Consider the following 230686-nt stretch of genomic DNA (forward strand, 5'->3'; position numbering starts at 1 on the left):
AAAATCATTGCAGAACATTACAAGGTGCCCTTGGCTGGGATATGGTTCGTCGGGGACAGCCTCGGTGACCTGGAGGCGGCCAAAGCCGTCGACTCTCAGCCAGTTTTGGTAAAGACCGGGAAAGGCGAAAAGACCCAGGTGAAAAACCTGCCGGTAGGCACCTTGATTTTTGACGATCTGGCGGCGGTTGCCGCAGAACTTATCAACAACTAGCCGCCCTCGACTTCCTGGCCAAGGACTGTTCGGGAGTGCGCTTTTAACAGGCGGGCCATGTCCCGCAACGGTAAATGCCGCCATGTCGATTTTGCAGGCCATCAGAACCTTTTTCTTTTACCTGCTGCTGGGCACCAGTTCGTTTCTCTGGTGCACCCTGAGCTTTTTTATTGCGCCGTTCCTGCCGTTCAAGGCGCGCTATCGCTTTATCAACGTCTATTGGTGCCGCTGCGCGTTGTGGCTGACCAAGGTGTTCCTGAACATTCGCTTCGAGATCAAGGGCGCTGAAAACGTACCGGACCAGCCGTGCGTGATTCTGTCGAACCACCAGAGCACCTGGGAGACCTTCTTCCTCTCGGCTTACTTCTCGCCGTTGAGCCAGGTGCTCAAGCGCGAGTTGCTGTACGTGCCGTTCTTCGGCTGGGCCATGGCCATGTTGCGCCCGATCGCCATCGACCGTGACAACCCCAAGGCGGCGCTCAAGCATGTCGCCAAGAAGGGCGATGAACTGCTCAAGGATGGCGTGTGGGTGCTGATCTTCCCGGAAGGTACGCGGGTACCCTTTGGGACAGTCGGCAAGTTCTCTCGCGGCGGTACCGCATTGGCAGTCAACGCCAACCTGCCGGTGCTGCCGATTGCGCATAACGCCGGCAAGTTCTGGCCGAAGGCGGGTTGGGCAAAACGCGCGGGCACCATCACTGTGGTGATAGGCGAGCCAATGTACGCAGAAGGGGAAGGCCCACGCGCCATTGCCGCGCTGAATGACCGTGCCCAGGCATGGAATGAAGCGCAGCAGCGGGCCATGGGTTCCCTGCCGCCGGAGCCGATTGTGGTGGAGACGCCGGTGGTATGAGCATCTGTGGATAACCTGTGTACGCTTTGTTGGCGAATTGGCTTTTTTTGGTCCTAATAAGTTGATTTAGTTAGATATTTCCAAATCCATTAAAATCGCAAAAAACGTGCATAAGTTTTTTCCGCATTAAAAAACCGGTCCTTGAGACCGGTTTTTTATGCACAGCGCAAAGGTACGTTTTAGCCGTCGTCCAGCAAGGGCAGCTGCAGGCTGAAAGTGGTGCCTTTGCCCACGGTGCTTTCACACTCGATACGGCCCCCATGACGCTCCACCACCGCCTTGACCATGCTCAGTCCCAACCCCAGCCCTTCGCTGCCTTGGGCCGAGTCAAAGCGCTTGTACTGGCTGAACAGTTCCGGCAAATCCTCGGCGGCTATCCCTGGGCCCTGGTCGCTGATGCGGCATTCCAACCAGCCTTGCGCGCTGCTGTGCCGCAGCCGGACAGTGGTACCGGACGGAGAGTATTTGATCGCGTTCTCCAGCACATTGAACAATGCGCGGGTGAGCAGCGATTGATCGGCTGACACCATCCCTTCGTCGGCCTCGTCCAGATCGTGGACCAGGTGAATCCCCTTGAGCTGGGCGATCACGGCCACTTGATCAAAGGCATCCATTACCAACATGGCGAACAGCGTAGGCTCGAACTGGTAGCCATCGGCCTCAGCCCGCGCCAGTTGCACAAATGATTCGGTCAGGCTCAAGGCGCGGCGTACTTGTTGCTCTATCTGGGCGAATATCGGCGACTCACTGCCGTGCACATCCAACAGGGCGAGGATCGCCGAGTGGGGTGCACGCAAGTCGTGAGAGAGGAAACGCAGCATGGTTTCCCGATGCTGCTGGGCCTCGCGTTCCTTGCTCAGGTCGGTGAGGCTCAACAGCCAGCCAAGCGCGACATCCCCTTCGGCCGGCAGCAAGGGGGCAAGCTCCATGCGCAGGCTGCGTTGATGGATATCACGAAACTCGATGAGTTCCAGTGTCGAGAGGGTAGGGCGTACGCCATTGTGCAGCGGCGGATAACCCAGGTCGGCCAGTTGCTCCAGAAGGTTATGGTTGATCAGATCATTGCCGAACACTTCCCGGGCGATGCGGTTGGCCAACAGGACATTACCCTGGGTGTCTGTGATCAGTGTTGCCACCGGCAGGCATTCCAACCCATCGGCCATAAACCGTCGGGTGTCCCGCGTACGACTGACGGCTTGCTCCAAGGCAAAGATACGGCCCTGTAATACATCACCTTTGCTGGCGGGTGCACGACGGCGTTCGGGCAAGACTTTGGGTTCGTGATCCAGGCGCGCCAATTCCCAGCCAAAGTAGGCCAGGATCACGCTGAGACGCCGCCAGTTCCAGATCAGGTAGCTGAGCAGCAAACCGATCCAACAGGCCGCGGGCGACCACCAGTAGCCCAGGCGCAATAAGGCCGCTGAACCGAGCAAGGCCATGCACATGCACCCCAGGGTCATCCACAGCGCATAGCGTGGGCGGTAGAGCAGCAGGCCCAACAGCACCGCCACCAGGGACGTTGCCATCAGTGCGGCCAGCCAACCGGGCATATCGACGATACTTCGACCTTGCAGCAAGCCATTGAGTACATTGGCCTGGATCTCCACACCCGCAGTCGTACCGGCCATAGGCGAGAGCGGGGTGACAAAGCGATCGCCCATGCCCGACGCAGTTGCCCCCACCAGAATCAGACGGCCCCGTAACCGCTCAGGAGGGACCTCACCGTGTAATACGCTGGCATAAGACACACTCGGGAAATGGGTGTCGGCAGCAATAAACGGGATACGGACAGCATGCTCCCGGTGCCAATCCTGGGTGATCGATGGCAGAGGTTCCCCGGGCATCTCGGCCGATTGCCCGCTCATCACGAAAGCCAGCCACGCTAACTGAAGCGCCGTGGCGTCGGCTGGTCCCTCGCGCATATACAGCCTGCGGACCACGCCATCGCTATCCGCCTCCACATTGATGTGCCCGACACCCTTGGCACATTTGAGCAGTGACAACATTTGTGCCCCAGGCTGGCTATAGCTGGCCGAATCGTCACGAGCCAAGGGCAACAATACGTTGCCGGCGTTGCACACCGCGTCGGCCAGGCGCTTGTCATTGACCGGGTTACCGGGCTCGCTGAAGACCACATCAAACAGGATACCGGCCGGTTGCGCCGCGCTCAGGCGATCGATCAGGTCGGCGTGCACACTGCGCGGCCAGGGCCACTGGCCGAGTTTCTTCAGGCTAGGGTCATCGATGGTCACCAGCAGGATACGCGGGTCCACCGGCAGCGGTGCCAGACGACGAAGGCTGTCGTATAGCGGGTTGTTCAAGGCCAGGCCAGGACTCATCGAGAGGTAGGCAGTGATTGGCAACAGCAGCAAACCGATCCATAACCACTCACGTACCAGACCGTGGAACAGGCGCTGGGCATGGGTGGGTTGGCGCTTTTCGGCCTTTCCCCAGAGCATCATGGATCAACGCGCCTGAGTTGTTGGCGTGCGATAGAAGATGGCATAGACCCCCGATTCCTCCTCAGGCGTTGCATGGCGTAAGCCGACACACGTACGTGATAGAACGACGCGTTGAGCCCAGTGAAGCTCATTTTCGGCGCGGTGGAAAAAATTTCCTGCTGGATGTTCATAACGGCGGGGATTCCAAAGGGCATCCACTATCGGGGCACAGGAGTTTACGACAGCGCACGCGTCGGCTGATCCTTTTCCTTAAGGCCTGGAGCCGGTATCTTTCCCACATCGGTATGGAGGACTTTCAATGGCATATTCGCTTATTGATCCCAGCGTACCGAGAGATCCAAGGGGTCGACGAACCTGAGCACAATTCTTCAGATTCATTGACCGGCATCTGCGCAGTACGTGCCCCTCAATACGACTGCCGTACTCTTCAAGAAGAAAGGACCCACCCATGCGTGTCGCAATACTGGATGACGAACCCGCTGAATTGCGACGGGTGGAACAGACACTGCGACAAATCCCCAGCACCGCCGAACAACCCTGGTCCCTGCATTGCTTCGAACGCGGCGAAGACCTGCTGCGTCAGTTGCGTCGGGAGACCTTCGACCTGCTGATACTCGACTGGCAACTGCCCGACATCACCGGTATTGCCTTACTGCGCTGGACCCGTGAACACATGGAGTCGCCACCTGCAGTCATCATGCTCACCAGCCGTGATGCCGAAAGCGATATCGTCAGCGCATTGAACAGTGGCGCCGACGATTACGTCAGTAAACCCTTTCGGCCTAACGAACTGAAGGCACGAGTGACAGCCGTTCTACGTCGGCATGGCCTGCAGAGATCGGCAACCCCTGAAGTGCAGAGTTTCAACGACCTGACCTTCGACGACGCAGAGTTGACCGTCACACGCGCAGGCAAACCGATCAACCTCACCGAGCGCGAATATCGCCTGGCGAGCTGCTTGTTCGCCAACCTGGCTCGGCCGCTGTCGCGCGAGTACCTTTATGAGCGGTTCTGGACCCATGAAGAAATGGTGTCCTCGCGGCCGCTGGATACGCATATCTATCGGCTACGCAACAAGCTCGGGCTTACCGCTGACAGGGGTTGGCAATTGTTGACGATCTATGGGTATGGGTATCGATTGGAGAGTGTGGCGGCGGCTTCTTCTCATGGATAAAAAACACGATGTTCCACGTGGAGCATTTTGCAGAAGATGATTTCCACGCAATAAAAAAGGCCAACGCTATGCGTTGGCCTTTTTTATTTTAGGCGTCGTACCTGGATCAGAAATCCAGGTTAGACACTGCCAGGGCATTGCTCTCGATGAAGTCACGGCGAGGTTCGACCGCATCACCCATCAGGGTGTTGAAGATCTGGTCTGCGCCAATGGCGTCCTCGATGGTTACACGCAGCATACGGCGCTGGGCTGGGTCCATGGTGGTTTCCCACAGTTGATCCGGGTTCATTTCGCCCAGACCTTTGTATCGCTGGATCGTATGGCGCTTGGTGCTTTCCGCCATCAACCAGTCCAGGGCTTCCTTGAACTCCTTGACCGCTTTCTTACGCTCGCCACGCTGAATATAAGCACCATCGTCCAGCAGGGTGCTCAGTTGCGCGCCGAGGGTCACAACGGTCTTGTAGTCGTTGCTGCCGAAGAAGTCGCGGTTGAAGGTGACGTAGTTCGAGAGGCCGTGGGAGATCAATTCGACCTCTGGCAGCCAGACGTTACGTTCACGGTCTTCACGCAGGCTGGCTTTGTACACCAGGCCGGATTTTTCGACAGTACGCAGGCGTACTTCGTACTGGGCCAGCCATTCCTGCATGTGTGCGTGGTCGCCCAACTGCTCCAGGCTTACGGACGGCAGGTAGATGAAGTGCTCGGTCAATTCCTGTGGGTACAGGCGCGACAGGCGCTTGAGTGTCTTCATCACCATACGGAAGTCGTTAACCAGACGCTCCAGCGCCTCGCCGGAGATCCCTGGGGCTTCGTCGTTCAAGTGCAGGCTGGCGTCTTCCAGGGCCGACTGCGTCATGTACTCTTCCATGGCGTCGTCGTCTTTGATGTATTGCTCTTGCTTGCCTTTCTTCACTTTGTACAACGGCGGCTGGGCGATATAGATATAGCCACGCTCGATCAGCTCCGGCAACTGACGGAAGAAGAAGGTCAGCAGCAGGGTACGGATGTGCGAACCGTCGACGTCAGCATCGGTCATGATGATGATGTTGTGATAGCGCAGCTTGTCGATGTTGTACTCGTCTCGGCCAATACCGCAGCCCAGTGCCGTGATCAAGGTGCCGACTTCCTGGGAGGAAATCATCTTGTCAAAACGAGCCTTCTCGACGTTGAGGATCTTACCCTTCAACGGCAGGATGGCCTGGGTGCGACGGTTACGACCCTGCTTGGCGGAACCGCCAGCAGAGTCACCTTCCACCAGGTACAGTTCGGAAAGGGCAGGGTCCTTCTCCTGGCAGTCAGCCAGTTTGCCTGGCAAGCCGGCAATATCCAGCGCACCTTTACGGCGGGTCATCTCACGGGCTTTACGCGCCGCTTCACGGGCACGTGCGGCGTCGATCATCTTGCCGACAACCAGCTTGGCTTCGTTCGGGTTTTCCAGCAGGAAGTCCGAGAAGTACTTACCCATCTCCTGTTCAACCGCAGTTTTCACTTCGGAAGACACCAGCTTGTCTTTGGTCTGGGAGCTGAATTTAGGGTCAGGCACTTTCACCGAGATGATCGCGGTCAGGCCTTCACGGGCATCGTCACCAGTGGTGGCGACCTTATGCTTCTTCGCCAGGCCTTCGGCTTCGATGTAGGTGTTCAGGTTACGCGTCAGCGCCGAACGGAAACCCACCAAGTGAGTGCCACCGTCACGCTGTGGAATGTTGTTGGTGAAGCACAACAGGTTCTCGTTGAAGCTGTCGTTCCATTGCAGGGCGATTTCCACGCCGATGCCGTCTTCACGCTGGATGTTGAAGTGGAACACCTGGTTGACCGCAGTCTTGTTGGTGTTCAGGTATTCAACGAACGCACGCAAGCCGCCTTCGTATTTGAACAGCTCTTCCTTGCCGCTGCGCTCATCCTTGAGGACGATGCCGACACCGGAGTTGAGGAAGGACAATTCACGAATCCGCTTGGCCAGGATGTCCCAGCTGAAGTGGATGTTCTTGAAAGTTTCAGCCGATGGCTTGAAATGGATCTGGGTACCGGTGCTTTCACTGTCACCAACGATTTTCATCGGCTCCTGTGGCACACCGTGGACGTAGGTCTGCTCCCAGATCTTGCCACTGCGGCGAACGGTCAGGATCAGCTCTTCGGACAGAGCGTTCACCACCGACACACCCACACCGTGCAAACCACCGGAGACTTTGTAGGAGTTGTCGTCGAACTTACCGCCGGCGTGGAGCACGGTCATGATGACCTCTGCCGCCGAAACACCTTCTTCTTTGTGCACATCTACCGGGATGCCGCGACCGTTGTCGCGCACGGTAATGGATTCGTCCGGATGGATGATGATGCTGATGTCGTCGCAGTGACCGGCCAAAGCTTCGTCGATGGAGTTGTCGACCACCTCGAACACCATGTGGTGCAGACCGCTACCGTCATCAGTGTCGCCAATGTACATACCGGGACGTTTGCGTACGGCATCCAAACCTTTCAGCACTTTAATGCTGGTCGAGTCGTACGTGTTTTCTTCGCTCATGCCTTCACTCCCGATGGTCGTGGGTCTGGGTGATACGGCCTTGTTCCACGTGGAACAAAGCGACTGGCGTTTCCGTCTGCCAGCCTTCCCTCAATAATTCGTGGTCTACACAGGTGATAAACACCTGGCAGCGTAAGTCTTCCAACAAGCGGCATAATGCACGGCGGTGTTGCTCGTCGAGTTCAGACGGCAAGTCATCCACCAGATAAATACACTGACCACGTCGGGCTTGGCTAACCAGATGCCCCTGGGCGATCCGAAGTGCACACACCACCAACTTCTGCTGGCCGCGGGACAAGATATCCGCAGCATTGTGTGCGCCTAATCTAAGACGCAAATCAGCCCGTTGGGGTCCGGCCTGGGTATGGCCAATTTGCTGATCCCGCTGCAGGGACGTCGCGAGCACTGCACTCAGCTCACGGTCTTTGTCCCAGCCACGGTAGTAACTCAGCGTCAGCCCCTCGAGATCCAACAACTCACTCAAGGTCTGCTCAAAGACTGGTTTCAAGGCTTTGATATAGGCGCGGCGGTATTCATCTATTTCATCGCTGGCCAGGCACAATTCCCGGTCCCAGGCCGCTTGCGAAGCGGCGTCAAGTGTACCATGCCGCAGCCATGAGTTCCGCTGCCGCAGGGCCTTCTGCAGGCGCTGCCACGTGGCCATGAATCGCGGTTCCACGTGGAACACTCCCCAGTCGAGAAACTGCCTGCGGATCTTTGGCGCGCCTTCCAACAAGCGGAAGCTGTCAGGGTTGATCAGTTGCAATGGCAGGATCTCTGCCAGTTGTGCGGCACTGCGAGCATTTTGCCCGTCGATGCGAATCTGGAACTCACCGCCGCGATCACGAGAAATCCCCAGGCTGCTGTGCCCACCCTCTGCCAGTTCGACTTGGCCAAATACCGTGCAGGCCAGTTGTTCGTACTGAATCACCGGCAACAGGCGGGCACTGCGAAAGGAACGGGCAAGCCCTAGCAGGTGGATGGCTTCCAGCACGCTGGTTTTGCCACTACCGTTGGCGCCGTGGAGGATATTGATACGAGGGGAGGGGGAGAAGGTCACCGGGTGCAGATTGCGCACCGCGGTGACCGAGACGCGACTAAGGGACATCTAGCTTCTGCTGGGCATGATTACAGGCGCATCGGCATAACAACGTAAGCCGAGTCGTCATTATCGGATTCCTGCACCAGGGCGCTGCTGTTGGAGTCGGACAGGATCAGGCGAACCTGTTCGGTGGTCATCACACCCAGCACGTCCAGCAAGTAGCTCACGTTGAAGCCGATTTCCAAAGTGCCGCCGTTGTAATCGACGCCCACTTCCTCTTCCGCTTCTTCCTGCTCCGGGTTATTGGCCTGGATTTTCAACTGACCGTTGGCCAGCTGCAGACGAATGCCCCGGTACTTCTCGTTGGACAGGATCGCAGTACGGCTGAACGCTTCACGCAGGGCCTGGCGATCACCGATCACCAGCTTGTCCCCGCCTTTAGGCAGAACGCGCTCGTAATCCGGGAACTTGCCGTCGACCAGCTTGGAGGTGAAGGTGAACTCGCCGGTGGTCGCGCGGATATGATGCTGACCCAGCACGATGCTGACGTTGCCATCCGGCTCGGTGAGCAGGCGCGCCAGTTCGAGAATACCCTTACGCGGCACGATCACTTGGTGACGGTCAGGTTGACCGATATCGGCGCGCATCGAGCACATCGCCAGACGGTGACCGTCAGTGGCCACGGCGCGAATGATGCCTTCCGACACCTCCAGCAGCATGCCGTTGAGGTAGTAACGTACGTCCTGCTGGGCCATGGCGAAGCTGGTGCGCTCAATCAGACGGCGCAGTTTGCTTTGCTCCAGGCTGCAGGTCAGTGAGCCCGGGCCTTCTTCCACAGTCGGGAAATCATTGGCCGGCAACGTAGACAGCGTGAAACGACTGCGACCCGCCTTGACCACCAACTTCTGCTCATCAACCTTGATGTCGATCAGCGCGTCGTTCGGCAGGCTTTTGCAGATGTCCATCAGCTTGCGCGCGGGTACTGTGATCTCGCCAGGTTCAGCGGGTTCTTCCAGTTGCACGCGACCGACCAGCTCGACTTCAAGGTCGGTACCGGTCAGGGACAATTGCTGGCCTTCGACCACCAGCAATACGTTGGAGAGCACCGGCAAGGTCTGTCGGCGCTCGACGACGCCTGCGACCAGTTGCAGGGGTTTCAACAGGGCTTCGCGTTGAATGGTGAAATGCATGGTCTAGTCCCTTGCCTTAATAAGCTGCGCTGGTGTCATCAAGTAGTCAGTGTACGCAGCAGGTTCTTGTAGTCCTCGCGAATATCCGCGTCGGATTCCTTAAGTTCGTTGATCTTGCGGCATGCGTGCAAGACCGTGGTGTGGTCGCGGCCGCCAAACACATCCCCGATTTCCGGCAGGCTATGGTTGGTCAACTCCTTGGAGAGTGCCATGGCCACCTGACGCGGACGTGCCACCGAGCGCGAACGGCGCTTGGACAGCAGGTCGGAAATCTTGATCTTGTAGTACTCGGCCACGGTGCGCTGGATGTTATCCACACTCACCAGTTTGTCCTGCAATGCCAGCAAGTCTTTCAGGGATTCGCGAATCAGCTCGATGGTGATGTCGCGGCCCATGAAGTGAGAATGCGCAATGACACGCTTGAGCGCACCTTCCAGCTCACGCACGTTGGAACGGATGCGTTGGGCGATGAAAAACGCGGCGTCGTGGGGCAGATCGACTTTCGCCTGGTCGGCCTTTTTCATCAGGATCGCTACGCGGGTTTCCAGCTCCGGCGGCTCTACCGCAACGGTAAGGCCCCAGCCAAAGCGCGACTTCAAGCGTTCTTCCAGGCCTTCGATTTCCTTCGGGTAACGGTCACTGGTCAGGATGACCTGTTGGCCGCCTTCGAGCAGGGCGTTGAAGGTGTGGAAAAACTCTTCCTGGGAACGCTCCTTGCGCGCGAAGAATTGAATGTCATCGATCAGCAATGCATCAACGGAGCGGTAGAACCGCTTGAACTCGTTGATCGCATTGAGCTGCAGGGCCTTGACCATGTCAGCGACGAAGCGCTCCGAGTGCAGGTACACAACCTTGGCATTCGGGTTCTTCTTTAATAGGTGGTTACCCACAGCGTGCATCAAGTGGGTCTTACCCAAGCCAACGCCGCCATAAAGGAAGAGCGGGTTGTAACCATGCTTGGGGTTATCGGCGACCTGCCAGGCGGCCGCGCGGGCCAGCTGGTTGGATTTACCTTCGACGAAGTTCTCGAAGGTGAACGTGCGGTTCAGGTAGCTGGTGTGCTTGAGCGCACCTTCGACCTGCACCGTGCGCTGCTCGGCGCGGACCGGAGCCTGCTGGGAACTGGCACCCGCCATCGGATCGAAGCTGTCGCGGGATGGCTCTTCATTGATAGTCGCGTTGTTCTGCGACGAGGCTTTCGAAGCCGTCTGGGCAACCGGCGCTGGCGAATTATTAACAGGCGGCACAGGGGCTTGAGCCTGCGAGGCACTCGCTGCGAGCGGAGCATTCGGTGCAGCACGAGGTGCCGAGCTGCGTTTGCTGCCTATTAATAAGGAGAGCACGGGCGCAAGGCCATTGCCGTGTTCATCGAGCAATTCGAGAACGCGGCTCAGGTACTTCTCGTTGACCCAGTCGAGAACAAAACGATTGGGCGCATAGACACGCAACTCGTCGCCTTCGGCTTCGACCTGTAGCGGGCGGATCCAGGTGTTGAATTGCTGGGCAGGCAGCTCATCGCGCAAAAGCTCCACGCACTGCTGCCAAAGTTCCACTGACACGGATATCCCCTAAGTTGAAAGCCGGTGAGGCAAAAACAGCCGCCATTGTAGCGACCAGCAGCCCACTTATCCACATGTAGGTTGCTCACAGGCCAGCCAAAATCAATGCCTTAACTGCAAAAAATGCGACAGATGGTCTGTGCATAAGCTCTGTGGATAAGCGCGCCTGAGCTCGTTGTACAAGTGGGGTCGAAAGTCTGTGGGTAACTGGCCTGTGGATAACATGCCATTCCACACACAGCTTATCCGACAGCGCAGCACAGGCAGAGCACCGCTTCTCCCCCATGTTGTCATTCTCTGTACAGCACGTGGAATATGGCCTTAAGGCAGTTATCCACAGAGGATGGCCTGCCTAGCTTTTATAAGCTTTACAGAAAAGCTTTAAATAACTTCCTTCTTTATTTTTATATCTATGGCATTGCTCATGGAAGCAAAACGGAGAGAAAAGGTCTGAAGGCCCGTAAAGATCTAATTGAAGGAAAAGCTGGTTGGAAATTGACCTAGAGGCTTGCTTTCTCTAGAATCGCCGGTCTCTTAAAACGGGGGCCATTCCGGCCCGTTGTGGACGAACCAGGTAACAACGCCATGAAACGTACTTTCCAACCAAGCACCATCAAACGCGCCCGTACCCACGGCTTCCGTGCTCGCATGGCTACCAAGAACGGCCGTGCTGTCCTGTCGCGTCGCCGCGCCAAAGGTCGTGCGCGTCTGGCAGTTTGATAATCCGGTACTGGTGGTGAGTCAGGACTTCAGTCGGGAAAAGCGTCTGCTAACCCCCCGGCACTTCAAGGCAGTCTTTGACTCCCCCACCGGCAAGGTTCCGGGGAAAAATCTCCTGCTCCTTGCGCGTAACAACGATCTTGATCACCCCCGTCTCGGGTTGGTGATCGGCAAGAAGAGCGTAAAGCTCTCCGTTGAGCGCAATCGCCTCAAGCGTCTGATGCGCGAATCGTTTCGCCTCCACCAGGACACTCTGGTTGGTTGGGATATTGTTATCGTCGCGCGCAAAGGCTTGGGGGATGTAGAAAACCCCGAATTGATTCAGCATTTCGGCAAGCTCTGGAAACGTCTGGCGCGTACCAACAAACCAGCACCAGTAGTCAGCACCGAAACTGTAGGGGTAGACAGCACCGATGCGTAAACTGGCACTCGTTCCGATCCAGTTTTATCGCTATGCCATTAGTCCTCTGATGGCCAGCCACTGTCGTTTCTACCCCAGTTGTTCCTGCTACGCGTTAGAGGCCATAGAAAATCATGGTCTTCTGCGCGGTGGCTGGCTGACCTTTCGTCGTTTAGGTCGCTGTCATCCGTGGAATCCCGGTGGTTATGACCCGGTTCCACCTATCCCTACCTCCCGTTCTTCTTCGATGGCCGAGTAATCATGGATATTAAACGCACGATCCTGATCGTCGCCCTGGCAATCGTGTCCTACGTCATGGTCCTTAAGTGGAACCAGGACTATGGCCAGGCTGCCCTGCCGACTCAGAATGTTGCTGCCAATGCTGTTCCAGCGGGGCTTCCCGATACAGTAAGTGGCACCAATACTGCCGCCAGTGATGACATTCCACGGGCAGCGGGCGAAACAAAAGCACCTGCCGAAGTTGCAGTTGCCACAAGCACCGACCTCATCCAGATCAAGACGGATGTATTGGACCTGGCTATCGACCCGCAAGGTGGCGATGTTGCCAAGCTGACACTTCCGCTGTATCCGCGTCGTCAGGATCACCCGGAAATCCCATTCCAGTTGTTCGATAACGGTGGCGAACGTGTTTACCAGGCACAAAGTGGCCTGATCGGCACCAACGGCCCTGATGCGAGTGCAACCGGTCGTCCGATTTTCTCTGCGGAGAAGAAGAGCTATCAACTGGCAGATGGCCAAGACCAACTGGTCGTGGACTTGAAGTTCAGCAAGGACGGCGTCAACTACATCAAGCGCTTCACACTCAAGCGCGGCCTGTACGACATCGTTGTCACCTATTTGATCGACAACCAGAGCGCCCAGCCTTGGACCGGCGCAATGTTTGCGCAGCTCAAGCGTGACGCCAGTTCCGATCCATCGTCCAGCACTGCGACCGGTACCGCGACTTACCTGGGCGCTGCCCTGTGGACAAGTTCGGAACCGTACAAAAAAGTATCCATGAAAGACATGGATAAGGTGGCCGAAGACAAAACCAAGGCGCCGATCACCTATAACGTGAACGGTGGCTGGGTAGCCTGGCTGCAGCACTACTTCGTGACCGCGTGGATTCCTCAGCCTGGCCAGAACAATTCCGTACTGGCGCGCAAGGACAGCAAAGGCAACTACATCATCGGCTACACCGGCCCGGCGATGACCGTCGCGCCAGGTGCCAAGGCTGAAACCAGCGCTACCCTGTACGCCGGCCCGAAAAGCCAGGCGGTGCTGAAAGAGTTGTCCCCAGGTCTGGAACTGACTGTGGACTACGGCATCCTGTGGTTCATTGCCCAGCCGATCTTCTGGCTGCTGCAACATATCCACAGCATCGTCGGTAACTGGGGCTGGTCGATCATCTTCCTGACCATGCTGATCAAGGGGATCTTCTTCCCACTGTCGGCCGCCAGCTACAAGTCGATGGCGCGCATGCGTGCCGTGGCCCCTAAACTGGCCGCACTGAAAGAACAACATGGCGATGACCGGCAGAAAATGTCGCAGGCCATGATGGAGCTGTACAAGAAAGAGAAGATCAACCCGCTGGGTGGATGCTTGCCGATTCTGGTACAGATGCCGGTATTCCTGTCGCTGTACTGGGTACTCCTGGAAAGCGTGGAAATGCGCCAGGCACCGTTCATGCTGTGGATAACTGACCTGTCGATCAAAGACCCGTTCTTTATCCTGCCGATCATCATGGGCGCGACCATGTTTATCCAGCAGCGCCTGAACCCGACGCCGCCGGATCCGATGCAGGCCAAGGTGATGAAAATGATGCCAATCATCTTCACCTTCTTCTTCCTGTGGTTCCCTGCTGGCCTGGTTCTGTACTGGGTGGTCAACAACGTGTTGTCGATCTCTCAACAGTGGTACATCACACGTAAAATCGAAGCGGCTACCAAAAAAGCCGAGGCGTAATTTACTCTGTGGATAACCACTCAAGACGCCCCCTAGTGGGGCGTTTTGCTTTCCGTCACTTTTATTCTGGAACCTGCTGATGAGCGCTCCTCGTGAAACCATCGCTGCTGTCGCTACCGCTCAGGGTCGCGGCGGTGTCGGTATCGTTCGTATTTCCGGACCGCTCGCCGGGATTGCCGCGAAGGCCATCAGCGGGCGTGAGTTGAAGCCGCGCTACGCCCATTACGGCCCGTTCCTCGGCTCTGATGAGGAAGTATTGGACGAAGGCCTGGCCCTGTATTTCCCGGGACCCAATTCCTTCACGGGTGAAGACGTGCTGGAATTGCAGGGGCACGGCGGCCCGATCGTTCTGGATATGTTGCTGCAACGCTGCCTGCAGTTGGGTTGCCGCCTGGCCCGCCCGGGTGAGTTCAGTGAGCGGGCATTCCTCAACGACAAGCTCGACCTGGCACAGGCCGAGGCGATTGCCGATTTGATCGAGGCCAGTTCTGCGCAAGCTGCACGCAATGCGCTGCGTTCTCTGCAGGGCGCTTTTTCCCTGCGTGTGCATAACTTGACCGAACAGTTGATCAGCCTGCGCATCTACGTCGAGGCAGCGATTGATTTTCCTGAAGAGGAAATCGACTTCCTTGCTGATGGCCATGTATTGGCGATGCTGGATAAGGTCCGTGATGAGTTATCCACAGTCCTTCGGGAAGCCGGGCAAGGCGCGTTGCTGCGAGACGGCATGACCGTCGTGATCGCCGGGCGTCCCAATGCCGGCAAATCCAGCCTGCTCAATGCGCTGGCGGGGCGTGAAGCAGCCATTGTCACCGAGATCGCCGGCACCACCCGGGATATCCTGCGCGAACATATCCACATCGACGGCATGCCGTTGCACGTCGTCGACACCGCCGGTTTACGCGATACCGATGACCAGGTTGAAAAGATCGGCGTGGAACGCGCGCTCAAAGCCATCGGCGAAGCGGACCGGGTATTGCTGGTGGTGGACGCCACCGCGCCGGAGGCTGTGGATCCTTTTGCATTGTGGCCGGAATTCCTCGAGCAACGGCCGGACCCGGCCAAAGTCACCTTGATTCGTAACAAAGCCGATCTGACGGGTGAAGCCATTGCGATGGAAACCAGCGCTGACGGCCACGTCACTCTCAGCCTGAGCGCCAAGTCTGCGGGGGAGGGCCTGGAATTGCTGCGCGAGCATCTCAAGGCCTGCATGGGTTACGAGCAGACGTCGGAAAGCAGCTTCAGTGCGCGCCGCAGGCACCTGGAGGCGCTGCGCCATGCAAGCGCGGCATTGGAACACGGCCGGGCGCAGTTGACCTTGGCAGGGGCGGGGGAGCTGCTGGCTGAGGATCTTCGCCAGGCGCAGCAGCTGTTGGGAGAAATCACCGGGGCATTCAGCTCCGATGATTTGTTGGGACGGATCTTCTCCAGCTTCTGTATCGGCAAGTAGGAGCAGGCTTGCCAGCGATAGCGGCCTGAAGAGCATTTTGATTCTTCAGGCCATCATCCATCACCAGTTGTACGAAACAGTCCCAAGCAGTGTACGACTGTCACCCCAGTAGCAGCGGCCCGCGTCGTTGCAGCCAGAAACATACTCCTTGTCGAACAGGTTCTTGGCGTTCACGTCCACTGACCAGTGCTTGTCGATCTGATAGCCGACGGCTGCGTCCACCAGAGTGACGCTCCCAGCATCCAGCTTTCCGTAGAGGCTTGGCTGGGTGTAAGAAAACGTACTGTCGAAATAGCGCACACCGCCGCCCAGGGACAAGCCCTTGAGTTGGCCATCGAGGAAGCGGTACTTGCCCCACACCGAGGCCTGGTTGCGCGGAACCCCCGTCATCTGATGCCCCTCGACCAGCGAGGTAGCCGAGTCCTTGGTAATACGAGCGTCAGTGTAGGTGTAGGCTGCGGTCACATTCAGGTTGGGGGTGATGTTGCTGTTCACCTCGACCTCGGCCCCTTTGGCCCGGCTTTCGCCCACCTGGCGGTAGCTGTTGGTGGTGGCGTCGAGGTAGGTGTCGTCTTCCTTGCGCAAGTCATACACCGACAGGGTCATCGCCGTATCCCAGCCGACCGGTTCGTACTTCACACCCACTTCGTACTGACTACTGGTGATCGGCTTCAACGGTGAGCCGGCGTTGGAGATCTGCTGTACGGGCACAAATGCGGTGGAGTAGCTGACGTACGGTGTCAGGCCGTTGTCGAACTGGTACATCACCCCGCCCTGGTAGGTAAACTTGCGGTCTTCGGAGCCGGTGTTGCTGGCCTTGTTGACCTTGTCGCGGAAATCACTGTCGACCCAGTCCTGGCGGCCGCCCAGCAGGAACAACCAGTGGTCATACTTGCTCTGGATTTGTGCATAAACACCCTTCATTTGCTGCTCGAGCAAGGTGTTTTGCACAGCCACCGGGGTAAGCGGCTCACGCAGGTACACGGGGTTATACACATTGATGGTGCCGGCGAAGCCTGCGTCCCAATCCTGGTTGAACGAGGTGCGGTCATAACTGGCGCCGAACAGCACCGTATTTTCCAGGTCACCGACCTGGAATTTGCCTTCCAACTGGTTATCCAGGGAGTAGACCATCGACTTGTTGTAGCGGTCGTAGGCCGTCATGTTCAGTTGGGTGCCGAAACCGCCATTGTTCAATGTGCCCGGCCAGGTTTCGTGACGGTTGATGCGCGATTGCATGTACCGCGAGTTCTGGCGGAACTGCCACTCATCATTGAAGCTGTGGCTGAATTCGTAGCCGCTGCTCCAGGCTTCACGTTCGAACGTGTTCCAGTCCGGGTCGCCGAGCATGGTGTGCTTGGACAGCTTTCCGTTCGGATTTGTAAGCAAGGTCCCCGCGGCGGGTAGGCCGAGTTCGAGATTGGTGTGGTCCTTTTGGTAATTGGCCAACAGCGTGAGCGTGTTGAAGTCGTCGAAATTCAGGGTCAGTGAAGGCGCTATATACAGGCGATCATCAGGAACATGGTCAGTCTGCGTATCAGACTTGCGGCCGAGCATCACCACCCGGCCAAGGATGTTGCCGCTGTCGTTGAGTGGACCAGAGATATCCACACCCAACTGACGCCGATTATTCGAGCCATAACCGAGCTGTACTTCACCCTGCGGCGTGGCAGTCGGATGTTTGCTCACCAGGTTCACTAAACCGCCAGGCGCGTTTTCACCGTACAGCAGGGAAGAGGGCCCACGGAAGATTTCGACCCGCTCCAGGCCATAGGGCTCACTGGTGGTGTCGTACCGATTGCCTTGTACGCGCAGGCCATCTCGCAGCAGGCCGTAGCCGTAATCCGTGGCATTGAAACCGCGGATGAAGAACAAGTCCCCCGCGAGACCGTCGCCAGCAGCAAAGGGCGGCGCGAAGATACCTGGCACGTAGCCCAATACTTCAGTCAGGGTCTGCGACTTCTGGTCCTTGATGCGCTGGCCGGTGACGACCGATACCGAACGCGGTGTTTCCGACAGAGGTGTGCTGGTCTTGGTGCCGATACGGCTGTTTTGCGCTTTGTAGCCCACATCCCCGGCAATCTCCTGATTGAACCCAGCCTGTTGATAAGTGCTGACCGTGGTGGGCGCGAGCGTGAGTTGCCCTGTAGGAATGGCCTGCAGGACATAGCTGCCTGGCGCCTGGACTACCGCTTGTAACCCCGAGTTCTGCAGCAACAGTGCAAAGCCTTGCTCAACCGAATAGTCACCTTCCAGCCCGGTGGTGTTCAAGCGCGCGGTTTGTTGGGGCGAGAAAGACAGAATCACATTCGCCCTGGCGGCAAATTGGCTCAAGGCATTGTCCAGGGGACCGGCCGCAATGGCGTAATGCTGCACGGCGCTGGCGGCCATGGCGTCACTGGATAGTAAAACACCGGCTGTGGCTGCTGTGCCGAGCAGCAGGCTGCACGTCATACCGTGGTAGGAAAGTCGCTGGCGGAGCTTGGTGCGAAGGCGCATAGGTGGGTAAGCCCTGAAGGTGGCGTCGTGATTACCTTTAGGGCCGTGCCAGGTAAAAAAAAGATAACCCCTTGTGAGGATATTTTTTGCGATCAAGCGATTCGCTTCACCGAAACCCAATAGCGCGTGAAGTATTTCACCTGAATGGGCAAGGTTGCCTGCAGATTCGCCAGTACCGCATCGGTGGAGTCGAGGCGGAAAGTCCCGGAAACACGTAGGCGTGCACTAGCCAAGTCGCATTTCAGGACGCCGGGACGGTAGCGGGCAAGGTCTTCGATCACATCCCCGAGGCGAGCATCCAATACGATCAGTTGGCCATCGACCCAGGCAGCCTGGGACCCGCTATACGTGTGGCCAAGCCCTATGTTTTGACGATCAAAGTCAGCGCTTTCACCGGCACCGAGCAGTCGCGCATGGTTGGGCCGGTCACCAGGGGCCACACTTACGCGATCCTCCAGAACACCGACACGCGTGGAATCTGGCAACTGGCGCACTGTAAACCGAGTACCCAATGCCTGGACTCGGCCTTGGCGGGTTTCGACATAAAAGGGCGTGTGCCCGCCCAACTTGCCGGTGTGGATAAGTACTTCACCTTCACGCAGCCGGATCAAACGTTGGCGCCCGTCGAAGATCACGTCAATCGCCGTGCTGGTATTAAGATCAATCCGGGTGCCGTCAGCCAACGCGATACGCTGGCGTTCACCCACGGACGTCCGGTAGTCGGCCCATACATTGCCCAGGGAGGTGTGTTGCTGGACATTCCAGCCCAGGTACCCGGTACCGCCCATTACCAGCATCCACTTCAATACCTGACGACGTTGTTGCGTGGTCGACAATGCCCGGCGGGTGAAATCCTGGGGAAGGGCACCGAGACTGCGCTGCAATTGCTCCATCTGGTTCCACGCTGCCTGATGGGACGGATCGCCGTTGAGCCATTGTTGCCAGGCAAGGCGTTCAGCGGCCGTAGGCGTTTGGGATTGAAACTGTACATACCAGTGAGCAGCGGCCTCGAAGGTCTTGCGATCGGGGGCGGCCATTACAGGCTGGCCATGATCAGCGAGCATTCAGTCAATGCACGGATCATGTGCTTCTTCACCGTGGTCAGCGACACCTGCAGTTGATCGGCGATCTGTTGATAAGTCAGCCCTTCGATCTGCGACAACAGGAAGATCCGTCGCGCTCGCTCACCGAGTCCGGACAGGGCTTTATCCACAGCCACCAGCGTCTCGATGATGATGGCTTTGTCTTCTTCACTGATGGCCGTGGCTTCAGGCCGTTCGGCCAAGGTTTGCTTGTAGGCCTGCTCGATGGCATGCCGGCGATAACGATCAATCACCAGGCCCCTGGCGATGGTTGCCAGGTAGTCACGCGGTTCAACGATCTGCGCCGCATGCCGCCCAACCAGAATGCGCACGAACGTATCGTGCGCCACATCGGCTGCATCGCAGGCGTTATGCAACTTACCTTTGAGCCACCCGTGCAACCAGGAATGGTGCTGCTCGTAGATGTTCTGAACCGCAGCCGTGTGTGAAGAAGGAGACATAGGGCATGACAAGGCAGGTTAATGATAATCGCTATTATTAACTGCCTGGCTGTTTTCTCACAATAGATCTCTTTTTGACGTGCTCACCCCCGAATAGAAAGATTCGGTTGGCTTCGTCGTGGGCGAAATTCACACCATTGCACGGATTTCTGTGGATTAAGCCCTGTGAATAACCGCCCCTATGCCCAGTTGATAACAGGGCTCGAAACCTGAGTAAAAACCCCTCTGTGGATAACCACCTGTTTAATCCACAGGCTTAAAGCACTTATCCAAGGGCCTCATTGGCACATGACCACAGACTTTTGAATCGCTGTACACATTGTAAATAAAGGCCTGTAGAGATCTATCCACAGAAACTGCGTCCAGTAGAAATAAACATAAAAACAAAGATTTAATAAATTTCTCTCTTTTAATTTCTATTGTCTGTGATTCATCCACAGCTGGTTAAATTTTGTGCAAAGGGTTCTTTAGGAAGGGCGAAGTCCCTATACTTGCCGCCAAAGCTCCAAAACCCTTTCAACAAACAATTCCTGATTACCTACATAAGCAGGCACGAGGTGCGTGGTGGATTTCCCTTCCCGTTTTGAAGTGATCGTCATCGGCGGCGGTCATGCCGGTACCGAGGCAGCACTGGCGTCAGCACGCATGGGCGTAAAAACCCTGTTGCTGACGCATAACGTGGAAACCCTCGGCGCCATGAGTTGCAACCCCGCCATTGGTGGGATCGGCAAAAGCCATCTGGTCAAGGAAATCGACGCCCTTGGTGGCGTGATGGCCGAGGCTACCGACAAGGGTGGTATTCAATTTCGCGTGCTCAACAGCCGCAAAGGCCCGGCCGTGCGTGCCACTCGGGCCCAGGCAGACCGCATCCTGTACAAAGCCGCGGTCCGCGAAACCCTGGAAAACCAGCCCAACCTGTGGATATTTCAACAAGCCGCCGATGACTTGATCGTCGAACAGGATGTGGTTCGCGGTGTAGTTACCCAAATGGGCCTGCGTTTCTTCGCAGAATCCGTGGTGTTGACCACCGGTACGTTCCTCGGCGGACTTATCCACATCGGTATGCAGAACTATTCGGGTGGCCGCGCCGGTGATCCTCCGTCGATTGCCCTGGCAAAACGCCTGCGCGAATTGCCGCTGCGCGTGGGTCGCCTGAAAACCGGGACCCCGCCGCGTATCGACGGGCGTTCCGTGGATTTCTCGGTGATGACCGAACAAGCGGGCGATACTCCGATCCCGGTGATGTCGTTCATGGGTTCCAAGGAGCAACACCCCAAACAGGTGAGCTGCTGGATTACCCATACCAATGCGCGCACTCACGAAATCATTGCCGCGAACCTCGACCGTTCGCCGATGTACTCCGGAGTGATCGAAGGTATTGGCCCGCGTTACTGCCCGTCGATCGAAGACAAGATCCACCGCTTTGCCGACAAGGAAAGCCACCAGGTCTTCATCGAGCCCGAAGGCCTGACTACCCACGAGCTGTACCCGAACGGGATTTCCACTTCCCTGCCGTTCGATGTGCAAATCCAGATCGTGCAATCGATTCGCGGCATGGAAAACGCACACATCGTGCGTCCGGGCTACGCCATCGAATACGACTACTTCGACCCGCGTGACCTGAAGTACAGCCTGGAAACCAAGGTTATCGGCGGCCTGTTCTTCGCCGGGCAAATCAACGGCACCACCGGCTACGAAGAAGCCGGCGCCCAGGGTTTGCTGGCCGGGACCAACGCCGCATTGCGTGCACAAGGCAAAGACAGCTGGTGCCCGCGTCGCGATGAAGCGTATATCGGCGTGTTGGTCGACGACCTGATTACCCTGGGAACCCAGGAACCGTATCGGATGTTCACTTCCCGAGCGGAATACCGCCTGATCCTGCGCGAAGACAACGCCGACCTGCGCCTGACCGAAAAAGGCCGTGAACTGGGCTTGGTCGACGATGCGCGCTGGGCGGCTTTCTGCAAAAAACGCGAAAGCATCGAGCTTGAAGAGCAGCGCCTGAAAAGTACCTGGGTTCGCCCCGGGACCGAGCAGGGCGACGCGATTGCGGAAAAATTCGGCACGCCGCTGACTCATGAATACAACCTGCTGAACCTGCTGTCCCGTCCTGAAATCGACTACGCTGGCCTGGTCGAAGTGACCGGCGGCGGCGCCGATGATCCACAGGTTGCCGAGCAGGTCGAAATCAAGACCAAGTACGCCGGTTACATTGACCGCCAGCAGGACGAAATCGCTCGTCTGCGCGCCAGTGAAGACACCAGGCTGCCTGTGGATATCGACTACACCGGTATTTCCGGCTTGTCGAAAGAAATCCAAAGCAAGCTGGGGATAACTCGCCCCGAGACCCTCGGCCAGGCTTCACGTATCCCCGGCGTCACCCCGGCAGCCATTTCGCTGTTGATGATTCATTTGAAAAAACGCGGCGCGGGCCGTCAGTTGGAGCAAAGCGCTTGAGTTCGTTGGTCACCTCGCAACACGCCGAAGAGTTATCCACAGGTGCGCGCCAATTGGGCGTGGACTTGACCCAGGCCCAGCACGATTTGCTGCTGGGTTATCTGGCCCTGTTGATCAAATGGAACAAGGCTTACAACCTGACGGCCGTGCGTGATCCCGACGAAATGGTTTCCCGTCACTTGCTCGACAGTCTGAGCGTAATGCCGTTTATCGAAAACGGTCGTTGGCTCGATGTCGGCAGTGGTGGCGGTATGCCTGGCATCCCGCTGGCTATCCTGTTTCCCGAGTCGCAAGTGACCTGCCTGGACAGCAACGGCAAGAAAACCCGCTTCCTGACCCAGGTCAAACTCGAACTCAAGCTGGATAACCTGCACGTTATCCACAGTCGCGTCGAAGCCTTCACGCCTGAGTTGCCCTTCAACGGAATTGTTTCCCGGGCGTTCAGCAGCATGGAGAACTTCAGCAGCTGGACTCGTCACCTGGGCGACGGCGACACCCGCTGGCTGGCAATGAAGGGCGTCCATCCAAGCGATGAGCTGTTAGCATTGCCGGCAGACTTCCACCTCGATAGCGAACACGCCTTGGCCGTACCCGGTTGCCAAGGCCAACGCCATCTGCTGATACTGCGCCGCACGGCATGATTGGGAACACAAGCAAGAATGGCTAAGGTATTCGCGATAGCGAACCAGAAAGGTGGCGTGGGCAAAACCACCACCTGCATCAACCTCGCAGCATCCCTGGTCGCCACCAAGCGTCGGGTGCTGTTGATCGATCTCGATCCACAGGGCAACGCCACCATGGGTAGCGGTGTGGATAAACACGGCTTGGAAAACTCGGTCTACGACTTGCTGATTGGCGAGTGCGACCTGGCCCAGGCCATGCACTACTCCGAGCATGGCGGTTATCAACTGCTGCCGGCCAACCGCGATTTGACTGCGGCGGAAGTGGTGCTGCTGGAAATGCAGATGAAGGAAAGCCGTCTGCGCAGCGCGTTGGCACCGATCCGCGAGAACTACGACTACATTTTGATCGACTGCCCACCGTCGCTGTCGATGCTCACGCTTAACGCATTGGTGGCTGCCGATGGGGTGATTATCCCCATGCAGTGCGAGTACTACGCGCTGGAAGGGTTGAGCGACCTTGTGGATAACATCAAGCGTATTGCCGAGCTGCTCAACCCGAACCTGCAGATCGAAGGCCTGCTTCGGACCATGTTCGATCCGCGCCTGAGCCTGATGAACGATGTGTCGGCGCAGCTCAAGGAACACTTTGGCGACCAGCTGTACGACACCGTGATTCCACGCAACATCCGCCTGGCCGAAGCGCCAAGCTATGGCATGCCCGCGCTGGCGTACGACAAATCATCCCGTGGCGCCATTGCCTACCTGGCATTGGCCGGCGAGATGGTTCGTCGTCAACGCCGCAACTCACGCACCGCTGCAGCCCAGCCAACTTAAGGAATCCCCATGGCCGTCAAGAAACGAGGTCTCGGACGTGGACTGGATGCACTGCTGAGTGGTCCGACCGTCACATCGCTTGAAGAACAAGCGGTGCAGGCTGACGAACGCGAGCTGCAGCACTTGCCCCTGGACCTGATCCAGCGCGGCAAATACCAGCCACGCCGGGACATGGACCCCCAGGCCCTGGAAGAACTGGCCAATTCGATCAAGGCCCAGGGTGTGATGCAGCCGATTGTGGTGCGCCCGATCGGCGGCGGCCGCTTTGAAATCATCGCCGGTGAACGCCGCTGGCGCGCCAGCCAGCAGGCGGGCAAGGACACCATCCCGGCGATGGTGCGCGATGTACCGGATGAAACCGCCATCGCCATGGCGTTGATCGAGAATATCCAGCGTGAAGACCTCAATCCCATCGAGGAAGCGATCGCCTTGCAGCGTTTGCAGCAGGAATTCCAGCTGACCCAGCAACAGGTCGCCGAGGCCGTGGGTAAATCCCGTGTCACCGTGTCCAACTTGCTGCGCCTGATCGCGCTGCCGGAAGTCATCAAGACCATGTTGTCCCATGGCGACCTCGAGATGGGCCACGCCCGTGCTTTGCTCGGTTTGCCGGAAAATCAACAGGTTGAAGGGGCGCGACACGTTGTCGCACGAGGGCTCACCGTTCGTCAGACCGAGGCCCTGGTTCGCCAGTGGCTCAGCGGCAAACCTGCACCGGTCGAAACGGCCAAACCTGATCCGGATATCGCGCGTCTCGAGCAGCGCCTGGCCGAACGCCTGGGCTCTGCGGTACAAATTCGCCACGGCAAGAAAGGCAAAGGGCAATTGGTCATCGGATATAACTCCCTTGATGAGCTTCAGGGCGTCCTTGCCCACATCCGCTGAAACATTTGCTTATGTAGCGCGTGATCGGAAATCACTACCCGGCAGTTGAATAGGGGCAGAACCGCCCCTATACTCTGCGCGCATTTTGTCGGCACAAATTATGCCAAGTTATTGATTTCCGGCAGCCGACTATTGAGGAGCAAGAGTGATGGAAACCCGCACGCCAAACACGTTGCCCTTCCATCGCTTGGCTGTTTTTCCGGTTTTATTGGCTCAATTTGTCATTTTGCTGATCGCCGCATTGGCGCTTTGGTACTGGCATGGAGTCGTAGCCGGATATTCAGGACTTTGCGGAGGCCTGATAGCCTTGCTGCCCAATATGTATTTTGCTCACAGGGCCTTTCGGTTTTCCGGCGCCCGAGCAGCCCAGGCTATCGTCCGGTCTTTTTATGCCGGCGAGGCGGGGAAACTGATTTTGACGGCAGTGCTGTTTGCACTGACCTTTGCAGGTGTGAAGCCATTGGCGCCGCTGGCTGTATTCGGCGTCTTCGTGTTGACCCAACTGGTCAGCTGGTTCGCTCCCCTGCTGATGAAAACAAGACTTTCGAAACCTTAGGGCGTTTGAGGCAACCATGGCAGAAACAACCGCTTCGGGCTATATCCAGCACCACTTGCAGAACCTGACCTTCGGTCAGCTTCCCAACGGCGGCTGGGGCTTTGCCCACTCCGCAGCAGAAGCCAAAGAAATGGGCTTCTGGGCTTTCCACCTGGATACTCTGGGCTGGTCGGTCGCTTTGGGTCTGATCTTCGTCCTGATTTTCCGCATGGCGGCAAAGAAGGCGACTTCCGGTCAACCAGGTGCTTTGCAGAACTTCGTTGAAGTACTGGTCGAATTCGTCGATGGCAGCGTGAAAGACAGCTTCCATGGCCGTAGCCCGGTGATTGCACCGCTGGCACTGACCATCTTCGTCTGGGTGTTCCTGATGAACGCCGTCGACCTGATCCCGGTTGACTGGATTCCTCAGTTGGCCATGGCGATTTCCGGCGACCCGCACATTCCATTCCGTGCCGTATCGACCACTGACCCGAACGCTACCCTGGGCATGGCCCTGTCGGTATTTGCGTTGATCATTTTCTACAGCATCAAGATCAAGGGCATCGGCGGCTTCATCGGCGAACTGACCCTGCACCCGTTCGGCAGCAAGAACATTTTTGTTCAAGCCCTGCTGATCCCGGTGAACTTCCTGCTGGAATTCGTCACCCTGATCGCCAAGCCGATCTCCCTGGCCCTGCGACTGTTCGGCAACATGTATGCCGGCGAGCTGGTGTTCATTCTGATCGCTGTGATGTTCGGCAGCGGCCTGCTCTGGCTTAGCGGCCTGGGCATTGTTCTGCAGTGGGCGTGGGCTGTGTTCCACATCCTGATCATCACCCTGCAGGCCTTCATCTTCATGATGCTGACCATCGTCTACCTGTCGATGGCGCACGAAGAGAACCATTAAGGCCAGTCTCGACTAGTCTGATGTCCTTCCCGGTGAAACGGGAAGGTGGCCCACCAGGGCTATGAAACGATTTGTTTTACCGCTTTAAAATCTAAAAAACCTAAACCATACGACGTAAAAGTCGGGAGGAAAGATGGAAACTGTAGTTGGTCTAACCGCTATCGCTGTTGCACTGTTGATCGGCCTGGGCGCCCTGGGTACTGCCATTGGTTTCGGCCTGCTGGGCGGCAAGTTCCTGGAAGGCGCAGCGCGTCAGCCAGAAATGGTTCCAATGCTGCAAGTTAAAATGTTCATCGTTGCCGGCCTGCTCGACGCCGTGACCATGATCGGCGTTGGTATCGCTCTGTTCTTCACCTTCGCGAACCCCTTCGTTGGTCAACTCGCCGGTTAATCACTCGTTTTTCGAGTGATTGGTGTGTTGTGCAACGAATGAGCGAGGTATTGGCGTGAACATTAATGCAACCATTATTGGTCAGTCCTTAGCGTTCTTGATTTTTGTCGTTTTCTGCATGAAGTTCGTATGGCCTCCGGTCATCGCGGCTTTGCACGAACGTCAAAAGAAGATCGCGGATGGACTGGACGCTGCCGCACGAGCAGCTCGCGACCTGGAGTTGGCCCAAGATAAAGCGGGTCAGCAACTGCGCGAAGCGAAAGCTCAAGCAGCCGAAATCATTGAGCAAGCCAAGAAACGCGGTAACCAGATTGTTGAAGAGGCTGTTGAAAAAGCCCGTATCGACGCTGACCGTGTGAAGGTTCAGGCTCAAGCCGAGATCGAGCAGGAACTGAACGGTGTCAAAGATGCGCTGCGTGCCCAACTGGGTGCTCTGGCCGTCGGCGGTGCTGAGAAGATCCTGGGTGCCACAATTGATCAAAACGCGCACGCGGAGCTGGTTAACAAACTGGCTGCTGAAATTTAAGCGAGGGCGATCATGGCAGAATTGACCACGTTGGCCCGACCTTACGCTAAGGCAGCCTTCGAGCACGCCCAGGCCCACCAGCAGCTGGCCTCTTGGTCAGCCATGCTCGGCCTGGCTGCAGCAGTGTCGCAAGACGGCACCATGCAGCGCGTGCTCAAGGCCCCGCGACTGACGAGCGCAGACAAGGCCGCCACTTTTATTGAAGTGTGCGGCGACAAGTTTGATGTGAAAGTGCAGAACTTCATCAATGTCATCGCCGAAAACGACCGTCTCCTGCTTTTGCCGGAGATTGCCGCTCTGTTCGACCTGTACAAGGCCGAGCAAGAGAAATCGGTAGACGTTGAAGTGACCAGTGCTTTTGCATTGAACCAAGAACAGCAAGACAAACTCGCCAAGGTTCTCAGTGCACGACTCGACCGGGAAGTGCGCCTGCAAGTTGCGGAAGACCCATCCCTTATTGGGGGTGTTGTCATTCGCGCCGGCGACCTGGTTATCGATGGCTCGATTCGCGGCAAACTCGCGAATCTTGCCGAAGCATTGAAATCTTGAGTTTGAAGGGGCAGCAGAGCAATGCAGCAACTCAATCCTTCCGAAATAAGTGAAATTATCAAGGGCCGCATCGACAAGCTCGATGTGACCTCCCAAGCCCGTAACGAAGGCACTGTCGTCAGCGTATCTGACGGCATCGTGCGGATTCACGGTCTGGCCGACGTTATGTACGGCGAGATGATCGAGTTTCCGGGCGGCGTCTACGGTATGGCCCTCAACCTGGAGCAAGACTCCGTAGGTGCCGTTGTATTGGGCGCGTACACCAGTCTGGCTGAAGGCATGAGCGCCAAGTGCACTGGCCGCATCCTGGAGGTTCCGGTTGGTAAGGAATTGCTGGGTCGCGTTGTCGACGCACTGGGTAACCCTGTTGACGGTAAAGGTCCACTGGGCAACACCGAGACCGACGCGGTCGAGAAAGTTGCTCCAGGCGTGATCTGGCGTAAGTCGGTAGACCAGCCTGTACAGACTGGCTACAAGGCTGTCGATGCCATGATCCCGGTCGGCCGTGGCCAGCGTGAGCTGATCATCGGTGACCGTCAGATCGGTAAAACCGCTCTGGCGATCGACGCGATCATCAACCAGAAGAACAGCGGCATTTTCTGCGTCTACGTAGCGATCGGTCAGAAGCAATCGACCATCGCCAACGTGGTTCGCAAGCTGGAAGAAAACGGCGCCCTGGCCAACACGATCATCGTGGCTGCCAGTGCTTCGGAATCTCCTGCGCTGCAATTCCTGGCACCGTACTCCGGTTGCACCATGGGTGAATTCTTCCGCGACCGCGGTGAAGACGCGCTGATCGTTTATGACGATCTGTCCAAGCAAGCAGTGGCTTATCGCCAGATTTCCCTGCTGCTGCGCCGTCCACCAGGCCGTGAAGCCTACCCAGGCGACGTGTTCTATCTCCACTCCCGTCTGCTGGAGCGTGCATCCCGCGTTTCGGAAGAGTACGTAGAGAAGTTCACCAACGGCGCAGTGACCGGCAAAACCGGTTCCCTGACCGCACTGCCGATCATCGAAACCCAGGCTGGCGACGTTTCCGCGTTCGTTCCGACCAACGTGATTTCCATCACCGACGGTCAGATCTTCCTGGAATCGGCCATGTTCAACTCGGGCATCCGCCCTGCAGTGAACGCCGGTGTTTCGGTATCCCGTGTGGGTGGTGCCGCTCAGACCAAGATCATCAAGAAGCTCTCCGGTGGTATCCGTACCGCTCTGGCTCAGTACCGTGAACTGGCGGCATTCGCCCAGTTCGCTTCTGACCTGGACGAAGCGACCCGTAAGCAACTTGAGCATGGTCAGCGCGTTACCGAGCTGATGAAGCAGAAGCAATACGCCCCAATGTCGATCGCTGACATGGCGTTGTCGCTGTATGCCGCTGAGCGTGGGTTCCTGACCGACGTTGAAATCGCCAAGGTCGGCAGCTTTGAACAAGCGCTGATTGCTTACTTCAACCGCGATCACGCCGAATTGATGGCGAAGATCAACGTGAAGGGTGACTTCAATGACGATATCGACGCTGGCATGAAAGCCGGTATCGAGAAGTTCAAGGCCACCCAAACCTGGTAAGCCGCAGCGGGAGCCGCAAGGCTCCCGCTTGCTAACCTGATAGGTGTTACATGGCAGGCGCAAAAGAGATTCGCAGTAAGATTGCGAGCATCAAAAGCACGCAAAAAATTACCAGCGCCATGGAAAAAGTGGCGGTCAGCAAAATGCGCAAGGCACAAATGCGCATGGCTGCTAGCCGTCCTTATGCGGAGCGTATCCGCCAGGTAATTGGGCATCTGGCCAACGCCAACCCGGAATACCGCCACCCCTTCATGATCGAACGCGCCGTCAAGCGTGTGGGTTATGTGGTAGTGAGTAGTGACCGTGGTTTGTGCGGTGGTTTGAATACCAACCTGTTCAAGGCCCTGGTCAAGGACATGGCGGTAAACCGCGAAAACGGCGTCGAGATCGATCTGTGTGTTGTTGGTAGCAAGGGTGCGGCCTTTTTCCGCAACTTCGGCGGTAACGTCGTTGCAGCTATCAGCCACCTGGGTGAAGAGCCGTCGATCAATGATTTGATCGGCAGTGTGAAGGTGATGCTGGATGCGTACATGGAAGGCCGGATTGACCGCCTCTCCGTGGTATCCAACAAATTCATCAACACCATGACCCAGCAGCCAACCGTGGAGCAGTTGATTCCACTGGTGGCGACTCCGGATCAGGAACTCAAGCACCACTGGGACTACCTCTACGAACCAGACGCCAAAGAGCTGCTTGACGGCTTGATGGTGCGCTACGTGGAGTCGCAGGTGTACCAGGCGGTGGTCGAGAACAACGCAGCTGAACAAGCGGCGCGGATGATCGCGATGAAAAACGCTACCGATAACGCCGGTGATCTGATCAGCGATTTGCAGCTGATCTACAACAAGGCGCGTCAGGCTGCGATCACCCAAGAGATCTCGGAAATCGTCGGCGGCGCTGCCGCGGTTTAACGGTTCAAATATTCAGAGGATCCAGCTATGAGTAGCGGACGTATCGTTCAAATCATCGGCGCCGTTATCGACGTGGAATTTCCACGCGACAGCGTACCGAGCATCTACAACGCGCTGAAAGTACAAGGCGCGGAAACTACTCTGGAAGTTCAGCAGCAGCTGGGCGACGGCGTAGTTCGTACCATTGCGATGGGTTCCACCGAAGGCTTGAAGCGCGGTCTGGACGTTATCGACTCCGGCGCTGCCATCTCCGTACCGGTCGGTAAAGCGACCCTGGGCCGGATCATGGACGTACTGGGCAACCCGATTGACGAAGCTGGCCCGATCGACACCGAAGAGCGCTGGGGCATTCACCGTCCAGCACCTTCGTTCGCGGAACAAGCTGGCGGCAACGACCTGCTGGAAACCGGCATCAAGGTTATCGACCTGGTTTGCCCGTTCGCCAAGGGCGGTAAAGTCGGTCTGTTCGGTGGTGCCGGTGTAGGCAAGACCGTAAACATGATGGAACTGATCCGTAACATCGCCATCGAGCACAGCGGTTATTCCGTGTTCGCCGGTGTGGGTGAGCGTACTCGTGAGGGTAACGACTTCTACCACGAGATGAAGGACTCCAACGTTCTGGACAAAGTGGCACTGGTCTACGGTCAGATGAACGAGCCGCCGGGAAACCGTCTGCGCGTAGCACTGACTGGCCTGACCATGGCCGAGAAGTTCCGTGACGAAGGTAACGACGTTCTGCTGTTCGTCGACAACATCTACCGTTACACCCTGGCCGGTACTGAAGTATCCGCACTGCTGGGCCGTATGCCTTCCGCAGTAGGTTACCAGCCGACCCTGGCTGAAGAGATGGGCGTTCTGCAGGAACGTATCACTTCGACCAAGGAAGGTTCGATCACTTCGATCCAAGCGGTATACGTACCTGCGGATGACTTGACCGACCCATCGCCTGCGACCACCTTCGCCCACTTGGACGCCACCGTCGTTCTGTCCCGTGACATCGCTTCCCTGGGTATCTACCCAGCGGTCGATCCACTCGACTCGACTTCGCGCCAGCTGGACCCGAACGTGATCGGCCAGGAGCACTACGACACCGCTCGCGGCGTCCAGTACGTGCTGCAGCGTTACAAAGAACTGAAGGACATCATTGCGATCCTGGGTATGGACGAGCTGTCGGAAGCCGACAAGCAGTTGGTAAACCGTGCTCGTAAGATCCAGCGCTTCTTGTCGCAGCCGTTCTTCGTGGCTGAAGTCTTCACCGGTGCTTCGGGTAAATACGTTTCCCTGAAAGACACCATTGCTGGCTTCAAAGGCATCCTCAACGGTGACTACGACCACCTGCCAGAACAAGCGTTCTACATGGTCGGCGGCATCGAAGAAGCGATCGAGAAAGCCAAGAAACTGTAATCCAGGCGCCCGGAAACGGGCGCTCATCAGGTTGAGGCAATCAGATGGCTATGACAGTCCATTGCGATATCGTCAGCGCGGAAGGGGAAATCTTCTCCGGTCTGGTAGAAATGGTGATTGCACACGGCGAACTCGGTGACCTGGGTATTGCCATGGGCCACGCGCCATTGATCACCAGCTTGAAGCCAGGTCCGATCACTCTGACCAAGCAAGGCGGGGAAAAGGAGGTGTTCTACATCTCCGGTGGTTTCCTGGAGGTTCAGCCGAACATGGTCAAGGTACTTGCCGACACCGTGCAACGTGCTGGCGACCTGGATGAAGCCTCCGCTCAGGAAGCCGTCAAGGCTGCCGAGAAGGCCCTGAACGAAAAGGGTGCGGACTTCGACTACGGCGCTGCTGCTGTACGTCTGGCCGAGGCTGCAGCCCAGCTGCGCACGCTCCAGCAGATCCGCAAGAAGTAAGCGGCGACGCCGTGATGCTTATGCGCGATTGATTAAAAAGGGTAGCCTCGGCTACCCTTTTTCTTTTTTAGCAAAACACATCTTTGGTCTGAAGCCGGACCGCCCAGGATTGGTAGCCATTCATGTCTCTTGAAATCGTCATTCTCGCCGCAGGCCAGGGCACCCGCATGCGTTCGGCCCTGCCGAAGGTGCTGCACCCGGTCGCGGGCAATTCCATGCTTGGACATGTTATCCACAGCGCTCGTCAACTGGACCCGCAACGTATCCACGTGGTGATCGGCCACGGTGCTGATGTGGTGCGCGAGCGCCTGGCGGCGGATGACCTGAATTTCGTATTGCAGGACAAACAACTGGGCACTGGCCACGCCACCGCGCAAGCTGTGCCGTTCATTACCGCCGACACCGTGCTGATCCTCTACGGCGACGTGCCGCTGATCGAAGTGGAAACCCTGCTGCGTCTGCTCAAGCGTGTGGTGCCGGGGCAGATGGGCCTGCTCACCGTTGAGCTGGATGACCCCACCGGTTACGGGCGCATCGTGCGCGGTGCCGACGGCAAGGTCGCGGCGATCGTCGAGCACAAGGACGCCAGTGAAGCCCAGCGAGCTATCACCGAAGGCAACACCGGTATTCTCGCCGTCCCTGCCAATAAGCTCGCCGACTGGATGAGCCGCCTGTCCAACAACAACGCTCAGGGCGAGTACTACCTCACCGACGTGATCGAGATGGCCGTGAGTGATGGCCTGCTGGTCGCCACCGAACAGCCCCACGACCCGATGGAAGTGCAGGGCGCCAATGATCGCAAGCAGCTTGCAGAGCTCGAGCGTCACTACCAACTGCGTGAAGGCCGCCGCCTGATGGCCCAGGGCGTGACCCTGCGCGACCCTGCGCGTTTTGACGTACGCGGTGAGGTCACCGTGGGCCGCGATGTGCTGATCGACATCAACGTGATCCTCGAAGGCCGCGTGATCATCGAAGACGACGTGGTCATTGGCCCGAACTGCGTGATCAAGGACAGCACCCTGCGCAAGGGCGTGGTGATCAAGGCCAACAGCCATATCGACGGCGCCGTAATGGGCGAGGGCAGCGATGCCGGTCCGTTTGCGCGGTTGCGTCCGGGCACTGTGATGGGCGCCAGGGCGCACGTCGGCAATTTTGTCGAACTGAAAAATGCACGCATGGGCGACGATGCAAAGGCCGGCCACCTGGCTTACCTGGGGGATGCGGTGATCGGTGCGCGCAGCAACATCGGCGCTGGCGCAATCACCTGCAACTACGACGGTGCCAACAAGTACCAGACCACTATTGGTGAGGACGTCTTCATCGGCTCGAATAACTCGCTGATTGCACCTGTGACGATCGGTGATGGTTCGAACACTGCCGCAGGCTCAACCATCAATCAGGATGTGGATAAGTCCCAACTGGCCGTAGCCCGTGCCCGCCAACGCAATATCGACGGCTGGAAACGCCCGGTCAAAATCAAGAAAAGCTGAGTTATCCACAGCCTAATCAGCAATGCTATCCAAATGTGGGAGGGGGCTTGTCCCCGATGGCGGATTTTCAGTCAATGTTTTAGTCGACTGATCTACTGCAATCGGGGGCAAGCCCCTTCCACATTTGAACTGCGTCGTTGGAAAAATCTGTTTCCGACGCTTGACGATATCTTCCCAATAGGTTTTGATTGCCTTCGTTATCTTTCGAAACGAAACTTATCATCACCATGTCGAAACGAAATACACCCCAACGACGCCACAACATCCTGACCTTGCTCAACGAACAGGGCGAAGTCAGCGTGGACGAATTGGCCAAGCGTTTCGAAACCTCGGAAGTCACTATCCGCAAGGACTTGGCCGCGCTCGAAAGTAACGGCCTGTTGCTGCGTCGCTACGGTGGCGCGATCACCATGCCTCAGGAACTGGTGGGCGACCCCGCCCAACCGGTCTCGGCCTACAAACGTGCGATCGCCCGTGCTGCGGTGATGCGTTTGCGTGAACACGCCCGCATCATCATCGACAGCGGCAGCACCACCGCCGCCATGATCCCGGAACTGGGCCACCAGCCCGGCCTGGTGGTCATGACCAACTCCCTGCACGTGGCCAGTGCCTTGAGCGAACTGGAACACGAACCGGTGCTGTTGATGACCGGCGGCACCTGGGACCCGCATTCGGACTCGTTCCAGGGCCAGGTCGCCGAGCAGGTGTTGCGTTCCTACGACTTTGATCAACTGTTCATCGGCGCCGACGGCATCGATCTACAGCGTGGTACCACCACTTTTAACGAATTGCTGGGCCTGAGCCGTGTGATGGCCGAGGTCGCCCGCGAGGTGGTGGTGATGGTCGAATCCGACAAGATCGGCCGCAAGATTCCCAACCTGGAACTGCCCTGGAGCAGCGTCCATACCCTTATTACCGATGATCGCCTGCCGCTTGAGGCCCGCGACCAGATCCAAGCCCGCGGCATTACGCTGATATGCGCGGCAATCATCTAGGAGAAGCACCATGTGTGGAATTGTTGGCGCAGTCGCCGAACGTAACGTTACTGCCATCCTGCTCGAAGGCCTCAAGCGCCTGGAATACCGCGGCTACGACAGCGCGGGTGTGGCCGTCTTCACCAACGCCGGCAAGCTTGAGCGCATGCGCCGCCCAGGCAAGGTCAGCGAGTTGGAGCAGGCGTTGGCCGGCGAGCCGCTGGTAGGTCGCCTGGGGATTGCCCACACCCGCTGGGCCACCCACGGCGCACCGTGCGAGCGCAACGCCCACCCGCACTTCTCCGGTGACTTGGCCGTGGTGCACAACGGCATCATCGAAAACCACGAAGTGCTGCGCGAACAGCTCAAGAGCATGGGCTACGTGTTCACCTCGGACACCGACACCGAAGTCATCGCCCACCTGCTCAACCACAAGCTCAAGGACCACAGTGACCTGACCGCCGCCCTCAAGGCCACGGTCAAGGAACTGCACGGCGCCTATGGTCTGGCCGTGGTCAGCGCCAGCCAACCGGACCGCGTGGTTGCCGCCCGCAGTGGCAGCCCGCTGGTGATCGGCCTGGGCCTGGGCGAGAACTTCCTCGCCTCCGACCAACTGGCCCTGCGCCAGGTGACCGACCGCTTCATGTACCTGGAGGAGGGCGATATTGCCGACATTCGCCGTGAAAGCGTGGCGATCTGGGACGTGAACGGTAATTCCGTCGAACGCGAAGCCGTGCAATACCGCGACGGTGCCGAGGCCGCCGACAAAGGCGAGTTCCGCCACTTCATGCTCAAGGAAATCCACGAACAACCGGCTGTGGTGCAGCGCACCCTGGAAGGCCGCCTTGGCGACAAGCAAGTGCTGGTCAACGCCTTCGGCCCCCAGGCCGCCGAGCTGTTCGCCAAAGTGCGCAATGTGCAGATCGTGGCCTGTGGCACCAGCTACCACGCCGGTATGGTTGCTCGTTACTGGCTGGAAGAACTGGCCGGCATCCCGTGCCAGGTCGAAGTCGCCAGTGAGTTCCGCTACCGCAAGGTGGTGGTGCAGCCCGACACGCTGTTCGTGACCATTTCCCAGTCCGGCGAAACCGCCGACACCCTGGCCGCGCTGCGCAACGCCAAGGAGCTGGGCTTCCTCGCCAGCCTGGCGATCTGCAACGTCAGCATCAGCTCCCTGGTGCGTGAGTCCGACCTGACCCTGCTGACCCAGGCCGGTCGCGAAATCGGCGTGGCGTCCACCAAAGCCTTCACTACCCAGTTGGTCGGCCTGTTGCTGCTGACCCTGTCCCTGGGCCAGGTTCGCGGCACCTTGGCAGCCGGCGTCGAAGCCACCCTGGTGGAAGAACTGCGCCGCCTGCCGACTCGCCTGGGCGAAGCCTTGGCCATGGACAGTACCGTGGAAAAAGTCGCCGAGCTGTTCGCCGACAAGAACCACACCCTGTTCCTCGGCCGTGGCGCGCAGTACCCGGTGGCGATGGAAGGCTCGCTGAAGCTCAAGGAAATTTCGTACATCCACGCCGAAGCCTACCCGGCCGGTGAGCTCAAGCACGGCCCGTTGGCCCTGGTGGACGACGACATGCCGGTGGTCACCGTCGCGCCGAACAACGAACTGCTGGAGAAGCTCAAGTCCAACCTGCAGGAAGTCCGCGCTCGTGGCGGCCAACTGATCGTGTTCGCCGACGAAAAAGCCGGCATGACCAACGGTGAAGGCACCCACGTCATCAACATGCCGCACATCCACGACACCCTGTCGCCGATCCTCTACACCATCCCGCTGCAACTGCTGTCGTACTACGTCGCCGTGCTCAAAGGCACCGACGTCGACCAGCCGCGCAACCTGGCGAAGTCGGTGACGGTGGAGTAACCCGCTCCACCCTGGAGGCCCGCCCGGGTCTCCAGGTACCCGAAAGGACGCGCCTTCGATGAATACCCCCTCGCAAATCCACGAGCGTTTGCACAACCGCCGATTCACCGTCGCCACCAACACCCACGGGCTCTCCGGCGCGGGCACGGTGTTTCATTACCTTGTCGAGGGCGATGCCATTTCCGGTACCTACCAAGGCGGCCGAATTCGCCTGGGTACGCAGGTCGGCCGCGTCACAGGCCCAGACTCTATCGAGCTGCTGTATCAATGCCTGACACTGGAAGGTGAGCTGCTGGCCGGCTGGTCGCGGGGCATTATCGGTGTCGATGCCGCCGGGCGTACCACGCTGAGTTTCGTGTGGGGTTGGTTGTCGGGGGCGACGGGAGGCGGGGAGTCGAACTACGTGGAGCTGGTTGTATAGGCCAAAAAAAATCAGAAAAAAAATCAGAAAAATGTTTAGCAGATAGTTGTATAAAATCTTGGATTTATCCCGTTACTATTGGACCTTAAAGGAAAACAGATTCGAAAAAAAATCGGAAAAATGGTGAGGAACATGACGCAGAAGTTCATCTTCGGGAATCACTGGTTGGAACCTGTCTGGCCATCGCCAGGTTTCCCTGCGTCGATTTTACGTACGGCAGAGACGCTATCGTTTCGTGCCGGAAAACTCACGGGTTTGCTCCCCGAAAACACCGCTATTCGCATCGGCGGCCTGATGCGGATCACCAATAGTTACTACAGCAACCTGATTGAAGGCCAATTCACCGAGCCTGCTACGTTATCTACACGAGTACCCAGGCGCGACTCCAAAGAACTGCGTGAGCTGGCCGAAAGTCACATCGGCGTTCAGGCGTTACTGGAGCGAACAGTACGTCGGCCGAAATCAATTGACGCGCCTTGGAGCGTGTTCTTTGCCCCTGAATTCATTTCTGTCATTCATCGCCGCCTTTTTACAGGTGCCAGCGACGACGACTTGCGGCTGAGTGATGGGCGCCTAATGGTGCCGGGTCAATTGCGTGATAGTGCACAACGCAATGTCTTGGTGGGTGATCATGCAGCGCCTGCCTGGGAATCCGTCGCCCCCATGCTCACCCGCCTTCAACAGGTATATGGGGGGCAACCTGATCTGACGTCGCGAATTCTCAGCGCTCTTGCTTATCACCATCGTCTTGCGTTTATTCACCCATTTGAAGATGGCAATGGCCGAGTCGTGCGCATGATTACGCACTTGCAGTTGATGCGCCTTGGGCTAGCGTCCCCACTGTGGTCACTTTCTCGGGGGCTGGCACGAAAACAGGATGAGTACCATGGACGCTTGCGTGCAGCGGATCAGCCGCGTCGCGGTGATCTCGACGGTCGTGGTCAGCTGACTCAAGGTGGGTTGTTCGAATTTGTAGAGTTCATGCTGCAAGTCTGCATTGATCAGATGGAGTATGTAGAACAAGCGATGGGCCTGGTAAGTCTGCGTCAGCGGCTTGAGAGAGTGATTGGGCTTGAGGAGCGATTCATTGGGGCTGGAGTGAAGCCGGAAATGGCCAAGGCCATCCATATCCTGCTAACTCAAGGTGAGATTGCCCGAGCGGACTTCAAAATCTTTTCTGGGCTGCATGATCGCGTAGCAAGTGATCAGCTTAAAAAGTTAATTGATTTGGGCGTAGTTGAAGCGCCGTCTGCCAAGTCACGCTCGATTTTTCCCGGCCTACCCGTATGGTTCGCGCAGATGATATTCCCTGATCTTCATCGGCGCTTTTACTGAGCCAGGGGTCAGAGGCGGCTTATCACGGCACAAACTCCACCCTCAACCCCCGGCTCGCACTGCGCCCCTGATCATCACTGACCCGCAGCCGATACTCCCCCGACTTGCCCGGCCGCCAGTTCAATGTGGCTTGCGGCGGGCCCTGGCCGATCAAGGTTTGATCAGCAAACCAGTACAGCGTCGCCGCATCGCTGGCCGCATTCGCGTTCAGCGGGATGCTTTCCTGGGGTTGGGACAGGCGCAACTGATAGCTCACTTGAGTCAGCGGCGAGCGAATCTGCGGGGCTTCGTTCTGGTCGCTGATGCGGTTGGGCTGGCAGTTTTTCATCACGTTGGGGGGTGTGCGGCGGGGCAGGCCGGCGGCGCGGTACAGGCGTTGGATGTCGCTGGGCCAGAATTCGAAGACTTCCTCGCGGGTGTATTGCGCCTCGAACGGCGGGCACGCGGCTTTGCCGGTACGGGTGTCGATCAGTACCGGGCGGTGCAGGTTGGACACGCGAATCGGTGACACGCCGGGGATGTACCAGGTCTTGCGGGTTTGCGGGCACCAGCGGTTGGGCAACTCGCCCGAGGCGGCGCAGACGTCGATGCGCACCAGGCCGGCGGGTGGTTTGTCGGCCTTGATCACGACGTTGGGCAAGGCCAGGGGCAGGGCGTCGGCGATACGGAAGAACAGCGGCGCGGCGGTTTTGGCACCGATAAACGCCGGGTTGGGGCGACCATCGAAGTTGCCCACCCACACCACCAGCACGTAGGGGCCGACCAGGCCCGCGCTCCATGCATCATGGAACCCCCAGGACGTGCCGGTTTTCCAGGCGGTGCGCCAGTGCCGCGCGGGCAGGCCATCCGGGCGTGGGTTACGACGCAGCATATCGCGCACCATAAAGGCCGCCTGCGGGGTGAGGAGCTGCGGGCCGGTGGCCTGGGGCTGCTCCTGCAGATAGCGCAACGGCCGCAGACGGCCGTCGCCCGCCAGCATCAGATACAGCCGCGCCAGTTCCTCGGGGGTCATCTCACCGCCACCGAGGGCCAGGGCCAGGCCGTAATGGCTTTCACCGCGCAGGCCCTTGATCCCGGCGCGTTGCAGCAACCCATACAACGACGGCGACTTCACCTGGCTGGCCAGCCACACCGCCGGGATATTGCGGCTACGGATCAATGCATCCCGTGCGGTCAGAGGCCCGACAAAACTGCCGTCGAAATTTTCCGGCTGGAAGTAGCCGAAGTTACTGGGCAAATCCTTGAGGATACTCATGGGGTGGATCACCCCTTGATCCAGTGCCAGCCCGTAGAGAAACGGCTTGAGGGTCGAACCTGGCGACCGGCGTGACAATACGCCGTTGACCTGGCCGTGGATGCCTGTGGATAAGTAATCCGCCGAGCCCACCAGCGCCTTGACGCTCTGGTCGCGGCTGTCGATCAGGATGGCCGTGGCATTTTCCACACCGGTGCTGCGCCGCTCGGCGATAAAGCCGCTGATCAGGCGTTCGAGCAGTTGCTGCAGGGGCAGGTTGAGGGTGCTGTTGAGTTCGTTGCCGGGCTGGGAGGCCAACAGCTGCTCGCTCAGATGCGGCGCCAGAAACGGGATCTGCTGGCGGTTGCGGGCTTCCAGGGGCAGCTCGAGCAAACTGGCGTTACGCGGGTCTTGTGGATACGTTTCGCGCCAGTCATTCATCAAGCGCAGTCGCGCGTTTTGCAGTGACGGCCCAAAGCGCGCGCGCCGCCCCGGCTGCTGGGGAATCACCGCCAGCGCCAAGGCTTCGGACAAAGACAACTGCGCCGCCGCCTTGCCGAAGTAGATGCGACTGGCCGCTTCGGCGCCTTCGATATTGCCGCCCATGGGCGCCAGGTTCAGGTACGCCTCGAGGATGTCGTGCTTGCTGTAGCGCGCCTCCAGCCACAGGGCCAACGCCATCTGCTGCAATTTGCCGGGTACCTGGCGGGTGTTGAGATCCCACAGGCGTCGTGCCAGTTGCATGCTCAAGGTCGAGCCGCCCTGGCGTTGGCCGCCGCTGTAGGTGGCCAGGGCCGCGCGCAGCAACGCCGGGGGATTGATCCCCGGGTGCCAATGGAAATTGCGGTCTTCCTTGAGCAGCAAGGCCTCCACCAGTGACGGCGAGATGCGCTCCAGCGGCAGCCATAAGCGGTATTGGCCGTCATCCGCCAGGGTCATGCGCAGCAGCGAACCGTCATCGGCCAGCACCACCCGTGACGACGTCACAGCCTGTTCCAGCGGAGCGTGGGGCCATAGCCGCAGCCCCGCCAGCACCAGCGCCGCTGCCAGCAGCGGCGCCAGGCGTTTAAGGCTTGGTAATTTCAAGCTGGCCTACTTTGCCGCGTCCTTGCAGGGTGGTTTCGTACATGCCTTCGGCGTAGGCCGGTGGTGTATTGAACGTGCCGGCGTTGGTGGCGCGCACGCGATAGACGAAGGTGCCTACGTCGCGCAGTGCCGTGCCGTACAACACCACCCGATCATCACGCACATCCACATAGTCCGGCTGCCAGTTGCTCAGCTCGGTTTCGCCGATGGGCGCTTGCCAGGCATCGGCTTCTTGTTCGCTTTCTTCTACGTATTCAGACGCTTCGCCTTCACTGTCCTCGCTGCTGGCGGCTTCCGGCTCCGGCGGCAAGTTATACACAGGCTCGACGCCACCGGGCAGCAAGTCGACCACCGCCACTTGCTGCACCTGGTCACGGTCGGTGGCACGCAGGCGCAAGCGCACCAGGAACTCATCGCCCACCGCCACTGTGCTCACCGGCTCGCCTTTGAGGTCGAGGTATTCGTGGATGATCTCCAGCCCGTTGTTGATCGGCTTGAGCTTGGCACCCTTATCGAAACCGGCTTCGCTGAGCATGTAGAACGCCGCCGGGCCGTCGGATTTTTCCATCAGCAGTTTTTGCGTGGCGCCCGGTACCGCCGCGCGCGGTGGCTGGCCGGCCATTTCCAGCAATTGTTGCTGCTTGTCGCCCAGCCAGGCAGTGGCCTTGAGGGTCATATCGCTTTGCGCGCGCTGGCCGTAGTTGTCCAAGGCCCGCAGTAACAGCGCCGCCGACAGCGAGTTGTAGCGCTGTTCGTTGAGGCGCTTGCCGAGTTTATCCAGCAGGGCGGTAGGAACATCGTCCAGCAACTCGGGGAAATGGCGAGCGAGCAGATGCAGGTGCTCGGCATCGTGGACCAGCGGGTCGTAGTACAAGCCATCGCTGTCCCACTTATCCACAAGCGAACGCCAAGGGATCTTGCGGAACACGGTGTCGGCCTGGCGATCCTGCTTGAGCAGTTTGTAGCTGGCCGCCAGGTAGGCGGCGCCCAAGTCGTTCTGCCAGCTGTCCTTGAAGTAGCTTTCGTAGCGTTCGCGGATATCGCTCAAGGCGCCGCTCACCAGAATCCCCTGACGACTCAACAGGTAACTGGCGTAGGCGCGGTTGCGCAATTCCGACAGGCCTTCGCTCGGGCCGTTGGCCAGGTCCGTCAGATAGCTGTTGGCGCGCACCAGCAGGTCTTCCGGCACCGGCAGCCCGCGCTCCTTGGCTTCGATCAGGAAATCGGTGGCGTACAGGCTGGCGTAGGGCGCCACATCCGGGTTGGCGGCCCACAAACCAAAGCCGCCGGCCTGGTTCTGGCGCTGGCGCAACATACGCACCGCTCCGCTGAAGGCCTGTTCTGCCTCGGGTGCGGTGCCGCCCCAGATCAACGCCGGCATGGCCTTGGACACCAGTTGCTCGGTGCAGGCATAACCGTAGTCATCCAGGTAATGCTTGAGGCCGTTGGCCCATACCAGCGGCGAGGCGGCCACACCCAGTTGCACGTCGCGCAACTGGCTGAACAGTTCACGGGTGGGCTTGAGCTCTTTGCTGGCGCTGTCGAAACGGCCCAGGCTGAGGGCCACGCGATGCTCACTCAGGGGACGGATCGAGGTGGTTTCCGCCACCTGGATCCGCTTGCCATCCGGCAACACGGCGACAAAGCGCAAATCCGCCGAACCGAGGGTTTCGCCGACCTTGATCTTGAACTCGGCGGTGCCCTCCTTGCGCGGTTGCAGGGACAAGGTGCTGGCTTTGTCGCCCTGCACCACCAGGCCGTCGCTGATCTGCACTTCAAACTTCACGTCCGCCGCCGCCTCGAGGTTGCTGAATACCCCGGCACTGACGTTGAACACATCACCCGGCGCCACAAAGGCTGGCACGTTCGGCGTGATGACGATCGGGCCACGGACCTCGGTATTGGCCTCGCTGACGCCCACGCTGTCGGCGTCCACAGCCACCGCGAACAGGTGCAGCTTGCCGTTGAAGCTGTCCGGCACCTGGTAATGCAGCACGGTTTCACCGGCGGGCAAGTCCACCAGCCCGGACCACCAGGCCACTGGCGGCTGGTGTTTACGCTTGAACGGGTTGAGGTGGTTGGCCAGGGCGCCTTCCGTATCGCCACCGGGCGCCGCCCCACTGAGCAGGCGGCTGAATTCCGGCAGGATCAGGTCAAGGATCTGACTGGTGCCGACTTCCAGCGCACGTTTCTGGAAGAAGAAGCCCAGCGGGTCCGGCGTCTGGTAGCGGGCTACCTGCAGGATGCCTTCGTCCACTGCATACACCACCGCGCGGCCCGGGCGATCGGCGTTGACCTTGATGTCCAGCGTCTGCCCCGGCTCGATTTTCGTCGGGCCCTCGACCTTCAACGCCATGCGCCGCGCATCCAGGTTGATGCTGAACGGCACCACCCCGTAGGACAGCGGGCTCATGTAGACCTCGGACGAGCCGATGTCGCGCACAAACTGCACGTTGACGTAGGCATTGCCCTCAAGCCCTGCAGGCACGCGGATATGTTGCACGCTGTTGGTACTGTCGGCCTTGAACCACTGCTGGGTGTAGACCTTGTCCCGCTCGATGGTGATCAGGCCCGCACCGGTGTAAGGCGCGCGGATGCTGATCGCGATCTCATCGCCGGTGGCGTAGCTGCGTTTATCCAGGCGCAGTTGCAGCTCGGCGTTGCGTTCCAGGGAGCGCGAGGTATTCCCGCGTCCGGCCACGCTGTAGTCGATCTGGTTGAGCAGGTTGCCGTTGGCGTCCTTCACTTGCAGGGTGAAATCCCCTGGAGTGGCGGTGTTCAGGGCCTGCCTGGCGCCGTCCTTGGTCATCACCAGCGGCGAGGCCGGCTGGCTGATGTTCTTGATACGCGACTCGTACTTGTAGGTGCCGTTGGACTGTTTCACCAGTACCGACACGTAGCGGTGTTCGACCACTTCGCTGGTCAAGCCATCCACCGCCAACGGGGTGAGGTCTGGCGTGACGGCCAGCCAGTGCACCTGGCGCGGGGCGTCCTTGGCGACGTACGACAGCGAGTCCTGGCTTTTCACACCCACAAGGTAGGGTGCGGACGACACCAGCAAGGCACTTTGCGCCGCCACGTTACGACCCCCTTCGGCCTCGAACACCTGGGTCATCACTTGCAAGCGATAGGTGCTGTTGGCGAAGCGTTGCAGGTTGAGGTCGAGTACGGCCTGGCCATTGTCGTCGACGGTGGTTTCGGCCAGGTCTTCGGTGCTGGCCTCTTCCAGGGAATCGTTGAGGCGGAAACGGTAGTCGGGGTAACGCTCGAATGCCGCGAGCGTCGGGCTCAGGGACATCTTCGCGGTGACGCGACGGCCGGCCGCCGGGGCGCCGAACAGGTGCATCGCGGTGACCTTGGCCACCACCTGGTCCGGTGGAATCCAGCCCTGTACCGGGGTGTCGTGCAGGCTCAGGCTGACCTTCATGCGGTCCGGTTCGAAATCGCGGACCTTGAAGCTGACACTGCCGAGGTCGGTGCGGGTCTGTTTCTGGCCAATCAACTGCAAGGTCGCGGTGTAGTCACCGGCGGGGGCGACTTCGCTGCTGGGGAAATCAAAGGTTTCAAAACCGCTGGCGGACAGCTTCAGCGGCTGGCGAATCACTTCCAGGCCGCGCGGGTCGGTGATCTGCAGCTCCACGGGCAGGCCTTGCAGGGCACCTTTCCAGTTGCCGCTGCGCACGATCATGCCCAGGTGCGCGGTCTCGCCAGGACGGTAGAGGCCACGGTCGGTGAACAGGTAGGCACTGAGGCGATCAATCGCGCCGTCTTCTTCCAAACCGCCTACGTCGAAGCGCGACAAATCCAGCTGCTGGGACTGACGGGCGATCGGCAGGAACGACTGGTCATTGCCGCGAGTGACCACATACATCAGCGGCGTTTTCTCACGGCGCAGTTCATCCAGCTTGGCGAAATGCACGTGGCCTTCGCCGTCGGTGTGGCCGCTGCTCACGGGCAGACCGTTGCGGCCAATGATGTCGACCTGGGCGTCGGACACCGGCGAACCGTTGCCGATGGATTGCACATACACGTCATGGCTGCCATCGCTGGAGCGCTTGGCGATGATGCCGAGGTCGGTGACCACGATAAAGCGCAGGTCAGAGGTGGTGCTGCGCGAATAGTCGAAGGTGCGTTCGGCCGGCTCATCCTGAGGGCTGAGCTTGAGCACGAAAATGCCGCGACGGCCCCCGTTGGCGGTGAGGTAGTGGCTCAGATCGACGTTGTCATACACGGTTTTCGCCGGGTCCGAGGACGACAGCGCAATATCCAGGGACTGGCGTTCAACCATGCGGTCGAAATACTCGTTGCCGAAATTGGGCCGGGCAAAGCTGCCGCTGCTCTGGTCCACCAGGTGCTGCAATTGGTTGGGCAGCAAGCGCGCGATTTCCACATGGGCGCCAGGTACACCACGGGCCATGAAACCCAGGCGTTTTTCGCCGTTAAGGCTGAGCAACGCGCCGTCGGAGAGGAACTGCAAGGTGCGCGGATAAGCCGGCATGCTGATCAGCGAGGCCGTAGGGTTTTTCGCCAGGTAGCCACCGATGGCTTCCAGGTTGGCGGGCACACGCACATACAGCGCACGGCCGGCCGGGGCCTTGAACTTGAAGGCATGCAGGGTGTTCAGCGGTTCGACGCTGGGCACGTGGGTCAGCGTGACCTTGGTACTGCGGGCCAGCAGGGCATCGTCGATGTCGTTGCTGTTATAGGGACGGGTGTCGTCCTGGGCTTTTTCCGGCAACAGCCAGGCCTGGACCTTACCGGCAATGGTCTCATCGGCCACGGCACTGGAGCTGCTGAACATCAACACCGGCTCAGGCTCGCCGCGTTCGTTATCCACAAAGCTCACTTCGGCGCCGGTAAAGGTCAGGCGATAGCGGCCGGGCACGGTGACTTCCGCCACCAGCGGCGCGGTGCTGGCGTTGCCGCCGTCGCGGGCCTTGATGCCTTCATCCAACTTGGCGCTGACCGGCGTGCTTTCCAGCGGTGTGGCCAGGGCGGCGGAGCGCACGTAGGCGTTCAGCCTGGTCTCGTCGAAGCTGATGTCCGGGCGGTTGTGCAACTGGGCGTCGCGGTAGGCCAGGCCTTTGCCGAGGGTGACCGAAACGCGCTTGCGCAGGCTGTCTTCATCGACCGGGTGGGAAAAATGGAAGGTCGCCACCAGTTGTTTCAGCGTCGGGTTCGACGGGTCTTGATACAACTCGTTGTGTGTCAGGGTCGCGCGGAACGGCTGGGTGGAGAACTGGCTGCTGTACTGGCTGAGCAGTACGCCATCGGCCAGCAAACCTTTCCTGGCCAGATCAAGGGTGTAACCCGCTTCGATGGGCCAGTCTTTCTCCGGTACGAACAGCAGCGTGCGGTCATCGGACCAACGCCAGCTCCCGGCCACATTGGGTTTGAGGGTGATGCCTTCGGTGACCGGCTTGCCAATGGCGGCCAGCGGGGCCACCGATTCGGCAAAACGCACTTGCAAGTTATCCACAACCGGCGGTTGCTGGGTGTAGTCAGTCAGGTTGGGTTTGTGCAGCGAATAGCCCACGGTGTGGGGCTGCGGCAGGTTGGAGTACCAGTGCCAGCCATAGAAGCCAGCGGCCGCCAACAGCACCAGGCCCAATACGCCAGCACCCGCCTGGCGTGGATACGCACGGGCTTTGTTGCCCAGGTTCGCCAGGCCACGGCCGATGGCGCGCAGCCATAGCGGCGGATGCCATTGGCCGAAAACGGCCCCCACCACAGTCAGAAACACACCGACAACACGACGGCTGATGGCTTTGAGCGAATCGAACATGGTGAGCATCCCTGGCTAAGTGCGGCGTATCTTACAGGGTCTTTGATACAAAAGATGACGCCGATACGCCGCACGGCGGGGATGTTTACCGAGTCAGCGGGGGCCCATGCATTCTAGCGAGCGGTCTACCATCACTTTGGCCATTTCCATGAGGTGTCCGGCGGCTTTGGGCGAGTCGCGCAACTGTTCGGCACAGTGGAGCAGGTCTGAGGCGTAGACCAGTGCGTCTTCGAAGCTGATTTCGGGGTGGGGGATGAAAAAGGGATGGGGCGGACCGGGTTTTACTTTGCTCATTGCGGTAACTCCAATGTAGGGAATTGGAGCTGCCACGAGTCGCGACTAAACGATGGGGTGGCAGCTGTACGCAGGTTAGTCGACCGGAACATTGGGAACCCGGCGCACCCGAAGGTGCCCTGCGCACAGCCACCATAAAGCGTTGGCAGAAAAAAACGCCATGCTTGAGATGGCGCTTGTGCGCCCAATGTAAATCTTTCCCGAGCGACTAAACCCGGTCACTGAATTGGCAGTGACGAACGCAGACTAGCCATCGAAAAGGCAGGGCACAAGCGGCTGGGATTCTCTCGGAAATGTCCTGCGAAAGAAAGGGAAGCGAGAGGTAGGAGCAGCGCTTTCAGACTTTGCTTAAGCCTCGAAAACACCAGAAACCAATGTGGGAGGGGGCTTGCCCTAATGCCAGTCAGTTAAGGAGGAACACTGTAACTGTGGTGAGCGGGCTTGCCACAGGTTACTGTTTGCCCGTTCTATCTCTTAACTGATCGGCATTGGGGCAAGCCCCCTCCCACAGTTTGATCTTCATTGGGCTTGAGAGGGGAGGGTCAGGTCCACCAGTAACGTACGAGGTGGAAGAAGATGGGCGCGGCGAAGCACACCGAATCCAAACGATCCAGCATCCCGCCGTGCCCTTCGATCATATGCCCCCAGTCCTTCACCCCCCGGTCGCGCTTGATCGCCGACATGACGATGCCGCCAGCGAAGCCGAGCAGGTTGATCAGCAGTGCGATCAGGAACGACTGCCACGGGTTGAACGGCGTGGTCCACCACAGCGCCGCACCGATCAGGGAGGACAACAGAATCCCGCCGACAAAGCCTTCCACGGTTTTCGACGGCGACAGGTTGGGCGCGATCTTGTGTTTGCCGAACAGCTTGCCGCACACGTACTGCAGCACGTCCGAGAGTTGCACCACGATCACCAGGTAGGCGATCAGCAGCAGGTTGCGGCCTTCGTAGCCGGGGATGTCGAGGGTCAGCAGGGCGGGCACGAACGACACGCAGAATACCGCGATCATCAGGCCCCATTGCACCTTGGAGGCGCGTTCGAGGAAGTGCGTGGTGTCGCCGCCCAGGGAGGCGAGGATCGGCAGCAGCAGGAACACGTACACCGGGATAAAGATCGAGAACAACCCGTACCAGTCCGAGTAGATCAGCAGGTATTGCAACGGCAATGCCAGGTAGAACGCGGCCACCAGGGCCGGGTAGTCGCTGCGCCGGGTCGGCGTGAGGGTGAGGAATTCGCGCAGGGCATAGAACGACACCGCGTAGAACAGCAGGATCACCGCACCGGTACCGAGCCAGAAGGCGATACCGATGACCACCACCATCACCCACCAGGCGTTGATGCGGGCGTTGAGGTTGTCGATCACGGCATTGGGCGTGCCACGGGTGCGCAGTTTGAGGATCAGGCCTATCAGCGAGGCGAGCACCAGGATCGCGCCGATGCCGCCGAATAACATCAGGGTTTGGCTATCCATCTCAGGAATGCTCCGGGGCGAGGGCGAGCAGGGCGTCGCGGGTTCGGGCAAGGAACGCGGCTTTGTCTTCGCCTTCTTCCAATTGCAAGGGGGCGCCGAAGCTGGTGGTGCACAGCAAAGGCAGCGGCAGCACGCGGCCCTTGGGCATGACCCGGTTGAGGTTGGCGATCCACACCGGGATCAATTCGGCCTGTGGGTAACTTTTGGCCAGATGGTAGATGCCGCTTTTGAACGGCAGCAAGCCGTCCTCCAGGTTGCGCGTGCCCTCGGGAAAGATGATCAGCGAGTCGCCGCCTTCCAGCGCGGCGAGCATGGGCTGCAAGGGGTTATCCACAGGGTCTTTGCGCTCGCGGTCGATCAGCACGCCATTGAACACGCGGTTGATGATGTAGCGGCGCAGGGCGCTTTTGTTCCAGTAATCGCTGCCGGCCACCGGGCGCGTGAATTTGCGCAGGTTCTGTGGCAGTGAGGCCCACAGCAGCACGAAGTCGCCGTGGCTGCTGTGGTTGGCGAAATAGATACGCTGCACCGGCACTGGCGCGCAACCCAGCCACAGGCTGCGGGCGCCGGTGACGGTGCGGGCCATGGAGGTAATCAGCGTGGCGACCACGGGTTCGAACATGGGGGTTCCTTATGCGGCGAAAGGCAGCCAGGGGCTGGCGAGGATCACGGCGAGGGTCAGCAGCGCTTGCGCGCCCAGCAGCCAGGCTTGTTTGCGCAGCAATTTGAGGGCGCCGCGACGGCGCTCGGTCCAGGGCCGGCCGGCCCGCTTGGGCGATTGCAGGCCAAGGGTTTGCAGGGCTTGATCGAGGTCCGCCGTGCGCTCGATGTCGCGGGCCAGCAGGGCGAACAGGTCGGCGTCAAAGGCCACCCGCAGCGCCCAGTACTTTTGCAGCAGCCCGAGGATAATCATCCACAGGCTGAGCAGCAGGCAGATGGTTGAAACACTCGCCATCAGCAACTGGGCCAGGCCGAATAACACCCCGGCCACGGTCAGGCCTGTGGATAACTGATCCAGCGAACGGCCACGGCGCAGCAGGCTGGCGACCACCTGGAGTTCCATATCAGCGGGCATGGGGCAAACCCTCCAACGCTTGACGATGAGCAGGATGCAGGACCACATGGGCCCGCGCTGTACGAATAATAGCCAGCGCTTGGTCCACCGTGGCAGCGCGCCCACTGTGCAGCAGCCAGGCGGCGACGGCGGTGGCGCTGCGTGAGTAGCCAAGGGCGCAGCACACCAGCACCGGGCCGCTTGCACGCAGGCGCTCGATGGCCTCGGCGGCTTGCTGGCAGTCGGCGGGTGTCGGGGCGATCAGGTCCAGCACCGGGATGCTTTGATACGCACGGCCCTGTGGATTAATCGGCAATTCGGCACAGAGGTCGACGATGGCGCTGAATGGACCCTGCTCTTTCGCACTGGGAATCCGCCCCAGCCAGACGTTATCCACAATCAGGTCCGGCTGTGGATGTTTGCGTGTCCACAGGCGCGAATTTATCCACGCCGCGGCCAGGTAGGGTGCGTACAGCCAACGCGCAGCAGGTGTAAGCCGGCCATCGCTGCGTTTTTGAAAGCCCGCAGCGCCGAGCACCAGGTAATTCGCCTTGATCAGGCCCAGGGACACCGCCGGCCAGAGCAGCCATAACCAGCCGCCGCCCAGGGAAAACGCCAGAATCGCCAGTGCCAAGGCTCCCAGACCGTAGCGCAGGCCCACGCGCCAGCGCTTCGAATCCCGGGTCAGCCGTGCATTCAGCAAGGGGCTGGGGTGTTCCACCGGCCACAGCCACACGCATAGCCAGCCGGCGAGGGCGCCTGTGGGTAAGTCGATAAAGTGATGTTGATAAGTGGTCAGCACCGAAATACCGATCAAGGCGAACCAGCCGTGCACCAGCCAGCGCCATAACCCTTGGGTGTGGCGCTGATACATGACCCACAGGATCACCAGCAGCGCGATATGCAGTGAGGGCGCCTGGTTGAAGGGTTTGTCGAACCCCGCCAATACGGCAAACAGCCAGCCGAACACGCCATCCAGTTCCGGCCGCTCGAAGGTGAAGCGCAGCGGCCAGACCAGGAAGCAACTTACGGCGATGACCTGCGCGCTGAGCAGGCGCAGCGCGTGTTGCTTCAGCTCATGGCGGCTGTTGGGCAGCAGCAGGGAGAACCCGTAAAGCAGGTCGATGGACCAATAGGGCACGATGGTCCAGGCCCAGAACGGCATATGGGTTTCCCAGCCGAACACCAGGGTGCCGACATCGCTGCGCTGGCTGGTGACCCAGGTGGCGAAACCATAGGTGCTGAAAAACAGCGGCGCCAACAGCAGCAGCCACAGCACCGCTGGTTTCAATAGACCGGGTTCGCGCATGGTCAGATCTTCTGGGCCAGGGACACGGTAAAGATGCCCCACTCATCCACCCGCTGGGTGATCTTGCGAAAGCCCGCGGCTTCTACCAACTGGTCCATTTCCGCCTGGCTGCGACGGCGCATCACCCAGGCCTGGCCCTGGCGATGGCTGGTCAGTGCGCGGGCGATCAGTTCCAGTTGCGGGTGCCATGGCTGGCCGGTGTAGACCAGGTAACCGCCGGGCTCCACGGCTTCGGCCAGGCCGGCCAACGAACCGCCGACCATGGCGTTATCGGCAAACAATTCATACAGCCCGGACACCACCGCCAGCGTCGGCTTGGGTTGCAGGGCCGCCAAATCCAAGCGGTCAAACGCATCGCCTTTGACGAACTGCGCGATGTCTCCCAGGCCCTTCTCACGAATCAGCGCGCCACCGTCGCGCACGTTGATGTCGCTGTAGTCGCGCAGCAGGATCGATTCCGGCAGCGGCGACACGCCCTGCAAGGCTTCAAGAATGTAGCGCCCATGACCGGCAGCGATGTCGACGATGCGCACTTCGCGCTGTTCATCCCTCAGCTTGGCCATGGCCAGGCGCAGCAGTTCCTCGACGTTCAGCTTGCGCTGGCGAATACCGCGCCAGCCGATGGAGTTGAGGTAATTGGTGTCGATCATGCGCCCCAGCCCGCCCTTGCCGGTGGGCGTGTTGCGGTACACGTAGTCCAGGGTGCTGCCGGAGTCGAAGCCGGTGTCGAAGCCCAGCTTGACGCCGTCCGACAGGTCCTTGCCCAGGCCCATGCTGGCGCGGGTCAGGCGCCAGTACAGGTCGCGCAGGGAGTTGCGTGGCAAGGGCGCAGCGAGGGATTCGGATTCGGCGCAGGTGGCGCCCAGTTTGTCGGCGTCCAGCAGGGATGCGCGATCCAGCGGCTGCGCGAAGTTCTGCAGGATAAAGCGCCTGGCGCTGCTCACGGCCACCGCGCGGTCACGCTCGCCGAGGGTGTCGTGGAAAAAACCGGGGAGGATATGCAGTTCTTTTTTCAGGCTGCCAAGGCGGTCGAAGAATTGCTGCTGGGGTTTGCGGTGCACCACAAAGTCGGCGCCCGAGACCAGCAGTTGGGTCGGCACCTGGATCGCCTGGGCATCGGCGACAACCCGGTCGGCGGCTTCGTACAGGCCCAGCAGCACGTTCACCGAGATGGCCTTGATGATCAACGGGTCGCTGTCGTAGGACGCCACGCGCTCCGGGTCATGGCTGAGGAACTTGGCCTTGACGTAGCTGTTGACGAAAAAGTTGCCGCGAAATTTGCGCATGAGCGCCAGGCCCGGCCGGGCGAAGGGCACGTACAGCTTGACCTTGAACGCTGGGGACGCGAGCACCAGGGCGCGGATTTTCGGCGCATAGTCATGCACCCAGGTGGCTGCGATCACCGCGCCGACACTTTGGGCAATCACGGCACAGTCTTCTTCCTCGATGCCATAGGTGGCGCCGATATGGTCGCGGAAGGTCTGCACATCACGGGCGCTGGTGGCGAAGCTCGGGCTGTCGCCGCGTTCGCCGGGCGATTGGCCGTGACCGCGGGAGTCCCAGGCGAAGAAGTCGAACTGCGGCAAGTCCAGTTCATCCACCAGGTGCGCGATACGCCCCGAGTGCTCATGGCCGCGATGGAACAGCAGGATCGCCTTGCGCGGCTCGCCGCCCGCCGGCGCGCTGGCCGGCCAATGACGGTAGAAAAGCTCGACGCCGTCATGGGTACTGAAGGTGTGCTCTTGCTGTTCGCGCATTGCAAAATCCTTATGCAGAAGGGGAGATAGGTTGTTCTTCTTTCAAACCCTGGCGCACCCGGTTGACCAGGGTGTAGGCGAGCAGGGCGGCGACCAGCCACATCACCGTGTCGACCCAGCCGGCGCCGAGCCAGCCGAGCGCCACACCGGTGGCCAGCACGCCGAGGACGAACGCACGGTCACTCTTGCCCATCGGCCCGTCATAACGCCGTGACGCACCGACCATCGGCCCCAGCACCCCAGCGTATTCGCTGAACACCGCCAGCAGCGCCACCAGCAGCACCGGCACCAGGCTCACGCCGGGGATCAGCGCGAAGGGCAGGATCAACGCACTGTCGGCAATCACGTCGCACAATTCATTGAGGTAGGCGCCCAGGCGCGACTGCTGGCCGAATTCCCGGGCGAGCATGCCGTCGATGGCGTTGAGGGCCATGCGCAGGATCATCCACAGCGGGATCAGCGCAAACAGCCACAGGTGCTGGGCGAAGCTGGCGATCAACAGGCCGACCAGCAGGGAAATGACCCCGGCCAGCACGGTGATCTGGTTGGCCGTGGTGCCATTGTCATAGAGGCGCTGCACGAGGGGACGCAGCAGGTTCTGAAACCGCGGTTTGAGCTGATAGATCGAAATCATGGGGGTGACGCTTCCTTGTCCGAGAGCCCGCGAAAAACTGCCTGGAGTGTGCCGATTATTCATGGCCTATACCAGTGATGGCGCGTGTTTATGGGGGTTTAGTCACGATCTGGAAAGCACTGAGGGACAAATGTGGGAGGGGGCTTGCCCCGATAGCGGTCTGTCAGTCGATGCAGGTGCTGGCTGATCAACCGCCATCGGGAGCAAGCCCCCTCCCACAGGAGATCTGTGTGCAGCTTAAAAACGCTGTTTAACGAACAAAAATTTCACGCCGCGTGTTATATCGTAACGAATTGTGTACAAGCGGGCGTGAGTGGATGCAAGTGGATCTAGAGGCGGACGGCGCTTCGGTGGAAGGCCTGCCGCGTTTTCAGCAGGGGCTGTTCCATGCCCGCCGATTGCGGCAAGCCGGTATCAGCCTGACAGTACTGGCCGTAGTCGGTTGGGTGCTGGCGTTGTTTGTCGCGCTGTTTGCACCGTTGTCGATCTGGCCGGTGGTGTTAATCAACTGCGCATCGGCCCTGCTGGTGTTGGTGGCAGGGCTGCAGTCGGCGTGGTGGGTGGCCGATTGGCGGGCCCAGGCGCTGGAGGCGCCGGCGGCCGAATTACCCGTTGAAGAAACGGGTCGCTACGCGCGCCTTGTGGAACGCTTTGGCCGGCAGATCGGCGCCCCGGTCTTGTGGCTGGGCGGCTGGTCGCTGCTGGCGCTGGTCAGCATCATCGAATTCTGGAACCTGGCCCTGCCCTCGGCGCCTGTCGGCCAAGCGGCCAGCGTGGGGGCGGCATTGGCGTTGGCGCTGGCGTTCGGCTTGCTGGTGTTCGAACGGCGCCTGGCTCAGGAAACCACGGCCCAGTGGCCGGAAGCCGCGCAAATGGCGCAGTTGAGCCGGGTCGCGATTACCTGCCTGGTGGTCAGTGCCATTTGCCTGCTGTTTGCCGGGGCTGAGTCGGTCTGGCCGTTGCGCCTGGCGGTGCTGGTCGGGCTGTTGCCGGCGCTGGTAGCGCTGGAGTTTCTATTAAGAGGTGTGCTGTCGCTGTTCAGCCCGCGCCAGCCGCGCCTTGAACCACGGTTGATGGCGCAAAGCTTCATCGCCGGGTTGCTGCGTTGGCCGCCACAACCGCTGCTGGCGTTGCAGCACGAATTACACAACCGCTTCGGCATCGACCTGCGCCAGATCTGGGCGTTTACCTACATGCGCCGGGCGTTTTTGCCGGTGTTGCTGGTGGTGCTGGCGGTCGGCTGGGCGCTGACCGGCGTGCATGAAGTGCCTTTGCAAGGCCGTGGGATTTATGAGCGTTTTGGCAAGCCCGTCGAGGTGTTCGGCCCTGGCCTGCATGCCGGCTTGCCGTGGCCCTTGGGCCGCGTGATCAACGTGGAGAACGGCGTGGTGCATGAGTTGGCCACCAGCGTCAGCGAGGCCGCCGCACCGGAGTTGGCGCCTGCCGAAGGCCCGGCACCGCTGATTGCCAATCGGTTGTGGGACGCCAGCCATGTGAATGACAAATCCCAGGTGATCGCCAGCAGCAGCGGCGATAAACAGAGCTTCCAGATCGTCAACATGGATGTGCGCTTCGTTTACCGCATTGGCCTCACCGACCAGGCCGCGCTCGCCGCCACCTATAACAGCGCGGATGTGCCGACCCTGATCCGCAGCACCGCCAGCCGCATCCTGGTGCACGATTTTGCCTCGCGTACCCTCGACGAATTGCTCGGCGAACAACGCACGCGCCTGGCCGACGAAATCGGCCGCGCCGTGCAGGCAGACTTGCAGGCACTCGACAGCGGTGTGGAAATCCTCGCCACTGTCGTGGAAGCCATCCACCCACCGGCCGGCGCCGCCAATGCCTACCACGGCGTGCAAGCCGCGCAGATCGGCGCCCAGGCCCTGATCTCCCGCGAGCGCGGCGCCGCCAGCGAACACACCAACCAGGCCTTGCTGCAAGCCAGCACCGCCCGCGACCAGGCCTTGGCCACCGCCCGCGAAGTGAATGCCGGTGCCCAAGCGGCCGACCTGCGCTTTACCGCCGAACAAAAGGCCTACGCCGCGGCCGGTCGGGCCTTTGTGCTGGAACAGTACCTGGGCCAACTCAGCCTGGGCCTGGCCCACGCCAAGCTGCTTATTCTGGATCACCGCCTGGGCGCCGATGGCGCGCCGACGATTGATCTGCGTTCTTTTACTTTGCCGGCCGACCCTTCGCTGCCGCGTAAAGCCGTTCAATAAGGAGTCTGTCTGTTGAGCGCTCATTCTCACGATCATGGTCACCACCACGGCCACCATCACCCTCATCACGGTGATGAACAGGCGGCGGGTCCTTTTCCTTGGCGGCGTATGGCCTGGGCGGTGTTGCTGGTGCTGTTCGCGGTGGCGGCGGCGAGCCTGGTGCAGGTGCGCTCCGGCGAGGCCACGGTGATTACCCGCTTCGGCAACCCGTCGCGGGTGTTGTTGGAACCGGGCCTGGGCTGGCGCTGGCCGGCGCCGTTCGAAGCGGCGATCCCGGTGGACTTGCGCCTGCGCACCACCTCCAGCGGCTTGCAGGATGTGGGCACGCGCGATGGCTTGCGGATTATCGTGCAGGCCTATGTGGCGTGGCAGGTGCAGGGCGATGCCGACAATGTGCAGCGCTTTATGCGCGCGGTGCAGAACCAGCCGGATGAGGCGGCGCGGCAGATCCGCACCTTCGTCGGCTCGGCGCTGGAAACCACGGCGGCCAGTTTTGATTTGTCCAGCTTGATCAACACCGACGCCAGCCAGGTGCGCATCGCTGATTTCGAGGCGCAGCTGCGTCAGCAGATTGATCAACAATTGCTCACCACCTATGGCGTGCGCGTGGCGCAGGTGGGGATCGAGCGCCTGACGTTGCCGTCGGTCACGCTCACCGCCACCGTCGACCGCATGCGTGCCGAGCGCGAAACCATCGCCACCGAACGCACGGCCGTGGGCAAGCGTGAGGCCGCGCAGATTCGTTCCGCGGCTGAGCGTGACGCGCGCATCGTGCAGGCCGATGCCACGGTGAAAGCCGCCGACATCGAAGCCCAGTCACGGGTCGAAGCCGCGCAGATTTATGGGCGTGCCTACGCCGGCAATCCGCAGCTGTATAACCTGCTGCGCTCCCTGGATACCCTGGGCACGGTCGTGACCCCCGGCACCAAAATCATCCTGCGCACCGACGCCGCGCCCTTTCGCGCGTTGGTGGACGGGCCCAAGGACGTTCAGCCATGACCGAGCGTGACATCCCGGACAGCCCCTGGATCCAGGCCGGGCGCCTGACGTTCCTGGCGTTGTACGCGGTGACGGTGTTGGCGGCGTTGGCGTGGGCGTTTTCCAACGTGCGGCAGATCGACCCGCAGAACCGTGCGGTGGTGCTGCACTTCGGCGCCCTCGACCGCATCCAGAATGCCGGGCTGCTGCTGGCCTGGCCGCAGCCGTTCGAGCAGGTGGTGTTATTGCCGGCGGCCGACCGGGTGATCGAGCGTCGGGTGGAGAACCTGTTGCGTTCCGATGCGGCGGTGCAGGCTGATCGTGTGGCCAGTTTCGCCACGCCCTTGAGCGATGCCCTGGCCGGCTCCGGCTACCTGCTGACCGGCGATGCCGGAGTGGTGCAGCTGGATGTGCGGGTGTTCTACAAGGTCACCGAACCCTACGCCTTTGTGTTGCAGGGCACGCATGTGCTGCCGGCCCTGGATCGCCTGGTGACCCGCAGCGCCGTGGCGCTGACGGCGGCGCGCGATCTGGACACGATCCTGGTGGCGCGCCCCGAATTGATCGGTACCGACAACGGCGCCGCCGAGCGTCGCGAGCGGCTGCGGGGTGACTTGGTGCAAGGCATCAACAAGCGCCTGGCCGAGTTGGCCGCCACCGGTCTGGGGCTGGGCATCGAGGTGACGCGGGTCGATGTGCAATCGAGCCTGCCGGGCCCGGCGGTGAACGCATTCAACGCCGTACTCACCGCCAGTCAACAAGCCGACAAAGCCGTGGCAAACGCCCGGACCGAAGCGGAAAAACTCACCCAGACCGCCAACCAGCAGGCCGACCGCCTGGTGCAGGTTGCCCACGCCCAGGCCAGTGAACGCCTGGCCAATGCCCAGGCGCAAACCGCCACGGTCGCCAGCCTCGCCCAGGTCAAAGACCCGGGCTTGCTGTTGCGCCTGTACCGCGAGCGTATGCCGAAGATTCTCGGCCAGGCCGGTTCGGTGACCACGGTCGATCCTGAAGACGACTCCCGCTTGATCATCCAGGGAGCCGAACAATGAGCGCACCCATGCTGACCTCCGCCGAGCAGCGCAGCGCTGCCCGGCAATTGACCCTGGCCATGCTCGCCCTGGGCTTGCTGACGCTGGGCCTGGTATGGCGCTGGCTGGCGCCGGACCAGACGGGCGTCAGCCAGTTGCTGCTCGGTGTGGCCTCGTTGCTGGTGGCGGTGCCGGTGATCCGCTCGGCCTGGTACAGCCTGCGTTTTCCCAGCCTGCATGGCATTACCGACCAACTGATCGCCCTGGCGATGCTCGGCGCTTGGGCCACCGGCGATCTGCTGACCGCCGCGCTGCTGCCGATCATCATGATCTTCGGCCACGTATTGGAAGAGCGCAGCGTGATCGGCTCCCAGGAGGCGATTCATGCCCTGGGCAAACTGACCCGCAGCCATGCGCGGCGGGTGCAGGTCGACGGCAGCATCATCGAAGTGGATAACGGCACCCTGAGCACCGGCGATATCGTCGAGGTGCGTGCCGGTGATCGGGTACCCGCCGATGGCGTGGTGCTGTCGGGCCAGGCGAGCCTGGACACGGCGCCGATCACCGGCGAGTCGGTACCTTTGGAAGCCAGTGTGGGTGTGCAGGTGTTTGGCGGGGCGATCAACCTCGATGGCCTGTTGCGCCTGCAAGTGACACGTACCGGCAATGAGTCGACCCTGGGCAAAGTCATCGCGCTGATGCAGAACGCCGAACGTTCCAAGCCGCCGATCACGCGGCTGCTGGAGCGTTACGCGGGCAGCTATATGGTGTTGGTGTTGCTGCTGGCGGCAGTGACCTGGTTTGTGACCAATGACGCTCAGGCGATGCTCGCGGTGCTGGTGGCGGCGTGCCCCTGCGCCCTGGTGCTGTCGGCACCGGCGACGGCGATTGCCGGGATCGCCGTGGCGGCCCGGCATGGGATCCTGATTCGCAGCTCGGCGTTCCTCGAAGAGTTGGCGGACCTGACCTCGCTGGTGGTGGACAAGACCGGCACCCTGACTTTTGGCACCCTGCGCTTGCAGTCCATCGAGACCTCGTCGACCGACCGCCAGGCGCTGCTCAACCTTGCGGCCAGCCTTGGTTCGGCCAGTAGCCACCCGGTCAGCCGTGCGTTGGCGGGGTTGGCGACTCTGGCGCAAATGCTGGCGCTCACGGATATCCGCGAGCGCCAGGGCCTGGGCGTTGTGGCACAGACCGAGCAGGGCGAAGCGGCGTTGGGCCGTCCCGAGTTGTTCGAGCAATTGGGTATTGTCACGACGACGGTGCCGAACCATGACGGCCCGATTGCCGGGCTGGCCCTGAACGGGCAGTTTCTGGCCTGGCTGCTGCTCGCCGACAGCGTCAAGCCGGAGGCGCGCCAGGCCCTGCAAGAGTTGCGGGATTTGGGCCTGGGTCGTCAACTGCTGCTCACTGGCGACCGTCAAAGCGTGGCCGACAGCCTGGCGCTGGACGTGGGCATCAGCGATGTCGAAGCCCAGGCGTTGCCGGAAGACAAGCTCAACCGCGTGCTTGGGGAAATCGGCAGCGGCTTCCGGCCCATGGTGGTCGGTGATGGGATCAACGATTCCCTGGCGCTCAAGGCTGGCGTGGTTGGGGTGGCCATGGGCGCGGGCGGGGCGGACATTGCGCTGGCCTCGGCGGATGTGGTGTTGATCGGCAGCGACCTGCGGCGCCTGGGCACCTGTGTGCGCTTGAGTCGCCAGTGCCGGCGTACGTTGCAGGTCAACGTGGTCATCGGCCTGGGCTGGACCTTGGCCATCGTGGTATTTGCCGCCTTTGGCTGGTTGGGTGCTGCGGGGGCGATGATTGCGGCGGTGCTGCATAACCTCAGCACCTTGCTGGTACTGGGCAATGCCGGGCGTTTGCTGCGGTTTCAGGAGCCGCTGTCGAAGCTTGAGGATTAATTTCAGAAATATTTGCACACGGCTGTAACGCCGATAAGGGGCCTCACTCTAGTGCTGTGTCGAGACTGGGCAATCCGTTCAGACCGACGCCACTACCGATCATGAGGAATACGAGAATGAAGATTAAATCCGCTGCTGCTGGTGCTGCCCTGGCGATGGCCGCCGCCACCATGTTTGCTGGTGTTGCTACCCAGGTACAGGCCGCAGACGCCACCGTTCACTGCTATGGCGTCAACGCCTGCAAAGGCCAGAACGATTGCAAGACCAAAGACCATGCCTGCAAAGGCCAGGGTGCTTGCAAGGGCCAGGGCTTCCTGTCCATGAGCAAGGCCATGTGCGACCAGAAAGGCGGCACCGTCGGCGAGTAACCGGCCACCGAGTGCAACCGCAGCGGCTGCACCCACCGCTGCGGACGCTTTTCCCTGGAGTGTCGTCCTATGTCTGTTTCCCTTCCGAGCCTTGGTTACGGCCTGGGTTTACGCAGTGAGTACTATCAACAGATCCTTGAACAATCGCCACCGGTGGATTGGTTCGAAGTGATCTCCGAGAATTATCTGGTCCAGGGCGGCAAAGCCTTGTACTACCTGGACGCAATAGCCGAGCGCTATCCTCTGGTGATGCACGGTGTGTCCCTGTCCATTGGTGGGCCTCATGCCCTCGATATCGATTACCTGAAGCAAATCAAATCCCTGGCCGAGCGCATTCAGCCGGCGTGGATTTCCGATCACCTGTGCTGGAGCCGTGGCAGCGCGCACCAGTTGCACGACCTGCTGCCCCTGCCTTATACCGAAGAAAGCCTCTACCACGTGGCTGCTCGCGTTCGCCAAGTGCAGGATGTGTTGCAGCGCCCGCTGGTGCTGGAAAACGTCTCCAGCTATGTGCGTGCCAAGGCGGATGAATTCACCGAATGGGAATTCCTCAATGCCCTGGCCCACCTGTCGGGCTGCCAGTTGCTGCTGGACGTAAACAACGTGTATGTCAGTGCGCGCAACCATGGCTTCGATGCCTGGACCTTTATCCGCAACCTGCCGCCCGACAGCATCCGCCAGCTGCACCTTGCAGGGCATATGGATTACGGCGACTACGTGGTCGATACCCACGACCATCCGGTGTGCGATCCGGTGTGGGCGCTGTATCAACAGACCCTGGAGCACGTGGGGCCGGTCTCGACATTGTTGGAGCGCGATGACCATTTCCCGCCGCTCGAAGAACTGCTCACCGAGTTGAGCAAGGCCCGCGAACTGGGGGCCACCGCCCTGGCCAGGAGAGCGTTATGCGCCTGACCGATTGGCAGTTGGCTTTTGAACAGCATCTGTTATCCGAGACGCCGGTTGCCAACAGTGATTTCGCCGCCACGTTGCTTGGTGGGCCGACACTGGAGGTGGAAACGGGCCTGGCGATTTATCACAATGCCTACCTCTCGCGCTTGCAGGACGTGCTGCGACATGACTTCGGCGCCATCCGGTATTGGCTCGGGGATGATGAGTTTGCGTTGCTGAGTGAAGCCTATGTGCGCCGCCATCCCTCTGCGCATTACAGTTTGCGCTGGCTGGGGGAGCGGTTTGCGGCGTTTATCCTTGAGCATCTGGTGGCCGAACAAAGCGCGCCGCTGGCCGAGCTGGCGCGGTTGGAGTGGGCGTTCACCCTGGCGTTTGACGCGCCGGAAGGGCGGTTGCTGACGCTGGATGACATGGCGTTGTTGCCTGCCGAAGAGTGGCCGGGTCTACAGGTCAACCTGGCGCCTTCAGTGCAGCAGTTACTTTGCCGCTTCAACACGTTGGCGATCTGGCGATCCAGCAAGGATAAATCCAGTTTCCCAGGCAGCGAGGTGCTTGATCCGGCACACATCTGCGTGGTGTGGCGCCACCAGAATGTATGCCGTTACCGCAGCCTGGAACCCTTCGAGGCCTGCGCCTTGGCGGGGATCGTGACCACCGGCTGGGATTTTTCAGAACTGTGTGCAGAGTTGGCAGTCACTTATGGAGAGGGTGCACCACTGCAAGCGGTGACATGGCTGAAACAGTGGATCCAGGACGGTTTGCTCCAGCGCCGGGCCCCATAGAAGAACGCTATCAAATCGATAGCCTCCTACTTTTTCTCGGGATGGTCTACCCTCATTCCAGACGTCTGAAACAAGGGGGGACTACTCATGCTCGCGCAACTTCCACCGGCCTTACAGAATCTACAGCTGCCGCTGCGTCTTCGACTCTGGGATGGCCATGAATTCAACTTGGGCCCCGAGCCCAGTGTGACCATTGTGGTGAAGGACCCCACGGTCGTGCCCCAACTGACCCATCCCACACTCGACTCGCTGGGCGAAGCCTTCGTCGAGGGCAAACTGGAGCTGGAAGGTTCCATCAGCGAAGTGATCCGGGTCTGTGATGAGCTGAGTCATGCCTTGGTCGAGGACGACGGCGCGAGTCTGCCGGTGCGCTCGATCCACGACAAGGCCACCGACGCCGCGGCTATTTCCTACCATTACGACCTGTCCAACGCGTTCTACCAGCTCTGGCTGGATCAGGACATGGCGTACTCCTGCGGGTATTTCGAAACCGGTAGCGAATCCATCGACCAGGCCCAGCAAGACAAATTCCGCCACCTGTGCCGCAAACTGCGCTTGCAGCCGGGCGAGTACCTGCTCGACGTAGGCTGTGGCTGGGGCGGGCTGGCGCGTTTTGCGGCGCGGGAGTTCGGGGTGAAAGTGTTTGGTATCACCCTGAGCAAGGAACAGCTGGCATTGGCCAAGGAGCGGGTGAAAGCCGAGGGCCTGGAAGACCAGATCGACCTGCAACTGCTCGACTACCGCGATCTGCCTCAGGATGGTCGTTTCGACAAAGTGGTGAGCGTGGGCATGTTCGAGCACGTCGGCCACGCCAACCTGGCGCAATACTGCAAGACCCTGTTTGGTGCCGTGCGCGAAGGCGGCCTGGTGATGAACCATGGCATTACCGCCAAGCATACCGACGGCCGGCCCGTGGGCCGTGGCGCCGGGGAGTTTATCGAGCGTTATGTGTTCCCCAACGGCGAACTGCCCCATTTGGCGATGATGACCGCCGAGATCAGTGAAGTCGGGCTGGAAGTGGTCGACGTCGAAAGCCTGCGCCTGCATTACGCGCGGACCCTGGACCATTGGAGCGAGCGCCTGGAAGACAACCTGGAAGCGGCGGCGAAGCTGGTGCCGGAGCAGGCGTTGCGCATCTGGCGGCTGTACCTGGCCGGGTGTGCCTATGCGTTTGCGCGGGGCTGGATCAACCTGCACCAGATCCTCGCGGTGAAGCCTCACGCGGATGGCAGCCATGAACTGCCGTGGACGCGGGAAGACATTTATCGCTGAGCTGATGTTCCAGAAAGGTGGAGATCCTAATGTGGGAGGGGGCTTGCTCTCTCCCACATTTTTTACCGCATTGGCCATTAGAGAATCGGTGAGATCAAGCGCGCCACCCGCATGCCCAGTTGCTGCAGGCGGCGGGTCTCGCGGCTTTCTTCCTGGCTCACTTCATGGGCCTGGGCGAAGTCGTCCAGCAGCATCTGTTCCACCTGCTTGGCGAAGGCTTCGTCGACCGTCAGCAACATCACTTCGAAGTTCAGCCTGAATGAACGGTTGTCCATGTTCGCACTGCCGATGGCGCTGATCTCGTTGTCCACCAGCACCACCTTCTGATGCAGAAAGCCCGGTGTGTAGCGGAATACCCGGACACCAGCGCGCACCGCCTCGATCGCATACAGGCTGGACGCGGCGTACACGATGCGGTGGTCGGGCCGCGATGGCAGCAACAGGCGCACGTCCACGCCCCGCAGGACCGCCAGGCGCAGGGCGGCGAACACCGCTTCGTCGGGGATGAAATACGGGCTGGTGATCCACACGCGCTCGGTGGCCGCATGGATGGCCTCGACGAAAAACAGCGAGCAGGTTTCATAGGGATCGGCCGGGCCGCTGGCGAGCAATTGGCAGAGCACGCCGTCTTCGGGGTAGGCATCCGGCAGGATCAGCGGCGGCAGCTCGCGCGCGGCCCAGAACCAGTCCTCGGCAAACGACTCCTGCAAACACGCCACCACCGGGCCGGTAACTTGCACATGGGTATCGCGCCATGGCGCCAGCGGCGGTTTTTTGCCCAGGTATTCATCGCCCACATTGTGCCCACCGACAAACCCGGTGACACCGTCCACCACCACGATCTTGCGGTGGTTGCGGAAGTTGACCTGGAAACGGTTGAGCCAACCGCTGCGGGTGGCGAATGCCTTGACCTGCACCCCGGCGTCGCGCAGCGATTGCACGTACTGATGGGGCAGGGCGTGGCTGCCGATGCGGTCGTACATGACGTAGATGCCCACGCCTTGGGCAGCCTTTTCCTTCAACAACGCCTGTAACTGACGACCGAGTTCATCGTCATGAATGATGAAGAACTGGAACAGCACGGCGGTTTTGGCCTTGCGAATGGCGTCGAAGATTGCACTGAAAGTGGCCTCGCCGTTGATCAATAAGCGCACTTCATTGTTGGCTAGGCACGGCATGCGGCCCAGCTTGGGCATGGCGCGCAACGACGCGTAGGCACTGGAGTTGCGCGCGGCGAGAGCCTCCTCGACCCAGGGGCGCCAGTTCAGCTCGGTGATCGCGGTGTGCATTTCCTGGTTGGCCTGGCGACGGGCCTGGATATACGCGTCAAAGGTGCTGCGGCCAAAGATCAGGTAGGGGATCAGGGTGAGATAGGGCATGAACATCAGTGACAGGGCCCAGGCGATCGAGCCTTGAGCGGTCCTGACGGTCAGCACCGCGTGGATCGCGGCGAGAGTCCCGAGCAAGTGCAGCGTGGCGATGAAGTAGGCGAGCAGGTGCGGGCCAAAGAAATCCATGGACGACGGTACTCCAGACAATCCAATGCCTAACAGACCATGAACGGCTGCGAATGTCGCTATTTTATTTGCCGTGCAACACTGGCACTTTTGCGGCGTCTAACGCCCACAATTGCCCAGGAGTTACCCGATGAATGCTCGTCTGCTTGGTTTGGCCATGGTTGTTGGTTTGTCGTTGCCGGTGGCAGCGCAGGCGCAGATGCTGGCGCCGGGCTTGTGGGAATTGACCACCAGCAACATGAAAGTCGATAACCAGGACCTGCCGGACCTGTCGCTGATCCTCGGTCAGCTCAAGCAACAGATGACCCCCGAACAGCGCGCCATGCTGGAAAAACAAGGCATCACCATGGCCGGCAAAGGCGTGCAGGTGTGCCTCACCCCGGCACAAGTCGCCTCTGATTCGATCCCCCTGACCGACCCGCAATCGGGCTGCAAACAGGAAGTGACCGACAAGACCGGTAACCAGTGGAAATTCCGTTTCAGTTGCCCGAAAGCCCAGGGCACCGGCGTCGCTACCTTCCAGAGCCAGAAAGAATTCACCACCACCGTCAACGGCACCTTCAATGCCACCGGCGTTCAGCAGAAGGGCAGCCTGGATACCCACGCCCAGTGGCTGGGCGCCGATTGCGGCACGGTCAAGCCTCGCGCTTAACCTGTAGGAGCGAGCTTGCTCGCGAAAAACCGGAGAGCGCCATCGGGTGTCAGGTCCCCCGCGTTATCGTTAACGCTCTTCGCGAGCAAGCTCGCGCCTACCTTAGAAAATGCAGCGGTAAACCCTGGCAGCTGTCGACCACCTGGCCGTTGTGCCAGGCCAGGTGGCCGGAGACCAGGGTGGTGCTCACGCTGTGACGAAAGCTGCGTTCGGCGAACGGCGTCCAGCCACAGCGGGCAAGAATCGGCTCGTCCCTGACCGGTTTTCCTTCGGGCTCCGGTTTGATCAGCACCAGGTCGGCCCAATACCCTTCACGCAGATAACCCCGGTCGGGGATGGCAAACAGGTCGGCGACACGGTGGCTGGTCTTGGCCACCAGGGTGGTCAGGGGCAGCAGCCCATCGGCCACCAACTCCAACAACGCCGGCAGCGCGTGTTGCACCAGGGGCAGACCCGCAGGCGCTTCACGATACCCCAACTGTTTTTGCGCCCAGGTATGCGGCGCATGGTCAGTGCCAATCACATCCAGACGATCACTCAGCAAGGCCAGGCGCAGGGCGTCGCGGTCGGCGCGGGTCTTGATCGCCGGGTTGCATTTGATCTGGTGGCCGAGGCGGTGATAGTCACGGTCATCGAACAGCAGGTGGTGCACGCAGACCTCAGCAGTAATGCGTTTTTGCGCCAGGGGTTTGTCTTCGAACAATGCCAACTCGCGGGCGCTGGTCAGGTGCAGTACATGCAGGCGCGTGCCGTGACGCTTGGCCAGTTCCACCGCGAAGGAGGATGAGCGATAGCAGGCTTCGGCATCGCGGATCAGCGGGTGGGCGACGGCGGGGATCCTGTCACCAAAGCGCTCACGCATGCGCTGCTCGTTGGCTTGGATGCTCGGCGTGTGTTCGCAGTGGGCCAGCAGAATGGTCGGCACTTCGGCAAACAGCCGTTCCAGGACCCGTGGATCGTCCACCAGCATATTGCCGGTGGAGGCGCCCATGAACACTTTGACCCCGGCCACTTCGCGCGGGTCGAGGGCGGCGACGGTGTCGAGGTTGTCGTTGCTGACCCCGAAGTGAAAGCCGTAGTTGGCCACCGAGTGCAGGGCCGCGCGGCGCTTTTTATCGGCCAGGGCTTCCAGGTTCAGCGTGGCCGGGTTGGTATTGGGCATGTCCATGACGCTGGTGATGCCGCCGGCTACCGCTGCGCGGGACTCGCTGTAGAAGCTGCCCTTGTCCGGCGCGCCGGGGTCGCGAAAGTGCACCTGGTCGTCAATCATGCCCGGCAGCAACCACTGGCCTTGGGCGTCGATGGACACGGGCGCGGCGTTCCCGCCGATGCTGCTGGCGATCTTTTCGATACGGCCATTGGCGACCAGCACGTCGGCGTCGAATTCCTCGCCTTCGTTCACCAGGCGGGCGTTGCGGATCAGCAGGCGGCTCATGGCTTAGAACTCGTTTTGCAGGGCTTTGTAACCGCGCACCAGGTCGACGTTGGTACGTGCCACGTCTTCGGAAAACTCCGAGGCGCTGACACTCACCGGCGGGAATTGCGACAGGTCGGTATTCGGCCCGATGCGGGTGGTGGAGGGTACGTAGAAGGCGGCGGGCAAATCACGGCCGTCGACCACCGAGTTGTGGCGCACCACGCAGCCATCGCCGACGGCGCAGTTGAACAGCACGCTGTTGAAACCGATAAATACGCGGTCGCCGACGGTGCAGGGGCCGTGGACGATGGAGCGATGGGCGATGGATGTGAATTCGCCGATGGTCACGGCGGCGCCAGACTTGGAGTGGATGACCACGCCGTCCTGGATATTGGAGTTGGCGCCGATGGTGATCGGGTCCATGGCGCCGCTGGCGTCGACTTCGTCGGCGCGGATCACGGCGTAGGGGCCGACAAACACGTTCTCGCCGATGATGACCTTGCCGCAGATGATCGCGGTCTTGTCGACGTAGGCCGATTCGGCAATCACTGGCAGATCGCCGGAAGGGTTCTTGCGGATCATGCAACTGGCTCCGTAATGATGTGAACGTAGGCGCCGTCGATGGCGTTGTAGAAACAGGTGTGGCGGCCGGTGTGACAGGCCGGGCCTTGCTGGTCGACGATCAGCAGTACCGCGTCGCCGTCACAATCCAGGCGCGCTTCCACCAACTGTTGCCAGTGACCGGAGCTTTCGCCTTTGCGCCACAGCTGTCGGCGCGAGCGCGACCAATAGCAGACCTGCCCGGTAGCCAGTGTTTCGTTGAGGGCCTGGCGATTCATCCAGGCCAGCATCAGCACTTCGCCGCTGCCGTGTTGCTGGGCGATGGCGGCGATCAGGCCGTCGCTGTTCCACGGCAGCGCGTCGAGCACGGCGGCGAGTGGAAAGCGGCTGCCGACGGCAGCCCCTTCCAGTTCGAGCATGCTCAGGGTCACGGCTTGCTCAACGCTGCGCACAGGGTGTTGAGGTTGTACTCGAACAGCCCGGTGAAGGTGCTCGCCGGCCCTTCTGCGGCCAGGGCGTCGGAGTACAGCGTGCCGCCAATCTGCGCGCCGCTTTCATCGGCGATCTGTTTGAGCAGGCGCGAGTCCTTGATGTTTTCCATGAACACCGCCTTGACCTTGTCCTTGCGGATCTGGGTGATGAGCGCGGCGACTTCGGCGGCCGAAGGTTCACGTTCGGTGGACAGGCCTTGCGGCGCGAGGAACTGGATGCCATAGGCCTGGCCCAGGTAACCGAAGGCGTCATGGGAGGTGACGATGCGACGGTTACCCGGTGGCAGCGCGCCGAACTTGGTCTTGGCTTCGGCCAGCAGGCGGTAGATTTCTTTCAGGTAGGCCTGGCTGTTGCGCAGGTAGTCGGCCTTGTTGGCCGGGTCGGCGGCCACCAGCGCCTTGGTGATGTTGTTCACATAGATTTCGGCGTTGGACAGGTTGTGCCAGGCGTGCGGGTCGGGGATGGTTTCGCCGTCTTCCTCCATGGTGTGGGAGATCACACCTTTGCTGGCGGTGACCACCGTGGCCTTGGTTTCGGTGCTGGTCACCAGGCGATCAAGCCACGGCTCGAAGCCCAGGCCGTTCTTGATGATCAGCTTGGCCTTGAGCAGCGCCTTGGCGTCGTCCGGGGTCGGTTCGTAGGTATGAGCGTCGGCGTCGGGGCCGACCATGTTGCTGATCTGGATGTGATCGCCACCGATCTGGTGGGTGATGTCATCGAGAATACTGAAGCTGGTAACCACCTGGAGTTTGTCGGCGGCCTGGGCCATCGACAACGGCAGCAGCAGACTGAACAGCACGAGTAGAGCGCGCATCGGGAAACACCTCATTGGGATGTAAGCAAAGGCGGGCGGCGCAGCAAGCCGTGCACCGGACCGAAGACCACGGACAGCAGGTACCCACCGCCAGCCACCAGCACAATCGCCGGGCCGCTGGGCAGCGAGAAGTAGAACGACAGCAACAAACCCAACCACACCGACAGGCATCCCAGCACCGCCGACACCGCGATCAACACCGGCAGGCGCCGGCTCCAGAAGCGTGAAGCGATGGCCGGCAGCATCATCAAACCCACCACCATCAAGGCGCCGATGGCTTGGAAGCCAATCACCAGGTTCAGGACCACCAGGGTCAGGAACAAGCCGTGGGCCAGGGGGCCAAGGCGGCTGACGGTTTGCAGGAACAGCGGGTCGAGGGTGTCCAGCAGCAGCGGTCTGTAGATCAGCGCCATGGCGATCAGGCTGAATCCGGAAACCCAGAGCATGCCGGTCAGGGTGGTTTCGTCGACGGCCAGGGCCGAGCCGAACAGCAGGTGCAGCAGGTCCAGGCGCTTGCCGGCCAGCCCCAGGATCAACACGCCGGCGGCGAGGGAGATGGGGTAGATGGCCGCCAGGCTGGCATCTTCGCGCAGGCCGGTGCGGCGGGTGATCCACGCCGACAGGCCGGCCATGCCCAGGCCAGCGCCCAGGCCGCCGATGGTCAGCGCGGGCAGGCTCAAGCCCGCGAACCAGAAGCCCAGTGCGGCGCCGGGCAATATGCCGTGGGCGACGGCGTCACCGATCAGGCTCATGCGGCGCAGGATCAGAAATACGCCGAGCGGAGCGGTGCTGCAGGCGAGCACCAGCCCGCCGATCAGGGCGCGACGCATGAAGACGAAGTCGAGGAAAGGCATCCACAGGTGGGCGGCGAAGTGCATCAGGCCACCTGCATGTGCGGCTGCGGGCGGATCAACTCTTTGCTGGAACCGAACACGCAGCCGCTGCTTTTGATTTGCACCACTTGTTGGGTGTGTTGGCGTACGGAGGCCAGGTCATGGCACACCACCACCAACGTTCGGCCTTCTGCGTTCCAGGCGTGGATATGGCTCCAGCACAGCGCCTGGCCTTCTTCGTCCAGAGCGGCATGGGGCTCGTCAAGCAGTAACACTGGCGACTCGGCAAGGCTCATGCGAGCGAGCAATGCGCGTTGTAGTTGGCCGCCTGACAACGCCATCAGCGGGCGCTGTTCCAGGCCACTGAGGCACCAGTCTTCCAGCACTTTTTTCAGGTGCTCGCTTCTTTGCTGCGGGGTGAGGCGGGTGCCCCAGAAGCCGGCGGCGACCAGTTCTTGCAGGCTGATGGGGAACTGGCGGTCAAGGTGTTGTTGCTGTGGCAGGAACGACAGGCCACCTCGGCGTGGAACATCCACGGTCACTTTGCCCGCCAACGGTTTTTGCAGGCCGGCGATGACTTTGAGCAGGCTGCTTTTGCCGCAGCCGTTGGGGCCGATCACGCCGGTGAGGCTGCCTTTTTCCAGGGTGAAATCCACGGCGGGAGTGAGAGGTTGGCCAGGGGCGCCCCAGCGTAAAGCGGTGCAGGTGATCATGCAGGGTTTCTCGTCCAGCGGCTTTCAGCCACGGCATCGTGCGCGTGCAGGCTTTCGGCATGGATCACTTTGAGGTGGAAGGCTTTGACCGCATCCGAGCGTTTCAAGGCGAGGTTAAGGCGGCGGGCGGCGTCTTCGCAGAACATCAGGTTCTGCCCGTTGGCCAGGGCAAAGGCTTGTTCGTCCGCGCGTTTTACGGCGGTTTGTACGGCGGTGCCGAGGGCAGCTTCGGCAGCGTTGATCAGCTCGGTCAGCGCCAGATGCTCGCCTTGCAGGTGCACGTGCAGCTGGGCGCTGCTGCGCTGGCTGTGGGGCGTGGCGACGATACCGTTGGCGCTGCCGAGCCAGGTCAGCACGTCTTCATGCTGCAACGGCGTGTTACCGAAGTCTTGGAGAAATTGCTGCTGAATCAACTGCCTGGCGAGGGCGGCAGAACAGGGGCAGGTTGAAGAATAGGTAACGTCAATTTTTAGTTCCACGTGGAACATCTGGTTTTCCAGGCGCGCTTCGATGCTCACCGGGTAGCCCTTCCAGCCGGCCAATGGGCTGACCAGTGCTGGGCGTTTCAGCAGTAAATTCGTGTGCAGACGCAGGTAGGCGTTCTTAGATAAATCTTCATGACTGTCGAGAAACCGCTGCAGTACATTGCGCAGAAGTGCGGGTGTAATGGGCTGCTGTTCGAGCATCTCCAACGCCAGGTACAGGCGTGACATATGAATGCCACGGGCGGTGCCGTCGTCCAGGCTGACGCCAGCATCGGCGCTGGCGCTCAGGCGTTGGCCGTCAATGAGGATCGGCAGGGCGATGCCGCACATGCCCACCCAGTCGAGTGGCAAGGCTTGGCGTGAAGCCTGCGCGGCAATATCCGGCAGAGTCAGCGCATTCATAAGCAGGTCCATCGTTGGAAATAATTCGACATGTTATAGTATAACAATAGAGTCGACGATGAATTTTCTGCCCCGGCCTTTTTTCACTCATGCGGAGTACGGACGCTCCTCCATTTGCGGTATTTTTCATGCACAGACGTCAGCTCCTCAACCTGCTCCTGGCCAGCCCTTTGTTTGCTTTGCCGTTCGCCGCCCACGCGACCCAGATCCGCAATGCACGCCTGTGGCGTTCGGACGACAAGCTGCGCCTGGTGTTCGACCTTAGCGGCCCAGTGCAATACAAGACCTTCTCCCTGACTGCCCCGGAGCGCCTGATCATCGACCTGAGCGGCGCAGGCCTCAGTGGTGACTTTTCTCAACTTGAGCTGAAGAACAGCGGGATCACCTCGATTCGCTCGGGGCATTTCGGCAAGGCGGATACGCGCATCGTGCTCGACCTGGCCGCGCCGATGCAGCTCAACAGCTTTGTATTGCCGCCTCAGGACGGGCAGGGCCATCGCCTGGTGCTGGACCTGACCAGCGCCACCCGTGCACCGCGTCAAATCGCGGCTGAAGCCGTGCCCCTGGTGGCCCCGGTGAACAAGGCGCACCCCAGGCGTGACATCATTGTGGTGGTCGACCCCGGCCACGGCGGCAAAGACCCCGGTGCTGTCGGCTCCAAGGGTCAGCGCGAAAAAGACGTGGTGCTGTCTATCGCCCAACTGCTGGCCAAGCGCTTGAAGCGCGAAAAGGGTTTTGACGTGAAACTGGTGCGTAACGACGACTTCTTTGTGCCGCTGCGTAAGCGCGTGGACATCGCCCGTCAGCACAAGGCCGATATGTTCATCTCGGTGCATGCCGATGCCGCGCCACGGCTCACGGCCTCGGGCGCCTCGGTGTATGCGCTGTCGGAGGGCGGCGCAACCTCGGCCACGGCGCGCTTTATGGCACAGCGTGAAAACGGCGCGGATTTGCTGGGCGCCACCACGTTGCTCAATCTCAAGGATAAGGACCCGATGCTGGCCGGGGTGATTCTTGATATGTCGATGAACGCCACCATCGCTTCCAGCCTGCAACTGGGCAGCTCGGTACTGGGGAGCCTGCAAAGCATCACCAGCCTGCATCAGAAGCGTGTGGAACAGGCGGGGTTCGCGGTGCTCAAGTCACCGGACGTGCCGTCGATCCTGGTGGAGACCGGCTTTATCTCCAATGCCCAGGACGCCCAGCGCCTGGTGACGGCGCGCCATCAACAAGCGGTTGCGGATGGCTTGTTCGAAGGCCTGAAAAAATACTTCCAGAAGAACCCGCCGATGAACAGCTACATGGCCTGGGTTCAGGAACAGAAGAATGCTCAGGCCTAACAGCCGGTAATTCGGCTGCACGTGAATTTGGCAGTGGCGCCACCGGAGCTGGAAAACCGGTTGATTGTGGTCCAGCCCACGCGCCGCGTGTAGCCCACCCATGCCTCTCCATCCGACGCCAAACCGGTAAAGAACGTCAGTTGTCCGTAGCGGCTGTTGGTTTGTGCCCAATAACGTTTCCCGATCACCTCGAAACCGCGCAGATACGTGGTCGTCCCCAGCGTCGCCACGCTGTAGGCATTGCCCAGGGGGTCCACACAGGCCAACAGGTTGGCGCTGCGCGTGCACGTGGCCAGCAAGCTTGGCGCTTGGGCGCAGGCAGGCCCTGCGACTGCCAGTAACAGCGCGCACATCAGGTATTTCATAAGGCGTCTCGGGGCTGGGAAGTGCTCAAGCATTGCGCCCTTCGTCGTAACGAGCAAGGGGGGATTGGCTTATTTGTATTGTTATACTATAACATAAAAGTACAGCCTGACCCGTGAACCGCTCCCCATGACCGAACAAGACCTGCTGGCCCAACCGCCCGCCGACTACATGAATGAAGCCCAGCAGGGCTTTTTCCGCGAACTGCTGCTGACTCAGCGCCATGAACTGCAAGCGCGCATCGAGGGCGAATTCCTGGTGCTGCGCGAGCAGGAGCCCAACAGCGACCCGGCCGATGTGGGCAGCGCCGAAGAACAGCGCCAGTGGCAACTGCGCTTGCTGGAGCGGGAAAAGAAGCTGCTCGACAAAATCGACGACGCCCTCGAACTGCTCGCCCGCGGCGAATACGGCTGGTGCCGCGAAACGGGCGAGCCCATCGGCCTGCAACGCCTGCTGCTGCGTCCCACCGCCACCCTGTGTATCGAAGCCAAAGAACGTCAAGAGCTGCGCGAACGCCATAAACGGGCGATTTGACCGGCCAACCCTGATGAGGATTACCTGATGCCCAATCGTCTCCCCGTTACCGTGTTGTCCGGCTTTCTCGGCGCCGGTAAAAGCACGCTGCTCAACTACGTCCTGCGCAACCGCGAAAACCTGCGCGTGGCGGTGATCGTCAACGACATGAGCGAAATCAACATCGACGGCAGCGAGGTGCAGCGTGACGTTACCCTCAACCGTTCCGAAGAAAAACTGGTGGAGATGAGCAACGGCTGTATCTGCTGCACCTTGCGTGAAGACTTGCTCGAAGAAGTCGGAAAACTCGCCAAGGAAGGTCGCTTCGATTACCTGTTGATCGAATCCACCGGTATCTCCGAGCCGTTGCCCGTGGCTGAAACCTTTACCTTCCGTGATGAAAACGAACAAAGCCTGGCCGATATCGCGCGCCTGGACACCATGGTCACCGTGGTCGACGGCATGAACTTCCTGCTCGACTACCAGGCCGCCGAAAGCCTCGCCTCACGGGGCGAAACCCTCGGTGAGGAAGACGAACGCTCGATCACCGACCTGTTGATTGAGCAGATCGAATTCGCCGACGTGATCCTGATCAGCAAGATCGACCTGATCAGCAGCCATGAGCGCGAGGAACTGATGGCGATCCTTGAACGCCTCAACGCCCAGGCGGAAATCATCCCGATGGTCATGGGCGAGGTGCCGCTGCACAAGATCCTCAACACCGGCCGCTTCGACTTCGAACGTGCCGCGCAGGCGCCGGGCTGGTTGCAGGAACTGCGGGGTGAACATGTGCCGGAAACCGAAGAGTACGGCATTGCTTCCACGGCTTACCGCGCACGTCGGCCCTTCCACCCGCAACGCTTCTTTGACTTTATCGACCGGCCTTGGGTCAACGGCAAATTGCTGCGCTCCAAGGGCTTTTTCTGGCTGGCCAGCAAGCATCAGGATGCGGGCAGCTGGTCCCAGGCCGGTGGCTTGATGCGCCATGGGTTTGCCGGACGCTGGTGGCGCTTTGTGCCGAAAAGCCAATGGCCCCAGGACGAAGAAAGCGTCGCCGCCATCATGGGCAACTGGCAGCTCAGTACTGGCGACTGCCGTCAGGAACTGGTGTTTATCGGACAGAACATCGACTTCGCGCGGATGCGTGCCGAGTTGGACGCGTGCTTGCTCACCGATGAAGAACTGGCCCTGGGTGTCGAAGGTTGGCGCCTGCTGGCTGATCCGTTTGGTCCCTGGTATGAAGAGGCCGCCTGATGCTGGCACCGCTTATCCCCTTGCGCCCGATGGTTCGTCAGACCCGCGGTGAAACCCCGCTGGCGCTGTCCGATATTCTCGAAGACGGCGTGAACCTGGCGCTGTGGCAGCGCCAATTGCCGTTGCATATCGCCGAGTTCGGCGCTTTGCTGGTGGCGCTCAATGAGCCGTTGGCCGAGTCCTTGGTGATCGAACTCAACAGCGAAGACGCCGAGCCGAACCTGTGCGGTCTGGCATCCAGCTGCCGCGATCTTGAAGGCTACGAAGGGTTTATCGCCGATGTGTCGTGGCTGGTCAGCGCCTTTGCGTGCCTGCTCGGCGCCAAGCGCATCGGTGTGCGCCTGCGGCTGCTGGATAAAGCCATGTGCCCGCGTTTTCACGTTGACCATGTGCCGGTGCGGCTGATCACCACCTACGCCGGCATCGGCAGCCAGTGGTTGCGCGAAGGGGTGATGGACCGCCGCAAGCTCAGCCAACCGGAAGCCGAACCGAGCGAGCGCATCGAACAGATCCAGTGCGGTGAAGTGGCCCTGCTCAAAGGCACCAAATGGCACGGCAACGAAAACCACGGCCTCATCCATCGCTCCCCGGCGCTGAAAGCGGATGAGCGCCGATTGATTCTGACGCTGGATTGGCTCGCGTAACCGCGTAGGATCAAACCCTCTACACGGTCCGAACGATGGCACCCATGCTGCAGAACATTCCCACCCACGTGATTGCCGGGCCTTTGGGCGCAGGCAAGACCAGCCTGATCAGGCACCTGCTTGCCCAACGCCCGGCCAACGAGCGCTGGGCGGTGTTGATCAACGAGTTCGGCCAGATCGGCCTGGACGCTGCACTTCTGACCCTGGGTGACGACGGCATTGCCCTCGGCGAAGTTGCCGGTGGCTGCCTCTGTTGTGTGAATGGCGCACCGTTCCAGGTAGGCCTGGGCCGGTTGCTGCGTAAGGCCAAGCCGGATCGGTTGTTTATCGAACCCTCGGGCCTTGGCCATCCTGCACAGTTGCTCAAGCAGTTGCGCGAAGCGCCGTGGCAGCAGGTGCTGGCGGTTCAGCCCTGTGTACTGGTGCTGGACGCCCAGGCGCTGGCGGCGGGCAGACCCTTGCCGCCGGCGCAGCAGGAAGCGTTGGCCAGTGCCGGGCTGTTGGTGTTGAACAAGGATGAGAGGCTGGATGCTGCGCAACGGGAAGCCGTCGAAGGACAGCTACCCGATCGCAACATTTATTGGACGCAGCAGGCATACGTGCCACTCGGCAGCCTGCCAGGCTTGAATGCGCAGGCTGAAGCGGCTGTGGATAACTTCGTGGTGCCCAAGGGGCTGGCTCAATTGCCGGCTGTCTGGAGCGATCCAGCAGTGCCGATCTGCCTGAGCCAGGTCCAGGAGGGCGGTTGGAGTATCGGTTGGCGCTGGCACCCGAGCCAGCAATTCGATTCCGAGCGTCTGCACCTGTGGCTGACATCCCTTGAGTGGCGCCGCGCCAAACTGGTTATCCACAGCCGTGATGGGTGGATATCGGCCAATGCTGTGGATAACAGCCCGCTGGCCTGGCAACCCAGCGAGTGGCGTCGCGACTCACGTATCGAACTGATCTTCAGCGCACCACAGGACGTGGCCGCGTTGCAGGCCGCACTGGCCGCCTGCCGTTACTGACGGTTCTTGGTGGCGTGGTCCTGGCGCCATTGGCTCAGCTCGATCACATTGGCGCTGGGCAGTGCTTCCTTGACCTCGAACGGGTAGGGCGCCAGTTCGATCTGCGCACTGTGGGCGCCGAATTGCGTGATGGTCCCGCTGTGACGGGTCTCGCCCGTGACGGTGAACTCGAAATTGTAGATACGCGCCAGACGTCGCCGACCGTTGGCATCCCTCACAAAACCGATGCGCTTCAACGCCACGGCGCCGTCGAGCAATTCGATATCGAGCTTGGCGCAATGCTGCTTGACCCGCGCCAACGCCCGCTCTCGCAGGCCGTGGTTGTGCCATACCCAGGCGGCGCCGGTCGCCAGCAGCATCAACACGAAGATGTTTCCCAGGGTCAGCATGCGAAAAACTCCAACAAAGTGAGAGCAGCTTAACTGTGTCGTCGGTCTGTCGTACAGGCTGCGTTTAGTCGCATACTGCGCGGCCAGAATTTCAATGGCTTTACGGAAATCTCCTGCATGAAACGCACACCTCATCTGCTTGCGATCCAGTCTCATGTGGTCTTTGGCCACGCCGGAAACAGCGCCGCCGTGTTCCCCATGCAGCGGGTCGGGGTGAACGTCTGGCCGCTGAACACGGTGCAGTTCTCCAACCATACCCAGTATGGTCAGTGGGCGGGCGAAGTGCTGGCGCCGCAGCAGATTCCTGCGCTGGTGGAAGGCATTGCCGCCATCGGCGAGCTGGGCAACTGCGATGCGATCCTGTCTGGCTACCTGGGCAGTGCAGATCAGGGTCGCGCGATTCTTACCGGTGTGGCGCGCATCAAGGCCATCAACCCCAAGGCCCTGTACCTGTGCGACCCGGTGATGGGCCATCCGGAAAAGGGCTGCATCGTGCCGCAGGAGGTCAGCGATTTCCTGCTGGATGAAGCGGCGGCCATGGCCGACTTCCTGTGCCCCAACCAACTGGAACTGGACAGCTTTGCCGGGCGCAAGCCGCAATCGCTGTTCGACTGCCTGGGCATGGCCAAGGCATTGCTGGCCCGTGGCCCGAAGGCGGTGCTGGTCAAGCACCTGGATTACCCGGGCAAGTTGCCGGATGGTTTCGAGATGCTGCTGGTAACTGCCGAGGGCAGCTGGCACCTGCGTCGGCCGCTGCTGGCGTTCCCGCGCCAGCCGGTGGGCGTGGGTGATCTGACGTCGGGGTTGTTCCTGGCTCGGGTGTTGTTGGGCGACAGCCTGTTGGCGGCTTTTGAGTTCACGGCCGCGGCGGTGCACGAAGTGCTGCTGGAAACCCAGGCCTGCGCCAGCTACGAGCTGGAACTCGTCCGCGCCCAGGACCGCATCGCCCATCCTCGCGTACGTTTCGAGGCGACGCCGATCAGCCTGTAAGTACACAGAACCCAATGTGAGAGGGGGGCAAACCTCCCCCATTTTTTGGTTGGACTTACAGCGCGTCAGCCTTGATTTCCTGGTAGCGCTTCTCAAGCTCCTGGCGGATCTGCCGGCGCTGCTGGGCCTGCACGAACCGGCGCTTGTCTTCACTGTTATGGGGCTGCAGCGGTGGCACGGCAGCGGGTTTACGCTGGTCGTCCACGGCCACCATGGTGAAGAAGCAGCTGTTGGTATGACGCACCGAGCGCTCGCGGATGTTCTCGGTCACCACCTTGATGCCCACTTCCATCGACGTATTGCCGGTGTAGTTGACCGATGCAAGGAATGTCACCAGCTCGCCGACATGGATCGGCTCGCGAAAAATCACCTGATCCACCGACAGCGTCACCACATAGCGACCGGCATAACGGCTCGCACAGGCGTAGGCCACTTCGTCGAGGTACTTGAGCAAGGTGCCGCCGTGGACATTGCCTGAGAAGTTGGCCATGTCAGGGGTCATCAATACCGTCATCGACAGCTGGGCGTTTCCGGGTTCCATAGCACACTCACGGGTTGTAGGCATTGGTTGGGGGGCACCTCTGCGGGTGCTGGGATCTTTGCAGCGCCATCCCTTACGGGACGCCGGTGGGCGGCTTGCCGTCACGCGTTCACCGATCTGTTTCCATATATTGCACCGGCTTTCCGGCGGAAGTCGCGGTGTTAACCTTCAAAAGCCCATCTCAGGGCATTTCTTACGATCAAGGCAGACTTTTCCTTCCGCACTTTGCGATCTTTCAAAGGCGCGTGCGGAAGTGGGAAAAGCGCCAGTACCCTCAAGGAGCCCCTCGCCATGCACGCCATCAGCTTTATCCAGGACTTGGCCGTGATCATGCTGGTGGCAGGGGTGGTCACCGTCCTGTTTCACCGCCTCAAGCAACCCGTAGTGCTGGGGTACATCGTCGCCGGCTTCATCATTGGCCCGCACACTCCGCCGTTCGGACTGATCCACGACGAAGACACCATCAAGACCCTCGCCGAGCTGGGGGTGATCTTCCTGATGTTCTGTCTGGGCCTGGAGTTCAGCCTGCGCAAGCTGTTCAAGGTGGGGGCCACGGCGTTTATCGCGGCCTTCCTGGAAATCATCCTGATGATCTGGATCGGCTACGAGATTGGCCGCTGGTTCGACTGGAACACCATGGACTCGCTGTTCCTCGGCGCGATCCTGGCGATTTCCTCCACTACCATCATCGTGAAGGCACTCAATGACCTGAAGATGAAAAACCAGCGCTTCGCCCAACTTATTTTTGGCGTGCTGATTGTGGAAGACATCCTCGGCATCGGCATCATCGCCTTGCTCTCGAGCATCGCCGTCAGCGGTACGGTGAGTTCCGGCGAGGTGTTCTCCACGGTCGGCAAGCTCTCGCTGTTCATGATTGTCGCGTTGGTCATCGGTATTTTGCTGGTGCCGCGCCTGTTGGCCTACGTGGCCAAATTCGAAAGCAACGAAATGCTGCTGATCACCGTACTGGGCCTGTGTTTCGGTTTTTGCCTGCTGGTGGTCAAGCTGGAGTACAGCATGGTGCTGGGGGCGTTTCTTATCGGTGCGATCATGGCCGAATCCCGGCAATTGGTTAAGATCGAGCGCCTGATCGAGCCGGTTCGCGACATGTTCAGCGCGATCTTCTTCGTGGCGATCGGCTTGATGATCGACCCGCAGATCCTCCTGCAATACGCCTGGCCGATCGCGGTGATCACCGTGGCCGTGGTGCTGGGCAAGATGCTGTCCTGCGGCCTGGGTGCCTTTATCGCCGGCAATGACGGCCGTACCTCACTGCGCGTAGGCATGGGGCTGTCACAAATTGGCGAATTTTCCTTCATTATCGCCGCGCTGGGCATGACCTTGCAGGTGACCAGCGACTTCCTGTATCCGGTAGCGGTGGCGGTTTCGGCGATTACGACGCTGCTCACGCCGTACTTGATTCGCGGCGCCGACCCCTTGTCATTGAAGATCGCTGCGGTGATGCCCAAGCGTCTGAGCCGGGTGTTCGGCATGTACGGCGAATGGTTGCGCAGTATTCAGCCGCAAGGCGAGGGCGCCATGCTGGCGTCGATGATCCGCAAGATCATCCTGCAGGTGGGCGTGAACCTGGCGCTGGTGATCGCGATTTTCTTCGCTGGAAGCTTTTTCGCGGTGCGCATTGGTGGGTATCTGGAAGGTTGGATCAGTGATCCAAGCTGGCAGAAGGCGTTGATCTGGGGTGGGGCCTTGCTGTTGTCGCTGCCGTTCCTGATCGCGGCGTACCGCAAGCTCAAGGCGCTGTCGATGTTGCTGGCGGAGATGAGCGTGAAGCCGGAAATGGCCGGGCGACATACCCAGCGTGTGCGACGGGTGATTGCGGAGCTGATCCCGATTTTGTCGCTGCTGGTGATCTTTGTGCTATTGGCAGCCTTGTCGGCCAGTATTCTGCCGACCAACAAGTTGCTGGTGCTGATTGCCGTGGTCACGGCGGCGGTGGCGGCCGTGCTCTGGCGATGGTTCATCCGTGTGCATACGCGGATGCAGGTCGCCTTGCTGGAGACGCTGGATAACCATAAGGATACGCCGGAGCACTAGTGGGGCCGCTACGCGGCCCGGCGCGGGACAAGCCCGCTCACCACCGCAAGCCCGTTCGCCACGGGGGTCAGGTGTCAGCTTTCCAGCCAGACGTCCCGCGCCCAGTGCCACACCGATTCCCAGGTCTCTTCGGTGACGAGTTCTTCTTCGCCGGACCATAGCACCACGGTGCCGTCTTCTTCGACGCAGTAGTAATCGTCACCGTCCTGGCAGATCGGGATCATGCTGCGGTCAACACCGGCATCCCAGGCGTTGGCAGCCACGTCCGGCAGGTAGGTGTGGGATTGCGGGTCGGTGACGGTCACCGGCTCCAGGCTGCCGTACACCACATCGCTGACGGTCAGCAGGAATTCACGAAAGACAAACGGGATGTCGATGAACAGCTGTTCCTCGATTTCCACCAGTTGATCTTCGTCAGGCAACTCCAGAGGAACCGGAACCGGTTCATTGGCTTCACGCAATTGTTCGATGATTTCTTCCACGGCCGGGATCCTCTTGCTGATGGCGCGGTTTATAGGGGCGTTTTATACAGTAGCTCGCCATAAGTGCAACCGTGAAATAGAAAACCCCGGACAGGTCCGGGGTTTTGTTACGACTTGCTCAAGCGCGTGGGTATCAGCCGTTCTGGCGGATACCGGCGACCAGCCATGGCTGGTTGTCGCCCTGGGCACGTTCCATGTTCCAGCTTTCGCTGAACGCTTCACCCTGGTCGAAACGCGAAGTCTTCGACACGCCACTGAAGGTCAACGTTGCGATGGTCTTGTCGGCGCGATCATCCACACCTTCCAGTTGCACGTGCAGGTCGTCGATATAGGTCGACTGGAAGCCGTCGCCCAGGTCGGCGCGTTCGCGCTTGAGGAACTCCAGCAGTTGCGGGGTCACGAACTCGGAGATCTTGTCCATTTCGTTGGCGTCCCAGTGCTGCTGCAGGGACTGGAAGTGGCTGCGGGCCGCTTCGACGAAACGTTCCTCGTTGAACCACGCCGGTGCGTTGATCACCGGTCGGGCTGCGGCAGGCGCTGCCGAACCACCGAAGATCGAACCCATGGCTGGCTTCTGCTCGAACACTTCACGCTGCATCGGCGCGCCGGCCGGAGCCATCTGCTCCTGCTGCTTGCGGCGACGGGCGGCGATGAAACGGAAGACCAGGAAGGCGATGACCGCCATGATCAGGATGTCGAAGATCTGCATGCCCTGGAAGCCGCCGCCCATGAACATGGAAGCGAGCAGGCCACCGGCCGCGATACCGGCCAGAGGGCCCAACCAGCGCGAAGCACCGCCGGCCTTGGCAGCGGCGCCGGCAGCACCGGCTGCGCCTGCGGTAGCGGCAGCACCGCCGGCACCGGCGGATGGAGCCATTTGGCTGGTCTGGTGAGTCGGCGCCGCGCCCGAGCTTTTGCCGCCACCGAAGCGTTTGGCGTTGGCGTCGAGGCTCATCGTCAGGCCGATGCACAACGCCATGGCGATGCTAAGAAAACGTTTCATAAAGGGAATTCCCATTTGTGGATTGCACGCGCGCCATGTTGCACAGGTGTAGTGACAGTGGCTAGCGACATAATGTTTCGGGCTTTTGCGTAAGACCGAAACAGAATGGTCTGTAGGACGTATTACAGATATTGGCCCGCGCTCGTTAAAAACAAGGGCGGGCCAATAACCTTCATGTAGGCAAATGTTTCAGACAGCTTCGAGCTTCGCGTAGCCCATCATCAGCCATTTGCTGCCTTCGGCGAAGTTCACCTGTACCCGTGCCTGGGCACCGGCGCCTTCGAAGTTGAGGATCACGCCTTCGCCGAAGATCGCATGCCTGACCTGCTGGCCCAGGCTGAATGGGGTTTCCGGAATCTCGGAACCGGCGAACATGCTGCTGGAGTTCTGCTGCTGGCCCCCGCCGAACGGGCGGCTGACGCTGTTGGACAGGCGCACTTCCTGGATCAGTCCCTTCGGCACTTCACGTACGAAGCGCGACACCTTGTTGTAGGTCTCGCTACCGTACAGGCGTCGGGTCTCGGCGTAGGTCATCACCAGGTTCTGCATTGCGCGGGTGATGCCCACATAGGCCAGGCGGCGTTCCTCTTCAAGACGGCCGGGCTCTTCCAGGCTCATCTTGTGGGGGAACAGGCCTTCTTCCATGCCCACCAGGAACACATACGGAAACTCCAGGCCCTTGGCGCTGTGCAAGGTCATCAACTGGATGCTGTCTTCATGCTCATCGGCCTGGGTGTCGCCGGCTTCCAGGGATGCATGGCCGAGGAAGGCGGCGAGCGGGGTCAGCTCTTCGTCTTCCTCGGTGTTTTCGAACGCGCGGGCGGCGCTGACCAGTTCCTCGAGGTTTTCTACCCGGGCCTGGCCTTTCTCGCCTTTTTCCGCTTCGTGATAGGCAATCAGCCCGGATTGCTCGATCACCGTCTGGGTCATCAAGTGCAGGGGCATTTCCGAACACTTGGCCGCGAGGTTCTCGATCAACTCGACAAACACCCCCAACGCCCCGGCGGCACGGCCGGTCAGGCCTTTATTGGCGATCAGCAGGCGCATGGACTCCCACATCGACACATCGGCATGGCGCGCGTGGTCGCGAATCGCCTCGACGGTTTTCTCGCCGATGCCACGGGCCGGGATATTGATCACCCGCTCCAGTGCCGCGTCGTTGCCACGGCCTTCGAGCAAACGCAGGTAAGCCATGGCGTTCTTGATTTCCGCACGCTCGAAGAAGCGCTGGCCACCATAAATGCGGTACGGGATGCGCTCGCGCAGCAAGGCTTCTTCCAGCACCCGCGATTGGGCGTTGGAACGGTACAGAATCGCGATATCGCTACGGGCAAGGCCGGTTTTCAGTGCGCTTTCGATGGTTTCCACCACGTAGCGCGCTTCATCGTGCTCGTTGAACGCGGCATACAGGTTGATCGCCTCGCCTTCGCCGCCGTCGGTCCACAGCTCTTTGCCCAGGCGCCCGGTGTTGTTGGCGATCAAGGCGTTGGCGGCCTTTAGGATGCCGGCGGTGGAGCGGTAGTTCTGCTCCAGGCGGATGGTGACCGCGTCCGGGAAATCCTCGGAATACTGGTAGATGTTCTCGATTTTCGCGCCACGCCAGCCGTAGATCGACTGGTCGTCGTCGCCCACCACCATCAGGCTGTCGCCGCCCTTGGCCAGCAGACGCAACCAGGCGTACTGCACGGCGTTGGTGTCCTGGAACTCGTCCACCAGAATGTGACGGAAGCGTTTCTGGTAATGGGCCAGCAAACCCGGATTGTCGCGCCACAGGTCGAGGGCGCGCAGCAGCAGCTCGGAGAAGTCGATGACGCCGGCGCGGGCGCAGGCGGCCTCGTAGGCTTCATAAATGCTGCGCATGGTGGCCAGGAACAAATCGCCGCTGGCCTGGATATGCTGCGGGCGCAGGCCTTCGTCTTTCTGGCCGTTGATAAACCACTGGGCCTGGCGCGCCGGCCAGCGCTGTTCGTCGAGACCCAGTTCGCGGATCACTCGCTTGACCAGGCGTTGCTGGTCATCGCTGTCGAGGATCTGGAAGGTCTGGGCCAGGCCCGCTTCCTGCCAGTGTGCCCGCAACAGACGGTGCGCCAGGCCGTGGAAGGTGCCCACCCACATGCCGGCCGGGCTGATGCCCATCAACTGCTCGATGCGGTGGCGCATCTCGGCAGCGGCCTTGTTGGTGAAGGTCACCGACAGGATGGAATGCGGGGACGCGTTCTCGACCTGGATCAACCAGGCGATACGGTGCACCAGCACTCGGGTTTTACCGGAGCCAGCACCGGCCAGGACCAACTGACGGCCAACGGGGGCCGCTACGGCCTGGCGTTGGGCATCGTTGAGGGAGTTCAGCAAAAGAGAGAGATCATCGCGCATCGACGCATTCTATGGGCCTAAGGGGGCTCGGGCAAATCCCAATGCCGGGTGGTCGATGCAAAACCTCCCGCGTGATCCTGCAGGGGCAAACATTCCGGCAAGGCTGATGACCGGTAAGTCATGGGCCACAGCCCGCGCAGTGCCTCGCCCGAGGGGTCTGGCACCAAGGTTTGCGGCTGATCACAGGATGATTTTTATGATCTGGAGCAGTTTGGCCGAAGCGCTTGCTTGTGTATGCTCCGTCGACGTTTCGGGCTCACCATTATAAGAACACTGCCTATGACTCTCAGTACCGACCTGCTTGGCCCATCGGCGGCGCCCGCGCAGGTTATCCGTAAACATTACGCCACCGAGATGGCGGTCGAGCGCACACGCCTCCTCTATCAGGGCTCGTTGCTGCCCACCTTATTAATGCTGGTCAACGGCCTGGTCTGCGCCTGGCTGCTGTGGAACCCCAAGCAATACCTGCTCGACAGCATCTGGCTGGTGTGGCTGCTGGCCCTGGTGGCCATGCGCGTGATCCAGGTGGCGGCCTTTGATTCGGCCATGCCCAGCCGCCAGGCCCAACCGATCTGGCGGCGCATGTTCATGCTCGGCTCGGCGGTCAGTGGCCTGACCCTGGCCACCGCGGCCATTGCCCTGGTGCCGGTGGACAGCTTTATCCAACAGGCCTGGGTGTTCGGCCTGATCGGGGCGGCGACGCTGTCAGCCAGTGTCGCCTACGCCGTGAGCCTGCCGGCGTTCCTGTCCTTTGCCTTGCCGTGCCTGGTGCCGGCCATTGCCTATCTGTTCTGGAATGGGGCGCCGCAGCAACAGGGCTGGGGTGTGCTCGGCCTGATCCTGCTGGCCTCCCTGAGCGTGGTGGCGTGGCAGGTCAACCGCCTGATCCAGCGTGGGCTGTTGCGGCGCTTCCAGAACCAGGCATTGATCGAGCATCTGCAGCAGGCGCAGCAACGCAGCGAGCAACTGAATCAGGATCTGGTGCGCGAAGTCGAGCAGCGGCGTCAGGTCGAGCAGGAGTTGCGGGATGCGCAAATCGGCCTGCAGGACCGCGTGGCGCAACGCAGCCAGGAACTGGACGCCGCCAGCCTGGCCCTGAATAAAAGCGAGGCGCGCCTGGCCATGGCCCTGCAAGCCAGTGAGCTGGGCCTGTGGGACTGGAACCTGCAAACCGATGAGGTTCACCACACCCAGCTCAAAGAGCTGTTCGGCCTCGAGCCCGAGTACGTCACGGCCATGCTCGGCCACCTCAAGCCGCGCCTGCACCCCGACGACCTGCCGCTGCTCAAGCGGGCACTGGTGGAGCACCTCAAGGGGCGCACTGAGGATTACCAGGTGGAATACCGCGTGCGCCATGGCGATGGCCACTGGGTGTGGATCGAAGACCGCGGGCGCGCCGTGGAGCGTGCACCCAGCGGGCGAGTGATTCGAATGCTCGGCACCCGCCGCGACATCAGCGCCGGCAAGGCCCTGGAAGAGCAGCAGCGGTTGGCCTCGACCGTATTCGAGGCAGCCAGCGAAGGCATCGTGATCCTTGACCCGGACTACGCGCTGATCGCGGTCAACCAGGCTTTCAGCCGTGTCACCGGGTTTGAAATCGACGATATGCTCGGTCGCAATGTCGTCGAGCTGCCCAGCAGCCGCGATGCCCGGCGCCACTTCCCGGTCATCCGCCAAGCCTTGCTCAGCCATGGCACCTGGCAGGGCGAGCTGGTGGAAACACGCAAGAACGGCGAGTTGTACCCGCAGTGGCTGCAACTGAATGTAGTGCGTGATGTTCGGGGAAAGGTCAGCCATATCGTGGGCTTCTTCGCCGATCTGTCAGCGCGGCGCGAATCCGAGGAGCGCATGCGCTACCTCACCCACTACGATGAGTTGACCGGCCTGGCCAACCGCTCGCTGTTCCGCGAACGGCTGCGCGAGGCCCATCAGCGTGTACGCCAAGGCGGGCGCAGCCTGGCGTTGCTGCATATCAACCTCGACCGCTTCAAGTTGCTCAATGACAGCCTGGGCCATGAAGTGGCCGACCAGTTGCTGCAAAAGATGGCCCGTCGGTTGATCAATGCCTTGCCCGAGGCCGACACCATCGCGCGTTTGTCCGGCGATGAGTTCGCCGTGCTGTTCGACGCCTACGGCAACCTGTCGAGCCTGGCACGGGTGGCCACGCGGCTGCTGGCCAAGCTGCGGGTTCCGGTGACGGTAGAAGGGCATGAGTTGGTGGTGAGTGCGTCGATGGGCATCAGCCTGTTGCCGGATAACGCGCGGGAAATTTCTGCGCTGGTCAGTCAATCGAACATGGCCATGCAGCACGCCAAGCACCTGGGTGGCAATAACTTCCAGTTCTACACCGACAGCCTGCAAGCCAGCACCCTGGAGCGTTTGCAGCTGGAAAACCATCTGCGCAAAGCCATCGATGAGCGTCAGCTCACGGTGTTCTACCAGCCGAAACTGTGCCTGGCCACCGGCAAGCTTAACGCTGCCGAAGCGCTGATCCGCTGGGAGCACCCACAATGGGGCATGGTGCCGCCAGGCGACTTTATCGGCCTGGCCGAAGAAACGGGCCTGATCGTACCGCTGGGCGAATTCGTGCTGCGCCAGGCGTGCTGGCAGGCCTGTGAGTGGCAGCGCCAGGGGCTGGCACCGATCCGCGTGTCGGTGAACCTCTCGGTGCACCAGTTGCGCCAGGGCAAGCTGGTCAGCCTGGTGCGCCAGGTATTGGAAGAAACCGGCCTGGACCCGCAATACCTCGAACTGGAACTGACCGAGAGCCAGTTGCTCGACAGTGTTGAACACATCATTGCGACCTTCCAGCAGCTGCGTGACCTGGGCGTGAAGCTGGCCATCGACGACTTTGGCACCGGCTATTCATCCCTCAGTTACCTCAAGCGTATCCCTGTGGACTACGTGAAGATCGACCAGACCTTTATCCGCGGCCTCGGCCAGGGACGGGAAGACGCCGCCATTACCCGAGCGATCATTGCGATGGCTCACGGTCTGGCGCTCAAGGTGGTGGCCGAAGGTGTGGAAGATCAGCAGCAGCTGGATTTCCTGCGTACAGAACGATGCGATGAGGTGCAGGGCTACCTGATCAGTCGGCCGATGGAGGCCGAAGGGCTGGCAGATTTGTTACGCAACAATGCAGATTTTCCCTGAAGACAGTCCGCACGCCCATATGGCTACAAGGCAGCTGCCCGCTGATTCAAAGGGCATCAGGGCGATTTAGTGATGCATCGGGCGGGCAAAACGGCAATTCTTGTAGTATAACTACAAGCTTGCTACATCCCTGGCCCTGCCAATAACAAGAGTCCTGCCCTTTGAACCTGTTGCAACATATCGCCCAGTCGCGCCACCTGTTACGCAAATCGGAACTCAAGGTTGCCGATCACGTGCTGCTTGACCCTGCGGCCGTGATGCACAGTTCCATGGCCGACCTTGCCCACAGCGTGGGCATCAGCGAGCCGACCATCGTGCGCTTCTGCCGCGCCATCGGTTGCTCCGGGTTCCAGGACTTGAAGCTCAAGCTGGCCCAGAGCCTGGCCGCCGGCGCGAGCTTCGGCCAGTTTGCGATCCACGAAGACGATTCCGTCGCCGACTACAGCCTGAAAATCTTCGACACCACCCTGCACACGCTTATGGAGGTGCGCGAGAAGCTTGACCCGGTGGAGCTGCAAAAGGCCGTGACTGCCATGTCCCAGGCCCAGCGTGTCGAGTTCTACGGGTTCGGTGCTTCCGGTGCCGTGGCGGCCGATGCCCAGCACAAGTTCTTCCGCCTGCTGCTCACCGCCGCGGCCTACAGCGACCCGCACATGCAGGCGATGTCGGCGGTGACCTTGAAGCCGACCGACGTGGCGATCTGCATTTCCCAGTCGGGCCGCTCCAAAGACCTGCTGATCACGGCCAACCTGGTGCGTGAAAGCGGCGCGACATTGATTACCTTGTGCCCGAGCCAGACGCCGTTGGCGGAGCTGTCCACGGTCAACCTGGCGATCGATGTGCACGAAGACACCGAGATCTACACCCCGCTGACGTCGCGTATCGCGCACCTGGTGGTGATCGACGTGCTGGCCATGGGCGTGGCCATGGCGCGGGGCCCGAGCCTGGTCAACCACCTCAAGAGCGTCAAGCGCAGCTTGCGCAGCCTGCGGTTGTCGCCCAAGTCCGTCAAAGCCCTCGACGACTGATCCAGGGCCATACACGCTCAAAGTGTGGGAGGGGGCTTGCTCCCGATAGCAGTGGATCAGTCAAAGAGAAATCGGCTGATGTACCGTAATCGGGAGCAAGCCCCCTCCCACATTTGGATTGTCTACCTATTCGGAAGATTCATCGTCCTGTAACCCCCGCGCCGTTAAACCGTCATCGCTACAACCCATCCTGTACTCCCCGTACTCGCATTGGGAGACTCCAAATGGCCCGGCCCTACGAAGACAGCAACAGCTCCGTCAAGACCCGTCGTCAACAGGAAGACCAGCGCCGCATGGCGTTCCGTCGCGCAATCGAAGACCGCTGCGACCAGCGCCAGCTGCAGCAGAGCATCAGTGACTACCCGGAACTCCACTGGCAGGCACCCGCGGCTGCCCAGCGAAACGTTCAGCCAACGCGCTGATCTGCACCCGTTCGCTGCGGATAAAGCCCAGGAACGCATGGGCCACCGGTGACAGGCGCTTGGCCTTGGCCTGCACCAGGCACCAACTGCGGTACAGCGGCAGTTCTTCCACCGGCAGCTCCTTGAGCCCGCCGGTGGCCAGTTCCATGTTGACCGCGTGGCGCGTCAGCAAGGCCACGCCCAGCCCGGCACACACGCATTCACGTTGCGCTTCGGCAGAGGCCACTTCCACCGTCTGGGTGAAGTGCACGCGTTTCTCCTTGAAATACTCCTCGCAGGCCAGTCGCGTGCCGGAGCCTGGTTCGCGCAGCAACAGCGTGTAGGGTTCCAGGTCCTGCAAACGCAGCGGCCCTTGCAGGCTCAAAGGATGATCGGGGGGTGCCACGGCCACGATCGGGTTGTTGAGGAATGGCAGGAATTCCAGGCCCATGTCCTGGGGCACCATGGACATGATCACCAGGTCGTCACGGTTGTCGGAGAGGCGGCGGATCACCTGGGCGCGGTTGACCACGGTCAGGTGCAGTTGCACCTCGGGATGCTGGCGTTTGAACGCGGCAAACAGGTGCGGCACGAAGTACTTGGCGCTGGATTCAATCGCGAGCTTCAGCTGGCCCTGCAACGAGCCTTGCATGTCCGACAGCTGCATATCGAGGTTTTCCAGGCGCCCGAAAATATCCCGGCTGGCCCGTTGCAGGGCTTCGGCCGCCTCGGTCATGTAGAGCTTCTTGCCGACATAATCGAACAGCGGCTGGCCGACCAGCTCTTCGAGCTGGCGAATTTGCAGGCTCACGGCGGGTTGGGTGAGAGACATTTCCTCGGCCGCGCGGCTGTAGGAGCGCAAATCGCACACTTCATTGAAGATCTGCAATTGACGCAATGTCATACGCATCAGTGACTTACGCATTATTTAAATCCTCTCGCCCCAGGTCGACCGGCCAACTATAAGTCTTTACTTATGAGCGACCCAATAATTATTGATTTTTGTTAATCCCTCCACGGGCTTAGTGTGTGGCTGCGACTGGCTTGAAACATTTAGTCACGCGCCGACCCGGCTCCAGCGGGTCGAAGAACGCAGCAATCGGCTCAAGGGAATTTCCAAGTGATAAAAAAGATCCTGATCGCCAACCGTGGTGAAATTGCCGTACGAATCGTGCGTGCCTGCGCCGAGATGGGCATTCGCTCGGTCGCGGTTTACTCGGACGCCGACCGCCACGCGTTGCACGTCAAGCGTGCCGACGAAGCCCACAGCATTGGCGCCGAGCCGCTGGCCGGCTACCTGAACCCGCGCAAGCTGGTGAACCTGGCGGTGGAAACCGGTTGCGATGCGCTGCACCCCGGCTACGGCTTCCTGTCGGAAAACGCCGAGCTGGCAGACATCTGCGCCGAACGTGGAATCAAATTCATCGGCCCTTCGGCTGAAGTGATTCGCCGCATGGGCGACAAGACCGAAGCCCGCCGCAGCATGATCAAGGCCGGTGTGCCGGTCACGCCCGGCACCGAAGGCAACGTCGCCGACATCACCGAGGCCCTCACCGAAGGCGACCGCATTGGTTACCCGGTGATGCTCAAGGCCACCTCCGGTGGTGGCGGTCGCGGTATCCGCCGTTGCAACAGCCGCGAAGAACTCGAACAAGCCTTCCCCCGCGTGATCTCCGAAGCCACCAAGGCGTTCGGTTCGGCGGAAGTGTTCCTGGAAAAATGCATCGTCAATCCCAAGCATATCGAGGCGCAGATCCTCGGTGACAGCTTCGGCAACGTGGTGCATCTGTTCGAGCGCGACTGTTCGATCCAGCGCCGTAACCAGAAGCTCATCGAAATCGCTCCGAGCCCGCAGCTCACCCCGGAACAGCGCGCCTACATCGGCGACCTCTCGGTGCGTGCGGCCAAGGCCGTGGGCTACGAGAACGCCGGCACCGTGGAGTTCCTGCTCGCCGAGGGCGAGGTGTACTTCATGGAGATGAACACCCGGGTGCAGGTGGAACACACCATCACCGAAGAAATCACCGGGATCGACATTGTCCGCGAGCAGATCCGCATCGCCTCGGGCCTGCCGTTGTCGGTGAAACAGGAAGACATCCAGCACCGTGGCTTTGCGTTGCAGTTCCGCATCAACGCCGAAGACCCGAAGAACAACTTCCTCCCAAGCTTCGGCAAGATCACCCGTTACTACGCGCCCGGCGGCCCCGGCGTGCGTACCGACACGGCGATCTACACCGGCTACACCATCCCGCCGTTCTACGACTCCATGTGCCTGAAGCTGGTGGTCTGGGCGTTGACCTGGGAAGAAGCCATGGACCGCGGCCTGCGTGCCCTGGACGACATGCGCCTGCAAGGCGTGAAGACCACCGCCGCCTACTACCAGGAAATCCTGCGTAACCCGGAATTCCGCAGCGGCCAGTTCAACACCAGTTTTGTGGAAAGCCACCCTGAGCTGACCAACTACTCGATCAAGCGCAAACCCGAAGAGCTGGCCCTGGCCATCGCCGCCGCCATCGCCGCCCACGCAGGCCTGTGAGGAACATTCCAATGACTAAAAAAATCTTCGTAACCGACACCATCCTGCGCGACGCCCACCAATCGTTGCTGGCGACCCGCATGCGCACCGACGACATGCTGCCGATCTGCGACAAGCTCGACAAAGTCGGCTACTGGTCCCTGGAAGTCTGGGGCGGCGCGACCTTCGACGCCTGCGTACGCTTCCTCAAGGAAGACCCGTGGGAGCGCCTGCGCAAACTGCGTGCCGCGTTGCCTAACACGCGCCTGCAAATGCTCCTGCGCGGCCAGAACCTGCTGGGCTACCGCCATTACAGCGACGATGTGGTCAAGGCCTTTGTAGCCAAGGCCGCGGTGAATGGCATCGATGTGTTCCGCATCTTCGACGCCATGAACGACGTGCGTAACCTGCGTGTGGCCATCGAAGCGGTCAAAGCCGCCGGCAAGCATGCCCAGGGCACCATCGCCTACACCACCAGCCCGGTGCACACCGTCGAGGCCTTCGTGGCCCAGGCCAAGCAGCTGGAATCCATGGGGTGCGACTCGATCGCGATCAAGGACATGGCCGGCCTGCTGACCCCGTACGCCACCGGTGAACTGGTCAAGGCGCTGAAAGCCGAGCAGAGCCTGCCGATCTTTATCCACTCCCACGACACCGCCGGCTTGGCCGCGATGTGCCAACTCAAGGCGATCGAAAACGGGGCCGACCATATCGACACCGCAATCTCCAGCTTCGCCTGGGGCACCAGCCACCCGGGCACCGAGTCGATGGTCGCCGCCCTCAAGGGCAGCGAATTCGACACCGGCCTCGACCTGGAACTGCTGCAAGAGATCGGCCTGTACTTCTATGCCGTGCGCAAGAAGTACCACCAGTTCGAAAGCGAATTCACCGCCGTCGACACCCGTGTGCAAGTCAACCAGGTGCCGGGTGGCATGATTTCCAACCTGGCCAACCAGTTGAAAGAGCAGGGCGCTCTGAACCGTATGAGCGAAGTGCTGGCTGAAATTCCACGGGTGCGTGAAGACCTCGGCTTCCCGCCGCTGGTGACCCCGACTTCGCAGATCGTCGGCACCCAGGCGTTCTTCAACGTGCTGGCCGGTGAGCGCTACAAGACCATCACCAACGAAGTGAAGCTGTACCTGCAAGGCGGCTACGGCAAGGCGCCGGGCACGGTGAACGAGAAGTTGCGTCGCCAGGCCATCGGCAGCGAAGAAGTGATCGACGTGCGCCCAGCCGACCTGCTCAAGCCGGAGATGACCAAGCTGCGCGGCGAAATCGGCGCCTTGGCCAAGTCCGAAGAAGACGTGCTGACCTACGCCATGTTCCCGGACATCGGGCGCAAGTTCCTCGAGGAACGCGACGCCGGCACCCTGACACCTGAGGTACTGCTGCCTATCCCTGAAGCCGGCGGTGTGGCCCGTGCCGGTGGTGAAGGCGTGCCGACCGAGTTCGTCATCGACGTGCACGGCGAAAGCTACCGCGTGGACATCACCGGTGTCGGTGTGAAAGCCGAAGGCAAGCGCCATTTCTACCTGTCCATCGACGGCATGCCGGAAGAAGTGGTGTTCGAACCGCTCAACGAATTCGTCGGCGGTGGCAGCAGCAAGCGCAAGCAGGCCAGCGAGCCGGGGCATGTCAGCACGGCGATGCCGGGCAATATCGTCGATGTGCTGGTCAAGGAAGGCGACGTGGTCAAGGCCGGCCAGGCCGTGCTGATCACCGAAGCGATGAAAATGGAAACCGAAGTGCAGGCTGCGATTGCCGGCAAGGTGACCGCCGTTCATGTGGCCAAGGGCGACCGGGTGAACCCTGGCGAAATCCTGATTGAAATCGAAGGCTGATCCAGCCTTCGACACGACCGTTTAATCCTCGGGGGGGCAGGTGCTCCCCTTTTTTTTGCCTGATGATCAGGCTACCTCATGGCTCAGAACGCTATCGCCCACTGGCCCATCACCCCTTGGTTGCGGCTGTGGCTGCCGAACTCGGCGGAATAGGTCAGGCCCACGCTGTGTGTGTCCGACAGCGCCATGTCCAGGCCGGTACGCAGCGCCAGGCTGTTACGGTCCAGTGAGGTGCCGCCGATGGTGAAGGAGCTGTCGAAGTCCTCGCGTTTTTCCCAGGCGAAGGACTGGCGCACCCGGCTGCCGATGTCGCCATACAGATGTTTCCAGCTGGTGCTCAGGTGCGGTTTGAGCGTCATTTGGTTGCCCAATGCAACGTCGCGGGTCACGCGTAGACCGAAGGTACTGCTGAGGTTTTGCTGGGTCTGTGCACCGACATCCAATGCGCTATAGCCACCTTTCTCCACAAAGCGATCGCGCTGATAACGCTGGAAACCCAGTGCGGCAAAGGGCTCGGCGCGTAAGCCACCGGTGTGGAACTGATAGCCCAGTTCGGCGAAGGAATTTTGGCTGCGCGCTTTGTACTTGCCCGTGAGGTGTTCGCGGTAATTGATGAAGTCGAAATCGACATTGCGTTGATTCTGCCCGCTATGCCTGCTGTAGAGCGCACCCAGACGCAGTGCCAGCGGCCCGTCCTGACGCACCGCATAAGCGCCCAGATGCCAGCTGTCCAGTTCGCCTTTGAAACGTTTGGCGCTCAGGTCACTGCCCGACTTGCCGCCCACCACGCCGAGCCGCCATGCGTTGTCGGCCGACCAGTCGGCGCCCAGCAGCAAGCCTTGGCTGCGTTGTTTCAAACCAACGCTTGCGTGTTGAGCATCCAGCGTGCCGGCGCCGCCCAAGGCTTGGAGCCATACACGGCTGCCCTCGTCGGTGTCGTTATCCAGCTGACGTACTGCCGACAGCAGGCTGGCGTTCAATTGTTTCATGCTGTTTTGGGTGGCACTGCCCAGGTTGGCGTTCTGACTACCCGCCAATTGCTCCAGCACCGCACCCAATCGCCCTGGCTCCAGGCTGCCCAGGTACTCGCCGTATTGCTCAAGTCGGTATTTTTCCCACTCGTTCAGTTCGTCCGACGCCAGCAGGTCATCCACCGCGGCGTCGAGCACACGGGCGACGCTCAGGCCATTGCGGCTGGTGGCATGGTCAGCGAAGTAGAAGTCATCGGGCGCGGGCAGGGCCGGTTCATAAGGGCTTTTCTCGCTGTGCTCCGCGAGCGGATCGAACCATTCGCTGTCTGGCTCCATGTCGCCCCGTGCCTGTGCGTATTGAGCGCAGGTGGCCCCCAGCGCGAGGGTGATGGCGAGTACGAGTTGTTTCTGAATGAGCGGCATGTAAACCCACCTCTTGATGTATGAGGCGGGGAATTTAGCGGGGCACTCGGGGGATAACTGTCAGGCCAGGCAGTGCTCGTTTGCGGGAGATGTCTCTAGCCTGATGCGGAAAAGAATGCCACAGGATTGGCGCACTAAGGTGGCGGTCGATTGTTACTTGACTGACCTCATCCTCGCCTTACATACCCCTTGCCAAAATGGCGTTCCATCCGTGCCTGGATCAGTTCCAGCCCGAGGGACATGACCCAATAGATGATTGCCGCGGTGCTCAGCATCTCGATGTAGCGATAACTGGAGCGCCCGTAGGATTGCGCCAGGAACATCACTTCCCACACGCCCATCACCGAGATCAGCGACGAGTCCTTGAGCATGGAGATGAACTGGTTGGTCGCCGGCGGGACGATGGTGCGCATGGCCTGGGGCAGGGTGACGTGCCAGAAGATCGAACTGTCGCGCATGCCCAGGGCCAATGCCGCTTCCCGTTGCCCATGAGGGACGCCCAGGATGCCGGCGCGGAAGATTTCGCTCAGGTACGCGCCGTAGTTCAGCGACAGCGCGATGATCCCCGCGACGATGGCGCCCGGCACCAGGCCCAGCTGTGGCAGGCCCAGATAGATCAGCAGGATCTGGATCAGCAACGGCGTGCCACGGAAAAACGACGCGTAGAAGCTGGCGATACCAAAGGCCACGGCACTTTTGGACAGGCGCCCGAGCGCGGTGATAAAGCCCAGCACCGACGAGGCGGCAATCGCACACAGGCACAGGAACAGCGTCAGCGCTGCGCCTTGCAGGAAGCCATTGGGTGCCAGGTGCAGGCCAACCAGGTTGGGCAGCTTGTCGAGAATGATCGAGAACTTCAGGTCAAAGCTCAGGAAGAAACTGGCAAACAGGGCGAACAGCGCCGCCCAGGTCAGGTAAAGCCGCGTGCGAAAGCCCAGCAGGGCGCGCGCAGGTTTTGGGGGAACACTCATTGGCTGATATCGGCACCGATCCATTTTTGCGACAGTTTGCTCAGGGTGCCGTCCTGTTTCAACTGGGCAAACACCTCACGCACCTTGGCGTCCCACTGGGCGTCACCTTTTTCGATGGCCACCGAGTTGGGTTCGGCGTACAGCGCTGCGCCGGCGAGTTTGAAGCGTTTGTCCTGGTCCAGGCGCGGCTGGGCGGTGACCAGGTTGGTGAGGATTGCATCCAGGCGTACACCGGCGCCCAGGCCAAGGTCCTGGAAGGCGACGTTATCGGTGTCGTACGGGGCGATCTGCACGTTCTCGAACGGGTACTGCAACTGGGTGTCCTCGGCGCCTTCGATCACCAGGTTCTTGTTCAGGTAGCTCTCGTAGCTGGAGGCGCTGGTGAGGCCGACTTTCTTGCCGCTCAGGTCCTTGGCGCCGTGGATGCTGTCATCCTTGGCATTGACCACGATCACGGCAGGGGAGGCGTAATACTCCACCGGGAAGTCGAAGACTTCGGCGCGGGCCTTGCTCGGGGTCATGGAGCAAATGCAGATGTCATAGCGCCCGCTCCAGCGGCCGGCGGCGATCACGTCCCACGACGGCGTTTCCAGGCGCAGTTTCACACCGAGCTTTTGCGCGACAGCCTTGGCCACATCGACATCGAAGCCGTCGAGCTGGTTTTGGTCGTTGAGGAACGAGAACGGCGGGTAGCTTTCCATCAGCACGCCCACCAGTTCCTTTTTCTTCTCAACCCGGTCAAGGGTCGCGCCGCCAAAGGCTTGGGTGGAGGCAGCCAGTATCGTCAGGCCCAGGGCCAATAGCGGTTTAAGTTTCAAAATGGGCACCTGAATAAAAAAGAGTTGTTATGAACCGAATTGAACGTATTAAATAGTTATAAGAACGACTCTCATAGTGAGTTATTTTCATAAGCTTATGAGTAAAAAGCATATGGCCGCAGGGAACACAGTAATTCTGGATGGCGGCATGGGCCGTGAACTGCAACGCCGCGGTGCGCCGTTCCGGCAGCCGGAGTGGTCGGCGCTGGCATTGAGCGAAGCACCGCAAGCGGTGGAGGCGGTGCATGCGGCCTATATCGACAGTGGTGCCAATGTGATCACCAGCAACAGCTATGCGGTGGTGCCGTTCCATATCGGCGAGGCGCGCTTTGCTGCCGAAGGCCAGGCCCTGGCGGCGCTGGCGGGTGAATTGGCCAGACGGGCGGTGCAGGCTTCGGGCAAGGCCGTGCGTGTGGCCGGCTCGTTGCCGCCGCTGTTTGGTTCGTATCGGCCTGATCTTTTCGAGCCGCAGCGCGTGTCTGAGTTGCTGACGCCACTGGTGCAGGGCCTGGCACCCCATGTCGACCTGTGGCTGGCGGAGACCCAGAGCTCAATCGTTGAAGCGCGGGCGATTCATGCGGGCCTGCCGAAGGATGGCAAGCCGTTCTGGCTGTCCTTCACCTTGAAAGACGAAGACACCGACGAAGTACCGCGCCTGCGCTCCGGCGAACCGGTGGCGGACGCGGCCGAAGCGGCAGCGCAATTGGGCGTCCAAGTGTTGCTGTTCAATTGCAGCCAGCCGGAAGTGATCGGCGCGGCGATCGATGCCGCACGCCAAACCTTCGAGCGGCTGGGCGTGGCGATTCGGATCGGCGCCTATGCCAATGCCTTCCCGCCCCAGCCCAAGGAAGCCACGGCCAATGATGGCCTGGACCCCTTGCGCGAGGATCTCGACCCACCGGGCTACCTGCAGTGGGCTGCGGACTGGCAAACGCGGGGTGCCAGCCACTTGGGCGGGTGCTGCGGGATCGGGCCGGAGCACATTGCGGTGCTGGCCCAGAAGCTGGGGTAAGCCTTAAAGCGCCTGGCGGCGACACTCCGCCAGGCCCTTCAACTGCCCGGAACCTGCCTGGTTCGCCTCCGACAACCACGCCTCAAACCCCGCACCCACCGTCGGCCATTCCGAATCCAGGATCGAATACCACGCCGTATCGCGGTTCTGCCCCTTCACCACCATATGCTGGCGGAACACCCCTTCAAAACTGAACCCCAACCGCTCAGCCGCATACTTGGAGCGGGCATTGCCGTTGTTGCACTTCCACTCCAGGCGGCGGTAGCCCTGTTCGAACGCGTATTTGGCCAGGAGATACACCGCCTCGGTGCTTTTGGGTGAGCGTTGCATCGGCGCGCCGAAGGTGACATGCCCGATTTCGATACGGCCCTGGGCCGGGACGATGGACATCAGGCTGAGGATGCCCTGCACCTGGCCGGACGCACGGTCGACCACGCTGAAGAAATACGGGTCGCTGTTCGCCGCATGGTTGTTCAACCACGCATCAAACGCGGCGCGCTCGGCAAACGGGCCGTAAGGCAGGTAATCCCACAACTTGGGGTCGGCACCGGGGCCTTCGAGGGCTTGCCACAATTGATCGGCGTGGCGGGCCGGGTCGAGTTTTTCCAGGCGGATAAAGTGCCCTTCGAGCAGTTGCGCGGTGGGCGCCGGGGCGCCTTTCCAGTCGGCGAGGGAAGTGGACATGCTGCGCTCCTTAAAGACCTTTGCGAAATTGAATGAAGCCAGGGCGTTCGGCGATGCGCTCGTAGAGCTGGATCGCGGTGGCGTTGGTCTCGTGGGTCAGCCAGTGCACCTTGCAGCAGCCGTCGGCCTTGGCAGTGGCGTAGACGAACTCGATCAGTTTACGGCCGACACCGGTGCCGCGCTGGGCCGGGTCCACCAGCAGGTCCTGCAGGTAGCAGGAGTTCTCGATGCTCCAGTTGGAGCGATGGTAGATGAAGTTGACCATGCCCACCGCCTTGCCATCCTGCCAGGCCAGCGCGGAGTGGGTCGGCTCATGGGCATCGATCAGGCGCTGCCAGGTGCTTTGGCTGACGGCGTCCGGCAGTTCGGTGTTGTAGAACGTCAAGTACGCCTGCCACAGCGGCAGCCAGGCGGCGTGGTCGGTTGCGGTGACCTGGCGGATCTCGATCTGGCTCATTCTGGAACTCCTTAGGGAATAAAGCGCGCGAGGGTCTGGTCGCGTATATCGGCGCTGGCGGCCAGGCCGTCGCGCACGCCGGCGATGTCCGCCGCGCTGCGGTTCTGGCTGAGTTTGCGTTTGCCGATCAGGCGCTCGATCGGCAGGCTGAAGCCGACAATGGCCTTGAGCATGCCGTCAATGTAATCAGCCGGGGCGTCGCTGACCTTCCATGGCTGGGCGCGATTGCCCTCGTGGCGGTCAGTGAGGGCGCTGACCACGCCGAGCAGGCGCTCGGCATCGGTAAACACCTGGGCCTTGCCATAGGCATGCACCGCGATGTAATTCCAGGTGGGCACCACTTTGCCGTGCTCGGCCTTGGCCGGGTAAAACCCTGGGCTGACATAGGCCTCGGCACCGGCGAAGATCACCAGGGCTTCGCTGCCGTCTTGCAGGTCCTGCCACTGCCGATTGGCCTTGGCCAGGTGCCCGTACAGCGTGCCGTTGGGGCCTTCATCCGGGTTGAGCAGCAGCGGCAAGTGGCTGGCCTGCAGGCCTTGCTCGCCAAAGGTGACCAACTGCGCCAGGCGTGTGTGCTGGATCAGTTGCTGTATTTCGGGCAAGTCGTCGAGGGCAAAGGCGCGTGGTGTGTACATGAATATTTTCCTTGGCGAATGCCTGCATCCTAGGCAGGCTAATGGTTCGTTGTAAGAGCCATCTTCGGCCAATTTCATAGGTCCAATATGATGTCGCCCATTTCGCCGCCGCTGTCCTTCAACCCTGCCGGTATCGAGCTGGATCGACGCCAAGGCCTGACGCGCCAGCTTTATGAAGCCCTGCGTCAGCGCGTGCTGGATGGACGCCTGGCCAGCGGTACGCGCCTTCCCGCCAGCCGTGACCTGGCCGCTGCGTTGTTGATTTCCCGCAACAGCGTCGTGCGTGCCTACGATCAGTTGTACGCCGAGGGGTTTGTCGAAGGCCGTGTGGGTGATGGCACCTATGTCGCCCAGTTGCCCACGGCAAAAAAACTATCCACAAAAGTATCCACAGGCTTATCAACAAGCTTATCCCCAGCCTTATCCACAAAATGGCTGGATTTGCCGCACGATCTCGACGGCGAAGTTATCCACAGGCCGGCCTTGGGGCGCGTGCACAGTCACCATTTGCCACAGCCGCCGGCGGGGCCGCCCAAGGCATTTCGCGTGGGCGTGCCAGCCTTCGATCTATTCCCTTTCGAGGTCTGGGCCAAGCTCAACGGGGCGTTCTGGCGCAAGCCGGACCTGGCGCAGCTGTGCTATGGCGACCCGGCGGGTGACAGCCGCCTGCGCGGCTTGATCGCCGCTTACCTGCGCAGCTCACGGGGCATGCAATGTACGGCTGAGCAAATAGTGATCACCAGCGGTGCACAACAGGCAATCAGCCTTTGTGCACAGCTGCTGGTAGAGCCTGGTGATGGGGTAGCGGTGGAAAACCCGGGCTATCGGGCCGCCGGGCACGCGTTCGCACTGGCCGGTGCCAATCTGCAGGGCGTGCCGGTGGACAGCGACGGCATCGATTGCCAGGTCCTGAATACCTTGGGTGATTGCCGTCTGGCCTATGTCACGCCCTCTCACCAATACCCGCTGGGCGTGGTGATGAGCCTGGCGCGGCGCCTGGAGTTGCTGGCCTGGGCCGAGCGCACCGGCGGTTGGATCGTGGAGGACGACTATGACGGCGAATACCGCTACAGCGGCGCCCCCCTGGCGCCCCTGGCCGCGCTCGACCGCAGCGGCCGCGTGCTGTACGTCGGCACCTTCGGCAAGGTCGCATTCCCGGCCTTGCGCCTGGGCTATCTGGTGTTGCCGCCAGGCCTGGTCGATGCCTTCTCACGGCGCCGTGCGGTGGATATGCGCCACTCGGAAGTCAGTACCCAGGCGGTGATGGCCGAGTTTATGGCGGCCGGGCACTTCCAGCGGCATATCCGCCGGATGCGGCGCGCGGCATTGAGCCGGCGCAATGCCTTGCTCGCCGGGTGGCCGCGCGGTCTGCCGGGGGTGGGCGAGTTGCCCGTTATCGCCGCAGGGCTGCACATGACCGTGCGCGTGGACAGCCTGGCCCGCGAGCAACAGCTGCTTGAGCAAGCCCGTGCCGTGGGTGTCGAAGTCAATGGTTTAAGCAGTTACTGGCTGGCGCACTCCACCACTCCGGCAGACCAGCGCGCCGGCCTGGTGCTGGGGTTTGCCGCCGTACCTGAGACGGCCGTTGCCGAGGCCCTGGCAACCTTGCGCAGGGCCTGGCAGCACGATTGACGGTCAGGCCTGGAAAAACAACGAACGGGCCAGGATCGGGCTGATTTCACTGCGATAAATCGCGATCTGGTCACGGTCGCTCAAGCCCGTGCGGTGCACAGCGCCCCCCAGTTTCTGCTGGTCGCGGGTCTTGAGGTGGCCGGCGGTGTAGTGCTCCAGCGCCGCCTGGGGAGACTCATAGTGAAAGTGCGCATACCAGAGCACCGCATGGGTCTGGTGATCACGCACCTCATATTCGTCCAGGTAGTTTTTGCCGGGGCCCTTGAGCCGCCGCCGCGTGACCACTTTGGCGATTTTCACCAGGCCTTGGCTGTGCAGCCACTCCACCCGTGCCGCCGTGGGTGGTTGTTGTTTGGTCATGCTGATGCGAGTGCTTGTGCCCAGTTCGTATAGCCGTTGTGCGGCGTCATTGAGCCGGCGGTTGAGGGCGGCGGCGGGCGGGCGGTCGCTTTCCGTGAGGTTGAGCCGGGTCAGCGCCTCTTCGATCGTGGCCACTGCGTGTTCCAGGCGTGCGGCGTACTGGTGGAACATCTCTTCGATTTCCACCGGAATACGTCCGGCTTTCTTCGCGTGGTCCAGGGTGCGCAGGGTGGCGGCGGGCTCTTCATTCAGCAGGCTCTGGGCGGCGTCGATGCTGGTGCCCAGGTCGATCACCTGGGGCTCTCGGGGGCTTGAGGGTGTGCTCTGGCGTTCGACCCAGACCCCAGGGGTTTTTTCGTGGAAGGTCGCGATGAGCTTGCCCGTCACCGGGGCCTTGACGTCCACCAGGCCGCTTTCGGCTTCACGGGGCTCGCCCACCACCAACCCGTTGAAGCGTGTCTTGATGACTTTGCGCTTGGGTGTCGGGGGGGCTTTTGATGGGCCAGGCTTGGGCTCCAGGGCTTTTCGTTGCCTGATCAACAGCGCCAGCTCATGCACCGCCTGTTGGTTGAATTCATCGATGCGTTGGCGCAGGTGTTCCAGGGGTTCTCGCTGCACCTGTTCCGGGTGTTCGGCGTGCAGGTCCAGCAGGCGTTGGTCGACAATTGCGAACTGGTCGACCAGGCTGTTGAGCACTTCAATACGCTCGTGCAGGTCGCTGATGCTGGTTTCCACCAGGGTCTCGATCCACGTTTGCACCGTGAGATCGGCGTTATCCACGATGTCATTGAGTTGTACCCGTGCGTCGGTGAAGGCCTCCCCGCTGCCTTCGCCAATACACAGGTAGCGGCTGAGGGTGAGTTGCATGGCCTTGAGGTCGTGCAGCTTGAAGTCGGGCAGGGCCTGCACGCTGGTCTGGATGACCTTGGCACCCTCTATGCCAAGGCTTTCCAATTGGCGATAGCGCGATTGCGCATACTCCATGCGGTTGATCATATCCAGGTTCAGCTTCGCCATCGTCTGTGCGATCTCGTTACGCTGCTTGATGTCCAGGGCGGTGACGGCTTCCATGTCTTCCACCGACACCAGCAACTTGTCGCGAAAGACCGGCAAGCGTTCCGAGATGGCCGAGCGGGTCAGCAGCAGTTGTTTGTTCAGGTAGTCGATCATCGAACTCTGGTAGTTGGGTACCGAATCGATGACATTCAGCGAGCGCAACTGGCGAATGGGCACGTCATAGTCGGCCAGGCGGCTGTCGACCTTGTCGAGGAACGCCTGGCGCTGGCGATCGGAGGAGGGCCCGGGCAGCGGGTCTATCGCGGCGTGGGCCTGGGCGACTTCAGCTTGCCCGCGCCGTTCGTCAGCATCGAATTGGTTGAGTTTCTGCCGGAGGTCGGTGATCCGCGAAGGTACTTTGCCGCGAGCCGATTGCCGGCGATTCCTGAAACCGGCACCGCGCAGGCGCAGGCGAGTGTCGACAAACCATTGCCCGGCCAGGTTGCTCACCAGCAGCGGGCCGATGTGAGTGGGGCGGCCCGGATCGACGACCATGACATTGTCGTGCTCATCCACCGCCACCTCGAACCAGCGTGCGCCCACCGGCGCGTACCATTTATCGGCAAGCGCATAGAGATGCAGGTGCGGCCCTGTTTCCTTGACGGCTTCCCCCAGCCCGTCGGGCCTGGCCACTTTGAAGCGGTCCAGTGTGGCCCCCAGGCTTGTCGGAGAACGTTGGAGTGCGCCGCTGTTGTACAGCGGGCCTTGATGGCGAGCGGGCGGTTCGGCGTCGGGCAAGTCGGGGCGGCGCATCACGGGGATCCGGTGCTCCGGCGGCAGTCTGGTTTCCGGCGCCTGAGTCGGGGTGGCTTCCTGTTTCGGCAACGTGGCCTTGGGCGTCTTTCGTACCGGCGGATGGCGCAGGGCGACGTGCAGCACCAGGGCCATGCCCAGGTTGAGCAGCAGATCCACCTGGGCTGTCCAGGACACCTGCCCGTCAGGCTCCGGCTCCGCCTGGGTGGTCGCCTGCAGGTCGTCCATGATTTGCCAGATCCAGGCCGCGATGCCCACGGTGCGGCCCATGAATGGCAAGGCCGCGCTGAAAATCAGCCAGCCGGCTTCTCGATAGCTTGCCCAGCGTTTCTGAGCGTTGGACACCGATTGCCGCGTCGCCAATTCAACCATCGCGTTGGCGTTGTCCCTGAACAGCGTCGCCAGGCTGTCGTTGCCCACCACTTCGTCGCTCAAGGCCAGGGGGCCGCTCATTTGCACCACCACTTGCGGCTCCACCAACCCGCGCACCACGGTCCACGGCGAAGGTAATGCGGCAGGGAAGACATACTGCTCGTAGTTGAAGCGCACATCTTCGGCCAGCCAGGCCAGCACCGAGTCGCGCAGGGTGCGGTGATGCTTGATGGCATACAACAGGTTTTGCCGTGACGGGTACTGGATCAGCACCGGCTCCAGCAGTGGGCGGTACAACAGGCAAGGGCCTTGGGTGTGGTCGCGGGGGCCGATCACAAACATATTCGCCACCCCATCCTGCGCCTGGCTGGTGCGCAGGGTGGGAATGAACGCCAGGCGCCGGATGACGATCTCTTGCCCCTCGACCTGCCGTTCATGGGCGTGTTCCTGCACCGCGGCAGCGATATAGCGATAACCGCGATCATCGATGCCGTGCAGGCCCTGGATTTTCCACTGCAAGGCCAGCAGTGGCAGTTGCACCCGCAAGTGCGAGGTGTAGAGGGTTTGCCGAAGCCTCGATTGAACGGGGTCGTCGAGCAGGGTGTGTTTGATCAGCGTCGGGTAGCGTTCACCGATGTCGAGGGTTTCGATCACGTCCTTGAGGTAGTTGTACGTCAGCCATTGCGGCCCCTCGCCGCCGTTGTAGTGCACGCTGGACGTACCGGTGGGCAGCCCGGTGAGGTTTTCCAGGGCCAGGTCGATCAGGCTGCGCCGGGTGATGTCACTGGTTCCGGGCAGCACGAAGGTGCCCCAGACCACCGGGCTTTCGATGCTGATCTCTATCTTGTCCAGGTTCAGGCTCGCGCCATTTGCATGGGCCTTGATCCGGTTTTGCAGTTGCTGCCGGGCGTAGTCGCGGATCGGCGGGATACCGTCCTGGAAAGACTGCCCGTGGTTGTGGGTATGCAGTTCCGCCAGCTCGATCACGTAACGGCTGTAGGTCGATACGTCCAGGTCCGAGGCATTGGCAAGCCAGTCGGGAAGTTGCTCGTGGATCTGGTGGATGCTCGACAATGAGTGATCGCTCAAGTCTTCAATCACCGGCAGGATGCGCGCGACGGCCTGGCCGGTGACGGCAGCCGTGGCGGGGGCTTCAAGTTCGGCGGAGCCAATTGATCCGATGGCCTGCAATTGCAGGGCGATCAGGTTGCACGCCAGGCTGTCGAAAAAATCCCCGGCGGGTTCGTACAATCGCCATTGCACGGTTACCTCCCCGTCAGCATGAGTCAGTGCCGCGGGCAAGGCTTCGCCGAGCTTTTGCAGTGACTCGAATTTCTCGTAGCCGTTGATCAGCGAATACGTCAGGACCCGCTGGCGTTGCTCATGTACCCCGATCAGCACCGCGATATCCGACAGGCCGACGTGAGTGGAGCGGTTGTTTTTCAGGCCATCTATATCGATCAGGTAAGCGTGTGTCTGGAATGTGTCGAAGTTCCGACGCTTGGTCCGGTCTGGAAAGTGGAACAACGTCCTGGCCATGGCGCAATCGTGTTCATCCCAGCCGTCCTGCGCGGTGACGTTCCAGACTTTGCGCAGGGAATGGGAGAGCGTTTGCCAGCGTGGGCCCGCCAGGCCGTTGGAAGCGTTCCAGTAATCAAGTTGCTGCTCCTGGAAGGCGGTAAAGATCAGCGCCGCCAGCTCATTGATCAGCCGCGCAATGGCATCGATCTGCACCGGCAGGTGCACGGCGGGCTTGGCCTCGGGTTCCAGGGTGAGGAAGTGTTCGCCGTCGATATAGATCACCGGCTCGGGCGCCAGAGCCTGGTTGGCCAGCACCGAGGTCAGCGATTGCGCGATGGCGGGTGCGGATTGGATGACATCGCCAACGATGCGCCAGCGCGGCGTGATGACCATGGCCAGGTCAGGGTCGATAGCGAGTGTCGGGTATTGCTCCATGAGGGACGAACGCAACAGGTTGGCGGCAACGTCGCGGATCGACGGGCCGACGCTCAGTTGCGTCAGCAGCTCATAGCTGCTGGGCGGGCGATTGTTGCTAGGGAGTGAATCGTTGGGCATCTGCAGCTCCTTGGCCTGGGTCGGCATGAAGAGCTGCAAGGTAATTGGCGCTGCGGCCGGGCGGTCGGTAGATAAGTCATCATGGCCGGGAAGCGCACTTCCCGGCCACATTTGCTCAGGTCCCGGACTTGATTTTGGACCAGGCGCGGGTCCTGGCGCGTTCGGCGTCGCGTCCCAGGGGTTTCAAGGTATAGAGCGTGGCCATCGCGGCTTCGGTGGGGTACAGGTTGGGGTTGTTGCGGATCGCCGGGTCCACCTGCCCGGTAGCGTCTTTGTTCGGGTTGGGGTAGCCGACAAAATCACTGATCGGCGCAATAACGTGCGGTTGCAGCAGGTAGTTGATGAAGGTGTAGGCGTCCTGGGGGTTCTTCGCGCCCTTGGGAATGGCGAGCATATCGAACCAGATCGGCGCGCCTTCCTTGGGCAGGCGCATGTCCACGGTCACGCCGTTCCTGGCGTCCTTGGCGCGGTTGGCGGCCTGGGAGAAGCTGCCGGAGTAGCCGACGGCGACGCAGATGTCGCCGTTGGCGATATCGGCCATGTACTTGGAGGAGTGGAAGTAGGTGACGTACGGGCGGATCTTCAGCAGCAAGGCTTCGGCTTTTTCATAGTCCTTGGGGTTGTTGCTGTTGGGGTCCAGGCCCAGGTGCTGCAAGGCCAGGGGCAGGATCTCCGAGGGTGAATCCAGCAGTGCCACGCCGCATTGCTTGAGCTTGCTGATGTTTTCTTCCTTGAAGATCAGGTCCCAGCTGTCCACCGGTGCATTGGCGCCCAGTGCGGCCTTGACCTTGTCGGGGTTGAAGCCGATCAGGATGGTGCCGTACATGTAGGGCACGGCGAATTTGTTGCCCGGGTCGTTGGCCTCGATCAGCTTCATCAACTTGGGATCGAGGTGGTTCCAGTTCGGCAACTGGCTGCGATCCAGGGCCTGGAACACTCCGGCCTCGATCTGCTTGGCCAGGAACACATTGGACGGCACCACCACGTCATAGCCGGAATTGCCGGTGAGCAGCTTGGCTTCCAGGGCTTCGTTGGTGTCGAAGATGTCGTAGACCAACTTGATCGACGGGTTTTGAGCCTTGAAGTCGTCCAGGGCCTTGGGGGTGATGTAGTCGAACCAGTTATAGACCCGCAGGGTTTTTTCTTCAGCGTGCGCGGCGGTGCTTAATACGGCGGCGCAGAGCACTAGCGACTTGAGCATATTCATTCGACTGCCCCTTCAAAACCTTCGAGAACGTTGACGGCATTGATGCCGATTTCTTCTACCGCGTAGCCGCCTTCCATCACGAACAGCGTCGGCTTGCCCAGGCGGGCGATACGCTTGCCCATGGTCAGGTAGTCGGGGCTGTCGAGCTTGAACTGCGAGATGGGGTCGTCCTTGAACGTATCGACGCCCAGGGACACCACAATGACGTCGGCGCCGTAGCCCTCAATCGCCTGGCAAGCCTGTTCCAGTGCGGCGCTCCAGGTGTTCCAGCCCGAACCGGCCGGCAACGGATAGTTGAAGTTGAAACCCTCTCCTGTCCCGTCGCCGAGCTCATCGGCATAGCCGAGAAAAAACGGAAACTCGGCTTCCGGGTGCCCGTGGATCGAGGTGAACAGCACATCGCTACGCTCATAGAAAATCGATTGGGTGCCGTTACCGTGGTGGTAATCCACATCGAGGATCGCAACCTTCCTGTGGCCCTGATCGAGAAATGCCTGGGCGGCGATGGCGGCGTTATTGAGGTAGCAGTAACCGCCCATCAAGTCGCTGGCGGCGTGGTGTCCCGGTGGCCGGCACAGCGCGAAGGCACTGTGGGCGCCTTGCTGGATCGCCCGTTGCGCGGTCAGCGCCACCTGCGCCGCACTGTAGGCTGCCTGCCAGGTGCCGGCGGTAATCGGCGCGCCGCCGTCGAAGCTGTAGTAACCCAACTGGCCGTGGAGGCTGGTGGGCATGACGGCGCGCAAGGTACGGGCGGGCCAGGTATAGGGCAGCAGGTCGCCGTCCTGGCCGAACTCGACCCAACGGGCCCAGGCACCTTTGAAAAAATCCAGGTATTCGCGGCTGTGGATGCGTTGCAAGGGGGCCAGGCCAAAGTCCTGCGGGGCTTGCACCGGGCCGAGCTGGCGGTCCTTGACCCGCTGCAGCACATGGTCGGCGCGGGCGGGCATTTCGAAGCAGGGCATCAATTGCCCGTCCATCAATTCACAACGGCCGTGGTGCAGATGATGATCGTCCGAGTAGATCGTCAGCATTGTTTTTGTTCTCCGCAGGCTGCTTGGGATGCCTTGCAGTGTTGCGGCGTGGGCAGGTTTGGAGAACGACAGGAGCGGCCAAAAGGGGATAAATATGGCCAAAGCCTGTGTCCGTTATTCGCCCCATGTCGGTGCGCGCGACTCAAGCCCGGAACTGACTCGGTGCCACGCCGCTCCAGCGTACGAAGGCGTGCCTGAAACTTGCGGTTTCACTGAAGCCCAACTGCTCGGCGATGCGATAGATCGGCAGTTGGTCCTCGCCCAGCAACTGCTTGGCCCGCTCGAAGCGTAACTCGTCCAGCAGTTCCTGATAGCTGCAACCCAGGTCATGCAGATGCCGGCGCAAGGTGCGCGGTGAACAGTTCATCTGCCCGGCCAGGCCATCGATGCCGGGGGCGGCGTTCAATTGGGCGGCCAGCAATTGGCGTACCCGGCCGAGCCAGGCCTGGCGCCCGGTGAATTCAGTGTTCTGTTTGCGGCAGCGCTCGGCCATGGCGCGGTGGGTGATGGGGTCGGCCAGCGGCAACGGCTGGTCGAGCCAGCGCCGGTCGAAAGCGAAGGCATTGGCGCTGGCAGCGAAGGCAAGAGGGCAATCGAAGTGCTCGGCATAGCGTGCGCGATAGTCGGGGGCGCGGTGTTCGAAACGCGCACCGAGCAACGGCAGGGCATGGCCCAGCAGATCGTCACAGATGACCTTCAACGACACCAGGCAGAACTCGACATTGAAGGTGGCCAGCGCCGGGTTTTCCCGATACCCGTCGGCGGTGAACCAGATGCGCTGGCCGTCGTCTTCCAGGCTCAGCTCGAAAAGTGTTCCCAACAGCGCCGGATAGCGCAGGGCCAGGCGCAAAGCGTCACCGAAGGTGGCACTGGTCAGCAGCGCGTAGCCGAGCATGCCGTAGGATGACACGTGCATGCGCCGGCCCAACTCCAGGCCGATATCGCGGCGCAGGGCCACGGCATTGGCACACACGCGCATCTCCTGGTTGGTGGTGATGCGCGTGTCGGCGCGGTTCAGGTCGGCGCCGCAGATACCGCTGCCGGCCAGCAGCACGTCGCGGCTCACGCCCTCGGCCATGAAGGTGTCGAGTACCAGGGAGACGGCGTTGAGCGTAGTCAGGTGCGAGTGCAGCATGGGGGAGTCCTGCCAGGGTTTGCCCAGAGGCAGCAAGGAGTGTGCCGTCTACTTGTGGTCAAAAAATAGCCGTTTGGCCGCCTCCAGGCTGATCTCGCTGCGGTAATAGTCGATTTGCTGCTGCTCGTTCAGGCCTTTGACCGAGTCGGCCGCCGAGCCCTGGCGATATTCATGGGTGGTTTTCAACCGTGCGCTGAGGTAGGCCTTGGCAGGCGTCCAGTCGGTCGAATAATGAAAGTGCGCGTACCAGAGCACTTGATGGGTCGCGCGCTCGGTGATGATGTATTCGTCCAGGTAGTCCGGTGTGCTGCTTTTGAGCCGGCGACGCCTCACGGATTTCTTGATGACGATCTCGTCGCGCTCGCTCAGCCATTCGACGCCTTTGGTGGTTGGGGGGTGCTGTTTGATCATGCGCGTCATGCTTTCGGATGCGCGCAGGTACAGGTCCTGCGCGGCGTCGTTGAGCTGCTTGCCAAGGGCGGTTGCCGATTGGGTTTGATCGGCTGTGATGGTGCTGTCGGCCAGGGCCTGCTCGATGTGCCGGCTGGTCTCTTCCAGCAGCAACGCGTGACGGTGGTACAGGTATTCGATGCCGACGGCGGTGCGCCCGGCTTGGCGGGTTTGCTCGATGGCCCGTTGCTTGAACGTGGGCAAACCGTCCAGCAGCGTGCGGCCCTGTCCGAGGCTGGACTGAAGCTCGGGCACCGCCTGCTCGGTGTGTGCAGGGCTCAGCCGTTGCACCCAGACGTTGGGGCTTTTTTCATGGAAGGTGGCAATGACCTGCCGGGTCAGCGGTGACTTGATATCCACCAGGTCGGTTTCAAGGCCGACCGCCGTCAGGCGTGGCTCGCCGATCATCACGCCGTTGTAACGGGTATGGATGAATTTCTTCAAGGGCTTGGGGGGCGTCGGTGGAGGGGTAGGCCGGTTGCGCAGGATGTCCCGCTCAGCGTGCAGCTGGGACAGATGGGTCAAGGCCTGCCTGGAGAAATCCTTGACCTGTTTGCGCAGGCGTTCCAGCGGGGAGAGGTGGGTCAGGGTGGAAAACTCCTGGGAGAAGTCCTCCAGGCGCTCGTCAAGGACCTTGAATTGTTCGATCAGGCTGCTCAGGGATTCAATGCGTTCGTCCAGCCGCGCCTCGCTGCGTTCGTTGAGGGTGTCGCGCAGGGCCTGGACCGACAGATCGGCGTTGTCGACAATCTCATTGAGGTTGGCCCAGGCCTGGGGTGCACGGGTCGCGCTGTCCTCCGGCAGGCACAACCTGCGCGCCAGGGTTATCTGCAGGGCCTTGAGGTCGATACTGGTGTAGGCCGGCAGTTTTTTCCTGGCGCTCTGGATCAACTGCACGCCCTCCTTGGCCAGGGCCTTGAGTTGAGTGAAGCGCGCATGGGTGTAGTCCAGGCGCGTGATCATGTCTTCACTCATCTCGGTCATTTGTCGCGCGTCTTCGACGTACCGCGCCGGGTGCCGGGTGTCGGGGTGTTCGAGCTGGTCAAGCACGACCCTGAGCTGGGGGGTGAAGGTGGTCTGGGCCTCCCTGATCGCGGCTTCGGTAAGCTCCAGTTGCGCTCTTATATAACCCAGGGCTTTTTGCTGATAGTCGGGGACCGGGGTGAACACACTCAGGGTCTTGAGGTGTTGCAGCGCCGCTTCGTAATCCGCGCTCTGCTGGTCGAGGGTGTCCATGTAGTGCTGGCGTTTGACTTCGGCGGCGTTACCGGAGACGTCGGTCATGGCCTGGCGGGCCTGTTGCAGTGCTCTTTGTGCGGTCTTCTTGGCGTTTTCGAAGGCCTCGAGCTTGGCCCGTACTTCCGCGGCCTTGAGGGTCGCTTCCGCTTCGGCTTTGTTGAGCATGCGCTTGGGGCCGCCGCCGCGCAGGCGCAGGCGGGTGTCGACGAACCATTGGCCGGCGGCGTTGTGAATCAGCGGCGGTCCGGTTCGATCCGGCTGCCGAGGGTCGATGATGACCACGTTGCCCTCGTCGTCCGCGCTCACTTCAAACCAGCGCTCGCCGACCTGTGCGTAGAGACGCTCGGCGACGCGGGTAAGGTGGCGGGTGGGCCCCGGGCGGGTGTCGACGCTGCTCGCTGCGCCAGGCTGGCTGACTTTGAAACGGTCCAGCACCCGCCCCAGGGTGGCGGGCGACCGATTGAGCGCGCCGCTGGTATGCAGCAGTGGAGTGTGACCCGGTGGGCTTTCATTGCCGGCGATGGCGCCCAGCTGTTTGATCTCGACCCGCTGCCCTGCCGAGGGCTCGGTCGGCCTGGATTCCCGCTCGGGCCGAGCGCCGCGGGGACGCAGGCGCGTGCTGATATGCAGGGTAATCGCCATCGACAGGTTCAGCAGTACGTCGGTGAAGGCGGTCCATTGGACGGCGGTGTCGTCCTGCTCCGTGGCCCCGACAAACTGTTGCAACTGATCGACGACCTGCCAGATCCACAGGCCTGTCGCTACGCTGGGGCTGGTAAAGGGCAGCGCGGCATTGAGGAGCGTCCAGCCTGTCTGCTTGAGGGTCGCCCAGCGGTTTTCGGTATTGGAGGTCGACTGGCGGTCGGCCAGCTTGACCAGGGCCTGGGCGTTGGCTTCAAACAGGCCGGCGAGCAGGTCACCCTTGAGTGGGTCTTTGCCCAGGCCGATGGGGCCGCTCATGGTTTCCAGTGTCGAGGCGTCCACCAGAAAATCGGCGACGGCCCAGGGGGAAGGCAATTCTCCCGGGAACACATAGTTGGCGTAAGCATCGCGCGCGCTGTCCGGCAACCAAGCCAGCACCGAACGGCGCAGGTCGGGGGACTGTGCAATGGCGTACATCAGGTTGGTCGGGGACGGATATTGCACCAGGGCCGGCGTGAACAGCGGTCGATAGAGCAGGCAGGGGCCGGCAGCGGGATCTTGCGGGCCGATGACGTACATGTTTTCGACCTCATCGGCAGTGGCGTCGTCCCGACGTTGCGGGATGAACGCCAGAGGCCGCATGACGATGGTCTGTCCGTCGACTGTGTGATCCGAGGCCTCGGCTTGCATCAGGGCGGCAACGTATCGATAGCCGCGGTCATCGATGCCGCCCTGCTGCTGAATCTTGCCTTGCAGGGCCAGCAATGGCAGCTGGATGCGTAGGTGCTGGATGTAGAGGTTCTTTCGCGATGAGGCCTCGCGAGGGATTTCCAGCAGCTTGCTTTTGATCAGCGCCGGATAGTTCCGGCCGATGTCCACCCGGGAAACGAGGCTCTCGATGTACTCGACGGTCAGCCAGTCCGGCAGATTCTGGCCGTTATGCAGCTGCAAGGTCTTGTTGCCGACCGGGAGGGCGATCAGGTTGTGCAGCGCCAGTTCGGCGAGGTTGAAGGTGGTGGTCTCGGTCATGCCGGGCACCGTGAAAGTTCCCCAGACCACCGGCTGCTGGACTTTCAGGGTGAGCGTATCCAAGGCCAGGGCACCGGCTTGCGGGTGGTCCTTGAGGATTTCCGCCTTGAGGCGATTGAGCGCGTACTGCTCGATGGGCGGGATATCGTCCTGATACGACTTGCCGCCGGTGCTGCTGTTCAGGGACGCGAGGTCCTTGAGATGCCGTGCATAGAAGTTCAGGTCGGACGTCGACGCCTCCTGCAGCCAGCCCGGCAGCGCCTGCTGGTACCACTCGCGGCCGGGACCGGTGGTCAGCTCGGTGGCACCGGGTGGTGGAGCCGTGTCCGGGTGGCGCAGGTCGGAGAGGTCCAGGCTGCCGATGGCCTCGACCTGCAAGGCAATCAGGCTGCAGGCCTGGTGATCGAAAAAATTGCCGTCAGGTTCGAACAGGCGCCATTGCAACTGTGTGCGGGGCGCCGAGGTGTCCAGGCGGGCGGGCAGGCTCTGGCCCAGCTGTGCCAGGGACGCGAACTTCTCATAGCCCTTGAGCAGCGAGTGGGTGAGGATAACGTCTCGCCCGGCCTGCTTGCCGATCAGGACCGACAGCGCGAGCCGGTTGAGGTGGGTCACCTGCGCGCCGTCGACCTGATCGATGTCGAGCAGGTAGGCGTGGCTGGCGTAAGGGTCGTCGAGCCGTCGCACATCGTAGGTGGGCGCGTGAAACAACTGGCGCGCCATGGCGCAGTCGCTTTCGTTCCAGCCCGGTGCCTGCCGGACATTCCACACCGCGCGCAATGAGTTGGACAGCTGATGCCAATGGGGGCCGCTGCCGTTGCTTTTGTTCCAGAACGCCAGTTGTTGCTCCTGCCAGGCCGCCAGCATGACGGGGGCCAGGGTATTGAGCAGATGGGCGATGTCACCGATGCGCACCGGCAAATGGGTTGGCGGCTCGGTGAGCGGTTGTTGGGTCAGGAAGTGTTCGCCTTCGATGTACAGGGTCGGTTCGCCGAGCACGGCCTGATCGGTCAGGCTGTCGCTCAGTGTGCGGTAGGCGGTGGTAGTGGCGCGGGCCTGCTCGTCGATGATCTCCCAGCCGGGGGTGCCGATCAGGCAGATATCGGGGTCGATTGCCAGTGTGGGGTAGCGGGCCTGCAGCGCCTGGCGCAACAACACCGCCGCCACTTCCCTGAACGACGGGCCTGTTAACAGTTGGGTGAGCAATTCCAGTGGCTGTTGTGAAGCGATTGAGATGGGCGTGGTCATGGGGCATCCCTGTCTTGCCGGTTGATGGGAACGGCCCGAGGTGTTCGCTCGGGTGTTCCATCCTAGGGGCCGGCCAGCCAGGGAAGGGGGTGACTATCTACAGTGCGGCGGTGGGGTCAGCTCAGTTCGCCGCACAGGTCCAGCTCTACCAGTCGCCGGACTTCGGCGATGGACAGCCCGGCCCCGAGCAACGCGTTGAGCTTGCCGAATACCGCTTCACGGGTCATGCCGCCACCTGACAACACGCCCACGCTACGCAACCGGCTGCCGGCTTCGTACACATCCAGTTCCACGCCGCCTTCATGGCATTGGGTGATTGCCACGACCACGATGCCGTTTTCTTCGGCGCGCTGGAGGCTGGCAAGAAACTCAGGGTTGTCGCTGGGCCCGGTGCCGCTGCCGAAGCATTCCAGCACCAGTGCCTGGATGCCGCTGCCGAGCAATGCGTCCAATGGTGCTGCGGCGATGCCCGGTACCAACGGCAATACACCGACATTGGCCAGGGCCTTCGGTTGGCGGTAATCCAGCGCGGCGGGCAGCGCTTCGGCCTGGGCCACACCGCCGTTGCGCTGCAGCGCGGCGAACGGATGGCGACCAAAGCTGCGGATCTTCGCGCAGCGGGTCGGGGCCATCAGCGCGCCGTGGAAGTACAGGTGCACGCCGGGTGCCAGGCCCTCGCCCAACGCCAGCAGGGCTCCGCTGACGTTTTCCCAGGCATCGCTGTCGGGTGCGCCGGCAGGCAACATCGAGCCGGTGAACACCACCGGCGCCGGCAAGCCCAACAGCTGGAAGCTCATCGCCGCCGCGCTGTAGGCCAGGGTGTCGGTACCGTGCAGGATCAGCACGGCATCGCAACCGTCATCCACGGCCTCGACCACGGCGGTGCGCAGGCGCTGCCAGTAGGCGGGGCTCATGTTGGCGCTGTCGATCAGCGGGGACATTTCCCGGAAGCGCCAGGCGGGTACTGACACGTTGGCGAGCTGTTCGCGCATGCGCGCTTCAAAACCGGATGTGGGCGCCAGGCCATAGGCGCTGGCCTGCATGCCGATGGTGCCACCGGTGTAGAGCACCATGAGGTTATTGGCTGGGGACATCGAAGATTCTCCTGAACGAAAAACGCCGCCGGGCCCCGAGCATGCCCAAGGCCGGGCGGCGTGTCATCTGTCTACGCTCAGCGTTGCACTTGAGCGTTCAGTTCTGCCGATGCGGCAACGTCCGGTTTTGCCGGGTTGGCCGGCCAGGCCTTGCGGTCCAGGTCCAGGTCAGGGAACTGGCTGGAGTCGAACACCGGGGTCTTGATGCCTGCCGCGCGCTGGTTGTCGTAGTCGTTCAGGATGCGCATGGCGATCTTGAACAGGAACGCCAGGGCGAACAGGTTGACGAAGGCCAGCATGGTCATGGTGATGTCGGCGAAGGCGAACACGGTGCTCAGGTTCTCGATCGAACCCCAGAAAATCAGCACCAGCACCAGCGCGCGATACCCCATCAGCACCTTGCGGTTGTTGCCCACCAGGAAGCGCAGGTTGCTCTCGCCCAGGTAGTAGTTGTACATGATCGAGGTAAACACGAACAACGCCAGGGCCACCGAGATAAACATGCGGCCCCAGTCACCCACTACAGCGGCCAGGGAGTTCTGGGTCAGGGCAATGCCGTCGCCTTCGAAGCCCGGGGTGTAGAAACCGGAGAGCAGGATCAGCAACGCGGTGCAGGTGCAGATCACGAAGGTGTCGAGGAACACGCTGAATGCCTGGACCACGCCCTGGGCGATCGGGTGTTCTACCGAAGCGACTGCGGCCACGTTAGGCGCACTGCCCAAGCCGGCTTCGTTGGCGAACACGCCGCGTTTCACACCCATGATGATTGCACTGCCCACCAGGCCGCCAAAGGCTTGGTCGAGGCCGAAGGCGCTTTTGACGATGGTCGCGAGCATGGCCGGTACGTGGTCGAATTGCAGCACGATCACGTACAGGGTCACGGCGATGTAGACCAGGGTCTTGACCGGTACCAGCAGGTCGGCGATCGAGGCGATGCGCTTGATCCCGCCGATGAACACCAGGCCCAGCAATACCGCCAGGGCCAGGCCGGTGTAGGTGGTGTCCAGGCCAAACGCGTTGTTCAGCGAGTGGGTCACGGCGTGGGCTTGCAGGCCGTTGAAGGCAAAGCCGAAGGTCACCAGCAGCAGGAACGCCATGACCATCCCCAGCCAGCGCTTGTGCAGGCCGTGCTGGATGTAATAGGCCGGGCCGCCACGGTAGGTGCCTTCCGCGTCAGTGCGCTTGTACAACTGGCCGAGGGAGCACTCGATAAAGCTCGAAGACATGCCCACCAGCGCGGTAACCCACATCCAGAACACGGCACCCGGGCCGCCCAGGGTCACGGCAATGCCGACACCCGCGATGTTACCGGCACCGACACGCCCGGCCAGGCTGAGCATCAGCGCCTGGAACGAGCTGAGTTGGTCGGAGCTGTTTTTCAGGCTGTCGCGAAACACCGAAAACATGTGGAAAAAGTGACGCAATTGAACGAAACGCGAGCGGATCGTGAAATAACCGCCGAGCCCGACAATGAGCACGATCAGTACTTTCCCTGAGAGGAAGTCGTTGATGACTTCGAGCATGGAGTGTTCCTCGCTGATTTTTCTAATGGCAAACGCAGGACGGTCCTACCCCTCGCATAGCACCAGGCAGTGCGCGACGGTTCGATCCCAATCCTTTTGCGGGTGTTGTTATTCATGCGCTATCGCGTGTATCCGGGCTCGTTACCGACGGCCGCAGACGCGAAGAGGGGCGGCACTATACCTAGGCGAACGTGATCCGTCTGCTCGGGCTGATTAAAGGTTTCAGCCAAGCTGTTACAGGCAAGGAGGGTTTGCAGGGCGATATTGGATTTTTTATGGGCGTCATTTCACAACCTTGAGGCAAAAAAAAGGGCCTGAAGAACGAGCCTTCAGGCCCTCAAAAGGTGAGAGGTGTCTAGTCCCTCAACCTGGTGAGCGGTGCAACAAACGCTTAGGCCTTCAACGGGACCAGGCGTGGGGCAATCATGTTTTCGGGGCGCAGGATGTCGTCGAGCATGGCGTCGTCGAGCAAGCCTTCTTCGCGCACCAGTTCCAGCACGCCGCGGCCGCTTTCGAGGGCGATACGCGCAATGCGGGTGGCGTTTTCATAGCCGATGTACGGGTTCAGCGCGGTGACCAGGCCGATGGAGTGTTCCACCAGTTCGCGGCAGCGGGCTTCGTTGGCGGTGATGCCGACGATGCAGTGCTCGCGCAGCATGTCCATGGCGCGTTGCAGCAGGCGGATCGAGTCGAAGATCTTGAAGGCGATCAGCGGCTCCATCACGTTCAGTTGCAGCTGGCCGCCTTCGGCCGCCATGGTCAGGGCCAGGTCGTTGCCGATGACTTGAAACGCGACTTGGTTGACCGCTTCCGGGATCACCGGGTTGACCTTGCCGGGCATGATCGAGCTGCCTGGCTGGCGCGCCGGCAGGTTGATCTCGTTGATGCCGGTACGTGGGCCGCTGGACAGCAGGCGCAGGTCGTTGCAGATCTTCGACAGCTTCACCGCGGTACGCTTGAGCATGCCGGAGAACAGTACGAAGGCGCCCATGTCGGAGGTGGCTTCGATCAGGTCGGCAGCCGGGACCACTGGCTGGCCGCTGATAACGGCCAGGCGTTGTACGGCCAGGGCCTGGTAGCGTGGGTCGGCGTTGATGCCGGTACCGATGGCGGTGCCGCCCAGGTTCACTTCGGTCAGCAGCTCTGGCGCCAGGGTTTTCAGGCGGGCCAGGTCTTCACCCAGGGTGGTGGCGAAGGCGCGGAATTCCTGGCCGAGGGTCATCGGCACGGCGTCCTGCAATTGGGTGCGGCCCATTTTCAGCACGTGGCTGAATTCGACGCCCTTGGCGGCGAATGCCTGGATCAGGCTGTCGAGACTGGCCAGCAGCGCGTCGTGGCCCAACAGCAGGCCCAGGCGGATCGCGGTCGGGTAGGCGTCGTTGGTCGACTGCGCCATGTTCACGTCGTTGTTGGGGTGCAGGTACTGGTATTCGCCCTTGTTGTGGCCCATGGCCTCCAACGCGATGTTGGCGATGACTTCGTTGGCATTCATGTTGGTTGAAGTGCCGGCGCCGCCTTGAATCATGTCCACCACGAACTCTTCGTGGAAATCGCCGCGAATCAGGCGGGCACAGGCTTCGCTGATGGCCGCGTGCTTGGCTTCGCTGAGCTGGCCCAACTCGCGGTTGGCGTCAGCCGCTGCTTGCTTGACCATTGCCAGGCCGACCACCAATTTCGGGTAATGCGAAATCGGAACGCCCGAGAGGCGGAAGTTATTCACCGCTCGCAGGGTCTGGATGCCGTAATACGCTTGGGCAGGTACTTCGAGTACGCCAAGCAGGTCTTTTTCTGTGCGGAATGATGCAGCGGAGGACATGACGGAAATCATCTCGATATGGACCCGGAACAGGCCGGAACGCTGCGAATGCTAGGCCTGTAGGAAATTTTGGGCCAATGCTGTTAAACACTGGCCTATGCATAAACGGCATAATGTGAGTGTGACCCGGCTATCATGGCGGGCGTGTGTGCCAAAATGGTGCGTACCCGTGGGAGGCAGTGATGAACCTTGAGAGCAAATGGCTGGAAGACTTCAGCGCCCTGGCGGCGACTCGCAGCTTTTCCCAGGCGGCGGAGCGGCGCTTTGTCACCCAGCCGGCGTTCAGCCGACGTATCCGCAGCCTTGAGGCCGCATTGGGCCTGACCCTGGTCAACCGCTCGCGCACGCCGGTTGAGCTGACGGCGGCGGGGCAGTTGTTCCTGGTCACCGCACGTACCGTGGTCGAGCAGCTCGGTGAAGTGCTGCGCCATTTGCATCACCTGGAAGGCGGGCAGGGCGAAGTCATGCAAGTGGCCGCTGCCCACTCCCTGGCGTTGGGTTTCTTTCCGCGCTGGATCGCGCAACTGCGCAACGAAGGCTTGAACATCGCCACGCGGCTGGTGGCCACCAACGTCGGCGATGCGGTGCATGCCCTGCGTGAAGGCGGCTGCGACCTGATGCTGGCGTTCTACGACCCCGATGCGGCGATGCAAATGGACGCCGAAATCTTCCCCTCACTGCACCTGGGCAACACCGAAATGCTCCCGGTATGCGCGGCCGACGCCGACGGCAAACCGCTGTTCGACCTCGAAGGCGAGGGCAGCGTGCCGTTGCTGGCATACAGCGCCGGCGCGTTCCTCGGCCGTTCGGTGCACCTGTTGCTGCGCCAGCGCGCACTGCGCTTTACCACGGTGTACGAAACCGCCATGGCCGATAGCCTCAAAAGCATGGCCCTGGAAGGCCTGGGCATCGCCTGGGTGCCGCAACTGAGCGTGCGTGCCGAACTGGCCCGCGGTGAATTGGTGGTCTGCGGCGGGCCGCAATGGCATGTGCCGCTGGAAATTCGTCTGTATCGCTGCGCGCTGGTGCGCAAGGCGAATGTGCGGTTGTTGTGGCGCAAGTTGGAAGGTGGCGCGGCGCAAAGTACCTGAATGCGATCCCTGTAGGAGTGAGCTTGCTCGCGAAAAACCTGAGAGCGCCGTATCCATTCAGAACGCCCGCGTCATCGTTGGCGATCTTCGCGAGCAAGCTCGCTCCTACAGGGTCAATAAAACCGCCACTTTGCCCCGCTAGACAGATGGTCATCCCAGGGGCTGTTTATCTGGATTATTACGGTATACTGCGCGGCCTTCGGCCGGTCCAACCGGCCACATTTCGTACAACAAGCCACGCCGGATTTCCCGCGTGGCTTGTTGTTTTTTGACGCGCCTGCGGGCGCCCAGAGAGAAGAGGCACGACGATGAGTGCATTGGTTGGCGTGATCATGGGCTCCAAGTCCGATTGGTCCACCCTTAGCCACACCGCCGATATGCTGGAAAAACTCGGCATTCCGTATGAAGTGAAAGTGGTCTCTGCCCACCGCACCCCGGATTTGCTGTTCCAGTATGCCGATGAAGCAGAATCCCGTGGCATCGAGGTGATCATCGCCGGTGCCGGCGGTGCCGCACACCTGCCGGGCATGTGTGCGGCCAAGACCCACCTGCCGGTGCTTGGCGTACCGGTGCAGTCGGCAATGCTCTCGGGCGTGGATTCGCTGTTGTCCATCGTGCAGATGCCGGCCGGTATCCCGGTGGCCACCCTGGCGATCGGCAAGGCCGGTGCGATCAACGCCGCCCTGCTGTCCGCCAGTATCCTGGGCGCCAAGCACCCGCAGTTCCACGCGGTGCTGAAGAAATTCCGTGCCGAGCAGACAGACAGCGTGCTGGACAATCCAGACCCACGTATCGCCTGAGGGTGTTGACGATGAAAATCGGTGTAATCGGTGGCGGCCAACTGGGCCGTATGCTGGCCTTGGCGGGTACCCCGCTGGGGATGAACTTCGCTTTCCTGGACCCGGCGCCGGACGCCTGTGCGGCAGCCTTGGGTGAACACCTGCGCGCTGACTACAGCGACCCGGACCACCTGCGCCAACTGGCCGACGAAGTCGATTTGGTGACGTTCGAGTTTGAAAGCGTACCGGCCGAAACCGTGGCCTTCCTGTCGCAGTTCGTACCGGTGTACCCGAGCGCCGAAGCCTTGCGCATTGCTCGTGACCGCTGGTTCGAGAAAAGCATGTTCAAGGACCTGGGCATTCCGACCCCAGCCTTCGCCGATATCCAGTCCCAGGCGGACCTGGACGCCGCCGTCGCCAGCATCGGCCTGCCGGCCGTGCTGAAAACCCGCACCCTGGGTTACGACGGCAAGGGCCAGAAAGTCCTGCGCACCGCCGCCGATGTGGTCGGCACCTTCGCCGAACTGGGCAGCGTGGCCTGCCTACTGGAAGGCTTCGTGCCGTTCACCGGCGAAGTCTCGTTGATCGCCGTGCGTGCCCGGGATGGTGAGACCCGCTTCTACCCGTTGGTGCACAACACCCACGACAGCGGCATCCTCAAGCTGTCCGTGGCCAGCACCGATCACCCGTTGCAGGCCCTGGCCGAAGACTATTCCAGCCGCGTGCTCAAGCAGCTGGATTACGTCGGTGTGATGGCGTTCGAGTTCTTTGAAGTCGACGGCGGCCTCAAGGCCAACGAAATCGCCCCGCGTGTGCATAACTCCGGGCACTGGACCACCGAAGGCGCCGAGTGCAGCCAGTTCGAAAACCACCTGCGCGCTGTCGCGGGCTTGCCATTGGGCTCCACGGCCAAGGTCGGTGAGAGCGCGATGCTCAACTTTATCGGCGTGGTACCGCCGGTGGAGCGTGTGATCGCCATCGAAGACTGCCATCTGCATCACTACGGCAAGGCCTTCAAGGCCGGGCGCAAGGTCGGCCACGCCAACCTGCGCTGCAAGGACCGCGCAACGCTGCAAGCGCAGATCCTCAAGGTCGAAGCGCTGATCGCCGAGCAATAACCCGGGGATCGACGGGAACCATTCGGTTATCGCCGTCCTCTGATTGCAGGATGCCAAAGCCTGTCTAGGCTTTGGCATAGCTCACTTCATTCAGAGGGAAATGCCATGGGTATCATCGGAACCATCTTTATCGGCTTGATCGTCGGCCTGCTGGCGCGTTTCCTCAAGCCCGGCGACGACAGCATGGGCTGGATCATGACCATCCTGCTGGGTATCGCTGGCTCCCTGGCCGCGACCTACGGTGGCCAGGCGCTGGGCATCTACCAGGCGGGCCAAGGCGCAGGCTTTATCGGCGCACTGGTCGGCGCCATTGTGTTGCTGGTGATCTACGGCCTGATCAAAAAGAAGTAATCAGCCGACAAAGTCCTCTGCGCTGCGCAGGCGCAGAGGGCTAGAATGCTCGCCACTTGTACTTGCCGAGCCTCTCCATGCGCCGTCTCCTGTTGACTCTCCTTCTGCTGGGCTCTGGCCTGGCCCACGCCGGCGAACTGCCGGAAACCGACTGGCTCGACCTGATGCCGCTGTCGGACCAGAAGGCCCTCGAGGCCATGCCCGAGATCGATCACAACTCCCCCGAAGCCCAAGGCACGTTCACCGACAAAGGTGGCCTGAAGCAGAGCAAAGGCTTGCCGGCGGTGATGTATTCGACCAAGACCGTGGCCGCCATGAACGGCAAGAACATCCGGATCGGCGGCTACCCGGTGCCGTTGGAAACCGACGCCAAGGGGCGCAGCACGCTGTTCTTCCTGGTGCCATACCCGGGCGCCTGCATCCACGTGCCGCCACCGCCGCCTAACCAGTTGGTGCTGGTGCGTTATCCCAAGGGTTTGAAGCTGGATGATATCTACACGCCGCTGTGGGTGACCGGCACGTTGAAGGTGGAGACGGTGAACAACGATTTGGCCGACGCCGCCTATGCGCTGGATGCGGGCAAGGTGCGGGTCGTAAAGGAATCCGATCTATAAGCTTCCGCTGGGTTTACAAGGCGATGCCGGTGATGCTCACACCCAGCGTGTGGCTTTCACCCGGCGCCAGCGTCACCACATCATCCAGCACATTCGCCGTCTCGATGCACAGCATGCCCTGCCAGCCATCATCGGCCATGTCGTCGAAAGCCTTGGCGCGTTCGGTCCAGGGATTCCAGATCACGGTGGATTTCGAGCCTTGGCTGGTGAGCTGGATGCGACGCTGCCAGTCCTGATCGAGGATGCTCAGCGACGGGGGCGTATCGAGGTAGATGCGGTCGGTCTCGGCAGTGAAGTGCAGCAGGCCGGACTGGGTTTTCTCGCTCCAGCCATCGGCGGTATCGATGTATACCGAGCCGTCCAGGCCTTCGATCTGCACGTTGCGTACGTCGCTCACGGCGAAGTAGGTGTGCAGCGCCTGGCTGAGCGTGACAGTGCCGTCGCCACGGTTGTGGCTGGTCAGGCGGATGTGCAGTTGATCGTCCAGCAGCAGGCTCAGGCTCAGGTCGACCTGATGGGGCCAGCCGGGGAAGCCGCCTGCAGGAACCGGTAGTTGCAGGTCCACCCGTAGCGTTTCACCTTCAAGGGAGGCGCCGGCCAATGCCCAGGTCGCGGTACGCACGAAACCGTGAGCGCCCGCAGGCTGATCACTTCGGCGCATCGCCTTTACGCTGGACGGGTTGCGGTCGAACACCCCAAACCAGGGCCAGCACACCGGTACGCCGGTACGAATGCCCTTGCCCTTCTTGAACACCGCCTCAGGATTCGGCCAGATCAGCGGCTGCTCGCCTTCACGCCCGTAACTGAAGATATGCGCGCCCTGCTGGGCAATCATCAGCTCGGCGCCGTTATGGCGGATGCGCCAGCAGTCCAGTTCGTCGACTTTCACGGTCTCAACGTGGGGCGTAGGCATAGCAGGCACTCTCAATGGCAGGCAATGGGGCAATTGACCGTCAAAACCCCGCGAGGTTTAACGCGCGCGCGATGGCACCGAGCGTGTGCGGCCGCTGCCATCGATAGCGACAAATACAAACACCGCCTCGGTGACCTTGCGCCATTCGCTGGACAGCGGGTCGTCGCTCCACACTTCGACCATCATCTGGATCGAGCTGCGGCCGATTTCCAGGGCCTGGGTATAGAAGGACAGTTGCGCGCCCACGGCCACCGGCACCAGGAACGCCATGCGGTCAATGGCCACGGTGGCCACACGCCCGCCTGCGACCTTGCTGGCCATGGCGGTACCGGCGAGGTCCATCTGCGCGACCAGCCAGCCGCCGAAAATATCGCCAAAACCGTTGGTTTCACGCGGGAGCGCGGTGATTTGCAGGGCGAGATCGCCTTGCGGGATAGGATCTTCTTGTTCGAGTTCGATCATGCCGGGGGGCCTCTGACCCGTGACGCTTTTATAGGTGGAGCAAGGTGGATAGCCGACTGTTAGAAAAACGTTTCAGCACAAACATACTCCGTTCGATACGTTTCTCGTAAGGCGTACTAAAGGGAAACTCTGCCAAATCGGCTGGATGGCACCCAACTACGTTTTGGCGCAGCAGCCCCTCAAGCCTGGGGTTCTTGCGCTTGCAAGGGCCGAGTATATCGAGACCCTGGCGCCACGACGACCTCCCGGCGCTCATTTGGTCGGTAAATAGCTGCTGTATCGCGGCTTTTGCGCGCAACTGTTCTCCTGGCGCTGTGCTTTTACAAGCGATTTGCTATCTTGCCAGACCGCCGCCGGTCCCGGGCGTGTCGTCCTTACCAAGCTGACTACTATAAGAGAAGCCTTGCCATGTCCTCCGTGCCTGCAAGCAGTGCGCAACCGTCGCGCCCGCTGACCCGCAACGACTACAAAACCCTGTCGCTGTCTGCCTTGGGCGGGGCGCTGGAGTTTTATGACTTCATCATTTTCGTGTTTTTCGCCACCGTGGTCGGAAAACTGTTCTTCCCTGTCGATATGCCCGAATGGCTGCGCATGATGCAGACCTTCGGCATCTTCGCCGCCGGTTACCTGGCACGCCCGCTGGGTGGCATCATCATGGCGCACTTCGGTGACCTGCTGGGCCGCAAGAAAATGTTCACCCTGAGCATCTTCATGATGGCCGTGCCGACCCTGATCATGGGCCTGCTGCCGACCTACGCGCAGATCGGCCTGTGGGCACCGGTCCTGTTGCTGTTGATGCGCATCATCCAGGGCGCAGCGATTGGCGGTGAAGTCCCCGGCGCCTGGGTGTTCGTCTCCGAGCACGTACCGCCGCGCCATATCGGCTACGCCTGCGGCACCCTGACCAGCGGCCTGACCGCCGGGATCCTGCTGGGCTCGCTGGTCGCTACCGCGATCAACACTATTTACAGCCCTGAGCAGGTCTCGGATTACGCCTGGCGCATTCCGTTCCTGCTCGGTGGCGTGTTCGGCCTGCTGTCGGTGTACCTGCGCCGCTGGCTGCATGAAACGCCGATCTTCGCCGAGATGCAGCAACGCAAGACCCTGGCCGCCGAGCTGCCATTGCGTGCCGTATTACGTGACCACCGCGGCGCCATCGTGTTGTCGATGCTGCTGACCTGGCTACTGTCGGCCGGCGTCGTGGTGGTCATCCTGATGACCCCGACCGTGCTGCAGACCATCTACCACTTCAGCCCGACCGTTGCGCTGCAAGCCAATAGCCTGGCCATCGTGACTTTGAGCCTTGGCTGCATTGCCTCCGGCGCCCTGGCTGACCGTTTTGGTGCCGGGCGTGTACTGGTAAGCGGTTGCGCCTTGCTGCTGGCGACCTCCTGGACGCTGTACCACAGCCTCATGACCCACCCGGACTGGCTGTTCCCGCTGTACGCCTTGACCGGCCTGTTCGTCGGCACCATTGGCGTGGTGCCTTACGTGATGGTGAAAGCCTTCCCGCCCGTGGTGCGCTTCACTGGCCTGTCGTTTTCCTACAACGTGGCCTACGCCGTATTCGGCGGGCTGACGCCGCTGGCGGTGTCGCTGCTGATGAAGGAAAGCCCGATGGGGCCGGCCTACTACGTGGCTGTCCTGTGCGTGATGGGGATGGTGGTGGGTGGGTATCTGTGGAAGCGCGGGCGGTAACCCCGTTTAGCGCTTTTACCGGTAACCATGTGGCGAGGGAGCAAGCTCCCTCGCCACATGTCTTGCGTTTTATAACAATTACAGCTTGTTTCCAAGAAGTCACTTAGTCGCTCTAACCTCCTCGTACGTCCCGACCTTCTCTCCTTTTGTTGTGTGATCTCCAATGCTGGCCTTTCATCCAATTGTCATATTTCAGACATAGAGTGTTCACACGGCCTCTCGATACTTGGCCCCGATCCAACTATCCCTATCTGCTAGGAGCAAGGCATGAAACTGAAACGTTTGATGGCGGCAATGACTTTTGTCGCTGCTGGCGTTGCGACCGCCAACGCGGTGGCCGCAGGTGTTGATCCGGCAATCCCGGCTTACGTCAAGACCACTGGTGTGTCGGGCAACTTGTCCAGCGTCGGTTCCGATACCCTTGCCAACCTGATGACCCTGTGGGCCGAGGGTTACAAAAAGGAATACCCGAACGTCAACATCCAGATTCAAGCTGCCGGCTCCGCCACCGCGCCACCTGCGCTGACTGAAGGCACCTCCAACCTGGGCCCGATGAGCCGCAAGATGAAGGACACCGAACTGGCGGCCTTCGAGCAGAAGTACGGCTACAAGCCAACCGCGATCCCGGTTGCCGTGGATGCCCTGGCCGTGTTCGTGCACAAGGACAACCCGATCCAGCACCTGACCATGGAACAAGTCGACGCGATCTTCTCCTCGACTCGCCTGTGCGGTGGCAAAGCCGATGTGAAAACCTGGGGTGACCTGGGTGTGACCGGCGACCTGGCCAACAAGCCAGTGCAACTGTTCGGCCGTAACTCGGTATCCGGCACCTACGGCTACTTCAAGGAAGAAGCCCTGTGCAAAGGCGACTACAAGCCTAACGTGAACGAACAACCCGGCTCGGCTTCGGTCGTGCAGTCGATCAGCTCTTCGCTGAACGGCATCGGTTACTCGGGCATCGGCTACAAGACCGCCAGCGTGAAGACCGTGGCCCTGGCCAAGAAAGGCAGCACTGACTTCATCGAAGACAGCGAAGAAAACGCCTTGAACGGCAAATACCCGCTGTCGCGTTTCCTCTACGTTTACGTCAACAAAGCCCCGAACAAGCCTCTGGCCCCGCTGGAAGCCGAGTTCGTGAAACTGGTTCTGTCCAAACAGGGCCAGGAAGTTGTGGTCAAGGACGGCTACATCCCACTGCCAGCCAAGGTTGCCGCCAAGGCCCTGGCTGACCTGGGTCTGAAAGAAGGCAACTGATTGCCTCTGCGGGGCCGGAATACCGGCCCCGCATCCGAATTTTCTAGTCCGCTGCCAGCCCTGCTTCGCGGCGGATTTGTTGCGTCACTGCACTGTCATCTTTCTGTCATACAGGATCGCTAGGGTGTGCGCATGAATGATCTGGCCAATTCCACCATGACGACAACTTCTCCCCCCAAGCGCATTGATTTCAATACGCCTGAGCTGCAACGCAAGCGCCGTATTCGCGCGCTCAAGGATCGCCTGACCCGTTGGTACGTGCTGGTGGGCGGCCTCGCCGTTCTGGGTGCGATCACCCTGATCTTCTTTTTCCTCGCCTACGTGGTCGCGCCACTGTTCCAAGGCGCCTCGCTGACCAAGGAAGACGCACTGACGCCCGCCTGGATGCAGGACGCCGGCAAGCCGTTGTTGATCTCCCTGGAAGAGCAGAACCAGGTCGCCATGCGGGTTTCCGACAAGGGCCAGGCGCTGTTCTTTGACGTCACGAGCGGTGCCGAACTCAAGCGTGTCGACCTGCCGCTTGCGCCCGGCGTGAGCGTGGCTTCCATCGGTGAAGACCAGCCGGGCAGCCCGCTGGTGATCCTCGGTTTGTCCAATGGCCAGTCCCTGGTATTCCGTCACACCTATAAGGTGTCGTACCCGGACGGCAAGAAAACCATCACGCCTGCGATTGAATACCCCTACGGTGAAACGCCGATCGTGCTCGACGATGCCGGCCGCCCGTTGGAGCATGTTGCCCTCAACGCCACTGATACGTCGCTGGTGGTGGCAGGCTCGGCCGGTTCGCACTTGAACGTGCTGACCCTGAGCCGCGAAGAAAACATGATGACCGGTGAAGTCACCAGCGAGCAGAAGCGTGTCGAGCTGCCGCAAATGACCGAGCCGGTGAAGGCGATCTTCATCGATCCGCGCCAGCAGTGGCTGTACGTGATCAACGGGCGTGCCCTGGCGGATGTGTTCAGCCTGCGCGACAGGAGCCTCAACGGTCGCTACAAATTACTGGAAGATGGCACTGCCGAAGTCACCGCCAGCACCCAGTTGGTGGGCGGCATCTCGCTGATCGTCGGTAACTCCAAAGGCGGCCTGGCCCAGTGGTTCATGGCCCGAGACCCGGATGGCGAGCAGCGCTTCAAGCAGATCCGTACCTTCCAGATGGGCACCGCGCCCATCGTGGAAATCACCGCCGAAGAGCGGCGCAAAGGCTTCACCGCCCTCGACGCTTCCGGCAAGTTCGGCGTGTTCCACAGCACCGCCCACCGCACCCTGCTGGTGGATCCGGTGGTCGACGGCCAGGGCGTGTTTGGTATGTCGCCGCGCGCCAACCGCGTGATCGTCGAAGCCGGCGGCAAGCTGCAGCCACTGCTGCTGGATAACCCGCACCCGGAAGTGTCCTGGAGCGCGTTGTGGAGCAAGGTCTGGTACGAAAACTACGACGAACCTAAGTACGTCTGGCAATCGACCGCCGCCAACACCGACTTCGAACCCAAGATGAGCCTGGCGCCATTGACCTTCGGTACCCTGAAGGCGGCGTTCTACGCCATGCTGCTGGCGGCGCCACTGGCGGTTGCCGCGGCGATCTATACCGCTTACTTCATGGCCCCGAGCCTGCGCCGCAAGGTCAAGCCGGTGATCGAACTGATGGAAGCCATGCCGACGGTGATCCTCGGCTTCTTCGCCGGCCTGTTCCTGGCGCCGTATGTCGAAGGGCATCTGCCGGGGATCTTCAGTCTGCTGATGCTGCTGCCGATTGGCATCCTGGTGGCCGGGTTTGTCTTCAGCCGCCTGCCTGAGTCTATCCGCCTGCGGGTTCCCGATGGTTGGGAAAGCGCGATCCTGATCCCGGTGATCCTGTTCGTGGGCTGGCTCTCGCTGTACATGAGCCCGTACCTGGAAACCTGGTTCTTCGGCGGCGACATGCGCATGTGGATCTCCCACGACCTGGGCATTACCTACGACCAGCGCAACGCCCTGGTGGTCGGCCTGGCCATGGGCTTTGCGGTGATCCCGAACATCTACTCCATCGCCGAAGACGCCGTGTTCAGCGTACCGCGCGGCCTGACCCTGGGCTCCCTGGCCCTGGGCGCCACACCGTGGCAGACCATGACCCGCGTGGTGATCCTGACCGCCAGCCCGGGCATCTTCTCGGCGCTGATGATCGGCATGGGGCGCGCCGTGGGCGAGACCATGATCGTGCTGATGGCCACCGGTAACACGCCGGTGATGGAGATGAACCTGTTCGAAGGCCTGCGCACCCTGGCGGCCAACGTCGCGGTGGAAATGCCCGAGTCGGAAGTCGGCGGCAGTCACTACCGCGTGCTGTTCCTCTCGGCGCTGGTGCTGCTGCTGTTCACCTTCATCATGAACACCCTCGCCGAGCTGATTCGTCAGCGTCTGCGCAAGAAATACTCGTCGCTTTAAGAAAGGTAGAAGTCTGTGAAACAGAACTCCCTGAATGGATGGTTCAAGAGCGGCGCTCCCGGCGTCTGGATCAGCGGTGGCGCGGTGTCCATCGCGGTCATCATGACCATTGGTTTGCTGGCCGTGATTGCCGTGCGTGGCCTGGGCCACTTCTGGCCGGCCGACCTGATCCAGGCCAACTACAACGTGCCGGGCCAGGAAAGCCATATCGTCATCGGCGAAGTGGTGCAGAAAGAAGAAGTGCCGCGCGAGCGCCTGAAAAGCGCGGGCCTGCCGGTGCCCGATGCGGGCCCGGAGTTCATGACCCGCGAGCTGATCAAGGTCGGCAACCGTGACCTGAACGGCAACGACTTCACCTGGATCGTCGGCGAGTGGTTGAAGGACCAGAGCACGCCGAAGAACCTGATGACCATCGAACGTCGTGAGTGGGGCAACTTCTACGGCACCCTGGTCAACGTCAAGCAGGATGGCAAGGTCATCGCTGAAGGCGAGGCCGCGTGGCCGGAGCTGCAAGCCCGCGTGGACCGCGTGAACAAGCTGGCGGCCCAGCTCAAGACCCTGGAGAAGTCCGACATCGGCGCGATCAACGCCGGCCTCGAGCGCATCCGCCTGCATGGCCGCAAACTGGAGCTGGAAGGCAAGCTCGACGCGGCCGCCCAGGCCGACATGGATGCCGACCGCGCCGAGCTGAACGCTCGCTACCAGGACATCGAAGCGCGCCTGGCCGACCTGCACGCCCAGTTCAACCGTGACGCCTTGACCGCTCGCGATGGCAACGGCAAGGAAATTGAAATCGGCATCGGCAAGGTGGTGCACGCCTACCAGCCGAACGCCATGGGGACCGTGACCAAGATCGGTTTCTATGTCAGCAAGGTGTGGGAATTCCTCAGTGATGACCCTCGGGAAGCCAACACCGAAGGCGGGATCTTCCCGGCGATCTTCGGCACCGTGATGATGACCCTGATCATGGCGATGATCGTGACCCCGTTCGGCGTGCTGGCGGCGGTGTACCTGCGTGAATACGCCAAGCAGAACACCCTGACCCGTATCATCCGCATCGCCGTGAACAACCTGGCGGGTGTACCGGCCATCGTCTACGGCGTGTTCGGCCTGGGTTTCTTCGTGTATGTATTGGGTGGCTCGGTCGACCGTCTGTTCTTCGCGGAAGCGCTGCCGGCACCGACCTTCGGTACACCGGGCCTGCTCTGGGCCTCGCTGACCCTGGCGCTGCTGGCGGTACCGGTGGTGATCGTGGCCACCGAAGAAGGCCTGGCGCGGATTCCGCGTACGGTGCGTGAAGGCTCCCTGGCGCTGGGCGCGACCAAGGCGGAGACGCTGTGGAAGATCGTGCTGCCGATGGCCAGCCCGGCGATGATGACCGGCATGATCCTCGCCGTGGCCCGCGCCGCCGGTGAAGTGGCGCCGCTGATGCTGGTCGGCGTGGTGAAACTCGCCCCGTCGCTGCCGCTGGACGGCAACTACCCGTACCTGCACCTGGACCAGAAGATCATGCACCTGGGCTTCCATATTTATGACGTCGGTTTCCAGAGCCCTAACGTCGAGGCCGCACGGCCGCTGGTGTACGCCACCGCCTTGCTGCTGGTGCTGGTGATCGCCACGCTCAACCTGTCGGCGGTGTGGATTCGTAACCACCTGCGCGAGAAGTACAAGGCGTTGGACAGCTGATCTGAATTGAACGCGGACTTATTTGTGGGAGGGGGCTTGCTCCCGATTGCGGTGTGCCAGCCAGCACACATGTTCCTGATGCACCGCTATCGGGGGCAAGCCCCCTCCCACACAACAGCACAGGGAGCATCCCATGCAACACGACACCCATTCCCACGGCATCAACATGTCTGCCCTGGGTCGCGACAAACAGAGCCTGAGCCTGGCCCAGGAAACCGTGGCCATCGAAGTACCGGGCCTGAGCCTGTACTACGGTGACAAGCAGGCACTGTTCGACGTCAGCATGAACATCCCCAAGCAGCGCGTGACCGCCTTTATCGGCCCGTCGGGCTGTGGCAAGTCCACGCTGCTGCGTACCTTCAACCGCATGAACGATCTGGTGGACGGTTGCCGCGTAGACGGGGCCATCAACCTCTACGGCACCAACATCTACCGCAAGGGCGAAGACGTGGCCGAACTGCGTCGCCGTGTGGGCATGGTGTTCCAGAAGCCTAACCCGTTCCCCAAGACCATCTACGAAAACGTGGTCTACGGCCTGCGCATCCAGGGCATCAACAAGAAGCGCATCCTCGACGAAGCGGTTGAGTGGGCCCTTAAAGGCGCGGCGCTGTGGGACGAGGTCAAGGACCGCCTGCATGAGTCGGCACTCGGCCTGTCCGGCGGCCAGCAGCAACGCCTGGTGATCGCGCGCACCATCGCCGTGGAACCGGAAGTGCTGCTGCTCGACGAACCGTGCTCGGCACTCGACCCGATCTCGACGCTGAAAGTCGAAGAGCTGATCTACGAGCTCAAGTCCAAGTTCACCATCGTTATCGTGACCCACAACATGCAACAGGCGGCGCGGGTTTCCGACTACACCGCGTTCATGTACATGGGCAAGCTGGTGGAGTTCGGCGATACCGACACCCTGTTCACCAATCCGGCGAAGAAGCAGACCGAAGACTACATCACCGGTCGCTACGGCTAGGAAGCTGTGGTTCTGATTGCACTGACGCTGCGGTTCTCCGCACCTTACCGGACGCTCCAAGGACGCCAACATGATTAGCAAAGAAGGCCTTACCCACCATATCTCCGCGCAGTTCAACGCCGAGCTCGAGGAAGTGCGCAGCCACCTCCTGGCGATGGGCGGGCTGGTGGAGAAGCAAGTCAACGATGCCGTTACTGCGCTGATCGAGGCCGACTCGGGCCTGGCCCAGCAAGTGCGCGAGATCGACGACCAGATCAACCAGATGGAACGCAACATCGACGAAGAATGCCTGCGCATTCTCGCCCGTCGCCAGCCGGCAGCCTCCGACCTGCGCTTGATCATCAGCATTTCCAAGTCGGTGATCGACCTCGAGCGGATCGGCGACGAAGCCACCAAGATTGCCCGCCGTGCGATCCAGCTATGCGAAGAGGGTGAAGCGCCGCGCGGTTATGTCGAAGTGCGTCATATCGGCGACCAGGTGCGCAACATGGTCCGGGATGCCCTGGATGCCTTTGCGCGCTTTGACGCCGAGCTGGCATTGTCGGTAGCGCAGTACGACAAGGTCATCGACCGTGAATACAAGACCGCCCTGCGTGAGCTGGCCACCTACATGATGGAAGACCCGCGCTCTATCTCGCGGGTCTTGAGCATCATCTGGGTGTTGCGCTCCCTTGAGCGGATCGGTGATCACGCGCGCAATATCTCGGAACTGGTGATCTACCTGGTGCGCGGTACCGACGTACGGCACATGGGCCTCAAGCGCATGAAGGCCGAAGTTGAGGGTTCAGCCGATCAAATCCCTAATGTTCCGGGCGAATCTGACGATAAGTAAGGTTGCCCGAGAAATTAACGCCCGGCCTCTGGTCGGGCGTTTTCGTTTGTGGCGCCTGAATTTTTTGCGAATCGGGTAAAAGAAAGTCCGAACGTGACTACAGAGTTTTGGCAAAATGCCATTAGTCAGGCGTTTTGCGTGCCGAAGTTTTTATAGGATGAAGGGTCGATGAGTAAAGTCAGTGTATTGGTGGTGGATGACGCCTCGTTTATCCGCGACCTGGTGAAGAAGTGCCTGCGCAACTACTTCCCCGGGATCAAGCTTGAAGATGCGGTAAACGGCAAGAAGGCCCAGACCATCCTGATGCGCGAGAGCTTCGACCTGGTGCTGTGCGACTGGGAAATGCCGGAGATGTCCGGCCTGGAGCTGTTGACCTGGTGCCGTGAGCAACCGCACCTCAAGGCCATGCCGTTTGTGATGGTGACCAGCCGTGGCGACAAAGAGAACGTGGTCCAGGCGATCCAGGCCGGGGTATCCGGTTACGTCAGCAAACCGTTCACCAACGAGCAACTGCTGAACAAGGTCAAGCAGGCCCTCCACAAGGTCGGTCGCCTCGACGCCCTGGTCGCCAGCGCGCCGACCAAGATGAACTCGGCCTTCGGCAATGATTCCCTGAGCGCCCTGACCGGTGGCAAGCCCGAAGCCGTACGTGCAGCCCCCGTTGCTGCGGCTGCGGCTGCGCCAAGCAAAGGCCTGCTTAACAACGCCCCGCCGGTCCAAGCGCCAGGCGCTGCGCCCGCTGGCGGCCGTGGCCAGGGCCAGTTGCGCCTGTCCAGCGGCACCCAGCAATGCGTGATCAAGGCACTGAGCATCAAGGAAGCGCTGCTGGTGGTGCGTCGAGGTGAGGTCCTGCCTCAGGTACTGGAAAGTGCCGTGCTCGACCTGGAACAGGGCGACAACGCCGAGGTAGCGCGTCTCAACGGCTACCTGCACGCCATCGTCGCCTTCGAACCCAAGCCGGACAGTGACTGGCTGCAACTGACCTTCCGCTTTATCGACCAGGATGCGCAGAAGCTCGACTACATCTCTCGCCTGATTGCGCGCGGTACGGCGCAGAAGCATTTTGTGCCGGGGGCCTGACCTTCAGTCCGAAAGGGCGTGCCCCGGGATTGTCATGATCCCTTGCTAGCTTGCTGTTCATTCACTCCGGCAGGTTCGCGCCATGCTCCTTCGCCTTTTGCTGTCCTGCATGTTGGCCTTGGTCGCCAATTCGACCCAGGCCATGACCCTGTACAAATCCACCGATGCCAACGGCATGGTGTTTTTCAGCGATCGGCAAACCCCCGGCGCCCAGGCGTTCGTGATCCAGGAACGTAGGGTCGAGCGCGTACAGCCGCCGGTACTCTACAGGCCAAAACCCGTTTACCCGCAACAAGCCTACCGTTACCCCTTGCCCTGGCGTGGCGGTCCGTTCCGCCTGACCCAAGGCCCCAACGGCAGTTTCAGTCACACCGACGCCAAAAGCCGCTACGCCATGGACATCGCCATGCCCGAAGGCACGCCGATCATCGCGGCACGCAGCGGTGTGGTGGTGAAAATCGAGAATAGCCAGATCGGACGCGGCAACGATGCGTCAGGCAATTTTGTGCGCGTGCAGCACGATGACGGCACCCAGGGCGTGTACCTGCACCTCAAGCAAGGCTCGGTCAGTGTCAGGCCGGGGCAGCGTGTAGCGGTGGGCAGCGCACTGGGGTTGTCGGGCAATACCGGCAACAGCAGCGGGCCGCACCTGCACTTTGTGGTGCAACAGAGTACCGCGGCCGGGCTGGTGTCGATTCCTTACGAATTCAACCAGCCGGTCGGGACATTGCCCAATTTTGCATTGGGCAATTGAGGGTCAATCCAGCAGCAGGACCTTGGCCAGCACGATCTTCGGCCCTTTCATCTTCTTGATGATGATCCGCAAGCCTTCAACCTCCAGCACTTCTTCCTCTTCCGGCACGCGCTTGAGGGTGTCGTAGATCAGCCCTGCGAGGGTTTCGGCCTCGATGTGGTCCAGGTCGACGCCCAACAGGCGTTCCACCTTGAACAGCGGCGTATCGCCCCGTACCAGCAGTTTGCCGGGCTGGTAGGCGAGGATGCCGCGCTCGGCCTTGCGGTGTTCGTCCTGGATATCGCCCACCAGCACTTCCAGCACGTCTTCCATGGTCAGGTAGCCGATGATCTTGCCGTCGGCTTCTTCCACCAGGGCAAAGTGCGCGCCGCCTTTGCGGAACTGCTCCAGCAACTGCGATAACGGCATGTGCCGCGACACACGTTCCAGCGGGCGGGTCAGCTCGGCCAGGTTGAACGATTCGGGGATGTGGTCCAGGGCCGCCAGTTCCAGCAGCAGGTCCTTGATGTGCAAAAGCCCGACAAACTCGTTGCGCACCGCGTCATACACCGGATAGCGGCTGAATTTATGGCGGCGGAACAGCGCGAGGATTTCCTTGAGCGGGGCGTTGAAGTCCAGGGTCACCAGGTCTTCACGGGAGTTGGCCCAGTCCACCACTTCCAGCTCGCCCATCTCCACGGCCGAGGCCAGTACGCGCATGCCTTGGTCGCTCGGGTCCTGGCCACGGCTGGAGTGCAGGATCAGCTTGAGCTCTTCGCGGCTGTAATGGTGTTCGTGGTGCGGGCCGGGTTCGCCTTGGCCGGCGATGCGCAGGATCGCGTTGGCGCTGGCGTTGAGCAGGTAGATCGCCGGGTACATGGCCCAGTAGAACAGGTACAGCGGCACCGCCGTCCACAGTGACAGCAGTTCGGGCTTGCGAATGGCCCAAGACTTGGGCGCCAGTTCACCGACCACGATGTGCAGGTAGGAAATCACGAAGAACGCGGCAAAGAACGACACGCCCTTGATCACTTCCGGCGATTCGACGCCTGCGGCGCCCAGCAGCGGTTCGAGGATGTGCGCGAACGCCGGCTCACCGACCCAGCCCAGGCCCAGGGAGGCCAGGGTGATACCCAGCTGGCAGGCCGACAGGTAGGCGTCGAGCTGGCTGTGCACGGTACGCAGGATCTGCCCACGCCAGCCGTTGGTGTGGGCGATGGCCTCGACCCGGGTCGAGCGCAGCTTGACCATGGCAAATTCCGCCGCAACGAAAAAACCGTTGAGCAGTACCAGGATCAGAGCAAAAAGAATCATGCCGAAATCGGCGAAGAGTGTGGCGAGGGTGATACCAGGGGAAGGGTCCATGATTGGGTTTTGCAGGTTCCGTGTGTTCAATAAGGGGTGACAGAAGGGCCTGAAAGGCAGGCACAAGTCGGCCAATGTAGCGGCTGACGGGGCGCTTGCCTAGTGGTTGCCGCCGGGTGGGGTGTGGAATGCCTTATTCGAAACAGCACAATTCCAATTGTGGGAGGGGGCTTGCTCCCGATAGCAGTGTGTCAGTCAGCATATCTGATACTGATGCACTGCTATCGGGAGCAAGCCCCCCCCCCACATTTGGTTTTGTGCTGTGTTTGAGTTATTCGTCATTTCCGACGAGCCGCGAACGGGTCATCTGCCCTGGCGGAAAGTGGCAGGTGAACGTACTGCCATGCCCCAGCACACTGCTGATTTCCAGGCGTGCGCGGTGGCGCAGCAGCACATGCTTGACGATGGCCAGGCCCAGCCCGGTGCCGCCGGTGTTGGAGTTGCGGCTGGAATCGACGCGGTAGAAACGCTCGGTCAGGCGCGGCAGATGCTTGGCGTCGATGCCGATGCCGGAGTCCTGCACGCTCAGGTGTGCGCCTTGCTCGTCGGCCCACCAGCGGATGCGGATAGTGCCCTTGTCCTGGGTGTACTTCACCGCGTTGAACACCAGGTTGGAGAACGCGCTGCGCAATTCGCCTTCGCTGCCTTTGAGCAACACCTGCGGGTCGGCATCCAGGCTGATCTGCTGCCCGCGCTCGCCCGACAGGGCCTTGGCGTCATTCTTGATGGTCTGCAACAGGCTGTGGACGGCCACTGGTTGGTTGTCCGATGGATAATCCGTGGCCTCGAGCTTGGCCAGCAACAGCAAGTCGTTGAGCAGGGTCTGCATGCGTGAACCCTGCTGCTGCATTTGCTGCAGGGCACGGCTCCAGCGCGGGTTGATCTCCTCGACGTTGTCCAGCAGCGTCTCCAGGTAGCCGCAGATCACCGTCAAGGGCGTGCGCAGTTCGTGGGAGACGTTGGCAACGAAGTCTTTGCGCATCTGCTCCAGCTGATGGATGCGGGTTACGTCGCGCACCAGCATCAGGTGTTCGTTATTGCCGTAGCGGGTCAGGTACAGCTGGATGCGCACGCGGTCGTTGGTGGGCGAGGGGATTTCCAGGGCTTCTTCGTAGTTGTCCTGCTCGAAGTATTCCTTGAAGCGCGGGTGGCGCACCAGGTTGGTTACCGGCTGGCCGCTGTCCTGGGGCGTCTTGAGGCCCAGCAGGGTCTCGGCGGCGCGGTTCCACCACTCCAGGTTGCCGTCGCTGTCGAGCATGATCACCGCGTCCTTGAGCGCAGCGGTGGACTCCTGTACCCGGTCTATCACGGCTTGCAGGCGCCCGCGTACCCGTTGGTCGCGGCGTTGCAGGTGGTAGATGCTGTCGAACACCTCACCCCACAGGCCGTAGCCATCGGGCGGTGCTTCATCGGGTTTGTGCTGGCGCAGCCATTCATGCAGGCGCAGCAATTGCTTGAGGGTCCAGCCCAGGTACAGGCCGATACCGATGGCCAGGCTCCAGCCGTAATAGCCGCTGACCAGGCCCACCAACAGGCAGGCGGTGATCAACAGGAGCATGTGGCGGATCAGGGTGCCATGCCAGTTCTGGTTCACTTAAACATGCGTCCTTGTCAGCTGTTAAGGAAGGAAAGTGACTGGCTCAGCCCTTGGTGGAGAACCGGTAGCCGGTGCCGCGCACGGTTTGTACCAGATTCTCGTAGGCATCGCCCAAGGCTTTGCGCAGGCGACGGATATGCACGTCGACGGTGCGTTCCTCGACATACACGTTGCCGCCCCACACCTGGTCCAGCAACTGGCCACGGGTATAGGCACGCTCCTGGTGGGTCATGAAGAACTGCAGCAGGCGGTATTCGGTCGGGCCCATCTCGGCCGGCTTGCCGTCGATGGTCACGCGGTGGCTGATCGGGTCCAGCAGCAGGCCACCGACTTCGATAGGCGCTTCGCCATCGGTCGGGCCGGCACGGCGCAGCACGGCTTTCAGGCGCGCTACCAGTTCTCGTGGGGAAAACGGCTTGGTGATGTAGTCATCGGCGCCGACTTCCAGGCCCTGGATCTTGTTGTCCTCTTCGCCCTTGGCGGTGAGCATGATGATCGGGATATCCCCGGTCAGCTCATCGCGCTTGAGGCGGCGGGCCAGTTCGATGCCGGAGGTGCCGGGCAGCATCCAGTCCAGCAGGATCAGGTCCGGCTTGCGGTCGACGATAATGGCATGGGCCTGCTGGGAGTTCTCCGCCTCCAGGCAGTCATAGCCGGCCATTTCCAACGCAACGGCGATCATCTCGCGGATGGGCGCTTCGTCGTCAACAATCAGAATGCTCCTGCCAACCATGCTCGAAAATCCTCTTGTCATTTAACTGTCTTGCGCCGCATTAGATAACGGAATTATTGCAGTCGTGTGACAGTAATTTAGTCGCTCGGGCAATTCGGGGCACTCTGGACTACGCTTTGGGTCCGAATCCTGACAACCACAAAAGGAAGGTTCCGATGACTCACAGTACTTTTTCCTGGAAGGCCCTGCTGGTCACGGCGGCGTTGACGCTGCCGACACTGGCATTCGCGGCGGAGCCGGCGATGACCCAGAACGGTCTGTTAGTGGATCACAGCGGGAAGACCCTTTACACCTTCGACAAGGACGCCGATGGCAAGTCAGTGTGCAAGGACCAGTGCGCGACCAACTGGCCGCCGCTGAAAGCGGAGTCTACCGACAAATCAATGGGCGATTGGAGCGTGATCACCCGTGATGACCAGACCAGTCAATGGGCCTACAAAGGCAAACCTGTCTACACCTACAAGGATGACCACAAGGCCGGCGACAAGAGCGGTGATGGCAAGGGTGGGGCATGGCATGTGATCAAGCCCTGATTTCGCGGCGCTGCTGAAACCATCGGGGGCTTGCCCCCGATGAGGCCCGGCTAGACACTGCAAAAACCTCAGCGAAACGCGTAATCCGCCACAATCCCGACAAAAATCGCCAACCCGGCCCAGTGGTTGTGCAAAAACGCCTTGAAGCATTTCATCCGGTCCCTGTCGCGGGTGTACCAGAACTCCCAGGCAAAGCAGCCTGCCGCCGCCAGCAGCCCCAGGTGGAACCACCCCCCCAGCTCAAACCGTGCGCCGGCCAGCAACAGGCACAGCAGCGCCAGGCCTTGCAGGGTCAGGATGATCACGCGGTCGGCATCGCCGAACAGAATGGCGGTGGACTTGACGCCGATCTTCAAGTCGTCGTCGCGGTCGGTCATCGCGTAATAGGTGTCGTAGGCTACTGTCCACAACAGGTTGGCTATATAGAGCAGCCAGGCGGTGGCAGGCAGGTGGCCGGTTTCGGCGGTGAACGCCATTGGCATACCCCAGGAAAACGCCGCGCCCAACACCACCTGGGGGTAATAGGTGTAGCGCTTCATGAACGGGTAGCTGACCGCCAGTGCCAGGCCGCCCAGCGATAACCAGATGGTGGTGGCGTTGGTCAGCAGCACCAGCAGGAAGCTGATCAGCATCAGTACCGCAAAGAACACCAGGGCCTCTTTCGAACGGATCCTGCCGCTGGCCAGCGGGCGTTGCGCGGTGCGTTTCACGTGGCCATCGACCTTGCGGTCCGCCCAGTCATTGATGACACAACCGGCAGCGCGAGTCAGCGTCACGCCCAGCACAAAAATCACGATGTTGGCCAGGGACGGCGAGCCCTTGCCGGCGATCCACAGCGCCCACAGCGTCGGCCACAGCAGCAGGTAGATGCCGATGGGCTTGTCCATGCGGGTCAACTGAATGAAATCCCAGGCCCTGGGGTGCAGGCGGTTCAAGGATTTGAGCAGACGTTGATACATCAGCAGTTCTCCGGATGGTCATGTAGCGCGTGCCAGAAAGCCGGCAGGAAGACTTCCGCTACCAGCACGCTCAGCGGCCCGCGATCGAAGCGTGAGCGGCGCGCCCACAGCCCGTCTGCCTGGTCCGTGGTGGGCAACCATTGGCGAGGGTAATGGCACACCTCGATGGCCTGGCGGGTGAACGCGCGGTCGCAAAACAGCAATTCGCCGAGGGAGCGGCTGCCCAATTCGTCCATCTGCAAGCCGTCGCCCTGCAACGCACTGCGCGCCGCCACACTGCGGGCGAACACCCAGGGTTGGCCATGCCCGCGCAAATACACCTCGCGCACCCAACCGATACTGGCCGGTGGCATGCGCAGCGCCGCGCATTCATCATCGCGCAGCGGCTGCCAGCCTTCGAACAGCGGTGTCACGCTGAAGCCATCGTGGGACAGCCACGTCAGCCGGCGGGTCAGCGAGCCTTCGTCGAACAGCCAGTTCAGGGCCAAGGGCGCGGGCGCAGGGCTCAGGAGGCTCTGGGTCAACCATTGGCAAGCATCGGGAAGGGCGATTGAGTGCGGCACGGTGCGTCAGTATTGGCAGCAAAAGAGGCGGCGAGCTTACCATGGCGTCCTGATCTTTTGCCGGGCCGGCCCGGCGCCTTGCGTCGATCGAGCTTGCATCTGTCGGCCCCGATCAGTACAAAACGCCCTGAGCCGCGCGGCAACGCTGGATCCATCGACCGCCGGCCAACCTGCCTGGACCCTGAGGAAGCAAGTAAATGAAGAAGTGGCAATGTGTAGTCTGCGGCCTGATCTATGACGAAAAAGACGGCTGGCCGGATGATGGTATCGCTCCGGGCACCCTGTGGCAGGACGTACCGGAAGACTGGCTGTGCCCGGACTGCGGCGTCGGCAAAATGGATTTCGAAATGATCGAAATCGGCTAATTTTCAGTTTCAGAGACGTACTACAAGGAGAACGGAATGAACGCACCTGTCGTGATCATCGGCACAGGATTGGCCGGTTACAACGTGGCCCGGGAGTTTCGCAAGCTCGACAGCGAGACCCCATTGCTGCTGATCACCGCGGATGACGGGCGCTCCTACTCCAAGCCCATGCTCTCCACCGGCTTTGGCAAGAACAAGGAAGCCGATGGCCTGAGCATGGCCGAACCCGGCGCCATGGCCGAGCAACTCAAGGCCGAAGTGCGCACCCACACCCGTGTCAGCGGCATCGACCCCGGCCACAAGCGCCTGTGGATCGGTGAAGAAGCGGTGGCCTATCGCGACCTGGTCCTGGCCTGGGGCGCAGAAACCGTGCGTGTACCAGTCGAAGGCGACGCCGCTGAGCTGGTTTTCCCGATCAACGACCTCGAAGATTACGCCCGCTTTCGCGCCGCCGCCGCCGGCAAGCGTCGCGTGCTGCTGCTCGGCGCCGGCCTGATCGGCTGCGAATTTGCCAACGACCTGATCCTCGGTGGCTATGAGATCGACCTGGTGGCGCCGTGCGAGCAAGTCATGCCGACCCTGCTGCACCCAGCGGCGGCCGCAGCGGTACAGGCCGGCCTGGAAGGACTGGGGGCGCGTTTCCACCTGGGGCCGGTGCTCAACCGCCTGCAACGCAGCGCTGACGGCCTGGAAGCGCATTTGTCGGACGGTGAAGTGGTCCACTGCGACCTGGTGGTCTCGGCCATCGGCCTGCGCCCGCGCGTCGACCTGGCCGCCGCCGCTGGCCTGCAGATCAATCGCGGGATCATGGTGGACCGTCACCTCAAGACCTCCCACGCCAATATCTACGCCCTGGGCGACTGCGCCGAAGTCGACGGTTTGAACCTGCTCTACGTCATGCCCCTGATGACCTGCGCACGCGCACTGGCCCAGACCCTGGCCGGTAACGCCACCGCCGTCAGCTACGGCCCGATGCCGGTCACCGTGAAAACACCGGTCTGCCCGCTGGTGGTCTCGCCGCCGCCACGGGGCACCGAAGGGGTGTGGAGCGTCGAAGGGCAGGGCGCCGACATCAAGGCCCTGTGCCGCGACGCCAGCGGCCGTCTGCTGGGTTACGCGCTGACCGGCAGCGCCGTGATGGAAAAACTCGCCCTCAACAAAGAACTTCCGCCGTTGCTGGCGTAAATACCGGTCGTTCTGTCGGAATAAGCACGTTTTTCCCCCGAGAAAGGTCGCCGCGAGACTGGCGGAGCGTGCGAGGGCATGCCATCCTCACTCCCGTCTGCCGCAGAGTAGAGCCTGCGGCGCCTTGGCCGCTGTTCCGTTAGAGAGCAGCACGGACATAACAACAAAAAACCGTCAAAGAGGCTTCACATATGCGTAAACCAGAACTCGCAGCCGCCATCGCTGAAAAAGCGGATCTCACCAAAGAACAGGCCAACCGCGTCCTCAACGCCGTTCTCGAAGAAATCACCGGCGCCCTGCACCGCAAGGACAGCGTCACCCTGGTGGGTTTCGGCACCTTCCTGCAACGCCACCGTGGCGCCCGCACCGGCAAAAACCCGCAAACCGGTGAGCCTGTGAAGATCAAGGCGAGCAACACCGTTGCGTTCAAGCCGGGCAAGTCGCTTAAAGACACCGTTAACGCGTAAGCAGTGCCGTCTCGACAGGGGGCGGGGTGGTAGGAAAATGGGCACGCCGACTGGGTCGGGTGCCCTTTTTTTGTTGATGATGTCAGCTTTTAGCTGGAGGGGCTGATGTCTTGTGCAGCGAGATAAAGGACTTCACATGCGCGTCACTTTTCGGTACGCAGCTTGGATAAGCTTTTGCTTGGACATCAGACACGGGGCTGTCATTACCTAGGATATCGATTTTCTTCAGGTCCCCGGGAACCCCGTAGATGAAGTAGAAACCTTCGATATTCTGGGCTTTGTAGCCAGGCTCTGAGGCGATGATTCTCCACTCCCCCGAGTTTTTTTTATCAAACAGCCCGTAGCTGTTCAGTAGTATCGGGTGTGATACGCGTTTGGCATCCGTCAATTGTTGCTCTGAGATAATAGGTTCGGCGGAAAAGAAGTCCAGAATCTCGGCGCAGTGACCTTCGTCCATGGTGGACAGTACTCGTCCAAAACCGAAGGTATCTTCCGTGAACTTGAAGCAAAAAATATCGCCAGGCTTGATAGCGCGAAGCATCGTCCGGGGCTTTTTATCCCAGCCAAAAAACGTTAGGGCATTCATGAGCACTTTCCTCCCTTGCCAATGAGGCTGGATTTTTTTCGGTTATAGGCGTCTTGGAAGTACTGATGCCTGTCCCGAGCGCGAGTTGTATTGTCGTGATCGAAGGAATTGTATTTATTTCCCCTGTTGCTTTGGGAGGTTGCGGCGCCTATTTCACCTGTCCTTGTCCCGTAGCGTTCTATGTATGCCTGCTCATAACCCCTGGCTTCGCCGTATGTGACATTTTTCTCAATGCGCCGCAGACCTGTGGTGCTGTCGTCTTTCGTCAATCGGCCTGAGGCCTCATGTTCACTCGTTCTGCGCGCAATGTCGTTGGTTATCCCGACGTAGTAAGGATCACCCACCGTATTTCCATGGATATCCAGGTCGTATAGACCGTACACGTGGTAGCCCGGGGCATTGGCAGGTGTGAGTCCAAGCGGGTCTACATAGCTGATCGGGTTCCTGGCATAGGTGTAGAGATTGAGTCCCCCTTTCAGGCCAATGGGGTCCGGAGTGGTAAATCGGCCGATGTCAGGGTCGTAAAAGCGGAAAGTGTTGTAGTGCAACCCAGTTTCTCTGTCCAGATATTGACCCTGGAATCTGAGATTCTGGTCTTCAATGTAATAGGGCTCTCGAACCTCTTTAACGGCATTACCCCAGACTCGGTATTGCGCTTCCCAGACGATATGCCCGTCTGTCTCAGTCAACACCTCAGGCAGTCCATTCAAGTCGTTGTGGTAATAGCGGACTTTGGCCAACGCACCGACGCCGTCTACCCTGGCTAGTGGCTGATAGTCGTCGCCCTCATAGAGATAAAGGCTGGACTGATTGTTACGGTGTTCCTGCAGCAATTGCAGGCAGCCCCACGTGAATCGTGTCTCCCCGAGCAGGTAGCCATTGCTGTCGTGCTCGCTCTTGCTGATCCTGCGACCCACTGGGTCATAGCGCATGCGTACGACAGTCTCACCGGTACTGCCCTGATTTCTGACTTCAATCAGGCGATGCTCGGCGTCGTAGCTCAGGCGCTGAATGCCTCGGGCGGCACTGCGTTTTTCAATCACTCTGCCAAAACCATCGTAACGATATCGCTTGTCCTGATAAGTCAGCAGTTGGTTATGCACCACCAGGCCGGCACCAGCGATGGGGCTATCGAGAAGGTTTGCGGCGGCGTCATAGGCAAAGGTTTCGTTTTGCCCGTAGAGGTTGTCCTGGCTAGCAATGATTCGTTGGGTGGCGTCATAGTGCAACAACTTGCGGTGATGGCCACTGGCGTGCTGATCCGTGCGGCCAATCAAATTGTCCCCTGGGTCGTACTCAAAGTGTCGCCCGTCACCTGCCCTGAGCGGTGACAGTTGCTCGGCAAGGCTGCGTTTACGTGAGCGAAGTCGACCACTGCGATCGTACTCGCTACGGGTGATGAGACTGCCCTGAGTGCGCGATATTTCGCGATGCAGACGGTCACGTTCAAAGTCGCTGATAACTCGGCCATCTAGATTGATCTGGTGTAGATGCCCGCTGCCGTAATACAGACGATTGACCCAGGCGCCGTCAGGCAACTGCGTTTGGATCAGATTGCCCAACTCGTCATAGCTATGGCGCAACGTCCCTGCGGTGTTGTGTTCTTCTTTCAGTTGGCCCAATGCGTCGTAGACAAAATTCAGTGTCTGCACATTTTCGGCGTTATCAGTCATGGTGACCGTAGTCAGTCGGTTGACTGCGTCATACTGATATTCCGTGCGAGCATCGTCTGTCGTTTTGGTAATGAGTCTCCCAACGGCATCGCGCTCCAGATTATGAACAATGGGCAGGACAGGCTGGTTTAATACCAGCGCAAGACCGCTGCCGTGGGGCGCGGGAATGGCTTCAACCGCAGAGACCTTGTCCAACGCCCCATAGTGGTAGCGGCGTATGCTGCCATCAAGGTTGTGCTGTTCAGTCAATCTGTCGCCAGCGTCCCATATGAATCGATAGCTTTCGGCGTTTTCATTGGTCAGTGCTGTTAGTCGACCGTAGATGTCGTAGCTGAAAAACACCTGTCGCCCATGTGCATCCGTACGTTGACGGACTTGTCCGCGACGATTGTGCCGGTAATACGTGGTGTGCCCATCGGGATCCGTGAAGCCCTGTAACTGACCACTGGCGTCACGATGATAATGGGCGCGACGCCCGTCCGGTAACTGGCTGCTGAGCAAGCGACCCTGTATGTCATAGTTGAATTGGGTACGCTCCCCGAGCGCATCAATGATGGTTTGGAGGAAACCTCGTTCATCGTAGCTGTATCGGGTCGAGTAGCCAGAACAATCGACACGCTCTATGAGTTGCCCCAAGGCACTCCACCGGAGTTTTTTGCTTTTACCGATTGCATCGATGATTTCTACGACTTGACCACGGTTGTCATAGCGATACTGGGTAATGTTGCCGAGTGGATCGGTTTCGCGAGTGCAGTTACCGCGCTGGTCGTACTGGTATCTCCAGCTGTGTCCTCCTGCATCAGTCTCCACCACCGGCAATGCCCAATGCTCAAGCCATATTGATGACGGTCTGCGACCAAGCGGGTCGACTTCGCCAATCAAATTGCCGGAATCATCGTAGCTGCAGGTATACCGCCCCCCTTCAGGGTCGGTTGCACTCAGTAATTGGCGTTCGTCGTTCCACTCGAACAGCCAGGTCTGTTCGAGGTTGTCGGTATACGAAATGATCTGGTGCTGAGCGTTCCACACTCTTGTGCTGGTGCGCGCCGAGCTGTCGGTGATGCATGTAACGCCAGCATCCAAATCATAGTTGAAATGGTATTCATCTCCCTCATCTGTCCAGTGACGAACGACACGCCATTCAACACCTCCGACTAACCCCCATTCGTAGAAACAGCATAGGCCGGTGGGTAGTTGGTGTTCGACCATCCGCCGATTGACGTCGTACGCGAAGCGCCGACTGGTGTGTCCCGAAGCGTCGCGGACCTCTGTCAAGTCGCCGACAGCGTCGTATCCATAGCTCGCTAGCGTCTCTCGATGTTGATCGGGGTAGAGCCGCTCTATCCGGATGACGCGGCCCTGCTCCTGGATCAGCTCTACCTGTACTTGATCAAAGGTATCGCGCAGTCGTATCAGTTGCCCTGCTTGGTCATAGTCGAGGTAGATACGGTTGTCGTTCCGGTCGCCGAATTGACTTAACCGCAATACATGGGCCTCGTCGGCGGTGGTGTCAAAGAGGCGATACAGCCCGTTGTTGCTTTCGATCAACAATTGCCCGTTACGGTGCCTTCGGATGTTTAAGCCCTCACCCGGACTGAACATCGCGTAACCTGGAGGGATAGAACCGAGGTTGATGCGCCGGCCCTGTTCGTCGGTGTAAATCAGCTCCTCGCCACCCTCCGGGTGCGACAAGATTTCGACGCGGATTTCATAAGGCACACTCCAGCCTGCGCCAAACATCCCGTCTCGGCGCTCATCCCGACTGTTGTAGAATCGTTGCCAATCAATCGGCAACACGCCCGGCAATACGAAGTCCAGTTCCGTATCGCCACCCAACACCTTCGCCCCCGTCGCTGCATGTACCGGGTTGGGAGAGCCCATCGTCGCATTGGCCGCAGCGCCCATAGCCTGGCTGACCGCATACGACGTCACCCCGCTGAGCAACATGCACGGCAAATTACTCAGTGTTTTGCCTCTGGCGCCTTTGAGCATCATCAACGCTTCAATCGCCAACCCAACGCCTGGGGTTTTCCCGCTGCGAATCTCCTGTACCACCACCGTACCGCCGCCAATCGTGACATTCGGCGAGATCAGGCCCGAGGACACTACCGTCGCGTCGCACATGCTGCGGTCACCACTGCGCACGGCGGGCTGGCCGTTGATGGTGACTTTGTCGGAACCCTCCGCCAGAAGTTGCGGGGGCATCGGCGGATGACGGGCGCACAGGACCATATCGGTGAGGGCTGGAACGACACCAGGCGCGGGCGTGGCGACGGTCGGCCGCCATAGCTGCGAGAAGAAGCCCTCGGCCATATCCAGGAAGCCAGGTTCGGCTTGTGGCGCGATGTCGGGTTCCGGCGGCGGGATTTCAAGCTCCGTGCCTGCGGGCGCCACATGCGAGGGAATGGAGCCTGCCGCACGCGCAGCGGGGATGCTATTGACGAAAGTGTCGGCTGAGCCTACCGCAATCGTGGCTTCCACCACCGGTGGAAACAGCGCGTTGGCGAAACTCTCGCACATTTTACTGAGGCCCTTGTCGGCCCCCGTCTTGCTCATGGCCATGCCGACGACAATGCCGACTACCGCGCCGAGGATGCAGCCACCAATGCCGGCAGTAGCGACCGTCACACCAATCGCCGCCGCCACCGCAGCAGTCGCCAGAGCAGTGATCGCCACGTTGGCCGCCACCTCCAGCACACCGCCGAGGATGTCGGCCATCATCGAAGTGTGGGAGAGCGCATCGCCCATCCGGGCCGCCCATAACGCGTCAGACATGCAGGCAGCTCATCAGGAAACAGCGTCGAACGACAGCGAGTTTTTGATCAGGGCCCAGTGCGCCGCCTCGGCATCCCCCAGCGTGTCCGCCTTCACATAACTCAAGGCGAGCATCTTGCGCGTGCCCGGTATCACCAGCGCCAACTGATACTGGAATACCTTGTCATTGCCCTTGTTGAATTGGCTGCGCAGCTCGATGCCTTCCACCTCCTGCGCGGCGCCCAAACGCACGTCCACACCCGGTTGATAGCGTAAATCCTGCACCTGTTTTTCCAGGCGCTGGAGCTGGTCGTTGAAGTTGCTGTGCAGGGTTTCGCCGTCGGCCAACAGGCTGCGGCTGACGATCAGGGATGTGCCCAACTCCGGGAACTTGAGGATATTGATCGTCGCGTCCTGCAACTCACTGGCGGGCAGTTGAAACTGGAATTCGTTGATTCGGTACGTCATGGCAAACGGGTCTCGTCAGGAGCTTTTAGGTGCGGGGAAGGCGGCTTTGATATTGGCGTCGATGGCGCCTTTCTGGCCTTGGCCGTCGGGCGTGGCACCAGGGCCGCCGCCGTTGTTCAGGTGCAGCACGCCGCCGGTATTGAACTCGGCATCGCCGCTGGCATAGAAGCTGATGTTCACGCCGGTCAGGTTGATCTGCCCACTGGCGTTGAGCTCGAGGATGCTTTCACCGCAGACCAGGCGCAGATTTTCGCCCACTTCGATGACGTAGCTCTGGCTGATGCTGTCGGTCTTTCTCTGGCCCACCGAGAGGATGTCTTCCTGCTTGACGATGCGCAGGCGGTTGTTGCCGATGGTCACCGTCTCGTTATGGCCGATACTTTTATTGCGGTCGTGCCCGACGGAATGACTTTCGTCCACCTCGACAACAATGTCCTGGTTACGCTCGGCATGGATATACAACTGCTCCAACCCCTTCTTGTCCTCCATGCGGATTTCATTGAAGTTGGCCGGCGTGCCGCCCTTGCTGGAGCGACTCTTCATGCCGCTCTGGGTCGCATTTTCCGGCAGGTCGTAGGGCACCGTCTGCTCGGCGTTGTACACCCGCCCCGTAATGATCGGGCGGTCCGGATCACCTTCGAGAAAGCTGACAATCACTTCCTGGCCGATCCGTGGAATCTGCATCGAGCCCCAGTTCTTGCCGGCCCAGGACTGCGACACGCGGATCCAGCACGAGCTATTTTCGTTGGATTGGTCGTGGCGGTCCCAGTAGAAGTGCACCTTCACGCGGCCGTACTGGTCGGTCCAGATTTCCTCGCCTTTGGGGCCAACCACCAATGCCGTCTGCGGGCCTTTGACGATGGGGCGGTGGGTGGTAGCCAGCGGGCGGAAGCTTTGCTGGGCGTCGATGCAGGTCAGGCTGCTTTCGAACTGCGCCGAACCCGAACCGCCGCCGCTTTCCAGGCTTTCCTGGACGATGTAGTAGCGGCAGCCGACGATCAGGTATTCGCGGTTCTGGTCCTGGCGGCTGAAGCCGGTGAGGCTGAACAGGTGTCCGGAACCCAGGCCACGGGCATTGCCGGCGAACTCGACCTGTTCATGCAGGGTTTGCAGGGCTTCGATGCGGGTGCGCGCGTAGTGTTCGCCGTCGGCGCTTTGCACGTAGGTGCCGGGGTAGTCGTACAGCGGGTAGTCGCCGGCGGTATGCGGGCGCGGCATGGCCGAGCGCACGTCGATGCTGGCGCTGGGGCGCTGGAAGTCGTAGTCGTTGAGCTCCAGCGAGCCCGGCTGAACCTCCTGCGCCAGGTGCCAGTTGTGCATGTGGTCGCGTTCGCGCTGCTGCTCGTCCTTGGGGTAATACGGGATCGACGCATAGCCCGGCACCGTGGTGTGGGCGCCATAGGCGTCGGCCAGCACCAGCACATGGCGGTCCTGTTCATGGCGGAAGAAGTAGTAGATGCCTTCCTGTTCCATCAGGCGGCTGACGAAATCGAAGCTGGTCTCGCGGTACTGCACGCAGTATTCCCACTCGCGGTACGGCCGGCTCAGGGCGTCTTCGAAGTCGGAAAACCCCAGGTCGCGGAACACCTGCTTGATGATCTGCGGGATGCTCAGGTTCTGGAAAATCCGGCAGTCCGAGGTGCGAGTCAGCAGCCAGAACCACGGGCGCAGCGTCACCTGGTAACTGGCGAACTGGCCCTGGTCGATGTTCTGGCTGCAGCGCGCGACGATGCCGTGGAAGTGCCGCTCGCCGCCGTCCGCCAGTTGCACGCCCACGCTCATGGGCTTGCCGAGCAACTGGTTGAGGTCGATGTTGGCGTCCAGGGACGTCAGTTGCAGTTCATAGTTGAACAGGCGGCCCAGCTCTTCGCCGCCGCCCATTTCATTGAGCAGCAGCACATCCGGCCCGAGAGGGCTGGTGATCTTGGCCAGGCGTGAGGCTTGGTTGAATAGCATCGGTTAACCTGTAAATGACTAAATAACTGACGGAACCGGTTCGAAATATGGGAGGGGGCAAGCCCCCTCCCACATTTGCATTGCATTCCAACAGTCGTTATTCGGCGTCGCTGAAGTCGTAATGCAGCTCGTTATCCCGGCTGCTGATGCGCACACCGGCCAATGCCTTGCCTTCGAGCATGCGCGTGAGGAATTCACGGCTCATGTCCGGCAGCAGGCTATTGGTCAGGATGGTGTCGATCATGCGCCCGCCGCTTTCGGTCTCGGTGCAGCGCGAGACGATCAGGTCGACCACCGCGTCGTCGTAGTCGAAAGCAACCTTGTGCGTATTCTCCACGCGCTTTTTGATGCGGTTGAGTTGCAGGCGGGTGATCGCCTTGAGCATCTCGTCGCTCAGCGGGTAGTACGGGATCGTCACCAGGCGGCCGAGCAAGGCGGGCGGGAAGATCTCCAGCAGCGGCTGGCGCAGGGCCTTGGCGATTTCTTCCGGCTCGGGGATGTTCGCCGGGTCCTTGCAGACCTGGGAAATCAGCTCGGTACCGGCGTTGGTGGTCAACAGGATCAGGGTGTTCTTGAAGTCGATCACCCGGCCTTCACCGTCTTCCATCACGCCCTTGTCGAACACCTGGAAGAAGATTTCATGCACGTCCGGGTGGGCTTTTTCCACCTCGTCCAGCAGCACCACGCTGTAGGGCTTGCGCCGCACCGCTTCAGTCAGCACGCCGCCTTCGCCGTAGCCGATATAGCCCGGTGGCGCGCCCTTGAGGGTGGACACCGTGTGGGCTTCCTGGAACTCGCTCATGTTGATGGTGATCACGTTCTGCTCGCCGCCGTACATGGCTTCGGCCAGGGCCAGGGCGGTTTCGGTCTTGCCCACGCCGGAGGTGCCGGCCAGCATGAACACGCCAATCGGCTTGCTCGGGTTGTCGAGGCCGGCGCGGGAGGTCTGGATGCGCTTGGCGATCATCTGCAGGGCGTGGTCCTGGCCGATGATGCGTTTTTTCAGGTGCTGGTCGAGGTTGAGCACGGTTTCCAGTTCGTTGCGGGCCATGCGGCCCACCGGGATACCGGTCCAGTCGGCGACCACCGAGGCCACGGCCTGGTAATCCACGGTCGGCAGGATCAACGGGGTTTCGCCTTGCAGCGCGGTGAGGCGCTGTTGCAGGTCGACCAGTTGTGCGCGCAATTCATCGTTGCCGCTGTCCACGACGCCGGCCTTTTCGCGCAGGGTTGCACGGGTGGCGAGCAGCTCATCCACCAGGGCTTTCTCTTCGGCCCAGCGGCTTTCCAGGGTCGCCAGGCGCTCACGCTCGGCGCTTAACAGGGCTTCGCTGTTGCTCTGGCGCGCACCAATGGCAATGCCGATGGCATGCTCGCGGGCGATGATTTGCAGCTCGGTTTCCAGGGCTTCGATGCGGCGGCGGCTGTCGTCCACTTCGGCCGGCACCGCGTGCAGGCTGATGGCGACGCGGGCACAGGCGGTGTCCAGCAGGCTCACGGATTTATCCGGCAACTGACGCGCCGGGATATAGCGGTGGGACAGCTTCACCGAGGCTTCCAGGGCTTCGTCGAGGATCTGCACCTGGTGGTGCTTCTCCATGGTCGAGGCCACGCCGCGCATCATCAGCAGCGCCTTGTCTTCCGACGGCTCGGCCACTTGTACCACCTGGAAGCGGCGGGTCAGGGCCGGGTCTTTCTCGATGTGCTTCTTGTACTCGGCCCAGGTCGTCGCGGCCACGGTACGCAGGGTGCCACGGGCCAGGGCCGGCTTGAGCAGGTTGGCCGCATCACCGGTACCGGCAGCGCCACCGGCACCCACCAGGGTGTGGGCTTCGTCGATAAACAGGATGATCGGCTTGGGCGAGGCCTGGACGTCTTCGATGACCTGGCGCAGGCGCTGTTCGAACTCGCCTTTCATGCTTGCGCCGGCTTGCAGCAGGCCCACGTCGAGGCTGCGCAGTTCAACATCCTTGAGTGCGGGCGGCACGTCACCGGCGACGATGCGCAGGGCAAAACCTTCGACCACGGCGGTCTTGCCCACACCTGCCTCACCGGTGAGGATCGGGTTGTTCTGGCGGCGGCGCATGAGGATGTCCACCAATTGGCGGATCTCTTCGTCACGGCCCACGATCGGATCGAGCTTGCCGCTGCGCGCCTGTTCGGTCAGGTCAACGGTGAAACGCTTGAGGGCTTCCTGCTTGCCCATCGCACTCGGTGCCATGGCGCCGCTGGCCTCGCCCGGCACGGCGCCGGCATTGAAACCGTCGCTGGCAGTCAGGGCGTTTTCCGGCGAATCACCGACGTATTCGTCAAACCGCTCGCTCAGGGCTTCGGCCTTGATCTTGTCGAACTCCGAGGACAAGCCCAGCAGCGCATGGCGCAGGCTTGGCGTCTTGAGGATGCCCAGCACCAGGTAGCCGGTGCGCACCTGGCTTTCGCCGAACATCAGGCTGCCGTACACCCAGCCGCGCTCTACCGCCTCTTCCACGTGGGACGACAAGTCGGTGATCGACGTCGAGCCACGCGGCAGGCGGTCCAGGGCTTCGGTGAGGTCTCGGGCCAGGCGCGCCGGCTCGACGTTGAACTGGCGGATGATGCGGTGCAGGTCCGAGTCCTGCAGTTGCAGCAACTGGTGGAACCAGTGGGCCAGTTCCACGTACGGGTTGCCCCGCAGCTTGCAGAACACGGTGGCGGCTTCGATGGCCTTGTAGGCCACGCTGTTGAGTTTGCCGAACAGTGCGGCGCGACTGATTTCACCCATGCTCTGGATTCCTTGAGGTGGTGGCTTGATCGGCGTAATGCCGGGCCAGGATTAGGTCGTTGGCATCAACCGCAGGGCAGCCGAGCCAGGTGTTGAAGCCCAGACGGAACTGGCCATTGAGTTGCAGCGCCGGTACTTCGGGTTGTTGCAGAACCAGGTTCAAGTCCCAGTCCAATTCATGGCCCAGGTACTCGGCCACCCACGCCACCAGCTCGTTGAACGGCTGGCTGCCGGGCAGCATGCCCATGTAGTCGTCCAACTTGAGCGGGCCCAGACGGATGCGGAATTTATGCTGGCGGTCCCACACGTGGCTGCCCAGGCAGAAGTCCACCCCCAGCTGGTGGGCGCTCACGCCTACGCGGCTGCGCTCGGGCAGTTCCAGCCATTGGCCGACGTATTCTTCGATCTCCACCGGCAGGCCGAAATACTCGCCGAGGATCGCCTTCAAACCGTCCGGGTAGCGGGTTTGTGCCGACAGGTGGCCGCTGTAATGCAGCTTCGCCGTGTCCGGAATCAGCCCCTGGTTAAGCAGGCTCGGCATGCCCCGGCCACTCAAGGCCGCGAGGCGTGCGGACCAGTAGTCATCGTCCGGGCGATCGTGGCTGACCGTCGGCCGCGCCTCGGCCCAGGCCCGGTAAAACAGGCTCAGCAGGCGGTGGTGGAACACGTCCAGGAACTGCTTGCTGGTGCTGTCGGCGTTGTTGCGCTGGCGCTCGCGTACGTACTCGGTGATATGCAGCGGCAACGGACCGTTGGGGCCACCCAGGCCGAAGAAGAACTGTTCCAGCCGCGCCGGTTTGCCGTCGCCGCCGGGATCGACCGAGGCCAGGGTGGCCGGGGCGAAGGTGCAATCGGCCTGTTGCCCCAGGCGCAACGGGTCATCCGCCAGGCGCAGGGAATGGCCCAGGCGCGGCAGCTCGGGCGATTCGCACTCGATACGCCGCAACGCCTGGAAGAAATCGTATTCCCAGGGCTCCTGATGCATCGCATCCAACGTACTCACAGGGTCGGACGACGCCCGGGCTTGGCTTTCCATCGCATGATCTCGCCGCGTTCGGTGGTACGGATCACCGTCTCGGTAAAACTGTTGATCGACACGTAGCGTGCCAGGAAGCGCTCCAGCACCGCACCGAGCAGGAACACGCCGGTGCCGCGAAACGCGTTTTCATCGAACTCCAAGGTAATTTCCAGGCCGCGGCCAAACACAATCGGGCCGGGCATCGGCAGGCGCCGGGTAACGGCCTTGCTGCTGACATCGCGCAAGCCTTCGATCTGCAATTGCAGGGCCGCGTCGTTGCTGTCGCCATACAGGCGCAGCAGTTCGCGCAATGCCGCCGCGCCCTGGCCTTGCTCGCTCAGGGACAAATAGTTGAGCGACAGCTGGCTGATCAGGCGCCAGGCCTTGGCGTCATGGGCATGGCTGGCGCGTGGGCGGCTTGGCCCGGCGACGCAACGCACGGATAACACCGGCGCGCTGTCGGCCAGGGTGAAGTCGGTCTTGCCGTTGCCCACGCTCATGAACAACGGCAGGTCGCGGTTGGTGCACAGCGCGGTCACGCCGAGTTGGCGCAGGTCGTGGCGATACGGCGCCTGGCGGCTGTCGACCAGGCTGACAAAGGTTTCGCTGCCCACATAGGTGGAGCGCGGGCCGTTGCGGCGCTGGTCGCTGGACAGCACCCGCGGCTCGCGGCGCACGGTGTAGTACGCCTGGTCGCGGCCATAACGGGATGGATCGCGGACCGCATAGAACGGCAAAAAGGGCTGCTCTGGCCCGGTGCCATGGCCGGTGATGCCGCTCAACGAATGAATTTCGAAATCCATCGGCCGCGTGCGGTCGGCAATCACGTGGTGCTCGTTGACCCGGTCGGACAAGTGGATGCGGTCCACGCGCTTGGGGAACAGGTTGATCGCCGGGGTGCAGAACGGCAGGAACTGCGCTGCGCCGACGCTGCCTTCCAGGCTTGGCTCGTGACGGTCGAACAGCACGATCAGCTCCAGCTCCTGGCCGTCGCAACGTTTGACCGCGCGGCTCAGCTCGGCGAATTCGACGAACAGGAAGCGGTGGGGCAGGGCGAAGTATTCCTGCAACAGGCGATAGCCCTGGAAGGCCCGCGCGACCACCGGCATGGCCGCATCGGCATCATCGAAACCCCGCGAGCGCAGCGCGTCCTGGGGCAGGCGTTCGACCCAATCGCCACCGGGCTTGCGCGCAAACACCGCGCAGGCGTTGCCCAGCAGTTGTTCGTAAAGGCGGAACGGCTGCTCGTCGGCACCGCTGAGGTACAGGGGCAGGTTGTCCAAGTCGAGGCTGTTGAACGGCAATTCGGCGCCGGTGCGCAGGGTCAGGCGCAAGCCGGCCTTGGCTTTCGGCTCGCTGGCGGCCAGGCGCCCGAGCACGGCGGCAGGGTTGCCGAAGTACTCGGCGTTGCTCACCTGCAACGGCCACAACGTCACCGGATGCGCGGTGCGGTACTCGCAGCAGGTCTGGGTTTCGCGGCCCAGGGCGGCGCGCAACACGGTGTCGCGCGGCAGCGGGAAGCCGCTGGCCAGGGAGCCTTCGTCGGGGTCGGTGTGCAATTGCACCACGGTCATCGATGGCGTCGGCGCCAGGTAGTGCGGGTAGGCGATTTCCAGCAGGTTGTGGGTGAAGGTCGGGTACTCGGCGTCGAGTTTGAGCTGTACGCGGGCAGTGAGGTAGGCAAAGCCCTCAAGCAGGCGTTCGACGTACGGGTCGGCGCAGTCCATACCGGACAGGGTCAGCCGACTGGCGATCTTCGGGTATTCCTTGGCGAACTCCGCCGCGCTTTCGCGCACGTGGTGCAGTTCCTGGTTGTACAGCTCCAGCAGGCGCGGGTTCATGGGCGCCTCCGCTGGTCGGCATTCACCACGCGCACATGGCCGGATTCCAGGTCGAGGTCGGTTTGCAGCAACAGGCGCAAGGGCACCGGCTGTGCCCACAGGTCGCCTTCGATCTCGAAACTCAGGGCGTTGTGATTCATCTCGCCATGGCCGACGCGGGCCTTCACCCGCAGGGTATGGCGCAGGATGCGCGGTTCAAAGGTGGCAATCGCCTGGTAGATCAGGGCTTCCAGGGCCTTGATGTCGACGCTGGAAACGCTGTTGCCGGCCAGCGCCGGCAGGCCGTAATTGACCACCGAGGTACCGGCCTGTGTGTGCAGCGTGGCATCGGCATCGAGCAACGACGTGGTATTGAGCAGCCACGCCAGGTCGCGCAGCACCGAGGCTTTCAATTGGGTCAGGGACAGCACGCGTTTATCGGCGCTTTCCTTGGGATTGGTTGGGTCGTCGTCGGTCAACCGGTCCAGCAGGGACGGTTGCAGACGGTCGCGGGAAGCGATTTCAGTTACCACCAAAGCAGCTCCACGGACGGGTTGCGAGAGGGACAAAAGGCTTGTGGCCGTGGCGTAAAGCCACGGCCACAAGCGCTATCAGTGCTATCAGCGCTTGGTGTTGGAACGGATGTTCCAGCCAAACTTGATCGCGCCGCCGTCTTTGGTGCCGTCGGCTTTCTGCGGCTGGTAGTCGACCATCACTTGGGCGAAGTTCAGGGTGACGTTTTCAGTCAGGCGGTCATCGCCGCCCGAACCGCCGGTGCTCAGGGACGTTACCAGCACTTCTTCCAGGTTGATCACCATGTACTCGACCTGGCTTTCGCCACCGGCCTTGCGCACGGTCAGCTTGACCTTGTCGATGTGCTTGCCGCTGGCGCAGTGCATCATCAGGTTCGGCGAGGCCTTGTCGACGTACTTGGTCAGCGACAGGTCCTGGATGTTCACCTTGCCCGCGCCGCCGCCACCGCCAACGTGCATGTTGCCGGACTGGGCCATGCCCCAGCTCCAGTTCAGTACGTCGATTTCGTCCTTGTGGGCCTTGTCCATGGACTCGCCCTTGATGTCGCCGATCTTGATGAAAATATCAACAGCCATGTTTTCTCCCTGTGTGGTCTCAGCCACTGTATTTGTTAACGCCGCCGACCCCTGTAGGAGCGAGCTTGCTCGCGAAGGTCGTCAACGGTGACGCGGGCATCCTGGATGAACGCAGCGCCTTCAAGTTTTTCGCGAGCAAGCTCGCTCCTACAGGGAGCGAGCCAGTCCCGATTTTTTACGCGCTTTTCGCCGAAGGCAGCTTCGATACCAGACGCAACGATACGGTCAGCCCTTCGAGCTGGTAGTGCGGGCGCAGGTAGAACTTGGAGTTGTAGTACCCCGGGTTGCCCTCGACGTCTTCCACGATCACCTCGGCGGCGGCCAACGGGTGCTGGGCCTTGGTGGTTTCGGTGGAGTGCGCCGGGTCACCGTCGACGTAGTTGAGGATCCAGTCCTGCAACCAGCGCTGCATCTCGTCCTTCTCTTTGAAGGAACCGATCTTGTCGCGCACGATGCACTTCAAGTAGTGCGCGAAACGGCAAGTAGCGAACAGGTACGGCAGGCGCGCGGCCAGGTTGGCGTTGGCGGTGGCGTCCGGGTCGTCGTATTCGGCCGGCTTCTGCAACGACTGGGCGCCGATGAACGCGGCGAAGTCAGTGTTTTTCTTGTGCAGCAGCGGCATGAAACCGTTCTTCGCCAGTTCCGCTTCACGGCGGTCGCTGATGGCGATTTCGGTCGGGCACTTCATGTCCACGCCACCGTCATCGGTAGGGAACGTGTGGGCCGGCAGGTTTTCCACTTCACCGCCGGACTCCACGCCACGGATGCGCGAGCACCAGCCGTAGTGCTTGAACGAACGGTTGATGTTCACCGCCATCGCGTAGGCAGCGTTGGCCCAGGTGTACTTGGAGCTGTCGGCGCCGTCGGTGTTTTCTTCGAAGGCGAAGGCTTCCACCGGGTCGGTCTTGGCGCCATAGGGCAGGCGCGCCAGGAAGCGCGGCATGGTCAGGCCGATGTAGCGCGAGTCTTCCGATTCACGCAGCGAGCGCCAGCCGGCGTATTCCGGGGTGGTGAAGATCTTGGTCAGGTCGCGCGGGTTCGACAGTTCCTGCCACGAGCCCATGCCCATCACGGTCGGCGATGCCGCAGCAATGAACGGGGCGTGCATGGCGGCGCAGACTTTCGACAGCTCGCCCAGCAGTTCCACGTCCGGTGGCGACTGGTCGAAGTAGTAGTCGCCCACCAGGCAACCATAGGGTTCGCCGCCGAACTGGCCGTATTCTTCTTCGTACATCTTCTTGAAGAGCGGGCTCTGGTCCCACGCGGTGCCCTTGAATTTCTTCAGGGTCTTGTGCAGGTCCGGCTTGGAGATGTTGAGCACGCGAATCTTCAGCTGCTCATCGCTCTCGGTGTTATTGACCAGGTAGTGCAGGCCACGCCAGGCGCTTTCCAGCTGCTGGAAATCCTGGTGGTGGATGATCTGGTTGACCTGGGCAGTGAGCTTGGCGTCGATGGCGGCGATGATCGATTCGATCGATTTGATCGCGTCGTTGGACACCAGGTCGGTTTGCGCCAGGGCCTGTTCGGCCAGGGTGCGCACGGCGGTTTCCACGGCTTCGCGGGCACGCTCGGTCTTGGGCTTGAATTCCTGCATCAACAAGGATGCGAACTCGCTGGTTTCCTCGGTTGCACCCAGGCTCTGGGCGCCTTCGCGGGCGGTATTGTCAGTCATGATTACTGGTCCCCTGCAGGCTTAGGCGCACTGGCAAGTGCCTGGAGCAGTGCCGGGTCCTTGATCGCCTTCATGATGATTTCTTCAGCGCCAGTCTTGCCGTCCATGTAGGTCAGCAGGTTGGCCAGCTGGGTGCGGGCTTCGAGCAGCTGCTTGAGCGAGTCGACCTTGCGGGCCACGGCGGCCGGGCTGAAGTCGTCCATGCTTTCGAAGGTGATGTCCAGGCTCAGGTTGCCTTCGCCGGTCAGCTCGTTGGGTACGTGGAACGCCACGCGCGGCTGCATGGCCTTGAGGCGCGAGTCGAAGTTGTCGACGTCCACTTCAAGGAACTTGCGGTCGGCCACCGGCGCCAGAGGCTCGGCAGGCTTGCCGGCGAGGTCGGCCATCACACCCATCACGAAGGGCAGCTGGACCTTTTTCTCGGCGCCGTAGAGCTCGACGTCGTACTCGATCTGCACTCGAGGCGCGCGGTTGCGCGCGATGAATTTCTGAGAACTTTGCTTCGCCACGTTGCTGCTCCTGGTCGCTTGAGCGACGGTGTTGTTACTGCGCAGTCGAGCGGCTTACTCGCCGTCCGGGCCGCGCAGGTTTTCAAATTGGGACATCCCATCGGGAATCAGATTGCGCACGATGGCCGCGAAGTCGGCGTGCACAAGATGCTTGGCCCGGTTCAGCAACACCGGCAACGGGCTCGAAGGCTCGTGCCGGGTGTAATACGCAAGGATCTTGTCGAGGCTGCGCAGCACGTCATCACGGTTGCTGATGTCGCCGCTGGGGCGAGGTGCGGCGGGGGCAGCGGCGAAGTCCACCGAGGGGGCATTGTCGTCACTGACGGCCTCGGGTTCGCTGCCGGCAGCGCTGTTCGGAACAAACTGATTAAGCACCTGCAGCGCCTGCTTGAGCGGTTGCTTCAACAGGCTGAGGTCCACGCCTTGGGCGGAACCCACCTGGTCGCTGACCTGCTGCTCGATGGCTTCGCAGGCGGCGCGTGCGGCGCTCAAGGCGTCGCGGGTGGCTTGCAGGTGTTCGGGGTCGCTGTCGAGGAACGCGGCGTTGAGCTGCTGGGCGCCGAGCTGTTCGTCGGGGAAACTCATCAGGCCGCTGGCGTTCAGCGCGGCGCGCAGGCTCACAGGGCCGAAGGTGCGCGAGCGCGTGAGAATGCTCTCGCGCAGCAGACGAATGGTTGCGTCGCTGGTCAGGCCGGAGAGGGCGTTGATGCGTACGGTGGGGTCGTTATCGTCGTCGGCATCCAGGCGCGGGTGCAGGTCGGCCCAGTATTCGCGCAGCAGCGCATTGATCAACGTGAGGACTTCAGCCAGCCCGGCCGCACCCTGGAGGGCGAGGGAGCTTTGCAACAGGAAATGGGTGATGCGCAGGTCTTTGCTGCGCTGCAGCAAGTCGAGGCTCTGCTGCTGGATGCTGCGCCATTCCGGCGGCTCGGCGGGCAGGATCGAATCGCCCATGCTGCGCTCGGGTTGGCCCTTGGCATCACGCTCCAGCTGGAGAAAATCCGCGTCATATTCCATGTCTTCGCCACAGGGCGAACTCGCGGAAACGGCGGTGAGCAGCAACGGCACATCCACTGAAATTGATCTCCCTATCAGCCCGTTACATGGCGGGCAATGCATGCATTAGTTGCGCAAGGAACTTTGCATGTTTTCTTGGTCATATAAGAAGATGCCACTAATGTGCCATCACTGGTATTCAAGAAGTTGTGCATTTTTGGTGTAGTACTTATGCCTTGTCAAGGTAAGCTATTCGCCCTCTGTGACAGATGTGCGGTGCTTAACAACCTGCGCGACTGGTGGGTCGAACGACGCACCGGCATAGGATTTTTGTCATGGAGCCCAGTTAAGATCAGCGATCATGCTGGCATCAGCAGGTTTTGAACGGTCGATTGCACGACCTGATGGGGATCTCCCGGGCGTCGCTGTCCCTGGGGTCGACTGCGCGCGAAGTATCAGCAAGGAGGCAAGATGTCGCTGTGTTTGACTATCACTAGTTATCACAAGATTACCCCCGGGCAATGCTCGGAAAAGTCCATGAACCAGGGCTCGATGGCTATCGGCCGCAGCTCGGATAATGACTGGGTATTGCCTGATCCCGAGCGCCTGGTGTCTTCGCAGCACTGCGTTATTCAATACAAAGATGGTCGTTATTATTTAACCGATAACAGTACAAACGGGGTGGAGTTGGTTAACGCCGGCATCCGTTTGCGCAGGGGTAACAGCGAGCTGTTGCAGGATGGCGAGCTGATCCGCATCGGCGATTACGAGATCCAGGCGCGGATCGACTTCAACGTGCAGGCCATCGACAGCCAGCCATTCGCCGGTGATTCGCCGAACAGCTTTGAGGCCCTGATGGGCGCCGTGGCGAACAAGCCCGCGCCGACGCCGGTGATTGCCCCGCAATTCCAGGGCGCTTCGTCGATGGACACGCTGCCGGACCTGTTCGACTTCCTCAGCCCTACCGCCGTGCCGCCGCCCACCGTGGCCGACCATGTTCCCAGCGAACAACACGACTTCCGCCCGCCGACCCCGGTGGCGGTACCCGTGGTCGAGACGCCTGTGGTCTCGGGCTCGGTGATTCCCGAAGACTGGGACCTGTTTGGCGACACGCCAGCGCCGTTGGCCAGTGCGCCGCCACCTCTGCCACCGCCACCCGCACCGATCATCCAGCCGCCACCCGTGGTCGAGCCAGCGCCCCCTATGGCCGACACCCGGCAGCCCGATCTCTTGCAAGCCTTCCTGCGCGGTGCCGGCCTGGACCAGCTGCGCCTGGACAAGGCCCAGGCAGAGGCGCAGATGGAAAACATCGGCCGCAGCTACCGCCTGATGGTCGAAGGCCTGATCGACGTATTGCGTGCCCGCGCCAGCCTCAAGGGCGAGTTCCGCATGCAGCAGACCATGATCCAGCCTGCCGAAAACAATCCGTTGAAATTCGCACCGAATGCCGACGAAGCATTACTGCTTTTGCTTCGCCACGGTAACCAGGCGTTTATGGCGCCGGACATTGCCGTGCGCGACAGTTTTGATGACCTGCGCGCCCACCAACTGGCAGTGATGGCCGGCGTAGAAGCGGCGATCAAACACCTGCTCACGCGCTTTGAACCGGCACAACTGGAAGAGCGCATGGGCAAGCCCGGCGGGCTGTCGAACCTGTTCGCCGGCTCGCGCCAGGCCCAGTACTGGCAGCAGTTCACCGAGCTCTACAGCAATATTTCCCGCGAGGCCCAGGAAGATTTCCAGGACCTGTTCGGCCGTGAATTCAGCCGGGCCTACGAAGAACACAGCGCGCGACAGCGTCGGTAAAACCGCGCCGCAACCTATGGATTAACGGATAGCTAAGTACGTCATTGAGGACGCAGGATGATTCCCAGGTTTTTACTCGCAGTCGCCACCGCGCTGCTGCTGACCGCGTGCGCCAAGGACGCGGTCAAACCCGAAACGGCTGCTGAGGCCGAAGTGGACACCGCCGCCGTCGAGCTGCACTTCCACGCCATTGCCGGGCTTAACCCCGGCGCCAACGGCCAGGCCGCGCCGGTGCGGGTGCGCATTTTCGAACTGAAGAACGCCGCCACCTTCGCCCGCTCCGATTACTTCGCCCTGGCCGACCGTGCGCAATCGACCCTCGGCCTGGACCTGCTGGACCAGGACGAAGTCATGGTGCAACCCGGCCAGCAACTGAGCATCCAGCGCGACCTCGACCCCTCCACGCGCCAGATCGGCTTGTTGGTGGGTTATCGCGAGTTGGACCGCGCGCAATGGCGCACGGTGATCAACGTGCCGGCGCGCCAATACACCGAATACCAGATCAGCCTCGATGTGCGTGCCGTGCGCGCCGACGTCGTGGTCACCCCATCCAGCCCTGCCCAATAAGAAGCAATCGGAGCTCCCCATGTCCTGGAACAATCGCGTGGTCTGGTCGGAAGGCATGTTCATCGGAACGCAGCACTTCCAGCAGCATGACCGTTACCTGGAAAACCTGATCGACGCCCGCAGCCGCCCGTTGTCCGCCGGCGCCTGGGGGTTTTCCGAATTGCTGATCGACCAGGGCCTGCTGGCCCAGGGCAAGCTGGCCATCGTCTCGGCGCGCGGCCTGTTGCCCGACGGCACGCCGTTCAATATCCCCCAGGATGACCTGGCGCCCAGCCCGCTGAATATCGACGACAACCTGCGCGATGGCCTGGTCTACCTGGCCTTGCCCCTCAAGCGTGCGGGTGCCCGCGACACCGTGGATGAGGGCGAACCCCTGGAAGCCGCGCGCTACGTGAGCCAAGTGCGCGAAGTGCGCGATGACAACGCGCCGTTCGAAAACCGCGCGCCGGTGGCCGTGGGCTCCCGGGCCCTGCGCTTGCTGACCGCCCAGGATGGCATCAGCGACTACGCCGCCGTGGGCCTGGTGCGCATCAAGGAAAAGCGCGCCGACCGTGCGCTGGTTCTCGACGACAGCTACATCCCGCCGGTGCTGGACGTGGCCGCGAGCAAGCCGTTGAGCGCGTTTCGCAGCGAACTGCTGGGCCTGCTGCACCAGCGCGGCGAAGCCCTGGCGGGCCGCGTGGTTGCCTCGGGGGCGGGCGGTGCGTCGGAGATCGCCGACTTCATGCTGCTGCAACTGGTCAACCGCGCCCAGCCGCTGATCCAGCATTTCAGCCAGTTGAGCCCGCTGCACCCGGAGCGCTTTTTCAGCGAACTGATCAGCCTGGCCGGTGAGTTCTCGACCTTTTCCACCTCGGGCCGTCGTCCCCAGGAATACCCGCAATACCAGCACGACGACCTGGCCCTGAGCTTCGCCCCGGTCATGGCGGCCCTGCGCGAAGCCCTGTCGATGCTGATCGACAGCAAGGCCACGCCGATCCCGATTGTCGAGAAAGCCTACGGCGTCCACGTGGCCATGCTGGCCGACAAGACCCTGCTCGACAGCGCCAGCTTCATCCTCGTGGTCCGTGCCGATGTGCCCGGCGAAACCCTGCGTGCGCGCTTCGGCCAGCAGAGCAAGGTCGGATCGGTGGAGCACATCCGCGACCTGGTCAACCTGCAACTGCCGGGCATCACCTTGCTGCCGTTGCCAGTGGCGCCGCGCCAACTGCCGTACCACGCAGGCTCGACCTACTACGAGCTGGACCGTGGCAGCGAGCATTGGCAGCAACTGGGCAATTCCGGTGGTTTTGCCTTCCATATCGCCGGGCAGTTCCCGGGCTTGAACCTGGCCTTCTGGGCGATCCGAGGATAATCCGCGATGCATCCCAATGATGACGACCGCACCCAGTTCATGCCGCGCCCGGGTGGCCGCGCGCCGGAGCCTGCGCGTGCCGAGCCGGCCCCGCTGTCGATGCCGGCCGCGCCGATCCTCACCGGCAAAAGCCAGGGCCTGAACCCGCTGGAAAGCGCCGCCGGCCCGCTGTTGGCGCTGTTGACGCGCCTGCGCAACACCATTGCGCACCCGGCGCCGGCCAGCCTGCGCGCGCAGTTGCTGGCCTACCTGCGCCAGTTCGAAGAGCGCGCCGAAGCCGCTGGCGTGGCCCGCAACGAGGTGCTGCTGGCGCGCTACGCGCTGTGCACCGCCCTCGATGAAGCGGTGTTGAGCACGCCGTGGGGCAGCACCAGCGATTGGGGCAAGCAGAGCCTGTTGATCACGGTGCACAACGAAGCCTGGGGGGGCGAAAAAGTCTTCCAGTTGCTCGACCACTGCCTGCAAAGCCCCCGGGAGCGCCTCTACCTGCTGGAGCTGTTGTACCTGTGCATGTGCTTGGGGTTCGAAGGCCGCTACCGCGTGATGAACGACGGTCGCAGCCAATTGGAAGCCTTGCGTGAGCGCACGGCGGCGGCGATTCGCAGTGCTCGCGGTGACCACGAGCGCGAGCTGTCGCCCCATTGGCGTGGCGTCACCGTGGCGCGTGATCGGCTGGCGCAGTTCATGCCGCCGTGGATCGCCGTGGCGATCGGCCTGGCGTTGTTGCTGGCCTTGCTGTTCACCTTGCGCCTGCTGCTCGCGGCGCAGGCCGAGCCGGTGTTCAAGAACATCCATGCCCTGGGCGAGATCCCGGTGCAGGCCATCGACCGTCCGGTGGCGCAACCCAAAGTGATCGAGCGTCCGCGTCTGGCCGGTTTCCTGGCGGAAGACATCAAGGCCGGTCGCGTCGCGGTGGAAGACAAGGTCGACCGCTCCGTGGTCACCATTCGTGGCGATGAGCTGTTTGCGTCCGCCAGCTCCAGCATCGTCGATGACTACCAGCCGCTGATGCTGCGCATCGCTGACGCCATCCGCAAGGTCAAGGGCCAGGTGCGCGTCACCGGGCACAGCGACAACCGTCCGATTGCCACGCTGCGTTTCCCGTCCAACTGGGCCTTGTCCGAGGCGCGGGCCAAGTCGGTATTGGAGATCCTCGCGGCCAAGACCGGCCAGGCCGATCGCTTCAGTGCCGAGGGCCGCAGCGACACCGAGCCGTTGGCGACCAACGCAACTGCCGAAGGCCGTGCCCGCAATCGTCGGGTTGAAATCACCGTATTGGCGGAGGGCGTCGAGTGAAGGCGTTTTTCAGTTTCATGATTCGCTGGGTGATCCCCGTGCTGGGCCTGATCGCCCTGAGCCTGATCATCTGGTTTGTGGGGCCGTTGCTCGACGTGCTGGTGCCGGAAGGGCGCCGTTGGGCGCTGATCATCCTGGTGTTCGCGGTGTGGATCGCCTACCGCGTGTTCCGCATCATCCAGACGCGGCGTCAAGCGGCCGAAGTGATGCGCAGCCTGGCGGCCGAAACCCCGGCCGACCCCAACAGTGTGGCCACCGCCGAAGAGCTTACTACCTTGCGTCAGCGCATGGACGAAGCCCTGGCGCTGCTGAAAAAGGCCAAGCTCGGTGGCGACGAACGCCGCAACCTCTACGAGCTGCCGTGGTACGTGATCATCGGCCCGCCGGGTTCGGGCAAGACCACGGCGCTGGTCAACTCCGGGCTGCACTTTCCGTTGGCGGCCCAGTTGGGCGCCGGGGCGGTGCGCGGTGTTGGCGGTACGCGTAACTGCGACTGGTGGTTTACCGACCAGGCCGTACTGCTCGACACCGCCGGCCGCTACACCACCCAGGACAGCAATTCGACGGTGGACAAAGCCGCCTGGCTGGGCTTTCTCGACCTGCTGAAAAAGCAGCGCTCGCGCCGGCCCATCGATGGCGCCTTTATCGCCATCAGCCTGTCGGACCTGCTGCTGGGCACCGATGCCGAGCGCGCGGCCCATGCGGCGGCGATCCGCCTGCGTATCCAGGAGCTGTACACCCAATTGGGCGTGCGTTTCCCGATCTACCTGATGCTGACCAAGCTCGACCTGGTGCCGGGCTTCATGGAGTTCTTCGACAACCTGAGCAAGGAAGAGCGCGCCCAGGTCTGGGGCATGACCTTTGCCCTGGACGACGGCAAGAACAGCGACAGCCCCCTGGCGCACCTGCAAAGCGAATTCGCCGGCCTCGAGCAGCGCCTCAACGAACGCCTGGTGGAGCGCCTGCAACAGGAGCGCGACCCGGCGCGGCGCGACCTGATCTACGGTTTCCCGCAGCAGTTCGGCGCATTGAAGGACTGCCTGCAAAGCTTCCTCGAAGGCGTGTTCAAGCCCAATGCCTTTGAAGAGCGCGTGTTGCTGCGCGGCGTGTACTTCACCAGCGGCACCCAGGAAGGCAGCCCGATCGATCGCCTGATCGGCGCCATGGCCCAGAGCATGAACCTGGACCGCCAGCACCTGGCGCGCCAGAGCGGCACCGGGCGCAGTTACTTCATCGAAAAACTCTTCACCGCCGTGGCCTTTGCCGAACGTGGCCTGGTGGGCGTTAACCCGAAAGTCGAGCGTCGGCGCACGTGGATCGCACGCGGTGTACTCGCGGCCACCGTGGCCTTGGTGATCGTGGTCAGCAGCCTGTGGTGGGTGAGTTATCGCGCCAACCAGGCGTATATCGCCCAGGTCGACCAGAAGGTCGCGCCACTGGGCCAGACCGTCCAGAACCTCAGCCCGGCGCAGCGCGAAGTGCTCGCGGTGCTGCCGCTGCTCAATGCGGTGAAGAACCTCGCGGGGGATTCGCCGAGCTGGTCCGAAGGCCTGGGGCTGTATCAGGGCGATATGCTCGAAGCCGAGTCCGCCAGCGTCTATCGCAAGCTGTTGATCGCTGTGTTCGCGCCGCGCCTGGTGACGCGCATCGAGGAGCAACTGCACGGCGGCGGCAACTCCGACTTCCTCTACGAAGGCCTCAAGGCCTACCTGATGCTCGCCGACAGCGAGCATTACGATCCGGACTTCATCAAGGCCTGGATCGCCCTCGACTGGGACCGCAACCTGCCGCGCGACCTGCCGGCCGATCAGCGCCAGGCGTTGAGCGGGCACTTGCAGGCGCTGTTCGAGCGCCATCCGCCAAGTGCGCGCCTTGACCCGCGCTTGATCGACGATCTGCGTCGCCAGTTGCAACAACTGCCGGTGGCCCAGCGCGTCTACGACCGGGTCAAACGCCAGAAACTGCCCGAAGGCATCCCGGACTTCCGTATCAACGAAGCCGCTGGCCGCGATGCCGCGCTGGTGTTCAGCCGTAAAAGCGGCAAGCCGTTGGGTGAGCCGTTAAGTGGCTTTTTTACCGCCAAGGGTTATCGCCAGGCGTTTTTGCTCAGCAGCCTGAACCAGACCGGCACCCTGGCTGAAGAGCAGTGGGTGTTGGGCCGCGAGCAGGCCGATCAGCAGAACGTGGTCAGCCTGGCCGCCGATGTGCGTCGCCTGTACTTCCAGGACTATCAGCGTCAGTGGGATGCGTTGCTCGCCGATATCGACTTTGTGCCGATCACCAGCGTAGCCCAGGCAGCCGATGTGCTGCGGGTGATTTCCGGCCCGAGTTCGCCGCTGAAAAAACTGCTGGTGGCCGTGGCCAGGGAAACCGATCTGCAAGCCGAAGAGCGCCAATTGGCCGCGAAAGGCGTGCCGGTGGAAGGTGGCGTCGACAAGCTCAAGGAGCGCCTCGGCAGCCTGCTCGGCCAGGAGCAACCGACGGCCAATGCGCCGGCTGCAGCGGATGATCCGGTGACCGCGCACTTTGCCGAACTCAACAGCATCGTCAGCAAGAACGAAGGCGAACCGGCGGCCATCGACGGCCTGTTGTCGGACATGAACGCGCTGTATGTGCAGGTCAGCGCCATGGTCGGGGCCAGCGGCGATGCCTTGCTTGGCGAGGCGAAGAACCAGGCGGCGGCTGCGGCCACACGGGTCAGCCTGAACGCCGAGCGCCAACCGCCGCTGGTGCAGGGCATGGTCAAGTCGGTGGTCAACTCCACCACCAACAGCATGATGGGCGGGGTGCGTAACCAACTGAACGCGGCGTGGGTCAGCGAAGTGGTCAACGTGTACCGCCAGTCCCTGGCCGGCCGTTACCCGATGTCGCCGGGCAGCACGCGGGATGCGACCCTGGATGACTTCGGCCAGTTCTTCGGCGTGGGCGGGGTGATGGACAACTACTTCCGCAAATACCTGCAGCCGTATGTGGACACGTCGGCACAGACCTGGCGCTGGCAGCCGGGCGCGGCACAGAAACTCGGGATTGCGCCGGGTGTGCTGCAAACCTTCCAGCGCGCGGCGACGATCCGCGATGCGTTTTTCCGCTCCGGGGGCACCCAACCGATCGTACGTTTCGAACTCAAACCGGTGTCGATGGACCCGACCATCACCCAGTTCCTGCTCGACCTCGACGGCCAGCAATTGAGCTACGACCACGGCCCCAGCCGTCCGGTGGCGATGCAATGGCCGAACCCCGGCAGCATTGGCGTGGTGCGTATCTCGATCATGCCGCCGTCGGCCAGTGGTCGCTCGGGCGTGACCCTCGACGGGCCGTGGGCCTGGTTCCGCTTGCTGGAACAGTCGGACCTCACCGCCGGTAATTCGCCGGACCGCTTCAACCTGCGCCTGCGGGTCGACGGTGCGAGCATCGCCTACGAGTTGCGCGCCAACAGCGCCTTCAACCCGTTCAAGAGCCGCGTGCTCAGTGGCTTCAGCCTGCCGGAGCGGCTATGACGACGCTGGGCTTCTACGGCAAGTTGGCCAGCCGTGGTGACTTCGTCAGTCGCGCCTTGCCCCAGAGCTTTATCGGCCCGTGGGACAGCTGGCTGGCGGCGGGTTTGCTCGCCAGCCAGAACAGCCTGGGCGCCGGCTGGCTCAATGCGTACCTGGTCAGCCCACTGTGGCGCTTTGTGCTGGCGCCCGGCGTGTGTGGGCCGGACGCGGCGGCGGGCGTAGTGATGCCGAGCATTGACCGGGTCGGGCGCTATTTCCCGCTGGCGGTGGTTACCTTGCTCGATCACGACACCAACCCGGCGTCCCTGGTGGGCGGGCCGGACAACTGGTTCGAACAGGCCGAAGAGCTGTTGCTCGGCACCCTGGATGCCGGCGCCACCTTCGAGAGCTTTAACACTGGCCTCGACGCCCTCGGCCTGCCGACGAGCGAGCCGCGTGCGGTGGACAGCCGTTTCGCCGGCCTGCAGCGCGTGGCGGCCAGCTTGCCCCATCAGCGCATGACCGCGCTCGCCGAGCAGGCCTGCGACGGGGCGAGCCTGTGGTGGGGGCGTGGTTCGCAGACGATTTCCCCTGGTTTATTGCGGTGTCAGGGCCTGCCTGCCGCCGGCGATTTTGCGCAGTTTTTGCTCGGACAAGAAGGTGTGGTGTAGATGGGGTCGACGTACAAATCCGCGAGCAAAAGCCATGTGGGCATGGTTCGCCAGGTCAACGAAGACGCGTGCCTGGACCTGCCGGAAAACCGCCTGTGGGTGGTGGCCGACGGCATGGGCGGGCACGCGGCGGGGGATTATGTCAGCAGCCTGATCGTCGACAGCCTGCGCAGCGTGCCGATGGGCCGTTCCCTCGACGAGTACTCGGCAGCCCTGCGCAATGACCTGATCCGCATCAACGCCGCCGTGCGTGAAGAGACCGCCAACCGTGGCGTGACCATGATGGGCAGCACGGTGGTGGTGCTCGCCGCGCGCGGTTTGCGCGGTGTGTGCCTGTGGGCCGGCGACAGTCGCCTGTACCGCCTGCGCGACGGCGTGCTCGAAGGCATCTCCCGCGACCACAGCTACGTGCAGGACCTGCAGGACAGCGGCCTGCTCAGCGAAGCCGATGCCCGCGTGCACCCGCGCGCCAACATCGTCACCCGCGCCATTGGCGTGGAAGCCCAGCTGGAGCTGGCGGTGGTCGACCTGCTGATCGCCCCCGGCGACAGCTACCTGCTGTGCAGCGATGGCCTGAACAAGACCGTCGAAGACCATGAGATCCGCGAAGTGCTCAGCCACGACGCACCGGATGAAATCGTGCGCAGCCTGGTGCACCTGGGGCTCAACCGCGGCGCGCCGGACAACATCACCGCCATCGTCGTGAAGGTATCGGCATGAACATTGTGATTCCGGGCTATGACATCGACGGCGAAATCGGCGAAGGCGCCATGGCCAGCGTGTACCTGGCGACCCAGCGCTCCCTGGAGCGCAAGGTGGCGTTGAAGGTGATGGCGGCGGCGCTGGCGGCCGACCCGAGCTTCTGCGAACGTTTCCTGCGCGAGGGCAAGACCCTGGCGCGGCTGTCCCACCCGCACACGGTGACCATCCATGACATCGGCAATGTCGGTGAGCTGTACTACATGGCCATGGAATACCTGCCCAACGGCACGCTCAAGGAGCGCATCGCCGCTGGCCTGACGCCGGAGCAGGGCATTACGCTGATCCGCCAGATCGCCTCGGCGCTGGGCTATGCCCATGCCCAGGGGCTGGTGCACCGCGACGTCAAGCCGGCAAACATCCTGTTCCGCGCCGATGGCACGGCGGTGCTGTCGGACTTCGGTATCGCCAAGTCCCTGGACGACCGCACCCAATTCACCCAGGCCGGCTTTGCCGTGGGCACGCCGAGCTACATGAGCCCGGAGCAGGCGCGGGGCCAGGAGATCGATGGCCGTGCCGACCTCTACGCGCTGGGTGTGGTGCTGTATGAAATCCTCGTCGGCAAGCTGCCGTACAACGGCAACGATGCGCTGTCCACCGCGCTGGCGCACCTGACCGAACCCTTGCCGGAATTGCCGGTGCACCATGGCCGTTATCAGGGCGTGCTGCGCAAGTTGTTGGCCAAGGACCCGGCGGAGCGTTTCCCGGATGCGGCGGCGTTGCTGCAGGCGCTGGATAACCTGCCTGCGGAGTCGCCGGAGGCCACGCTGGTGCGGCCGTTGCCGATCCCGCTGAGTTTTGATCTGGCGGGCATGGCCCCGGTCACCATCGACATCCCGACCGACAGACCCCAGCCGCAACCGGTGCGCCAGCCGGTGGTGACGCCGACCCAGCATAACGCCGTGTCCGAGCAGCGTCGTGGGCCGGTGCTGGCACTGGCCGCCGTGGCGGTGGCCGTCGCATTGGCCATTGGTGGCGGCAGCTACTGGTGGTTGAGCGGCAGTGATGAGCCGGCCAAGCCGTCGGCTGCCGTCGTGCCTCAGGCCAAGCCACCGGCGGCGGTCGCCGACGTGCCCCCGGCAACGCCCCCGGCAACGCCCACTGCGGCCGCCGAAGTGGACGGCGGCCAACGGCCGTTGTTGATGGCCGGTAAGAAGACTTTGTTCCAGCGCGTGCTCAGCAAGCCCGGCGCCAAACTGGCGAATGACGCCGGCGGCGCGCCGGGCAAGGCCCTGCCGGCGTTCTCCGTGCTGTACGTGTACCAGCGCAAAGACGTCGACGGCAGCCCGTGGGTACGCGTCGGTGCCGCCACCGATGGCCGCAGCGACGGCTGGTTGCCGGCCGCCGAGGTCAGCGACTGGAAGCAAAGCCTCGTGCTCAAGTTCACCGAACGCTCCGGCCGGGCGCCGGTGATGTTCCTGCGCCAATCCGGCGAAGTGGAAAAGTTGCTCGCCGATCCAGCCGCCGCCAAAGGCGTGCTGGCCAAGGCGCAGAAGAACAGCGACGACAACGGCCAGGTCCTGGCCCTGGAGCCGGCCGCCAGCGCGGTGCCGCAGAACCAGTTCTACCTGTTGCCGATCTTCGACGCCAAGGAGAGCTTCGACGAAAACGGCCAGCCGGTGCAGTTGCTTAACGTCGCCTCCATCGACCCGGGCAGCAACGCTGCGGCCAAACCATCGACCCCGGTGATCAAGGCCAATGCCGACGCCTTCCGCACTGCCGTGGTGCTGGTGGTGGACACCACGGTCTCCATGCAGCCCTACATCGACCAGATCCGCGACGTCGTGCACGAGCTGCAAACCCGTATCGCCGAGCGTGGCGAGTTGGACAGTGTCAGCTTCGGCATGGTCGGTTTCCGGAGCAGCATCAAGAAAACCCCAGGCCTGGAATACGTGGCCAAGACCCTGATCAGCCTCGACCAGGGCCGCGACCCGCAACGCTTCCTCGACATGGCACGCCAGGTCAAGGCGTCTACCGTGTCCAGCCACTCCTTCAACGAGGACGCGTTTGCCGGGGTGATGCAGGCCGTGGACGGCATGGACTGGTCCGGCTATGGCGGTCGGATCATCCTGCTGGTCACCGATGCGGGCGCGCTGCGCAAGAACGACCCGTTTGCCGCCACCCAGATGAACGAAGCCGAAGTGCGCCAGGCCGCGCTGGGCAAGCAGATCAAAATCTACGCGCTGCACCTGCGCACCGACGCGGGCAAGAAAACCCACGCCGGCGCCGAGAGCCAATACCGCATCCTCACCGCCGACGCCAACCCGCAGATCGGCGACTTGTACACGCCGGTGCCGGGTGGCGATGTGCGCAAGCTGGGCGAGCGTGTCGACGAGATCGGCAGTGTGTTCGCCAACCTCGTGCACCAGGTGCGCAGCAATACGCCGCAAGCGGTGCCGCTGCTGAGTGCCGCGCCGAGCCTGGCGGACAAATCCGCAGCGGTCGGCTATGCCATGCACATGGACTTCCTCGGTCGCCGGAACGCCAGCCAGGCGCCGCAGCTGGTGAGTGCCTGGACCGCCGACCGCGACCTGACCAACCCAGCGCTGCCGGCGTTCCAGGTGTGCGTGATGCTGACCAAATTGCAGCTCAACGACCTGCAACAGTCGCTGAAACTGATCGTCGATGCGGCGCGCAAGACCCAGACCTCGCCTAAGGATTTCTTCCAGGAAATCGCCAGCGCCTCGGCCTATATGAGCCGCGACCCCCAAGCCCTGCGCAAGGGCGGCAACCTGGCCGACGGCGGCATTCTCGGCGAATACCTGGAGGGCCTGCCGTACCGCAGCAAGTCGCTGAACATGACCCAGGACCTGTGGTTGTCGTTGAGCGTGGCCGAGCAGGAAGACTTTATCGACGAGCTGGATTCGAAAATCCGCCTCTACGAAACCTTCCACAATGACCTGGCCAACTGGGTCCGTTTCGGCGATGCCGAGCCGGGCGATGCGTTGTACCGCGTGCCGTTGTCGACGCTGCCGTAATGCTGAACCTGAGCGCGGTGCACAAGAGCCGGGGTGTCGGCAGCCAGCGTTACAGCCTGGTGATCCCGGCTCTGCACCTGCGTGCCGGCGAGCAATTGGCGATTGTCGGGCCGAGCGGGTGCGGCAAGAGCACCTTGCTGGATCTGTTGGCGCTGGTACTGGCGCCGGATCAGGTGGGCCGGTTCGAATTCAACCGGCAGGACATTGGTGGACTGTGGCGCGCCGATCAGCAATCCACCCTGGCCGCGCTGCGCAGCCAGCACTTGGGCTATGTGCTGCAAACCGGCGGGCTGTTGGGCTTTCTGGATGTGCGCAGCAATATCGCGCTGTCCCGGCAACTGCTGGGGTTGAAAGACGACGGCAGCGTGACGCGCCTGGCGGAACAGCTGGAGATCAGCGACCAGTTGGCCAAGAAGCCGGCCGCGTTGTCGGTGGGCCAGCGCCAACGTGTGAGCTGCGCCCGCGCCCTGGCCCATGCACCGCAACTGGTGCTGGCCGATGAGCCGACGGCGTCCCTTGACCCGCTGAACGCCGAGCGCGTGATGCAGGCCCTGCTGGCCCAGGCCCGCGAGCACCGCGCCGCCTGTGTGATCGCCACCCATGACGAACCCTTGGCCCGTGCCAGTGGCTTGCAGGTGCGGCGCATCAGTTGCCGTCGCGATACCGATGGCGGCGTTACCGCGACCCTTGGGGAGGCGTGCTGATGCGCATCCCTCTGGTGGCGTCCCTGGCCTGGCAGGATTATCGCAACGATGCCTGGCTGTCGGCCTGTTCGGTGTTGGCGCTGGTGGCGGTGATCGCGCCGTTGCTGGTGTTGTTCGGCCTGAAATTTGGACTGGTTAGCAGTTTGACCGAACGTTTGGAGACCGATCCGGCCACCCGTGAAATTATTCCGTTGGGCGGTGGTCGATTCAGCAGCGCATTTGTCGAACAGCTCGGCCAGCGCAGCGATGTGGCATTCGCCTTACCGCGCACGCGGCAGATTGCGGCGACGGCGCAGGTGGGCACGCTGACCCTGGAAATGCTGCCGACCGCTGCGGGTGATCCGCTGCTCAGCGGCCTGCCGATGCCCAGGGGCCTGGACCGGATCGTGCTGAGCCACACCGCTGCCGAGAAGCTTGCGGCGCGGCCTGGGGATTGGCTGGAGACCCGCTTTGCGCGGCAAGTGGCGGGGCGTGTAGAAGCCCAGCACACGCGCTTGCAGGTACTGGCGGTGCTGCCGCTGGAAGCCTTCGCCCGGGATGGGTTGTTTGCCGATTTGAGATTGCTGGAAGCGGCGGAGGATTACCGCGATGGCCGTGCGGTACCGGCGTTGGGTTGGGCCGGTGACGAGGTGGGTGTGAGCGAGCAGCGGGTGTATCCGGCGTTTCGCTTGTATGCGCGCAGCCTGGCCGATGTGGAGCCGCTGCGGGTATTTTTCGCCGGGCAGAATCTGTTGGTATCGACCCAGGCACAGACGATCGCCCAGGTGCAGTCGCTGAGCCGCAACCTGTCGATCGTCTTCTGGATCATCGCCGGGCTGGCCTTGGCGGGCGCGTTTGCGGCGATCTTCGCCGGGGCGTTGGCCGCTGTGGCGCGTAAGCGCCGGGAATTGTCGGTGTTGCGCCTGTTGGGGGTTTCCACCGGCGCACTGTTGTTGTTTGTGGTGCTGCAGGCGCTGTACAGCGCAGGGTTTGCCGCTTTATTCAGCGTTGGGCTGTATGGCCTGGCCGAGGCGGCTTTGAACAAGTTATTCGTGCAGGTGCCGGGCGAACACGCCAGCCACCTGCTGGCGCGTCACTATGGCCTGGCCTTGGTTGCAGTCCTTGGCGTCAGCGCTGTGGCGGCAGCCTGTGGCGGTTGGCGAGTGGCGCGTATCCAGGCTTCTGAAGGAATCAGAGATGTATAAGTTACTGGGCGCCGTTGTGGCGCTGAGCCTGGCCTCGCTGGCCATGGCCGATGAAGCGAGCGACAAGCTCGACAACCCCAAGCCGTTGCCCGACGACGTCAGCCTGCCGCTGCCGTGCGAAGGCACTATGGTGTTCCGTTACGCCTACGTGCTGGCCCAAGGGACTTTGGATGACCGCGAGATCAGCCTCGGTTACCCCTTCGCCGAAGGCGAGGCGGGTTACCAGCAGTCATTTATCTCCGGCTACCGCCGCGACTTTATCAACGGCCAGTTCACCCTCAAGGACTTGCCGAAAGACTGGAACAAAGTCATCGCGCCGTTGATGCCGAAAACCGACGCCAAGACCCCGCTCAAACCCATGCTGTACTTCATCGGCAAGTACGAAGTGACCGCCCGCCAGTACGCCCAGGTGATGGCCCAGGCGCAGTCGCTGGCCAGTGGCGAGCCGGCGCCTGCGTGCGATGCACCCACCGGCATGGCCGGGCGTTTGCCCAAGGTGAAGCTGTCGCGCTTTGAGGCTGAGCGCTTCTCGGCGGTGTACAGCGCCTGGCTGATGAAATACCACCGCGATTTGCTGCCGGTGAGCGGTCGTGGGTCGTCGGCGGATGACGGCGGCCTGGGTTTCGTGCGCCTGCCCACTGAAGTGGAGTGGGAGTTCGCCGCACGCGGTGGCCAGGCGGTGAGCCGCCAGGACTTGGAAGGGCGCCTGTTTCCACGCCGCACCGAAGGCAGTGAAAACGATGGCCCGCTGGGTGATTACGCGGTGTTCAACCAGGTCGCCGGCGGTACTGGCCAGGCCGCACGCTTGATGCCTATCGGTACCAAGCTGCCCAACCCCATCGGCATGTTCGACGTGATCGGCAACGCCGCGGAAATGGTCCAGGAATCCTTCCAGCTGGTGCACGCCGGCCGTCGCCAGGGCACCTACGGCGGCTTTGTGGTCAAGGGCGGCAACTACCTCGAAGGCGAGGGCACGCTGTTTACCGGCATGCGCCGCGAATACCCGCTGTTCGCCGCCGACGGCACCGAGCAAAGCAACGAGACCACGGGTTTTCGCGTGGCAATCGGTGCGTTGTCGGCGCCGCGCTCGCGTTACAAGGAGTTGTTTGCGCAGTGGCAGAAAGAGGGCCGCCTGGCCTCGCTGACCGACGCCATCGATGACGCCCAGGACCCGACCAAGCGCCTGGACAGCATCATCGCCGCCAGCGTCGACCCCAAGCTGCAGGCCGAGTTGGGGCTGGTCAATGAAGAGCTCAAGCGCAATGTCTCGCTGATCGCCCAGCAACGCGAAGACGCGGCGGGCAACCTGATTCAGTCGGCCGCGCTGGTGGCCGAGACCATCAGCAACTACAACATCCGCCTGGCTAACCTGCAGAAGAGTCGCCAGCAGGCCCTGGACAACAAGGAAGAGGCCAGCGCGGCACTGTTTGCCACGGCCATCGAGAACGGACGCAGCGCCCTCGATGGCGCGGTGGCGATCTATATCGACAACCTGGCCACCGGCACGCGTTACACCGATGCGGTGATCCAGGCGCAGTTTCAACGGATCAAGGAAGAGTTGGATCGCAAGCCTGTGCTCGGCAAGAGCCTGGTGACGCGCGCAACACTGTTCGTTCGCCATGTCGGCAACTACCGCAAGCAACAGCGGGCCGACCCGGCGACGATCTTGAAGGAATTGCTCGCAGCGAGCGGTCAGCGCTGATCGCTGGCTGTATGGCGAGCTTGGAAGGGACTCAGGCGGCAGTGGCCGTGCTGGGCAAGTCAAACTTAGAAGAGAACACAACCTATGCTTTTTTCCCGTAAGGCGGTTTCCAAGCGTCACTTGCTGCTGATCGCGGCCGGCTTCAGCACTGTGCTGACCGGCTGCGCCACGTCGCCGGCCTCCAAGGTCGCGTCGAGCACCAAGGTCGAGTACTACCCCAACTGCTACGAGCCGGTGCAGCACTTGCGCGCCACCGATTCGAACATGACCAAGTCGGTGGTGACCGGTGCGGCCATCGGCGCGGCCGGCGGTGCCCTGCTCGGCGCCCTGACCGGCGACAAGGAAAAACGTGGCCGTAACGCCGCCATCGGCGCAGCGGGCGGGGCCCTGGCCGGCGGCGCAGCGGGTTACTACACCGAGCGTCAGAAGCAGATCGCCGACGACAACCAGCGCATTGCCTCGTATGCGGCTGACGTGAACAAAAGCGCCTCCGACATCGACCGCAGCACCGCGTACGCCAGGGCGTCCCAGCAGTGCTACCAGAGCGCATTCACCAAGTTGGTGGCTGATCGCAAAGCCAAGACCGTCAACGACACCGAAGGCCGCAAGCGCCTGGCGGAAATCGTCTCGGGCCTGAAGGAATCCAATGACCTGATCGTGGCGGTCAACGGCAAAGCCGCCGAAGACCTGAACAACTATACCCAGGCCTACGAGAAAGACCTGCAGCAGGTTGGCGTACAGCGTGCCGACGTGGTCACCGTGGCCAAGGCCGATGTAACGCCCGTTGTGACGCCGGGCAAGAAGAAAGGCACCGGCACCAAGCCACCGAAAAAGCCACCGCTTCCAACCGTACCAACAGAAGCAGTGAGCACCGAGAAAACCTTCCAGACCGCCCAGACCAAGCAGGATGAAAGCAAGAAGGTCGCCAGCGCCGGTAAAGCGCAGATCGAAGGCACTTGCCGCGATCCGAACCTGGTCGACTGGGCTCCGGTACCTTGCCCTAACGTTTAAAGGCCTGTTTTCATAAACAGCCAACGCCAGTCGATAATCGGCTGGCGTTGTTTTTTCTGCATTGAGTCAGTTTTGATGGAATCGTACCGGGCTGATTTTTGGGTGGGTGTTTATCTAATCGGGGCAGGGGAAAGCCCTGAGATCTCAAATGTTGCGTTTTTAAATTCAATAGTTTCCTGGTCTTGAGCGACAACTTCGAATGTCAGGTCGCCTGTCAGCTTTTGCAAGTGCTCATCATAGTTGTAAATGACTGACCCCGTTGTTGCACGATGTACTCCCGTAAAAAGCAGTGTGGCCAGCGCTGAACGACCATCTTCGTTGTTGGTAATCGGAAGTAGCGTTTGACCTAGCTTCGATTTGGGAATGTGCAAGTAGAGGCGTCTATCGCCATGAACGTCATCGACAGCGATAACCTCCAGAAAGTGCGGATGATCGTCTGGCTCTACGAAACTCATGGTCAAAGTGGTTGAGTAAAACGGGTGTTCCCCTGGAATAACTGTACCTTGCAAGAAGCCGCTGCTTTTTTGATTTCGTGATGTAGTGAACGACACTACACCTTTAGTCAATGTGGCTTCGTCAGTAATGTCGGTGTTCACGCTTTTTGCGGTGCAGCGGAAAGTCCCATTTACATGGTGCTCAGATGCCGTGCCATTCAGCGTGAATTCACCATCGCTGTCCCTGTAGAAGTTCAGTACATTTGTGTTGGGTGGCACATAAGTCAGGCCAACAGTATTCTCTTTTTGTCCATCGAGCGGGTATGTGCCGGGACTGGAGCCGTTGATAATATTTATTTCGATGGTGTAAATGCGGAAAGGGGAAAACGCATTTTGGCTAGCGTTGATCAGTATCGTATTGTCTTTCAATCTGGCCGTGGTGATCTGTGATACGAAGGGGTGGTTAATATTGCTCAAGTTAATGTCTGTCTTAAGCTGTTCCAGTGTTTTCTCATTGGTGTTCAGCATGATGTCAGCTCTTTCAAATAGGTTGTCCAGGCAGGTTATTGCCACTGTTTTCCTGGTCAGGATAGTTTTCACTGCCCAGTGGGGATACTGTAATAATTAACAGGGTGTTAGAATTTTTTTGAATAGGTCATATTCTAAGTTTCCCCTTTCACAGCGCAAGCGTGTTGGCCGAGCAGTTTTAAAGTGACTCCACAGTCACTCAGGGTTAAATAAGAATGTCACCCCCATAACGTTAGGGGAGTAGTGGCGTTCCAGAGAAGAATCGCTAAACTGCGCCAGCTGTTTATTCTTTCGAGGCTATGTGCTTATGAAATTTCGTCTTCTCCTGTGGGTGCTGGGCCTGATGATGGGCAAAGCCAGCCGCACCAATCCTGCTTTCCAGCAACAGCTGGGTGATAAAGACCTCGCGTTCCAGTTGCAGACCCTCGACGGCAAGGTTGCCCGTCACTTCATCGTCAAGGACCAGCGCATCACCAGTCGCTCGGGTGTCCACCCGGCGCCGGCGTTTGCCATTGCGTTCAAGGATGCGGCCTATGGCTTCGCCACAATGCAGGCGAAGAACAAGCAACTGGCGTTCATGACGGGGATTCAGGACAAGTCGATCCAGATCAAGGGCAACCCGGCGCTGGTGATCTGGTTCCAGGGGTTGACCAAGTATTTGAAGCCGAAGAAAAAGAAGTAGGCTTTCAGGTCTACCGAGTTGGATAGCTATCTGACAGGCGCCAGATTCAGCCCTGGCTGAACTGCGAGGCCAATTCGCGCAGCAGCACCTCGGCATCCAGCACCTTGGCCACGACTTCATCAGCCTTGTCACGGCTTAAACCCAAACGCTCGAGCAGTTCGTCCGGGATGGTCTCGTCCGGCCCGGACCCAATCCCCCGGCTGCGCAGCAGGCGCACGGCCAGGCACACCAGGTTCGGGTACTCGGCGTATTGCCCATCGTAGGTCGGGTCGTGCTGGAAGCGCAGGGCAGTGGACAGCTCGTCCGGCATGTCCCAGTAGCGCATCAGCCAGGCGCCGATCTGCTCGCGGCTGATGCCCAGCAGGTGTTGCTCCACAAAGCTGTGGCACAGGTGCGGGTTGACCTCCAGGTGGCGGCAGATCAGCGAGAAGTGCGGCGGGAACACATGGGCCAGCAACAGGTAACCGAAGTTGTGCAGCAGGCCGGCGAGGTAGGTCAGGCCGGCTTCCGGGCGCTGGGCGCGGGGCATGGCGCGGGTCAGGCCTTCGATCACGGCGGCGGTGTAGATGGACTGGTGCCAGTACGGCGTGGCCTGGTGCGGGTGGTCCTTGGGCAGGCTCAAGGTCTTGCCCAGGGCCAGGCCCAAGGCGAGGTTGATCACCAGATCAAAACCCAGCACGCGCACGATGGCGTCTTCCACCGAGCGGATCTTGCCCGGCGATGCGTAGTACGGCGATGCGGCCCAGCTCACCACCTGGGCGGCCAGGGCCGGGTCGGTTTCGACCACGCCGGTGATGTCGTCGATGGTGGCATTGGGGTCGACGCGCAGCTTGATGATCTTCTGGGCGGTGTCGGCCAGCGGTGGAATCTCGATGGTCGCTTCCAGGCGTTGCTGGATGCGGCGGGCGGTAAACGCCTGCATCGCCTGGGTGATTTCCTCACGGTCATCATTGGGGCGGTCGAGGTTCGGGCGGATGTTGTTCAGCGGTTCACCGAACTGGGCGGCGCTGGCCTTGGTGAGCATGGTCTTGAACGCGTCGCTGGCGATTTCCAGCAGCAGCCCGGCTTCGCCCGAATGCACCAGCAGGCTCGCTTCGTCGAGCAGGCTGCCTTCGTACAGGCACGGCGAACTGGTGAGTGCCGGCAGGCCCGGCAGCAGGCTCAGGTCGTGCTTGCCCAGCATGCGCGCGACGCGATCCGGTGACACGGCCGTAAGGCGGCGACCCGTGAGTTCGGTGAGGCGGTTGAGGTCCAGCAGCTGGTTCTGCGGGAACAGCACCATCAGGGCGCCCACCGCGTCTTCCAGCAAGACGGCCTGGACTTTTTGCGCAGGATTCAGGCCCGGATGTTCGGTGACTTCCGTGTAGCTGATGGCGAGTTTTGCGAGCAAAGCCCGAATGACCGGCGGGGCGGTCAGTGGGGCTGTGGCGTGGGCAACTTCTGACATGGCCTGATCCAATTTCTTACAGTCACCGAAGTATAACCAGCTTGATACACCTGTAGGTCGGATAAGTGCGTCAGGCGTCACACTTGGCCGTATTGCTGCCCATGGCGCAGCCAGCGATCCAGCAGCGGGCTGACGTGATCCGGCCAGCGCTCCAGCAACGCCTGTGCCGCATCGCGCACGGCAGGCAACAGGTCGGCGTCGCGCATCAGGTCGGCGACCTTGAACTGCAGCAGGCCGGTCTGGCGGGTGCCGAGCATTTCGCCGGGGCCGCGCAGTTCAAGGTCTTTTTCGGCGATGACAAAACCGTCGTTGGTCTCGCGCATGATGCCCAGGCGCTGGCGGCCGATCTGCGACAGCGGCGGGTGGTAGAGCAGCACGCAGTGACTGGCGGCGCTGCCTCGGCCCACGCGGCCGCGCAATTGGTGCAATTGCGCCAGGCCCAGGCGCTCGGGGTTTTCGATGATCATCAGGCTGGCGTTGGGCACGTCCACGCCCACTTCAATCACGGTGGTAGCGACCAGCAGCTGCAGGTTACCGGCCTTGAATTCAGCCATCACCGCGGCCTTTTCCGCGGGCTTCATGCGCCCGTGGATCAGCCCGACCTTGAGTTCCCCCAGGGCGCTGGTGAGGTCTTCATAGGTGGTCTCGGCGGCCTGGCAGGTCAGCTCCTCGGACTCTTCGATCAGCGTGCACACCCAGTACGCCTGGCGGCCTTCGGCACAGGCGCCGCGCACACGTTCGATCACTTCGACGCGCCGGGTGTCGGTGACCAGCACGGTGTTGACCGGTGTGCGGCCGGGGGGCAGTTCGTCGAGGATCGAGGTGTCGAGGTCGGCGTAGGCGCTCATGGCCAGGGTGCGCGGGATCGGGGTGGCGGTCATGATCAACTGGTGCGGGTTCATGCGCCCGCCCACGCCTTTCTGGCGCAGGGCCAGGCGCTGTTGCACGCCGAAGCGGTGCTGTTCGTCGATGATCACCAGGGCCAGGTTCTTGAACTGCACTTCGTCCTGGAACAGCGCATGGGTGCCCACCACCATCGGGGCGCCGGCTGCGATCTGTTCCAGCGCAGCCGCGCGCGTCTTGCCCTTGAGCTTGCCGGCCAGCCATGCGACTTCCAGGCCCAGGGGCTCGAGCCAGCGCTTGAACGTGATGAAGTGCTGCTCGGCGAGGATCTCGGTGGGTGCCATCAGCGCCACCTGGTAACCGGCTTCCAGGGCTTGCAGGGCGGCGAGGGCGGCGACCACGGTCTTGCCTGCGCCCACGTCGCCCTGGATCAGGCGCAGCATCGGCTCGTGCTGGCTGAGGTCGTAGGCGATTTCATTGCCCACGCGCTGCTGGGCACCGGTCGGCGCAAAGCCGAGGTTGGCCAGGTATTGCGCAGGCAGGCGCGTGGCCTTGGGCATGGCCGGCGCACGCAGGGAGCGCATGCTTTCGCGCAGGCGTTGCTGGGACAGTTGGTGAGTCAGCAGCTCTTCAAAGGCCAGGCGGTGCTGGGCCCAGTGATGACCGAGGGCCAGTTCGTCGACATCGGCGTCCGCAGGGGGGTGATGCAGGTAGCGGATCGCATCGGCCAGCGGCGCCAGTTGGTAGTCGCGGGCCAGTTCCAGGGGCAGCCAGTCGGGCAGGCTCTGCGGGCCAAGCATGCCCAGGGTCTGCATGCACAATTGGCGCAGGCGCTGTTGGGTCAGGCCTTCGGTGAGCGGGTAGATCGGCGTGAGGGTGGTGTCCACCGGCGGCGGTTCGTCACCGGTAATGGCGCGGTATTCCGGGTGGTAGATCTCCAGGCCCGAGGCACCGGGGCGCGCTTCGCCGTAGCAGCGCACGCGGGTGCCGCGCTTGAGGCCTTCCTTCTGTGCGTTACTGAAATGGTAGAAACGCAGGCTCAGGCCGCCGGTGCCGTCCTGCAGGCGCACCACCAGACTGCGGCGCTTGCCCATCACCACATCGGCGCCGCTGACGGTGCCTTCGACCACGGCATCCTGCCCAGGACGCAGTTGGCCGATGGGTACCACGCGAGTGCGGTCCTGATAGCGCAGGGGCAGGTGGAACAGCACGTCCTGAAGGTTTTCCAGGCCGACCTTGGCCAGCTTCTCGGCCATGGCCTCGCCGACACCCTTGAGTGCCGTCACCGACACCTGCGACAGCTCAGTCATACGTTTACTTAGCTCGCAGCAGGCGGCTTGGCCACCGAACACAGGCGGATCGAGTCGGCGAGGATCTCAATGGCTTTGGGCCGGGGGAAGCTGGCGCGCCAGGCAATCGCCACGGTACGGAACGGCACCGGTGGCGTGAGTGGACGCACTTCGATCACGCCGGGGGCGTAGTGATGGCTGTCCACTGCCGACAGCGGCAGGATCGAGATACCCAGGCCGGAAGCGACCATATGCCGGATGGTTTCCAGGGAGCTGGATTCCACGGTGGTGTGCTTGGCGCCGTCGTTGCCTTTGGTCAGGGTCGGGCAGGCTTCCAGCACCTGGTCGCGGAAGCAGTGGCCTTCGCCGAGCAACAGCAGGCTCTTGTCGTTGAGCAGGCCGGCGTCGATGGTGTCTTTTTGCGTCCACGGATGGGAGGCGGGCATCAGCACGTAGAACGGCTCGTCGTAGAGCGGCAGGGTCAACACATCCGCTTCGTTGAACGGCAAAGCGATGATGATCGCGTCCAGCTCGCCGTTGCGCAGTTTGTCGCGCAGCACGTGGGTGAAGTTTTCTTCGATATACAGCGGCATCTGCGGCGCGACGCGGTGCAGTTGCGGGATCAGGTGCGGGAACAGGTACGGGCCGACGGTATAGATGGCGCCGACTTTCAGCGGTGCAGTCAGCTGGTTCTTACCGGCCTGGGCCAGTTCGCGAATGCTTTGCGCCTGTTCCAGCACCTTCTGGGCCTGGGCAACGATGCCTTCGCCCACTGGGGTGAGGCGCACGGCGCTTTTGCTGCGCTCGAAAATCAGCACACCGAGTTCGTCTTCAAGCTTTTTCACGCCCACCGACAGCGTCGGCTGGCTGACGTGGCAACGCTCGGCCGCGTGGCCAAAGTGTTGCTCTTGGGCGAGGGTAACGATGTAGCGTAATTCTGTAAGAGTCATAGCGGGCGTCCATGAGGTTGCGGGCCAAGCATACCGGCTGCAATCGATAGACGCACGTTATCAGAACTTTGCTGGGGATTGAGGGGGGAATGCGCGGGATTTTGCTGAGAGTGGCGAGGGGTGTCCCTCGCCACCATCATTTTCAGCGACGACGTTTCTCGATGTTGTACACGAACGGTGCAACGATCTCGATGCTGCCGCCCTTGAGCATGTCGGCCGGCGGCTTGGGCAGCGGCTGGGCACGACGGATCATGTCCAGGGTGGCGCGGTCCAGGTCGGCGTTGCCGGAACGCCCCACCAGCTCGTAGGACAGCACGTTACCGTCGCCATCCACCACGAACTTCAGGCGGTTCAGGCCTTCCTTGCCACGGGCCTGGGCACCTGGCGGGTACTTCTTGTACTTCTGCAAGTGTGCCAGCAGGGTGCCTTCCCAGGACGCTTTGGCGGCGATCTGTTGCGGCGACGGGCCAGGTACGGGCTGGGCCGATTTTTCAGCCGGTGCCTTGGTGGGCGGAGCGTCGCTCGGCGGGTCCTCGGAGGGTTTCTCCTTGGGCGGCTCGATCTTTTTCTCCACCGGCTTGGGCGGCTGCGGTTTAGGTTTGGGCTTGACCGGCTTGGGCACCTGGATCGTTGGCTTGGGCGCCTCGGCCAGTTTCGGCAGGGGCAGCTCTTCCACCGGTGCAGGCGGTTGCGGCGGCGTTACCACTTTCGGCGGCGCCGGCGGCGGCGGTGCAGGCATCGGGGCCAGGTCGATGACCATGGCTGCCGGCGGCAACTGCACCGTGCGCGGCGTTGACCAGTGGAGCGCGATGGCAATCGCGACGGCATGCACGCCCAGCACGACGGCGAGGCTGGTGCCATAACGCGTCAGTTTGTGGCGCGTCGTGATCATTTCTTGGCTGCCGTCTCAAGTCCGACCAGGCCTACCTTGAGGTAGCCGGCTGCCCGCAGGGCATCCATCACGCTCATCAGGTCACCGTAGTCCACGCCCTTGTCGGCCTGGAAGAAGATCGTCGTGTCCTTCTTGCCTTGGGTCTTGGCATCGAGCACCGGCCCCAGGGTTTCGGCCTTGACTTCTTCTTCGCCCAGGAACAGGCGTTGGTCCGCCTTGACGCTGAGGAAGATCGGCTTCTCCGGCCGCGGCGCCGGCTTGGCGCTGGAGGCGGGCAGGTCAACCTTGATGTCCACGGTGGCCAATGGAGCGGCCACCATGAAGATGATCAGCAGCACGAGCATCACGTCGATAAACGGCGTGACGTTGATTTCGTGGTTCTCGACGAGTTCGTCGTCGCCTTGATTCAAATGCAGGCCCATGGCCGATTACCCCACTTTCACCATGTGCGGTTGCGAGCTGCGCTCGGTAGGCAGGTGATCGAGGTCGCGGCTGACCAGCAGCAGGACTTCTGCCGACGCGTCCGATACCTGGGCCTTGTAGCCGGCAATCGAACGGGCGAAGACGTTGTAGATCACTACCGCAGGAATCGCGGCGACCAGGCCCAAGGCGGTTGCCAGCAGGGCTTCGGCGATGCCGGGGGCGACGACGGCGAGGTTGGTGGTCTGGGTTTTGGCGATGCCGATGAAGCTGTTCATGATGCCCCAGACGGTACCGAACAGGCCGACGAACGGCGCGGTGGAGCCGATGGTCGCCAGCACGCCGGTGCCGCTGCTCATGTTACGGCCGCAGGCTGCAACCAGGCGTTCCAGGCGGAACGCCACGCGCTCCTTGATGCCTTCTTTTTCACGGGTATTGGCCGACAGGCGCATTTCTTCCAGTGCGTCGTGCACCAGGGTGTTTGCCAGGGTGCCTTTCTTGGTCGCGCTTTCGCTGGCTTCCTTGAGGGTGGTGGCTTTCTTCAGGTGGACGATTTCAGTGCGCAGACGGCGCTTGGCACCCAGCAGCTCGAAGCCTTTGGCGATCCAGATGGTCCAGGTAATGATCGACGCGATGGCCAGGCCGATCATCACGGCTTTCACCACCACGTCAGCATTCTGGTACATGCCCCATGGCGACAGGTCGTGGGCCATGCCCAGGGTGTTGTCTTCTTCCAGCACGACACCGGTTTCGTCGGCGACGGCTGGGGTTGCAGCCTGGGCCGGGTCGGTGGCCGCGGGGGCAGCGGCGGGTGCGGTTGGAGCCGCAGCATTGTGCTCGGCGGCGGCCGGGGTAGCCGGGGCGGTGGCATCAGCGAATGCGGCGGTCGGCGCCAGCAGTACGCTGAACAGCATCGCAGCAATCGCACGCCAGGCGCGGGATGGGCTGTGAAGCTTGGTTGGCGAAGCGGGGGTTGTATTACGTGTCATGCTGGCCGGACCTGAGAGAAGAAAATGAATGATCGTCCTTCCAGACCCAAAGGGGTCGAGGACAAATGGGCGGTTATTATTGCAAGTAATTCTTGTTAACAGAAGTAATACAGTAACTTTATTTGCCCTTTTTCTGGCCGCCGGTCTGCTGCGAGGGCTAATCTAGACCTTTAAGAACGGAGTTTTATGATGTCTGTGCCTTCTGTTGTGATTGCCGGATGTGGCGATGTGGGTAGTCGGCTGGCTAGCCAATTGCTGGCCTCGGAATGGGAGGTTCATGGCCTGCGGCGCGATATTTCGCGCCTGCCCGACGGGGTGATCGGCATTGCCGGCGACCTGTTCAACAAAGATTGCCCTGACACCTGGCCGATCGGCGGGGTGGATTACCTGGTGTACTGCGCCGCCGCCACCGACCACGATGAGGCCGGTTATCGCGCCGCTTACGTGCAAGGGTTGCAGCATGTGCTGGAGTGGCTGAAGGATTATGGCCAGGAGCCCAAGCACCTGCTGTTTGTGTCCAGCAGCAGCGTATACGGGCAGCAGAATGGCGAGTGGGTCGACGAAACCTCCGAAACCCAGGCCAAGGGTTATTCCGGGCAAGTCATGCTGGAGGCCGAGCAGGTGGCACTTAACAGTGGCATTCCTGCGAGCGTCGTGCGGTTGACCGGCATTTACGGGCCTGGTCGCGAATGGCTGCTGACCCAGGTGCGCCAGGGGTACCGTGTAGCGCTTGATCCACCTTTATATGGCAACCGTATACACGCCGATGATGCGGCGGGCTTGCTGGCATTTTTGCTACGCCACGTGGAGCAGGGCGGTTCGCTGGATAAGGTCTATATCGGCGTCGACGACGCACCGGCGCCCTTGGCCGAGGTGGTGGCCTGGCTGCGTGACTATCTGGGCGTCACTGAGTGGTCCGAGGACGCGAGTGTGCGGCGTGCGGGCAGCAAGCAATGCAGCAATGCCCGGATAAAGGCGCTGGGGTGGACGCCCACGTATGCGAGCTACCGCGAAGGGTACGCAGCCATTCTTAAAGGCTGAAATGCGGTTAAAGATGTGGGAGGGGTTAAGCCCCTCTCCCACATTTGGAGCTGGGTGATGACTGCTATTGTTTTTCAAGCAGCCATTGGCGCGGCCCGGGAGTGAACTGAGGCACTTCATCCGTTTGAGCGGTGTTGACCGCCTGGAAGATTTCCAGCTGCTTGCCCTTGCGCGTGAAGATCCACGGGTTGCCCACGCCGTTGAGTTGCAGCCACATGCTGTCGTAGCCGCCGCTCATGGAGGCACAGTCACCGGCCAGGCACAGCGAGTACCGATCAACATTGGGCAAACCGGCGACCTTGCCGTCAGGCTGGAACTGGACAGTGGCGCCGCTGCCGAAGCCGTCGGTGATCTTCCAGTCGCCGCCCATATAGGCTCCATACAGGGCGCGTTCGAAGTTGGCGCCCAGCGGCGCACCTTCCGGTGCAGGTTCCTTGGCGCGGGCGAAGAGCTGCTCGGGCTCGTTATCGTTGGCCACTTGCAGCAGTTGCTTGCCTTTGCGCTTGAGTTCAGTGGCGGAGCTGCCGTAGAAGTCGACGCTCCAGGCGCCGGACTGTTCGCCGAGCAACTTGCCTTCGGCGACTTCAAAGCCGTTGTAGTAACGTGCCTGCGAAGCCTTGGGGTTAATCTCCCATTCGAGGTTCGGGCCATAGCTTTGCAGCGCTTCACGCAAAGGGCCGCCCTTGGCTGCCGCATCGATGGCGACCTGGTTGATCCAGGTGCCGCTCACATCCTGGTTGGCAGGGTTGCTGGCGCAGCCGCCGAGCAACAGGGCGAGCAACGAAGAGGCTACAAGCGCTTTGCGCATCATGAAATCCTTTTAAAACGAAGTCGGCGCAGCCTGTGGAGGCTGCGCCGGGTGTTTTACTCGATGACCAGAATTGCGTCCATCTCAACCTGCGCGCCCTTTGGCAGGGCGGCCACACCAATGGCGGCGCGGGCTGGGTAAGGTTGTTCGAAGTACTTGCCCATGATCTCGTTGACCTTGGCGAAGTGGCTCAGGTCGGTGAGGAAGATGTTCAGCTTGACGATGTCCTTGAACGAGCCGCCGGCAGCTTCGGCCACGGACTTGAGGTTTTCGAAGACCTGTACGGTCTGGGCTTCGAAGCCTTCCACCAGTTCCATGGTCTTTGGGTCCAGCGGGATCTGGCCGGACATGTAGACGGTGTTGCCCGCCTTGATGGCCTGGGAGTAAGTGCCGATGGCGGCTGGGGCTTTATCGCTGGTGATTACGGTCTTGGTCATGAATGACTCCTTGTAATGGATGGGCTACGCACGCATGCGGGTGATGCGGATCACACCGGTCAAGGCGCGCAGTTTCTTGATCACGCGGGCCAGGTGCACGCGGTCATGCACGCTGACCACCAGCTGGACCACGCTGATGCGACCATCGCGCTCGTCCATGCTGATTTTCTCGATATTGCCGTCGGCCGCGTTGACGCTGCTGGCCAGCAGGGCGATCAGGCCGCGCTGGTGTTCCAGCTCCACGCGCAGCTCGACGTTGAATTCGCCGGTGACATCCTTGGCCCACGAGAGCTGGATGCACTTCTCCGGGTTGTGGCGGATCTCGGTGATGTTGCGGCAGTTGTCGAGGTGAACGACCATGCCCTTGCCGGCCGACAGGTGGCCGACAATCGGGTCGCCAGGGATCGGCGTGCAGCATTTGGCATAGCTGAGCACCAGGCCCTCGGTGCCGCGAATCGCCAGCGGGCCTTCCGGGCTTGGCAGTTGTTCGCCTTCACCCAGCAGGCGGCGGGCGACCACGTAGGCCATGCGGTTGCCCAGGCCGATATCTTCCAGCAGGTCCTCGATGGTTTCCTGGCGATACTCGTGGAGCATCGCTTGCACGCGCTCCTGCGCAATCTTGTCCAAGGCGCTGTCGAAGCCGTTGAGCACTTTGTTCAGCAGGCGCTCGCCCAGGCTGATGGATTCGGAGCGGCGCTGCAGTTTCAGCGCGTGGCGGATGTGCGTGCGCGCCTTGCCGGTGACCACGAAGTTCAGCCACGCCGGGTTCGGGCGCGCGCCCGGTGCGCTGACGATCTCCACAGTGGAGCCGCTTTGCAGCGGTTCCGACAGCGGGGCCAGGCGCCGGTTGATCCGGCAGGCAATGCAGCTGTTGCCGACATCGGTGTGCACCGCGTAGGCAAAGTCGACCGCAGTGGAGCCTTTGGGCAGCTCCATGATCCGGCCTTTGGGCGTGAACACGTAGACCTCGTCCGGGAACAGGTCGATCTTCACGCTTTCGATAAATTCCAGGGAGTTGCCGGCACGTTGCTGCATTTCCAGCACGCCCTTGACCCATTGGCGGGCACGGGCATGGGTGCCTTTGGGCTGCTCGTCGCCGCTGGATTTGTACAGCCAATGGGCGGCGATGCCGTTGTTGGCCATCTCTTCCATTTCCCGGGTGCGGATCTGGATCTCGATCGGCACCCCGTGCATACCGAACAGCGTGGTATGCAGCGATTGATAGCCGTTGGCCTTGGGAATGGCAATGTAGTCCTTGAAGCGCCCCGGCAGGGGTTTGTACAGATTATGTACAGCGCCCAGCACGCGGTAGCAGGTATCGACCTTGTCCACGATGATGCGGAACGCGTACACGTCCATGATCTCGTTGAAGGCCCGGCGCTTGCCGCGCATCTTCTTGTAGATGCCGTAGATGTGCTTCTGCCGGCCGCTGACCTCGCCCTCGATCTCGTCGATCGCCAGGCAATGGCTCAGGGATTCTTCGATCTTGTTGACGATTTCCTTGCGATTGCCCCGGGCGCGCTTGACGGCCTGGTAGATGCGCGCCGAACGCATCGGGTGCATGGCCTTGAAGCCGAGGTCTTCGAACTCGATACGAATGGCGTGCATGCCCAGCCGGTTGGCGATGGGCGCGTAGATTTCCAGGGTTTCCTTGGCGATGCGCCGGCGTTTTTCGCCGGACAGCACTTCCAGCGTGCGCATGTTGTGCAGCCGGTCGGCCAGCTTGACCAGGATCACCCGGATGTCCCGGGCCATGGCCATGGCCATTTTCTGGAAGTTTTCCGCCTGGGCTTCGGCCTTGGTCTCGAAGTTCATCTGGGTCAGTTTGCTGACCCCGTCGACCAGTTCGGCCACGGTTTCGCCAAATTGCGCACTGAGCGCTTCCTTGGCAATGCCGGTGTCTTCGATCACGTCATGCAGCATAGCGGCCATCAGGCTCTGATGGTCCATGTGCATGTCGGCCAGGATATTTGCCACCGCAAGGGGGTGGGTGACATACGCCTCACCGCTTCGGCGGCGTTGGCCGTCGTGGGCTTGTTCGGCGTAGAAATACGCTCGGCGGACCAGGTTGACCTGGTCTGGGCCGAGGTAGGCCGATAAGCGATCGGCGAGGGCGTCTATGCTCGGCAAAGTGTGAACTCCTGCCGAAGGCTGTGACCCCGCGCCGTGCTACGTCGACCAGGCATAGGCTTAGACGGCCTCGTTGGACTCGTCCTCGAACGCTGCAAACAGCGGTTCGTCTTCAACGATTTCAGCGTTGGCGATGAACTCGTAGCTCATCAGGCCTTCAGCGATTTCACGCAGGGCTACAACGGTAGGCTTGTCGTTTTCCCACTGGACCAGAGGCTCTTTGCCGCCAGTGGCCAGTTGACGGGCACGCTTGGTAGAGAGCATGACCAGCTCAAAGCGGTTATCCACGTGTTCTAGGCAGTCTTCAACGGTTACGCGGGCCATGGTATTCCTCGGAGCGAATGCAAGATGCGCGCTGCCCGGTTGGGCGAGCGGACTGAGCAGTTTAAAAAATCACCAGCGTTTAGGGAAGCGCTGATTTTTCGCAGGTCCTCGCAAAACCGCTGCAAGCGCCAATGTAAAGCCCTTGCAGCGGTTTTGGGAAGAGCCAATCAGCCGAGCAGTTCGGCGAGTAATTTGCCGAAACGCTGCTGTTGACGCTTTTGCTGGAGCTGATTGGTGCGGAAAATCGCCTTCAGGTCATCCAGGGCGTGGGAAAAATCGTCGTTGATGATCAGGTAGTCGTAGTCGACATAGTGGCTCATTTCGCTGACGGCTTCACGCATGCGGCTTTCGATGATTTCGTCGCTGTCCTGGCCGCGGTTCGTCAGGCGCTGGTGCAAGGCTTCGAGCGACGGCGGCAGGATGAAGATCGAGCGTGCCTTGGGCATCAGCTGGCGCACTTGCTCGGCGCCCTGCCAGTCGATTTCCAGGATCAGGTCATGGCCTTCGTCCAGGGTCTGCTGCAGGTGGCTCTGCGAGGTGCCGTAGAGGTTGCCGAACACCTCGGCGCGCTCCAGGAAGTCGCCATGCTCGATCATCTTGACGAACTCGGTGCGCTCGACGAAGTGATAGTGCACGCCGTTCACCTCGCCCGGGCGCATGGCACGGGTGGTGTGGGAGACCGAGATGCGAATCTGCTCGTCAGCGTCGGTCAGGGCCTTGACCAGGCTGCTCTTGCCCGCGCCCGAAGGCGCGGAAATGATGTAAAGGGTGCCGGTGCTATGGGTCATGGAGGGTGCCTTACTCAATATTCTGTACTTGTTCGCGCATCTGCTCGATCAACACCTTGAGGTTGACCGCCGCTGTGGTGCTGCGCGGATCGAAAGCCTTGGAGCCCAGTGTATTGGCTTCGCGGTTGAGTTCCTGCATCAGGAAGTCCAGGCGCCGACCAGCGGCGCCGCCGGACTTGAGCACGCGGCGCACTTCGAGGATGTGGGTGCTCAGGCGATCCAGTTCTTCGGCGACGTCGCTCTTCTGCGCGAGCAGCACCATTTCCTGCTCCAGGCGCACGGGGTCGAGGTCGGCCTTCATGTCGGTGAAGCGGTCGAGGACCTTCTGGCGTTGGGTGGCGAGCATCTGCGGTACCAGCTCGCGCAAGGTGACCACGTCTGCTTCGATTGACGTCAGGCGCTCGTTGATCAATCGGGCCAGTTCGGCGCCTTCGCGCTCGCGGCCAGCCTTGAGTTCCTTCAATCCCTGAGTGAACAGGGCGAGGGCTTCGGCATTGAGGGCTTGCGGATCGGAGGCGTCGGCCACCAGCACGCCGGGCCAGGCCAACACTTCCAGAGGGTTCAGTGCGGCGGGCTGCTTGATCAGGCCGGCGACGGTTTCGGCCGCCGCGACCAGTTGCGCAGCGCGCTCGCGGTCTACCTGCAGCGGCTTGCCGGTGGTTTCTTCGGTAAAACGCAGGGTGCATTCCAGCTTGCCGCGGGAGATGCCCTGGCGCAGTGCCTCACGCACGGCGCCTTCGAGGTCGCGGAAGGATTCCGGCAGGCGCAGGTGCGGCTCCAGGTAGCGGCTGTTGACCGAGCGCAGTTCCCAGCTCAGGGTACCTTGGGCGCCGGCTTTTTCGACGCGGGCGAAGGCGGTCATGCTGTGCACCATGGAGGTACCTCGCGATGCAGTCCCGCGAAAGCGGGCTGATGGGTAAATTGAAGCCGACAGGCTGCGAAGGCGCGGGATTGTAGCGCAGTGGGGCGGGCGCGCCCAAACCCTGAGCATTCGTAACCAGATTTTTAGCAGTGCCCCGAATCGGCTCGCGGCTCTATAATGGCCGGCAGTTTTTCGTCCTCAGTACAGGTATCCCCTATGAAACGTCCAAGTGGTCGCGTTGCCGATCAGCTCCGCTCGATCCGCATCACCCGCAACTACACCAAACACGCCGAGGGATCCGTACTGGTCGAGTTTGGCGATACCAAGGTTATCTGCACCGTCAGCGTTGAAAATGGCGTGCCGCGCTTCCTCAAGGGCCAGGGCCAGGGTTGGTTGACCGCCGAATACGGCATGCTGCCGCGCGCTACCGGCGAGCGTAACCAGCGTGAAGCCAGCCGTGGCAAGCAAGGCGGCCGCACCCTGGAAATCCAGCGCCTGATCGGGCGCTCCCTGCGCGCGGCCCTGGATATGTCCAAGCTGGGCGACGTTACCCTCTACGTCGACTGCGACGTGATCCAGGCTGATGGCGGTACGCGCACCGCGTCCATCACTGGCGCCATGGTGGCGCTGGTCGACGCGCTTAAAGTCATCAAGAAGCGTGGCGGCCTGAAAGGCGGCGACCCACTGAAGCAGATGATCGCCGCCGTATCGGTGGGCATTTACCAGGGCGAGCCGGTGCTGGACCTGGATTACCTGGAAGACTCGGCTGCCGAGACCGACCTGAACGTAGTGATGACCAGCACCGGTGGTTTCATCGAAGTGCAGGGCACCGCCGAAGGTGCGCCATTCCAGCCGGCCGAGCTGAACGCCATGCTGGCCCTGGCCCAGAAGGGCATGACTGAGATCTTCGAACTGCAGAACGCCGCACTGGCTGACTGAGTACGCCTCAAGGAGAAGCGCCATGAATGACAGCCAAATGCCGGTGCCTACGCCTTCCTACGAGGTGCGTCAGGGCGCAATGTTATGCCATCTTGCGGCGTTCCTGGGGTTTGTATTCCCCTTCGGCAGCGTCGTGGGGCCGCTGATCCTGTGGCAGATGAAAAAAGAAGTGGATCCGTTCATTGACGACCAGGGCAAGGAGGCACTGAATTTCCAGATCACCGTAGCCATCGCCTGGGTCATTTGCATCGTGCTGGCCTTCGCGGTCATTGGGTTTTTCCTGATGACGGCCTTGGTTATCGCAAGCGTGGTGCTGACGATCATCGGCGCAATCAAAGCCAACAAAGGGATCGCCTATCGCTATCCCTTGACCTGGCGCCTGGTCAAATAATCGACACCCACAAAAAAACCGACAGCGATGTCGGTTTTTTTGTGCCTGGATAAAGACCCTAGATGGTCAGTGTCCAGTCGTAGTCCACGATCAGCGGCGCGTGCTGCGAGAAGCGCGGCTGGCGTGGCAGGCGTGCACTGCGAACGAACCGGCGCAGACCCGGGGTCAGCAACTGGTAGTCGAAGCGCCAGCCCAGGTTGAGCATCTCAGCCTGTTCATTGTCTGGCCACCAGCTGTACTGGTCGCCTTCGCGGCTGACTTCGCGCAGCGCATCCACATAGCCCATGTTGCCGACAATCTCGTCCATCCAGGCCCGTTCCGGCGCCAGGAAGCCCGGGGATTGCTGGCTGTCACGCCAGTTCTTGATATCCAGCTTCTGTTGCGCCACGTACAGCGAGCCACAGTAAATGTACTCGCGACGTTTGCGTCGCTGTTTATCCAGGTAACGGGCGAAATCGTCCATTAGCTTGAACTTCTGGTTCAAGTCTTCATCGCCGTTCTGCCCCGAAGGAAGCAGCAAGGTCGCGATGCTGACCTTGTCGAAATCGGCTTGCAGGTAGCGCCCGTAGCGGTCGGCTGTCTCGAAGCCGAGGCCGCTGATGACCGCCTTGGGTTGCAACCGCGAGTACAAAGCCACGCCACCTTGGGTGGGCACTTCGGCATCGCAGGCATAAAGGAAGTAGCCATCCAGTTGGAAGGCTGGGTCGTCCAGTTCAAAGGCGGAGGCGCGGGTGTCCTGCAGGCAGATGACGTCGGCATTCTGAGCTTGCAGCCAACTGAGCAAACCACGCTCGACTGCAGCCTGAATACCATTAACGTTCACACTGATGATCCGCATAAATGGCCCCAAAAATCGCGTGCGTGTATGATACACGCCGTCTACCTAATTAGCTAAATCCGTGGTATCTGAGGCTTTTTTCATGCAGGCGTATCAACGCGATTTCATTCGTTTTGCCATCGATCGCGGGGTTTTGCGCTTCGGTGAGTTCACCCTCAAGTCCGGGCGCACCAGCCCGTATTTCTTCAATGCAGGCTTGTTCAACTCGGGTTCGGCCCTGGCTCAGCTGGGTCGTTTCTACGCGGCAGCCATCGTTGAAAGCGGTATTTCCTTCGACGTGCTGTTTGGCCCGGCCTACAAGGGCATCCCCCTGGCGGCTGCAACGGCCGTGGCCCTGGCGGAACATCATGGGCGCGACCTGCCATGGTGCTTCAATCGCAAGGAAGCCAAGGCCCATGGCGAAGGCGGCAGCCTGGTGGGCGCGCCGCTTACAGGCGATGTATTGATCATCGATGACGTGATCACGGCCGGTACGGCTATCCGTGAAGTGATGCAGATCATCGCTTCCCAGGACGGCGCCAAGGCCGCCGGTGTGCTGATCGCGCTGAACCGCCAGGAGCGTGGCAACGGTGAGTTGTCGGCCATCCAGGAAGTGGAGCGTGATTTCGGTATTCCAGTGGTCAGTATCGTGTCGTTGAACCAGGTGCTGCAGTTCCTGGAAGACGACCCGCAACTCAAGCAGCACTTGCCGGCAGTTAAGGCGTATCGCGAGCAGTTCGGCGTTCAGTAATCGCCGAACCATAAAAAAGCCCCGCTCAACCAGGTTGAGCGGGGCTTTTTGTTTTCAGCGTTTTAAGGGCGCTTGCGGTTACTGATCAGCGTGCCCACACCCGTATCGGTGAAGATTTCCAGCAGGATTGCATTCGGCACCCGGCCATCCAGGATCAGCGAGCTGCCGACGCCGCCTTGCACCGCCTCCAGTGCGCAACGGATCTTCGGCAACATGCCGCCGTAGATGGTGCCGTCGGCAATCAGCTCGTCCACTTGCTGGGTGGTCAGGCCGGTCAGTACCTTGCCTTCCTTGTCCATAAGGCCGGCGATGTTGGTCAGCAGCATCAGCTTTTCAGCCTTCAATGCTTCGGCCACCTTGCCCGCAACCAAGTCGGCGTTGATGTTATAGGACTCACCGTTGGCACCCACGCCGATCGGCGCGATTACCGGGATGAAGTCACCCTTGACCAGCAGGTTCAGCAGGTCGGTGTTGATGCCGATCACTTCGCCCACCTGGCCGATGTCGATGATTTCCGGCTGGGTCATTTCCGGCGTCTGACGGGTAACGGTCAGTTTTTTCGCACGGATCAGCTCGGCGTCCTTGCCGGTCAGGCCAATGGCGCTGCCGCCGTGGCGGTTGATCAGGTTGACGATGTCTTTGTTCACCTGGCCGCCGAGGACCATCTCCACCACGTCCATGGTCTGCGCGTCAGTGACGCGCATGCCATCGATGAAGTGACTCTCGATCGACAAGCGCTTGAGCAGGTCGCCGATTTGCGGGCCGCCGCCGTGGACCACCACGGGGTTGATCCCCACGGCCTTCATTAACACGATGTCGCGGGCAAAGCCGGTTTTCAGCTCGTCGCTTTCCATGGCATTGCCGCCGTACTTGATCACCAGCGTCTTGCCGACGTAGCGTCGAATGTAAGGCAACGCTTCGGACAGGACCTTGGCGGTGTTGGCAGCGGCTTCGCGTTCGAGGGTCATTCAGGGCTCCGGTAAAAATCAGAACGGTAATTGGAGATCAGGGGCAACACGTTTCAACTGGGCGTGGAACACGTCCTTTATGCGCTGCAACTCAGCCTCGGTATCCGCCTCGAAACGCAGCACCAGCACCGGTGTGGTGTTGGACGCGCGAACCAGGCCCCAGCCCTTGGCGTAATCGACTCGCACACCATCAATGGTGGTCAGGTGGGCGCCTTCGCCCCATTGCGCATCGTGCAGTGCGTCAATGATGCTGAATTTGCTCTCCTCGGTCACATGGATATTGATCTCTGGCGTAGAAATATCATTCGGGAAGGTCTGAAACAGCTCTTCGGCGGTGGATTTTTCCTTGCTGAGGATCTCCAGCAGACGGGCGGCGCTGTAAATGCCGTCGTCAAACCCGAACCAGCGCTCCTTGAAGAACACGTGGCCGCTCATTTCACCGGCCAACAGCGCGCCGGTTTCCTTCATTTTCTTTTTGATCAACGAGTGACCGGTCTTCCACATTAGCGGACGGCCGCCATATTCCTTGATCAGCGGGGTGAGGCGGCGGGTGCACTTCACGTCGAAAATGATCTCGGCACCCGGGTTGCGTGCCACCACATCGCGGGCGAACAGCATCAGCAGGCGGTCCGGGAATACGATCTCGCCGGTTTCGGTCACCACGCCTACACGGTCGCCGTCGCCGTCAAAGGCCAGCCCGACGTCAGCACCGGTTTCCTTGACCTTGGCGATCAGGTCCACCAGGTTTTCCGGTTTGCCTGGGTCCGGGTGGTGGTTGGGGAAGTTGCCATCGACCTCGCAGAACAGCGGGATCACTTCGCAGTTCAGGGCTTCGAGCAACTGCGGGGCGATTACGCCGGCCGCGCCGTTGCCGCAGTCCACCACCACTTTGAGGCGGCGTGCGAGTTTGACGTCGCCGGTGATTTCATCAGAGTAGCGCTGCAGGATGTCAACTTTGGTGATGCTGCCTTTGCCGCTGGTCAGGTCGTTGGTCTTCAGGCGGGTGTGCAGGGCCTGGATCTGTTCGTTGGCCAGGGTGTCGCCGGCGATGACGATCTTGAAACCGTTGTAGTCCGACGGGTTATGGCTGCCGGTCAGCATTACCCCGGATTTGCCCGCCAGTACATTGGCGGCGTAGTACAGCGCGGGAGTGGGCACCAGGCCCACATCGCTGACATGGCAGCCACTGTCGGCCAGGCCCTGGATCAGTTGTTCCACCAGTTCCGGGCCGGACAGGCGACCGTCACGACCGACCGAGACGTTCGGCTCGTCCTGGGCCAGGCTCTGGGAGCCAATGGCGCGGCCAATCCAGTAGGCGGTTTCGGCGGTCAGGGTCTTGGGGACTACGCCACGAATGTCATAGGCGCGAAAGATGCTGTCGGGGAATGTCGGGGCTACTCGGGCTGCGGTACTCATCGCGGGGGGAAACTCCATCTCAAGGGGGCAAGGCTGGCCTTAATGTGGCTGACCGGCAGGCTCAAACTGAAGGGTATGACGGTGTTTTCGGCAGAGAGTTCGTGGTGCAAAAGTGCCATCGGAGCTTGGCCCCTGTCTTTATTTCTGCGTAATGCATTGATTTCAAATGGGAAATCTCGCTGATAAAGTCCGCGCATTCTTCATCCTGAAAAGCCTTGCGGGGGCATCGAGCCGGGCAAAGGCGCCCGGCCAGGTTCAGCGTAGTCAGTGACTACCGGAATGCCCAAAACCGCCTGCGCCGCGTTGGGTTTCGTCAAAATCCTGCACCAGTTCGAAGTGCGCCTGCACCACCGGCACCAGTACAAGCTGGGCAATGCGCTCGCCGACAGCGATGTTGAAAGCCGTCTGGCCACGATTCCAGCACGACACCATCAACTCGCCTTGGTAGTCCGAATCGATCAGGCCTACCAGGTTACCCAGCACGATACCGTGTTTGTGGCCCAGGCCGGAGCGCGGCAGGATCAGCGCGGCCAGGCCCGGGTCGCCGACGTAGATCGACAGGCCGGTGGGAATCAGGACGGTCTGACCCGGCTCAAGGACGGTGTCTTGCTTGAGCATGGCGCGCAGGTCCAGGCCGGCGGAGCCTGGGGTGGCGTAGGCCGGCAGCGGGAATTCGGTGCCGATGCGGGGGTCGAGGATCTTGGCTTGCAAAGCGTGCATGGAAATTAAACCTGGTTCAGCCGTTGGGCGATAAAAGAGATCAGTTGGCGGGCAATCTTGCCTTTGCTGGTCTGGGCGAAAAGAGTGGCGTGCAGCTCGCGGTCGATCACGCTGCAGGCGTTTTCCTCGCTGTTGAAGCCGATGCTCGGGTTGGCGACATCATTGGCAACGATCAGGTCGAGGTTTTTGTCTTTCAGTTTGCGTGCGGCGTAGTCGAGCAGGTGCTCGGTCTCGGCGGCAAAGCCGACACTGAACGGGCGGTCCGGACGCGTGGCAATGGTGGCCAGGATGTCCGGGTTGCGCACCATTTGCAGGAGCAGGCCGTCGCCGCTCGTAGGGTCTTTCTTGAGCTTTTGCGGGGCGACGACTTCCGGGCGGTAGTCTGCAACCGCTGCCGAAGCGATAAACAGGTCACAGGGAATGGCGGCCTCACAGGCGGCCAGCATGTCCCGGGCGCTGACTACGTCGATTCGCGTGACGCGATCGGGGGTCGGCAAGTGCACCGGACCGGTGATCAGGGTAACGCGTGCACCTGCCTCGACCGCGGCTTCCGCCAAGGCAAAGCCCATTTTTCCTGAGCTATGGTTGGTGATGTAGCGTACCGGGTCGATGTTTTCCTGGGTCGGGCCTGCCGTAATCAGCACGTGCCGGCCGGTCAGAGCCAGGTGCTGGAAGCATTCGGCGGCGCACAATGCAAGGTCGGTGGCTTCGAGCATGCGGCCCATGCCGACATCGCCGCAGGCCTGGCTGCCGGAGGCCGGGCCGAACACCTTGAGGCCACGACTTTGCAGGAGCTGGGTGTTGGCCTGGGTCGCCGGGTCGCGCCACATGGCCTGGTTCATGGCCGGGGCGATGGCGACGGTGGCGTCGGTGGCCAGTACCAGGGTGGTCAGCAGGTCATCGGCAATGCCTTGCGCCAGGCGCGCGATCAGGTCGGCGGTGGCAGGGGCGATCAGTACCAGGTCGGCCCACTTGGCCAGTTCGATATGACCCATGGCGGCTTCGGCTGCCGGGTCCAGCAGGTCCAGGTGAACCGGGTGTCCGGACAAGGCCTGCATGGTCAGCGGAGTAATGAACTCACTGCCGCCGCGGGTCATGACCACGCGCACTTCAGCGCCCTGGTCGAGAAGCCTGCGGACCAGCTCTGCGCTCTTGTAGGCGGCAATGCCGCCGCCGACGCCGAGAACGATGCGTTTCCGATACAGACGCTGCATTGGTTTGCCTTTCCAGTTCAGTGAAGCCAGTTCAGTGACGCCTGCGATGCCCCCTCCCCAGGTGAAATCGCACGCAAAAAAGAGGGCCTACGATAACACAGCGCCCGCCCCGCAACAGCGGCGCACATGCACAGGGAGGTGGAATGAGTATTCGTGATTGGCCGGCGGCAGAGCGGCCGCGAGAGAAGCTTTTGGAGTGGGGGGCGTCGAGTCTGTCCGATGCTGAATTGCTGGCGATCTTCCTGCGCACCGGCGTAACCGGCAGGAGCGCGGTGGACCTGGCGCGCCATCTGCTGGCGCAATTTGGCGGTTTGCGCCCGCTGCTGGAAGCCAGCCAGGCGGTGTTCAGCCAGCAATTGGGCTTGGGACCGGCGAAGTTTGCTCAGTTGCAGGCGGTGCTGGAAATGTCCCGACGCCACCTGGCCGAGCGCCTGCGCAGCGATTCGGTGCTGGAAAGCCCGGTGGCCGTACGCAATTACCTCAAGTCGCTGTTGCGCCATGAGCCCCATGAAGTTTTCGGCTGCCTGTTTCTCGATTCAAAGCATCGGGTGCTGGGGTTCGAAGTGTTGTCCGAGGGGACCATCGACGCTGCCGTGGTCTACCCGCGGCAAGTGGTCAAGCGCGCCCTGGCCTATAACGCGGCGGCGTTGATTTTGTGTCACAACCATCCTTCCGGGATCGCGGAGCCCAGCGCGGCTGATCGAAAATTGACCAAGCTGCTGCAAAAGGCCCTGGAAGTGGTGGATGTGCGGGTACTGGATCACATCATCGTGGGGGACGGTGATCCGTTGTCGATGGCGGAATATGGGTGGATGTAGGACGGAACAGCTGCAAGCCTCAAGCAGGCTTGCAGCTTGCAGCTTGCAGCTTGCAGCTTAGGGCTTGACGCTGACCTTCGAGAAGTCCTGGCGCCCGAACGGGCTCACCTGGTAGCCCTCGACGCTCTTGCGCGCCAGGGCGAACGCCGTCGGGTGCGCCAGCGGCAACCACAGCGCCTGTTGCTGGATCTGCGCCTGGGCCTGCTGGTACAGCTTGCTGCGTACACCTTGTTCGCTGGTGGTCTTGCCGGCGCTGATCAGCTTGTCCAGCGCCGGATCGCAATAGCGGGCGAAGTTGGTGCCGGATTTAACCGCCGCACAGGAAAACTGCGGGGTCAGGAAGTTATCCGGGTCGCCGTTGTCGCCGGCCCAGCCCATGAACAGCAGGTCGTGTTCACCCGCTTTGGCGCGGCGAATCAGCTCGCCCCATTCGATCACGCGGATCTCAGCCTGGATGCCCACCTTGGCCAGGTCCGCCTGCAGCAGTTGCGCGCCGAGGTTCGGGTTAGGGTTCAGCAGGCTGCCGGTGGGGCGCGTCCAGAGGGTGGTCTTGAAGCCGTCCTTAAGGCCGGCACGGTCCAGCAAGGCCTTGGCCTTGGCGAGGTCCTGTGGATAACCCGGCAAGTCTTTGGCGTAGCTCCAGGTATTGGGCGGGTACGGGCCGTTGGCGGCTTCGGCGGTGCCTTCAAACACCGCCTTGAGGTAGCTGCCCTTATCGAAGGCCAGGTTGATGGCCTGGCGCACCTCGGGCTTGTCCAGCGGCGGGTGCTGGCTGTTGATGGCCACGAACGCGGTCATGAACGCTGCGGTTTTTTCTACCTTGAGTGCGGGGTCCTTTTCGGCCTCGCCCACATCCAGGGGCTTGGGCGACAGGGCGATCTGGCATTCGTTGCGGTGCAGTTTCTGCAGGCGCACGTTGGCGTCCGGGGTAATGGCGAAGATCAAGTTATCCACAGCCGGTTTGCCGGCGAAATAGTCCGGGTTGGCCTTGTAGCGCACCACGGCATCTTTCTGGAAACGGCTGAAGATGAACGGCCCGGTGCCGATCGGCTGGCTGTTGAGCTTCTCCGGCGTGCCGGCCTTGAGCAGTTTGTCGGCGTATTCCGCCGGGTAGATCGAGGCAAAGCCCATGCTCAGGGCCGCGAGGAAGGTGGAGTCGGCGTGATCCAGGGTAAAGCGCACGGTCAGCGGGTCGAGGGCATCGATCTTCTTGACCAGCGTTGGCAATTGCAGGGACTGGGCGTGGGGGAAGCCGCTCTGGGCGATCTTGTGCCACGGGTTGGCCGGGTCGAGCATGCGTTCGAAGCTGAAGCGCACGTCTTCGGCGGTCAGGGTGCGGCTTGGGGTGAAATACTCGGTGCGATGGAATTTCACGTCCGGGTGCAGCTTGAAGGTATAGGTCAGGCCATCCGGCGAGACGTCCCAGCTGTCCGCCAGGCTGGGCACCAGTTTGCCGCTGGCCGCGTCGTAGTCCACCAGGCGGTTCATCAGCACATCGGCCGAGGCGTTGGTGGTGGTCAGCGAGTTGTATTGCACCACATCGAACCCTTCGGGGCTGGCCTCGGTGCAGACGCTCAAGTTGCTGGCGGCAGAGGCCAGCGGCGCGATAAATAGAGGGGCTAGCAATAGCGGTAGGGCAGCGAGGCGCATGTTCGGTTTCCTTTGCAGATCGAAGGCCCATCTGCGAGTGCAGTCTGGAAAAGCCCTACCGTAGTGGTCTGGTTGATAAATGACTAGCCCATTTTTGCCTGTGCTTTTGCCTCAAATGCTGTTTTGATGGCACCCCAGCGCGTTTCGCTGTGCGCTTTACTGCGCGCGCGAGCGCTGTAAATCATTCTGTGCGACGAGCGGTCGGCTGTTACAGCGGCCCCTCCTGGCAACGGTTCGGGCCTCTGTCGCCGAGATTTACGCCGGTAAAAATACACGGGCTGTTGTTGCACATGGGTCTTTCTGGTATAAAGCAGCGCTCTTTTCTAGGGGCCCGGTTCCTTCGCTTGTAGGTGTAGCCGGTAAGACCCTAAAGAAACGCGGCGCCTGGCGCCAAATGACTGAGAGATTAAGCGGCCAACCCATGCCGGGTTGGGCATGTGGTTTTAGAGGGCTGAGGCATGTCGAGAGTCTGTCAAGTTACCGGTAAGGGTCCGGTGACTGGGAATAACATTTCCCACGCAAATAACAAAACCCGTCGTCGTTTCCTGCCGAACCTGCAGCATCACCGCTTCTGGGTTGAAGAAGAGAAACGTTTTGTTCGCCTGCGTGTATCTGCCAAAGGCATGCGTATTATCGACAAGCGTGGCATCACTGTCGTGCTGGCCGAAATCCGCGCCGCTGGCAAGATCTAAGGAGCTCTATCATGCGTGAATTGATTCGAATGATCTCTAGCGCCGGTACTGGTCACTTCTACACTACCGACAAGAACAAGCGTACTACCCCGGACAAGCTCGAAAAGAAAATGTTCGACCCGCGCGTTCGCAAGCACGTGATCTACAAAGAAGGCAAAATCAAGTAATTGATTTTCCTCCTTGTGAAAAAGCCCGTATCTCACGATACGGGCTTTTTTTTGCCTGGCGTTTGTTGATCAGGCCTTCTGCTCGAACACCACATAGATCTTGCGGCACGGCTCCAGCACTTCCCAGGTGCCGCTGAAGCCGGCGGGGATCACGAAGCGGTCGCCGGCACGCAAGGTCTTCGCATTGCCCTCGGCGTCGCGCAATACAGAGACGCCTTGCACGATCTCGCAATACTCATGCTCGCTGTAGTTGACCTGCCACTGCCCGACCTCACCTTCCCAGACCCCGGCGTTCATCTGGCCGCACGGGCTGTTGTAATGGTTGTACACCGTTTGTTCGGGATCGCCCTTGAGGATTTTTTCCGCGGCAGGGCGGTAGCGGTCTGGGGCGGTGTTGGCCTGGCTGAAGTCGACGATGTCCTGGATGCTCATGTGCGTGTCCCGTCTGGCCTGCGGTTGGAGAGCCCAAAGTCTATGTTTATTAAAATGAACATCGCAAGGGCGTTTACCGCGGTTATGTCAAATATATTGAAACATCCCTGGCCGCTGGTTTAGGGTGGCAGCTGCCTTTGAGCCGAACAGCTGGCTGGCGGGCAAGCATTCTTTGAGGCTGCCGGGGGACATCGCCTGGCCCTTGTATTCAATAAGAGGAGGACACTCGCATGACCACCCTGACCCGTGCCGACTGGGAACAACGCGCCAAGGACCTGAAGATCGAAGGCCGCGCCTACATCAATGGCGAATACACCGCTGCCGTTTCCGGCGACACCTTCGAATGCATCAGCCCGGTCGATGGCCGCCTGCTCACCAGCGTAGCCAGTTGTGACGCCGCCGACGCCCAGCGCGCCGTAGAAAATGCCCGCGCCACCTTCAATTCCGGTGTCTGGTCGCGCCTGGCGCCGGCCAAACGCAAAGCCACCATGATCCGTTTCGCCGCGCTGCTCAAGGCCAATGCCGAAGAACTGGCGCTGCTCGAAACCCTGGATATGGGCAAGCCGATCAGTGACTCCCTGAACATTGACGTACCCGGCGCGGCAAATGCCCTGAGCTGGAGCGGCGAGGCAATCGACAAGATCTACGACGAAGTCGCTGCCACCCCCCACGATCAGTTGGGTCTGGTGACCCGCGAGCCGGTCGGCGTGGTGGGTGCCATCGTGCCGTGGAACTTCCCGCTGATGATGGCCTGCTGGAAACTCGGCCCGGCGCTGTCCACCGGTAACTCGGTGATCCTCAAGCCGTCCGAAAAATCCCCACTCACCGCCATCCGCATCGCGGCCCTGGCCGTTGAAGCCGGTATTCCGAAAGGCGTGTTCAACGTGCTGCCGGGCTACGGCCACACCGTCGGCAATGCGCTGGCGCTGCACATGGACGTCGACACACTGGTGTTCACCGGTTCGACCAAGATCGCCAAGCAACTGTTGATTCGCTCCGGTGAGTCGAACATGAAGCGCGTCTGGCTGGAGGCCGGCGGCAAGAGCCCGAACATCGTTTTTGCCGATGCTCCGAACCTGCAAGCCGCCGCCGAATCCGCTGCCAGCGCCATCGCCTTCAACCAGGGTGAAGTCTGCACTGCCGGTTCGCGCCTGCTGGTGGAACGTTCGATCAAGGACACCTTCCTGCCGCTGGTGATCGAGGCCCTCAAGGGCTGGAAGCCCGGCAACCCGCTGGATCCGGCGACCAACGTCGGAGCCCTGGTGGACACCCAGCAGATGAACACCGTGCTGTCGTACATCGAAGCCGGCCACACTGACGGCGCCAAGTTGGTGGCGGGTGGCAAGCGCATCCTGGAAGAGACGGGCGGCACCTACGTCGAGCCGACGATTTTCGACGGTGTAACCAACGCCATGAGAATCGCCCAGGAAGAGATCTTCGGCCCGGTGCTGTCGGTGATTACCTTTGACGGCGCCGAAGAAGCGATCAAGATCGCCAACGACACCCAATACGGCCTCGCCGCTGCGGTGTGGACATCGGACATTTCCAAGGCGCACCTCACCGCCAAGGCCCTGCGTGCCGGCAGCGTGTGGGTCAACCAATACGACGGCGGCGACATGACCGCACCGTTTGGCGGCTTCAAGCAGTCGGGTAATGGTCGCGACAAGTCGCTGCATGCGTTCGACAAGTACACCGAGCTGAAGGCGACCTGGATCAAGCTCTAAGCAACACCGCAGGCAAATGTGGGAGGGGGCTTGCCCCCGATAGCAGTGTGTCAGGCACTAACAGTGCTCAATGATCCACCGCAATCGGGAGCAAGCCCCCTCCCACACTGTTTTGTGTGAACCCATGATTATCCACAGGAGCGTGGCAATGCGTTGGGCGACCTATTTCGCCGTCCTGGCCTCGGTGCTCAGTGTCGGCCTGGCCCTCGGCGTCAGCATGCCGCTGGTCTCCCTGCGCCTGGAGGGCTGGGGCTACGGCAGTTTCGCGATTGGCGTAATGGCCGCCATGCCGGCCTTTGGCGTATTGCTTGGCGCCAAGGTCTCCAGCCGCCTGGCCGCCTGGCTCGGCACCGCGAATCTCATGCGTCTGTGCCTGTGGGCTGGCGCGGTATCCATCGGTTTGCTGGCCATTCTGCCCAGCTACCCGATATGGCTGGCGTTGCGCCTGATGATCGGGGTGATCCTGACCATCGTGTTTATCCTCGGTGAAAGCTGGATCAACCAGTTGGTGGTGGAGCAGTGGCGTGGCCGGCTGGTGGCGCTGTATGGCTGCAGTTATGCCTTGAGCCAGCTCTCGGGCCCGTTGCTGCTGGGCCTGATCGGTACCGACCATGACTATGGTTTCTGGGTTGGCGTTGGCCTGCTGGTGGTGGCTCCGCTGGCATTGCTGGGTCGCTCTGGTGCGCCCAGTGCCGAATCGTTCAGCGTGACCTTCGCGGACCTGTGGCGCTTCTGCCTGAGCCTGCCGGCGATTGCCTGGGCGGTGGCGCTGTTCGCCGCGTTTGAGGCGATGATCCTGACGCTGCTGCCGGTGTATTGCCTGCAACAGGGATTCACTGCCGAAATTGCCCTGGCGATGGTCAGCACGGTGGTGGTCGGTGACGCGCTGCTGCAACTGCCCATCGGTGCGCTGGCGGATTATCTGCCACGACGCACGCTGTTTTTGAGTTGCGCACTGCTGTTGCTGGCATCGAGCCTGGCGATTCCGTTGCTGATGCACACGCTGCTGATCTGGCCAATATGGGTGCTGTTCGGCGCCAGTGCCGGCGGGTTGTTCACGTTGTCGCTGATTCTGATCGGCGAGCGTTATCGTGACGATGCGCTGGTGCGTGCCAATGCCCACATCGCGCAGTTATGGGGCATCGGTTGCCTGATCGGCCCGCTTGTGGCCGGCGCCGGCAGCCAATGGATCAGCGGGCACGCGCTGCCGTGGCTGATGGCGGCCGGGGCCTTGGGTTTGGTGGTGCTGTTGCTGCGCCAAGGCGCATTCGGTGCTGCTCAGCCCGCTTGATCCGCGCTGTTCCTAGAGCATGCGCTCCAGGCCGACCGAGGTGGCGAACCAGGCATTGAACCGTCGCCACCAACTGCCCGGCTCACGGGTCAGGGTGTGCAGTTGGCCGTTGTCCTCGGTCACCCATACCACGTTGCCGTCCTGCAGTTTCGCCTCGTAGCTCAGGGCCGGCGCCATGCCTTGCAGGGCGAGATTGCGCACGTGTTCCGCCAGTTCGGGGCTGTCCACCAGCACGCCGACCTCGGTGTTCCACAGCACGGAGCGCGGGTCGAAATTGAAAGAGCCGACAAACGATTTTTGCCGATCAAAGATCATCGCCTTACTGTGCAGGCTCGAGTCCGAGCCGCGGAACGTGCCTCGACGAAACAGGTGCGGGCCGCTGCCGCCGTCGTCACCCGGTTGGCGGCGCAGCTCGTAGAGTTTTACCCCGTGCTCCAGCAACGCCTTGCGGTACGGTGCGTAGCCGCCATGTACGGCAGGCACGTCGGTGGCTTCAAGGGAGTTGGTCAACAAGCTCACCGATACGCCCGCGTCGGCGCGCCCCGTCAGGTACACCAGGCCGGGCTGTCCCGGCACGAAGTACGCCGAGATCATCATCAGTTCATGGTTGACGCCTTCCAGTTCCGGGGCCAGTTGCGTGGTCAGCAGCAGGTGCGGGTCCGGGTCGGCCTTGGACAGCACCTTGCTGGGTGCGTCCCACAGCGCCTGGTTCCAGGCCCAGATCAGTTCGCGGCGCCAGATGTCCATGCGCGGCTGGGTCTGATAGGTGCGCAGGCGTGCATACAACGCGTGCTTCTGCTGGCGCGACTCGGCCAGCGACGCCTCCAGGCCCAGGCGCGCGGCGGCCAAGTCACCTTTGGAGGGCATATTGGAGACAAAATCATCAATGGGTTTGCTCAAGGCGCTGTTCCAGTACTGATCGAAACTGTGCCCGAGTTGCTCGGCCACCGGCCCGACGCTGAGCATGTCGATATCGGTGAAGTTCAGGTTGGGCTCGGCGTCGAAATACTCATCCCCCAGGTTGCGCCCACCGACGATGGCCACGCTGTTGTCCGCCAGCCACAGCTTGTTGTGCATGCGCCGGTGTTGCAGGGACAGGTTGAACAGGCGGCCCATGGCTCGCGTCACACCGGTGCTGCGTCCCAGGTGCAGGGGGTTGAACAGGCGAATCTCGATCTTGGGGTGGGCGGCGAGGGTGGCGATGATCTGGTCGAGGCCGTCGCTGGTGGTGTCATCCAGCAGGATGCGCACGCGCACGCCACGGTCGGCGGCCTTGAGCAGTTCATCCACCAGCATCCGCGTGCTGATGCCGTCGTGGACGATGTAGTACTGCAGGTCAAGGCTGGTCTGGGCATTGCGGATCAGCTCGGCGCGGGCCATGAAGGCTTCGCTGCTGTTGGGCAGCAGGCGAAAACCTGAACGGCCCTGGTAAGGCGCGGCCTGGGCCTGGATCGAGCGGCCGAACGACGATTGGGCGGCCGGCAGGGCGTCGCTGGGTATGCGCGGGGTACTCACCGTGGCGCAGCCGCTCAGGGCCAGGGCTCCCAGCAGGAAAAACGGTAAAAGCCGTCGAATCATCAAGGGAGTCGTGTCCAGGTCAGGGCGGTTGTCGACATATGACGGCGATTTTTCGCGAAAGGTCAGTCCACCGTTTCGGCCAGCATCTTGATCGCGGCAGCGCCGACTTTGCGCACGGCCTCTTCAATCTGTGGGGTGGGCTTGGCAGCGTAGTTCATGCGCAGGCAGTTACGGTACTTGCCCGACGCGGAAAAGATGCTTCCCACAGCCACCTGTACGCCTTGTTCAACCAGTGCGCGGTTGAGCTTGAGGGTGTCGAAACCTTCCGGCAGTTCTATCCACAGCATGAAGCTGCCTTGTGGGCGGCTGGCACGGGTGCCGGCCGGGAAGTAGCGGCTGACCCAGTCGAGCATCAGGTCGCGATTACGCTGATATTGTGTGCGCATCCGTCGCAAATGCGGTTCGAAATGACCCCCTTTGAGAAACTCGGCAATTGCGATCTGCGGCTGCGTGGCGGTGGAGCCGGTGCTGATGTACTTCATGTGCAGCACCCGCTCCAGGTACCGGCCCGGAGCCACCCAGCCAATGCGCAGGCCTGGCGCCAGGGTCTTGGAGAACGAACTGCACAGCAGCACCCGGCCGTCTTCGTCGAAGGATTTGATGGTGCGCGGGCGTGGGTAGCTGTAGGCCAGTTCGCCATACACATCGTCTTCGATGATCGCCACGTCAAAGCGCTGGGCCAGGGTCAGCAATGCGCGTTTGCGCGCTTCCGGCATGATGTAGCCCAGGGGGTTATTGCAGTTGGGGGTCAGCTGGATAACCTTGATCGGCCACTGTTCCAGCGCCAGTTCCAGGGCTTCGAGGCTGATGCCGGTGATTGGGTCGGTGGGGATTTCCAGGGCTTTCATGCCCAGGCCCTTGAGGGTCTGCATGGCCCCGTGGAAGCTGGGCGAGTCCACCGCGACGATATCGCCCGGCTCGCAGATGGCGTGGATGCTGGCGGACAGCGCCTCGTGGCAGCCGGTGGTAATCACGATGTCCTCGGCCGTCAGTTGGCAGCCGGAATCCAATGACAGCCGGGCGATTTGCTCGCGCAGTTCCATACAGCCGAGGATATTGTCGTAATACAGTCCGGGCAGATCCTGGCGCCGGCTGACGCGAGCCAGGCTGCGCAGCAGGGGTTTGAGGGTGGGTGACAATACGTCCGGCATGCCGCGGCCCATCTGTATGACGTCTTTGCGCGGGACTGCGCGAATCAATTCCAGCACCTGGTCCCACTGCGATATTTCCACCGGACGCTGGGCCGGGCGGCCGACCTCCGGCAGTGCCGGCAACTCCCGACCTACCGGTACAAAGTAGCCGGACTTGGGCTTGGGCATCGCCAGGCCGTTGTCTTCCAGCAATCGATACGCCTGCTGCACGGTGCTCAGGCTGACCCCGTGCTCCACGCTCAAGGCGCGTACGGACGGCAGTCGATCGCCAGGGCGATAGAACCCTTGTTCGATACGCGTGCCCAGCAATTCGGCGAGGTTGACGTAAAGCGTCATGGCGGTCGCTCCAGGTGACCAGTACAGATAAGGGGAAAATACAGGATTCAGCCGCGCACGGGCAGTATCTGTATGGATTTAATAAAGGTGGGTTGAATCTGTAATGGTTTTGCCTGCTCGCTCATTCTAGCCACTCATGGCAACAGACAAACGAGGGGCAGCAAAATGAACGGCATGAGTGATGTGCGGCTGACGTTACACAGTCAGGAATTGCAGGCTGGGCAAGAGCGGGCGACGTCGCCGCGCGAGATCAGCCGCTGGAGCCTGTTCTGGCACCGCCGCCATACACGCAAGGCCTTGCTGCACTTGACTCGCGAGCAATTGCGCGATGTTGGGTTGACCTCGGAGCAAGCCCGCCAGGAAGGCCTGAAACCCTTCTGGCGCGATTGATCAGACCAGCTCTTTGAGGCGGTGCCAGAGCATTCCCAAGGCCAGCAGCGGCGAGCGCAGGTGCTTGCCGCCGGGGAAGGTGATGTGTGGCACCCGGGCGAACAGGTCGAAACGTCCCTGCTGCTGGCCACTGATGGCTTCGGCCAGCAGCTTGCCCGCCAGGTGCGTGGCGTTGAGGCCGTGGCCTGCGTAGGCCTGGGCGTAATACACATTGGGCTGGTCCGCCAGGCGGCCGATCTGCGGCAGGCGGTTGGCGCCGATGCCGATCATGCCGCCCCATTGGTAATCGATCTTCACGTCGGCCAGTTGTGGGAACACCTGCAGCATCTTTGGCCGCATGTAGGCGCCGATGTCCTTGGGGTCGCGTCCGGAGTAGTGGCAGGCGCCGCCGAATAACAGGCGACGGTCGGCGGACAGCCGGAAGTAATCCACCGTCACGCGCTGGTCACACACGGCCATGTTCTGCGGTAACAGGTTGGCGGCTTGGGCCTGGCTCAAGGGCTCGGTGGCGATGATGTAGCTGCCGGCGGGCAGCACCTTGCCGCTCAATTGCGGATTCAGTCCATTGAGGTAGGCATTGCAAGCCAGTACCAGGGTCTTGGCGCGCACAGTGCCTTGGGCGGTGTGCACCTTGACCTCGGGGCCGTAGTCGATGCGCGTCACTTGCGACTGTTCGAACAACTGCACACCCCATTGCTGCGCGGCGGCGGCTTCGCCGAGAGCCAGGCTCAATGGATGCAGGTGGCCGGAACCCATGTCGATCATGCCGCCCACATAGCGGTCGGAGCCGATGACGCTGCCCATGTCGCTCGCTTGCAGCAGGCGCACTTCATGGCGATAGCCCAGGCTGCGCAGTTCTTCGGCGTCTTCGGCAAGGCCTTGCAGGTCGCGAGGCTTGTTGGCCAGGTCGCAGTAGCCCCAGGTCAGGTCGCAGGGGATCTGGTAGCGTTCGACACGTTCACGCACGATCTCTACGGCTTCCAGGCCCATCCGCTTCATCTGGCGCACGCCATCGGTGCCGATCACGTTGGTGAACTGCTCCAGGCCGTGACCGACGCCGCGAATCAACTGGCCGCCATTGCGCCCGCTGGCGCCCCAGGCGATCTTGCGCGCCTCCAGCAGCACCACGCTGAAGCCGCGCTCAGCCAGCTCCAGGGCCGTATTGAGGCCGGAGAAACCGCCGCCTATCACGCACACGTCCGCGCCTACTTCGCCCGTCAACGCCGCGTAATCGGGTTGCGGCACGCTGCTGGCGGCGTAGTAGGAAGCGGTGTGCCGGGCGCTGGCGGTCATGGGGAGCATCCCTGTTTGGAAAATTTGACGCAGGATACAGCGGTCGGACGAAGCTGTCTGCGCAGGGCGTTTTGCTTCAGAATCCAACTCTATTCGCCGTTCGGTACCTGTTTCGATGAGTTGCAACAGTCAGAAAATCAGCGCGCTGCGCCGTCAGATTCCTTCGTTCGAGTGCGTCCCCGGCTGCCACGACTGCTGTGGGCCGGTTACCACTTCGCCCGAGGAGATGTCGCGCCTGCCACGCAAGACCGCTGCCGAGCAGGACGCCGCGATGGACGAGCTGAACTGTGTGCACCTGGGCCCCAACGGCTGCACCGTGTATGACGAGCGGCCGCTGATCTGTCGGCTGTTCGGCACCACGAAGACCTTGCCATGCCCCAATGGACGGGGGCCCGTAGAGCTGATTCATCCACGGGTGGAAAAGCAGATCCATGAATACATGGCGAGCACTCGGCAGGTGCTGGTTTAATCGGGAATAGGCAAGTTGAGGCTCTCCTTGACCTCTTCCATCACGATATAGCTCTTCGATTCCCGCACATGGGGCAACTTGAGCAGGATGTCGCCGAGCAATTTGCGGTACGAGGCCATCTCGGAAATCCGCGCTTTCACCAGATAGTCGAAGTCCCCCGAGACCAGGTGGCATTCCAGCACATGGGGCAGTTTCAGCACGGCGCGGCGGAACTCCTCAAAGGTGTCGCCGGATTTGTAATCGAGGCTGATCTCGACAAATACCAGCAAACTTCCCTTCAAATGCTGGGGATTGAGCCGCGCGTTGTAACCCATGATGATCCCCTCGCGCTCCAGCCGCCGCACCCGCTCTGTACACGGCGTGGTGGACAGCCCGACCTTTTCCCCCAGCTCGGTGAACGAAATTCGCCCGTCGGTTTGCAGGATGCGCAGGATGTTGCGGTCGATCTTGTCCAGCTCCCGCTTGGTCTGGGTGTTGGTACGCATAGGGGATACGCCTCTGTAAAAAGGGTTTTTGCCGAGAATTGTCGCCAAATATAGGCATTTATATAGTGAAATGCACTGGCGATTGCTTTTTATACTGCGCCCATCATTGCTTGAATAACACACGTCAGCGGCCAAGCCCGCGATGAGGGTATAAAAATGCGCGTTCTGGTCTTAGGTAGCGGCGTCATTGGTGTGACCAGTGCCTACTATTTGGCGCGGGCCGGCTTTGAAGTCGTCGTGGTCGACCGTCAGCCGGCTGCTGCCATGGAAACCAGTTTCGCCAATGCCGGCCAGGTGTCCCCTGGCTACGCTTCGCCATGGGCCGCGCCGGGCGTGCCGCTCAAGGCCATCAAGTGGTTGCTGCAACGCCACGCGCCGTTGGCGATCAAGGCCACGGCGGATATTGACCAGTACCTGTGGATGGCGCAGATGCTGCGCAACTGCACCGCCAGCCGTTATGCGATGAACAAGGAGCGCATGGTGCGCCTGTCCGAGTACAGCCGTGACTGCCTCGATGAGTTGCGTGCTGAAACCGGCATCGCCTACGAAGGCCGCAGCCTCGGGACTACCCAGTTGTTCCGTACCCAGGCTCAGTTGGATGGCGCCGCCAAGGACATCGCCGTGTTGAAAGAGTCCGGTGTGCCGTTCGAGCTGCTCGACCGCGCCGGTATTGCCCGTGTTGAACCGGCCCTGGCCAGCGTCACCGATATCCTCGCCGGTGCCCTGCGTCTGCCCAACGACCAGACCGGCGACTGCCAGATGTTCACCACCCGCCTGGCCGAGATGTGCAAGCAGTTGGGTGTGGAGTTTCGCTTCGAACAGGATATCCAGCGCCTCGACTACGCCGGCGAGCGCATCAACGGTGTATGGGTTGACGGCAAGCTGGAAACCGCCGACCGCTACGTGCTGGCCCTCGGCAGCTACTCGCCGAAGCTGCTCAAGCCGCTGGGGATCAAGGCGCCGGTGTACCCGCTCAAGGGCTACTCGCTGACCGTGCCGATTACCAACTCAGCGATGGCGCCGACGTCGACCATTCTCGACGAGACCTACAAGGTCGCCATCACCCGTTTCGACAACCGCATCCGTGTCGGCGGCATGGCTGAAATAGCCGGTTTTGACCTGTCGCTTAACCCGCGTCGGCGTGAAACCCTGGAGATGATCGTCAACGACCTTTATCCTCAGGGCGGCAATCTGGCCGAAGCCACGTTCTGGACCGGCCTGCGCCCGGCCACACCCGACGGCACGCCGATTGTCGGTGCCACGCCGTTCAAGAACCTATTCCTCAACACCGGCCATGGCACCCTCGGTTGGACCATGGCGTGCGGCTCCGGTCGCTTGCTGGCCGACCTGATGGCGAAGAAAACGCCGCAGATCAGCGCCGAAGGCCTCGATATTTCCCGTTATGGCAACCACCAGGAGTCCGCAAAACATGTCAATCCAGCGCCAGCTCACCAATGAGCGCATGAGCCAGATCGTCGTTCACAGCGGTACCGTGTATCTGGCCGGGCAAGTCGGTGACGACATGAACGCCGGGATCGAACAGCAGACCCGTGAAACCCTGGCCAATATCGAACGTTTGCTGGACTTGGCCGGCACCGACAAAACCAAGCTGTTGTCGGTGACGATCTACCTGAAAGACATCGACGCCGATTTCGCCGGCATGAACGCGGTGTGGGACAAGTGGCTACCCAAAGGCGTCGCCCCGGCCCGCGCCACGGTTGAGGCCAAGCTGTGCGAACCGGAAATCCTGGTAGAGCTGTCCGTCGTGGCCGCGCTGCCTTAAACAACGCTCCCTCTCCCGGTGCTGACGCTGTTGGTCGGCGCCGGTTTTTCTTCACTTTGCCGCCTAGAAGCCTGCCGCCATGCGTCCTGCCCGTGCCCTGATCGACCTCCAAGCCCTGCGCCACAACTACCAACTGGCCCGTGAAGTCACGGGGGCCAAGGCCCTCGCCGTGGTCAAGGCCGACGCCTACGGCCATGGTGCCGTACGCGTTGCCCAGGCGCTGGAAGCCGAGGCCGACGGGTTTGCCGTGGCGTGCATCGAGGAGGCGCTGGAGTTGCGCGCCGCGGGTATTCGCGCGCCAGTACTGCTGCTGGAAGGTTTTTTCGAAGCCGACGAGTTGCCGCTGATCGTCGAGCATGATTTCTGGTGCGTGGTGCATTCGCTGTGGCAACTGGAGGCCATCGAACAGGCCCGGTTGAGCGCGCCGCTGACCATCTGGCTCAAGCTCGATTCGGGGATGCACCGCGTTGGCCTGCACCCCAAGGATTACCACGAGGCTTACCAGCGCCTGCTGGCCAGCGGCAAAGTCGCAAAGATTGTGTTGATGAGCCATTTTGCCCGCGCCGACGAACTGGATTGCGTCAGCAGCAACGAGCAAGTGGCGGTGTTCGATGCGGCGCGCCAGGGACTGGTGGCGGAGGTCAGCCTGCGCAACTCGCCGTCGGTGCTGGGCTGGCCGAGCGTATCCAGCGACTGGGTACGCCCGGGCATCATGCTGTATGGCGCCACACCGTTTGGTGAGGATCAGGCCTTGGCCGCGCGTTTGCAGCCGGTGATGACCCTGGAATCGAAAGTGATCTGTGTGCGTGAACTGCCAGCCGGCGAGCCGGTAGGCTACGGCGCCCGGTTCATCACGCCCAAACCGATGCGTATCGGCGTGGTTGCCATGGGCTATGCCGACGGCTACCCGCGCCATGCGCCCACCGGCACGCCGGTGCTGGTGGCGGGGCAGCGCAGCCAATTGCTGGGTCGCGTGTCCATGGACATGCTGTGCATCGACCTGACGGACGTCCCCGAAGCGGGTCTTGGTTCCACAGTGGAGCTGTGGGGCAAAAATATCCTCGCCAGTGACGTCGCCGCCGCCGCCGAGACCATCCCGTACCAGATCTTCTGCAACCTGCGTCGTGTGCCAAGGCTCTATTCCGGCGCTTGAGCGACAGAGACGAACACAGCTCCCTGGGATTTAGGCCCAAGTGTTGTAAATACTGAACGCTGTCGCCATGATAACGCTCAATTACAACAACGCCTGAATCCTAGGAGGCTCCCGCATTGGACGTCGGCGAACGACTGCAATCCATCCGTAAGCTGAAGGGTCTTTCCCAGCGTGAGCTCGCCAAGCGCGCGGGTGTCACCAACAGCACCATTTCGATGATCGAAAAAAACAGCGTCAGCCCCTCGATCAGTTCCTTGCGCAAGGTGCTGGGCGGCATCCCCATGTCCATGGTCGAGTTCTTTTCCGAGGAGATCCTCCAGGAAATACCGACGCAGATCGTCTATAAAGCCAATGAGCTGATCGACATCTCCGACGGCGCCGTCACCATGAAGCTGGTGGGCCGTGCGCACCCGAGCCGGGCAATTGCGTTTCTCAATGAAATCTACCCGCCTGGCGCCGATACAGGCGAAGAAATGCTCACCCACGAGGGCGAGGAAACCGGGATTCTGGTGGAAGGCCGTTTGGAGTTGGTGGTCGGTCTTGAAACTTTTGTGCTCGAAGCCGGCGATAGCTACTACTTTGAAAGCACCAAGCCCCATCGTTTCCGTAATCCGTTCGATGTGCCGGCGCGACTAATCAGCGCAGCCACACCCGCGAACTTTTAACAAAAGAGGCGTCCTGCCAGCGCTGCAGAGGCTCCCGAGCAGCATTCCGCGAGACTGAATCTCCCTTTGTTTAATAGGGTTGTTTCGGCCGGACGGGCTAACCGTTATACTTTCGCCGCCTGCGAAACCGTGGCCGCAGGCGTGAATAGCCACCATTGAGGGTGAACGCGTGAATCTAATTATGAAAATGCTGGCTGCACCAGCAACCGTACTGGCCCTATGGGCTGTCAGCGCTCAAGCTGCGACCAATGATGACATTGCCAAGCGCCTGGAGCCGGTCGGCCAAGTCTGCGTCCAGGGCCAGGAGTGCAAGGGCATGGAAGTGGCGGTAGCTGCGGGCGGGGGCGCTGCGAAGACGCCCGACGACATCATCGCCAAGCACTGCAACGCATGCCACGGTACCGGGCTGCTGGGCGCGCCGAAAATCGGCGACACCGCTGCCTGGAAAGAACGCGCCGACCACCAGGGCGGCCTTGATGGCATCCTGGCCAAGGCCATCACCGGTATCAACGCCATGCCGCCTAAAGGCACCTGCGCGGATTGCTCGGATGATGACCTGAAGGGCGCGATCAAGAAGATGTCCGGCCTGTAACCGTCGATCTTCGTCAAAAATGCCGCTTACGAGCGGCTTTTTTGTGGGTGTGATGTGTGTTTCGAGGCTGTTCTTTGCAGCAAAGACCCGCCATTCTCTGTCCAACCCCTAATCATGGAATGTTCAGGAGGGTCGGATGGTGCAGTTGTGTTCAATCGAGCAAGCAGTTGACGACGTACTCGCGCGACTACCGGCGCATATCCACATGGGCATGCCCCTGGGGCTGGGCAAGCCCAACCTGTTTGCCAATGCACTGTACCGGCGTATCGCCAAGCTGCCGGAGCGGGCGCTGACGATTTACACCGCGCTTAGCCTGGGCCGCCCGACCTTGGGCGATGGCTTGCAGAAGCGCTTTCTCGAACCCTTTATCGAGCGGGTGTTTGGTGACTACCCAGAGTTGGAGTTTCTCGCCGCACTGCACTCAGACAGCCTGCCGAAGAATATCCATGTGCAGCAGTTCTTCATGCAGCCCGGCAGTCTGCTCCACAGCACGTCGGCCCAGCAGGACTATGTCAGCAGCAACTACAGCCACGCCGCCCGCGACATCAACGCCGCCGGCCTGAACCTGGTGGCGCAGTTGGTCGCGAGCAGCGCCGAACACCCGGACCGCCTGAGCCTGAGCTGCAACCCCGACATCACCCTCGACCTGCTACCGATGATCGCCAAGCGTCGTGAAGCGGGCGAAACCGTTTTGATCGTTGGCCAGGTTCACACCGAGTTGCCGTACATGCCGGGCGATTCCGAGTTGGGCATGGACGCGTTCGACTACCTGATCGATGCAAAGGACAGCACCACACTGTTCTCCACACCGAACATGCCGGTGGGGTTCCAGGACCATTTCATCGGCTTGCATGCCAGCACCCTGGTGCGCGACGGCGGCACCTTGCAGATCGGCATCGGCTCCATGGGCGATGCGCTGACCGCCGCGTTGCTGGCGCGCCAGGCGGACAACGAAGCCTATCGACTGCTGCTGACGGACATCGATGTATACCAGTGGGCCCCGCTGATCAGCCGTGAAGGCGGTGTCGACCCCTTCGCCCGTGGCCTCTACGGTTGCAGCGAAATGTTCGTCAACGGCCTGCTGGTGCTGGCGGATGCGGGGATTGTCCGGCGCAAGGTCTACCCGGATGTGGCCACCCAGGAGCAAGCCAACGCCGGTTTGCTGGACGATGCGGCGCAGCCCGATGGCGTTTCGATCCACGGCGGTTTCTTCCTGGGGCCGCGCAGTTTTTACCAGCGCTTGCAGGAGATGACCCCCGCCAAGCGTCTGGAATTCAACATGACCCGTATCAGCTACATTAACGAGCTGTACGGCCAGGAAGAACTCAAGCGCCTGCAGCGCCAGGAGGCACGGTTTATCAACAGTGCGATCACGGTAACGTTGCTGGGCGCAGGCGTGGCCGACCAGTTGGAGGACGGTCGCGTGCTCAGCGGCGTGGGCGGGCAATACAACTTTGTGGCTCAGGGTCATGCGCTGGAGGGCGCGCGCTCGATCCTGATCCTGCGCAGTTGGCGTGAGTCGGCCGGGGAGGTCAGTTCCAATATCGTCTGGGAGTATGGGCATTGCACCATTCCCCGGCACCTGAGGGACATCGTCATCACGGAGTACGGTATTGCCGACCTGCGTGGGCAGACGGATGCCAAGGTGATCGAGGCGTTGCTCAACATCACCGACTCACGCTTTCAAGCCGACTTGATCGAACAGGCGCAAAAGGCCGGCAAGTTGCCCAAGGATTTCCAGCTGGATCCGCGCTTTGGCGACAACACGCCGGAGCGGCTCCAAGGTATCCAGGCGCGGCATCGGCGTTTGTTCCCGGAATATCCGCTGGGCAGCGACTTCACTCACGAAGAGCGGGATCTGTTGCGCGCCTTGAACTGGCTCAAGAGCAAATTCAAGCTGACGGAGATTCTGGAGTTGGGCAAGGCAGCGCTGGATGCACCGGAGCCGCAGGCGTTTCCCGAGCATCTGAAGCGGATGGGGTTGGATTCGCCGGAGGGGTTGAAGGAGGATCTCTATCAGCGCCTATTGCTCGCTGGCTTACAAGCAACCGCACACTAAAATCAACACAGGTCAACATGTGGGAGGGGCAAGCCCTCTCCCACATGTTTAACCGCGTGCAGGCAACGATTACTCGATGAAGGTAACCACGCCACCTTCCAGCGACTTCACCCGCGCCAGCGACTCGACCCGATAACCCTGCGCATCCAACTCCGCACGGCCACCCTGGAACGACTTCTCGATCACAATCCCCAAGCCCGCAACGGTCGCACCGGCCTGTTTGATGATCGAAATCAGCGCTTGGGATGCCTTGCCGTTGGCCAGGAAGTCATCAATCACCAGTACGCGATCGCTGCTGGTCAGGTGTCGCGGCGAGATCGCGACGGTGCTTTCGACTTTCTTGGTGAAGGAATACACCGTCGCCGACAACAGGTTTTCGGTCAGGGTCAGGGACTGCTGCTTGCGGGCGAAAATCACCGGCACGCCGAGGTTCAGGCCGGTCATGATCGCCGGTGCGATGCCCGACGCTTCGATGGTGACGATCTTGGTGATGCCCGAGTCCTTGAACCGTGCGGCGAATTCGTCGCCGATCAGTTTCATCAGCGCCGGGTCGATCTGGTGATTCAGAAAGGCGTCGACCTTGAGTACCTGATCGGAAAGCACGATGCCTTCTTCGCGAATTTTCTTGTGCAGTGCTTCCACGGAAAGCTTCCTCTAATGGCGGGTTGTGCGCCGAAAGTAGATTAAAAAGTAGTCGATTCTAGCGCTTTAACATCGCGCGTATATCCGCCAGGGCGGTGTTGCCGCGAACGGCTTTCACCTCGGTCGGGGTGTCGTCGTTGCCTTCCCAGGCCAGGTCATCCGGCGGCAGCTCGTCCAGGAAACGGCTGGGGGCACAATCGATGATTTCGCCGTATTGCTTGCGCTTGGCGGCAAAGGTGAAGGCCAGTGTCTGACGTGCGCGGGTAATGCCCACGTAGGCCAGGCGCCGTTCTTCCTCGATGGTGTCGGCCTCGATGCTGGAGCGGTGCGGGAGGATTTCCTCTTCCATGCCCATGATGAACACGTAGGGAAATTCCAGGCCCTTGGACGCATGCAAGGTCATCATCTGTACACCTTCGGCGCCGTCTTCCTCTTCCTGCTGGCGCTCGAGCATGTCGCGCAGCACCAGCTTGCCGATGGCGTCCTCGACGGTCATTTCGCCGTCTTCGTCTTTTTCCAGGGTGTTCTTCAACGCTTCGATCAGGAACCAGACGTTGCCCATGCGGTAATCCGCGGCCTTGTCGCTGGAACTGTTGGTGCGCAGCCAGTTTTCATAGTCGATGTCCATGACCATGCTGCGCAGGGCGCTGATCGGGTCTTCGCCGGCGCACTGTTCACGTACCTTGTCCATGAAGCGCTTGAAGCGCGACAGGCGATCGGTGAAACGCGTGTCCAGGTGTTCGCCCAGGCCGATTTCGTCGGTGGCGGCGTACATCGAGATCTTGCGTTCAGTGGCGTAGTTGCCGAGCTTTTCCAAGGTGGTGGAACCAATCTCGCGGCGCGGCACGTTGATCACGCGCAGGAAGGCGTTGTCGTCGTCCGGGTTCACGATCAGGCGGAAGTAGGCCATCAGGTCCTTCACTTCCTGGCGTCCGAAAAAGCTGTTGCCACCTGACAGCCGATACGGGACCTGGTGGTGCTGCAATTTCAGCTCGATCAGCTTGGCCTGGTAGTTGCCGCGATACAGGATCGCGAAGTCGCTGTAGGGGCGGTCGGTGCGCAGGTGCAGGCTGAGGATTTCCACCGCCACGCGCTCGGCTTCGGCGTCTTCGTTGCGGCAGCGGATCACGCGGATCTCATCGCCGTGGCCCATCTCGCTCCACAGTTGTTTTTCAAACTCGTGGGGGTTATTCGAGATCAGCACGTTGGCGCAACGCAGGATGCGGCTGGTGGAGCGGTAGTTCTGCTCCAGCATCACCACTTTCAGGGACGGGTAGTCGTCCTTGAGCAGCATCAGGTTTTCCGGGCGGGCGCCGCGCCAGGCGTAGATCGACTGGTCGTCGTCGCCCACCACGGTGAACTGGTTGCGCGTACCGATCAGCAACTTCACCAGCAGGTATTGGCTGGCGTTGGTGTCCTGGTATTCGTCCACCAGCAGGTAGCGCACCTTGTTCTGCCACTTTTCGAGGATGTCGGCGTGTTCCTGGAACAGCTTCACCGGCAGCAGGATCAGGTCGTCGAAGTCCACCGCGTTGAACGCCTTGAGCGTGCGCTGGTAGTGGGTGTAGACGATGGCGGCGGTCTGTTCCTTGGGGTTGCGCGCGTTTTCCAGGGCTTCGGGCGGCAGGATCAGGTCATTTTTCCAGGCGCCGATCATGTTCTTGATCTCGTCGACGCCGTCGTCGCCTGCGTATTCCTTCTGCATGATGTCGGTCATCAGGGCCTTGACGTCGGTCTCGTCGAAGATCGAGAAGCCCGGCTTGTAGCCCAGCCGCACATGCTCCTTGCGGATGATGTTCAGGCCCAGGTTATGGAAGGTACACACCGTGAGGCCACGGCCTTCGCCACCCTTGAGCAGGGTGCCGACACGCTCTTTCATTTCCCGCGCGGCCTTGTTGGTAAAGGTCATGGCGACGATGTACTGGGCGCGGATGCCACAGTTCTGGATCAGGTGCGCGATCTTGCGGGTGATCACACTGGTCTTGCCGGAACCTGCACCGGCGAGCACCAATAGAGGGCCGCCGACGTAGTTCACGGCTTCTTGCTGCCGGGGATTGAGTCGGGACATACGGAATTCAGGGAGTCGTTATTCAAAAGGGCGGGCATTTTAACAGGCTGGCAAGATTCTGCTGCCCTGGATCGACGGTGTGACGTACCACTCGATCTAAATTTGCCGCTTTTGCTACTTTGCCGCAGGATGTCGGGGCTTCTTGTGGTTAAAGCAGCGACAATTGCTTACACCTGCGTATTTGATAACCCCTATCATTGGTGATTATCAGGCCGCACGTCATAATGCCCGCCGCCAACGAATTTTTGCAGAGTCTAGGGAGCTAGCTTGTCTACGCCTGTCGAACCCTTGCGTTTGCTGCTACTGGCCGATACGCCTGAGTGGGCAGCGTTGTTGCGCGAGTGCCTGGCGCCGATGGGCGATGGGGCTGTGCTGATCAGCGCGCCAAACTGGGACTCGGTGAGTCGTCTGTTCGATGACGACGACAGTGCCGTGCTGTTGACCATGCCCAGCCTGCAACCCGGTCCTGGCCGTTGCAGCTTGCCGTGCGTGTTGTTGTTGGAGCAGGAACCGCTGGTTTCGCCCCTGGGCGTCAGTGACTGGCTGATCCGCAATGCGCTGGACGCCGACACACTGCGTCGTTGCCTGCGCCATGTGCGTGAGCGGGGTGTGCTGGAAAACACCCTGCAACGCCTGGCCGAGCAGGACCCGCTCACCGGCATCGCCAACCGCCAGGGCTTCCAGACCCTGCTGGCTGCACGGTTGGCCGAGAACGAAGGTCGCGGCCTGGCCCTCGGTCACCTGGACCTCGATAATTTCCGCCATGCCAACGATGCCCTCGGCCACCAGGCCGGCGACCGCCTGATCCTGCAAGTGGTCTCGCGGCTCAAGAGCCAGCTGGAAGCCGGCGATCAACTGGCGCGCCTGGGCAGCGACGAATTCGCCCTGCTGATCGATACGCGCCGCGCGCCCCAGCGTGCGGAGTGGATGGCCGAGCGCATCACCGAAGCCATGGCCGAGCCGTATTGGGTGGATGGCGAAAGCCTGCTGATCGGCTGCAGCCTGGGCGTGGCCCATGCCCGCGCCCGTGCCGGCGCCGACCCGCTGATGTGGCACGCCCATATCGCCATGCAGCAGGCCAAGAGCACCCAGGGCTGTACCTTTCATATCTTCAACGAACGCATCAACCGCAACGCGCGCAGCCTGGCCGACCTGGAAAGCGAGCTGCGCCGTGCCTTGCGCCGTGATGAGCTGGAGCTGCATTACCAGCCGCGCCTCGACCTCGACGACGGGCATATCGTTGGCCTGGAAGCCCTGGTGCGCTGGCGCCACGGCGAGCGCGGCCTGTTGCCGCCGAGTGAGTTCGTGCCCCTGGCCGAACAGAGTGGCCTGATTGTACCGCTGGGTTACTGGGTGATTTCCCGGGCCCTGCGTGACATGCAAGACCTGCGTGAACGTGGCCTGCCGCCGCTGCATATGGCAGTCAACCTGTCGTTTCGCCAGTTCCAGGACAGCCAGCTGCTTTCTACGCTGAGCCGGCTGATCAGCGAGCGCGGCGTAGAAGCGCAATGGTTGGAGTTCGAACTGACCGAAACCGCCGTGATGCGCCGCAGTGACCTGGTCAAGCAGACCATGGACGCCCTTGGTCGCCTGGGTGTGCGGTTTTCCCTGGATGACTTCGGCACCGGTTTCTCTTCGTTCGTGCACCTCAACAGCTTGCCGATTGCGTTGCTGAAAATCGACAAAAGCTTTGTCGGCGGGATGGAAGAGCGCGAGGAAAACCGCAAGCTGGTGCACGCCATGATCAACCTGGCGCACAACCTCAATCTGGAAGTGGTGGCCGAAGGTGTGGAAACCCCCGAGCAACTGGCGCTGTTGCGGCTGTTCGGCTGCGACCAGGCCCAGGGTTACCTGATCAGCAAGCCGCTGCCGTTGCCGGAGCTGGTGGAATACCTGACCTTCGGCGACGGCAAGCACACCCGCGTAAGCGAGGGGCTCTAGTCGGCCTGTGCGGCCTGAAAGCCGGTGTCGGCTTCAGGCTCCGGGCCTTCCCGGCGAATCATCCGCTTCATCTTCGCTTCAAACGCCCAGGTCAGGCTTATCGCGGCGCAGGCCAGTCCCAGTGCCAGGCCCCACCACACGCCGGTTGGCCCCCAGCCCAAGGTGAAAGCCATCAGCCAGGCCGAGGGTGCGCCAATCAACCAGTAGCAGCCTGCACCGATCAGGAACGTGGTCTTGGCGTCCTTGAGCCCGCGAATGCAACCCATGGCGATGGTTTGCACGCCGTCGAACAACTCAAACCACGCGGCGACGGCCAGCAGGCTCACGGCCAGGACGATCACGTCGTGGAACGCCGGGTTGTCGTGGTCGATCAGCAGTCCTATGAGCGGTTCGGAAAACAACCACAGCACAGCCGCGAATCCCAGCATTATCGCCGCGCCAAAGCCTATGCCGACACGCCCGGCCATGCGTGCCTGCAGCAACTGCCCGGCGCCATAATGCTGGCCGATGCGCATGGTCACCGCGTAGGACATCCCCGCCGGCACCATAAAGGCCACCGACACGATTTGCAGGGCGATCTGATGCGCCGCCAACTGCGTGCTGCCCATGGTGCCCATGCACAGGGCTGCAAAGGCAAACAGCCCGACCTCCACCGCATAGGTGCCGCCAATCGGCAGGCCCAGGCGCCACAACTCGCGCAGATATTGGGTGTTGAGGCGCAGCAGCCCGGTACTCAGCGGGTAGGCGGCGTAGGCCCGGTTGCTGCGGATGTACCACATCAACGCCAGCGCCATGCTGTTGGCGACAATCGCCGTGACCAGACCGATGCCCATCAAGCCGAGCTTGGGCAGGCCGAACATGCCTTCGATCAGCGCGTGGTTGAGCAGGTAGTTGACCACCGTGCCACCGACGCTGATCACCATCACCGGAGTGGCTTTGCCGATGGCGCTGGTAAAACCGCGCAGGGCCATGAAGCTCAGGTAGCCGGGCAGTGCAAACGGCAGCATGGTCAGAAACTGCCCGGCCGAATGTACGTTGGTCTCGGTCTGGCCGAACATCAGCAGCACCGGCTTGAGGTTCCACAGCAGCAGGGCCGCCGCCAGGGCCATCAGCCAGGCCAGCCACAGCCCGGCCTGGGTCAGGCGGGTGGCGCCTTCGATATCGCCCGCGCCGTGGCGGATCGCAACCAAGGTGCCCACGGCGGCAATCACGCCGATGCAGAAAATCGCGACGAACGAATAGCTCGCCGCACCCAGGCCGCCACCGGCCAGGGCTTCGGGGCTCAGGCGCGCCATCATCAGGGTGTCAGTCAACACCATCAGCATGTGCGCCAACTGTGAGGCAATCAACGGCCCTGACAGCCGCAGAATGGCCCAGAGTTCGGTACGTGCCGGATGCTGCATGATCATCACGCTCAAAAAGTCAGAGGGTTGGGGAAGGGTTGATTCTCGGCGCTCTCAGCCCATTGCACAAAGGGATAAATGCGATCGTTTGCATGATTAAAACTCATGCCTGGTTGATTCTGGTAGGGTTTCAGTATTGCGCTGTCGGAGCTTTCCTCATGTCTCGTCGTCTTCCTCCTCTTTATGCCTTGCGCGCGTTTGAAGCGGCCTCCCGACACAGCTCTTTCACCCGTGCCGCCGAGGAATTGTCCATCACCCAAAGTGCGGTGAGCCGACATATCCGCACGCTTGAAGAGCATTTCGCCTGCCGCCTGTTCCAGCGCAACGGCCGCACCTTGCAGCTCACTGAGGCGGCGCGTCTGTTGTTGCCCGGTGTGCGCGAAGGGTTCGCGGCGCTGGAACGCGCCTGCCATACCTTGAATGCCGAAGATGACATCCTGCGCATGAAGGCCCCCTCCACATTGACCATGCGCTGGCTGCTGGCGCGACTCAGCCGCTTCCGGGCGCTGCAGCCTGGCAATGAGGTGCAACTGACCAGCGCCTGGATGAGCGTGGACGAGGTGGACTTCAATCAGGAGCCTTTCGACTGTGCGGTGCTGCTGAGCGATGGGCGTTTTCCAGTGGATTGGGAGGCCAGTTACCTGTTTCCGGAGCTGTTGATTCCTGTCGGTGCGCCGAACCTGCTGGAGGATGGGCCTTGGGACGCCGCGCGCCTGGCCACCGCCGAATTGCTGCACCCCACGCCCGACCGGCGCGACTGGCGCAATTGGCTGGCGCGCATGCAGCTGTCGTCCCAGGTCTCGCTCAAGGGAGGGCAGGTGTTCGACACCCTGGAGCTGGGCATGATCGCCGCTGCGAGGGGTTACGGCGTGTCCATGGGCGATTTGCTGATGGTGGCTGAGGACGTCGCCCAAGGACGATTGAGCTTGCCGTGGCCGACGGCGGTGGCCAGTGGGGAAAATTACTACCTGGTCTGGCCAAAAACCCGTCCTGGCGGCGAGCGCCTGCGACGGTTGGCGGAGTTTCTGCAAGGCGAGGTGCAGGCGATGGTGTTGCCTGCGGTCGAACGCCTCGACTAAATGCGTAGCGGCGTTGGTTCGCAACCGTTTGCGTGATACCCCTGTGAAGCGCTCAAGTATTGCTGCGGCCAGCCGAAGTAGGTGTGTTGGAACTATCGTGCACCAACGTTTCCCATCAGATAATTTGCCGAGCAGCGCTATGAGATCAGGATGATCCTGGCCTCGGCCAGGAGCTGTCATGTCTCAACCTCGCGCCCGGATTGCCTCCCAGTTAGGCCTCGCGTTAGCCGTGATTCTGGCTGTCGTTATCAGCGGCAGTACGGTGTTTGCCTTGCGTTCCCTTGACGCCGCCAACCTCGACACCCGCGAGGAGCACCTGGCCAGCGAGGCGCGCCTGCTCGCCGACCAACTCAATACCTTCCACAGCACCTTGCGCGAGAGCACCCAGCGTTTGAGCGGACTGTTTGAAAAACGCTTCGGCGCCGGGTTGAGCGTGCATGTGGACCAACCCGTGAGCGTGGCCGGTGTTCAGACGCCCAGCCTGTACCTGGGCAACGAGGTGTTGAACAACAACTTTGATGAGGTGGACGAGTTCAAGCAAATGTCCGGCGGCGTGGCCACCGTATTTGTGCGCAGTGGCGACGACTTCATCCGTATCAGCACGTCCCTGACCAAGCAAGATGGCAACCGCGCCATCGGCACCGTCCTCGACCGTCAGGGCCCGGCCTACCAGCGCGTTGTGGGTGGGCAGACCTACATCGGCAGGGCGGTGTTGTTCGATCGTTCCTACATGACCCAGTACAGCCCGGTGCGTGACAGCGGCGGTAAGGTTATCGCCGTGCTGTTCATCGGTTTTGACTACACCGATGCGCAGAATGCCCAATTCGAAAACCTCAAGCGCTTCCGAATTGGCCAGACCGGCTCCCTTGCGCTGCTGGATGAGCAAAAGCACTGGCTGGTGCCACCCGCCGGCGTGCAGGCGTTGGATCAATCGGTGCCGGTGATGCTGGACCTGGCCAAGACCCCGGGCAAAGGTCGCTTCTGGAGCGACAAGAACGAAGATTTCTATAGCGTTTCGGTACCGTTCGAAGGCGGCCCGTGGGCCGTGGTTGCAAGTATGCCGAAAGCCGAAATCCGCGCGGTGACCTGGGCCGTGGGTATTCGCCTGGTGATCGGCAGCGTGCTGGCGATGTTGCTGGCGGTGGGCGCCACGGTCTGGCTGCTGCGCAGCAAGTTGCAGCCCCTGAGTGACCTGGTGCGTCAGGCCGAAGCCCTGGGTGCGGGCGATCTGAGCGCACGCTTGAACGTGTCCAGCCATGACGAAATCGGCCAACTGGCACGCAGCTTCAACCAGATGGGCGAAGCACTGTCGACCATGGTCTCCCATATCCGTAACGCAGCCGAAGAGGTCAACAGCCGCGCCCAGGCCTTGTCCGGTTTGTCCGGCGGTGCCTATGAGGGCATGGAGCAGCAGTCCGGCGAGATCACCAGCATGGCCGGCGCGGTAGAGGAGTTCAGCGCCACGTCGTTGAATATCGCCGACAACATGGGCAATACCGAACGCCTGGCCCAGGAAAACGCCCAGCAGACCCGCATTGGCCGCACCTCGATGCAGGAAGCGTCGTCGTCCCTGGAACACATCGCCACCGCCCTGAACAGCACAGCCACGGTGATCAACACCCTCGGCCAGCGCTCCCAGGAAATCGGCGGGATCGTCGGCGTGATCACCTCGATTGCTGAGCAGACCAACTTGCTGGCGCTCAACGCCGCCATTGAAGCCGCCCGTGCAGGGGAGCAAGGCCGTGGGTTTGCCGTGGTGGCCGACGAAGTACGTAACCTGGCGTCGCGTACCCGTGAAGCCACCGATGAAATTTCCGGCATGATCCAGAGCATCCAGAAGGAAACCGGCAACGCCATCAGCACCATGGAGCAAGGCAACGCGCTGATGCAGGAAGGCCTGTCGCGCAACGCCGACGTGGCCTCGGCCCTGGCGCGTATCGACGAGCAAAGCCGCTCGGCCGGTCAGCAGTTCGCGGCAATCACCACGGCCACCCAGGAGCAGAGCAGCACCGCGACCCTGCTCAGCAGCAACCTGCAGAGCATTGCACTGGCCAACAGCGAGCAGCGTGAAGTGGTGTCCAACCTGGCGATTACCGCCAGGGAACTGGAGACGTTGGCGGCGAGCCTGCGCCATGAGGTGGATCGCTTTCGCTGAGCCACCGTTTTCCAAGATGTGGGAGGCCTGCCCCCTCCCACATTTGGTGCTGCGCCAAGCTTAAGTGATCGCCGCCGGGCGGTATTGCAGGGCCTCTTTCAGGTGGTCGCGGGTGATGGTCTCTACCTGGTCCAGATCCGCCAGGGTGCGTGCCACCTTGAGCAGTCGATGGGCCGCGCGCAGCGATAGGGTCAGTCGTTCACAGGCCGTTTCCAGCCAGCTTTCATCCACCTTCGCGAGCTTGCAGTGCTCGCGCAGCCCCGGCAGATCAAGAAAGGCATTCGCACAGCCCTGGCGCTTTTGCTGATGCTCGCGAGCCTGGGCGACCCGCGCTGAGGCATGGGCGGTATCCTCGCCCGCCTGTTGGATCGGGTTCAGTGCCGTCGTTTCCCTCGCAACGGTCAGGTGCAAGTCAATCCGGTCCAGCAGCGGCCCCGAGAGCTTGTTGCGATACCGCTGAATCTGCTCCGGCGTACAGCGACAGCGCCCGCTGGGTTCGCCCATATAACCGCAAGGGCAGGGGTTCATCGCCGCGACCAGTTGGAAGCGCGCCGGGAAGCTCACTCGGTCGCGAGCGCGGGAAATCACGATATGCCCCGACTCCAGCGGTTCACGCAGCACTTCCAACACCTTGCGATCAAATTCCGGCAGCTCATCCAGGAACAGCACCCCATGATGAGCCAGGGTGATTTCTCCCGGCTGTGGTTTCGAGCCGCCGCCCACCAGTGCCGGGCCGGATGCCGAGTGATGCGGTTGACGAAACGGTCGATGGGGCCAATGGCTCAGCGGCGCCAGACTTACAACCGATTGAATCGCGGCAACCTCCAGCGCCTCCTGTTCGCTCAACGGCGGTAATAAACCGGGCAGGCGGCTGGCGAGCAAGGTCTTGCCGGTGCCGGGCGGCCCGCTGAACAAAAGGTTATGCGCGCCCGCTGCCGCGATCAGCAACGCTCGTTTGGCCGCGAGCTGGCCCTGGACTTCACTCAGGTCTGGATAGGGCTTGTTCAAGTACAGCAGGCCATCGGACGTGTAAGGCTCGATCGGCACATGTCCATTCAGGTGCGCCACCACTTGCAGCAGGTGGTCCACCGCGATCACCTTCAACCCCGACGCCAGGCACGCCTCTTCGGCATTCGCTCGCGGCACTATCACGGTGCGCCCGGCCTTGCGCGCCGCCAGCGCGGCCGGCAACACGCCTTTTACCGCCCGCACCTCGCCGGACAGCGCCAACTCCCCCAGGCATTCCACATCATCGAGCGTCAACGCCGGCACCTGCACACTGGCCGCCAGGATCCCCAGGGCAATCGCCAGGTCAAAACGCCCGCCGTCCTTGGGCAGGTCGGCGGGCGCGAGGTTGAGGGTGATACGGCGAGCGGGGTATTGCAGCGCAGAGTTGAGAATGGCACTGCGCACCCGGTCCTTGCTTTCCTTGACCGCGGTTTCGGGCAGGCCCACCAGCGTCAGGGATGGCAGACCATTGGCCATATGCACCTCGACGGTGACGGCAGGGGCTTCGACGCCGATCTGGGCGCGGCTGTGGACGATGGCGAGGGACATGCTCGTTCCTTGAAAGGGGAGGCCGCTTCCTGCGGTTTTTCAAGGGTAGACGAGGTAGGGAAGAGCGAGGCGGGGAGGTTTTACAGAACGTATCCAGAGCAAAAGGTAGAGCGAATGTGGGAGGGGGCTTGCTCCCGATAGCGGGGGGGCAGTCAGCATTGATACCGGCTGATACACCGCCATCGGGAGCAAGCCCCCTACCACACTGAGCGCATTTATTCGGCAGGAGGGGTCAACCGCGCTTCCAGTTCTGCCACTTTCGCTTCCAGGCTCTCCAGCCGCGCACGGGTGCGGGCGAGAACCACCATCTGGCTATCAAACTCTTCCCGGCTCACCAGGTCGAGCTTGCTGAAACCACTTTGCAGCAAGGCCTTGAACTGGCTTTCGATTTCATTGCGGGGCAGCGGGGTGTCGCCGCTGAACAGGCGAGAGGCGTGGCCGCTCAGGGCGTCGAGGAGGTCTTTGGGCGCGAGCATGGGAAATATTCCGGAAAACTGTTGGCGGGCAGTGTATCACGCAGCGTCTATAGTCTTTTTCACGGCCTGGGTCGCACGCTTTTCGCGCATCGGGCCGGGCGGTGATGCACCGTTTTCGTGCGCATTGCAGGCGCCGGATGGCCCCGATGGTGGGCCTAGGTGAGCAAAGGACTGATTTCAGTGATTTTTACGGAGCTGGCAAGGTTTCTGCTTAGACGATCATGACCCATGCACTGATGCAGTCGCTGTGACGAATGCAGTGCGCCGACGGATCAGGGGTACAGGTTTCGTCACCAGTGGTTCGCTGGCGTCGCAATGGCAACTGCCCTTGCGACGATGCGTTACAAAGCCAGGCACTGCGCTTAGACTTGAGACGGGTTTGTTTTCCTGGGGCAAGTCCACCAATTCGGGAGAGAGTTTTCATGAAGCTAGTCACTGCCATCATCAAGCCGTTCAAGTTGGACGATGTACGCGAGTCGTTGTCCGAGATCGGCGTGCAGGGCATTACCGTTACTGAGGTCAAGGGCTTCGGTCGGCAGAAGGGTCACACCGAGCTGTATCGCGGCGCGGAATATGTAGTGGATTTCCTGCCGAAGGTGAAGATTGATGTCGCCATTGACGACAAGGATCTTGACCGGGTTATCGAGGCGATAACCAAGGCCGCCAACACCGGCAAGATCGGTGACGGCAAGATCTTCGTGGTCAATCTGGAACAGGCTATTCGCATCCGTACCGGCGAAACCGATACCGACGCAATCTAAGCCGCCAAACCCTAACGCCCCAGGAGAAAACAATATGACTCTGCGTAAATTCGCAGGGCTCGGAGCCCTGTTGTCCATCGTAATGCCAAGCCTGGCCATGGCGGCAGACGAAGTGGCTGCTCCAGTCCTCAACTCCGGTGACACCGCCTGGATGCTCACATCCACCGCGCTGGTGCTGTTCATGACCATTCCAGGCCTGGCGCTGTTCTACGGCGGCATGGTGCGCTCCAAAAATATTCTGTCGGTGATGATGCAGTGCTTCGCCATCACCGGCCTGATCAGCATCCTGTGGGTTGTCTATGGCTATAGCATCGCGTTCGATACCACCGGTATGGAACAGGGGGTGGTCAACTTCAACTCCTTCTTCGGCGGCATGGGCAAGGCGTTCCTGGCGGGTGTGACCCCGGCCAGCATCACCGGGCCGGCTGCGCTGTTCCCGGAAGCCGTGTTCATCACCTTCCAGATGACCTTCGCCATCATCACCCCGGCGCTGATCGTCGGTGCGTTCGCCGAACGCATGAAGTTCTCCGCCATGCTGATCTTCATGGCTATCTGGTTCACTCTGGTCTATGCGCCAATCGCCCACATGGTGTGGAGCGGCAACGGTGGCCTGCTGTGGGACTGGGGCGTGCTGGACTTCGCCGGCGGCACCGTGGTGCACATCAATGCCGGTGTCGCTGGCCTGGTGGCGTGCATCGTGCTCGGCAAGCGTAAAGGCTTCCCGACCACTCCAATGGCGCCTCACAACCTGGGTTACACCCTGGTGGGTGCGGCCATGCTGTGGGTCGGCTGGTTCGGCTTCAACGCCGGCTCTGCGGCTGCGGCCAACGGCACCGCCGGCATGGCGATGCTGGTGACTCAGATTGCTACCGCTGCTGCAGCCCTGGGCTGGATGTTCGCCGAGTGGATCACTCACGGTAAGCCAAGCGCACTGGGCATCGCCTCGGGTGTAGTGGCTGGCCTGGTCGCCGTTACGCCGGCCGCCGGCACTGTTGGCCCGATGGGCGCCCTGGTGATCGGCCTGGTGGCCGGTGTGATCTGCTTCTTCTGCGCCACCAGCCTCAAGCGCAAGCTGGGCTACGACGATTCCCTGGACGCATTCGGCGTGCACGGTATCGGCGGTATCGTCGGTGCGATCCTCACCGGTGTGTTTGCAGCCCCTGCATTGGGCGGCTTCGGCACCGTGACTGACATCGCAGCTCAAGTCTGGATCCAGTGCAAAGGTGTCGGCTTCACCGTGATCTATACCGCCATCGTCACCTTCATCATCCTCAAGGTGCTGGACGCGGTCATGGGCCTGCGGGTTACCGAAGAGGAAGAGGCTGTCGGCCTCGACCTGGCGCAACACAACGAACGCGGCTACAACCTGTAAGTACGCGAAAAAAAGATGCCCGGCTTGCCGGGCATTTTTTTGCCTGGCGTTTGTCAGTCATAACAAGCTGTGTCGGTTTTTGCGCAGAGTTTGTCATGCACTTTCCAGCGTGCGAATGTCTTACAGGCATGTAGGCGTATTCGGCACTTTGTTTTTTCCCAGAGCGCGCTAGAATGCGCGCCGATGGGCGGAGAACTGTATGTGGCAACAGACCCTGATTACCCTGCGGGCCAAGCCCCGGGGCTTTCACCTGGTGACCGACGAGTTGCTTGCCGGCTTGCCTGAGCTGAAGGCCTGCCGCGTGGGCCTGTTGCACCTGTGGCTGCAGCACACCTCGGCCTCGTTGACCGTCAACGAGAATGCCGATCCGGCGGTTCGTCGTGACTTCGAGCGTTTCTTCAACTCGCTGGTGCCACAAGGCCGCGCCGGGTTCGAACACAACGACGAAGGTCCGGATGATCTGCCGGCGCACTTCAAGGCCAGTCTCCTGGGCTGCCAGCTGAGTTTGCCGGTCAAGGCCGGCCGCTTGGCGATAGGGACCTGGCAAGGTGTTTATCTGGGCGAGCACCGTGATCATGGCGGTGCTCGTAAAGTCCTCGCCACCCTGCACGGTGATGGGGCATAAGCCACTGGTTATCCGGTGGATGTTGATTTTTTCCCGGTGACCTCGACAGAGGATGAAGCTGGGCTATAACTAATCTGCTTTTCGCAAGTCATGAGGTAGAACATGAGCGACGATGATCTGGAAAACGACGAACTCGAAGTAGGTGACGAAGACGACACCGAAGAAGGTCTTGAAGCGGCGGCGGAAGACGTTGCTGAGGACGACGGTGGTGATGACGCTCCTGTTCCAGCTGCCAAAGGCAAAGCCAAGGCTGCTGTTTCGGTAGACGAATTGCCGAGCGTTGAGGCCAAGAACAAAGAGCGCGATGCCCTGGCCCGTGCGATGGAAGAGTTTCTTGCCAAAGGCGGCAAAGTGGTCGAAGTCGAGCCCAATGTGGTTGCAGACCCGCCCAAGAAGCCGGATAACAAGTACGGCAGCCGACCTATCTAAGGTCAGCCTCCTGCTTGTAAGAAAAAGCCCGCCGTCGCTGCGGGTTTTTTCATGCCTGTAATAACCGGCTACAAGTCACCCCCAATCAAGTGTGGGAGGGGGCTTGCTCCCGATTACAGTAGGTCAGGCAATACATCTGGAGACTGATACACCGCTATCGGGAGCAAGCTCCCTCCCACATTTTTCTCACCCGTATTACTGCCAGCTACGAAGTAGCGCCGGCAACTCCGTCAGGCTGCGAATCTGTGCATCCGGGAGTTTATCTCCTTCCCACACCTTTCCCGACGGGTTGAACCACACCGCCCGCAGCCCCGCCTGCTGGGCTCCGGCAATGTCGTCCCCGGGGTGGTCGCCAACATGCACCGCCGCACTGGCATCCACACCGCCGCGCTGCAGCGCTTCGTGGAACAGCCTCGCATCCGGCTTGGCGATGCCGATATCTTCAGCGCGTAGCGCAAAGTGAAAGTAGTCCGCCAGGCCAACACGCTGCACATCGGCATTACCATTGGTGATCACACCCAGCAGAAAGTGCTGGCGCAGCGCTTGC

General features: G+C 61.5%; 197 protein-coding genes and 2 pseudogenes (2 of these 199 cut by a window edge). 103 read left to right on the top strand and 96 right to left on the bottom strand.

All coding sequences use genetic code 11. From position 1 onward, the window contains the following. Nucleotides 1-213 carry the 3' end of a D-glycero-beta-D-manno-heptose 1,7-bisphosphate 7-phosphatase gene (gene gmhB, locus BB029_RS00610; protein ID WP_168166790.1) on the top strand. 324 nt of this gene lie to the left of the window's left edge, so only the last 213 of its 537 coding nucleotides appear in the window; the start codon falls outside the window, past its left edge; the stop codon is at nt 211-213. Between the two features lie 82 nt (nt 214-295). After that, nucleotides 296-1066 carry a 1-acyl-sn-glycerol-3-phosphate acyltransferase gene (locus BB029_RS00615; RefSeq protein WP_065926814.1) on the top strand — a complete coding sequence of 257 codons (771 nt, stop codon included), beginning with the start codon at nt 296-298 and terminating at the stop codon, nt 1064-1066. Between the two features lie 179 nt (nt 1067-1245). Here BB029_RS00615 and BB029_RS00620 read toward each other — a convergent pair whose 3' ends face one another. Beyond that, the gene (locus BB029_RS00620) at nt 1246-3528 is read right to left on the bottom strand and encodes a CHASE2 domain-containing protein (RefSeq protein ID WP_065937905.1); all 2283 of its coding nucleotides are present in this window, start codon (nt 3526-3528) and stop codon (nt 1246-1248) included. A 448-nt stretch (nt 3529-3976) separates the two neighbouring features. Here BB029_RS00620 and BB029_RS00625 point away from each other — a divergent pair, with 448 nt between their 5' ends. After that, the gene (locus BB029_RS00625) at nt 3977-4702 is read left to right on the top strand and encodes a response regulator transcription factor (RefSeq protein WP_065937906.1); all 726 of its coding nucleotides are present in this window, start codon (nt 3977-3979) and stop codon (nt 4700-4702) included. A 106-nt stretch (nt 4703-4808) separates the two neighbouring features. Here BB029_RS00625 and gyrB read toward each other — a convergent pair whose 3' ends face one another. From gyrB to dnaA, 4 genes are read right to left on the bottom strand one after another with little or no spacing between them, the layout of a single operon-like run. After that, a complete protein-coding gene (gene gyrB / locus BB029_RS00630) occupies nt 4809-7226 on the bottom strand; it encodes a DNA topoisomerase (ATP-hydrolyzing) subunit B (RefSeq protein ID WP_065937907.1) in 2418 nt (805 codons plus the stop codon). Between the two features lie 4 nt (nt 7227-7230). After that, nucleotides 7231-8334, bottom strand: coding sequence for a DNA replication/repair protein RecF (recF, locus tag BB029_RS00635; protein ID WP_027608164.1), 1104 nt, complete (start codon nt 8332-8334; stop codon nt 7231-7233). A gap of 20 nt (nt 8335-8354) precedes the next feature. After that, nucleotides 8355-9458 carry a DNA polymerase III subunit beta gene (gene dnaN, locus BB029_RS00640; RefSeq protein WP_065926810.1) on the bottom strand — a complete coding sequence of 368 codons (1104 nt, stop codon included), beginning with the start codon at nt 9456-9458 and terminating at the stop codon, nt 8355-8357. A gap of 38 nt (nt 9459-9496) precedes the next feature. After that, nucleotides 9497-11017 (bottom strand): chromosomal replication initiator protein DnaA, encoded by a 1521-nt coding sequence (gene dnaA / locus BB029_RS00645; protein ID WP_065937908.1) that lies wholly within the window; start codon nt 11015-11017, stop codon nt 9497-9499. A gap of 585 nt (nt 11018-11602) precedes the next feature. Here dnaA and rpmH point away from each other — a divergent pair. The 5 genes from rpmH (at nt 11603) to mnmE (ending at nt 15552) form a co-directional block, all read left to right on the top strand. Continuing rightward, on the top strand, nt 11603-11737 hold the full coding sequence (gene rpmH / locus BB029_RS31700) for a 50S ribosomal protein L34 (RefSeq protein WP_003213577.1): 135 nt from the start codon (nt 11603-11605) through the stop codon (nt 11735-11737). Nucleotides 11738-11753: 16 nt separating this feature from the next. Further along, nucleotides 11754-12158 (top strand): ribonuclease P protein component, encoded by a 405-nt coding sequence (gene rnpA, locus BB029_RS31705; protein WP_218188790.1) that lies wholly within the window; start codon nt 11754-11756, stop codon nt 12156-12158. Next, a complete protein-coding gene (gene yidD / locus BB029_RS31710) occupies nt 12151-12396 on the top strand; it encodes a membrane protein insertion efficiency factor YidD (RefSeq protein ID WP_010207715.1) in 246 nt (81 codons plus the stop codon). Before rnpA ends, yidD begins: the two co-directional genes overlap by 8 nt. Nucleotides 12397-12398: 2 nt before the next feature. Then, nucleotides 12399-14102 carry a membrane protein insertase YidC gene (gene yidC, locus BB029_RS00655; protein WP_065937909.1) on the top strand — a complete coding sequence of 568 codons (1704 nt, stop codon included), beginning with the start codon at nt 12399-12401 and terminating at the stop codon, nt 14100-14102. Nucleotides 14103-14181: 79 nt separating this feature from the next. After that, nucleotides 14182-15552, top strand: coding sequence for a tRNA uridine-5-carboxymethylaminomethyl(34) synthesis GTPase MnmE (gene mnmE, locus BB029_RS00660; RefSeq protein ID WP_065937910.1), 1371 nt, complete (start codon nt 14182-14184; stop codon nt 15550-15552). 60 nt (nt 15553-15612) lie between these two features. On the opposite strand, the gene BB029_RS00665 is transcribed toward mnmE, so the two are convergent. The 3 genes from BB029_RS00665 to BB029_RS00675 form a co-directional block, all read right to left on the bottom strand. Next, complete coding sequence (locus tag BB029_RS00665; RefSeq protein WP_065937911.1) at nt 15613-18051, bottom strand: TonB-dependent siderophore receptor; 2439 nt, start codon at nt 18049-18051, stop codon at nt 15613-15615. A 92-nt stretch (nt 18052-18143) separates the two neighbouring features. Beyond that, nucleotides 18144-19088, bottom strand: a complete 945-nt coding sequence (locus tag BB029_RS00670) for a FecR domain-containing protein (protein WP_065937912.1) — start codon at nt 19086-19088, stop codon at nt 18144-18146. Continuing rightward, nucleotides 19088-19594 carry a sigma-70 family RNA polymerase sigma factor gene (locus tag BB029_RS00675; RefSeq protein WP_065937913.1) on the bottom strand — a complete coding sequence of 169 codons (507 nt, stop codon included), beginning with the start codon at nt 19592-19594 and terminating at the stop codon, nt 19088-19090. Before BB029_RS00675 ends, BB029_RS00670 begins: the two co-directional genes overlap by 1 nt. A gap of 564 nt (nt 19595-20158) precedes the next feature. Between BB029_RS00675 and mnmG the strand changes: the two genes are divergently transcribed. The 18 genes from mnmG (at nt 20159) to BB029_RS00765 (ending at nt 37724) form a co-directional block, all read left to right on the top strand. Further along, on the top strand, nt 20159-22051 hold the full coding sequence (mnmG, locus tag BB029_RS00680; RefSeq protein ID WP_027608172.1) for a tRNA uridine-5-carboxymethylaminomethyl(34) synthesis enzyme MnmG: 1893 nt from the start codon (nt 20159-20161) through the stop codon (nt 22049-22051). Continuing rightward, complete coding sequence (rsmG, locus tag BB029_RS00685; RefSeq protein ID WP_065937914.1) at nt 22048-22692, top strand: 16S rRNA (guanine(527)-N(7))-methyltransferase RsmG; 645 nt, start codon at nt 22048-22050, stop codon at nt 22690-22692. Before mnmG ends, rsmG begins: the two co-directional genes overlap by 4 nt. 18 nt (nt 22693-22710) lie before the next feature. Further along, nucleotides 22711-23508, top strand: a complete 798-nt coding sequence (locus tag BB029_RS00690; RefSeq protein ID WP_016978715.1) for a ParA family protein — start codon at nt 22711-22713, stop codon at nt 23506-23508. 9 nt (nt 23509-23517) lie between these two features. Next, nucleotides 23518-24390 carry a ParB/RepB/Spo0J family partition protein gene (locus BB029_RS00695; protein WP_015886650.1) on the top strand — a complete coding sequence of 291 codons (873 nt, stop codon included), beginning with the start codon at nt 23518-23520 and terminating at the stop codon, nt 24388-24390. 148 nt (nt 24391-24538) lie between these two features. Next, nucleotides 24539-24946, top strand: a complete 408-nt coding sequence (locus tag BB029_RS00700) for a F0F1 ATP synthase subunit I (RefSeq protein WP_010565865.1) — start codon at nt 24539-24541, stop codon at nt 24944-24946. Nucleotides 24947-24962: 16 nt separating this feature from the next. Beyond that, complete coding sequence (atpB, locus tag BB029_RS00705; RefSeq protein ID WP_017736231.1) at nt 24963-25832, top strand: F0F1 ATP synthase subunit A; 870 nt, start codon at nt 24963-24965, stop codon at nt 25830-25832. A gap of 133 nt (nt 25833-25965) precedes the next feature. Then, nucleotides 25966-26223 (top strand): F0F1 ATP synthase subunit C, encoded by a 258-nt coding sequence (atpE, locus tag BB029_RS31715; protein WP_002555987.1) that lies wholly within the window; start codon nt 25966-25968, stop codon nt 26221-26223. Nucleotides 26224-26278: 55 nt separating this feature from the next. Then, complete coding sequence (locus BB029_RS00715; protein ID WP_008439543.1) at nt 26279-26749, top strand: F0F1 ATP synthase subunit B; 471 nt, start codon at nt 26279-26281, stop codon at nt 26747-26749. Nucleotides 26750-26761: 12 nt separating this feature from the next. Next, nucleotides 26762-27298: a F0F1 ATP synthase subunit delta gene (locus BB029_RS00720; protein WP_027608176.1), complete on the top strand. Its 537-nt coding sequence runs from the start codon at nt 26762-26764 to the stop codon at nt 27296-27298. A 21-nt stretch (nt 27299-27319) separates the two neighbouring features. Beyond that, entirely contained in the window at nt 27320-28864 is a 1545-nt protein-coding gene (gene atpA, locus BB029_RS00725; RefSeq protein ID WP_003177064.1) for a F0F1 ATP synthase subunit alpha, read from the top strand. Nucleotides 28865-28914: 50 nt separating this feature from the next. Beyond that, complete coding sequence (atpG, locus tag BB029_RS00730) at nt 28915-29775, top strand: F0F1 ATP synthase subunit gamma (RefSeq protein ID WP_065937915.1); 861 nt, start codon at nt 28915-28917, stop codon at nt 29773-29775. Between the two features lie 27 nt (nt 29776-29802). Next, the gene (gene atpD / locus BB029_RS00735) at nt 29803-31179 is read left to right on the top strand and encodes a F0F1 ATP synthase subunit beta (protein WP_003177062.1); all 1377 of its coding nucleotides are present in this window, start codon (nt 29803-29805) and stop codon (nt 31177-31179) included. Between the two features lie 44 nt (nt 31180-31223). Continuing rightward, on the top strand, nt 31224-31640 hold the full coding sequence (locus BB029_RS00740; RefSeq protein ID WP_065937916.1) for a F0F1 ATP synthase subunit epsilon: 417 nt from the start codon (nt 31224-31226) through the stop codon (nt 31638-31640). Nucleotides 31641-31762: 122 nt separating this feature from the next. Next, nucleotides 31763-33130: a bifunctional UDP-N-acetylglucosamine diphosphorylase/glucosamine-1-phosphate N-acetyltransferase GlmU gene (glmU, locus tag BB029_RS00745; protein WP_065937917.1), complete on the top strand. Its 1368-nt coding sequence runs from the start codon at nt 31763-31765 to the stop codon at nt 33128-33130. Nucleotides 33131-33357: 227 nt separating this feature from the next. Then, nucleotides 33358-34125: a DeoR/GlpR family DNA-binding transcription regulator gene (locus BB029_RS00750; RefSeq protein WP_027608178.1), complete on the top strand. Its 768-nt coding sequence runs from the start codon at nt 33358-33360 to the stop codon at nt 34123-34125. A gap of 10 nt (nt 34126-34135) precedes the next feature. After that, nucleotides 34136-35968, top strand: coding sequence for a glutamine--fructose-6-phosphate transaminase (isomerizing) (gene glmS, locus BB029_RS00755; protein WP_027608179.1), 1833 nt, complete (start codon nt 34136-34138; stop codon nt 35966-35968). 58 nt (nt 35969-36026) lie between these two features. After that, nucleotides 36027-36389: a hypothetical protein gene (locus BB029_RS00760; RefSeq protein WP_065937918.1), complete on the top strand. Its 363-nt coding sequence runs from the start codon at nt 36027-36029 to the stop codon at nt 36387-36389. A gap of 132 nt (nt 36390-36521) precedes the next feature. After that, nucleotides 36522-37724 (top strand): Fic family protein, encoded by a 1203-nt coding sequence (locus tag BB029_RS00765; RefSeq protein WP_083236322.1) that lies wholly within the window; start codon nt 36522-36524, stop codon nt 37722-37724. Nucleotides 37725-37746: 22 nt separating this feature from the next. Here the strand turns inward: BB029_RS00765 and pbpC are convergent, their stop codons facing one another. The 9 genes from pbpC to BB029_RS00810 form a co-directional block, all read right to left on the bottom strand. Then, nucleotides 37747-40044 (bottom strand): penicillin-binding protein 1C, encoded by a 2298-nt coding sequence (pbpC, locus tag BB029_RS00770; RefSeq protein ID WP_065937919.1) that lies wholly within the window; start codon nt 40042-40044, stop codon nt 37747-37749. Then, nucleotides 40025-45829: an alpha-2-macroglobulin gene (locus BB029_RS00775; protein WP_065938053.1), complete on the bottom strand. Its 5805-nt coding sequence runs from the start codon at nt 45827-45829 to the stop codon at nt 40025-40027. The genes pbpC and BB029_RS00775 overlap by 20 nt, the downstream gene beginning before the upstream one ends. A gap of 93 nt (nt 45830-45922) precedes the next feature. Next, complete coding sequence (locus BB029_RS00780; protein WP_065937920.1) at nt 45923-46123, bottom strand: DUF3077 domain-containing protein; 201 nt, start codon at nt 46121-46123, stop codon at nt 45923-45925. 542 nt (nt 46124-46665) lie between these two features. After that, the gene (locus BB029_RS00785; RefSeq protein ID WP_032885177.1) at nt 46666-47598 is read right to left on the bottom strand and encodes a phosphatidate cytidylyltransferase; all 933 of its coding nucleotides are present in this window, start codon (nt 47596-47598) and stop codon (nt 46666-46668) included. Between the two features lies 1 nt (nt 47599). After that, complete coding sequence (locus BB029_RS00790; protein ID WP_027608186.1) at nt 47600-48220, bottom strand: 1-acyl-sn-glycerol-3-phosphate acyltransferase; 621 nt, start codon at nt 48218-48220, stop codon at nt 47600-47602. A gap of 9 nt (nt 48221-48229) precedes the next feature. After that, nucleotides 48230-48673, bottom strand: coding sequence for a hypothetical protein (locus BB029_RS00795; protein ID WP_027608187.1), 444 nt, complete (start codon nt 48671-48673; stop codon nt 48230-48232). Beyond that, nucleotides 48663-49961, bottom strand: coding sequence for a phosphatase PAP2/dual specificity phosphatase family protein (locus tag BB029_RS00800; protein ID WP_065937921.1), 1299 nt, complete (start codon nt 49959-49961; stop codon nt 48663-48665). Before BB029_RS00800 ends, BB029_RS00795 begins: the two co-directional genes overlap by 11 nt. A gap of 2 nt (nt 49962-49963) precedes the next feature. After that, entirely contained in the window at nt 49964-51718 is a 1755-nt protein-coding gene (locus tag BB029_RS00805) for a bifunctional alpha/beta hydrolase/class I SAM-dependent methyltransferase (RefSeq protein WP_065937922.1), read from the bottom strand. 10 nt (nt 51719-51728) lie between these two features. Continuing rightward, the gene (locus tag BB029_RS00810) at nt 51729-52352 is read right to left on the bottom strand and encodes a CDP-alcohol phosphatidyltransferase family protein (protein ID WP_027608190.1); all 624 of its coding nucleotides are present in this window, start codon (nt 52350-52352) and stop codon (nt 51729-51731) included. Between the two features lie 317 nt (nt 52353-52669). Between BB029_RS00810 and hflK (BB029_RS00815) the strand changes: the two genes are divergently transcribed. The 8 genes from hflK (BB029_RS00815) (at nt 52670) to cfaB (ending at nt 61821) form a co-directional block, all read left to right on the top strand. Further along, nucleotides 52670-54574, top strand: a complete 1905-nt coding sequence (gene hflK, locus BB029_RS00815; RefSeq protein ID WP_065937923.1) for a protease modulator HflK — start codon at nt 52670-52672, stop codon at nt 54572-54574. A 12-nt stretch (nt 54575-54586) separates the two neighbouring features. Then, nucleotides 54587-55573: a protease modulator HflC gene (gene hflC, locus BB029_RS00820; RefSeq protein ID WP_027608192.1), complete on the top strand. Its 987-nt coding sequence runs from the start codon at nt 54587-54589 to the stop codon at nt 55571-55573. Beyond that, the gene (gene hflK, locus BB029_RS00825) at nt 55570-56604 is read left to right on the top strand and encodes a protease modulator HflK (protein WP_065937924.1); all 1035 of its coding nucleotides are present in this window, start codon (nt 55570-55572) and stop codon (nt 56602-56604) included. Before hflC ends, hflK (BB029_RS00825) begins: the two co-directional genes overlap by 4 nt. After that, nucleotides 56601-58487 (top strand): cation-translocating P-type ATPase, encoded by a 1887-nt coding sequence (locus BB029_RS00830; protein ID WP_065937925.1) that lies wholly within the window; start codon nt 56601-56603, stop codon nt 58485-58487. The genes hflK (BB029_RS00825) and BB029_RS00830 overlap by 4 nt, the downstream gene beginning before the upstream one ends. A 116-nt stretch (nt 58488-58603) precedes the next feature. After that, the gene (locus tag BB029_RS00835; RefSeq protein WP_065937926.1) at nt 58604-58855 is read left to right on the top strand and encodes a hypothetical protein; all 252 of its coding nucleotides are present in this window, start codon (nt 58604-58606) and stop codon (nt 58853-58855) included. A gap of 69 nt (nt 58856-58924) precedes the next feature. Beyond that, nucleotides 58925-59770, top strand: coding sequence for a DUF692 domain-containing protein (locus BB029_RS00840; RefSeq protein WP_065937927.1), 846 nt, complete (start codon nt 58925-58927; stop codon nt 59768-59770). Beyond that, complete coding sequence (locus BB029_RS00845) at nt 59761-60549, top strand: DNA-binding domain-containing protein (protein WP_065937928.1); 789 nt, start codon at nt 59761-59763, stop codon at nt 60547-60549. The genes BB029_RS00840 and BB029_RS00845 overlap by 10 nt, the downstream gene beginning before the upstream one ends. Before the next feature lie 87 nt (nt 60550-60636). Continuing rightward, complete coding sequence (cfaB, locus tag BB029_RS00850) at nt 60637-61821, top strand: C17 cyclopropane fatty acid synthase CfaB (RefSeq protein ID WP_065937929.1); 1185 nt, start codon at nt 60637-60639, stop codon at nt 61819-61821. A gap of 77 nt (nt 61822-61898) precedes the next feature. Here the strand turns inward: cfaB and cls are convergent, their stop codons facing one another. Next, entirely contained in the window at nt 61899-63338 is a 1440-nt protein-coding gene (gene cls, locus BB029_RS00855) for a cardiolipin synthase (RefSeq protein ID WP_065937930.1), read from the bottom strand. Nucleotides 63339-63468: 130 nt separating this feature from the next. On the opposite strand from cls, the gene BB029_RS00860 reads away from it, so the two are divergent. Further along, a complete protein-coding gene (locus BB029_RS00860; RefSeq protein ID WP_065937931.1) occupies nt 63469-63990 on the top strand; it encodes a DUF3617 domain-containing protein in 522 nt (173 codons plus the stop codon). Nucleotides 63991-63992: 2 nt separating this feature from the next. Here BB029_RS00860 and BB029_RS33610 read toward each other — a convergent pair. The 8 genes and pseudogenes from BB029_RS33610 to folE2 all read right to left on the bottom strand — a co-directional run. After that, nucleotides 63993-64079, bottom strand: a pseudogene (locus BB029_RS33610) (outer membrane lipoprotein carrier protein LolA); the annotation flags it as partial. An 8-nt stretch (nt 64080-64087) separates the two neighbouring features. Then, nucleotides 64088-65425, bottom strand: a complete 1338-nt coding sequence (locus BB029_RS00865; RefSeq protein ID WP_065937932.1) for a dihydroorotase — start codon at nt 65423-65425, stop codon at nt 64088-64090. Nucleotides 65426-65428: 3 nt separating this feature from the next. Continuing rightward, entirely contained in the window at nt 65429-65989 is a 561-nt protein-coding gene (locus BB029_RS00870) for a DapH/DapD/GlmU-related protein (protein WP_005792581.1), read from the bottom strand. Next, complete coding sequence (hisI, locus tag BB029_RS00875; protein ID WP_083236315.1) at nt 65986-66399, bottom strand: phosphoribosyl-AMP cyclohydrolase; 414 nt, start codon at nt 66397-66399, stop codon at nt 65986-65988. Before hisI ends, BB029_RS00870 begins: the two co-directional genes overlap by 4 nt. Continuing rightward, nucleotides 66396-67274: a metal ABC transporter substrate-binding protein gene (locus tag BB029_RS00880; RefSeq protein ID WP_065937933.1), complete on the bottom strand. Its 879-nt coding sequence runs from the start codon at nt 67272-67274 to the stop codon at nt 66396-66398. Before BB029_RS00880 ends, hisI begins: the two co-directional genes overlap by 4 nt. Before the next feature lie 11 nt (nt 67275-67285). Next, nucleotides 67286-68152 (bottom strand): metal ABC transporter permease, encoded by an 867-nt coding sequence (locus tag BB029_RS00885; protein ID WP_065937934.1) that lies wholly within the window; start codon nt 68150-68152, stop codon nt 67286-67288. Continuing rightward, nucleotides 68152-68820 (bottom strand): metal ABC transporter ATP-binding protein, encoded by a 669-nt coding sequence (locus tag BB029_RS00890; RefSeq protein WP_065937935.1) that lies wholly within the window; start codon nt 68818-68820, stop codon nt 68152-68154. Before BB029_RS00890 ends, BB029_RS00885 begins: the two co-directional genes overlap by 1 nt. Continuing rightward, nucleotides 68817-69707 (bottom strand): GTP cyclohydrolase FolE2, encoded by an 891-nt coding sequence (gene folE2, locus BB029_RS00895; protein WP_065937936.1) that lies wholly within the window; start codon nt 69705-69707, stop codon nt 68817-68819. Before folE2 ends, BB029_RS00890 begins: the two co-directional genes overlap by 4 nt. Before the next feature lie 128 nt (nt 69708-69835). Here folE2 and BB029_RS00900 point away from each other — a divergent pair, with 128 nt between their 5' ends. Continuing rightward, nucleotides 69836-71047 carry an N-acetylmuramoyl-L-alanine amidase gene (locus BB029_RS00900; protein ID WP_065937937.1) on the top strand — a complete coding sequence of 404 codons (1212 nt, stop codon included), beginning with the start codon at nt 69836-69838 and terminating at the stop codon, nt 71045-71047. Here the strand turns inward: BB029_RS00900 and BB029_RS00905 are convergent. After that, nucleotides 71044-71412 carry a glutamine synthetase gene (locus tag BB029_RS00905; protein ID WP_065937938.1) on the bottom strand — a complete coding sequence of 123 codons (369 nt, stop codon included), beginning with the start codon at nt 71410-71412 and terminating at the stop codon, nt 71044-71046. The two genes, BB029_RS00900 and BB029_RS00905, sit on opposite strands and share 4 nt — an antisense overlap. Before the next feature lie 127 nt (nt 71413-71539). Between BB029_RS00905 and dksA the strand changes: the two genes are divergently transcribed. From dksA to BB029_RS00925, 4 genes are read left to right on the top strand one after another with little or no spacing between them, the layout of a single operon-like run. After that, nucleotides 71540-71944 carry an RNA polymerase-binding protein DksA gene (gene dksA, locus BB029_RS00910; protein ID WP_065937939.1) on the top strand — a complete coding sequence of 135 codons (405 nt, stop codon included), beginning with the start codon at nt 71540-71542 and terminating at the stop codon, nt 71942-71944. Between the two features lie 27 nt (nt 71945-71971). Further along, nucleotides 71972-73177, top strand: coding sequence for a zinc metallochaperone GTPase ZigA (zigA, locus tag BB029_RS00915; RefSeq protein WP_065926775.1), 1206 nt, complete (start codon nt 71972-71974; stop codon nt 73175-73177). Then, the gene (locus tag BB029_RS00920) at nt 73177-73821 is read left to right on the top strand and encodes a DUF1826 domain-containing protein (RefSeq protein ID WP_065937940.1); all 645 of its coding nucleotides are present in this window, start codon (nt 73177-73179) and stop codon (nt 73819-73821) included. Before zigA ends, BB029_RS00920 begins: the two co-directional genes overlap by 1 nt. Nucleotides 73822-73865: 44 nt before the next feature. After that, nucleotides 73866-74828 (top strand): GTP-binding protein, encoded by a 963-nt coding sequence (locus BB029_RS00925; RefSeq protein WP_065937941.1) that lies wholly within the window; start codon nt 73866-73868, stop codon nt 74826-74828. Here the strand turns inward: BB029_RS00925 and BB029_RS00930 are convergent. Then, nucleotides 74822-75217, bottom strand: coding sequence for a DUF3301 domain-containing protein (locus BB029_RS00930; RefSeq protein WP_027608214.1), 396 nt, complete (start codon nt 75215-75217; stop codon nt 74822-74824). The genes BB029_RS00925 and BB029_RS00930 overlap by 7 nt on opposite strands. A gap of 117 nt (nt 75218-75334) precedes the next feature. Here BB029_RS00930 and pdxY point away from each other — a divergent pair, with 117 nt between their 5' ends. After that, entirely contained in the window at nt 75335-76207 is an 873-nt protein-coding gene (pdxY, locus tag BB029_RS00935) for a pyridoxal kinase PdxY (RefSeq protein WP_027608215.1), read from the top strand. A 55-nt stretch (nt 76208-76262) separates the two neighbouring features. On the opposite strand, the gene BB029_RS00940 is transcribed toward pdxY, so the two are convergent. Further along, nucleotides 76263-76748 (bottom strand): acyl-CoA thioesterase, encoded by a 486-nt coding sequence (locus BB029_RS00940; protein WP_003177014.1) that lies wholly within the window; start codon nt 76746-76748, stop codon nt 76263-76265. Between the two features lie 291 nt (nt 76749-77039). On the opposite strand from BB029_RS00940, the gene BB029_RS00945 reads away from it, so the two are divergent. Continuing rightward, nucleotides 77040-78803 carry a cation:proton antiporter gene (locus BB029_RS00945; protein ID WP_027608216.1) on the top strand — a complete coding sequence of 588 codons (1764 nt, stop codon included), beginning with the start codon at nt 77040-77042 and terminating at the stop codon, nt 78801-78803. Between the two features lie 74 nt (nt 78804-78877). Here the strand turns inward: BB029_RS00945 and BB029_RS00950 are convergent, their stop codons facing one another. The 3 genes from BB029_RS00950 to uvrD form a co-directional block, all read right to left on the bottom strand. Then, complete coding sequence (locus tag BB029_RS00950) at nt 78878-79285, bottom strand: SMI1/KNR4 family protein (protein WP_017739032.1); 408 nt, start codon at nt 79283-79285, stop codon at nt 78878-78880. Nucleotides 79286-79418: 133 nt separating this feature from the next. Further along, nucleotides 79419-80288, bottom strand: coding sequence for a Tim44 domain-containing protein (locus BB029_RS00955; protein WP_065937942.1), 870 nt, complete (start codon nt 80286-80288; stop codon nt 79419-79421). A gap of 189 nt (nt 80289-80477) precedes the next feature. Beyond that, the gene (uvrD, locus tag BB029_RS00960) at nt 80478-82661 is read right to left on the bottom strand and encodes a DNA helicase II (RefSeq protein ID WP_027608218.1); all 2184 of its coding nucleotides are present in this window, start codon (nt 82659-82661) and stop codon (nt 80478-80480) included. Nucleotides 82662-82940: 279 nt separating this feature from the next. Here uvrD and BB029_RS00965 point away from each other — a divergent pair, with 279 nt between their 5' ends. The 3 genes from BB029_RS00965 to BB029_RS33615 all read left to right on the top strand — a co-directional run bounded on the left by BB029_RS00965 (nt 82941) and on the right by BB029_RS33615 (nt 87264). Further along, nucleotides 82941-85814 carry an EAL domain-containing protein gene (locus BB029_RS00965; protein ID WP_065937943.1) on the top strand — a complete coding sequence of 958 codons (2874 nt, stop codon included), beginning with the start codon at nt 82941-82943 and terminating at the stop codon, nt 85812-85814. 161 nt (nt 85815-85975) lie between these two features. Then, a complete protein-coding gene (gene hexR / locus BB029_RS00970; RefSeq protein WP_010168370.1) occupies nt 85976-86842 on the top strand; it encodes a transcriptional regulator HexR in 867 nt (288 codons plus the stop codon). 224 nt (nt 86843-87066) lie between these two features. Further along, nucleotides 87067-87264 carry a PA3496 family putative envelope integrity protein gene (locus BB029_RS33615; protein WP_074848013.1) on the top strand — a complete coding sequence of 66 codons (198 nt, stop codon included), beginning with the start codon at nt 87067-87069 and terminating at the stop codon, nt 87262-87264. On the opposite strand, the gene BB029_RS00975 is transcribed toward BB029_RS33615, so the two are convergent. Further along, the gene (locus BB029_RS00975; RefSeq protein WP_027608220.1) at nt 87194-88168 is read right to left on the bottom strand and encodes a LysR family transcriptional regulator; all 975 of its coding nucleotides are present in this window, start codon (nt 88166-88168) and stop codon (nt 87194-87196) included. The genes BB029_RS33615 and BB029_RS00975 overlap by 71 nt on opposite strands. Nucleotides 88169-88363: 195 nt before the next feature. Here BB029_RS00975 and BB029_RS00980 point away from each other — a divergent pair, with 195 nt between their 5' ends. After that, a complete protein-coding gene (locus BB029_RS00980; RefSeq protein WP_027608221.1) occupies nt 88364-89779 on the top strand; it encodes an acetyl-CoA carboxylase biotin carboxylase subunit in 1416 nt (471 codons plus the stop codon). Between the two features lie 11 nt (nt 89780-89790). Then, nucleotides 89791-91599 carry a sodium-extruding oxaloacetate decarboxylase subunit alpha gene (gene oadA / locus BB029_RS00985; protein ID WP_027608222.1) on the top strand — a complete coding sequence of 603 codons (1809 nt, stop codon included), beginning with the start codon at nt 89791-89793 and terminating at the stop codon, nt 91597-91599. Between the two features lie 83 nt (nt 91600-91682). Here oadA and BB029_RS00990 read toward each other — a convergent pair whose 3' ends face one another. The 3 genes from BB029_RS00990 to BB029_RS01000 all read right to left on the bottom strand — a co-directional run bounded on the left by BB029_RS00990 (nt 91683) and on the right by BB029_RS01000 (nt 94782). Further along, entirely contained in the window at nt 91683-92993 is a 1311-nt protein-coding gene (locus BB029_RS00990; protein WP_065937944.1) for an autotransporter domain-containing protein, read from the bottom strand. Nucleotides 92994-93160: 167 nt separating this feature from the next. Beyond that, nucleotides 93161-93964: an amino acid ABC transporter permease gene (locus BB029_RS00995; protein ID WP_065937945.1), complete on the bottom strand. Its 804-nt coding sequence runs from the start codon at nt 93962-93964 to the stop codon at nt 93161-93163. Then, nucleotides 93961-94782: an ABC transporter substrate-binding protein gene (locus BB029_RS01000; RefSeq protein ID WP_065937946.1), complete on the bottom strand. Its 822-nt coding sequence runs from the start codon at nt 94780-94782 to the stop codon at nt 93961-93963. Before BB029_RS01000 ends, BB029_RS00995 begins: the two co-directional genes overlap by 4 nt. A 112-nt stretch (nt 94783-94894) precedes the next feature. Here BB029_RS01000 and BB029_RS01005 point away from each other — a divergent pair, with 112 nt between their 5' ends. Beyond that, nucleotides 94895-95794 carry a homocysteine S-methyltransferase family protein gene (locus BB029_RS01005; RefSeq protein WP_065937947.1) on the top strand — a complete coding sequence of 300 codons (900 nt, stop codon included), beginning with the start codon at nt 94895-94897 and terminating at the stop codon, nt 95792-95794. A gap of 3 nt (nt 95795-95797) precedes the next feature. On the opposite strand, the gene BB029_RS01010 is transcribed toward BB029_RS01005, so the two are convergent. From BB029_RS01010 to BB029_RS01020, 3 genes are read right to left on the bottom strand one after another with little or no spacing between them, the layout of a single operon-like run. Then, nucleotides 95798-96478: a GNAT family N-acetyltransferase gene (locus tag BB029_RS01010; RefSeq protein WP_065937948.1), complete on the bottom strand. Its 681-nt coding sequence runs from the start codon at nt 96476-96478 to the stop codon at nt 95798-95800. Nucleotides 96479-96488: 10 nt separating this feature from the next. Further along, nucleotides 96489-96935: a GNAT family N-acetyltransferase gene (locus BB029_RS01015; RefSeq protein WP_027608229.1), complete on the bottom strand. Its 447-nt coding sequence runs from the start codon at nt 96933-96935 to the stop codon at nt 96489-96491. A gap of 11 nt (nt 96936-96946) precedes the next feature. Continuing rightward, on the bottom strand, nt 96947-97570 hold the full coding sequence (locus BB029_RS01020; protein ID WP_065937949.1) for an FMN-binding negative transcriptional regulator: 624 nt from the start codon (nt 97568-97570) through the stop codon (nt 96947-96949). Between the two features lie 90 nt (nt 97571-97660). Between BB029_RS01020 and BB029_RS01025 the strand changes: the two genes are divergently transcribed. Next, nucleotides 97661-99202, top strand: coding sequence for a PLP-dependent aminotransferase family protein (locus tag BB029_RS01025; RefSeq protein WP_065938055.1), 1542 nt, complete (start codon nt 97661-97663; stop codon nt 99200-99202). Nucleotides 99203-99205: 3 nt separating this feature from the next. Here BB029_RS01025 and BB029_RS01030 read toward each other — a convergent pair whose 3' ends face one another. The 8 genes from BB029_RS01030 to aspA form a co-directional block, all read right to left on the bottom strand. Continuing rightward, nucleotides 99206-103819, bottom strand: coding sequence for a dermonecrotic toxin domain-containing protein (locus tag BB029_RS01030; RefSeq protein WP_065938056.1), 4614 nt, complete (start codon nt 103817-103819; stop codon nt 99206-99208). 115 nt (nt 103820-103934) lie between these two features. After that, nucleotides 103935-105026 (bottom strand): polyamine ABC transporter substrate-binding protein, encoded by a 1092-nt coding sequence (locus tag BB029_RS01035; RefSeq protein WP_065937950.1) that lies wholly within the window; start codon nt 105024-105026, stop codon nt 103935-103937. Beyond that, nucleotides 105023-106057: a histone deacetylase family protein gene (locus BB029_RS01040; RefSeq protein WP_065937951.1), complete on the bottom strand. Its 1035-nt coding sequence runs from the start codon at nt 106055-106057 to the stop codon at nt 105023-105025. The genes BB029_RS01035 and BB029_RS01040 overlap by 4 nt, the downstream gene beginning before the upstream one ends. A 142-nt stretch (nt 106058-106199) precedes the next feature. Next, nucleotides 106200-107192 (bottom strand): AraC family transcriptional regulator, encoded by a 993-nt coding sequence (locus tag BB029_RS01045; RefSeq protein WP_065937952.1) that lies wholly within the window; start codon nt 107190-107192, stop codon nt 106200-106202. A 48-nt stretch (nt 107193-107240) separates the two neighbouring features. Further along, the gene (locus BB029_RS01050) at nt 107241-111797 is read right to left on the bottom strand and encodes a hypothetical protein (RefSeq protein ID WP_065937953.1); all 4557 of its coding nucleotides are present in this window, start codon (nt 111795-111797) and stop codon (nt 107241-107243) included. A gap of 116 nt (nt 111798-111913) precedes the next feature. Further along, the gene (locus BB029_RS01055) at nt 111914-112891 is read right to left on the bottom strand and encodes an asparaginase (RefSeq protein WP_065937954.1); all 978 of its coding nucleotides are present in this window, start codon (nt 112889-112891) and stop codon (nt 111914-111916) included. A gap of 77 nt (nt 112892-112968) precedes the next feature. Further along, a complete protein-coding gene (locus BB029_RS01060) occupies nt 112969-114414 on the bottom strand; it encodes a sodium:alanine symporter family protein (protein ID WP_065937955.1) in 1446 nt (481 codons plus the stop codon). A gap of 391 nt (nt 114415-114805) precedes the next feature. Beyond that, nucleotides 114806-116230 (bottom strand): aspartate ammonia-lyase, encoded by a 1425-nt coding sequence (gene aspA / locus BB029_RS01065; protein WP_025854459.1) that lies wholly within the window; start codon nt 116228-116230, stop codon nt 114806-114808. A 182-nt stretch (nt 116231-116412) separates the two neighbouring features. Between aspA and BB029_RS01070 the strand changes: the two genes are divergently transcribed. From BB029_RS01070 to BB029_RS01090, 5 genes are all read left to right on the top strand, one after another. Continuing rightward, entirely contained in the window at nt 116413-117321 is a 909-nt protein-coding gene (locus BB029_RS01070; protein ID WP_053127569.1) for a LysR substrate-binding domain-containing protein, read from the top strand. 308 nt (nt 117322-117629) lie between these two features. Beyond that, entirely contained in the window at nt 117630-118121 is a 492-nt protein-coding gene (purE, locus tag BB029_RS01075) for a 5-(carboxyamino)imidazole ribonucleotide mutase (protein ID WP_003176980.1), read from the top strand. 11 nt (nt 118122-118132) lie between these two features. Beyond that, the gene (locus BB029_RS01080; RefSeq protein ID WP_027608240.1) at nt 118133-119218 is read left to right on the top strand and encodes a 5-(carboxyamino)imidazole ribonucleotide synthase; all 1086 of its coding nucleotides are present in this window, start codon (nt 118133-118135) and stop codon (nt 119216-119218) included. Between the two features lie 105 nt (nt 119219-119323). Next, nucleotides 119324-119569 carry a GlsB/YeaQ/YmgE family stress response membrane protein gene (locus BB029_RS01085; protein WP_005792540.1) on the top strand — a complete coding sequence of 82 codons (246 nt, stop codon included), beginning with the start codon at nt 119324-119326 and terminating at the stop codon, nt 119567-119569. 77 nt (nt 119570-119646) lie between these two features. Further along, nucleotides 119647-120183 carry a DUF3299 domain-containing protein gene (locus BB029_RS01090; protein WP_065937956.1) on the top strand — a complete coding sequence of 179 codons (537 nt, stop codon included), beginning with the start codon at nt 119647-119649 and terminating at the stop codon, nt 120181-120183. Nucleotides 120184-120196: 13 nt separating this feature from the next. On the opposite strand, the gene BB029_RS01095 is transcribed toward BB029_RS01090, so the two are convergent. Beyond that, nucleotides 120197-121096 carry a D-hexose-6-phosphate mutarotase gene (locus BB029_RS01095; protein WP_065937957.1) on the bottom strand — a complete coding sequence of 300 codons (900 nt, stop codon included), beginning with the start codon at nt 121094-121096 and terminating at the stop codon, nt 120197-120199. A 57-nt stretch (nt 121097-121153) separates the two neighbouring features. Then, nucleotides 121154-121558, bottom strand: coding sequence for an acyl-CoA thioesterase (locus BB029_RS01100; RefSeq protein ID WP_003176975.1), 405 nt, complete (start codon nt 121556-121558; stop codon nt 121154-121156). Nucleotides 121559-121966: 408 nt separating this feature from the next. Here BB029_RS01100 and BB029_RS01110 point away from each other — a divergent pair, with 408 nt between their 5' ends. The 8 genes from BB029_RS01110 (at nt 121967) to BB029_RS01145 (ending at nt 132247) form a co-directional block, all read left to right on the top strand. Further along, nucleotides 121967-123256 (top strand): MFS transporter, encoded by a 1290-nt coding sequence (locus BB029_RS01110; RefSeq protein ID WP_065937959.1) that lies wholly within the window; start codon nt 121967-121969, stop codon nt 123254-123256. Nucleotides 123257-123523: 267 nt separating this feature from the next. Beyond that, a complete protein-coding gene (locus tag BB029_RS01115) occupies nt 123524-124510 on the top strand; it encodes a phosphate ABC transporter substrate-binding protein PstS (RefSeq protein ID WP_016978637.1) in 987 nt (328 codons plus the stop codon). Nucleotides 124511-124894: 384 nt separating this feature from the next. Beyond that, nucleotides 124895-126928: an ABC transporter permease subunit gene (locus BB029_RS01120; protein WP_174556989.1), complete on the top strand. Its 2034-nt coding sequence runs from the start codon at nt 124895-124897 to the stop codon at nt 126926-126928. A 15-nt stretch (nt 126929-126943) separates the two neighbouring features. Further along, nucleotides 126944-128614, top strand: coding sequence for a phosphate ABC transporter permease PstA (pstA, locus tag BB029_RS01125; RefSeq protein ID WP_065937961.1), 1671 nt, complete (start codon nt 126944-126946; stop codon nt 128612-128614). Nucleotides 128615-128747: 133 nt separating this feature from the next. Beyond that, complete coding sequence (gene pstB, locus BB029_RS01130; RefSeq protein ID WP_027608247.1) at nt 128748-129581, top strand: phosphate ABC transporter ATP-binding protein PstB; 834 nt, start codon at nt 128748-128750, stop codon at nt 129579-129581. Between the two features lie 70 nt (nt 129582-129651). Then, a complete protein-coding gene (gene phoU, locus BB029_RS01135) occupies nt 129652-130413 on the top strand; it encodes a phosphate signaling complex protein PhoU (RefSeq protein WP_065937962.1) in 762 nt (253 codons plus the stop codon). Between the two features lie 168 nt (nt 130414-130581). Then, nucleotides 130582-131493 (top strand): response regulator, encoded by a 912-nt coding sequence (locus BB029_RS01140; protein WP_065937963.1) that lies wholly within the window; start codon nt 130582-130584, stop codon nt 131491-131493. Nucleotides 131494-131575: 82 nt separating this feature from the next. Then, entirely contained in the window at nt 131576-132247 is a 672-nt protein-coding gene (locus BB029_RS01145) for a M23 family metallopeptidase (RefSeq protein WP_065926746.1), read from the top strand. Between the two features lie 3 nt (nt 132248-132250). Here the strand turns inward: BB029_RS01145 and BB029_RS01150 are convergent, their stop codons facing one another. The 3 genes from BB029_RS01150 to phoB form a co-directional block, all read right to left on the bottom strand. Next, nucleotides 132251-133591, bottom strand: a complete 1341-nt coding sequence (locus BB029_RS01150) for a hemolysin family protein (protein ID WP_027608251.1) — start codon at nt 133589-133591, stop codon at nt 132251-132253. A 271-nt stretch (nt 133592-133862) separates the two neighbouring features. Continuing rightward, the gene (gene phoR, locus BB029_RS01155) at nt 133863-135149 is read right to left on the bottom strand and encodes a phosphate regulon sensor histidine kinase PhoR (RefSeq protein ID WP_249776265.1); all 1287 of its coding nucleotides are present in this window, start codon (nt 135147-135149) and stop codon (nt 133863-133865) included. A gap of 82 nt (nt 135150-135231) precedes the next feature. Then, nucleotides 135232-135921: a phosphate regulon transcriptional regulator PhoB gene (gene phoB, locus BB029_RS01160; RefSeq protein WP_003176964.1), complete on the bottom strand. Its 690-nt coding sequence runs from the start codon at nt 135919-135921 to the stop codon at nt 135232-135234. Between the two features lie 155 nt (nt 135922-136076). On the opposite strand from phoB, the gene BB029_RS01165 reads away from it, so the two are divergent. After that, nucleotides 136077-136454, top strand: a complete 378-nt coding sequence (locus tag BB029_RS01165) for a hypothetical protein (protein WP_065937965.1) — start codon at nt 136077-136079, stop codon at nt 136452-136454. A gap of 68 nt (nt 136455-136522) precedes the next feature. Here BB029_RS01165 and ubiA read toward each other — a convergent pair whose 3' ends face one another. Together ubiA and BB029_RS01175 are read right to left on the bottom strand one after the other, a co-directional pair. Then, entirely contained in the window at nt 136523-137413 is an 891-nt protein-coding gene (gene ubiA, locus BB029_RS01170; RefSeq protein WP_065937966.1) for a 4-hydroxybenzoate octaprenyltransferase, read from the bottom strand. Then, on the bottom strand, nt 137413-137976 hold the full coding sequence (locus BB029_RS01175; RefSeq protein ID WP_065937967.1) for a chorismate lyase: 564 nt from the start codon (nt 137974-137976) through the stop codon (nt 137413-137415). The genes ubiA and BB029_RS01175 overlap by 1 nt, the downstream gene beginning before the upstream one ends. Nucleotides 137977-138173: 197 nt before the next feature. Between BB029_RS01175 and BB029_RS01180 the strand changes: the two genes are divergently transcribed. The 3 genes from BB029_RS01180 to BB029_RS01190 all read left to right on the top strand — a co-directional run bounded on the left by BB029_RS01180 (nt 138174) and on the right by BB029_RS01190 (nt 139993). Beyond that, a complete protein-coding gene (locus BB029_RS01180; protein ID WP_003213373.1) occupies nt 138174-138341 on the top strand; it encodes a rubredoxin in 168 nt (55 codons plus the stop codon). A 36-nt stretch (nt 138342-138377) separates the two neighbouring features. Continuing rightward, nucleotides 138378-139526 carry an NAD(P)/FAD-dependent oxidoreductase gene (locus BB029_RS01185; RefSeq protein WP_065937968.1) on the top strand — a complete coding sequence of 383 codons (1149 nt, stop codon included), beginning with the start codon at nt 138378-138380 and terminating at the stop codon, nt 139524-139526. A gap of 191 nt (nt 139527-139717) precedes the next feature. Beyond that, nucleotides 139718-139993, top strand: a complete 276-nt coding sequence (locus tag BB029_RS01190; protein WP_003176958.1) for an HU family DNA-binding protein — start codon at nt 139718-139720, stop codon at nt 139991-139993. An 82-nt stretch (nt 139994-140075) separates the two neighbouring features. On the opposite strand, the gene BB029_RS01195 is transcribed toward BB029_RS01190, so the two are convergent. The 12 genes from BB029_RS01195 to tssA form a co-directional block, all read right to left on the bottom strand. Beyond that, the gene (locus BB029_RS01195; RefSeq protein WP_065937969.1) at nt 140076-140579 is read right to left on the bottom strand and encodes an Imm26 family immunity protein; all 504 of its coding nucleotides are present in this window, start codon (nt 140577-140579) and stop codon (nt 140076-140078) included. After that, the gene (locus tag BB029_RS01200) at nt 140576-145027 is read right to left on the bottom strand and encodes an RHS repeat-associated core domain-containing protein (protein WP_083236318.1); all 4452 of its coding nucleotides are present in this window, start codon (nt 145025-145027) and stop codon (nt 140576-140578) included. The genes BB029_RS01195 and BB029_RS01200 overlap by 4 nt, the downstream gene beginning before the upstream one ends. 12 nt (nt 145028-145039) lie before the next feature. After that, nucleotides 145040-145474, bottom strand: a complete 435-nt coding sequence (locus BB029_RS01205; protein WP_065937970.1) for a DcrB-related protein — start codon at nt 145472-145474, stop codon at nt 145040-145042. Between the two features lie 15 nt (nt 145475-145489). After that, nucleotides 145490-147430 carry a type VI secretion system Vgr family protein gene (locus BB029_RS01210; RefSeq protein ID WP_065926737.1) on the bottom strand — a complete coding sequence of 647 codons (1941 nt, stop codon included), beginning with the start codon at nt 147428-147430 and terminating at the stop codon, nt 145490-145492. 97 nt (nt 147431-147527) lie between these two features. Beyond that, nucleotides 147528-150191: a type VI secretion system ATPase TssH gene (tssH, locus tag BB029_RS01215; protein WP_065937971.1), complete on the bottom strand. Its 2664-nt coding sequence runs from the start codon at nt 150189-150191 to the stop codon at nt 147528-147530. After that, nucleotides 150184-151227 carry a type VI secretion system baseplate subunit TssG gene (gene tssG, locus BB029_RS01220; protein WP_027608261.1) on the bottom strand — a complete coding sequence of 348 codons (1044 nt, stop codon included), beginning with the start codon at nt 151225-151227 and terminating at the stop codon, nt 150184-150186. Before tssG ends, tssH begins: the two co-directional genes overlap by 8 nt. After that, complete coding sequence (gene tssF, locus BB029_RS01225; RefSeq protein ID WP_065937972.1) at nt 151191-153050, bottom strand: type VI secretion system baseplate subunit TssF; 1860 nt, start codon at nt 153048-153050, stop codon at nt 151191-151193. Before tssF ends, tssG begins: the two co-directional genes overlap by 37 nt. Beyond that, nucleotides 153047-153562: a type VI secretion system baseplate subunit TssE gene (tssE, locus tag BB029_RS01230; RefSeq protein WP_027608263.1), complete on the bottom strand. Its 516-nt coding sequence runs from the start codon at nt 153560-153562 to the stop codon at nt 153047-153049. The genes tssF and tssE overlap by 4 nt, the downstream gene beginning before the upstream one ends. Nucleotides 153563-153649: 87 nt before the next feature. Continuing rightward, entirely contained in the window at nt 153650-154138 is a 489-nt protein-coding gene (locus BB029_RS01235) for a type VI secretion system tube protein Hcp (RefSeq protein WP_015886558.1), read from the bottom strand. A 175-nt stretch (nt 154139-154313) separates the two neighbouring features. Continuing rightward, nucleotides 154314-155810 (bottom strand): type VI secretion system contractile sheath large subunit, encoded by a 1497-nt coding sequence (tssC, locus tag BB029_RS01240; RefSeq protein ID WP_065926733.1) that lies wholly within the window; start codon nt 155808-155810, stop codon nt 154314-154316. Nucleotides 155811-155812: 2 nt separating this feature from the next. Further along, nucleotides 155813-156319, bottom strand: a complete 507-nt coding sequence (gene tssB, locus BB029_RS01245; RefSeq protein WP_017135823.1) for a type VI secretion system contractile sheath small subunit — start codon at nt 156317-156319, stop codon at nt 155813-155815. 54 nt (nt 156320-156373) lie between these two features. Further along, the gene (gene tssA, locus BB029_RS01250; protein ID WP_065937973.1) at nt 156374-157393 is read right to left on the bottom strand and encodes a type VI secretion system protein TssA; all 1020 of its coding nucleotides are present in this window, start codon (nt 157391-157393) and stop codon (nt 156374-156376) included. A 393-nt stretch (nt 157394-157786) separates the two neighbouring features. Here tssA and tagH point away from each other — a divergent pair, with 393 nt between their 5' ends. The 12 genes from tagH (at nt 157787) to tagQ (ending at nt 174823) form a co-directional block, all read left to right on the top strand. Then, a complete protein-coding gene (tagH, locus tag BB029_RS01255) occupies nt 157787-159121 on the top strand; it encodes a type VI secretion system-associated FHA domain protein TagH (RefSeq protein WP_065937974.1) in 1335 nt (444 codons plus the stop codon). Nucleotides 159122-159178: 57 nt separating this feature from the next. After that, nucleotides 159179-159688, top strand: coding sequence for a type VI secretion system lipoprotein TssJ (tssJ, locus tag BB029_RS01260; protein ID WP_065937975.1), 510 nt, complete (start codon nt 159179-159181; stop codon nt 159686-159688). A 19-nt stretch (nt 159689-159707) separates the two neighbouring features. Continuing rightward, nucleotides 159708-161042: a type VI secretion system baseplate subunit TssK gene (gene tssK / locus BB029_RS01265; RefSeq protein WP_065937976.1), complete on the top strand. Its 1335-nt coding sequence runs from the start codon at nt 159708-159710 to the stop codon at nt 161040-161042. A gap of 6 nt (nt 161043-161048) precedes the next feature. Continuing rightward, nucleotides 161049-162338 (top strand): DotU family type VI secretion system protein, encoded by a 1290-nt coding sequence (locus BB029_RS01270; RefSeq protein WP_027608269.1) that lies wholly within the window; start codon nt 161049-161051, stop codon nt 162336-162338. Next, nucleotides 162335-165835 (top strand): type VI secretion system membrane subunit TssM, encoded by a 3501-nt coding sequence (gene tssM, locus BB029_RS01275; protein ID WP_065937977.1) that lies wholly within the window; start codon nt 162335-162337, stop codon nt 165833-165835. Before BB029_RS01270 ends, tssM begins: the two co-directional genes overlap by 4 nt. Next, nucleotides 165832-166485: a type VI secretion system-associated protein TagF gene (tagF, locus tag BB029_RS01280; protein ID WP_065937978.1), complete on the top strand. Its 654-nt coding sequence runs from the start codon at nt 165832-165834 to the stop codon at nt 166483-166485. The genes tssM and tagF overlap by 4 nt, the downstream gene beginning before the upstream one ends. After that, nucleotides 166486-167205, top strand: a complete 720-nt coding sequence (locus BB029_RS01285; RefSeq protein ID WP_065937979.1) for a PP2C family serine/threonine-protein phosphatase — start codon at nt 166486-166488, stop codon at nt 167203-167205. Beyond that, nucleotides 167202-170222: a serine/threonine-protein kinase gene (locus BB029_RS01290; protein ID WP_065937980.1), complete on the top strand. Its 3021-nt coding sequence runs from the start codon at nt 167202-167204 to the stop codon at nt 170220-170222. Before BB029_RS01285 ends, BB029_RS01290 begins: the two co-directional genes overlap by 4 nt. Further along, a complete protein-coding gene (locus BB029_RS01295; protein WP_027608274.1) occupies nt 170222-170926 on the top strand; it encodes an ABC transporter ATP-binding protein in 705 nt (234 codons plus the stop codon). Before BB029_RS01290 ends, BB029_RS01295 begins: the two co-directional genes overlap by 1 nt. Next, complete coding sequence (locus BB029_RS01300) at nt 170926-172110, top strand: FtsX-like permease family protein (protein WP_065937981.1); 1185 nt, start codon at nt 170926-170928, stop codon at nt 172108-172110. Before BB029_RS01295 ends, BB029_RS01300 begins: the two co-directional genes overlap by 1 nt. Before the next feature lie 43 nt (nt 172111-172153). After that, complete coding sequence (locus tag BB029_RS01305; protein ID WP_256558115.1) at nt 172154-173812, top strand: SUMF1/EgtB/PvdO family nonheme iron enzyme; 1659 nt, start codon at nt 172154-172156, stop codon at nt 173810-173812. 84 nt (nt 173813-173896) lie between these two features. Then, nucleotides 173897-174823 (top strand): type VI secretion system-associated lipoprotein TagQ, encoded by a 927-nt coding sequence (gene tagQ, locus BB029_RS01310; protein ID WP_027608277.1) that lies wholly within the window; start codon nt 173897-173899, stop codon nt 174821-174823. 110 nt (nt 174824-174933) lie between these two features. On the opposite strand, the gene BB029_RS01315 is transcribed toward tagQ, so the two are convergent. After that, the gene (locus BB029_RS01315) at nt 174934-175785 is read right to left on the bottom strand and encodes a DUF6252 family protein (RefSeq protein ID WP_065937983.1); all 852 of its coding nucleotides are present in this window, start codon (nt 175783-175785) and stop codon (nt 174934-174936) included. Nucleotides 175786-176092: 307 nt separating this feature from the next. Here BB029_RS01315 and BB029_RS01320 point away from each other — a divergent pair, with 307 nt between their 5' ends. Continuing rightward, a complete protein-coding gene (locus tag BB029_RS01320) occupies nt 176093-176467 on the top strand; it encodes a hypothetical protein (RefSeq protein ID WP_003195530.1) in 375 nt (124 codons plus the stop codon). Between the two features lie 46 nt (nt 176468-176513). Here the strand turns inward: BB029_RS01320 and BB029_RS01325 are convergent, their stop codons facing one another. From BB029_RS01325 to exbB, 6 genes are all read right to left on the bottom strand, one after another. Beyond that, a complete protein-coding gene (locus BB029_RS01325; RefSeq protein ID WP_065937984.1) occupies nt 176514-177914 on the bottom strand; it encodes an aminoacyl-tRNA deacylase and HDOD domain-containing protein in 1401 nt (466 codons plus the stop codon). A gap of 77 nt (nt 177915-177991) precedes the next feature. Beyond that, nucleotides 177992-180067 carry an ATP-dependent DNA helicase RecG gene (recG, locus tag BB029_RS01330; protein ID WP_027608279.1) on the bottom strand — a complete coding sequence of 692 codons (2076 nt, stop codon included), beginning with the start codon at nt 180065-180067 and terminating at the stop codon, nt 177992-177994. An 8-nt stretch (nt 180068-180075) separates the two neighbouring features. After that, a complete protein-coding gene (locus BB029_RS01335) occupies nt 180076-180996 on the bottom strand; it encodes a hydrogen peroxide-inducible genes activator (RefSeq protein ID WP_015886540.1) in 921 nt (306 codons plus the stop codon). A gap of 142 nt (nt 180997-181138) precedes the next feature. After that, complete coding sequence (locus BB029_RS01340) at nt 181139-181888, bottom strand: energy transducer TonB (protein WP_065937985.1); 750 nt, start codon at nt 181886-181888, stop codon at nt 181139-181141. Continuing rightward, the gene (exbD, locus tag BB029_RS01345) at nt 181885-182310 is read right to left on the bottom strand and encodes a TonB system transport protein ExbD (RefSeq protein ID WP_003195519.1); all 426 of its coding nucleotides are present in this window, start codon (nt 182308-182310) and stop codon (nt 181885-181887) included. Before exbD ends, BB029_RS01340 begins: the two co-directional genes overlap by 4 nt. Nucleotides 182311-182316: 6 nt before the next feature. Further along, a complete protein-coding gene (gene exbB / locus BB029_RS01350; protein WP_065937986.1) occupies nt 182317-183297 on the bottom strand; it encodes a tonB-system energizer ExbB in 981 nt (326 codons plus the stop codon). A gap of 189 nt (nt 183298-183486) precedes the next feature. Here exbB and BB029_RS01355 point away from each other — a divergent pair, with 189 nt between their 5' ends. Continuing rightward, nucleotides 183487-184338: an SDR family oxidoreductase gene (locus BB029_RS01355; protein ID WP_065937987.1), complete on the top strand. Its 852-nt coding sequence runs from the start codon at nt 183487-183489 to the stop codon at nt 184336-184338. A gap of 64 nt (nt 184339-184402) precedes the next feature. Here BB029_RS01355 and BB029_RS01360 read toward each other — a convergent pair whose 3' ends face one another. The 6 genes from BB029_RS01360 to BB029_RS01385 all read right to left on the bottom strand — a co-directional run bounded on the left by BB029_RS01360 (nt 184403) and on the right by BB029_RS01385 (nt 189699). Next, nucleotides 184403-185146: a hypothetical protein gene (locus BB029_RS01360; RefSeq protein WP_065937988.1), complete on the bottom strand. Its 744-nt coding sequence runs from the start codon at nt 185144-185146 to the stop codon at nt 184403-184405. 56 nt (nt 185147-185202) lie between these two features. After that, a complete protein-coding gene (locus BB029_RS01365) occupies nt 185203-185583 on the bottom strand; it encodes a RidA family protein (RefSeq protein ID WP_003176922.1) in 381 nt (126 codons plus the stop codon). A gap of 24 nt (nt 185584-185607) precedes the next feature. Further along, entirely contained in the window at nt 185608-187713 is a 2106-nt protein-coding gene (gene spoT, locus BB029_RS01370; protein WP_005792489.1) for a bifunctional GTP diphosphokinase/guanosine-3',5'-bis pyrophosphate 3'-pyrophosphohydrolase, read from the bottom strand. Between the two features lie 60 nt (nt 187714-187773). Then, the gene (gene rpoZ / locus BB029_RS01375; protein ID WP_003176920.1) at nt 187774-188037 is read right to left on the bottom strand and encodes a DNA-directed RNA polymerase subunit omega; all 264 of its coding nucleotides are present in this window, start codon (nt 188035-188037) and stop codon (nt 187774-187776) included. Between the two features lie 167 nt (nt 188038-188204). After that, nucleotides 188205-188825 (bottom strand): guanylate kinase, encoded by a 621-nt coding sequence (gmk, locus tag BB029_RS01380; protein WP_065937989.1) that lies wholly within the window; start codon nt 188823-188825, stop codon nt 188205-188207. Nucleotides 188826-188835: 10 nt separating this feature from the next. Beyond that, nucleotides 188836-189699, bottom strand: a complete 864-nt coding sequence (locus tag BB029_RS01385; protein ID WP_065926714.1) for a YicC/YloC family endoribonuclease — start codon at nt 189697-189699, stop codon at nt 188836-188838. 204 nt (nt 189700-189903) lie between these two features. Here BB029_RS01385 and rph point away from each other — a divergent pair, with 204 nt between their 5' ends. Then, nucleotides 189904-190626 carry a ribonuclease PH gene (gene rph, locus BB029_RS01390; protein ID WP_065937990.1) on the top strand — a complete coding sequence of 241 codons (723 nt, stop codon included), beginning with the start codon at nt 189904-189906 and terminating at the stop codon, nt 190624-190626. A 22-nt stretch (nt 190627-190648) separates the two neighbouring features. Beyond that, entirely contained in the window at nt 190649-191017 is a 369-nt protein-coding gene (locus BB029_RS01395; RefSeq protein WP_065937991.1) for a DUF4870 domain-containing protein, read from the top strand. Nucleotides 191018-191075: 58 nt separating this feature from the next. Here the strand turns inward: BB029_RS01395 and BB029_RS01400 are convergent, their stop codons facing one another. Further along, nucleotides 191076-191855, bottom strand: coding sequence for an exodeoxyribonuclease III (locus BB029_RS01400; RefSeq protein ID WP_003195493.1), 780 nt, complete (start codon nt 191853-191855; stop codon nt 191076-191078). Nucleotides 191856-191937: 82 nt separating this feature from the next. On the opposite strand from BB029_RS01400, the gene pyrE reads away from it, so the two are divergent. Continuing rightward, nucleotides 191938-192585: an orotate phosphoribosyltransferase gene (gene pyrE / locus BB029_RS01405; RefSeq protein WP_027608288.1), complete on the top strand. Its 648-nt coding sequence runs from the start codon at nt 191938-191940 to the stop codon at nt 192583-192585. A 62-nt stretch (nt 192586-192647) separates the two neighbouring features. On the opposite strand, the gene argB is transcribed toward pyrE, so the two are convergent. The 4 genes and pseudogenes from argB to coaBC all read right to left on the bottom strand — a co-directional run bounded on the left by argB (nt 192648) and on the right by coaBC (nt 196903). After that, entirely contained in the window at nt 192648-193553 is a 906-nt protein-coding gene (gene argB / locus BB029_RS01410; protein ID WP_015886532.1) for an acetylglutamate kinase, read from the bottom strand. An 18-nt stretch (nt 193554-193571) separates the two neighbouring features. Beyond that, nucleotides 193572-194993: pseudogene (locus BB029_RS01415) on the bottom strand (phosphomannomutase/phosphoglucomutase); the annotation flags it as partial. Nucleotides 194994-195233: 240 nt separating this feature from the next. Continuing rightward, nucleotides 195234-195689, bottom strand: coding sequence for a dUTP diphosphatase (dut, locus tag BB029_RS01420; RefSeq protein ID WP_027608290.1), 456 nt, complete (start codon nt 195687-195689; stop codon nt 195234-195236). Between the two features lie 5 nt (nt 195690-195694). Further along, nucleotides 195695-196903: a bifunctional phosphopantothenoylcysteine decarboxylase/phosphopantothenate--cysteine ligase CoaBC gene (gene coaBC, locus BB029_RS01425; RefSeq protein WP_027608291.1), complete on the bottom strand. Its 1209-nt coding sequence runs from the start codon at nt 196901-196903 to the stop codon at nt 195695-195697. Between the two features lie 143 nt (nt 196904-197046). Here coaBC and radC point away from each other — a divergent pair, with 143 nt between their 5' ends. Further along, complete coding sequence (gene radC, locus BB029_RS01430; protein WP_065937992.1) at nt 197047-197721, top strand: DNA repair protein RadC; 675 nt, start codon at nt 197047-197049, stop codon at nt 197719-197721. A gap of 57 nt (nt 197722-197778) precedes the next feature. Here the strand turns inward: radC and BB029_RS01435 are convergent, their stop codons facing one another. Beyond that, nucleotides 197779-199371 carry an ABC transporter substrate-binding protein gene (locus tag BB029_RS01435; protein ID WP_065937993.1) on the bottom strand — a complete coding sequence of 531 codons (1593 nt, stop codon included), beginning with the start codon at nt 199369-199371 and terminating at the stop codon, nt 197779-197781. 458 nt (nt 199372-199829) lie between these two features. Between BB029_RS01435 and rpmB the strand changes: the two genes are divergently transcribed. Further along, the gene (gene rpmB, locus BB029_RS01440) at nt 199830-200063 is read left to right on the top strand and encodes a 50S ribosomal protein L28 (RefSeq protein WP_003176907.1); all 234 of its coding nucleotides are present in this window, start codon (nt 199830-199832) and stop codon (nt 200061-200063) included. A gap of 11 nt (nt 200064-200074) precedes the next feature. Next, nucleotides 200075-200230, top strand: a complete 156-nt coding sequence (gene rpmG, locus BB029_RS01445; protein WP_003176906.1) for a 50S ribosomal protein L33 — start codon at nt 200075-200077, stop codon at nt 200228-200230. 69 nt (nt 200231-200299) lie between these two features. Here the strand turns inward: rpmG and BB029_RS01450 are convergent, their stop codons facing one another. Further along, entirely contained in the window at nt 200300-200662 is a 363-nt protein-coding gene (locus tag BB029_RS01450) for a cupin domain-containing protein (protein WP_027608294.1), read from the bottom strand. Between the two features lie 230 nt (nt 200663-200892). Between BB029_RS01450 and BB029_RS01455 the strand changes: the two genes are divergently transcribed. Both BB029_RS01455 and BB029_RS01460 read left to right on the top strand, forming a co-directional pair. Then, entirely contained in the window at nt 200893-202386 is a 1494-nt protein-coding gene (locus BB029_RS01455) for an aldehyde dehydrogenase (RefSeq protein WP_027608295.1), read from the top strand. A 148-nt stretch (nt 202387-202534) separates the two neighbouring features. Continuing rightward, a complete protein-coding gene (locus BB029_RS01460; protein WP_065937994.1) occupies nt 202535-203677 on the top strand; it encodes an MFS transporter in 1143 nt (380 codons plus the stop codon). Between the two features lie 12 nt (nt 203678-203689). Here BB029_RS01460 and BB029_RS01465 read toward each other — a convergent pair whose 3' ends face one another. Both BB029_RS01465 and BB029_RS01470 read right to left on the bottom strand, forming a co-directional pair. Further along, nucleotides 203690-205255, bottom strand: a complete 1566-nt coding sequence (locus BB029_RS01465) for a phospholipase D family protein (RefSeq protein ID WP_065937995.1) — start codon at nt 205253-205255, stop codon at nt 203690-203692. A gap of 62 nt (nt 205256-205317) precedes the next feature. After that, complete coding sequence (locus BB029_RS01470; RefSeq protein WP_065937996.1) at nt 205318-206742, bottom strand: PLP-dependent aminotransferase family protein; 1425 nt, start codon at nt 206740-206742, stop codon at nt 205318-205320. 165 nt (nt 206743-206907) lie between these two features. Here BB029_RS01470 and BB029_RS01475 point away from each other — a divergent pair, with 165 nt between their 5' ends. Then, on the top strand, nt 206908-207132 hold the full coding sequence (locus tag BB029_RS01475) for a DUF1127 domain-containing protein (RefSeq protein ID WP_065937997.1): 225 nt from the start codon (nt 206908-206910) through the stop codon (nt 207130-207132). On the opposite strand, the gene BB029_RS01480 is transcribed toward BB029_RS01475, so the two are convergent. Beyond that, nucleotides 207133-208425 (bottom strand): FAD-binding oxidoreductase, encoded by a 1293-nt coding sequence (locus BB029_RS01480; protein ID WP_065937998.1) that lies wholly within the window; start codon nt 208423-208425, stop codon nt 207133-207135. It abuts the gene before it with no gap. Between the two features lie 115 nt (nt 208426-208540). Here BB029_RS01480 and BB029_RS01485 point away from each other — a divergent pair, with 115 nt between their 5' ends. Then, nucleotides 208541-208894, top strand: coding sequence for a YkgJ family cysteine cluster protein (locus BB029_RS01485; RefSeq protein WP_003176897.1), 354 nt, complete (start codon nt 208541-208543; stop codon nt 208892-208894). Here BB029_RS01485 and BB029_RS01490 read toward each other — a convergent pair. Then, entirely contained in the window at nt 208891-209379 is a 489-nt protein-coding gene (locus tag BB029_RS01490; protein WP_003176896.1) for an Lrp/AsnC ligand binding domain-containing protein, read from the bottom strand. The genes BB029_RS01485 and BB029_RS01490 overlap by 4 nt on opposite strands. Nucleotides 209380-209535: 156 nt before the next feature. Here BB029_RS01490 and dadA point away from each other — a divergent pair, with 156 nt between their 5' ends. The 6 genes from dadA (at nt 209536) to BB029_RS01520 (ending at nt 215631) form a co-directional block, all read left to right on the top strand. Continuing rightward, entirely contained in the window at nt 209536-210837 is a 1302-nt protein-coding gene (gene dadA / locus BB029_RS01495) for a D-amino acid dehydrogenase (protein WP_065937999.1), read from the top strand. Then, entirely contained in the window at nt 210809-211162 is a 354-nt protein-coding gene (locus BB029_RS01500; RefSeq protein WP_017135862.1) for a RidA family protein, read from the top strand. The genes dadA and BB029_RS01500 overlap by 29 nt, the downstream gene beginning before the upstream one ends. 79 nt (nt 211163-211241) lie before the next feature. Continuing rightward, nucleotides 211242-212315 carry an alanine racemase gene (gene alr / locus BB029_RS01505; RefSeq protein ID WP_065926701.1) on the top strand — a complete coding sequence of 358 codons (1074 nt, stop codon included), beginning with the start codon at nt 211242-211244 and terminating at the stop codon, nt 212313-212315. Nucleotides 212316-212431: 116 nt separating this feature from the next. After that, a complete protein-coding gene (locus tag BB029_RS01510; RefSeq protein WP_003176893.1) occupies nt 212432-212980 on the top strand; it encodes a cupin domain-containing protein in 549 nt (182 codons plus the stop codon). 181 nt (nt 212981-213161) lie between these two features. After that, on the top strand, nt 213162-213572 hold the full coding sequence (locus BB029_RS01515) for a cytochrome c5 family protein (RefSeq protein ID WP_043293857.1): 411 nt from the start codon (nt 213162-213164) through the stop codon (nt 213570-213572). A gap of 136 nt (nt 213573-213708) precedes the next feature. Further along, on the top strand, nt 213709-215631 hold the full coding sequence (locus BB029_RS01520) for an acetyl-CoA hydrolase/transferase C-terminal domain-containing protein (RefSeq protein WP_065938000.1): 1923 nt from the start codon (nt 213709-213711) through the stop codon (nt 215629-215631). Between the two features lie 69 nt (nt 215632-215700). Here BB029_RS01520 and BB029_RS01525 read toward each other — a convergent pair whose 3' ends face one another. Then, complete coding sequence (locus tag BB029_RS01525) at nt 215701-216273, bottom strand: xanthine phosphoribosyltransferase (protein ID WP_065938001.1); 573 nt, start codon at nt 216271-216273, stop codon at nt 215701-215703. Nucleotides 216274-216331: 58 nt separating this feature from the next. Then, on the bottom strand, nt 216332-218341 hold the full coding sequence (rep, locus tag BB029_RS01530) for a DNA helicase Rep (protein WP_027608306.1): 2010 nt from the start codon (nt 218339-218341) through the stop codon (nt 216332-216334). A 267-nt stretch (nt 218342-218608) separates the two neighbouring features. On the opposite strand from rep, the gene BB029_RS01535 reads away from it, so the two are divergent. After that, nucleotides 218609-220282, top strand: a complete 1674-nt coding sequence (locus tag BB029_RS01535; protein WP_027608307.1) for a bifunctional diguanylate cyclase/phosphodiesterase — start codon at nt 218609-218611, stop codon at nt 220280-220282. On the opposite strand, the gene BB029_RS01540 is transcribed toward BB029_RS01535, so the two are convergent. After that, complete coding sequence (locus BB029_RS01540) at nt 220279-221691, bottom strand: NorM family multidrug efflux MATE transporter (protein WP_065938002.1); 1413 nt, start codon at nt 221689-221691, stop codon at nt 220279-220281. The genes BB029_RS01535 and BB029_RS01540 overlap by 4 nt on opposite strands. Before the next feature lie 152 nt (nt 221692-221843). Here BB029_RS01540 and BB029_RS01545 point away from each other — a divergent pair, with 152 nt between their 5' ends. Continuing rightward, on the top strand, nt 221844-222764 hold the full coding sequence (locus BB029_RS01545; RefSeq protein WP_027608309.1) for a LysR substrate-binding domain-containing protein: 921 nt from the start codon (nt 221844-221846) through the stop codon (nt 222762-222764). 178 nt (nt 222765-222942) lie between these two features. Beyond that, entirely contained in the window at nt 222943-224919 is a 1977-nt protein-coding gene (locus tag BB029_RS01550; protein WP_065938003.1) for a methyl-accepting chemotaxis protein, read from the top strand. A gap of 60 nt (nt 224920-224979) precedes the next feature. Here BB029_RS01550 and BB029_RS01555 read toward each other — a convergent pair whose 3' ends face one another. Then, complete coding sequence (locus BB029_RS01555; RefSeq protein WP_027608311.1) at nt 224980-226476, bottom strand: YifB family Mg chelatase-like AAA ATPase; 1497 nt, start codon at nt 226474-226476, stop codon at nt 224980-224982. 215 nt (nt 226477-226691) lie between these two features. Then, entirely contained in the window at nt 226692-226952 is a 261-nt protein-coding gene (locus BB029_RS01560; protein WP_027608312.1) for an accessory factor UbiK family protein, read from the bottom strand. Nucleotides 226953-227374: 422 nt separating this feature from the next. Here BB029_RS01560 and glnK point away from each other — a divergent pair, with 422 nt between their 5' ends. The 4 genes from glnK to sutA all read left to right on the top strand — a co-directional run bounded on the left by glnK (nt 227375) and on the right by sutA (nt 230139). Further along, nucleotides 227375-227713, top strand: coding sequence for a P-II family nitrogen regulator (gene glnK, locus BB029_RS01565; protein WP_002555808.1), 339 nt, complete (start codon nt 227375-227377; stop codon nt 227711-227713). A 34-nt stretch (nt 227714-227747) separates the two neighbouring features. Next, a complete protein-coding gene (locus BB029_RS01570) occupies nt 227748-229085 on the top strand; it encodes an ammonium transporter (protein ID WP_027608313.1) in 1338 nt (445 codons plus the stop codon). A gap of 199 nt (nt 229086-229284) precedes the next feature. Then, on the top strand, nt 229285-229710 hold the full coding sequence (locus BB029_RS01575; RefSeq protein WP_065938004.1) for a secondary thiamine-phosphate synthase enzyme YjbQ: 426 nt from the start codon (nt 229285-229287) through the stop codon (nt 229708-229710). Between the two features lie 102 nt (nt 229711-229812). Beyond that, nucleotides 229813-230139 (top strand): transcriptional regulator SutA, encoded by a 327-nt coding sequence (gene sutA / locus BB029_RS01580; RefSeq protein ID WP_027608315.1) that lies wholly within the window; start codon nt 229813-229815, stop codon nt 230137-230139. A gap of 195 nt (nt 230140-230334) precedes the next feature. Here sutA and BB029_RS01585 read toward each other — a convergent pair whose 3' ends face one another. Beyond that, nucleotides 230335-230686, bottom strand: partial view of an HAD family hydrolase gene (locus BB029_RS01585; RefSeq protein WP_065938005.1) — the 3' portion only. 344 nt of this gene lie beyond the right edge of the window; only the last 352 of its 696 coding nucleotides appear in the window; its start codon lies off the right edge, out of view; it ends in the stop codon at nt 230335-230337.

This window comes from Pseudomonas sp. S3E12 (assembly GCF_001702295.1).
GTDB classification, from domain to species: domain Bacteria; phylum Pseudomonadota; class Gammaproteobacteria; order Pseudomonadales; family Pseudomonadaceae; genus Aquipseudomonas; species Aquipseudomonas marginalis.

Excerpts from the sequence above, each read along its gene's own strand:
- BB029_RS01005 (WP_065937947.1), top strand. The coding sequence starts at position 94,895 with ATGGCCGCAGGGAACACAGTAATTCTGGATGGCGGCATGGGCCGTGAA.
- BB029_RS01365 (WP_003176922.1), bottom strand. The coding sequence starts at position 185,583 with ATGACCAAGACCGTAATCACCAGCGATAAAGCCCCAGCCGCCATCGGC.
- BB029_RS01455 (WP_027608295.1), top strand. The coding sequence starts at position 200,893 with ATGACCACCCTGACCCGTGCCGACTGGGAACAACGCGCCAAGGACCTG.
- BB029_RS00615 (WP_065926814.1), top strand. The coding sequence starts at position 296 with ATGTCGATTTTGCAGGCCATCAGAACCTTTTTCTTTTACCTGCTGCTG.
- glmU (WP_065937917.1), top strand. The coding sequence starts at position 31,763 with ATGTCTCTTGAAATCGTCATTCTCGCCGCAGGCCAGGGCACCCGCATG.
- BB029_RS00870 (WP_005792581.1), bottom strand. The coding sequence starts at position 65,989 with ATGATCCGCAAGAACCCTTCCGGCGATCTGCCAGTGATTGCCGAATCG.
- gmk (WP_065937989.1), bottom strand. The coding sequence starts at position 188,825 with ATGACCCATAGCACCGGCACCCTTTACATCATTTCCGCGCCTTCGGGC.
- BB029_RS01320 (WP_003195530.1), top strand. The coding sequence starts at position 176,093 with ATGAAATTTCGTCTTCTCCTGTGGGTGCTGGGCCTGATGATGGGCAAA.
- BB029_RS01025 (WP_065938055.1), top strand. The coding sequence starts at position 97,661 with ATGTCGCCCATTTCGCCGCCGCTGTCCTTCAACCCTGCCGGTATCGAG.
- BB029_RS01040 (WP_065937951.1), bottom strand. The coding sequence starts at position 106,057 with ATGCTGACGATCTACTCGGACGATCATCATCTGCACCACGGCCGTTGT.
- phoB (WP_003176964.1), bottom strand. The coding sequence starts at position 135,921 with ATGGTTGGCAGGAGCATTCTGATTGTTGACGACGAAGCGCCCATCCGC.
- BB029_RS01095 (WP_065937957.1), bottom strand. The coding sequence starts at position 121,096 with ATGCCTACGCCCCACGTTGAGACCGTGAAAGTCGACGAACTGGACTGC.
- BB029_RS00865 (WP_065937932.1), bottom strand. The coding sequence starts at position 65,425 with ATGAGCCGCCTGCTGATCCGCAACGCCCGCCTGGTGAACGAAGGCGAG.
- tagF (WP_065937978.1), top strand. The coding sequence starts at position 165,832 with ATGACGACGCTGGGCTTCTACGGCAAGTTGGCCAGCCGTGGTGACTTC.
- BB029_RS01180 (WP_003213373.1), top strand. The coding sequence starts at position 138,174 with ATGAAGAAGTGGCAATGTGTAGTCTGCGGCCTGATCTATGACGAAAAA.
- BB029_RS00885 (WP_065937934.1), bottom strand. The coding sequence starts at position 68,152 with ATGCACTTCGCCGCCCACCTGTGGATGCCTTTCCTCGACTTCGTCTTC.
- BB029_RS00750 (WP_027608178.1), top strand. The coding sequence starts at position 33,358 with ATGTCGAAACGAAATACACCCCAACGACGCCACAACATCCTGACCTTG.
- BB029_RS00785 (WP_032885177.1), bottom strand. The coding sequence starts at position 47,598 with ATGGATAGCCAAACCCTGATGTTATTCGGCGGCATCGGCGCGATCCTG.
- BB029_RS00955 (WP_065937942.1), bottom strand. The coding sequence starts at position 80,288 with ATGAAACGTTTTCTTAGCATCGCCATGGCGTTGTGCATCGGCCTGACG.
- BB029_RS00800 (WP_065937921.1), bottom strand. The coding sequence starts at position 49,961 with ATGCGCGAACCCGGTCTATTGAAACCAGCGGTGCTGTGGCTGCTGCTG.
- BB029_RS01355 (WP_065937987.1), top strand. The coding sequence starts at position 183,487 with ATGTCTGTGCCTTCTGTTGTGATTGCCGGATGTGGCGATGTGGGTAGT.
- BB029_RS00720 (WP_027608176.1), top strand. The coding sequence starts at position 26,762 with ATGGCAGAATTGACCACGTTGGCCCGACCTTACGCTAAGGCAGCCTTC.
- BB029_RS01290 (WP_065937980.1), top strand. The coding sequence starts at position 167,202 with ATGAACATTGTGATTCCGGGCTATGACATCGACGGCGAAATCGGCGAA.
- atpB (WP_017736231.1), top strand. The coding sequence starts at position 24,963 with ATGGCAGAAACAACCGCTTCGGGCTATATCCAGCACCACTTGCAGAAC.
- pyrE (WP_027608288.1), top strand. The coding sequence starts at position 191,938 with ATGCAGGCGTATCAACGCGATTTCATTCGTTTTGCCATCGATCGCGGG.
- BB029_RS01325 (WP_065937984.1), bottom strand. The coding sequence starts at position 177,914 with ATGTCAGAAGTTGCCCACGCCACAGCCCCACTGACCGCCCCGCCGGTC.
- BB029_RS33615 (WP_074848013.1), top strand. The coding sequence starts at position 87,067 with ATGGCCCGGCCCTACGAAGACAGCAACAGCTCCGTCAAGACCCGTCGT.
- BB029_RS01080 (WP_027608240.1), top strand. The coding sequence starts at position 118,133 with ATGAAAATCGGTGTAATCGGTGGCGGCCAACTGGGCCGTATGCTGGCC.
- BB029_RS01020 (WP_065937949.1), bottom strand. The coding sequence starts at position 97,570 with ATGTACACACCACGCGCCTTTGCCCTCGACGACTTGCCCGAAATACAG.
- recG (WP_027608279.1), bottom strand. The coding sequence starts at position 180,067 with ATGACTGAGCTGTCGCAGGTGTCGGTGACGGCACTCAAGGGTGTCGGC.
- BB029_RS01570 (WP_027608313.1), top strand. The coding sequence starts at position 227,748 with ATGACTCTGCGTAAATTCGCAGGGCTCGGAGCCCTGTTGTCCATCGTA.
- atpG (WP_065937915.1), top strand. The coding sequence starts at position 28,915 with ATGGCAGGCGCAAAAGAGATTCGCAGTAAGATTGCGAGCATCAAAAGC.
- coaBC (WP_027608291.1), bottom strand. The coding sequence starts at position 196,903 with ATGCAGCGTCTGTATCGGAAACGCATCGTTCTCGGCGTCGGCGGCGGC.
- BB029_RS01465 (WP_065937995.1), bottom strand. The coding sequence starts at position 205,255 with ATGATTCGACGGCTTTTACCGTTTTTCCTGCTGGGAGCCCTGGCCCTG.
- BB029_RS00760 (WP_065937918.1), top strand. The coding sequence starts at position 36,027 with ATGAATACCCCCTCGCAAATCCACGAGCGTTTGCACAACCGCCGATTC.
- radC (WP_065937992.1), top strand. The coding sequence starts at position 197,047 with ATGAGTATTCGTGATTGGCCGGCGGCAGAGCGGCCGCGAGAGAAGCTT.
- BB029_RS01115 (WP_016978637.1), top strand. The coding sequence starts at position 123,524 with ATGAAACTGAAACGTTTGATGGCGGCAATGACTTTTGTCGCTGCTGGC.
- tssG (WP_027608261.1), bottom strand. The coding sequence starts at position 151,227 with ATGGAAAGCCAAGCCCGGGCGTCGTCCGACCCTGTGAGTACGTTGGAT.
- BB029_RS01185 (WP_065937968.1), top strand. The coding sequence starts at position 138,378 with ATGAACGCACCTGTCGTGATCATCGGCACAGGATTGGCCGGTTACAAC.
- BB029_RS01140 (WP_065937963.1), top strand. The coding sequence starts at position 130,582 with ATGAGTAAAGTCAGTGTATTGGTGGTGGATGACGCCTCGTTTATCCGC.
- rpmH (WP_003213577.1), top strand. The coding sequence starts at position 11,603 with ATGAAACGTACTTTCCAACCAAGCACCATCAAACGCGCCCGTACCCAC.
- BB029_RS00880 (WP_065937933.1), bottom strand. The coding sequence starts at position 67,274 with ATGCGCGCTCTACTCGTGCTGTTCAGTCTGCTGCTGCCGTTGTCGATG.
- purE (WP_003176980.1), top strand. The coding sequence starts at position 117,630 with ATGAGTGCATTGGTTGGCGTGATCATGGGCTCCAAGTCCGATTGGTCC.
- rpoZ (WP_003176920.1), bottom strand. The coding sequence starts at position 188,037 with ATGGCCCGCGTAACCGTTGAAGACTGCCTAGAACACGTGGATAACCGC.
- glnK (WP_002555808.1), top strand. The coding sequence starts at position 227,375 with ATGAAGCTAGTCACTGCCATCATCAAGCCGTTCAAGTTGGACGATGTA.
- BB029_RS01500 (WP_017135862.1), top strand. The coding sequence starts at position 210,809 with ATGTCAATCCAGCGCCAGCTCACCAATGAGCGCATGAGCCAGATCGTC.
- cls (WP_065937930.1), bottom strand. The coding sequence starts at position 63,338 with ATGGATTTCTTTGGCCCGCACCTGCTCGCCTACTTCATCGCCACGCTG.
- BB029_RS01575 (WP_065938004.1), top strand. The coding sequence starts at position 229,285 with ATGTGGCAACAGACCCTGATTACCCTGCGGGCCAAGCCCCGGGGCTTT.
- BB029_RS00620 (WP_065937905.1), bottom strand. The coding sequence starts at position 3,528 with ATGATGCTCTGGGGAAAGGCCGAAAAGCGCCAACCCACCCATGCCCAG.
- BB029_RS00790 (WP_027608186.1), bottom strand. The coding sequence starts at position 48,220 with ATGTTCGAACCCGTGGTCGCCACGCTGATTACCTCCATGGCCCGCACC.
- tagH (WP_065937974.1), top strand. The coding sequence starts at position 157,787 with ATGTCGCTGTGTTTGACTATCACTAGTTATCACAAGATTACCCCCGGG.
- gyrB (WP_065937907.1), bottom strand. The coding sequence starts at position 7,226 with ATGAGCGAAGAAAACACGTACGACTCGACCAGCATTAAAGTGCTGAAA.
- BB029_RS01360 (WP_065937988.1), bottom strand. The coding sequence starts at position 185,146 with ATGCGCAAAGCGCTTGTAGCCTCTTCGTTGCTCGCCCTGTTGCTCGGC.
- BB029_RS00690 (WP_016978715.1), top strand. The coding sequence starts at position 22,711 with ATGGCTAAGGTATTCGCGATAGCGAACCAGAAAGGTGGCGTGGGCAAA.
- BB029_RS01395 (WP_065937991.1), top strand. The coding sequence starts at position 190,649 with ATGAATGACAGCCAAATGCCGGTGCCTACGCCTTCCTACGAGGTGCGT.
- exbB (WP_065937986.1), bottom strand. The coding sequence starts at position 183,297 with ATGACACGTAATACAACCCCCGCTTCGCCAACCAAGCTTCACAGCCCA.
- BB029_RS01060 (WP_065937955.1), bottom strand. The coding sequence starts at position 114,414 with ATGCTCGAAGTCATCAACGACTTCCTCTCAGGGAAAGTACTGATCGTG.
- BB029_RS00675 (WP_065937913.1), bottom strand. The coding sequence starts at position 19,594 with ATGTCTCCTTCTTCACACACGGCTGCGGTTCAGAACATCTACGAGCAG.
- BB029_RS01030 (WP_065938056.1), bottom strand. The coding sequence starts at position 103,819 with ATGCCCAACGATTCACTCCCTAGCAACAATCGCCCGCCCAGCAGCTAT.
- BB029_RS00805 (WP_065937922.1), bottom strand. The coding sequence starts at position 51,718 with ATGCGCGAACAGCAAGAGCACACCTTCAGTACCCATGACGGCGTCGAG.
- dut (WP_027608290.1), bottom strand. The coding sequence starts at position 195,689 with ATGCACGCTTTGCAAGCCAAGATCCTCGACCCCCGCATCGGCACCGAA.
- BB029_RS01450 (WP_027608294.1), bottom strand. The coding sequence starts at position 200,662 with ATGAGCATCCAGGACATCGTCGACTTCAGCCAGGCCAACACCGCCCCA.
- BB029_RS00990 (WP_065937944.1), bottom strand. The coding sequence starts at position 92,993 with ATGCCGCTCATTCAGAAACAACTCGTACTCGCCATCACCCTCGCGCTG.
- BB029_RS00840 (WP_065937927.1), top strand. The coding sequence starts at position 58,925 with ATGTCTGTTTCCCTTCCGAGCCTTGGTTACGGCCTGGGTTTACGCAGT.
- dadA (WP_065937999.1), top strand. The coding sequence starts at position 209,536 with ATGCGCGTTCTGGTCTTAGGTAGCGGCGTCATTGGTGTGACCAGTGCC.
- BB029_RS00925 (WP_065937941.1), top strand. The coding sequence starts at position 73,866 with ATGCTGCAGAACATTCCCACCCACGTGATTGCCGGGCCTTTGGGCGCA.
- BB029_RS01050 (WP_065937953.1), bottom strand. The coding sequence starts at position 111,797 with ATGACCACGCCCATCTCAATCGCTTCACAACAGCCACTGGAATTGCTC.
- zigA (WP_065926775.1), top strand. The coding sequence starts at position 71,972 with ATGCCCAATCGTCTCCCCGTTACCGTGTTGTCCGGCTTTCTCGGCGCC.
- BB029_RS01190 (WP_003176958.1), top strand. The coding sequence starts at position 139,718 with ATGCGTAAACCAGAACTCGCAGCCGCCATCGCTGAAAAAGCGGATCTC.
- BB029_RS00845 (WP_065937928.1), top strand. The coding sequence starts at position 59,761 with ATGCGCCTGACCGATTGGCAGTTGGCTTTTGAACAGCATCTGTTATCC.
- BB029_RS00810 (WP_027608190.1), bottom strand. The coding sequence starts at position 52,352 with ATGATTTCGATCTATCAGCTCAAACCGCGGTTTCAGAACCTGCTGCGT.
- tagQ (WP_027608277.1), top strand. The coding sequence starts at position 173,897 with ATGCTTTTTTCCCGTAAGGCGGTTTCCAAGCGTCACTTGCTGCTGATC.
- BB029_RS01090 (WP_065937956.1), top strand. The coding sequence starts at position 119,647 with ATGCGCCGTCTCCTGTTGACTCTCCTTCTGCTGGGCTCTGGCCTGGCC.
- BB029_RS00670 (WP_065937912.1), bottom strand. The coding sequence starts at position 19,088 with ATGGCCGCCCCCGATCGCAAGACCTTCGAGGCCGCTGCTCACTGGTAT.
- BB029_RS01165 (WP_065937965.1), top strand. The coding sequence starts at position 136,077 with ATGACTCACAGTACTTTTTCCTGGAAGGCCCTGCTGGTCACGGCGGCG.
- tssC (WP_065926733.1), bottom strand. The coding sequence starts at position 155,810 with ATGACTGACAATACCGCCCGCGAAGGCGCCCAGAGCCTGGGTGCAACC.
- BB029_RS00975 (WP_027608220.1), bottom strand. The coding sequence starts at position 88,168 with ATGCGTAAGTCACTGATGCGTATGACATTGCGTCAATTGCAGATCTTC.
- BB029_RS01150 (WP_027608251.1), bottom strand. The coding sequence starts at position 133,591 with ATGGACCCTTCCCCTGGTATCACCCTCGCCACACTCTTCGCCGATTTC.
- BB029_RS01305 (WP_256558115.1), top strand. The coding sequence starts at position 172,154 with ATGGCCGATGAAGCGAGCGACAAGCTCGACAACCCCAAGCCGTTGCCC.
- cfaB (WP_065937929.1), top strand. The coding sequence starts at position 60,637 with ATGCTCGCGCAACTTCCACCGGCCTTACAGAATCTACAGCTGCCGCTG.
- BB029_RS00695 (WP_015886650.1), top strand. The coding sequence starts at position 23,518 with ATGGCCGTCAAGAAACGAGGTCTCGGACGTGGACTGGATGCACTGCTG.
- BB029_RS00940 (WP_003177014.1), bottom strand. The coding sequence starts at position 76,748 with ATGGAACCCGGAAACGCCCAGCTGTCGATGACGGTATTGATGACCCCT.
- BB029_RS01300 (WP_065937981.1), top strand. The coding sequence starts at position 170,926 with ATGCGCATCCCTCTGGTGGCGTCCCTGGCCTGGCAGGATTATCGCAAC.
- BB029_RS00830 (WP_065937925.1), top strand. The coding sequence starts at position 56,601 with ATGAGCGCACCCATGCTGACCTCCGCCGAGCAGCGCAGCGCTGCCCGG.
- BB029_RS01435 (WP_065937993.1), bottom strand. The coding sequence starts at position 199,371 with ATGCGCCTCGCTGCCCTACCGCTATTGCTAGCCCCTCTATTTATCGCG.
- BB029_RS01545 (WP_027608309.1), top strand. The coding sequence starts at position 221,844 with ATGTCTCGTCGTCTTCCTCCTCTTTATGCCTTGCGCGCGTTTGAAGCG.
- BB029_RS01520 (WP_065938000.1), top strand. The coding sequence starts at position 213,709 with ATGGTGCAGTTGTGTTCAATCGAGCAAGCAGTTGACGACGTACTCGCG.
- BB029_RS01485 (WP_003176897.1), top strand. The coding sequence starts at position 208,541 with ATGAGTTGCAACAGTCAGAAAATCAGCGCGCTGCGCCGTCAGATTCCT.
- dksA (WP_065937939.1), top strand. The coding sequence starts at position 71,540 with ATGACCGAACAAGACCTGCTGGCCCAACCGCCCGCCGACTACATGAAT.
- atpD (WP_003177062.1), top strand. The coding sequence starts at position 29,803 with ATGAGTAGCGGACGTATCGTTCAAATCATCGGCGCCGTTATCGACGTG.
- hflK (WP_065937924.1), top strand. The coding sequence starts at position 55,570 with ATGACCGAGCGTGACATCCCGGACAGCCCCTGGATCCAGGCCGGGCGC.
- tssK (WP_065937976.1), top strand. The coding sequence starts at position 159,708 with ATGTCCTGGAACAATCGCGTGGTCTGGTCGGAAGGCATGTTCATCGGA.
- BB029_RS01035 (WP_065937950.1), bottom strand. The coding sequence starts at position 105,026 with ATGAATATGCTCAAGTCGCTAGTGCTCTGCGCCGCCGTATTAAGCACC.
- BB029_RS00920 (WP_065937940.1), top strand. The coding sequence starts at position 73,177 with ATGCTGGCACCGCTTATCCCCTTGCGCCCGATGGTTCGTCAGACCCGC.
- BB029_RS00930 (WP_027608214.1), bottom strand. The coding sequence starts at position 75,217 with ATGCTGACCCTGGGAAACATCTTCGTGTTGATGCTGCTGGCGACCGGC.
- yidC (WP_065937909.1), top strand. The coding sequence starts at position 12,399 with ATGGATATTAAACGCACGATCCTGATCGTCGCCCTGGCAATCGTGTCC.
- BB029_RS01205 (WP_065937970.1), bottom strand. The coding sequence starts at position 145,474 with ATGACGTACCGAATCAACGAATTCCAGTTTCAACTGCCCGCCAGTGAG.
- BB029_RS00740 (WP_065937916.1), top strand. The coding sequence starts at position 31,224 with ATGGCTATGACAGTCCATTGCGATATCGTCAGCGCGGAAGGGGAAATC.
- ubiA (WP_065937966.1), bottom strand. The coding sequence starts at position 137,413 with ATGTATCAACGTCTGCTCAAATCCTTGAACCGCCTGCACCCCAGGGCC.
- folE2 (WP_065937936.1), bottom strand. The coding sequence starts at position 69,707 with ATGAATGCGCTGACTCTGCCGGATATTGCCGCGCAGGCTTCACGCCAA.
- tssJ (WP_065937975.1), top strand. The coding sequence starts at position 159,179 with ATGATTCCCAGGTTTTTACTCGCAGTCGCCACCGCGCTGCTGCTGACC.
- BB029_RS01285 (WP_065937979.1), top strand. The coding sequence starts at position 166,486 with ATGGGGTCGACGTACAAATCCGCGAGCAAAAGCCATGTGGGCATGGTT.
- BB029_RS00700 (WP_010565865.1), top strand. The coding sequence starts at position 24,539 with ATGGAAACCCGCACGCCAAACACGTTGCCCTTCCATCGCTTGGCTGTT.
- BB029_RS01470 (WP_065937996.1), bottom strand. The coding sequence starts at position 206,742 with ATGACGCTTTACGTCAACCTCGCCGAATTGCTGGGCACGCGTATCGAA.
- BB029_RS01235 (WP_015886558.1), bottom strand. The coding sequence starts at position 154,138 with ATGGCTGTTGATATTTTCATCAAGATCGGCGACATCAAGGGCGAGTCC.
- aspA (WP_025854459.1), bottom strand. The coding sequence starts at position 116,230 with ATGTCCTCCGCTGCATCATTCCGCACAGAAAAAGACCTGCTTGGCGTA.
- BB029_RS01400 (WP_003195493.1), bottom strand. The coding sequence starts at position 191,855 with ATGCGGATCATCAGTGTGAACGTTAATGGTATTCAGGCTGCAGTCGAG.
- BB029_RS00905 (WP_065937938.1), bottom strand. The coding sequence starts at position 71,412 with ATGAAATACCTGATGTGCGCGCTGTTACTGGCAGTCGCAGGGCCTGCC.
- BB029_RS00965 (WP_065937943.1), top strand. The coding sequence starts at position 82,941 with ATGACTCTCAGTACCGACCTGCTTGGCCCATCGGCGGCGCCCGCGCAG.
- tssH (WP_065937971.1), bottom strand. The coding sequence starts at position 150,191 with ATGGGTGAAATCAGTCGCGCCGCACTGTTCGGCAAACTCAACAGCGTG.
- BB029_RS01335 (WP_015886540.1), bottom strand. The coding sequence starts at position 180,996 with ATGACTCTTACAGAATTACGCTACATCGTTACCCTCGCCCAAGAGCAA.
- BB029_RS01055 (WP_065937954.1), bottom strand. The coding sequence starts at position 112,891 with ATGTCCCCAGCCAATAACCTCATGGTGCTCTACACCGGTGGCACCATC.
- rph (WP_065937990.1), top strand. The coding sequence starts at position 189,904 with ATGAAACGTCCAAGTGGTCGCGTTGCCGATCAGCTCCGCTCGATCCGC.
- BB029_RS01540 (WP_065938002.1), bottom strand. The coding sequence starts at position 221,691 with ATGATCATGCAGCATCCGGCACGTACCGAACTCTGGGCCATTCTGCGG.
- BB029_RS00765 (WP_083236322.1), top strand. The coding sequence starts at position 36,522 with ATGACGCAGAAGTTCATCTTCGGGAATCACTGGTTGGAACCTGTCTGG.
- BB029_RS01045 (WP_065937952.1), bottom strand. The coding sequence starts at position 107,192 with ATGCTGCACTCGCACCTGACTACGCTCAACGCCGTCTCCCTGGTACTC.
- BB029_RS01515 (WP_043293857.1), top strand. The coding sequence starts at position 213,162 with ATGAAAATGCTGGCTGCACCAGCAACCGTACTGGCCCTATGGGCTGTC.
- BB029_RS01475 (WP_065937997.1), top strand. The coding sequence starts at position 206,908 with ATGAACGGCATGAGTGATGTGCGGCTGACGTTACACAGTCAGGAATTG.
- BB029_RS00890 (WP_065937935.1), bottom strand. The coding sequence starts at position 68,820 with ATGATCACCTGCACCGCTTTACGCTGGGGCGCCCCTGGCCAACCTCTC.
- sutA (WP_027608315.1), top strand. The coding sequence starts at position 229,813 with ATGAGCGACGATGATCTGGAAAACGACGAACTCGAAGTAGGTGACGAA.
- BB029_RS01315 (WP_065937983.1), bottom strand. The coding sequence starts at position 175,785 with ATGCTGAACACCAATGAGAAAACACTGGAACAGCTTAAGACAGACATT.
- BB029_RS01195 (WP_065937969.1), bottom strand. The coding sequence starts at position 140,579 with ATGAATGCCCTAACGTTTTTTGGCTGGGATAAAAAGCCCCGGACGATG.
- BB029_RS01490 (WP_003176896.1), bottom strand. The coding sequence starts at position 209,379 with ATGCGTACCAACACCCAGACCAAGCGGGAGCTGGACAAGATCGACCGC.
- BB029_RS01200 (WP_083236318.1), bottom strand. The coding sequence starts at position 145,027 with ATGTCTGACGCGTTATGGGCGGCCCGGATGGGCGATGCGCTCTCCCAC.
- BB029_RS01560 (WP_027608312.1), bottom strand. The coding sequence starts at position 226,952 with ATGCTCGCGCCCAAAGACCTCCTCGACGCCCTGAGCGGCCACGCCTCT.
- hflK (WP_065937923.1), top strand. The coding sequence starts at position 52,670 with ATGCAAGTGGATCTAGAGGCGGACGGCGCTTCGGTGGAAGGCCTGCCG.
- BB029_RS01550 (WP_065938003.1), top strand. The coding sequence starts at position 222,943 with ATGTCTCAACCTCGCGCCCGGATTGCCTCCCAGTTAGGCCTCGCGTTA.
- BB029_RS01480 (WP_065937998.1), bottom strand. The coding sequence starts at position 208,425 with ATGACCGCCAGCGCCCGGCACACCGCTTCCTACTACGCCGCCAGCAGC.
- BB029_RS01270 (WP_027608269.1), top strand. The coding sequence starts at position 161,049 with ATGCATCCCAATGATGACGACCGCACCCAGTTCATGCCGCGCCCGGGT.
- yidD (WP_010207715.1), top strand. The coding sequence starts at position 12,151 with ATGCGTAAACTGGCACTCGTTCCGATCCAGTTTTATCGCTATGCCATT.
- rep (WP_027608306.1), bottom strand. The coding sequence starts at position 218,341 with ATGTCCCGACTCAATCCCCGGCAGCAAGAAGCCGTGAACTACGTCGGC.
- atpA (WP_003177064.1), top strand. The coding sequence starts at position 27,320 with ATGCAGCAACTCAATCCTTCCGAAATAAGTGAAATTATCAAGGGCCGC.
- exbD (WP_003195519.1), bottom strand. The coding sequence starts at position 182,310 with ATGGGCCTGCATTTGAATCAAGGCGACGACGAACTCGTCGAGAACCAC.
- BB029_RS01110 (WP_065937959.1), top strand. The coding sequence starts at position 121,967 with ATGTCCTCCGTGCCTGCAAGCAGTGCGCAACCGTCGCGCCCGCTGACC.
- BB029_RS01070 (WP_053127569.1), top strand. The coding sequence starts at position 116,413 with ATGAACCTTGAGAGCAAATGGCTGGAAGACTTCAGCGCCCTGGCGGCG.
- uvrD (WP_027608218.1), bottom strand. The coding sequence starts at position 82,661 with ATGCGCGATGATCTCTCTCTTTTGCTGAACTCCCTCAACGATGCCCAA.
- BB029_RS00995 (WP_065937945.1), bottom strand. The coding sequence starts at position 93,964 with ATGAGTGTTCCCCCAAAACCTGCGCGCGCCCTGCTGGGCTTTCGCACG.
- BB029_RS00795 (WP_027608187.1), bottom strand. The coding sequence starts at position 48,673 with ATGCCCGCTGATATGGAACTCCAGGTGGTCGCCAGCCTGCTGCGCCGT.
- BB029_RS01085 (WP_005792540.1), top strand. The coding sequence starts at position 119,324 with ATGGGTATCATCGGAACCATCTTTATCGGCTTGATCGTCGGCCTGCTG.
- BB029_RS00900 (WP_065937937.1), top strand. The coding sequence starts at position 69,836 with ATGCACAGACGTCAGCTCCTCAACCTGCTCCTGGCCAGCCCTTTGTTT.
- rpmG (WP_003176906.1), top strand. The coding sequence starts at position 200,075 with ATGCGTGAATTGATTCGAATGATCTCTAGCGCCGGTACTGGTCACTTC.
- BB029_RS01120 (WP_174556989.1), top strand. The coding sequence starts at position 124,895 with ATGCAGGACGCCGGCAAGCCGTTGTTGATCTCCCTGGAAGAGCAGAAC.
- recF (WP_027608164.1), bottom strand. The coding sequence starts at position 8,334 with ATGTCCCTTAGTCGCGTCTCGGTCACCGCGGTGCGCAATCTGCACCCG.
- BB029_RS01010 (WP_065937948.1), bottom strand. The coding sequence starts at position 96,478 with ATGTCCACTTCCCTCGCCGACTGGAAAGGCGCCCCGGCGCCCACCGCG.
- BB029_RS01145 (WP_065926746.1), top strand. The coding sequence starts at position 131,576 with ATGCTCCTTCGCCTTTTGCTGTCCTGCATGTTGGCCTTGGTCGCCAAT.
- BB029_RS01015 (WP_027608229.1), bottom strand. The coding sequence starts at position 96,935 with ATGAGCCAGATCGAGATCCGCCAGGTCACCGCAACCGACCACGCCGCC.
- BB029_RS00665 (WP_065937911.1), bottom strand. The coding sequence starts at position 18,051 with ATGCGCCTTCGCACCAAGCTCCGCCAGCGACTTTCCTACCACGGTATG.
- BB029_RS01555 (WP_027608311.1), bottom strand. The coding sequence starts at position 226,476 with ATGTCCCTCGCCATCGTCCACAGCCGCGCCCAGATCGGCGTCGAAGCC.
- argB (WP_015886532.1), bottom strand. The coding sequence starts at position 193,553 with ATGACCCTCGAACGCGAAGCCGCTGCCAACACCGCCAAGGTCCTGTCC.
- tssF (WP_065937972.1), bottom strand. The coding sequence starts at position 153,050 with ATGAACCCGCGCCTGCTGGAGCTGTACAACCAGGAACTGCACCACGTG.
- BB029_RS01210 (WP_065926737.1), bottom strand. The coding sequence starts at position 147,430 with ATGCTATTCAACCAAGCCTCACGCCTGGCCAAGATCACCAGCCCTCTC.
- BB029_RS00780 (WP_065937920.1), bottom strand. The coding sequence starts at position 46,123 with ATGAGCAAAGTAAAACCCGGTCCGCCCCATCCCTTTTTCATCCCCCAC.
- BB029_RS01100 (WP_003176975.1), bottom strand. The coding sequence starts at position 121,558 with ATGATCGAACTCGAACAAGAAGATCCTATCCCGCAAGGCGATCTCGCC.
- rpmB (WP_003176907.1), top strand. The coding sequence starts at position 199,830 with ATGTCGAGAGTCTGTCAAGTTACCGGTAAGGGTCCGGTGACTGGGAAT.
- BB029_RS01385 (WP_065926714.1), bottom strand. The coding sequence starts at position 189,699 with ATGGTGCACAGCATGACCGCCTTCGCCCGCGTCGAAAAAGCCGGCGCC.
- BB029_RS01295 (WP_027608274.1), top strand. The coding sequence starts at position 170,222 with ATGCTGAACCTGAGCGCGGTGCACAAGAGCCGGGGTGTCGGCAGCCAG.
- phoU (WP_065937962.1), top strand. The coding sequence starts at position 129,652 with ATGATTAGCAAAGAAGGCCTTACCCACCATATCTCCGCGCAGTTCAAC.
- BB029_RS00945 (WP_027608216.1), top strand. The coding sequence starts at position 77,040 with ATGCACGCCATCAGCTTTATCCAGGACTTGGCCGTGATCATGCTGGTG.
- dnaN (WP_065926810.1), bottom strand. The coding sequence starts at position 9,458 with ATGCATTTCACCATTCAACGCGAAGCCCTGTTGAAACCCCTGCAACTG.
- phoR (WP_249776265.1), bottom strand. The coding sequence starts at position 135,149 with ATGCTCCTGTTGATCACCGCCTGCCTGTTGGTGGGCCTGGTCAGCGGC.
- BB029_RS00625 (WP_065937906.1), top strand. The coding sequence starts at position 3,977 with ATGCGTGTCGCAATACTGGATGACGAACCCGCTGAATTGCGACGGGTG.
- pdxY (WP_027608215.1), top strand. The coding sequence starts at position 75,335 with ATGAAACGCACACCTCATCTGCTTGCGATCCAGTCTCATGTGGTCTTT.
- atpE (WP_002555987.1), top strand. The coding sequence starts at position 25,966 with ATGGAAACTGTAGTTGGTCTAACCGCTATCGCTGTTGCACTGTTGATC.
- pstB (WP_027608247.1), top strand. The coding sequence starts at position 128,748 with ATGCAACACGACACCCATTCCCACGGCATCAACATGTCTGCCCTGGGT.
- BB029_RS00835 (WP_065937926.1), top strand. The coding sequence starts at position 58,604 with ATGAAGATTAAATCCGCTGCTGCTGGTGCTGCCCTGGCGATGGCCGCC.
- alr (WP_065926701.1), top strand. The coding sequence starts at position 211,242 with ATGCGTCCTGCCCGTGCCCTGATCGACCTCCAAGCCCTGCGCCACAAC.
- BB029_RS01460 (WP_065937994.1), top strand. The coding sequence starts at position 202,535 with ATGCGTTGGGCGACCTATTTCGCCGTCCTGGCCTCGGTGCTCAGTGTC.
- BB029_RS00860 (WP_065937931.1), top strand. The coding sequence starts at position 63,469 with ATGAATGCTCGTCTGCTTGGTTTGGCCATGGTTGTTGGTTTGTCGTTG.
- oadA (WP_027608222.1), top strand. The coding sequence starts at position 89,791 with ATGACTAAAAAAATCTTCGTAACCGACACCATCCTGCGCGACGCCCAC.
- BB029_RS01340 (WP_065937985.1), bottom strand. The coding sequence starts at position 181,888 with ATGATCACGACGCGCCACAAACTGACGCGTTATGGCACCAGCCTCGCC.
- glmS (WP_027608179.1), top strand. The coding sequence starts at position 34,136 with ATGTGTGGAATTGTTGGCGCAGTCGCCGAACGTAACGTTACTGCCATC.
- BB029_RS00775 (WP_065938053.1), bottom strand. The coding sequence starts at position 45,829 with ATGTTCGATTCGCTCAAAGCCATCAGCCGTCGTGTTGTCGGTGTGTTT.
- mnmE (WP_065937910.1), top strand. The coding sequence starts at position 14,182 with ATGAGCGCTCCTCGTGAAACCATCGCTGCTGTCGCTACCGCTCAGGGT.